Source organism: Streptomyces sp. NRRL S-646, from assembly GCF_000720765.1.
Lineage (GTDB): Bacteria > Actinomycetota > Actinomycetes > Streptomycetales > Streptomycetaceae > Streptomyces.
Genome location: NZ_JODC01000007.1, coordinates 741,491 through 968,910 on the forward strand (window position 1 = coordinate 741,491; position 227,420 = coordinate 968,910).

General features: G+C 70.3%; 195 protein-coding genes, 1 tRNA gene and 9 pseudogenes (1 of these 205 cut by a window edge). 83 read left to right on the forward strand and 122 right to left on the reverse strand.

Translation table 11 applies throughout. From position 1 onward, the window contains the following. Positions 1-26 precede the first annotated feature (26 nt). From IH68_RS0118830 to IH68_RS0118850, 5 genes are read right to left on the reverse strand one after another with little or no spacing between them, the layout of a single operon-like run. The gene (locus tag IH68_RS0118830) at positions 27-464 is read right to left on the reverse strand and encodes a GNAT family N-acetyltransferase (RefSeq protein WP_030936587.1); all 438 of its coding nucleotides are present in this window, start codon (positions 462-464) and stop codon (positions 27-29) included. Positions 465-474: 10 nt separating this feature from the next. Beyond that, positions 475-1,710, reverse strand: coding sequence for an MFS transporter (locus IH68_RS0118835; protein WP_037884908.1), 1,236 nt, complete (start codon positions 1,708-1,710; stop codon positions 475-477). After that, positions 1,707-3,446 (reverse strand): ABC transporter permease subunit, encoded by a 1,740-nt coding sequence (locus IH68_RS0118840; protein WP_037884910.1) that lies wholly within the window; start codon positions 3,444-3,446, stop codon positions 1,707-1,709. The genes IH68_RS0118835 and IH68_RS0118840 overlap by 4 nt, the downstream gene beginning before the upstream one ends. A gap of 3 nt (positions 3,447-3,449) precedes the next feature. After that, positions 3,450-4,949: an ABC transporter substrate-binding protein gene (locus tag IH68_RS0118845; protein ID WP_030936595.1), complete on the reverse strand. Its 1,500-nt coding sequence runs from the start codon at positions 4,947-4,949 to the stop codon at positions 3,450-3,452. Positions 4,950-4,954: 5 nt separating this feature from the next. Further along, positions 4,955-5,491 carry a GNAT family N-acetyltransferase gene (locus IH68_RS0118850; RefSeq protein WP_030936596.1) on the reverse strand — a complete coding sequence of 179 codons (537 nt, stop codon included), beginning with the start codon at positions 5,489-5,491 and terminating at the stop codon, positions 4,955-4,957. Between the two features lie 140 nt (positions 5,492-5,631). On the opposite strand from IH68_RS0118850, the gene IH68_RS0118855 reads away from it, so the two are divergent. Together IH68_RS0118855 and IH68_RS0118860 are read left to right on the forward strand one after the other, a co-directional pair. Beyond that, a complete protein-coding gene (locus IH68_RS0118855; RefSeq protein ID WP_030936597.1) occupies positions 5,632-6,588 on the forward strand; it encodes an adenylyl-sulfate kinase in 957 nt (318 codons plus the stop codon). A gap of 56 nt (positions 6,589-6,644) precedes the next feature. Continuing rightward, positions 6,645-7,037, forward strand: a complete 393-nt coding sequence (locus IH68_RS0118860; RefSeq protein WP_030936598.1) for an SCO5389 family protein — start codon at positions 6,645-6,647, stop codon at positions 7,035-7,037. 42 nt (positions 7,038-7,079) lie between these two features. Here IH68_RS0118860 and IH68_RS0118865 read toward each other — a convergent pair whose 3' ends face one another. The 5 genes from IH68_RS0118865 to IH68_RS0118885 form a co-directional block, all read right to left on the reverse strand. Next, positions 7,080-8,723, reverse strand: a complete 1,644-nt coding sequence (locus tag IH68_RS0118865) for an APC family permease (protein WP_030936599.1) — start codon at positions 8,721-8,723, stop codon at positions 7,080-7,082. 427 nt (positions 8,724-9,150) lie between these two features. Continuing rightward, positions 9,151-10,515 carry a GH1 family beta-glucosidase gene (locus tag IH68_RS0118870; RefSeq protein WP_030936600.1) on the reverse strand — a complete coding sequence of 455 codons (1,365 nt, stop codon included), beginning with the start codon at positions 10,513-10,515 and terminating at the stop codon, positions 9,151-9,153. A 41-nt stretch (positions 10,516-10,556) separates the two neighbouring features. Continuing rightward, entirely contained in the window at positions 10,557-11,396 is an 840-nt protein-coding gene (locus IH68_RS0118875) for a carbohydrate ABC transporter permease (RefSeq protein WP_030936601.1), read from the reverse strand. Positions 11,397-11,418: 22 nt separating this feature from the next. After that, entirely contained in the window at positions 11,419-12,414 is a 996-nt protein-coding gene (locus tag IH68_RS0118880; RefSeq protein WP_030936602.1) for a carbohydrate ABC transporter permease, read from the reverse strand. 4 nt (positions 12,415-12,418) lie between these two features. Next, positions 12,419-13,735 carry an ABC transporter substrate-binding protein gene (locus IH68_RS0118885; protein WP_030936603.1) on the reverse strand — a complete coding sequence of 439 codons (1,317 nt, stop codon included), beginning with the start codon at positions 13,733-13,735 and terminating at the stop codon, positions 12,419-12,421. A gap of 211 nt (positions 13,736-13,946) precedes the next feature. On the opposite strand from IH68_RS0118885, the gene IH68_RS0118890 reads away from it, so the two are divergent. Then, the gene (locus IH68_RS0118890) at positions 13,947-15,731 is read left to right on the forward strand and encodes a hypothetical protein (RefSeq protein ID WP_030936604.1); all 1,785 of its coding nucleotides are present in this window, start codon (positions 13,947-13,949) and stop codon (positions 15,729-15,731) included. A gap of 120 nt (positions 15,732-15,851) precedes the next feature. Here IH68_RS0118890 and fusA read toward each other — a convergent pair whose 3' ends face one another. Next, positions 15,852-17,927, reverse strand: coding sequence for an elongation factor G (gene fusA, locus IH68_RS0118895; protein ID WP_420718994.1), 2,076 nt, complete (start codon positions 17,925-17,927; stop codon positions 15,852-15,854). Between the two features lie 397 nt (positions 17,928-18,324). On the opposite strand from fusA, the gene IH68_RS0118905 reads away from it, so the two are divergent. Both IH68_RS0118905 and IH68_RS0118910 read left to right on the forward strand, forming a co-directional pair. Further along, complete coding sequence (locus tag IH68_RS0118905; protein WP_030936606.1) at positions 18,325-18,780, forward strand: tellurite resistance TerB family protein; 456 nt, start codon at positions 18,325-18,327, stop codon at positions 18,778-18,780. A gap of 213 nt (positions 18,781-18,993) precedes the next feature. Continuing rightward, positions 18,994-20,142 (forward strand): acyltransferase family protein, encoded by a 1,149-nt coding sequence (locus IH68_RS0118910; protein WP_051833543.1) that lies wholly within the window; start codon positions 18,994-18,996, stop codon positions 20,140-20,142. Positions 20,143-20,194: 52 nt separating this feature from the next. Here IH68_RS0118910 and IH68_RS0118915 read toward each other — a convergent pair. The 4 genes from IH68_RS0118915 to sucC form a co-directional block, all read right to left on the reverse strand. Continuing rightward, a tRNA-Leu gene (locus IH68_RS0118915) sits at positions 20,195-20,282 on the reverse strand. Positions 20,283-20,520: 238 nt separating this feature from the next. Then, positions 20,521-22,062 (reverse strand): aldehyde dehydrogenase family protein, encoded by a 1,542-nt coding sequence (locus IH68_RS0118920; protein WP_030936610.1) that lies wholly within the window; start codon positions 22,060-22,062, stop codon positions 20,521-20,523. 137 nt (positions 22,063-22,199) lie between these two features. After that, the gene (gene sucD / locus IH68_RS0118925) at positions 22,200-23,099 is read right to left on the reverse strand and encodes a succinate--CoA ligase subunit alpha (RefSeq protein ID WP_030936611.1); all 900 of its coding nucleotides are present in this window, start codon (positions 23,097-23,099) and stop codon (positions 22,200-22,202) included. An 11-nt stretch (positions 23,100-23,110) separates the two neighbouring features. Continuing rightward, complete coding sequence (gene sucC, locus IH68_RS0118930) at positions 23,111-24,241, reverse strand: ADP-forming succinate--CoA ligase subunit beta (protein WP_030936613.1); 1,131 nt, start codon at positions 24,239-24,241, stop codon at positions 23,111-23,113. Between the two features lie 178 nt (positions 24,242-24,419). Between sucC and IH68_RS0118935 the strand changes: the two genes are divergently transcribed. The 5 genes from IH68_RS0118935 to IH68_RS0118955 all read left to right on the forward strand — a co-directional run bounded on the left by IH68_RS0118935 (position 24,420) and on the right by IH68_RS0118955 (position 32,407). Beyond that, entirely contained in the window at positions 24,420-26,102 is a 1,683-nt protein-coding gene (locus tag IH68_RS0118935; RefSeq protein ID WP_030936615.1) for a thiamine pyrophosphate-binding protein, read from the forward strand. 10 nt (positions 26,103-26,112) lie between these two features. After that, on the forward strand, positions 26,113-27,354 hold the full coding sequence (gene frc, locus IH68_RS0118940) for a formyl-CoA transferase (protein ID WP_030936617.1): 1,242 nt from the start codon (positions 26,113-26,115) through the stop codon (positions 27,352-27,354). A 4-nt stretch (positions 27,355-27,358) separates the two neighbouring features. Beyond that, positions 27,359-29,509 carry an acetate--CoA ligase family protein gene (locus tag IH68_RS0118945; protein ID WP_030936619.1) on the forward strand — a complete coding sequence of 717 codons (2,151 nt, stop codon included), beginning with the start codon at positions 27,359-27,361 and terminating at the stop codon, positions 29,507-29,509. Positions 29,510-29,624: 115 nt separating this feature from the next. Then, a complete protein-coding gene (locus tag IH68_RS0118950) occupies positions 29,625-31,013 on the forward strand; it encodes an OFA family MFS transporter (protein WP_030936621.1) in 1,389 nt (462 codons plus the stop codon). Between the two features lie 2 nt (positions 31,014-31,015). Further along, positions 31,016-32,407, forward strand: coding sequence for an OFA family MFS transporter (locus IH68_RS0118955; RefSeq protein ID WP_030936623.1), 1,392 nt, complete (start codon positions 31,016-31,018; stop codon positions 32,405-32,407). A gap of 81 nt (positions 32,408-32,488) precedes the next feature. Here IH68_RS0118955 and IH68_RS0118960 read toward each other — a convergent pair whose 3' ends face one another. From IH68_RS0118960 to IH68_RS0119035, 16 genes are all read right to left on the reverse strand, one after another. Further along, positions 32,489-33,520 carry a sugar phosphate isomerase/epimerase family protein gene (locus tag IH68_RS0118960; protein ID WP_030936624.1) on the reverse strand — a complete coding sequence of 344 codons (1,032 nt, stop codon included), beginning with the start codon at positions 33,518-33,520 and terminating at the stop codon, positions 32,489-32,491. Positions 33,521-33,580: 60 nt separating this feature from the next. Beyond that, complete coding sequence (locus IH68_RS0118965) at positions 33,581-34,978, reverse strand: nucleotide pyrophosphatase/phosphodiesterase family protein (RefSeq protein ID WP_030936626.1); 1,398 nt, start codon at positions 34,976-34,978, stop codon at positions 33,581-33,583. Continuing rightward, positions 34,975-36,180, reverse strand: a complete 1,206-nt coding sequence (eboE, locus tag IH68_RS0118970) for a metabolite traffic protein EboE (protein ID WP_030936628.1) — start codon at positions 36,178-36,180, stop codon at positions 34,975-34,977. The genes IH68_RS0118965 and eboE overlap by 4 nt, the downstream gene beginning before the upstream one ends. Positions 36,181-36,183: 3 nt before the next feature. Beyond that, positions 36,184-37,032: a TatD family hydrolase gene (locus IH68_RS0118975; protein ID WP_030936630.1), complete on the reverse strand. Its 849-nt coding sequence runs from the start codon at positions 37,030-37,032 to the stop codon at positions 36,184-36,186. Beyond that, positions 37,032-37,757, reverse strand: a complete 726-nt coding sequence (locus IH68_RS0118980; protein WP_030936632.1) for an EboA domain-containing protein — start codon at positions 37,755-37,757, stop codon at positions 37,032-37,034. The genes IH68_RS0118975 and IH68_RS0118980 overlap by 1 nt, the downstream gene beginning before the upstream one ends. Further along, entirely contained in the window at positions 37,754-38,737 is a 984-nt protein-coding gene (locus tag IH68_RS0118985) for a sugar phosphate isomerase/epimerase family protein (RefSeq protein ID WP_037884912.1), read from the reverse strand. Before IH68_RS0118985 ends, IH68_RS0118980 begins: the two co-directional genes overlap by 4 nt. Beyond that, complete coding sequence (locus tag IH68_RS0118990; protein WP_030936636.1) at positions 38,734-39,846, reverse strand: SCO3242 family prenyltransferase; 1,113 nt, start codon at positions 39,844-39,846, stop codon at positions 38,734-38,736. Before IH68_RS0118990 ends, IH68_RS0118985 begins: the two co-directional genes overlap by 4 nt. Positions 39,847-39,860: 14 nt before the next feature. Next, on the reverse strand, positions 39,861-41,102 hold the full coding sequence (locus tag IH68_RS0118995) for an inositol-3-phosphate synthase (RefSeq protein ID WP_030936638.1): 1,242 nt from the start codon (positions 41,100-41,102) through the stop codon (positions 39,861-39,863). A gap of 94 nt (positions 41,103-41,196) precedes the next feature. Next, the gene (locus IH68_RS0119000; RefSeq protein WP_030936640.1) at positions 41,197-42,543 is read right to left on the reverse strand and encodes a ThuA domain-containing protein; all 1,347 of its coding nucleotides are present in this window, start codon (positions 42,541-42,543) and stop codon (positions 41,197-41,199) included. Positions 42,544-42,557: 14 nt separating this feature from the next. Further along, positions 42,558-45,080 carry a PQQ-dependent sugar dehydrogenase gene (locus IH68_RS0119005; RefSeq protein WP_030936642.1) on the reverse strand — a complete coding sequence of 841 codons (2,523 nt, stop codon included), beginning with the start codon at positions 45,078-45,080 and terminating at the stop codon, positions 42,558-42,560. A 95-nt stretch (positions 45,081-45,175) separates the two neighbouring features. After that, on the reverse strand, positions 45,176-46,180 hold the full coding sequence (locus IH68_RS0119010; RefSeq protein WP_030936644.1) for a sugar phosphate isomerase/epimerase family protein: 1,005 nt from the start codon (positions 46,178-46,180) through the stop codon (positions 45,176-45,178). Between the two features lie 36 nt (positions 46,181-46,216). Next, a complete protein-coding gene (locus IH68_RS0119015) occupies positions 46,217-47,434 on the reverse strand; it encodes a Gfo/Idh/MocA family protein (protein WP_030936646.1) in 1,218 nt (405 codons plus the stop codon). Between the two features lie 61 nt (positions 47,435-47,495). After that, a complete protein-coding gene (locus tag IH68_RS0119020) occupies positions 47,496-48,536 on the reverse strand; it encodes a substrate-binding domain-containing protein (protein WP_030936648.1) in 1,041 nt (346 codons plus the stop codon). Between the two features lie 52 nt (positions 48,537-48,588). Next, positions 48,589-49,608, reverse strand: a complete 1,020-nt coding sequence (locus tag IH68_RS0119025) for an ABC transporter permease (protein ID WP_030936650.1) — start codon at positions 49,606-49,608, stop codon at positions 48,589-48,591. Continuing rightward, entirely contained in the window at positions 49,605-51,122 is a 1,518-nt protein-coding gene (locus tag IH68_RS0119030; protein ID WP_030936652.1) for a sugar ABC transporter ATP-binding protein, read from the reverse strand. The genes IH68_RS0119025 and IH68_RS0119030 overlap by 4 nt, the downstream gene beginning before the upstream one ends. A 109-nt stretch (positions 51,123-51,231) precedes the next feature. Further along, positions 51,232-52,413: an ROK family transcriptional regulator gene (locus tag IH68_RS0119035; protein ID WP_030936654.1), complete on the reverse strand. Its 1,182-nt coding sequence runs from the start codon at positions 52,411-52,413 to the stop codon at positions 51,232-51,234. Between the two features lie 224 nt (positions 52,414-52,637). On the opposite strand from IH68_RS0119035, the gene IH68_RS0119040 reads away from it, so the two are divergent. After that, positions 52,638-53,819, forward strand: a complete 1,182-nt coding sequence (locus tag IH68_RS0119040) for a low temperature requirement protein A (protein WP_063763530.1) — start codon at positions 52,638-52,640, stop codon at positions 53,817-53,819. Here the strand turns inward: IH68_RS0119040 and IH68_RS0119045 are convergent. The 4 genes from IH68_RS0119045 to IH68_RS0119060 all read right to left on the reverse strand — a co-directional run bounded on the left by IH68_RS0119045 (position 53,798) and on the right by IH68_RS0119060 (position 57,140). After that, the gene (locus tag IH68_RS0119045) at positions 53,798-54,475 is read right to left on the reverse strand and encodes a GntR family transcriptional regulator (protein ID WP_030936658.1); all 678 of its coding nucleotides are present in this window, start codon (positions 54,473-54,475) and stop codon (positions 53,798-53,800) included. The genes IH68_RS0119040 and IH68_RS0119045 overlap by 22 nt on opposite strands. 139 nt (positions 54,476-54,614) lie before the next feature. After that, positions 54,615-55,553: a beta-ketoacyl-ACP synthase III gene (locus IH68_RS0119050; RefSeq protein WP_030936660.1), complete on the reverse strand. Its 939-nt coding sequence runs from the start codon at positions 55,551-55,553 to the stop codon at positions 54,615-54,617. Positions 55,554-55,702: 149 nt separating this feature from the next. Further along, entirely contained in the window at positions 55,703-55,837 is a 135-nt protein-coding gene (locus IH68_RS59150; protein ID WP_266962832.1) for an MFS transporter small subunit, read from the reverse strand. Next, a complete protein-coding gene (locus IH68_RS0119060; RefSeq protein ID WP_030936662.1) occupies positions 55,806-57,140 on the reverse strand; it encodes an OFA family MFS transporter in 1,335 nt (444 codons plus the stop codon). The genes IH68_RS59150 and IH68_RS0119060 overlap by 32 nt, the downstream gene beginning before the upstream one ends. A gap of 225 nt (positions 57,141-57,365) precedes the next feature. On the opposite strand from IH68_RS0119060, the gene IH68_RS0119065 reads away from it, so the two are divergent. The 5 genes from IH68_RS0119065 to fdhD are packed head-to-tail and all read left to right on the forward strand — an operon-like array spanning position 57,366 to position 63,815. After that, the gene (locus tag IH68_RS0119065) at positions 57,366-58,337 is read left to right on the forward strand and encodes a 2-dehydropantoate 2-reductase (RefSeq protein WP_030936664.1); all 972 of its coding nucleotides are present in this window, start codon (positions 57,366-57,368) and stop codon (positions 58,335-58,337) included. 10 nt (positions 58,338-58,347) lie between these two features. Beyond that, positions 58,348-60,273 carry a molybdopterin oxidoreductase family protein gene (locus tag IH68_RS0119070; RefSeq protein ID WP_030936666.1) on the forward strand — a complete coding sequence of 642 codons (1,926 nt, stop codon included), beginning with the start codon at positions 58,348-58,350 and terminating at the stop codon, positions 60,271-60,273. Positions 60,274-60,277: 4 nt separating this feature from the next. Then, a complete protein-coding gene (locus IH68_RS0119075) occupies positions 60,278-62,101 on the forward strand; it encodes an NADH-ubiquinone oxidoreductase-F iron-sulfur binding region domain-containing protein (RefSeq protein ID WP_030936668.1) in 1,824 nt (607 codons plus the stop codon). Then, positions 62,098-62,958, forward strand: coding sequence for a 2Fe-2S iron-sulfur cluster-binding protein (locus IH68_RS0119080; RefSeq protein ID WP_030936670.1), 861 nt, complete (start codon positions 62,098-62,100; stop codon positions 62,956-62,958). Before IH68_RS0119075 ends, IH68_RS0119080 begins: the two co-directional genes overlap by 4 nt. A gap of 8 nt (positions 62,959-62,966) precedes the next feature. After that, complete coding sequence (fdhD, locus tag IH68_RS0119085) at positions 62,967-63,815, forward strand: formate dehydrogenase accessory sulfurtransferase FdhD (RefSeq protein ID WP_030936672.1); 849 nt, start codon at positions 62,967-62,969, stop codon at positions 63,813-63,815. Between the two features lie 71 nt (positions 63,816-63,886). On the opposite strand, the gene IH68_RS0119090 is transcribed toward fdhD, so the two are convergent. After that, a complete protein-coding gene (locus IH68_RS0119090) occupies positions 63,887-64,702 on the reverse strand; it encodes a LysR family transcriptional regulator (RefSeq protein WP_030936674.1) in 816 nt (271 codons plus the stop codon). A 136-nt stretch (positions 64,703-64,838) separates the two neighbouring features. Here IH68_RS0119090 and IH68_RS0119095 point away from each other — a divergent pair, with 136 nt between their 5' ends. Continuing rightward, positions 64,839-65,558 (forward strand): SDR family oxidoreductase, encoded by a 720-nt coding sequence (locus IH68_RS0119095; RefSeq protein WP_030936676.1) that lies wholly within the window; start codon positions 64,839-64,841, stop codon positions 65,556-65,558. Positions 65,559-65,561: 3 nt separating this feature from the next. On the opposite strand, the gene IH68_RS0119100 is transcribed toward IH68_RS0119095, so the two are convergent. After that, on the reverse strand, positions 65,562-66,086 hold the full coding sequence (locus IH68_RS0119100; protein WP_030936681.1) for an isochorismatase family protein: 525 nt from the start codon (positions 66,084-66,086) through the stop codon (positions 65,562-65,564). 19 nt (positions 66,087-66,105) lie between these two features. Beyond that, positions 66,106-66,543 (reverse strand): MarR family winged helix-turn-helix transcriptional regulator, encoded by a 438-nt coding sequence (locus tag IH68_RS0119105; RefSeq protein WP_030936683.1) that lies wholly within the window; start codon positions 66,541-66,543, stop codon positions 66,106-66,108. 104 nt (positions 66,544-66,647) lie between these two features. On the opposite strand from IH68_RS0119105, the gene IH68_RS0119110 reads away from it, so the two are divergent. The 3 genes from IH68_RS0119110 to IH68_RS0119120 all read left to right on the forward strand — a co-directional run bounded on the left by IH68_RS0119110 (position 66,648) and on the right by IH68_RS0119120 (position 70,853). Continuing rightward, positions 66,648-67,565: a quinone oxidoreductase family protein gene (locus IH68_RS0119110; RefSeq protein WP_030936685.1), complete on the forward strand. Its 918-nt coding sequence runs from the start codon at positions 66,648-66,650 to the stop codon at positions 67,563-67,565. Positions 67,566-67,765: 200 nt separating this feature from the next. After that, positions 67,766-69,631: a sialidase family protein gene (locus IH68_RS0119115; RefSeq protein ID WP_030936687.1), complete on the forward strand. Its 1,866-nt coding sequence runs from the start codon at positions 67,766-67,768 to the stop codon at positions 69,629-69,631. A gap of 10 nt (positions 69,632-69,641) precedes the next feature. Next, entirely contained in the window at positions 69,642-70,853 is a 1,212-nt protein-coding gene (locus IH68_RS0119120; RefSeq protein WP_030936689.1) for a DUF4185 domain-containing protein, read from the forward strand. On the opposite strand, the gene IH68_RS0119125 is transcribed toward IH68_RS0119120, so the two are convergent. Then, positions 70,789-71,811, reverse strand: coding sequence for a bile acid:sodium symporter family protein (locus tag IH68_RS0119125; RefSeq protein ID WP_030936691.1), 1,023 nt, complete (start codon positions 71,809-71,811; stop codon positions 70,789-70,791). The two genes, IH68_RS0119120 and IH68_RS0119125, sit on opposite strands and share 65 nt — an antisense overlap. 191 nt (positions 71,812-72,002) lie before the next feature. Between IH68_RS0119125 and IH68_RS0119130 the strand changes: the two genes are divergently transcribed. Then, entirely contained in the window at positions 72,003-72,884 is an 882-nt protein-coding gene (locus IH68_RS0119130) for a LysR substrate-binding domain-containing protein (protein WP_030936693.1), read from the forward strand. Positions 72,885-73,007: 123 nt separating this feature from the next. Here IH68_RS0119130 and IH68_RS59155 read toward each other — a convergent pair whose 3' ends face one another. Then, a complete protein-coding gene (locus IH68_RS59155; protein WP_030936695.1) occupies positions 73,008-73,988 on the reverse strand; it encodes an Lrp/AsnC family transcriptional regulator in 981 nt (326 codons plus the stop codon). Between the two features lie 122 nt (positions 73,989-74,110). Here IH68_RS59155 and IH68_RS0119140 point away from each other — a divergent pair, with 122 nt between their 5' ends. Together IH68_RS0119140 and IH68_RS0119145 are read left to right on the forward strand one after the other, a co-directional pair. After that, positions 74,111-75,619, forward strand: a complete 1,509-nt coding sequence (locus IH68_RS0119140) for an MFS transporter (protein WP_030936697.1) — start codon at positions 74,111-74,113, stop codon at positions 75,617-75,619. Positions 75,620-75,860: 241 nt separating this feature from the next. Beyond that, entirely contained in the window at positions 75,861-77,687 is a 1,827-nt protein-coding gene (locus IH68_RS0119145; protein ID WP_030936699.1) for an AMP-dependent synthetase/ligase, read from the forward strand. Positions 77,688-77,706: 19 nt separating this feature from the next. Here the strand turns inward: IH68_RS0119145 and IH68_RS0119150 are convergent, their stop codons facing one another. The 8 genes from IH68_RS0119150 to pqqA form a co-directional block, all read right to left on the reverse strand. Continuing rightward, a complete protein-coding gene (locus tag IH68_RS0119150) occupies positions 77,707-79,740 on the reverse strand; it encodes a PQQ-dependent sugar dehydrogenase (RefSeq protein ID WP_030936701.1) in 2,034 nt (677 codons plus the stop codon). Then, the gene (locus tag IH68_RS58075; RefSeq protein WP_078912508.1) at positions 79,737-84,233 is read right to left on the reverse strand and encodes a glycosyl hydrolase family 28 protein; all 4,497 of its coding nucleotides are present in this window, start codon (positions 84,231-84,233) and stop codon (positions 79,737-79,739) included. The genes IH68_RS0119150 and IH68_RS58075 overlap by 4 nt, the downstream gene beginning before the upstream one ends. Positions 84,234-84,244: 11 nt before the next feature. Continuing rightward, positions 84,245-85,030 carry a heparin lyase I family protein gene (locus tag IH68_RS0119160; RefSeq protein WP_030936705.1) on the reverse strand — a complete coding sequence of 262 codons (786 nt, stop codon included), beginning with the start codon at positions 85,028-85,030 and terminating at the stop codon, positions 84,245-84,247. Positions 85,031-85,034: 4 nt separating this feature from the next. Further along, positions 85,035-86,222, reverse strand: coding sequence for a glycoside hydrolase family 88/105 protein (locus IH68_RS0119165; protein ID WP_030936707.1), 1,188 nt, complete (start codon positions 86,220-86,222; stop codon positions 85,035-85,037). Then, positions 86,219-87,295: a pyrroloquinoline quinone biosynthesis protein PqqE gene (pqqE, locus tag IH68_RS0119170; protein WP_037884914.1), complete on the reverse strand. Its 1,077-nt coding sequence runs from the start codon at positions 87,293-87,295 to the stop codon at positions 86,219-86,221. Before pqqE ends, IH68_RS0119165 begins: the two co-directional genes overlap by 4 nt. Continuing rightward, a complete protein-coding gene (gene pqqD, locus IH68_RS0119175; protein WP_030936712.1) occupies positions 87,292-87,546 on the reverse strand; it encodes a pyrroloquinoline quinone biosynthesis peptide chaperone PqqD in 255 nt (84 codons plus the stop codon). The genes pqqE and pqqD overlap by 4 nt, the downstream gene beginning before the upstream one ends. Beyond that, a complete protein-coding gene (gene pqqC / locus IH68_RS0119180; RefSeq protein WP_051833593.1) occupies positions 87,543-88,253 on the reverse strand; it encodes a pyrroloquinoline-quinone synthase PqqC in 711 nt (236 codons plus the stop codon). Before pqqC ends, pqqD begins: the two co-directional genes overlap by 4 nt. A 61-nt stretch (positions 88,254-88,314) precedes the next feature. After that, complete coding sequence (gene pqqA, locus IH68_RS55275; RefSeq protein WP_107057484.1) at positions 88,315-88,464, reverse strand: pyrroloquinoline quinone precursor peptide PqqA; 150 nt, start codon at positions 88,462-88,464, stop codon at positions 88,315-88,317. Positions 88,465-88,764: 300 nt separating this feature from the next. Between pqqA and IH68_RS0119185 the strand changes: the two genes are divergently transcribed. Next, positions 88,765-89,601 (forward strand): aldo/keto reductase, encoded by an 837-nt coding sequence (locus IH68_RS0119185; RefSeq protein WP_030936723.1) that lies wholly within the window; start codon positions 88,765-88,767, stop codon positions 89,599-89,601. Between the two features lie 94 nt (positions 89,602-89,695). Here IH68_RS0119185 and IH68_RS0119190 read toward each other — a convergent pair whose 3' ends face one another. Continuing rightward, positions 89,696-90,307 (reverse strand): hypothetical protein, encoded by a 612-nt coding sequence (locus tag IH68_RS0119190; RefSeq protein ID WP_030936725.1) that lies wholly within the window; start codon positions 90,305-90,307, stop codon positions 89,696-89,698. A gap of 204 nt (positions 90,308-90,511) precedes the next feature. Here IH68_RS0119190 and IH68_RS0119195 point away from each other — a divergent pair, with 204 nt between their 5' ends. Then, positions 90,512-91,207: a glycoside hydrolase family 75 protein gene (locus tag IH68_RS0119195; protein WP_030936727.1), complete on the forward strand. Its 696-nt coding sequence runs from the start codon at positions 90,512-90,514 to the stop codon at positions 91,205-91,207. Positions 91,208-91,275: 68 nt separating this feature from the next. Here the strand turns inward: IH68_RS0119195 and IH68_RS0119200 are convergent, their stop codons facing one another. Continuing rightward, on the reverse strand, positions 91,276-92,187 hold the full coding sequence (locus IH68_RS0119200) for a class I SAM-dependent methyltransferase (protein ID WP_030936729.1): 912 nt from the start codon (positions 92,185-92,187) through the stop codon (positions 91,276-91,278). A gap of 136 nt (positions 92,188-92,323) precedes the next feature. Between IH68_RS0119200 and IH68_RS0119205 the strand changes: the two genes are divergently transcribed. Beyond that, a complete protein-coding gene (locus tag IH68_RS0119205; protein WP_199931888.1) occupies positions 92,324-93,100 on the forward strand; it encodes a phytanoyl-CoA dioxygenase family protein in 777 nt (258 codons plus the stop codon). A 78-nt stretch (positions 93,101-93,178) separates the two neighbouring features. Here the strand turns inward: IH68_RS0119205 and IH68_RS0119210 are convergent, their stop codons facing one another. Further along, positions 93,179-94,891 (reverse strand): glycoside hydrolase family 6 protein, encoded by a 1,713-nt coding sequence (locus IH68_RS0119210; RefSeq protein WP_030936732.1) that lies wholly within the window; start codon positions 94,889-94,891, stop codon positions 93,179-93,181. Between the two features lie 47 nt (positions 94,892-94,938). Next, positions 94,939-96,408, reverse strand: coding sequence for a cellulase family glycosylhydrolase (locus IH68_RS0119215; RefSeq protein WP_030936735.1), 1,470 nt, complete (start codon positions 96,406-96,408; stop codon positions 94,939-94,941). A 281-nt stretch (positions 96,409-96,689) separates the two neighbouring features. Here IH68_RS0119215 and IH68_RS0119220 point away from each other — a divergent pair, with 281 nt between their 5' ends. The 3 genes from IH68_RS0119220 to IH68_RS0119230 all read left to right on the forward strand — a co-directional run bounded on the left by IH68_RS0119220 (position 96,690) and on the right by IH68_RS0119230 (position 102,857). After that, complete coding sequence (locus IH68_RS0119220) at positions 96,690-99,605, forward strand: glycoside hydrolase family 48 protein (RefSeq protein ID WP_030936737.1); 2,916 nt, start codon at positions 96,690-96,692, stop codon at positions 99,603-99,605. Positions 99,606-99,806: 201 nt separating this feature from the next. Beyond that, complete coding sequence (locus IH68_RS0119225) at positions 99,807-102,470, forward strand: cellulose binding domain-containing protein (RefSeq protein WP_030936740.1); 2,664 nt, start codon at positions 99,807-99,809, stop codon at positions 102,468-102,470. Between the two features lie 117 nt (positions 102,471-102,587). After that, complete coding sequence (locus IH68_RS0119230; RefSeq protein ID WP_159403692.1) at positions 102,588-102,857, forward strand: hypothetical protein; 270 nt, start codon at positions 102,588-102,590, stop codon at positions 102,855-102,857. A 58-nt stretch (positions 102,858-102,915) separates the two neighbouring features. On the opposite strand, the pseudogene IH68_RS0119235 reads toward IH68_RS0119230, so the two are convergent. The 3 pseudogenes from IH68_RS0119235 to IH68_RS0119245 form a co-directional block, all read right to left on the reverse strand. After that, positions 102,916-103,824, reverse strand: a pseudogene (locus IH68_RS0119235) (rhamnogalacturonan lyase); the annotation flags it as partial. Further along, positions 103,791-104,982 (reverse strand): annotated as a pseudogene (locus IH68_RS49885) (RNA-guided endonuclease InsQ/TnpB family protein). The pseudogenes IH68_RS49885 and IH68_RS0119235, both read right to left, overlap by 34 nt. A 182-nt stretch (positions 104,983-105,164) precedes the next feature. Then, positions 105,165-105,701 (reverse strand): annotated as a pseudogene (locus IH68_RS0119245) (rhamnogalacturonan lyase); the annotation flags it as partial. 239 nt (positions 105,702-105,940) lie between these two features. On the opposite strand from IH68_RS0119245, the gene IH68_RS0119250 reads away from it, so the two are divergent. Then, a complete protein-coding gene (locus IH68_RS0119250; RefSeq protein WP_078912509.1) occupies positions 105,941-107,497 on the forward strand; it encodes a hypothetical protein in 1,557 nt (518 codons plus the stop codon). 18 nt (positions 107,498-107,515) lie between these two features. Here the strand turns inward: IH68_RS0119250 and IH68_RS0119255 are convergent, their stop codons facing one another. After that, positions 107,516-108,445 (reverse strand): helix-turn-helix transcriptional regulator, encoded by a 930-nt coding sequence (locus IH68_RS0119255; protein WP_030936750.1) that lies wholly within the window; start codon positions 108,443-108,445, stop codon positions 107,516-107,518. 40 nt (positions 108,446-108,485) lie between these two features. Between IH68_RS0119255 and IH68_RS0119260 the strand changes: the two genes are divergently transcribed. Together IH68_RS0119260 and IH68_RS0119265 are read left to right on the forward strand one after the other, a co-directional pair. Next, entirely contained in the window at positions 108,486-108,965 is a 480-nt protein-coding gene (locus tag IH68_RS0119260; protein WP_030936752.1) for a hypothetical protein, read from the forward strand. Further along, entirely contained in the window at positions 108,962-109,465 is a 504-nt protein-coding gene (locus IH68_RS0119265) for a hypothetical protein (RefSeq protein ID WP_030936754.1), read from the forward strand. The genes IH68_RS0119260 and IH68_RS0119265 overlap by 4 nt, the downstream gene beginning before the upstream one ends. Here IH68_RS0119265 and IH68_RS0119270 read toward each other — a convergent pair. The 3 genes from IH68_RS0119270 to IH68_RS0119280 form a co-directional block, all read right to left on the reverse strand. Next, complete coding sequence (locus IH68_RS0119270) at positions 109,443-110,192, reverse strand: class I SAM-dependent methyltransferase (protein WP_030936756.1); 750 nt, start codon at positions 110,190-110,192, stop codon at positions 109,443-109,445. The two genes, IH68_RS0119265 and IH68_RS0119270, sit on opposite strands and share 23 nt — an antisense overlap. 5 nt (positions 110,193-110,197) lie before the next feature. Further along, positions 110,198-110,503: a 4a-hydroxytetrahydrobiopterin dehydratase gene (locus IH68_RS0119275; protein WP_030936759.1), complete on the reverse strand. Its 306-nt coding sequence runs from the start codon at positions 110,501-110,503 to the stop codon at positions 110,198-110,200. A gap of 134 nt (positions 110,504-110,637) precedes the next feature. Next, positions 110,638-111,717, reverse strand: coding sequence for an ADP-ribosylglycohydrolase family protein (locus tag IH68_RS0119280; protein WP_030936761.1), 1,080 nt, complete (start codon positions 111,715-111,717; stop codon positions 110,638-110,640). Between the two features lie 30 nt (positions 111,718-111,747). Here IH68_RS0119280 and IH68_RS0119285 point away from each other — a divergent pair, with 30 nt between their 5' ends. The 6 genes from IH68_RS0119285 (at position 111,748) to narI (ending at position 116,306) form a co-directional block, all read left to right on the forward strand. After that, on the forward strand, positions 111,748-112,584 hold the full coding sequence (locus IH68_RS0119285) for a helix-turn-helix domain-containing protein (protein ID WP_030936763.1): 837 nt from the start codon (positions 111,748-111,750) through the stop codon (positions 112,582-112,584). A gap of 115 nt (positions 112,585-112,699) precedes the next feature. Further along, entirely contained in the window at positions 112,700-113,563 is an 864-nt protein-coding gene (locus tag IH68_RS0119290; protein ID WP_078912510.1) for a helix-turn-helix domain-containing protein, read from the forward strand. Positions 113,564-113,604: 41 nt separating this feature from the next. Continuing rightward, entirely contained in the window at positions 113,605-114,417 is an 813-nt protein-coding gene (locus IH68_RS0119295; RefSeq protein ID WP_030936767.1) for an SAM-dependent methyltransferase, read from the forward strand. A 124-nt stretch (positions 114,418-114,541) separates the two neighbouring features. Next, entirely contained in the window at positions 114,542-115,093 is a 552-nt protein-coding gene (locus IH68_RS0119300; protein WP_030936769.1) for a molybdopterin-dependent oxidoreductase, read from the forward strand. Beyond that, the gene (narJ, locus tag IH68_RS0119305; protein ID WP_030936771.1) at positions 115,093-115,587 is read left to right on the forward strand and encodes a nitrate reductase molybdenum cofactor assembly chaperone; all 495 of its coding nucleotides are present in this window, start codon (positions 115,093-115,095) and stop codon (positions 115,585-115,587) included. The genes IH68_RS0119300 and narJ overlap by 1 nt, the downstream gene beginning before the upstream one ends. Continuing rightward, positions 115,584-116,306: a respiratory nitrate reductase subunit gamma gene (gene narI, locus IH68_RS0119310; protein WP_030936772.1), complete on the forward strand. Its 723-nt coding sequence runs from the start codon at positions 115,584-115,586 to the stop codon at positions 116,304-116,306. The genes narJ and narI overlap by 4 nt, the downstream gene beginning before the upstream one ends. Positions 116,307-116,309: 3 nt before the next feature. On the opposite strand, the gene dnaK is transcribed toward narI, so the two are convergent. From dnaK to IH68_RS0119340, 6 genes are all read right to left on the reverse strand, one after another. Then, positions 116,310-118,175: a molecular chaperone DnaK gene (gene dnaK / locus IH68_RS0119315; RefSeq protein ID WP_030936773.1), complete on the reverse strand. Its 1,866-nt coding sequence runs from the start codon at positions 118,173-118,175 to the stop codon at positions 116,310-116,312. 157 nt (positions 118,176-118,332) lie between these two features. Further along, the gene (locus IH68_RS0119320) at positions 118,333-118,761 is read right to left on the reverse strand and encodes an OsmC family protein (RefSeq protein ID WP_030936774.1); all 429 of its coding nucleotides are present in this window, start codon (positions 118,759-118,761) and stop codon (positions 118,333-118,335) included. Between the two features lie 58 nt (positions 118,762-118,819). Then, complete coding sequence (locus IH68_RS0119325) at positions 118,820-120,619, reverse strand: DUF2201 family putative metallopeptidase (RefSeq protein ID WP_030936775.1); 1,800 nt, start codon at positions 120,617-120,619, stop codon at positions 118,820-118,822. Further along, positions 120,616-121,677 (reverse strand): ATP-binding protein, encoded by a 1,062-nt coding sequence (locus IH68_RS0119330; protein ID WP_030936776.1) that lies wholly within the window; start codon positions 121,675-121,677, stop codon positions 120,616-120,618. Before IH68_RS0119330 ends, IH68_RS0119325 begins: the two co-directional genes overlap by 4 nt. A gap of 80 nt (positions 121,678-121,757) precedes the next feature. Next, on the reverse strand, positions 121,758-123,818 hold the full coding sequence (locus tag IH68_RS0119335; RefSeq protein ID WP_030936777.1) for an alkaline phosphatase family protein: 2,061 nt from the start codon (positions 123,816-123,818) through the stop codon (positions 121,758-121,760). A gap of 231 nt (positions 123,819-124,049) precedes the next feature. Beyond that, the gene (locus IH68_RS0119340) at positions 124,050-124,451 is read right to left on the reverse strand and encodes a hypothetical protein (protein ID WP_030936778.1); all 402 of its coding nucleotides are present in this window, start codon (positions 124,449-124,451) and stop codon (positions 124,050-124,052) included. Between the two features lie 83 nt (positions 124,452-124,534). Between IH68_RS0119340 and IH68_RS0119345 the strand changes: the two genes are divergently transcribed. Beyond that, the gene (locus IH68_RS0119345) at positions 124,535-125,308 is read left to right on the forward strand and encodes an MBL fold metallo-hydrolase (protein ID WP_030936780.1); all 774 of its coding nucleotides are present in this window, start codon (positions 124,535-124,537) and stop codon (positions 125,306-125,308) included. After that, positions 125,308-125,940: a DedA family protein gene (locus IH68_RS0119350; protein WP_037884988.1), complete on the forward strand. Its 633-nt coding sequence runs from the start codon at positions 125,308-125,310 to the stop codon at positions 125,938-125,940. The genes IH68_RS0119345 and IH68_RS0119350 overlap by 1 nt, the downstream gene beginning before the upstream one ends. Positions 125,941-126,033: 93 nt before the next feature. Here the strand turns inward: IH68_RS0119350 and IH68_RS0119355 are convergent, their stop codons facing one another. From IH68_RS0119355 to IH68_RS0119370, 4 genes are all read right to left on the reverse strand, one after another. Beyond that, the gene (locus IH68_RS0119355) at positions 126,034-127,104 is read right to left on the reverse strand and encodes an MBL fold metallo-hydrolase (RefSeq protein ID WP_030936785.1); all 1,071 of its coding nucleotides are present in this window, start codon (positions 127,102-127,104) and stop codon (positions 126,034-126,036) included. Beyond that, positions 127,101-128,348 (reverse strand): aminotransferase class I/II-fold pyridoxal phosphate-dependent enzyme, encoded by a 1,248-nt coding sequence (locus IH68_RS0119360; protein ID WP_030936787.1) that lies wholly within the window; start codon positions 128,346-128,348, stop codon positions 127,101-127,103. The genes IH68_RS0119355 and IH68_RS0119360 overlap by 4 nt, the downstream gene beginning before the upstream one ends. A 107-nt stretch (positions 128,349-128,455) precedes the next feature. After that, complete coding sequence (locus IH68_RS0119365) at positions 128,456-129,193, reverse strand: hypothetical protein (protein ID WP_030936788.1); 738 nt, start codon at positions 129,191-129,193, stop codon at positions 128,456-128,458. A gap of 178 nt (positions 129,194-129,371) precedes the next feature. Continuing rightward, positions 129,372-130,091: an ANTAR domain-containing response regulator gene (locus IH68_RS0119370; protein ID WP_030936789.1), complete on the reverse strand. Its 720-nt coding sequence runs from the start codon at positions 130,089-130,091 to the stop codon at positions 129,372-129,374. A gap of 88 nt (positions 130,092-130,179) precedes the next feature. On the opposite strand from IH68_RS0119370, the gene IH68_RS0119375 reads away from it, so the two are divergent. Continuing rightward, entirely contained in the window at positions 130,180-131,295 is a 1,116-nt protein-coding gene (locus IH68_RS0119375) for a PAS domain-containing protein (RefSeq protein WP_030936790.1), read from the forward strand. Here the strand turns inward: IH68_RS0119375 and IH68_RS0119380 are convergent. After that, positions 131,276-132,070 (reverse strand): RNA polymerase sigma factor SigF, encoded by a 795-nt coding sequence (locus IH68_RS0119380; RefSeq protein ID WP_030936791.1) that lies wholly within the window; start codon positions 132,068-132,070, stop codon positions 131,276-131,278. The genes IH68_RS0119375 and IH68_RS0119380 overlap by 20 nt on opposite strands. Before the next feature lie 256 nt (positions 132,071-132,326). Here IH68_RS0119380 and IH68_RS0119385 point away from each other — a divergent pair, with 256 nt between their 5' ends. Further along, positions 132,327-134,120 (forward strand): thiamine pyrophosphate-requiring protein, encoded by a 1,794-nt coding sequence (locus IH68_RS0119385; protein ID WP_030936792.1) that lies wholly within the window; start codon positions 132,327-132,329, stop codon positions 134,118-134,120. Between the two features lie 460 nt (positions 134,121-134,580). On the opposite strand, the gene tcuA is transcribed toward IH68_RS0119385, so the two are convergent. Then, positions 134,581-136,053: an FAD-dependent tricarballylate dehydrogenase TcuA gene (gene tcuA, locus IH68_RS0119390; RefSeq protein WP_030936793.1), complete on the reverse strand. Its 1,473-nt coding sequence runs from the start codon at positions 136,051-136,053 to the stop codon at positions 134,581-134,583. 241 nt (positions 136,054-136,294) lie between these two features. Here tcuA and IH68_RS0119395 point away from each other — a divergent pair, with 241 nt between their 5' ends. Then, entirely contained in the window at positions 136,295-137,200 is a 906-nt protein-coding gene (locus IH68_RS0119395) for a LysR family transcriptional regulator (protein WP_030936794.1), read from the forward strand. Positions 137,201-137,687: 487 nt separating this feature from the next. On the opposite strand, the gene IH68_RS0119400 is transcribed toward IH68_RS0119395, so the two are convergent. Genes IH68_RS0119400 through IH68_RS0119420 form a run of 5 tightly spaced genes read right to left on the reverse strand, consistent with a single transcriptional unit; the run spans position 137,688 to position 143,716 of the window. Then, a complete protein-coding gene (locus IH68_RS0119400) occupies positions 137,688-138,032 on the reverse strand; it encodes a DoxX family protein (RefSeq protein WP_030936795.1) in 345 nt (114 codons plus the stop codon). Continuing rightward, entirely contained in the window at positions 138,029-139,996 is a 1,968-nt protein-coding gene (locus tag IH68_RS0119405) for an acetoacetate--CoA ligase (RefSeq protein ID WP_030936797.1), read from the reverse strand. The genes IH68_RS0119400 and IH68_RS0119405 overlap by 4 nt, the downstream gene beginning before the upstream one ends. After that, positions 139,993-141,579, reverse strand: a complete 1,587-nt coding sequence (locus IH68_RS0119410) for a bifunctional 3-(3-hydroxy-phenyl)propionate/3-hydroxycinnamic acid hydroxylase (RefSeq protein WP_030936799.1) — start codon at positions 141,577-141,579, stop codon at positions 139,993-139,995. Before IH68_RS0119410 ends, IH68_RS0119405 begins: the two co-directional genes overlap by 4 nt. 19 nt (positions 141,580-141,598) lie before the next feature. Next, positions 141,599-142,537, reverse strand: a complete 939-nt coding sequence (locus tag IH68_RS0119415; RefSeq protein WP_030936801.1) for a fumarylacetoacetate hydrolase family protein — start codon at positions 142,535-142,537, stop codon at positions 141,599-141,601. A gap of 36 nt (positions 142,538-142,573) precedes the next feature. After that, complete coding sequence (locus tag IH68_RS0119420) at positions 142,574-143,716, reverse strand: VOC family protein (protein ID WP_030936803.1); 1,143 nt, start codon at positions 143,714-143,716, stop codon at positions 142,574-142,576. Between the two features lie 134 nt (positions 143,717-143,850). Here IH68_RS0119420 and IH68_RS0119425 point away from each other — a divergent pair, with 134 nt between their 5' ends. Then, complete coding sequence (locus tag IH68_RS0119425; RefSeq protein ID WP_030936805.1) at positions 143,851-144,486, forward strand: TetR/AcrR family transcriptional regulator; 636 nt, start codon at positions 143,851-143,853, stop codon at positions 144,484-144,486. Between the two features lie 5 nt (positions 144,487-144,491). On the opposite strand, the gene IH68_RS0119430 is transcribed toward IH68_RS0119425, so the two are convergent. Both IH68_RS0119430 and IH68_RS0119435 read right to left on the reverse strand, forming a co-directional pair. After that, positions 144,492-145,274, reverse strand: coding sequence for a DUF2993 domain-containing protein (locus IH68_RS0119430; RefSeq protein ID WP_030936808.1), 783 nt, complete (start codon positions 145,272-145,274; stop codon positions 144,492-144,494). A 37-nt stretch (positions 145,275-145,311) separates the two neighbouring features. Continuing rightward, complete coding sequence (locus tag IH68_RS0119435; protein WP_030936810.1) at positions 145,312-145,950, reverse strand: TetR/AcrR family transcriptional regulator; 639 nt, start codon at positions 145,948-145,950, stop codon at positions 145,312-145,314. A 187-nt stretch (positions 145,951-146,137) separates the two neighbouring features. Between IH68_RS0119435 and IH68_RS0119440 the strand changes: the two genes are divergently transcribed. After that, the gene (locus IH68_RS0119440; protein ID WP_030936812.1) at positions 146,138-147,751 is read left to right on the forward strand and encodes an MFS transporter; all 1,614 of its coding nucleotides are present in this window, start codon (positions 146,138-146,140) and stop codon (positions 147,749-147,751) included. Between the two features lie 734 nt (positions 147,752-148,485). Here the strand turns inward: IH68_RS0119440 and IH68_RS0119450 are convergent. The 5 genes from IH68_RS0119450 to IH68_RS0119470 form a co-directional block, all read right to left on the reverse strand. Next, the gene (locus tag IH68_RS0119450; RefSeq protein ID WP_051833550.1) at positions 148,486-150,408 is read right to left on the reverse strand and encodes a Stk1 family PASTA domain-containing Ser/Thr kinase; all 1,923 of its coding nucleotides are present in this window, start codon (positions 150,406-150,408) and stop codon (positions 148,486-148,488) included. 102 nt (positions 150,409-150,510) lie between these two features. Continuing rightward, positions 150,511-151,182 (reverse strand): TetR family transcriptional regulator, encoded by a 672-nt coding sequence (locus IH68_RS0119455; RefSeq protein ID WP_234341415.1) that lies wholly within the window; start codon positions 151,180-151,182, stop codon positions 150,511-150,513. A gap of 57 nt (positions 151,183-151,239) precedes the next feature. Then, the gene (locus IH68_RS0119460; RefSeq protein ID WP_030936820.1) at positions 151,240-152,328 is read right to left on the reverse strand and encodes a catalase family protein; all 1,089 of its coding nucleotides are present in this window, start codon (positions 152,326-152,328) and stop codon (positions 151,240-151,242) included. 29 nt (positions 152,329-152,357) lie between these two features. Continuing rightward, a complete protein-coding gene (locus IH68_RS0119465) occupies positions 152,358-153,698 on the reverse strand; it encodes a Dyp-type peroxidase (protein ID WP_030936821.1) in 1,341 nt (446 codons plus the stop codon). 13 nt (positions 153,699-153,711) lie between these two features. After that, positions 153,712-154,320, reverse strand: a complete 609-nt coding sequence (locus IH68_RS0119470; RefSeq protein ID WP_030936823.1) for a hypothetical protein — start codon at positions 154,318-154,320, stop codon at positions 153,712-153,714. Positions 154,321-154,595: 275 nt separating this feature from the next. On the opposite strand from IH68_RS0119470, the gene IH68_RS0119475 reads away from it, so the two are divergent. The 4 genes from IH68_RS0119475 to IH68_RS0119500 all read left to right on the forward strand — a co-directional run bounded on the left by IH68_RS0119475 (position 154,596) and on the right by IH68_RS0119500 (position 158,857). After that, entirely contained in the window at positions 154,596-155,771 is a 1,176-nt protein-coding gene (locus IH68_RS0119475; protein WP_051833553.1) for a DUF4331 family protein, read from the forward strand. Continuing rightward, complete coding sequence (locus tag IH68_RS0119480; RefSeq protein WP_030936827.1) at positions 155,768-156,856, forward strand: tetratricopeptide repeat protein; 1,089 nt, start codon at positions 155,768-155,770, stop codon at positions 156,854-156,856. Before IH68_RS0119475 ends, IH68_RS0119480 begins: the two co-directional genes overlap by 4 nt. A 29-nt stretch (positions 156,857-156,885) precedes the next feature. Beyond that, on the forward strand, positions 156,886-157,479 hold the full coding sequence (locus tag IH68_RS0119485) for a TetR/AcrR family transcriptional regulator (protein ID WP_030936829.1): 594 nt from the start codon (positions 156,886-156,888) through the stop codon (positions 157,477-157,479). Positions 157,480-157,978: 499 nt separating this feature from the next. Then, a complete protein-coding gene (locus tag IH68_RS0119500; protein WP_030936831.1) occupies positions 157,979-158,857 on the forward strand; it encodes an LLM class flavin-dependent oxidoreductase in 879 nt (292 codons plus the stop codon). A gap of 3 nt (positions 158,858-158,860) precedes the next feature. Here the strand turns inward: IH68_RS0119500 and IH68_RS49895 are convergent, their stop codons facing one another. Continuing rightward, positions 158,861-159,121: a hypothetical protein gene (locus IH68_RS49895; RefSeq protein ID WP_037884918.1), complete on the reverse strand. Its 261-nt coding sequence runs from the start codon at positions 159,119-159,121 to the stop codon at positions 158,861-158,863. A 127-nt stretch (positions 159,122-159,248) separates the two neighbouring features. On the opposite strand from IH68_RS49895, the gene IH68_RS0119510 reads away from it, so the two are divergent. The 5 genes and pseudogenes from IH68_RS0119510 to IH68_RS59405 all read left to right on the forward strand — a co-directional run. Further along, a complete protein-coding gene (locus IH68_RS0119510) occupies positions 159,249-159,641 on the forward strand; it encodes a DUF2795 domain-containing protein (protein ID WP_030936833.1) in 393 nt (130 codons plus the stop codon). A 138-nt stretch (positions 159,642-159,779) separates the two neighbouring features. Beyond that, the gene (locus IH68_RS0119515) at positions 159,780-160,220 is read left to right on the forward strand and encodes a CBS domain-containing protein (RefSeq protein WP_107057485.1); all 441 of its coding nucleotides are present in this window, start codon (positions 159,780-159,782) and stop codon (positions 160,218-160,220) included. Then, positions 160,217-160,897: a diguanylate cyclase gene (locus IH68_RS0119520; RefSeq protein ID WP_234341416.1), complete on the forward strand. Its 681-nt coding sequence runs from the start codon at positions 160,217-160,219 to the stop codon at positions 160,895-160,897. The genes IH68_RS0119515 and IH68_RS0119520 overlap by 4 nt, the downstream gene beginning before the upstream one ends. Further along, positions 160,879-161,421: a type 1 glutamine amidotransferase domain-containing protein gene (locus IH68_RS0119525; RefSeq protein WP_030936839.1), complete on the forward strand. Its 543-nt coding sequence runs from the start codon at positions 160,879-160,881 to the stop codon at positions 161,419-161,421. The genes IH68_RS0119520 and IH68_RS0119525 overlap by 19 nt, the downstream gene beginning before the upstream one ends. Then, positions 161,396-161,566: pseudogene (locus tag IH68_RS59405) on the forward strand (catalase); the annotation flags it as partial. The gene IH68_RS0119525 and the pseudogene IH68_RS59405, both read left to right, overlap by 26 nt. Before the next feature lie 348 nt (positions 161,567-161,914). Here the strand turns inward: IH68_RS59405 and IH68_RS0119535 are convergent. Then, positions 161,915-162,187 carry a DUF6158 family protein gene (locus IH68_RS0119535; protein ID WP_030936841.1) on the reverse strand — a complete coding sequence of 91 codons (273 nt, stop codon included), beginning with the start codon at positions 162,185-162,187 and terminating at the stop codon, positions 161,915-161,917. A gap of 53 nt (positions 162,188-162,240) precedes the next feature. Here IH68_RS0119535 and IH68_RS0119540 point away from each other — a divergent pair, with 53 nt between their 5' ends. After that, the gene (locus IH68_RS0119540) at positions 162,241-163,389 is read left to right on the forward strand and encodes a Vms1/Ankzf1 family peptidyl-tRNA hydrolase (RefSeq protein ID WP_030936843.1); all 1,149 of its coding nucleotides are present in this window, start codon (positions 162,241-162,243) and stop codon (positions 163,387-163,389) included. 83 nt (positions 163,390-163,472) lie between these two features. Here the strand turns inward: IH68_RS0119540 and IH68_RS0119545 are convergent, their stop codons facing one another. Together IH68_RS0119545 and IH68_RS0119550 are read right to left on the reverse strand one after the other, a co-directional pair. Then, on the reverse strand, positions 163,473-165,092 hold the full coding sequence (locus tag IH68_RS0119545) for an ABC-F family ATP-binding cassette domain-containing protein (protein WP_030936845.1): 1,620 nt from the start codon (positions 165,090-165,092) through the stop codon (positions 163,473-163,475). Positions 165,093-165,134: 42 nt separating this feature from the next. Further along, complete coding sequence (locus IH68_RS0119550; RefSeq protein ID WP_030936848.1) at positions 165,135-165,791, reverse strand: histidine phosphatase family protein; 657 nt, start codon at positions 165,789-165,791, stop codon at positions 165,135-165,137. Between the two features lie 71 nt (positions 165,792-165,862). Between IH68_RS0119550 and IH68_RS0119555 the strand changes: the two genes are divergently transcribed. From IH68_RS0119555 to IH68_RS0119565, 3 genes are all read left to right on the forward strand, one after another. Beyond that, entirely contained in the window at positions 165,863-167,356 is a 1,494-nt protein-coding gene (locus IH68_RS0119555; protein ID WP_030936850.1) for a bifunctional phosphatase PAP2/diacylglycerol kinase family protein, read from the forward strand. 92 nt (positions 167,357-167,448) lie between these two features. Further along, positions 167,449-168,270 carry a class I SAM-dependent methyltransferase gene (locus IH68_RS0119560; protein WP_030936852.1) on the forward strand — a complete coding sequence of 274 codons (822 nt, stop codon included), beginning with the start codon at positions 167,449-167,451 and terminating at the stop codon, positions 168,268-168,270. A 42-nt stretch (positions 168,271-168,312) separates the two neighbouring features. After that, complete coding sequence (locus tag IH68_RS0119565) at positions 168,313-168,483, forward strand: hypothetical protein (RefSeq protein WP_030936854.1); 171 nt, start codon at positions 168,313-168,315, stop codon at positions 168,481-168,483. Positions 168,484-168,495: 12 nt separating this feature from the next. Here the strand turns inward: IH68_RS0119565 and IH68_RS0119570 are convergent, their stop codons facing one another. The 13 genes from IH68_RS0119570 to IH68_RS0119630 are packed head-to-tail and all read right to left on the reverse strand — an operon-like array spanning position 168,496 to position 178,236. Further along, a complete protein-coding gene (locus tag IH68_RS0119570) occupies positions 168,496-168,780 on the reverse strand; it encodes a gas vesicle protein K (RefSeq protein ID WP_030936856.1) in 285 nt (94 codons plus the stop codon). Further along, a complete protein-coding gene (locus IH68_RS0119575; protein WP_030936857.1) occupies positions 168,777-168,965 on the reverse strand; it encodes a gas vesicle protein in 189 nt (62 codons plus the stop codon). Before IH68_RS0119575 ends, IH68_RS0119570 begins: the two co-directional genes overlap by 4 nt. Beyond that, the gene (locus IH68_RS0119580) at positions 168,962-169,729 is read right to left on the reverse strand and encodes a GvpL/GvpF family gas vesicle protein (RefSeq protein ID WP_030936860.1); all 768 of its coding nucleotides are present in this window, start codon (positions 169,727-169,729) and stop codon (positions 168,962-168,964) included. Before IH68_RS0119580 ends, IH68_RS0119575 begins: the two co-directional genes overlap by 4 nt. Further along, the gene (locus IH68_RS0119585) at positions 169,726-170,118 is read right to left on the reverse strand and encodes a gas vesicle protein (protein ID WP_051833556.1); all 393 of its coding nucleotides are present in this window, start codon (positions 170,116-170,118) and stop codon (positions 169,726-169,728) included. Before IH68_RS0119585 ends, IH68_RS0119580 begins: the two co-directional genes overlap by 4 nt. Then, positions 170,115-171,239 (reverse strand): SRPBCC family protein, encoded by a 1,125-nt coding sequence (locus IH68_RS0119590; protein WP_030936865.1) that lies wholly within the window; start codon positions 171,237-171,239, stop codon positions 170,115-170,117. Before IH68_RS0119590 ends, IH68_RS0119585 begins: the two co-directional genes overlap by 4 nt. Continuing rightward, the gene (locus IH68_RS0119595; RefSeq protein ID WP_030936867.1) at positions 171,236-171,943 is read right to left on the reverse strand and encodes a hypothetical protein; all 708 of its coding nucleotides are present in this window, start codon (positions 171,941-171,943) and stop codon (positions 171,236-171,238) included. Before IH68_RS0119595 ends, IH68_RS0119590 begins: the two co-directional genes overlap by 4 nt. Then, positions 171,940-172,203 carry a gas vesicle protein GvpG gene (locus tag IH68_RS0119600; RefSeq protein ID WP_030936869.1) on the reverse strand — a complete coding sequence of 88 codons (264 nt, stop codon included), beginning with the start codon at positions 172,201-172,203 and terminating at the stop codon, positions 171,940-171,942. The genes IH68_RS0119595 and IH68_RS0119600 overlap by 4 nt, the downstream gene beginning before the upstream one ends. A 4-nt stretch (positions 172,204-172,207) precedes the next feature. Then, entirely contained in the window at positions 172,208-172,978 is a 771-nt protein-coding gene (locus IH68_RS0119605; protein WP_030936871.1) for a GvpL/GvpF family gas vesicle protein, read from the reverse strand. Next, positions 172,975-173,418 (reverse strand): gas vesicle structural protein GvpA, encoded by a 444-nt coding sequence (locus tag IH68_RS0119610; protein ID WP_030936873.1) that lies wholly within the window; start codon positions 173,416-173,418, stop codon positions 172,975-172,977. Before IH68_RS0119610 ends, IH68_RS0119605 begins: the two co-directional genes overlap by 4 nt. A 59-nt stretch (positions 173,419-173,477) precedes the next feature. Continuing rightward, entirely contained in the window at positions 173,478-173,843 is a 366-nt protein-coding gene (locus tag IH68_RS0119615; protein ID WP_078912511.1) for a gas vesicle protein, read from the reverse strand. A 45-nt stretch (positions 173,844-173,888) separates the two neighbouring features. Next, a complete protein-coding gene (gene ligD / locus IH68_RS0119620) occupies positions 173,889-174,836 on the reverse strand; it encodes a non-homologous end-joining DNA ligase (RefSeq protein ID WP_030936877.1) in 948 nt (315 codons plus the stop codon). Further along, complete coding sequence (locus IH68_RS0119625) at positions 174,833-176,689, reverse strand: transketolase (protein ID WP_030936879.1); 1,857 nt, start codon at positions 176,687-176,689, stop codon at positions 174,833-174,835. Before IH68_RS0119625 ends, ligD begins: the two co-directional genes overlap by 4 nt. Continuing rightward, a complete protein-coding gene (locus IH68_RS0119630) occupies positions 176,686-178,236 on the reverse strand; it encodes an NAD(P)/FAD-dependent oxidoreductase (protein ID WP_030936881.1) in 1,551 nt (516 codons plus the stop codon). The genes IH68_RS0119625 and IH68_RS0119630 overlap by 4 nt, the downstream gene beginning before the upstream one ends. A 150-nt stretch (positions 178,237-178,386) precedes the next feature. Between IH68_RS0119630 and IH68_RS53215 the strand changes: the two are divergent. Further along, positions 178,387-178,659 (forward strand): annotated as a pseudogene (locus tag IH68_RS53215) (LLM class flavin-dependent oxidoreductase); the annotation flags it as partial. 92 nt (positions 178,660-178,751) lie between these two features. Further along, positions 178,752-179,843, forward strand: coding sequence for an enolase C-terminal domain-like protein (locus IH68_RS0119645; protein ID WP_030936883.1), 1,092 nt, complete (start codon positions 178,752-178,754; stop codon positions 179,841-179,843). 16 nt (positions 179,844-179,859) lie between these two features. On the opposite strand, the gene IH68_RS0119650 is transcribed toward IH68_RS0119645, so the two are convergent. After that, positions 179,860-180,891: an SDR family oxidoreductase gene (locus IH68_RS0119650; RefSeq protein ID WP_030936885.1), complete on the reverse strand. Its 1,032-nt coding sequence runs from the start codon at positions 180,889-180,891 to the stop codon at positions 179,860-179,862. Between the two features lie 12 nt (positions 180,892-180,903). Continuing rightward, positions 180,904-181,446: a phage holin family protein gene (locus tag IH68_RS0119655; protein WP_030936887.1), complete on the reverse strand. Its 543-nt coding sequence runs from the start codon at positions 181,444-181,446 to the stop codon at positions 180,904-180,906. 139 nt (positions 181,447-181,585) lie between these two features. Between IH68_RS0119655 and IH68_RS0119660 the strand changes: the two genes are divergently transcribed. Beyond that, a complete protein-coding gene (locus IH68_RS0119660; RefSeq protein ID WP_030936889.1) occupies positions 181,586-182,134 on the forward strand; it encodes a hemerythrin domain-containing protein in 549 nt (182 codons plus the stop codon). Positions 182,135-182,223: 89 nt separating this feature from the next. Next, positions 182,224-182,571, forward strand: coding sequence for a VOC family protein (locus tag IH68_RS0119665; RefSeq protein ID WP_030936891.1), 348 nt, complete (start codon positions 182,224-182,226; stop codon positions 182,569-182,571). Between the two features lie 4 nt (positions 182,572-182,575). Here the strand turns inward: IH68_RS0119665 and IH68_RS0119670 are convergent, their stop codons facing one another. From IH68_RS0119670 to IH68_RS0119730, 13 genes are all read right to left on the reverse strand, one after another. Next, positions 182,576-184,504 carry a DUF5107 domain-containing protein gene (locus IH68_RS0119670; RefSeq protein ID WP_030936893.1) on the reverse strand — a complete coding sequence of 643 codons (1,929 nt, stop codon included), beginning with the start codon at positions 184,502-184,504 and terminating at the stop codon, positions 182,576-182,578. Positions 184,505-184,690: 186 nt separating this feature from the next. Then, positions 184,691-185,269 (reverse strand): GNAT family N-acetyltransferase, encoded by a 579-nt coding sequence (locus IH68_RS0119675; RefSeq protein WP_030936895.1) that lies wholly within the window; start codon positions 185,267-185,269, stop codon positions 184,691-184,693. A gap of 19 nt (positions 185,270-185,288) precedes the next feature. Further along, positions 185,289-185,534: a hypothetical protein gene (locus tag IH68_RS0119680; RefSeq protein ID WP_030936897.1), complete on the reverse strand. Its 246-nt coding sequence runs from the start codon at positions 185,532-185,534 to the stop codon at positions 185,289-185,291. Between the two features lie 59 nt (positions 185,535-185,593). Then, positions 185,594-187,357 (reverse strand): CocE/NonD family hydrolase, encoded by a 1,764-nt coding sequence (locus tag IH68_RS0119685; protein WP_030936901.1) that lies wholly within the window; start codon positions 187,355-187,357, stop codon positions 185,594-185,596. A gap of 144 nt (positions 187,358-187,501) precedes the next feature. Further along, on the reverse strand, positions 187,502-188,425 hold the full coding sequence (locus IH68_RS0119690; RefSeq protein ID WP_030936903.1) for a S66 peptidase family protein: 924 nt from the start codon (positions 188,423-188,425) through the stop codon (positions 187,502-187,504). Then, on the reverse strand, positions 188,422-190,374 hold the full coding sequence (locus IH68_RS0119695; RefSeq protein ID WP_030936905.1) for a prolyl oligopeptidase family serine peptidase: 1,953 nt from the start codon (positions 190,372-190,374) through the stop codon (positions 188,422-188,424). Before IH68_RS0119695 ends, IH68_RS0119690 begins: the two co-directional genes overlap by 4 nt. 17 nt (positions 190,375-190,391) lie before the next feature. Continuing rightward, positions 190,392-191,696, reverse strand: a complete 1,305-nt coding sequence (locus tag IH68_RS0119700; RefSeq protein WP_030936908.1) for a M20/M25/M40 family metallo-hydrolase — start codon at positions 191,694-191,696, stop codon at positions 190,392-190,394. Then, entirely contained in the window at positions 191,689-192,522 is an 834-nt protein-coding gene (locus IH68_RS0119705) for a M55 family metallopeptidase (RefSeq protein WP_030936910.1), read from the reverse strand. The genes IH68_RS0119700 and IH68_RS0119705 overlap by 8 nt, the downstream gene beginning before the upstream one ends. A 122-nt stretch (positions 192,523-192,644) precedes the next feature. Beyond that, positions 192,645-193,580 (reverse strand): SMP-30/gluconolactonase/LRE family protein, encoded by a 936-nt coding sequence (locus IH68_RS0119710; RefSeq protein WP_030936912.1) that lies wholly within the window; start codon positions 193,578-193,580, stop codon positions 192,645-192,647. A 121-nt stretch (positions 193,581-193,701) separates the two neighbouring features. Continuing rightward, entirely contained in the window at positions 193,702-194,427 is a 726-nt protein-coding gene (locus IH68_RS0119715) for a class I SAM-dependent methyltransferase (protein WP_030936913.1), read from the reverse strand. Positions 194,428-194,606: 179 nt separating this feature from the next. Next, entirely contained in the window at positions 194,607-197,102 is a 2,496-nt protein-coding gene (locus tag IH68_RS0119720; protein ID WP_030936915.1) for a SpoIIE family protein phosphatase, read from the reverse strand. 153 nt (positions 197,103-197,255) lie between these two features. Then, the gene (locus tag IH68_RS0119725; RefSeq protein WP_030936917.1) at positions 197,256-199,679 is read right to left on the reverse strand and encodes an MFS transporter; all 2,424 of its coding nucleotides are present in this window, start codon (positions 199,677-199,679) and stop codon (positions 197,256-197,258) included. Between the two features lie 146 nt (positions 199,680-199,825). After that, positions 199,826-200,269: an SRPBCC family protein gene (locus IH68_RS0119730; RefSeq protein ID WP_030936919.1), complete on the reverse strand. Its 444-nt coding sequence runs from the start codon at positions 200,267-200,269 to the stop codon at positions 199,826-199,828. 177 nt (positions 200,270-200,446) lie between these two features. On the opposite strand from IH68_RS0119730, the gene IH68_RS0119735 reads away from it, so the two are divergent. The 4 genes from IH68_RS0119735 (at position 200,447) to IH68_RS0119750 (ending at position 204,203) form a co-directional block, all read left to right on the forward strand. Then, positions 200,447-201,490 (forward strand): Rv2578c family radical SAM protein, encoded by a 1,044-nt coding sequence (locus tag IH68_RS0119735; protein ID WP_030936921.1) that lies wholly within the window; start codon positions 200,447-200,449, stop codon positions 201,488-201,490. Between the two features lie 135 nt (positions 201,491-201,625). After that, the gene (locus IH68_RS0119740; RefSeq protein ID WP_030936923.1) at positions 201,626-203,221 is read left to right on the forward strand and encodes an alpha/beta hydrolase; all 1,596 of its coding nucleotides are present in this window, start codon (positions 201,626-201,628) and stop codon (positions 203,219-203,221) included. 62 nt (positions 203,222-203,283) lie between these two features. Next, the gene (locus IH68_RS0119745) at positions 203,284-203,682 is read left to right on the forward strand and encodes a RidA family protein (RefSeq protein WP_030936925.1); all 399 of its coding nucleotides are present in this window, start codon (positions 203,284-203,286) and stop codon (positions 203,680-203,682) included. Between the two features lie 20 nt (positions 203,683-203,702). Then, a complete protein-coding gene (locus tag IH68_RS0119750; RefSeq protein WP_051833597.1) occupies positions 203,703-204,203 on the forward strand; it encodes a GNAT family N-acetyltransferase in 501 nt (166 codons plus the stop codon). Positions 204,204-204,210: 7 nt separating this feature from the next. On the opposite strand, the gene IH68_RS0119755 is transcribed toward IH68_RS0119750, so the two are convergent. Then, positions 204,211-204,786 carry an adenylosuccinate lyase gene (locus IH68_RS0119755; protein WP_030936928.1) on the reverse strand — a complete coding sequence of 192 codons (576 nt, stop codon included), beginning with the start codon at positions 204,784-204,786 and terminating at the stop codon, positions 204,211-204,213. 396 nt (positions 204,787-205,182) lie between these two features. Between IH68_RS0119755 and IH68_RS0119760 the strand changes: the two genes are divergently transcribed. The 9 genes from IH68_RS0119760 (at position 205,183) to pssA (ending at position 216,135) form a co-directional block, all read left to right on the forward strand. Continuing rightward, positions 205,183-206,988, forward strand: coding sequence for a 3-hydroxyacyl-CoA dehydrogenase family protein (locus IH68_RS0119760; RefSeq protein WP_030936931.1), 1,806 nt, complete (start codon positions 205,183-205,185; stop codon positions 206,986-206,988). Positions 206,989-207,106: 118 nt separating this feature from the next. Beyond that, a complete protein-coding gene (locus IH68_RS0119765) occupies positions 207,107-207,940 on the forward strand; it encodes a TetR family transcriptional regulator (protein ID WP_199931890.1) in 834 nt (277 codons plus the stop codon). Between the two features lie 413 nt (positions 207,941-208,353). Continuing rightward, the gene (gene ccrA, locus IH68_RS0119770) at positions 208,354-209,697 is read left to right on the forward strand and encodes a crotonyl-CoA carboxylase/reductase (protein ID WP_030936935.1); all 1,344 of its coding nucleotides are present in this window, start codon (positions 208,354-208,356) and stop codon (positions 209,695-209,697) included. 17 nt (positions 209,698-209,714) lie between these two features. Next, positions 209,715-211,763, forward strand: coding sequence for a protein meaA (locus tag IH68_RS0119775; protein ID WP_030936937.1), 2,049 nt, complete (start codon positions 209,715-209,717; stop codon positions 211,761-211,763). Then, positions 211,760-212,725, forward strand: a complete 966-nt coding sequence (locus IH68_RS0119780) for an HpcH/HpaI aldolase/citrate lyase family protein (protein ID WP_030936939.1) — start codon at positions 211,760-211,762, stop codon at positions 212,723-212,725. The genes IH68_RS0119775 and IH68_RS0119780 overlap by 4 nt, the downstream gene beginning before the upstream one ends. A gap of 5 nt (positions 212,726-212,730) precedes the next feature. Continuing rightward, on the forward strand, positions 212,731-213,258 hold the full coding sequence (locus IH68_RS0119785) for a MaoC family dehydratase (protein WP_030936941.1): 528 nt from the start codon (positions 212,731-212,733) through the stop codon (positions 213,256-213,258). Between the two features lie 3 nt (positions 213,259-213,261). Further along, the gene (locus IH68_RS0119790) at positions 213,262-214,467 is read left to right on the forward strand and encodes an acyl-CoA dehydrogenase family protein (protein ID WP_030936943.1); all 1,206 of its coding nucleotides are present in this window, start codon (positions 213,262-213,264) and stop codon (positions 214,465-214,467) included. Positions 214,468-214,637: 170 nt separating this feature from the next. Continuing rightward, positions 214,638-215,294: a phosphatidylserine decarboxylase gene (locus IH68_RS0119795; RefSeq protein ID WP_030936947.1), complete on the forward strand. Its 657-nt coding sequence runs from the start codon at positions 214,638-214,640 to the stop codon at positions 215,292-215,294. Between the two features lie 22 nt (positions 215,295-215,316). Continuing rightward, a complete protein-coding gene (gene pssA, locus IH68_RS0119800; protein WP_030936949.1) occupies positions 215,317-216,135 on the forward strand; it encodes a CDP-diacylglycerol--serine O-phosphatidyltransferase in 819 nt (272 codons plus the stop codon). Between the two features lie 163 nt (positions 216,136-216,298). Here pssA and IH68_RS0119805 read toward each other — a convergent pair whose 3' ends face one another. Next, entirely contained in the window at positions 216,299-217,417 is a 1,119-nt protein-coding gene (locus IH68_RS0119805; protein ID WP_030936951.1) for a glycerate kinase, read from the reverse strand. Between the two features lie 276 nt (positions 217,418-217,693). Between IH68_RS0119805 and IH68_RS0119810 the strand changes: the two genes are divergently transcribed. Continuing rightward, on the forward strand, positions 217,694-218,494 hold the full coding sequence (locus IH68_RS0119810) for an ADP-ribosylglycohydrolase family protein (RefSeq protein ID WP_030936953.1): 801 nt from the start codon (positions 217,694-217,696) through the stop codon (positions 218,492-218,494). Positions 218,495-218,873: 379 nt separating this feature from the next. Here IH68_RS0119810 and IH68_RS56400 read toward each other — a convergent pair whose 3' ends face one another. Beyond that, positions 218,874-219,131, reverse strand: a complete 258-nt coding sequence (locus IH68_RS56400; protein ID WP_159403694.1) for a hypothetical protein — start codon at positions 219,129-219,131, stop codon at positions 218,874-218,876. 327 nt (positions 219,132-219,458) lie between these two features. Here IH68_RS56400 and IH68_RS49900 point away from each other — a divergent pair, with 327 nt between their 5' ends. The 3 genes and pseudogenes from IH68_RS49900 to IH68_RS59790 all read left to right on the forward strand — a co-directional run. Then, the gene (locus IH68_RS49900) at positions 219,459-219,683 is read left to right on the forward strand and encodes a hypothetical protein (protein WP_037884920.1); all 225 of its coding nucleotides are present in this window, start codon (positions 219,459-219,461) and stop codon (positions 219,681-219,683) included. A 27-nt stretch (positions 219,684-219,710) separates the two neighbouring features. Then, positions 219,711-220,100: a hypothetical protein gene (locus tag IH68_RS0119830; RefSeq protein ID WP_030936957.1), complete on the forward strand. Its 390-nt coding sequence runs from the start codon at positions 219,711-219,713 to the stop codon at positions 220,098-220,100. Between the two features lie 875 nt (positions 220,101-220,975). After that, positions 220,976-221,197: pseudogene (locus IH68_RS59790) on the forward strand (helix-turn-helix domain-containing protein); the annotation flags it as partial. A 78-nt stretch (positions 221,198-221,275) separates the two neighbouring features. Here IH68_RS59790 and IH68_RS0119840 read toward each other — a convergent pair. Continuing rightward, positions 221,276-221,572, reverse strand: coding sequence for a transposase (locus IH68_RS0119840; protein ID WP_030936961.1), 297 nt, complete (start codon positions 221,570-221,572; stop codon positions 221,276-221,278). 95 nt (positions 221,573-221,667) lie between these two features. Here IH68_RS0119840 and IH68_RS58090 point away from each other — a divergent pair. Further along, positions 221,668-221,889 (forward strand): annotated as a pseudogene (locus IH68_RS58090) (hypothetical protein); the annotation flags it as partial. On the opposite strand, the pseudogene IH68_RS49905 reads toward IH68_RS58090, so the two are convergent. From IH68_RS49905 to IH68_RS0119855, 3 genes and pseudogenes are all read right to left on the reverse strand, one after another. Then, positions 221,846-222,145, reverse strand: a pseudogene (locus tag IH68_RS49905) (inositol monophosphatase family protein); the annotation flags it as partial. The pseudogenes IH68_RS58090 and IH68_RS49905 sit on opposite strands and share 44 nt — an antisense overlap. Beyond that, positions 222,146-222,484: pseudogene (locus IH68_RS53230) on the reverse strand (gamma-glutamyltransferase); the annotation flags it as partial. It abuts the pseudogene before it with no gap. 47 nt (positions 222,485-222,531) lie between these two features. Then, entirely contained in the window at positions 222,532-223,569 is a 1,038-nt protein-coding gene (locus tag IH68_RS0119855; protein ID WP_159403695.1) for a helix-turn-helix domain-containing protein, read from the reverse strand. Between the two features lie 423 nt (positions 223,570-223,992). On the opposite strand from IH68_RS0119855, the gene IH68_RS0119860 reads away from it, so the two are divergent. The 3 genes from IH68_RS0119860 to IH68_RS0119870 all read left to right on the forward strand — a co-directional run. Continuing rightward, positions 223,993-224,718 carry a response regulator transcription factor gene (locus tag IH68_RS0119860; RefSeq protein WP_030936969.1) on the forward strand — a complete coding sequence of 242 codons (726 nt, stop codon included), beginning with the start codon at positions 223,993-223,995 and terminating at the stop codon, positions 224,716-224,718. A 4-nt stretch (positions 224,719-224,722) separates the two neighbouring features. After that, positions 224,723-226,243 carry a sensor histidine kinase gene (locus IH68_RS58095; protein ID WP_051833559.1) on the forward strand — a complete coding sequence of 507 codons (1,521 nt, stop codon included), beginning with the start codon at positions 224,723-224,725 and terminating at the stop codon, positions 226,241-226,243. A 447-nt stretch (positions 226,244-226,690) separates the two neighbouring features. After that, on the forward strand, positions 226,691-227,420 hold the 5' portion of the coding sequence (locus IH68_RS0119870) for a sensor histidine kinase (protein WP_159403696.1). Its footprint extends 179 nt past the window's final position; only the first 730 of its 909 coding nucleotides appear in the window; it begins with the start codon at positions 226,691-226,693; its stop codon lies off the right edge, out of view.

Here is a 227,420-nt window from a genome sequence, read left to right on the forward strand (position 1 = left end):
CCTCGGGCGCGCTGCCCGGGGCCGGGTCAGCTGTCGAAGGCCAACCGGTACACCGTCGACTCCCGCACCCGGAATCCCAGCCGCCCGTACAACCGGTTCGCCGCCTCGCGGTCGGGCCGGGATGTGAGGTCGACAGTGCGGGCCCCTGCGTCACGGGCGGTCTGCAGGGCCTTCTGCATGAGCAGTCCGGCGACTCCGTGGCCTCTGGCCGCAGCGTCCACGACGACGTCCTCGACACGAGCCCGCAGGCCGGACGGTACGGGGACCATGACGAGGATCAGGGTGCCGACGATCTCGCGGTCGGCGCGGGCGATGAGCACGGTGTTCGCATCGCAGGCCACGATGCGTCCGACCGCCTCGGCGTCGAGCGGCCTGGCGGACGTCGACAGCTGCGGCAGCAGTCGACTGAAGACTTCCACGAGTTCCTGGTCCGCCTGCCGGGCGATCTCCACCTCGATCTTCATGGCGCCGCCCCTATCGGCGCGGCAACAGCCCGACCGCCGCGACCGGCACGGCAGCCAGCACCAGCCAGGGCACGGCCACCGGCAGCCCCACGTCGAGGAGCGTCCCGGTCGCCGAGCTGCCGGCCAGGACGATGAGGCCGGACACCGAGGGCAGCGCTCCCGTGTACAGGCCGAGCCGTCCTTCCTCCGCGAGGTCGGGAACCCAGGCGCGGGCGACGGGTGCGACGAGCATCTGGCCGAGGGTGAGCAGGACCACGAACCCGGCGGCAGGCAGCAGGCCTGCCGGGCCCGTCCAGCCGGCCGGACGGGCACACCCCACGACGGCGAACCCGGCCGCGATCAGCAACAGCCCGGCCGCCATGGAGCGCCGCAGTGTGAGCCGCACCCCGGCCCAGCGCGTGACGGGCAGCTGGGCGCTCACCACCAGCAACGACGACAACGCGAGCAGCCAGGCAAGCGGCGCCTGCGAGCCCGTCGCGCGCTCCACCTCCGCGGGCAGGGCGAGGTAGAGCTGGTTGTAGGCGAGCAGATAGGCGCCGTACGCACAACACAGCGCCAGGAAGCGGCGGTTGCGCAGCAGCCCCCGCAACCCGCCCCGCCCCCGGGCACGCACCCGCCCGGGAACGTGCTGCGGCAGCAGCCAGGCATGACCGGCCAGCACGCACACAAAGATCCCGGCCCCCGCCAGGCACACCGCACGGAAGTCCACCGCCAGCAGCAACGCGCCCAGCAGCGGACCGACGAACGCCCCGGCCTGCCCCGCCACGGTGAACAACGCCAGCACGCGGGTACGCGACCCTCCGCCCGCCTCCTCCAGCACCACGGCCTGCCGGGCGACTTCGGACTCCACGGCCGGTGAGAACAGTGCCGCGGCGAACCCGATCAGCAGCACCGCACCGACGACCGCCCAGGTCTCCCCGGCGTACCCGAGCCAGACGAAGCCGACGATCCGCAACACGCAGCCGGCGAGCACCACGGGCCGGATCCCGTACCGGTCGGCCAGCGCCCCGCCCACGACGAACAGCCCCTGCTGACTGAAGGTCCGCAGCCCCAGCACGAACCCGACGAGCCAGCCCGCCATCCCCATCGCCCGGCCGAGATGCTCGGACAGGAACGGCAGCACGGCGAAGAAGCCGATGTTGAAGGCGAGTTGGGTGAGGATCAGCAGACGGAGAAGGGGCGTCAGCCGAACACCGCCTTGCGTACGGCGACGCGGGCCGATCGACAATGACGTCACCTTGCTCACCTGGCTCCCACCAACTCCCTTGTATCGGCGGTACGACGCCGGAGCCGCCCCTCTCCCCCACCCGCGCTCACCGCCAGTGCACCGAGCAGGCCGAGTACGGCGGCGGGCGCGAGAACCGCCCAGGGCGCACGTTCCGCATAGGACTGGTTCTCGGCGAGCAGCAGGCCCCATTCCGGGGAGGGCGGCTGGGCGCCCAGGCCGAGGAAGGCGAGCGAGGCGAGCGCGAGTGCGGTGCCGGGCAGGCGCAGCAGGGCGTGGCGGGTGACGGCCGGCAGGATGGCCGGCAGCAGCCCGTTGCGCATCAGATACCAGCGGCCCGCGCCCAGACCGCGGGTGGCGGTCAGGTGCACGGCCGCCCGCTCCTGCCGCAGCAGCGCGGAGGTGTGCGCGGCGAGCGGCGCCCAGGCGACGGCGCTCACGGCGAGCGCGGGCGTCGCCGCTCCGCTGCCCGCGACGGCGGCGACGAGAAGTGCGCCGAGCACCGGCGGTACGGCATTGACGGTGTCGACGAGCGGCCCCGACAGCCGGGGCAGGAGCCCGAGCAGTACGCCGGCGACCAGGGCGACGGCGCCGATCGCGAGGGCGAGCAGGAGGGTGTCGAGGGCACCGTGGGCGACCCGGGCGAGCAGGTCCCGGCCGAGCGCATCCGTGCCGAACGGGTGGGGCCAGGAGGGAGGTCGGAGCCGCTCACCGGTGTCGAGGGCGAGCGGGTCGCGGGGGAGGCCCAGCCCGATGACGAGGAGCAACAGCCCACCGTAGGCAGGAAACCGGATCCCGCGGACCGGCGCCGACGGCCGGTGCAGGGTGGGCAGGGCCCCGTCGCGAAGGGCGGGTCCGATCAGCAGACGGGCCGCGAGCCGGGCGGCGCCCGCCGCGACGGCGCCGAGCAGGACGAGTACGAGCACTCCGGCCTGCAGGACGGACAGGTCCTGGGCGAGGGCGGCCTGGAGGGTCGCCCGGCCGAGCCCGGGGATGTCGTAGATCTGCTCCACGGCGACGGAGCCGCCGGTCAGCCCGACCACGAACAGCCCGGCGTTGGGCAGCAGTCCGGGCAGGCAGCGGCGTACGGCCTGGCGGGCGATGCTCCGGCGGGGCAGTCCGCGGGCGGCGGCGGCCGCCGCCGTCCAGGGTTCGGCGAAGGCGCCGGGCAGCAGGTCGTCGAGGAGCCGCCCGAGCACGGCCCCGGCGGGCAGACCGAGCGCGAGCGCGGGCAGCACTGTCCAGCGGGGCCCGTACCAGCCGAGTGCGGGCAGCCGGCCGAGCTGCACGCCGACGACGGTGGCGAGCACCGAGGCGATGAGGAATTCGGGCAGCACGGCGAGCACGGCGGAGCCGGAGCCGCCTCGGCGCTCCCGCCGGCACAGGGTCCGGGCGCAGACCAGACCCGCCGTCACGACCGCGACCACGAGCGCCACAGCCATCAGCAGCAGGGAGACACCGAGGGCCTGGAGCACGGCGGGCGTGACCTCGGCCCCGGAGATCCACGACCGCCCCGCGTCCCCGCGCCACAGCCCGCCGAACCACTGCCCGAGCAACCTCAACGGGCCATCGTCCAGGCCGAGTTGGGTCCGGATGTCGGCCAGCACCTCAGGGCTGGGGTTTCGTTCGGCCGAGCGCGCCCTGAGCACGGTGAGCGCCGGGTCGGTGCGCGAGAGCCAGGGCAGCAGGCCGACGCAGCACACGAGGGCGACGGCGAGTCCGGCGCGCCACAGGACCGCAGTGGCTTGGTGCCGCATGTGTCAGCGCCGGGTGCCGGTGCCGACGAGGGTGCGCTCGTACGGATCGAGAAGCGCACCGCGGACCGAGCCGGCGACGCCGGTGATGACGCGCTGGTGGACGAGCGGCACGACGGCGTCGGTGCCGAGGATGTCCGCCTCGGCCGCCATGACCGCGTCCTGCCGCTGCGCGGTGTCGGTGGCCCGCTCGGCCTTCGCCACCGCCCGGTCGACGCCCTCGTCGCACAGCAACGCCAGGTTGTAGCCGCCGGCGCAGGTGAAGTCGCTCGCGAGGACGGCGACGGGATCACCGGTGTCGACGAGGGTGTTGCGGGCGAGTACGAACGCGTCGAACTTTCCGTCCAGCGCGTCGCTCTCCAGCCGTGAGTATTCACGCACCTCCAGTTCGACCTGGAACCCCGCCTTCTCCAGTTGCTGCTTCAACACCTGTGCGACTTCCGGGAGTTCGGGCCGGTTGTCGTACGTGGCGAGGGTGAGCTTCGTGCCATGGGGGGCCGCGGCCTTCGCGCGCCCGGCCGGCGGCCTGCGCCTGCCCTCGGCCCAGGTGACGGCGGGCCCGTAGATACCGGCTCCGGCATCGGCGTGCCCCTCGTGGACGCCGTCGGCGAGGGCGGAGGTGTCGACGGCCCGACGGGCGGCGGCGCGCAGCCTCGGCTCCTTGAAGGGACCGAACCCGGTGTTGAGGAGCAGGCTGGTGGTACGGGTCGTGGCCGTCTCCTTGCGGGTGGCCCTGGCGAGAGTGGCGGCCTGCGCGACGGGGATCGCCTCGGCGAGGTCGACCTGCCCGGTGCGCAGGGCGGCCGTGCGGGCGGTGCCGTCGGCGATGAACTTCACGTCGATGCCGGAGGACCGGGCCAGTCCGCCCCAATGGTCGGCGAAGCGGTCGAGGGTGGCGGAGGTGGTGCCGGTGACCTTGGTGAGCTCGAAGGGGCCGGTGGCGGTGCCGATCGGGTCGACGCGACCTGTGGCGCCGTAGGCCTTCGGAGCGAAGATCGCGAGGCTCGGGCTGGACAGGCGCAACGGCAGTACGGGGTCGGGGCTGCCGGTGGTGATCCGTACGCCCGTGCTGCCTTCGGCCGCTGCCGTGAGACGGACGCCGGAGAGAGCGGCGGGGGCGGGTTTCGCCTCGGTGGCGTGGGTGAGGGAGGCCGCGACGGCGGACGGGGTGACGTCCGTGCCGTCCTGGAAGGTGGCCTCGCGGAGGGTGAACAGCCAGGTGCGGTCGTTCTCCCGGCGCCAGGAGGCGGCGAGCGCGGAGGTCGCGGCGCCGTTGGCGTCCAGGGCGGTGAGGCTTTCGGTGACGCCGAGGCGGCTGAGGGTGGTGGCGTCGTCGCCGTACGGCGAGAGATTCTCGGCGGGCGGGAAGGCGAGGGCGACCCGCAACCGGCCGCCGGCCGTCGCGTCACCCGCCGCGCTGCCGGAGCCGCCGGAGCCTTCGGGGGCGAAGCAGCCGGTCAGGGCCGGGGCGAGCAGGAGGGCAAGGAGCAGTCGGAAACGGCGCACGGCGGCTATCGCCCCATCGGTATCTCGAAGTGGACGATCCCCTGCCCGCCGCCGGGATCCTCGCGCTCGTCGTGCACGACCTTGCCGAGCGACCGCCAGAAGGCCTCCGCACCCGGGACCATCGGGTCGGTGTGCAGGTAGACGGCGCGGTATCCGCCGTCCGCGGCCGCGAACGCGAGCAGTTCGCCGACGAGGCGCCGGGCCAGGCCGCGCCGACGGTGCTCGGGCCGGACGTAGATCCGGCGCAGTTGCGCGGTCTCGCCGGAGGGAAAGCGCTCGGCGAGGTGGCGCGGGTTCGGCGGGTGGGCGGGACCGCGGGAGTCGAGGGCGGCGGTCGCGACGACATCTCGGTCGGCCGGGTCGAGCGCCACCAGCAGGGTGTGGCGGGGAGAGGCGAGATAGGCGGCGGCCGGATCGAGGATGTCGCCGTGCCAACGGGGCACGTAGCCGGTGCCGAAGTCACGGTGGACGGTGTCGAGCATCACGGCTCGCGCACCGTCGAGGTCGTCCGGGCCTGCCGCCCTAATGCAGTAGTCAAGCACTTGCACATCATATGCATTAAGCCGGACGTCCTTGATCGCCACCTCATCACCCTCCGGCTCCCGCCGATTTGACAGACCGTCGGAAGCTGCCTAAAACCTAGCCACATGACATTCATTTTCAAAATGAGGTCGGCCCGGTAATGCGGGTCGCGTTCGTCGGCAAGGGCGGCAGCGGCAAGACCACCCTGTCAGCGCTCTTCACCCGTCATCTGGCCCGCTCCGGCGCGCCGGTACTCGCCATCGACGGCGACATCAACCAGCACCTGGCCGAGGCACTGGGACACGACGAGGCCCATGTGGACGCACCGCCCCTGGGCGCCCACCTGCCCGAGATCAAGGACTATCTGCGGGGCGCCAACCCGCACATCGCCTCCCACGAGGCGATGATCAAGACGACCCCGCCCGGCCGCGGGTCCCGCCTGTTGAGGTTGCTCGGCGACGACGAAGTGCACGCACGGCACGTCCGGCGCGTGGGTGACGTACCGCTGATGGTGACGGGCGAGTTCGACGAGAGCGACCTCGGGGTGGCCTGCTACCACTCCAAGCTCGGGGGCGTCGAGCTCTATCTCAACCACCTGGTCGACGGCCCCGGCGAGTACGTGGTGGTCGACATGACGGCGGGCGCGGACGCCTTCGCGTCGGGCCTGTTCACCCGGTTCGACCTCACGTTCCTGGTGGCGGAACCGACCCGCAAGGGCGTCTCCGTCTACCGCCAGTACCGCGACCACGCCCGCGAGTTCGGGATCCGTATCGCCGTGATCGGCAACAAGGTGACCGGCGAGGACGACCTGCTGTTCCTGAAGGAGCAGGTGGGCGACGACCTCCTGACCCACCTCGTCCACTCCCCCTGGGTACGGGCGGCCGAGCAGGGACGCGCGGAGGGCGGGTTGGACACCCTGGAGCCGCACAACCGCCACGCCCTGAACATCTTGCGCGAGACCGTCGACGCCCACCCCAAGGACTGGCCCGCCCTCCACCGCCACGCCGTCGAGTTCCACCTGCGCAATGCCCGCGCTTGGGCGAACGAGGCGACGGGCCTGGACCTGGCCGAACAGGTGGACCCGGGGTTCGTCCCGGGCCCCTCGGCGCTCACCTGACCCCTCCCTCCACCGTCAAGCACATCCACCAACTCCCGGAACGGACGCCCTTTTTCATGTCTCTCGACGTCTCCCCGAAGCTCCTCGCCGAAGCCGAGTCCGGTGACATCCGCGAGGAGGACTTCGTGGACACGGTCCGCACGTCCCTCCCGTACGCCTACGACCTGATCGCCTCCCTCGCCACCGAACTCAAGGGCGGCACGGCCGAGTTCACCGACAACCAGACCCCTCCCCCCTCCGAGCAGGAGCGCGGCCAGCTCCTGCGCGCCCTCGCCAGCGACGCCATCCGCGGCAGCCTGGAACGCCACTTCGGCGTGGAACTGGCCTTCCAGAACTGCCACCGGGTGGCGGCGTTCCGGCCGGGGGCACGGGACGGCGAGACCTACGGGCGGTTCACGTCGGTGCGGTCGCAGGTGCTGAACCAGTCGCCGGAGTTCCGGGACTGCTGACGCGCGCCGCACCCTGCCGGCCGGCCGGTCCGCGGGCCCCGGTCAGAGGATCTCTTCCTCCTCGGGGACGACGACCTGGTCGATCATGGCCTGGATCTTCTCGGCCGGCAGGGCGACCGCCATGGCCCAGTAGTAGATGACGAGGCTGAAGACGCCGGTGACGACCATGTCCCACCACAGCGGGAACCACGGATGCTTCAGGGGTCCGAAGTCGCTCAGGTAGACGATCAGACCCATGCCTACCAGGTACACCGGCAGCCACTGCGCGGCACGCAGGTCCAGTTGCGGGGTGATCGGGTTCATCTTGAACACCCTGTTGGCGACCAGGATGACGTAGCCGATGAGGATGGCGACGCCGAGCTTCCAGTCGGTGGTCCAGCCCGACCAGAGGATCAGCAGGTTGGCGACGACGAACGCCAGCGGCGACATCCAGCTTCCGCCGGGCAAGCGGTACGGGCGATGGGCCTCGGGCAGACGGTTGCGGAACACGCCGAAGGAGAGCGGCGCCCCTGCGTACATCAGCACGCTCGCGCTGGTGATCAGCCCGACCAGGGAGCGCCAGCTCGGGAAGGGCAGGAAGCAGATGCAGCCGATCACGAAGGCGGTGATCAGGCCGACCCAGGGGACACCGCGGTTGTTGGTCTTCTCGAACGCGGTCGGCACATAGCCGTTGCGGCTCAGGCCGTACGAGACCCGGGAGGAGCCGGTGATGTAGATCAGGCCGGTGCCTCCGGGGGAGATCACCGCGTCGAGATAGAGGATCGTGGCCAGCCAGCCGACGCTGATCAGCGTCGCGACCTGCGCGAACGGCCCGCTCAGGGCGTTGAACGCGGAGTTGGCCCAGGTATGGCCGATCTGGGACGCGGGCAGCGCCGCGAGGAAGACGACCTGGAGGGCGATGTAGATGATGATGCCGATGATGATCGACCCGATCACCGCGCGCGGGATGTCCCGCTTGGGATTGGCGCTCTCACCGGCGAGCTGGTCGGCCTGCTCGAAGCCGAGCAGAGCGAAGATGATGCCGCTGGTCGAGACGGCGGACAGGATGCCCTTCGCCCCGTAGGGGTTGAATCCGTCGGCCGCCGTGAAGTTCGCGGTGTGGAACTGAACGATGGCGAAGACGAAGATCGTCAGCAGGGGTATGCCGACCTTCCACCAGGTCGCCGCGCTGTTGGTACGGGCCAGCAGCCGGATGCTGAGGAAGTTGATGGCCGTGATGACCGCCATCAGCCCCACCGCGACGGCGATGCCTGGCCCGGTGAGGACGTGCTCGCCGCCCTTGATCTTCTCCCAGCCGTGCGCCCAGGAGTAGTGCTGGCCGTAGGTGATCATGGCCAGCACCTCGATGGGTGCCACCGTGGCCGCCTGCAGCCAGGAGAACCAGCCGAAGGAGGCTCCCGCGGCGCCGCCGTACGCGTAGTGCGGGAAGCGGGCGGTGCCGCCCGAGACCGGGTACATCCCGCCGAGCTCGGCGTGCACCAGCGCCAGGATCAGGATGGCGAGGCCGCCGATGGCCCAGGAGATGATGGCCGCCGGTCCGGCCGCTGCCAGGGCCCCCTGGGCGCCGAACAGCCAGCCCGACCCGATGATCGATCCTTCCGAGGCCCAGATGAGGCCCACGAAGCCGATCTCGCGCTTCAGGCCAGGTTTGGTTCCCGCGCCGGGCGCTTTTTCCGATATGGCCATGACATACACCCCCTCATAGGGTGATCCTCATCACATTATCGTGCCACGCCGGTGCATCCCCGACGGCCGCCCATGCGTACACGACTCGGCAAAATGCCCATGCGCCGGGCGACCGCGACGGTGCCGGACCCGGGCTGTCGCGGCCGGGTGCGGTCCCGGGCCAGGTCCAGGTGCGGGTCCAGATCCGGGTCCGGATCCGAGTCCGGGTGCGGTCCAGGTCCAGGTCCGGCCCCAGGTCCGGGTCCGGGTCCAGGTGCGGTCCGCGTCCGGGTCCAGGTCCGGGTCCAGGTGCGGTCCGCGTCCGGGTCCAGGTCCGGGTCCAGGAGCGGTCCGCGTCCGGGTCCAGGTCCGGTTCCGGGCAGGGTCCGGGCCGGTTCCGGGCCGGGTCCGGGCCGGTTCCGGGCCGGGTCCGGCAGAGGGGCCCGTCTCAGGCCGCCTTGCGGGTACGGCCCCGGTGGGCGCGGACGATCTCCGCGTACCGATACCCACTCCCCTTGATCGTCCGCACCTGCGTCCGATAGTCCACATGCACCAGCCCGAACCGCTTGTCGTAGCCGTACGCCCACTCGAAGTTGTCCAGCAGCGACCAGGCGAAGTATCCGGCCAGCGGGGCGCCCTTGCGGGCCGCGGATGCGCAGGCCGCCAGGTGGCGCTCCAGGTAGTCCTGGCGCTCGGGGTCGTCGACGGTGCCGTCCGGGCGTACGACGTCCGGGTAGGCGGAGCCGTTCTCGGTGACGTACAGGCGGCGGGCGCCGTACTCCTCGGTGAGGCGGAGCAGGAGCGTCTCGATGCCGTTCGCGTCGATCTCCCAGTCCATGCCGGTGCGCGGGACGCCGAGGCGACGGACCGAACGGACATGGGGCGCCGGGGCCGAGGGGTCGTCGGCGACAGTCGCCGGCATGTAGTAGTTCAGGCCGTGCCAGTCGAGCGGGGCGGCGATCGTCGCCAAGTCGCCTTCCTGCTCCGGGAGTTCCACCCCGTACACCTCGCGCATGTCGGCCGGGAACCCGCGGCCGTACACGGGGTCCAGCCACCAGCGGTTGACGTGGCCGTCCTGTCGGCGGGCGGCCCGCACATCCTCGTCGCGGTCGGTGGCGGCGTGCACCGTGGAGAGGTTGGTGACCAGGCCGACCTGCGCGGACGGGGCCGCGGCGCGGATCGCACCGACGGCGAGGCCGTGGCCCAGCAGCAGGTGGTAGGAGGCGCGGACGGCGGCCGTCAGGTCGGTCAGGCCGGGAGCCATCCGGCCTTCCAGGTGGCCGATCCAGGCCGAGCACAGCGGTTCGTTGAGGGTGGCCCAGTGCGACACGCGGTCGCCGAGGCGTTCCGCCACGACCGCGGCGTACTCGGCGAAGGCCAGCGCGGTTTCCCGCTCGGGCCAGCCACCGCGGTCCTGGAGGGTCTGCGGGAGGTCCCAGTGGTAGAGGGTGACGGACGGCATGATGCCCGCCTCCAGCAGAGCGTCGATCAACTCGTCGTAGAAGGCGAGGCCCTTGGGGTTCACCGGTCCGTTCCCGCCGGGCAGCACCCTCGGCCAGGCGATCGACAACCGGTAGGCGTTCGCGCCCAGTTGACGCATCAGGCCGATGTCCTCGCGCCAGCGGTGGTAGTGGTCGCAGGCGACGTCGCCGTTGTCGTTGCCCGCGACCTTGCCGGGCGTGTGGGAGAAGGTGTCCCAGATCGACGGGGAGCGGCCGTCCTCCGCGACGGCTCCCTCGATCTGGTACGCGGCCGTGGCCGTACCCCACAGGAAGTCGGGCGGAAAGGCGGCGAGGTCGATGCGGTCGGACACGGAAGTCCTTTCGGAATCGGTGGAGTTGGTTTCCCGGCGGTTCACTTGACGGCTCCCGCCGTCAGCCCGGCGACGAGATAGCGCTGCAGCAGCAGGAAGCCGGCCACGACGGGCACGCTGACGACCAGCGAGGCGGCCATGATCTGGTTCCAGTAGACGTCGTTGAGGGTGGAGTAGCCCTGGAGGCCGACGGCGAGCGTCCGGGTGGTGTCGTTGGTCATGACGGAGGCGAAGAGCACCTCGCCCCAGGCGGTCATGAAGGCGTAGACGGCGACGGCGACGATGCCGGGGATCGCGGCCGGTACGACGATCCGCAGCAGCGCGCCCAGCGGCCCGCAGCCGTCCACCAGCGCCGCCTCGTCCAGGTCGCGTGGCACCGAGTCGAAGTACCCGATCAGCATCCAGATCGAGAAGGGGAGGGAGAAGGTGAGGTACGTGAGGATCAGTCCGCCGCGGGAGCCGAACAGGGCGATGCCGGTGGCGTTGCCGATGTTGACGTAGAGGAGGAACAGCGGGAGCAGGAAGAGGATGCCCGGGAACATCTGCGTGGACAGGACGGTGACCGTGAAGACGCGTTTGCCGCGGAAGTCGTAGCGGCTGACGGCGTAGGCGGCGAACACCGCGATCACCACCGAGCAGACGGTCGCCGAGCCGGCAACGATCAGCGAGTTCACGAAGTAACGCGCCAGCGGGACCGTCGACCAGATGTCGATGTACGGGCGGATCGTCAGACCGCTGGGCAGCCAGCGGAACTTGCCCGTGACGTCGGCCAGCGGCTTCAGCGAGCTGGAGACCATGACGTACACCGGCACCAGGACGAAGCCGGCGAGCAGGGCGAGGAAGATCCGCCGGGACCAGAGGAACGAACTCGGCGGGGACATGGGCGACTTGACCCTCTGGGCCTCAGACATCGGCCGCCCTCCGTCCGCGCGAGGTGAGCACCAGATACCCGCCCGTCACGACCAGCAGGAAGAGCAGCAGGAGTACGGACATCGCCGACCCTGTGCCGAAGTTCCAGGTGACGAACGACGCCTGGTAGATGTGGACCGAGATGAGGTCCGCTGCCTCGGGGGCTGCCTTGCCGAACAGGACGTACGGCGTGTTGAAGTCGTTGAAGGTCCAGAGGAAGAGAACCAGGACCAGGACCTGGTTCACGGGGCGCAGGGACGGCAGTGTGATGCGGCGGATCTGCTGCCACAGCCCGGCACCGTCCAGGGCGGCCGCCTCGTACAGCTCGCGCGGGATGTTCTGCAGGCCGGCCATGACGATCAGGAAGGCGAACGGCCAGCCCTTCCACACCGACACGGTGAGCAGCGCGTAGAAGCTGTTGTCGCCGATCAGCCAGAAGGACGGTTTGTCGGTCACGTGCAGTTGGTCGTGCAGGACGTGGTTCACCAGGCCGTTGTCGTGCTGGAACATGAACACCCAGGTGATGACGGCCGCGTACACCGGCAGGGCGTACGGCACCAGGAACAGCGCTCGCAGCAGGCCGCGGCCGCGGAAGGTGTCCTGCATGAATACCGCGGCCGCCGTGCCGATCAGCCAGCACAGGCCGACCGACAGCAGGGTGAAGGCGACGGTGACGAAGAAGGAGTGCAGCAGTGCCTCGCCGACGGGGGCGTCGAAGTCCACCGACACCTTGTAGTTGCCGAGGCCGGTCCAGGGCGCGGTGCCCCAGTCCCGGATGTAGAACTGCGTGAGCTCCTTGAAGCTCATCACGATGCCGATGACCATCGGCACGAGGTGGACCAGGAGTTCGAGGATCAGGGCGGGCAGCAGAAGCAGGTAAGGGAGTCCGATACGGCGGATCCGGCCGGGGCGGCGGTCACGCGGCTCGCGTGCCGCCGCCCCGGGGGAACTCCCGCTCACCGAAGGCTCCTTGAGGGCGGTGGTCGTCATCGGATCACTTCGCCGGCATCTGCTGCTGGGCCTTCTCGAGCGCCGCCTTCACCGAGTCGGCGGTCACCGCGCGCCCGGCCGCCGCGTCCGCGAACAGGTCCTTGACGGCCGTGCCGACCGCCGTCTCGAACTGCGACTCGTCGGCGACCTGCGGCAGCGCGGCGGCGCTCGTCGCGAGCGTCTGCTTCAGCACGGAGTTGGACGCGCTGTTGAACGCGGCATCCGATTGGGCCGCCTTCACGGGCGGGATCGAGCTGTACGCCGTGTTGAGGATCTTCTGCTCGGCGTCGCTGGTCATGAACTTCACGAACTTCGTGGCGCCGTCGAGGTTGTGGGTGTTCTTGAAGACGGCGAGGTTGATGCCGGCGACCATCGAGTTGACCTGGGTGCCTGTGCCGGGGGCGCCGGACTGCACGGGCACGGGCGCGATGCCGTACGAACTCTCGCTCATCCCCTGGGACTTCAGATTGGCGGCGGCGGACTGCCACAACAGCATGGCCTGCTTGCCCTTGGCGAAGTCGCTCACGGACTGGTTCTGCGCGTACTCGGCGTCGCCGGTCGGGATGACCTTGTCCTTGGCCATCAGGTCGACGTACTGCTTCACGGCGGTGACCACGCCGTCGCCCGTGAAGTCGGGTTTGCCGTCGGCGGTGAAGAAGTCGGCGCCGTGCTGCTTGGCGAAGACGAAGACGTGGTGGATGTTCTCCGCGAGGTTCGCCCCCTCCGCGCCGAGCGGCGACTTGCCCTTCGCCTTGATCTTCTTGCCGTCGGCGAGCAGTTCGTCCCAGGTGGCCGGGGGCTTGGAGATGCCCGCCTCGGCGAAGATCTGCTTGTTGTAGTAGAGGGCGTAGGCCATCGAGTACAGCGGTACGGCCGCGGGGTCCTTGCCCGCCGCGCCCGTCGAGCCGAGTGCCGAGTCGACGAAGCGGTCCTTGCCGCCGATCTTCGCGAGGTTCTTGGCGTCCCAGGGCAGCAGGGCACCGGTGGCCTGCAGGGAGGCGCTCCAGGTGTTGCCGATGTTGAGGACGTCGGGGCCCTGGCCGGAGGTGGTCGCGGTGAGGATCCGGTTCAGCAGATCCGACCAGGGGACGACCTCCAGCTTCACCTTGATGCCCGTCTGCTCCTCGAACTTGTCGAGCTCCGGCTGCAGGACCTTCTTGTCGACGGCGATGCTCGCGCCCTGGTTTGAGGCCCAGTACGTGAGCGTCTTCGGCGAGTCGTCGGACCCGCCGCCTGTCGACGAACCGCCTCCGCAGGCCGAGGCGGCAAGGGCGAGTGACATGGTGACGGCGCCTACGGCCGCGGCTCGGATGCTGCGCATGGCTCCCGGTGTCCCTTCGGGGATTGCAGTCATGACTTAATTTAGGACGTGAGTTAAACCTCAAGGGATGGACTAGTCAAGGGGTACGGCAACCCTTGCGGAACTCCGGTCGCACCCCTTGACGCGCCCGTTCGGGAAGTTGAAGCATTCACCGGCGAGAGAGCGCTCCCAAACCCCACCTCGTTCACTTTCTGAACAGGAGAGCCGCCCCATGCCCCTGCCTGACTCCGGTCTGCCCGCCCTGCGCCGCAGAACCGTCCTCGGCGCAGCCGCCGCATCCGCCCCCGCGGTGCTCGGTCTGTCCGCCCGCGCGTCCGCCGCCCCCTCCGCCAAGAAGCCGCGGCTCCTCCCCGGCGGCGGCGACCTCGGCCCGAACGTCCTGGTCTTCGACCCGTCCACCCCGGGCATCCAGGCCAAGCTGGACGAGGTGTTCACACAGCAGGAGTCGGCCCAGTTCGGCACCGGCCGCTATGCACTGCTGTTCAAGCCCGGCACCTACAACGGCCTCAACGCCCAACTCGGCTTCTACACCTCGATCATGGGCCTGGGCCTCTCCCCCGACGACACCACCATCAACGGGGACGTCACCGTCGACGCCGGCTGGTTCAACGGCAACGCCACGCAGAACTTCTGGCGCTCGGCGGAGAACCTGGCCCTGGTTCCGGCCAACGGCACCAACCGGTGGGCAGTCGCACAGGCGGCCCCCTTCCGCCGTATGCACGTCCGCGGCGGCCTCAACCTCTCGCCCACGGGCTACGGTTGGGCCAGCGGCGGCTACATCGCCGACAGCCGTATCGACGGCCAGGTCGGACCGTACTCGCAGCAGCAGTGGTACACCCGGGACAGTGCGATCGGCAGCTGGCTCAACGGCGTCTGGAACATGGTGTTCTCCGGCGTCGAGGGCGCCCCGGCGCAGAGCTTCCCGAACCCGCCGTACACCACACTGGACACGACCCCGGTCTCCCGCGAGAAGCCCTTCCTGTACGTCACGGGCTCCTCCGACCTCCGTGTGTTCCTGCCGGAGAAGCGGACGAACGCCCGCGGTGTGACCTGGGGCAACGGCACCCCGCGAGGCACCTCACTCCCGCTGTCGCAGTTCTACGTCGCCAAGCCGGGCGTGACCGCGGCCACCCTCAACCAGGCGCTCACACAGGGGCTTCACCTGCTGCTGACGCCGGGGATCTACCACCTCGACCGCCCGATCCAGGTGGACCGCGCCAACACGGTCGTGCTGGGCCTGGGGTACGCAACTCTCGTACCCGACAACGGCGTTACGGCCCTGCGCGTAGCCGACGTGGACGGCGTGCGCCTGGCGGGCTTCCTGATCGACGCCGGGCCGGTCAACTCCCCCACCCTGCTGGAGATCGGCCCGCGCGGCGCGTCCCGGGACCACTCCGCCAACCCGACGACCGTGCAGGACGTGTTCGTCCGCATCGGCGGGGCGGGCGCCGGAAAGGCCACCACCAGCATGGTGATCAACAGCCGGCACACCATCGTCGACCACACCTGGGTGTGGCGCGCCGACCACGGCACGGGTGTCGGCTGGGACACCAACCGGGCCGACTACGGGATCGTCGTCAACGGCGACGACGTGCTGTGCACCGGCCTGTTCGTCGAGCACTTCAACAAGTACGACGTGCAGTGGTACGGCCAGCGGGGCCGCACGATCTTCTTCCAGAACGAGAAGGCCTACGACGCCCCGGACCAGGCCGCGATCCAGAACGGCTCGGCGAAGGGCTACGCGGCCTACAAGGTCGGCGACGGCGTCACCGCGCACGAGGGCTGGGGCCTGGGCAGTTACTGCTACTACAACGTCGACCCGACGATCGTGCAGCACAACGGTTTCGCCGCGCCGAACCGGCCCGGAGTGCGCTTCCACGACCTGCTGGTGGTCTCCCTGGGCGGAAAGGGCCAGTACGAACACGTCATCAACGACACGGGCGCGCCCACGTCGGGCACCTCCACGGTGCCGTCCACGGTGGTGTCGTATCCGTGAGCGAGCGGCGGCCCCGCCCGTTAAGGGGCGGGGTCGCCGTGTCGATCACCGGATCGCGGTGGCGGTGTCTTGTCCCTGAGCGGCGGCCCCGCCCGCGTACGGGAGGGGCCGCCTTCTCAGTCACCGGGCCGCGGTCGCGGCCGGCGCCTGCGCGTAGCCCGTGGGGCGGGCCGTGAAAGTGCCGCGGCCCTGTGTCCGGCTGCGCAACCGGGTTGCGTAGCCGAAGAGTTCGGCCAGCGGCACCGTGGCCGTGACGACCGCCGCGCCGCCACGCGTGGCCGAGCCCGAGACCCGGCCGCGGCGGGCGGCGAGGTCTCCGAGCACGCCGCCGACGGCGTCCTCGGGGACGGTGACCGTGACCTCGACGACGGGTTCCAACAGGACCATCGCGCAGGCCCGCAGGGCCTCTCGGAGACCGAGTCTGCCCGCCGTGCGGAAGGCGGTCTCCGAGGAGTCCTTCACGTGGGTCGCCCCGTCGCTGAGGGTCACGCGCAGCCCGGTCACCGGATGACCGCCGAGCGGTCCCTCGGCGAGTGCGTCCCGGCAGCCGGCCTCGACCGCGCGGACGTACTCCTGCGGCACCCGCCCGCCGACGACGGCCGAACGGAACTCGAAACCTTCGTCGAGGGGCTCGACATCGAGGACGACATGCGCGAACTGCCCTGCTCCGCCGTCCTGTTTGACGTGCCGGAAGACCAGACCGGACACCCCGCGGCCGACCGTCTCGCGGTAACTCACCCTTGGACGGCCGACGTTGACCTCAAGACCGTGGGCGCTCCGCAGCTTCTCCGCCGCGACCTCCAGGTGCAGCTCACCCATCCCGGACAGCACCGTCTGGCCGGTCTCGGGGTCGGTCCGCACGACCAGCGAGGGGTCCTCCTCCGTCAGCCGTGCGAGCGCCGAGGCCAGCTTGTCTGCGTCGGTGGACCTGCGGGCCTCCACGGCCACGGAGACCACCGGCTCGGCGACGCCCGGCGGTTCGAGCACGATCGGCGCGCCGGGGGCGCACAGGGTCGAGCCGGCGCGGGCGGACTTCAGGCCGGCCACGGCGACGATGTCCCCGGCGACCGCACGGTCCACATGTGCGTGCCGGTCGGCCTGCACCCGCAGGATCCGCCCGATCCGCTCGGTACGGCGCACTCCCGCGTCCCACACGGCTTCTCCCTTCTCGATCGTTCCCGAATACACCCGCACATACGTCAGCCGCCCCGTCGGGGTGGCATTCACCTTGAACGCCAGCGCCGCGAACGGCGCTGCCGGATCGGCCGCCCGCTTCTGCTCCGTACCGTCGAACGTCCCTTGTACGGGGGGCACGTCGAGCGGCGAGGGCAGGTACGAGACGACGGCGTCGAGCAGCGGTTCGATGCCGCGGTTGCGGTAGGCCGAGCCGCACAGCACCACCACGCCGTCACCGCTGCGGGTCAGTTCGCGCAGGGCGGCGACGAGGGTCTGCGCGGACACGGCCGCCCGCATGCAGAACTCGTCCAGTGCGCCGGTGTGCAGCTCGGCCACCGCCTCCTCCAGCAGCCGCCGACGCCGCTGCGCCTCCTCGCGCAGCTCCTGAGGCACCGGCCCCTCCACAGCCGTGTCGCTGCCGTCGTCCCAGACCAGCGTCCGCATGCGGACGAGGTCGACGACACCGCGGAACCCGTTCTCCGCGCCGATCGGCATCTGCACGACCAGCGGCGCCGGATGCAGCCGCTCGCGGATCGAGGCGACGGCCGTGTCGAGGTCGGCGCCCGCGCGGTCCAGCTTGTTGACGAACGCGATTCTCGGCACGCCATGCCGGTCGGCCTGCCGCCACACGGACTCGCTCTGCGGCTCGACCCCGGCGACGGCGTCGAACACCGCGACCGCGCCGTCGAGCACCCGCAGCGAGCGCTCCACCTCGTCGGCGAAGTCCACATGCCCGGGGGTGTCGATGAGGTTGATCCGATGGCCTTCCCAGGCGCAGCTGACCGCCGCGGCGAAGATGGTGATCCCGCGATCGCGCTCCTGCGGATCGAAGTCGGTGATGGTGGTGCCGTCGTGAACCTCACCGCGCCGGTGTGTGGTTCCGGTGGCGTACAGGATCCGCTCTGTGACGGTGGTCTTGCCCGCGTCGACGTGGGCAAGGATGCCGAGGTTGCGGACGAGGGCGAGAGTGTTGAGGTTGGTGCGCACGGCCCGTTGGCCTTTCTGGTGATCGCTGATCATCGGCGATGATCGGAATGGGCAGCGCGATTCCCGGACGAACGGGCCCGACCAGGGGTGCCGGTGAATACGGCAGGCCGCGTCAGACGTTCGTCACGGGCATCCGGTACCGGCCGCGCAGCGGGCACCGGACGGACGGGGACACGAGGATCACCTCGAACTGCGAGCAGGGGACGACGACTGTGGTGCAGTAACGCACGGCCGTCCTCCTCACTCGTCCCGCGCGTCACGGCGACGCACGGTGCGTGGCGAGTGTAGGGAGCGCCGAGGGGGCGGGGCACCCGATTTTCCGGCGGCGCGCAGCAGGTGAACTTTCCTGAAACGTCCGGAACTTCTCTGCCGCGCCACTAGTTTCCACGGTGCTGTAGATCTCTTACGACACCGAACACATGGAGTTCTCATGGCCCTGTGGGACCGCATCAAGGAATCCGCGACGACGATGCAGACCCAGCTCGTGGCGAAGAAGAACGACCTGAAGAGCGGAGCGTTCCGCGATGCCAGCATGGCGATGTGCGCCCTGGTCGCAGCCGCTGACGGCACCATCGACCCGGCCGAGCGGCAGCGCGTGGCCCAGTTGATCGCCACCAACGAGGTCCTGCAGAACTTCCCCGCCGACGATCTGCGCCGCCGCTTCGAGGAGAACCTGAACAAGCTGACGACGGACTTCGCCTTCGGCAAGGTCAGCGTGCTGCAGGAGATCGCCAAGGCGAAGAAGAAGCCCGCCGAGGCCCGTGCCGTCGTCCAGATCGGCATCGTCATCGGGGGCGCCGACGGCGACTTCGACAAGACGGAGCAGGCCGTGGTGCGGGAGGCGTGCTACACCCTCGACCTGCCGCCGCACGAGTTCGACCTCTGATCCGGACGAAGCCGGCCGGCACCGCCCCCTGGTCGGGTCGCCGTCCAGCACCCGGCGCATGCGGTGCGCGGCGAGCCCCGCCTCCACGGCGGCGGCTGTCCACTTGGGGGAGCGGCATTGAGCGCTGCAGCGCTCAATGCCGCTCCCCCAAGTGAGACGCAGGCTCACCTCTGCGGGTGGTTTACGTCGCGCAGAACCGGTGAGGCGCGTAGGATGTCCCACCCCCAGACCACAGCCGTAACCCAGGTAAGACACGCATCAGAGAGCGCAGGTTCCCCACGCGGTGCGCAGCAAGGGCGGGTGAAACAGCGCGACGCCTACTTCGACAACGCGAAGTATCTGGCGATCGTGCTGGTGGCGATGGGCCACGCGTGGGAGCCGCTGCGGGACGGCAGCCGGACGGTCACCGCGCTCTACAACCTCGTCTACGCCTTCCACATGCCGGCGTTCATCGTGATCTCCGGCTACTTCTCCCGCGGGTTCGACGCGAGCCCGGCCAAGATCAGACGACTTGTGACCGGCGTCGCCGTTCCCTATGTGGTCTTCGAGACGGCATACACCCTTTTCACTCGCTGGACCGACGGTGTCCCGGACCGGCCGATCACCATCCTGGACCCCTTGTACCTGACGTGGTTCCTGGTGGCGCTGTTCATCTGGCGGCTGACCACCCCGCTCTGGCAGAAGGTGCGCCGGCCACTGCCGGTGGCGCTCGTCGTCGCGATGCTGGCGACCGTCTCCCCGTCCATCGGCAACGACCTCGATCTGCAGCGGGTGCTGCAGTTCTTGCCGTACTTCGTGGTCGGTCTGTGCCTGCGGCCGGAGCACTTCCGGCTGGTACGCCGCTGGAAGGTGCGCGTCCTGGCCGTTCCGGTGTTCGTCTGTGCGCTCGTCGCGTCGTACTGGGCGGTGCCGCGGATGACCGGCGCCTGGTTCTTCCACCGCGACAGCGCCCAGGAGCTGGGCGCGCCCGCCTGGTACGGGCCGGTGATGACACTGGCCGTGTTCGGCTGCTCGATGGTTCTGGTCGCCTGCTTCCTGGCCTGGGTACCGGGTCGCCGCCTGTGGTTCACCGCCCTGGGCGCGGGCACGTTGTACGGCTACCTGCTGCACGGCTTCGTCGCCCAGGGATCGAAGTTCTGGGGCTGGTACTCCCCCGCCTGGATCCACGGGCCGCTCGGCGAGATCACCGTCACGCTCGCCGCCGCCGCGATCGTGACCGTGCTGTGCACACCGCCCGTCCGGCGGATCTTCCGCTTCGCCGTGGAGCCGACCATGGAGTGGGCGTTTCGACGGGACACACGCACGGCGCCCGGAACGGTCCGGGAGCAGGGGCCCCGGATCGGGTCACAAGCGTTGTCCTGACGTCACCGGCATTCCAGAAACGCAAAAGACCCCTGCTGAGCAGGGGTCTCACTGGTGTCCGAGGGGGGACTTGAACCCCCACGCCCGATAAAGGGCACTAGCACCTCAAGCTAGCGCGTCTGCCATTCCGCCACCCGGACCAGGTGTCTGCCGCCTGACCGGGGGTGTTCCCCGCGGCGACATGGACAACAATACCAAGGTTTCGGAGTGCCTTTCACCTGCATATCCACCCCTTGGGCGGCGCCCGCGGGCGGCCGGGAGCGGGCTGCAGGACGCGTCACCGGAGGTGACTCCACGACTACGGGCTTGGCCGGATCACGCCGTGCCGAGGTGATCGCCGGGTGGCGCTCCCGGAGCGGGGCGCCACCCGAGCGTCTCTCATGGCATGAGGTGGTAGTCCGGGAAGTTCCCCGGCAGCCGCTCTCCCGCCGGCCCCTGGGTCACGGCGCGCACCAGCAGCTCGCCGCCGACGAAGGCGCCGCGCCAGGACGCGCCGAAACCGCCGAACAGTTCGTCGCGGTCGCCGCGTGAGCGGGGCTTGCCGTGGCCGACCTTGAACGCCCGGACCTGCGGGGCCAGACGGTCGAAGGTCGCCCTGTCGTCCGTGGACAGGGTGGCCACCAGCGCGCCGTTGGACGCGTTCATCGCGGCCAGCAGCTCCGCCTCCGTGTCGACCAGGACGATGCTGTCGACCGGGCCGAACGGTTCCGCATGGTGCAGGGGTGAGGACCGCGGCGGGTTGAGGAGTGTCACGGGATGGACGTACGCCGAGGTGTCCTGGCCGGGCAGGAAACGGCCGTCGCTCTCGCTGCCGCGGTGCAGCGGGACCGCGCCGCGGTCGATGGCCTCGGCGACCTGGTCGCGCAGCTCCTTGGCCTTGGCCGCGTTGATGACCGGCCCGAAGTCCAGCTGCGGATACGGGTCGTCGCTGTGCTCGACCGCGAGCGGGTGGCCCACCCTGAGTGTGCGCACCGCCGGAAGGTACGCCGCCAGGAACTCGTCGAACTGCTGCCGCTGGACGACGAAACGCGGGTACGCCGTGCAGCGCTGCTTGCCGTAGTCGAAGAGCTTCGGGATCACGGCGGTGAGTGCGTCCCAGTCCGAGTAGTTCCAGATGCCCCAGGTGTTGAGTCCTTCCTGTTCCAGTACGTGGCGCTTGCCGAGGTCGGCGACGGCCGTGGCGACCGCCGCACCGGTGTCCCGGCCGCCGACGAAGGAGACGCAGCCGATCTCGGGCGCTCGTACCAGCGCCTGTGACAGCTCGCCGCCGCTGCCGCTGACGAGGGTGGCGGGAATCCCCTCGCGGGCGGCGAGCGCGCAGGCCAGGGTCAGACAGGCGAGGCCGCCGTCGGTCGGGGTCTTGGCGATCACCGCGTTGCCTGCCAGTGTCTGGACCAGCATTGCGTGAACGAGCACGCTCATCGGATAGTTCCAGCTCGCGATGTTGGACACCGGGCCGTCCAGCGAGGTGCGCCCTTCGAGCATCGGGTCGATGCCGTCGACGTACCAGCGCACGCCGTCGATCGCCCGGTCGACGTCCGCCTGCGCGAGCCGCCAGGGCTTGCCGATCTCCCACACCAGGAGCAGGGCGAGCAGTTCGCGGTGCTCGGTGAGGGCGTCGAGGGTGGCCGCGACACGGGCGCGGCGCTCTTCGAGGGGGACGTGCCGCCAGGCGCGGTGCTGGTCGAGCGAGGCCCGCACGGCCTGGTGTGCGGTGTCGCGGTCGAGGCGGGGCGGGCCGGCGATGGGGCTGCCGTCGACGGGGCTGGTGGCGGGCAGGGCCCTGCCGTCGGCCTGCCAGGTGGAGTTCCAGAGGTTGAGGACGCGGTCGTCCTGGAAGGCCTCCGGGGCGACGGACAGGCAGCGCTGCCAGGCGTCGGCCCAGGACGTGCCTGATTTGAGGGTGAGGGTTGTTGCCATAGGGGTTTCTCCGCTCTCGGTGCACAGTCGGGGGCGGGGGGTGCATGGCTCGTCGCGCGCCGGCTCGCACTGCCGTGCGCGGACGTCGTACGAAGGACGCCGTGACGCACGCGGTGGTGCGTCACGGTCGCCTCACATCAACTATGAGCGGCCGCGCGACCGCGTTCGAGACACGCGAGCACAAGTTTCGCCGTCTCGGTCGGTGTGTTTCCCACACTCACCCCGGCCGCCTCCAGAGCCTCCTTCTTCGCTTGTGCGGTGCCCAAGGAGCCGGACACGATCGCGCCCGCGTGCCCCATCGTCCTGCCCTCGGGGGCGGTGAAACCGGCGATGTAGCCGACGACGGGCTTGGTGAGGTGCTCGCGGACGTATGCGGCCGCGCGTTCCTCGGCGTCGCCGCCGATCTCGCCGATGAGGACGATCAGTTCGGTGTCGGGGTCGTCCTGGAAGGCGGCCAGGCAGTCGATGTGGCTGGTGCCGACGACCGGGTCGCCGCCGATTCCGACACATGTCGAGAAGCCGATGTCGCGGAGTTCGTACATGAGTTGGTAGGTGAGCGTGCCGGACTTGGACACCAGGCCGATGCGGCCCGGTTTGGTGATGTCGGACGGGATGATGCCCGCGTTGGACTGGCCGGGGGTGATCAGGCCGGGGCAGTTGGGGCCGATGACGCGCGTGCCCTTCGCCTTGGCGTGGGCGTGGAAGGCGACGGAGTCGTGGACGGGGATGCCCTCGGTGATGACGACCGCCAGGCCGATGCCGGCATCGGCGGCCTCGACGACGGCCGCCTTGGCGAAGGCGGGCGGCACGAAGACGACGGTGACGTCGGCGCCGGTCGCGTGGATACCGTCGGCGACGGATCCGAAGACGGGAACGCTGCGGTCGTCGAAGTCGACGGTGCGGCCCGCCTTGCGCGGGTTGACGCCGCCGACGACGTCGGTGCCGGCCGCGAGCATGCGACGGGTGTGCTTCATGCCTTCGCCGCCGGTCATGCCCTGGACGAGGACCTTGCTCTCCTTGGTGAGGTAGATGGCCATGTCGGGCTCCTTCAGCCGCTGGTGGCGAGTTGGGCGGCACGGCCGGCGGCGCCGTCCATGGTGGTGGCCTGCTGGACCAGGGGATGCGCGCGCTCGTCGAGGATGGCGCGCCCGCGGGCCGCGTTGTTGCCGTCGAGCCGCACGACCAGCGGCTTGGTCAACTGCACGCTGTCCAGGGCCTGCACGATGCCCTCGGCGACCGCGTCGCAGGCGGTGATCCCGCCAAAGACGTTGACGAAGACCGACTTCACGGCCGGGTCGGACAGGATGACCGAGAGGCCGTCGGCCATGATCTGGGCGGAGGCTCCGCCGCCGATGTCGAGGAAGTTGGCGGGGCGGGCGCCGCAGCCAGCGACGACGTCGAGGGTCGACATGACCAGGCCTGCGCCGTTGCCGATGATGCCGACCTCGCCGTCCAGCTTGACGTAGTTGAGGCCCTTGGCGGCGGCCGCCGCCTCCAGCGGGTCGTCGTGCTCCACGTCTTCCCCGCCCCAACGCGACTGCCGGAAGCGGGCGTTGTCGTCGAGGGTGACTTTGCCGTCGAGGGCGATGATCTGCCCCTGCGTGGTCCGCACGAGCGGGTTGACCTCGACGAGGACGGCGTCCTCGCGGACCAGGACCTCCCAGAGCCTCATGAGGACGTCGGCGGTCTGCGCCGGCAGCCCCGCCGCCTCGGCGATCTCGTTCGCTTTGGCCGAGGTGACGCCCTCGGCAGGGTAGATGTGGATACGGGCCACCGCCTCCGGGCGGCTTGCGGCGACCTTCTCGATCTCCATGCCTCCCTCGGCGGAGGCGATGGCGAGGAAGCGGCCCGCCGCCCGGTCGAGCACATAGGAGACGTAGAACTCGGCCTCGATGTCCACGGGTTGGGCCAGCATCACCTTGCCGACTGTGTGGCCCTTGATGTCCATACCGAGGATCTGGCGTGCGGTCAGCTCCGCGGCGGCCGGGTCCGCGGCGAGCTTCACCCCGCCCGCCTTGCCGCGCCCACCGGTCTTGACCTGGGCTTTCACCACCACTCGCCCACCCAGTCGGCGGGCGATCTCACGTGCTTCCTTGGGCGAGTCGGTGACCTCGGCCCTCGGCACCGCGATGCCGTGTTCCTCGAAGAGTTCCCTTGCCTGGTGTTCGTACAGGTCCATTTCGGCTCCTGACCGCTGTGTCTTCTGGGGAGCGACCCCCAGGCCCCCGAAAAGTGCCGCACGCCCCCTGGACACCACCCACCGGATGCGGGATAACAAGGTTCATACAGTATTCGTCGACTGTATGCAATGTACCGAGAGAGCAGTTCGAACCCCTACGAAGGGACAGGACTTCGCCATGCCCGACGACACCCAGGACCTGATTTCCGGTGGTCATCTCGTTGCCAAGGCACTCAAGGCCGAGGGGGTCGACCGCATCTACACCTTGTGCGGCGGCCACATCATCGACATCTACGACGGCTGCGTCGACGAGGGCATAGAGGTCGTCGACGTCCGCCACGAGCAGGTCGCCGCCCATGCCGCCGACGGTTACGCCCGCCTCACCGGCAAACCCGGCTGCGCCGTCGTCACCGCGGGTCCGGGCACGACGGACGCCGTCACCGGTGTCGCCAATGCCTTCCGCGCGGAGTCCCCGATGCTGCTGATCGGCGGCCAGGGGGCCCTCACCCAGCACAAGATGGGGTCCCTGCAGGACCTGCCGCACGTCGACATGATGACGCCGATCACCAAGTTCGCGGCGGCCGTGCCGGACACGGCCCGCGCGGCGGACATGGTGTCCATGGCGTTCCGCGAGTGCTACCACGGCGCGCCCGGCCCCTCCTTCCTGGAGATCCCGCGCGACGTGCTGGACGCCAAGGTGCCGGTGAGCAAGGCGCGCATGCCCAAGTCCGGCGCCTACCGCGCCTCGACCCGCTCGGCCGGCGACCCCGAGGCCGTCGAGAAGCTCGCCGATCTGCTCGTGCACGCCGAGAAGCCGGCCATCCTGCTCGGCAGCCAGGTGTGGACGACCCGCGGCACCGAGGCGGCCATCGACCTCGTGCGGACCCTCAACATCCCCGCCTACATGAACGGTGCAGGCCGCGGCACCCTCCCGCCCGGCGACCCGCACCACTTCCAGCTGTCGCGGCGGTACGCCTTTTCCAACGCCGACGTCATCGTCATCGTCGGCACGCCCTTCGACTTCCGCATGGGCTACGGCAAGCGGCTCTCCCCGGACGCGACCGTCGTACAGATCGACCTCGACTACCGGACGGTGGGCAAGAACCGCGACATCGATCTCGGCATCGTCGGGGACGCGGGACTCGTCCTGAAGTCGGTGACCGAGGCGGCTTCCGGACGCATCAACGGGGGCGCGGCCAAACGCAAGGAGTGGCTCGACGAGCTGCGTGCCGCCGAGCAGACCGCCCTCGAGAAGCGGCTGCCGAGCCTGAAGTCGAACGCCTCACCGATCCACCCGTACCGCCTGGTCAGCGAGATCAACGACTTCCTCACCGAGGACTCCATCTACATCGGCGACGGCGGTGACATCGTCACTTTCTCCGGGCAGGTGGTCCAGCCGAAGTCACCCGGGCACTGGATGGACCCGGGCCCGCTCGGCACCCTCGGCGTCGGTGTCCCCTTCGTACTCGCGGCCAAGCAGGCACGGCCCGACAAGGAGGTCGTCGCCCTCTTCGGCGACGGTGCCTTCTCCCTCACCGGCTGGGACTTCGAAACCCTCGTCCGCTACGACCTCCCCTTCGTCGGCATCGTCGGCAACAACTCCTCCATGAACCAGATCCGCTACGGCCAGGCCCAGAAGTACGGCCTGGAGCGGGAGCGGGTCGGCAACACCCTCGGCGACGTCCACTACGACAAGTTCGCGCAGATGCTGGGCGGTTACGGCGAGGAGGTCCGCGACCCCGCCGACATCGGCCCGGCGCTGCAGCGAGCCCGTGAGTCGGGCAAGCCGTCCCTGATCAACGTCTGGGTCGACCCGGACGCGTACGCCCCCGGAACCATGAACCAGACGATGTACAAGTGAGGTGGCCCGCATGACTGGAACGCCCACCAAGGCCCTCGCAGGCATCCGCGTCCTCGACATGACCCACGTCCAGTCCGGGCCCTCCGCCACCCAGCTGCTCGCCTGGCTCGGGGCAGACGTGGTCAAGCTGGAGGCTCCGACCGGTGACATCACGCGGGGGCAGCTGCGCGACCTCCCGGACGTCGACTCCCTCTACTTCACGATGCTCAACTGCAACAAGCGGAGCATCACCCTCAACACCAAGACCGAGCGCGGCAAGGAGATCCTCACCGAGCTGATCCGGCGCTCCGACGTCATGGTCGAGAACTTCGGACCGGGCGCGGTCGACCGCATGGGCTTCACCTGGGACCGCATCCAGGAGATCAATCCGCGGATCGTCTATGCCTCCATCAAGGGCTTCGGGGACGGCCCGTACACCAACTTCAAGGCGTACGAGGTCGTCGCACAGGCCATGGGCGGGTCGATGTCGACCACCGGTTTCGAGGACGGGCCGCCGCTGGCGACGGGGGCCCAGATCGGGGACTCGGGGACGGGCGTCCACGCCGTGGCGGGGATACTCGCGGCGCTGTTCCAGCGGGAGCACACCGGGCGCGGTCAGCGGGTGAACGTGGCCATGCAGCACGCTGTGCTCAACCTCTGCCGGGTGAAGCTGCGCGATCAGCAGCGCCTGGCCCACGGCCCGCTCGCTGAATATCCCAACGACGACTTCGGCACCGAAGTTCCCCGGTCCGGAAACGCGTCCGGCGGCGGCCAGCCCGGCTGGGCGGTCAAGTGCGCGCCGGGCGGCCCCAACGACTACGTGTACGTCATCGTGCAGCCCGTCGGCTGGAAGCCGCTCAGCGAACTGATCGGCCGGCCGGAGCTGGCCGAGGACCCCGAGTGGGCGACGCCTCAGGCCCGGCTGCCGAAGCTCAACAAGATGTTCCAGCTGATCGAGGAGTGGTCCTCGACTCTTCCCAAGTGGGAGGTGTTGGAACGGCTCAACACCCACAACATCCCGTGCGGGCCCATCCTGTCCACCAAGGAGATCATCGAGGACGACTCGCTGATCGCCAACGAGATGGTCGTGACCGTCCCGCACCCCGAGCGCGGCGAGTTCACGACGGTGGGCAGCCCGCTCAAGCTCTCCGACTCGCCGGTGGACGTGACCAGTTCACCTCTGCTCGGCGAGCACAACGAAGAGGTCTACATCGGCGAACTCGGCCTCGGCGACGAGGAACTGCGCCTGCTCAAGTCGAACGGAGTGATCTGACGTGATGGCCGAAGACCGGGAGCTGAGGGTGCGGTCGCTCCTCGACACTGTGCGGGCCGAGGGGCGCACCGCGCTCACCGCGCCCGAGGGCAAGGTGATCGCCGACGCCTACGGGATCGCCGTACCCGGCGAGGAACTGGCAACCGACGTCGACGAGGCCGTCTCGTACGCCGCGCGGTTCGGCGGGCCCGTCGTGATGAAGATCGTCTCTCCGGACATCCTGCACAAGACCGATGCCGGCGGTGTGATCGTCGGCGTCGAGGGCGCCGCCGACATCCGGGCCGCGTTCCACAAAATCATCGAGAACGCGCGCGCGTACAACGCGTCCGCGCGCATCGAGGGCGTACAGGTCCAGGAGCTGCTCCCACAGGGGCAGGAGGTCATCGTCGGCGCGGTGACGGACCCTACGTTCGGGAAGGTCGTCGCCTTCGGGCTCGGCGGGGTGCTCGTCGAGGTCCTCAAGGACGTCACGTTCCGGCTGGCGCCCGTGAGCGCCGACGAGGCGCTGTCCATGCTGGACTCGATCCGCTCGGCGGAGATCCTGCACGGGGTGCGCGGCCGGGCGGGCGTGGACCGGTGGGCGGTCGCCGAGCAGATCCGCCGGGTCTCCCAACTGGTCGCGGACTTCCCGGAGATCGCGGAGGTCGACCTCAACCCGGTGATCGCCACCCCTGAGGGCGCGGTCGCCGCGGACATCCGCGTGATCCTCGCCGAGTCGATGCCGAAGCCTCGACGCACGTACACACGCGAGGAGATCCTCACCTCCATGCGCCGCCTGATGCAGCCCTCGTCCATCGCCGTCATCGGTGCCTCCAACGAGCAGGGCAAGATCGGCAATTCGGTGATGCGCAACCTCATCGACGGCGGCTTCGCCGGAGAGATCCACCCGGTGAACCCCAAGGCCGATGACATTCTGGGCCGCAAGGCGTACAAGAGTGTCACGGACGTTCCCGGTGAGGTGGATGTGGCGGTCTTCGCGATCCCCGCCAAGTTCGTGGCCTCGGCCCTGGAGGAGGTGGGACGCAAGAACATCCCGAACGCCGTGCTGATCCCCTCCGGGTTCGCGGAGACCGGCGAGCACGAACTCCAGGAGGAGATCGTGGCGATCGCCGAACGGCACGGCGTGCGCCTCCTCGGGCCGAACATCTACGGCTACTACTCGACGTGGCAGGACCTGTGCGCCACGTTCTGCACGCCGTACGACGTCAAGGGCGGCGTAGCGCTGACCTCGCAGTCCGGTGGCATCGGGATGGCCATCCTGGGTTTCGCGCGCACCACGAAGACGGGTGTGTCGGCGATCGTCGGCCTCGGCAACAAGTCGGACCTGGACGAGGACGACCTGCTGACCTGGTTCGGCGAGGACCCGCACACCGAGTGCATCGCGATGCACCTGGAGGACCTCAAGGACGGCCGCGCCTTCGTGGAGGCCGCGCGGGCGACCGTGCCGAAGAAGCCGGTCGTCGTCCTGAAGGCGGGGCGTACGGCGGCGGGTGCGAAGGCCGCCGGTTCGCACACCGGGGCGCTGGCGGGCGACGACGCCGTGTACGACGACATCCTCCGGCAGGCCGGGGTCATCAGGGCGCCCGGGCTGAACGAAATGCTCGAGTACGCGCGCGCGTTGCCGGTGCTTCCGGCTCCCCAGGGCGACAACGTCGTGATCATCACCGGGGCCGGCGGCAGCGGGGTGCTGCTGTCCGACGCCGTGACCGACAACGGGCTGTCCCTGATGGAGATCCCGCCGGACCTGGACGAGGCCTTCCGGAAGTTCATCCCGCCCTTCGGGGCCGCGGGCAACCCGGTCGACATCACCGGGGGCGAGCCGCCGTCGACGTACGAGGCGACGATCCGGCTGGGCCTGGAGGACCGGCGCATCCATGCGCTCGTCCTCGGCTACTGGCACACCATCGTCACTCCCCCGATGGTCTTCGCGGAGCTCACCGCGCGCGTGGTGGCCGAGTTCCGGGAGCGCGGCATCGAGAAGCCCGTGGTGGCCTCCCTCGCGGGCGACGTCGAGGTGGAGGAGGCCTGCCAGTACCTGTACGAGCGAGGGGTCGTGGCGTACCCGTACACGACCGAGAAGCCGGTGGCCGTGCTCGGTGCGAAGTACCGCTGGGCGCGGGCGGCGGGACTGTTGGGGGGGCGGTTCATGAGGTGAGCGAAGCGCGGGGCCGGCCGACAGTGCGGTCGGCCGGCCCCGGGACCCGTGCGCACGCGAAAGGCATTGGACAGGGGGCGCTGGCCAGAGCTTTCGATGCAAGGGGTGCTGAGCGATGACAACCACCGACCACACGACATCCGTCCCCTACAGGGAGGTGACGGATCGCAACGGCCGCGTGTACCGGATCGGTGAGTCCGATACCGACCTCATGGGCCGAACACGCAAGTGGATGGTCATCCTGCCCTGGGTGGGCATGATGGGCATCAGCTCCGCCGAGTACGCGTTCACGTCGGCGGAGGACACACTCCACGAGGCTCATCTGTGGAGCAGCGGACACATCTTCTGGCTGATGGGCGTCTGGGTGTTCTTCCAGGCGGCCGTGGCCTTCCCCGCCGGGCAGCTGCGGGAGACCGGCAAGCTGCCCGCCCGTACGGCGATGATGATCGGCGCCGTGGGCACGATGGTCGGCCATGTGTCGCTGGCGTACGCGCCGAACGTGGCCGTCGCGTATTTCGGCTTCGGCATGTGCAGCGGCATCGGCGCCGGTCTTGTCTACGCGACCTGCGTGAACATGGTCGGCAAGTGGTATCCGGAGCGCAAGGGCGGCAAGACGGGCTTCGTCAACGGCGGTTTCGCCTACGGGTCCGTGCCCTTCGTCTTCCTGTTCACGTCGTACATGGACCTGAGCAACTACCGGACGGTGCTCGCCTGTGTGGGCATCGGGCTGTGTCTGGTGGTGGCCGCGGCCGGCCGGTTCTTCAAGGACCCGCCGAAGAACTGGTGGCCCGCGCACGTCGACCCGCTGAGGATGACCGACGACCCGAAGATCCGCCGGGCCCTGGAGAAGAACCCGCCCGCCGTCAAGCAGTACACCCCCAAGGAGGCCGCCCATACCCCCGTCCTGTGGATGATGTGGTTCTGTCTGCTGTGCACGGCCGGCATCAACATCTTCGGCATCGCCTTCCAGGTGCCGTTCGGCAAGGACATGGGGTTCGCGGGCGGGATCGTGGCCACCGCGATGTCCCTGAAGGCCATCGTCAACGGCACCGGGCGCGGTGTCATCGGCTGGATCTCCGACCGCTACGGCCGCCGCAACACACTGATCATCGTCTGCATCGTGCTCGGCACGGCGCAGTTCGGCGTGCTGGTCTCCGGCCAGATGGGCAGCATGCCGTTCTTCCTGTTCTGCTCCATGGTCTCCGGATTCGGCGGCGGAGCGATCTTCCCGCTGTTCGCGGCCATGACGGCGGACTACTTCGGCGAGAACAACAACGCCACCAACTACGGAATGGTCTACAGCTCGAAGCTGATCTCCGGGCTGGTCGGCTCCGGCCTGGGCGCGGTCGTCGTCGGCGCCTGGGACTACCACGGCGCGTTCGTGCTGGCGGGTTCCATCGGCCTGGCCTCCGCGGTGCTGGCGCTCTTCCTGAAGTCCCCGGGCCGGCCGAAGGCCCGGCGCATCGTCCCCAACCCGCACCCGCTCGGCGAGGAGATGGCATAAGCATGACAGCAGACCCGCTCTCGGCCGATCCGACAGCCGCGAACCGTCCCTACCGCGAAGTGACCGACGCCCGTGGCCGCGTCTACCGCATCGGCGAGACCGACCGGGACATCCTCGGCCACTCCCGCAAGTTCATGGTGTACCTCCCGTGGATCGCCATGATGGCCATCAGCGTCTTCGAATACGCGTACGGCTCCGCGGAGGACACGCTGTCCCACGCACACGGCTGGACGCAGTCCAACACCTTCTGGATCCTCAGCGTCTGGGTGTTCTTCCAGGCCGGCATCGCCTTCCCGGCGGGCTGGCTGCGAGAGAAGGGCATCCTGACGGCCCGCCGGGCCATGTACATCGGCTCGGGCATGTGCCTGGTCGGTTTCCTCGCCCTGTCGCACCTGAGCAACGTGTGGCTGGCGATCCTGGGCTTCGGAGTCATCGGCGGTCTCGGTGCCGGCCTGGTCTACGCGACCTGCATCAACATGGTCGGCAAGTGGTTCCCCGAGCGCCGCGGCGCCCGCACGGGCTTCGTCAACGGCGGCTTCGCCTACGGGTCGCTGCCGTTCATCTTCATCTTCAACTACGCCTTCGACACCGGGAACTACCACCGCGTTCTGGACCTGATCGGCTGTTACATCATGATCGTGGTCTTCGGGTGTGCGTTCTTCTTCAAGGACCCGCCGAAGAACTGGTGGCCCGCGGACATCGATCCGCTGACCTTCTCCGGGGCCCAGAAGAACGCGGAGAGCCTCGCCAAGAACCCGCCCGCGACGAAGCAATACACGCCCAAGGAAGCCATCAGGACGGGCATGCTGCCCCTGATGTGGATCTCCATCGTGATGACCGCCGGTGTGTCGATCTTCGGTATCTCCTTCCAGGTCGACTACGCCAAGGACGTCGGATTCGGCCCCCTGGTGGCGGCGTCCTCCATGGGTGTCATGGCGGTCATCAACGGCGTGGGCCGCGCGGTGGTGGGCTGGCTGTCCGACAAGTGGGGCCGCAAGATGACCCTGGTGTTCGTCATCGTCGTCCTGGGGCTGGCCCAGTTCGGTGTGATCCTTGCGGGCGAGATGAAGAGCGAGTGGCTCTTCCTGTTCTTCGCCTTCCTCTCCGGTTTCGGCGGCGGCGCGTTCTACCCGATGTTCGCGGCGCTCACCCCGGACTACTTCGGAGAGAACTACAACGCCACCAACTACGGCCTGGTGTACAGCGGAAAGCTGGTCAGCGGCCTGTTCGGCGGCGGCCTCGGCTCCATGGTGGTCGCGGCCTGGGGCTACAACGGGGCGTACGCGCTGGCCGGCGGCGTCTCGATGGTCGCGGCGGCGATCGCTCTGCTGCTGCAGCAGCCTGGACACAGCAGTTCGGATGCGCTGACTCCGCAGCCGCAGCCCGCAGGCTGACGGTTGACGGCACGCGCGCGTGAGGAGGCCCTCCCGGGATTGCAGGGAGGGCCTCCTCACATGTGCGCCCTTACGTCGCCGTCAGCACTTCTTGCGCAGTGAGTGCAGGTATGCGCTGGAGCGGCGCGCGAAGGTGAACGACTCGGTCGGCTGGTCGTGTTCGGTCTGCCAGTGGTGGGCGAGTCGCTCACCGCGCAGCCGGGTCACGGCGGCGATGAAGCGCTGGTAGTCGATGTCGCCGTCGCCGACGTCGACCATGCGGTAGCCGAACTGGTTGGAAGGGTCACTCACCCCGTCCTTGACGTGGAAGAGCGGGTAGCGATGGGGCTGCCTGAGGACGTAGTCGAGGGGTTCGAAAGGGGCGGGGCTGCCGTCGGGCCGCTTCGAGAAACGGAACTGGCCCGCGTACGCCCAGAAGATGTCCATCTCCAGGTACACGAGGCCCGGATCGGTCTCGGCGAGCAGCACGTCGTAGAGACGGACCTTGGGGTTGTCGGTGGCGAACGCGAACTCGTCGGAGTGGTTGTGCTGGTAGAACTTCATGCCGCGCGCCTTGGCCGCCGCGCCGTATGCGTTGAACTCCTCAGCGGCCCGCTTCCAGGCGTCCACGGTGTTTCCGTAGCGCCCCGGGCCCGATGCGGTGCCGATGTGCTTGAGGCCGAGGGCCTGGGCGTCGTCGAGGACCTTGGTGAGGTTCTGGGCGAAGGTGTAGGCGCTCGGGTCCGAGGAGTAGTAGCCGACATGGCTGCCGATCGGGTTCAGGCCGTGGTCCTTCGCCAGCCGCCTGAGCTGCGCGAGGGTGATGGGGCCCGCCGAACCCTGGGTGTAACCGGCGAACTCGACCTCGTCGTACCCGTACTTCTCCAGTTCGGCGAAGACGGGCGCGAAGCCCAGCGTGGAGACCTTGTCACGCAGGCTGTACAGCTGGATGCCGAGCCGCCCGGGCGGCAGGACCGGACGGCCACCGCCGGCGGCGGAGGTTTCGGCGGCGGTGGCGGGGGCGGTGGCGGCGCCCAGCAGTGCGGCGGCGGTGGCGCCCGCGGCCACGCCGAGCATGCCTCTTCTGGTGAGGCGGTGGGTGAGTTCGGGATCGGTCTGGGAGATGCGGCTCATGCCTGGAACTCCTCGGTGTCGGAGGGCGTTGTCAGTGGCGAGTGCTTCACTTGTGACCAGTCAGGAAAGACCGGCCAGTTGGAGCAGCAGTGACTTCACGTCGGTGGCCGCGAGGCGGTCGCCGACGGCGCGGGGGGTGGAGCAGATGAGGAGCGGACCGTCGTCGTCGCTCGCAGGAAGGCGGCCGTGGCTGCCGCGAATAGGTGAGGGATCCAGGGGCACGACCGCCATCCGGTAGCGCATGCCGATTTTCTTGCGTGCCAGGGCGGTGGCTGCCTTGACCTTGACGTAGGGGTCGAGCGGATCCATGAACAACTCGACCGGGTCGTAGCCGGGTTTGCGGTGGATCTCGACGAGCTGCGCAAAGTCGGGCGCGCGGGCGTCGTCGAGCCAGTAGTAGTACGTGAACCAGGCGTCCGGCTCCGCGACGGCGACCAGTTCGCCCGAGCGCGGATGGTCGAGGTGGTGGGTCTTCTTGCCCTCGTCGTCGAGGAGTTGGCCGATACCGGGCAGGTCGGCCAGGGCTGCCCGCGTGGCCTCGAGGTCCTCGGGGCGGCGCACATAGACGTGGGCGATCTGGTGGTCGGCAACCGCGAAGGCGCGGGAGGCCATCGGGTCGAGGTACTCCATGCCGTCCTGCGTGTGCACTTCGAGGAGGCCGGCGCGGCGCAGGACCCGGTTGATGTCGACGGGGCGGTCGGCGCGGGTGATGCCGTACTCGGACAGCGCGACGACGGTACGGCCCTCGGCGCGTGCGTCGTCCAGGAGCGGGGCCATGGCGGCGTCCAGGTCTGCGGCCGCTTTCAGGGAGCGTGGGTCGTCGGGGCCGAAGCGCTGCAGGTCGTAGTCGAGATGAGGGAGGTAGCAGAGCGTCAGGTCGGGGTGGCGGGTGCGCAGGATGTGGCGGGTGGCGTCGATGATCCACTGGCTGGAGACCAGGTCCGCGCCGGGGCCCCAGAAGTGGAAGAGGGGGAAGGCGCCGAGTTTGTCGGTGAGTTCGTCGTGCAGGGCCGGGGGCCGGGTGTAGCAGTCGGGTTCCTTGCGGCCGTCGGCGTAGTAGACCGGACGGGGGGTGACGGTGATGTCGGTGTCGGCGCCCATGGCGTACCACCAGCAGATATTGGCGACCGTGTAGCCGGGGTGCGCGCGGCGGGCGGCGTCCCAGAGTTTGTCTCCGGCGACGAGTCCGTTGTGCTGCCGCCACAGGAGTACGTCGCCGAGCTCGCGGAAGTACCAGCCGTTGCCGACGATGCCGTGCTCGGACGGGTGGGTGCCGGTGAGGAACGTGGACTGGGCGGCGCAGGTGACAGCGGGCAGGACGGTGCCGAGCGCGGCGCGGGAGCCGGACTGGGCGAGCGCTTTGAGGTGGGGCATGTGGTCGAGGAGGCGAGGGGTGAGGCCGACGACGTCGAGGACGAGGAGGGGAGTGGGGTCCGGACCGGCCCGGTGGGTGCTCATGGGAGTTCCTTCAGGCCGAGGTCGGTCAACAGGTCACGGGCGAGGGTGAGTTCGGCGGCAATGCCGTCGGCGAGCTGGGCGCGGCCGCGGGGCCGCAGGTCGGGAGGCAGGGCCTGCCAGGTGTAGGTCTCCACTTCGAGGTGGCGGGTGAGCGGGTGCCGGCCGCCCACGAGCCGGGTCAGGGCGGTCTTGAGCACGGGGAGCGTTGAGGTGAGGGGCGCGGCGGGGGCCGCGTGCAGCGGGACGTGGAAGTGGGCGCGCCAGGGCGCCGCGTCGGGCAGGGCGCCGGCTTCGAGGGCCTCACCGAGGTCGTCGGTGCCGCGCAGCCCGGAGGCGACGGGGGCCCCTCCCGCTCGAACGGAGTTGAGAGTGGGGGACGTGCGGGTCTGGTGCAGGAAACGGGGTTCGTCGAAGGCGGCGAGGGCTGCGCGGACCTCGGGGAGATGGGGGTGCTCGGCGTGCAGGGCGGCTGAGAGCTGGGACTTGACGATGGGGACGCGGGCCGTCGTGAGCGCGTCCAGGGCGGTGTGCGGGTCTTCGAAGGAGGTGGCGAGGTGGCAGGTGTCGACGCAGATGCCGATGCGGTGGTGGGCGATCGCGGTGAGCGGGGCGAGGGCGTCGCCGGTGGTTTCGACGACGCAGCCGGGTTCGGGCTCGAGGCCGACGCGGATGGAGCGGCCGGTCAGCTCGGCGAGGGCGTCGAGGCGTTCGCCGAGAGTGAGGAGGGCTGCTTGGGCCTTCTCCGCGCGGGCATCGTCATAGGCGGTGCGCCAGGCGAGCGGCAGCGTGGAGACGGTGCCCTCGGTGATGTCGTCGGGAAGGAGTCCGGCGAGGACGCGGGCCAGGGCGGTGGTGTGGTCGAGGCGTTCCGGGTCGGCCCAGTCCGGCCGGTACACGCGGTACTTGACCTCCTCGGCGCCGAAGCCCTCATAGGGGAAGCCGTTGAGAGTGACGACTTCGAGGCCGCGCCGGTCGAGCTCGGTGCGCAGGCCACGCAGCGCGGACGGATCGGTGACCAGGGCGTGCGCGGCGTCCTTGGCGAGCCACAGGCCGATGCCGAGACGGTCGCGGCCGAGGCGGCGGCGTACTGGTTCGCAGTGGTCGCGGAGCTGGGCGAGGACCCCGTCGAAGGTTTCGGCCGGGTGGACGTTGGTGCAGTAGGCGAGGTGGACGGTGGAGCCGTCGGGATGGCGGAAGCGCATGGCTCATGCACCGCCGCGCAGGATCGAGTTGCCTTCGTGGGTGGCTTCCGTGGGCGTGATGTCGAGGTTCAGGCGGCCACTGAGCCCGTAGAAGGCGACGGGGTTGCGCCACAGCACCCGGTCGACCTCGTCCTCGGTGAAGCCCTCGGCCAGCATCAGGTCGCCGACGCTGCGGGTCTTGAGGGGATCGCTGCGGCCCCAGTCGGCTGCGGAGTTCACGAGCACCTGCTCGGTGCCGTACGTGCGCAGGATCGCGACCATCCGCTCCTCGTCCATCTTGGTGTCGGGATAGACGGAGAAGCCGAGCCAGCTGCCGCTGTCCTTGGCCTCCTTGACGGTGGTCTCGTTGAGGTGGTCGACCAGGACGCGGTCCGGGGCCAGTGCGGACTCCCGCACGACGTCGAGAGTGCGGCGCAGGCCGGCGAGCTTGTCGCGGTGCGGGGTGTGAACGAGCGCGGGCAGTTCGTGGTCGGCGGCGAGCTGGAGCTGGGCGGCGAGGGCGGTGTCCTCGGCGGGGGTCATCGAGTCGTAGCCGACCTCACCGACGGCGACGACCTGGTCCTTGACGAGATAGCGGGGCAGTTCGTCGAGGACGGGCACGCAGCGCGGGTCGTTGGCCTCCTTGGGGTTGAGGGCGAGCGTGCAGTGGTGGGTGATGCCGTACTGGGCGGCGCGGAAGGGCTCCCAGCCCAGGAGGGAGTCGAAGTAGTCGAAGAACGAGGCAGGTGAGGTACGGGGCTGGCCGAGCCAGAAGGCGGGTTCGACGACGGCGCGGACGCCGGCGGCGTGCATGGCCTGGTAGTCGTCGGTGGTCCGTGACGTCATGTGGATGTGGGGGTCGAAGATGCGCATCAGGACTCCTTGCCGTCGCTGCCGCGGGCGCCTTGTGGCGAGGCCTGCGCGGGTGGGGTGGCCGTGGGGTCGGTCAGGGTCAGGACGCGATACAGGTCTTCGGGCACGGGACGGCCCGCGGCGGTGCGTTCGGCGGCGTAGTCGCCGAGCATGCGGGCGAGTTCCGAGTCGGCGTGGGCGCGCCGGTCCAGGTCGGTGACCTCGTCCACGGGAACGCCGGTGAACAGGCACTTCAGGACGGCATGGCGCCAGGGGTGGGGGGCGAGGTGCCGGGCTGCGTAGGGGCCGACGGCGGCGGCGAGGAGCCTGGTGTCGTTGGTGCGCAGGGCGTCCTCGACGAGCGGGAGGGCGTCGGGGCCCGGGACGAGGTGGGGCAGGGCGTACAGGACGGAGCGGCGTTCGGCGGCGGTGCCCTGGAAGTAGACGCGGGTGAGGGCGTCGGTGCCGGCGCGGGCGGTGTGCAGGATCAGCACGCGGGCGGCGTCGGCGTGTTCGGGACCGCATCGTCGCCCGGCTTCGGCAAGGCGCAACTCCCATACGGAGATGGGCCCATGGATGCCCGGCTGGGCGGCGGCCTCGTCGAGGGCCTGGTCCAGCCAGGTGCGGGCGGCTCCGCGGAGGTGAGCCATGAGGTGGCCGTGCAGATCGGCCGGCGAGGTGAGGGCGAGGGTGGTGCCCTTGAGGTCCGCCGCTGGGGTGCCCCAGGCGGTGTGCGGGTGCGTCATGCGGTGGTGCTCCCTTCGGGGGTGGCGGAGGGATCGCCGTGAGGTGGGGCGGGGTCGGACAGGGCGACGGCCGTTTCGGCCGCGCGGTGGAGGAACGGAAGGGAGTGCTCGGCGAAATGGGGGCCGGCGTGGGAGTGGCGGGGCAGTTCGACGACGGTCAGACCCTGGTAGCCGGTGGCGGCCAGGGCCGCGAGGACGGGTGGGAAGTCGATCTCCCCGTCTCCGAGTGGGAGGTGTTCGTGGACGCCGCGGCGCATGTCCTCGATCTGGACGTGCCGCAGCCAGGGGGCGGCGGCGCGTACGCAGTCGGCGGGAGAGAGGGGTTCGAGGCACTGGCAGTGACCGATGTCGAGGGTCAGACCGAGGTTCTCCGGGTCACCGAGGATGCGGCGGAGGCGGTGGAAGTCGGCGAGGGTGGCCAGGAGGTGGCCCGGTTCGGGCTCGACGGCGAGGGGCACGTCGGCGGTGGCGGCGGCGTCGAGGACGGGGGTGAGCGCCTCGGCCAGGCGTTTCCACGCCGTGCCGGTGTCCGTTCCCACCGGTGTGAGCCCGCTGAAGCAGTGCACGGCGTGGGCGCCGAGCTCGGCGGCGACCTGGACCGCGCGGATCAGCAGGCCGACGCGTCGGGCCCGCTCGTCCGGATCCGGGTCCAGCAGCGAAGGCCCGTGCTTGCGCCGCGGGTCGAGCACATAGCGGGCACCCGTCTCCACGGTGACGTCAAGGCCGAGCGCCTCCAGCCGTCCGGCGAGCCGGTGGGTGCGGGCGGCGAGGTCGGGCGCCAGCGGGTCGAGGTGCATGTGGTCGAGAGTCAGGCCGACGCCGTCGTAGCCGAGGTCGGAAAGCAGGGTGAGGGCGTCGTCGAGACGGAGGTCGGCGAGCCCGTTGGTGCCGTAGCCGAAGCGGAGGGAGGGGGCGGGGTGGGGGCGTCGGGGCGGGTCATGGGGCTCGCTGTTTCCCCGAGGCCGGGTTCCGGGGCTCATGTGAGGCTCACCTGCCTCCCGAACCTCCTGCCGAGCGGGGCGAGAGCAGCGACGAGCAGGGCGGTGGCGCCGGCGCCGGAGCGTGCGGTGAGCGCGGCCTGGAGGGGGATCGTGGCGCGGATGCCGCCGGTGACGGCTCGTTGGGTGAGCGGGGGTGACGGGTTGAGAGTGGCGTGGAAGTAGGGGCGCACGGCGGTGGCTGCGTAGGCGGCGGCGAGGGCCACGCCGAGAGCTGCGGCAGGCGGTTGCGGTGCAGGGTCGTACGTCGGCCGGCTCCGTGGGCCGGCACCGGATGCGTGGCCGCTTGCGTGGCGTGTGGCTGGGGCGCCGGGCAGGCCCGGGGCGGCTTCGCGTGCCCCGACGGCGGCGGCCGGCATCCGGGCGGCCCGCACCGTCGACCGACGCCAAGTGGCCACGGCAGGTCGGCGACCGACCAGCCGGGTCAGCAGGCCCGTGGCCGCGAGGGCGGCCAAGGGGGTCAGGGGTGTGCCGCCTCTCGTCTCCTGGCGGGACACGGCTGTCACGGCGAGGGTGTGTGTGCCGAGCAGCGCCGCGGGACCCAGCGCCTCACGGGTGCGGCCCGTGGTGGTGGCGGCGCCGAGGAGCAGGTCCAGTCCGCGGGCGGTGGCCATGGCGACCGGTCCCGCCGGGGTGTGCTTCAAGGCGAGGTCGTATGCCCAGATCGTGGCCGCGAGGGGTGCGGCGACCGCGAGGGCGGGTCGGCCTGCTCGGGCGGCGAGGGCGAGTCCGGCCCCCGTGAGGGCGCAGGCGGCGGACAGGGCGGCGGCCGGGTGGATGCGGCCTGAGGGGAGGGGGCGGTGCGGGCGTTCGGCGGCGTCCTCCTCACGGTCGGCCCAGTCGTTGAGGGCCATGCCGGCTTCGTAGAGACAGAGGGAGGAACCGATGGCGAGCAGGGTGCGGGGGTTCGGGGCGGCGGCGGTCGCTGCCGCCCCGGCGAGGGCATCGCCCGGAACTGTGAACAGCGCCGGGAGACGCAGCAGTTCAGCCCAGGCAAGCCTGCGGTCCGGGTGGTCGGCGCTTCTCCGCTGCGGGCTCGGTGCGCTGCCCGCCGTGGTTGCCCCGCCGGCGTCGGAGACCCGCCGCGTCATCGCGGCGCCGCCGCTCACCGCAGCTCCTCCGGTCGGCCGGAAGGATCGTCAGGACCGGAACGCCCCGAGGGACCGCTCCGCGCACCCGCGCCCCGGCCACCCCGGCCCCCTGCGGCTTGGTCCTCCCGCTCGCCCGCCAACCGCCCCGCAAACCCCGTCAGTGCCGCATACTGCTCCGCCAACGACGAAGGCCCGTCCCCCACCGGGTCCTTGAAGTAGAAGCCGAGCTCGCCGAGGGGGCCGGACAGCCCCGCCTCCTCAGCCCGGGCGACCAGGCGGGCCAGGTCGAGTATCAGAGGGGCCGCCAGGGCGGAGTCGCAGCCCTGCCAGATGGTCTGGAGGATCATGCGGGTGCCGAGGAAGCCGTCGAAGGCGATGTGGTCCCAGGCGGTCTTCCAGTCGCCGAGTACGGGGACGTCGTCGATGTGGACCTCGCCCTCGGGGGTCGTGCCGAGGGTGTCGGCCAGGACGCGCTCCTTGCCTGCGTTCTTCGCCGCGGCGGCGGCAGGGTCGGCCAGGGCGGCGCCGTCGCCTCCGCCGAGCAGGTTGGTGCCGGACCAGGCGCGGACCGCCAGGGCGCGCTGCGTGAACATCGGGCCGAGGACGGAGCGCAGCAGGGTCTGCCCCGTTTTGCCGTCGCGGCCCGCGTACGGCAGTCCGCTCGAGGCCGCCGCGGTTGCCAGCGCCGGGTGGTGGAGGCCGGTCGAGGGGGTGAAGTTGACGTACGGGCAGCCCGCGCGCAGGGCCGCCGCCGCGTAGAGGGAGCTGGGCGGGAGGGCGCGGCCCGTGGCCGGGGGCTCGGTGGAGGCGACGTTCACCACCACGGCCCGCGCCAGACCGCACCGCCGTAGGAAATCGGTCATGTCCTCGGCGAAGGCGGCGATCAGTTCGTCCTCGGTGCGGGTGTCGCCCGGGACCGGGCCGCCGCGTCTGATCTCCCGGTCGGCGGCGGCCAGTTCGGCCGCGACCGCCGCGGGGAGGCCGGGTGGGAGGACGCCTCCGGCGGCGAGTGCCTCCGCGCGCTTGGGCAGCGGGCAGTCGAGTGTGTCGTGGCCGCCGAAGACGAGGGAGGACAGGGGCGGCAGCCCGGTGCCCGCGAACGCGGCAGTCCCGGTGACCATCCCGGACGGCGGGTGCAGGCCCGCGGTCAGGGCGGCGCAGCCCGCGACAACCGTCGTGGCGACGGATCCGCGCGCCCCGATCAGCCATACACCGACGCCCTGGGGGGAGACGGAAACGGATTCGGACGCGGACATGGGCAGCCTCCTTGTCGAACGCGTCATGAGTGAGCCCCGGGAAGAGAGGGATAAGACGGCGGGCGGAGGTCCGGCGTCCCCCGCCCGCCGCCGCTCAGTTGCCCTTGACGGGCAGTTCCTTGATCCGGATGTCGCGGAAGGACACCTGGTCGTCGGCTCCGTGGTTCTGGATGCCGAGGTGTCCGTCGACGAGGCTCCGGGCCGGATCGGTGTTGGTGAAATCGTTGATCTTCACGCCGTTGAGCCAGACGCGGAGGCGTTCGCCCTCCACGCGGATCTCGTACGTGTTCCACTCCCCCGGCGGGTTCAGCGCACGGTCGCGCTTCTTCAGGTCGGCGGACCGGAAGCCGTAGACGGACCCTGTTGTCTTCTCGGGTACGTCGGTGGCGTCGATCTGGATCTCGTAGCCGTTGTTCACGGCCGACCACGGGTCGTCCGAGGGCGGGAAGCCCACGAACACACCGGAGTTGTCGTCACCGTCCGCGCCGGCCATCTTCCAGTCGAGCTTCAGTGAGTACGAGGAGAAGCCCGAGGTGGCGTACCAGAGCAGTCCCATGCCGCCCGCCGACGTCAGCGTGCCGTCGTCGGCCAGGGTGAAGGAGCCCGGGCCTGCCTGTTTCCAGCCGTCCAGCGAGGCGGCCGTACCGTCGAAGAGCGGCCGGTAGCCGTTCTCGGCGCGGCAGTCGGCCTGGGCGTCACCGATCGCCCAGCGCAGCCCGCCCAACAGGTGCTGTCGGAAGGCGGGTTCGGTGTACGACTCCTTGGTGTGGCCGCCGCCCGTGTAGAAAGCGCGGCCGCCCTGGTAGTTCTGGCACCAGGCGATCGGATGGTCGCCGTTCATGGTGCCGCCGGTGTACGAGGACTCGTCGAGCGAGGCCAGGACATGGACCCGGTCGCGGGGATTGGAGCGGTAGTTGTACCACTCGTCCGTGCGGTCCCAGGTCCGTTCCAGTCCCGAGGTGGCGGGGTGGGCGCGGTCCTCGACGTTCACCGACGCGGGCTGGATCGCCGGGTGCCCCTGGAAGTAGGCGCCGACCAGGCCGCCGTAGAACGCCCAGTCGTACTCGGTGTCGGCGGCGGCGTGCACGCCGACGTAGCCGCCGCCGTGCCGGATGTAGTCCTCGAAGGCGCTCTGCTGGGCGTCGCCGAGGACGTCTCCGGTCGTCGACAGGAACACGACCGCGTCGTAGCGCCGCAGGTTCTGCGCGGTGAACGCGCCCGCGTCCTCGGTCGCGTCCACCGTGAAGCCGGCGTCGGCGCCGAGTTGTTTCACCTCCTCCACGCCGGTGGGGATCGAGTCGTGCCGGAAGCCGGCCGTCTTGGAGAAGACCAGCACCCGCTTCCCGGCCTGCCCGGGGTTCGAGGCGGCTGGGCCCGAGACGCAGCCGAGGAGCAGCGCGGCACCCAGAACAGCGGTTGTCAGTCGGCCTGTTGACCGCATTGCGTCCCCTCCTTTCAGCCGGTCGTGAAGGTGAAGTCGTCCACGTCGAACAGAGCACCCGATCCGCCCTTGAAGACCAGGTAGAGCTTGGTCGTGCCCCTGGGTGCGCGGGACAGGTCGGCGCTGACGTCCTGGAAAGTCTCCCAACCGCCCGTCACCGGGACGGTCGCCTTGCCGAGCAGCGTGCCGGTCGAGGAGCCGGCGCGGACCTCCAGCGTCCCGCCGGCGCCTCCTGACGCGATCCGCGCCGTGATCTTCTTGGCGTTGCTCAGCACATACGGCGTGAACGAGATCCAGTCGCCGTTGTCGATGTCGCCGACCGTCTTGCCGCCGTGCGCGGTGGCCTTGGTGATCACGGAGACGCCGGCGGCGTTGCCGAAGTGCTCGGCCTGACGGTGCCTGGGCTGCAGGACGCTCTGGTCGTGCGAGGTGAGCGGGGCCTGGCCGCCGCCTCCGCCGTCGGTGTACTCGGCGTCGAGGACCCCGAAGATGTTGGCGTCCTCGTCGTGACCGCCGTCCGCGCTGGTCTGGATGGTGCCCGTGCAGCCGCTTGCCGAGGTCTGCGGGTGGCCGTGGGTGTCGTGGCCGAGGATGAAGTTGACCTTGACCTTGGAGCAGTCGACGGCGGCCCCGTCCTCCGGATCGGTGACCTTCACCTTGAACGGGATCGCGTCACCGAAGCTGAACAGCTGTCCGTCCTGGGGGAGTTCGAGCGTCACCTTGGGCGCGGTGTTGCCGACGACGATCTGCACACTTGCACTGCCCGTGCGTCCGGCGGGGTCCTTGGCGGTCAGGGTCGCGGTGTAGGTGCCGTTCTTCTTGTACTTGTACGTCGGGTTCGACGCCGTCGTCTTGCCGCCGTCGCCGAAGTCCCAGCTGTACGTGAGGGCGTCACCGTCCTGGTCGGAGGTGCCCGCGGAGGAGAACTGCACCTTCAGCGGTGCCTGCCCGGAGGTCCTGCTCGCAGCCGCCTGCGGAACCGGTGAGTGGCCGTCGGTGGCGTTCTCGATGCGGTACAGGGCCGAGTGGTCGTCGCCGCCGAACCAGGCGGTGCCGTAGTCGAGGACGTACAGGGCGCCGTCGGGGCCGAAGGCCATGTCCATCACCTGCGTGCCGGTCCACGGGAAGGCGTTGATCGACTGCACGGTTCCGCTGCCGTCGCTGACGATCCGTTTGATCCAGCGGCGGCCGAACTCCCCGGCGAAGAAGTTCCCGTCGTAGGCCTCGGGGAACTTCACCGGCGAGTCGAGCGAGGCGTCGTAGTGGTAGACCGGGCCGCCCATCGGGGACTCGGAGCCGTCGCCGAACTCCGGTACGGACGGGCCGTTGTACGGGATCCAGGCGGGCTGGGCCGGGGGGAGGTCCGTGAGTCCGGTGTTGTGCGGAGAGTTGTTCTTCGGGGCATTGCAGTCGAAGGAGGCGCCGGAGGTCTTGGTCGCGAAGTCGTAGTCGACGTAGGCGTCGTCGGCTCCGGTGCAGTACGGCCAGCCGAAGTTGCCGGGGCCGGTCACCCGCGCGAACTCGACCTGGCCGGCGGGGCCGCGGGCCGGGTCGGCGGCGCCCGCGTCGGGGCCGTAGTCGCCGACGTAGAGTATGCCGGTCTTCTTGTCGACGCTGAAGCGGAACGGGTTGCGGAAGCCCATCGCGTAGATCTCGGGGCGTGTCTTGTCCGTGCCGGGCGCGAAGAGGTTGCCGTCGGGGACGGAGTACGAGCCGTCGGCGCTCACCTTGATGCGCAGGATCTTGCCGCGCAGGTCGTTGGTGTTGCCCGCCGAGCGCTGGGCGTCGAAGGCCGGGTTGCGGTCGGCGCGCTCGTCGATCGGGGTGTAGCCGTCCGACTGGAAGGGGTTGGTGTCGTCACCCGTCGACAGGTAGAGGTTGCCGGCCGCGTCGAAGTCGATGTCGCCGCCGACGTGGCAGCACAGGCCGCGGGAGGCCGGAATGTCGATGACCTTCTTCTCGCTGGCGGTGTCGAGGGTGCCGTCGGCCTTCAGGACGAAGCGGGAGAGGCGGTTGACGCCGTCGAAGGGTGCGAAGTCGGCCGCGGTTCCGGTCTCCGGGGCATCACCCGCCGGGGTGTTCAGAGGTGGCGCGTAGTAGAGGTAGATGGCCCTGTTGGTCGCGAAGTCCGGGTCCACGCCGACGCCTTGGAGGCCTTCCTCGTCGTGGGAGTAGACGTCGAGCTTTCCGATGAGCCGTGTGTTTCCGGCCGCGTCCGTGAGCCGGAGTTCGCCGTCGCGCGAGGTGTGCAGGACCGAGCGGTCCGGGAGGACGGCGAGGGACATGGGTTCGCCGACCTCTGCCTCCCCCTTGGCGAGGGTGACCTGCTGGAAGTCCTCCGCGGCGGCTGCCGCGGGGGCTGCCGCGGGGGCTGCTCCCGGGTCGGCGACGGCTGCGCCGGCCTGGGGAGCGGTGAGGGTCAGCGACGCGCCCGCCAGCAACACGCCACTGAACAGGGCGGCTGCCTTGCGGAAGGACGGGCGTCGTCTGTGGGTCTCGATTCTGTCGGTGCTGGTGGTGCGGTCGTTCCCGTGCACGAATGCCTCCAGTGAGGGGCCGGTTGTACGGGCGGGTGCGGTACGCCGGGATGCGCCGTCATCCCGGAACTCACGGAAGAAAGAACGGAGTTGGTCTAGTCGTTGCCACCGAACGCCGCGTCGAAGGACGCCGACGGCGGCTCGAAGTCGTAGGCCTTCAGGCGGGTCAGGGCCTCGGGGGCGCCCTGGAGCCGGTCCATGCCGGCGTCCTCCCACTCCACCGAGATGGGACCCTGGTAGTCGATGGAGCGCAGCATCCGGAAGACGTCCTCCCAGGGGACGTCACCGTGCCCGGCCGACACGAAGTCCCAGCCGCGGCGCGGGTCGCCCCAGGGCAGATGGGAGCCGAGCCGGCCGTTGCGGCCGTCGAGGCGTTTGCGGGCCTCCTTGCAGTCGACGTGGTAGATCCGGTCGCGGAAGTCCCACAGGAAGCCGACCGGGTCGAGGTCCTGCCACACGAAGTGCGAAGGGTCGAAGTTCAGACCGAAGGCCGGGCGTCCGCCAACTGCCTCCAGGGCACGCCAGGTGGTCCAGTAGTCGTAGGCGATCTCACTGGGGTGGACCTCGTGCGCGAACCGGACTCCCTCCTCGTCGAAGACGTCGAGGATCGGGTTCCATCGTTCGGCGAAGTCCTCGTAGCCGCGCTCGATCATCGACTCCGGGGCGGGCGGGAACATGGCGACCAGGTGCCAGATGGCCGACCCGGTGAAGCCTATGACGGTGTTCACTCCGAAGGCGGCCGCTGCCCGCGCGGTGTCCTTCATACGGTCCGCCGCGCGCCGCCGCACCCCCTCCGGCTCGCCGTCGCCCCACACCTCGCCGGGCAGGATCGCCCGATGACGCTCGTCGATGATGGCGTCGCAGACCGCCTGGCCGACCAGGTGGTTGGAGACGGCCCAGCACTTGAGGCCGTACTTGTCGAGCAGTTGCTTCCTGGACTCGATGTATGTCGAGTCGGCGAGCGCCTTGTCGACCTCGAAGTGATCGCCCCAGCAGGCGAGTTCGAGCCCGTCGTAACCGAAGTCGCGGGCCAGGCGGCAGACCTCCTCGAGCGGGAGGTCGGCCCACTGGCCGGTGAAGAGCGTGAACTGACGCGGCATGTCTGCGAACCCTTCTCGGACGGCGATTCAGGCGATTCAGGCGATTCGGACGGCGATGGGCGTGTAGACGGAGTTCTTCTCGGCGCTCTCCTCCACCGCCGCCAGTACGCGCTGCACCTGCAGGCCGTCGGCGAAGGAGGGTTCGGGCCTGCGGCCCTCGGCGATCGCGTGGACGAGGTCGCGGGCCTGGTGGACGAAGGTGTGCTCGTAGCCGAGGCCGTGGCCCGGCGGCCACCAGGCCTCAAGGTAGGGGTGGCCGGGTTCGGTGACGAGGATGCGGCGGAAGCCGGCGTGCGCCCCGGGCTCCGTACCGTCGTGGTACGACAGCTCGTTGAGGCGCTCCAGGTCGAAGGCCAACGAGCCGCGCTCGCCGTTGAGTTCGATGCGCAGGGCGTTCTTGCGGCCGGTCGCGTAGCGCGTCGCCTCGAAGGAGGCGAGGGCGCCGGAGGTGAAGCGGCCGGTGAACAGTGCGGCGTCGTCGACGGTGACCTGTCCCGTGCCGGCCGAGGCGACCGAGGACAGGCCGCTGCTGGCCCCGACGGGCAGCGGCCGCTCCCGTACGAAGGTTTCCGTCAGGGCGGAGACCCCGGCCAGTCGCTCCCCCGCCAGGTACTGCGCGAGGTCGACGATGTGCGCACCCAGGTCGCCGAGCGCGCCCGAGCCGGCCTGGTCCTTGCGCAGCCGCCAGGTGAGCGGGAACTCCGGGTCCACGAGCCAGTCCTGGAGGTACGTCACCCGGACGTGCCGCAGGGCGCCGAGCCTGCCCTCGGCGACCATGTTCCGGGCGAGCGCGGTGGCGGGCACCCTGCGGTAGTTGAAGCCGACCATGGCCAACTGGCCCCGGCTGTACGCCTCTTCGGCCGCGTCGGTCATCGCCGAGGCTTCCTCCACCGTGTTGGCGAGGGGCTTTTCGCACAGCACGTGCTTGCCGGCGGCGAGGGCGGCCAGGGCGATCTCGGCGTGGCTGTCGCCGGGGGTGCAGATGTCCACGAGGTCGATGTCGTCCCGGGCGATCAGGGTCCGCCAGTCGGTCTCGGCCGACGCCCAGCCGTGCCGGTCGGCTGCCGCCTGCACGGCGCCGGAGTCGCGTCCGCAGACCGCGGCCAGGACCGGGCGGCGGGGCAGGTCGAAGACGCGGCCCACGGTGCGCCAGCCCTGGGAGTGGGCGGCGCCCATGAACGCGTAGCCGACCATGCCTACGCGCAGCGGCGGCTTCGCGGCCTCCGATCCGTCCGACTGCTGGGGCTGTCCCATACGGATGTCCTCCTCGTCCTCGTCGTGATGGCGCCGTGGGGGGTGCGGGGCGGGGTGCGGCCTAGCGGAAGCCGGTGGGCATGTACTGGTCGACGTTGGCCTTGTCGACGACGGCCGAGTAGAGCGTCAGCGAGGCCGGGATCTCGAACTCGGCGAGACCGCTGACGCCCTTGCCCTGGCCGAGCGCGCGGGCCAGGTCGATCGCGGAGGCGGCCATCGTCGGCGGGTACAGGACGGTCGCCTTCAGGACGCCGTTGTCCTGCTTGATGGCCTGGAAGGCGGAGAGCGCGCCCGCCCCGCCGACCATCAGGAAGTCGTCGCGGCCGGCCTGCTCGATGGCGCGCAGGGCGCCCACGCCCTGGTCGTCGTCGTGGTTCCACAGTGCGTCGAACTTGGGCTGGGCCTGCAGGAGTTGGGCCATCTTGGCCTGCCCGGACTCCACCGTGAACTCGGCGGCCTGGCGGGCCACCTTCTTGATGTTGGGGTAGTTCTTCAGGGCGTCGTCGAAGCCCTGGGTGCGCTGCTTGGTCAGCTCCAGGTTGTCCAGGCCGGCCAGTTCGATGACCTTGGCGTTCGACTTCCCCTTGAGCTTCTCGCCGATGTACGTGCCGGCATTGAGGCCCATGCCGTAGTTGTCGCCGCCGATCCAACAGCGGTACGCCTGCGGGGAGTTGAAGACCCGGTCGAGATTGACGACCGGGATGCCCGCGCGCATCGCCTTCAGTCCGACCTGGGTGAGGGCCTTGCCGTCGGCGGGCAGTACGACCAGGACGTCGACCTTCTTGTTGATCAGGGTCTCGATCTGGCCGATCTGCGCGGCCGTGTCGTTCGAGCCCTCGGTGATCTCCAGGGTGACGTCGGAGTACTTCTTCGCCCGGCTCTCGGCGTTGTCGTTGATGGCGTTGAGCCAGCCGTGGTCGGCCTGTGGTCCGGCGAAGCCGATGGTGACGTGCTTGCCGGGCTTGTCGTCGGCGGCGGACCGGTCGTTCGCGGCCGGGCTCTCGTCCTTGGACTCGTTACTCGTGCAACCGGCGAGGAGGGCGGTGGCGGAGACGGCTGCGGTTCCGAAGAGGAGGCCTCTGCGGCTGGTGGTATGTGACATGGCACTGCGCGACACAGCACTTGTGGAACGTGACATATTACTGACCCTTTCCTCAGGTCGAGCGGGCAGTACGGCGCTGAACCAGCACGGCGGCCACGATGATCGCGCCCTTGGCGATCTGCTGGACGTCGCTCTGCAGGTTGTTCAGGGCGAAGATGTTGGTGATCGTCGTGAAGATCAGGACGCCGAGCACGGAGCCGGTGATGGTCCCCCGCCCTCCGCTGAGCAGCGTGCCGCCGATGATCGCGGCCGCGATGGCGTCGAGCTCGTAGAGGTTGCCGTTGGTGTTCTGGCCGGAGCCGGACAGGATGATCAGCAGGAAGGCGGCGATGCCGCAGCACAGTCCGGACAGCAGGTACAGGTAGAGGCGCTGGCGCCGTACGTCGATGCCGGCGAGCCGGGCTGCTTCCGCGTTGCCGCCGACGGCGACCGTACGGCGGCCGAAGGTGGTGCGGTTGAGGATCAGCCAGCCGATGATCGTCACGATCGCGAAGACGATGACGAGCGGGGGGACGCCGAGCACATAGGCGTCGCGTTCGCCCAGGTCGAGGATGCTGCTGACGGCGACGATCTGCGTCTTGCCGTCTGTGATCTGCAGCGCCAGCCCGCGCGCCGAGGCCAGCATGGCGAGCGTGGCGATGAACGGGACCATTCCGCCGTACGCGATGAGCAGGCCGTTCACCAGGCCGCATCCGAGGCCGACGATCACCGCCGTGAAGAGGATGCCCGCGAAGCCGTAGTCCTGGGTGGCCACCGTCGTCGCCCACACGGAGGACAGGGCGACGATCGCGCCGACCGAGAGGTCGATGCCGCCGGAGGTGATGACGAAGGTCATGCCGACGGTGACGACGCCGATCACCGAGGCCTGGGTGAGGACGAGTTGGAGGTTGCGGGTGTCGAGGAACTCGTCGGGCTTGGTGATCCCGCCGATGAGGACCAGCGCGGCGAGGACGCCCAGGAGGGAGAGGGTGCGGACGTCGGCTCGGGCCAACAGGCCGCGCCAGGCCGGAGGTTGGCCGGTCGTCGGCACCTTGTCGGTGTTGTCCCGTGGCGGGGAGGCATGCTGCGTCATGACGCCGGGCTTCCTTCCATGACCAGGTCGAGTACGCGGTGTTCGTCGAGTTCGCGGGCGGGCGCCGTGTGGACGACGCGGCCCTCGCGGAGCACCAGGACGCGGTCGGCGAGGCCGAGCACCTCGGGTACTTCGCTGGAGACCAGAAGGACGGCGAGGCCCTCGTCGGCCAGGCGGCGGATCACCGCGTACAGCTCGGCGCGGGCGCCGACGTCGACGCCGCGGGTCGGTTCGTCGAGGAGCAGGACGCGGCAGCCGCGCAGCAGCCAGCGGGCCAGGACGGCCTTCTGCTGGTTGCCGCCGGACAGGGTGCGGATCGGCACGGAGGGGTTGTCCGGGCGCAGTGACAGTTCACGCGTGGCCGCCCGCGCCGCCCCCTTCTCCGCGCCCCGGTCGATCCAACCCCCGTGGGAGAAACGGGACATGGAGGAGACCGAGACGTTGCGGGTGACGGACTCCAGCATCAGCAGGGCCTGCGCCTTGCGCTCCTCGGGGGCGAGCCCGAGCCCGGCGCGAACGGCGGCGCGCACACTGCCGGGCCGCAACGCCCGTCCGTCGACGCGGACTTGACCGGAAGTGGCCTTGCGGGCGCCGTAGATCGTCTCCAGGATCTCCGAGCGGCCCGACCCGACCAGCCCGGCGAGTCCGACGATCTCGCCCGGCCGCACCTCCAGGTCGAACGGCGCGAACTCCCCGTCCCGGGCGAGGGCTTGGACCTCCAGCACCGGCGCACCGTCCGCAGCCGAGGCCGGCCGCTCGGGAAAGACGTACTCGACATTGCGGCCGGTCATCAACGCGACCACCTCGCGGGTCGGAGTCGACTTCGCAGGCAGTCCGCCCGCCACCGCGCGCCCGTCCTTCAGTACGGTGACGCGGTCGCCGATGCGCCGCATCTCCTCCAGGCGGTGGGAGATGTAGACGACGGCGACGCCCTCGGCGGTCAGGTCGCCGACGATGCGGAAGAGGCTGTCGACCTCGTCCGGGTCGAGGGCGGCGGACGGCTCGTCCATCACGATGAGCCGTACATCGTGGGAGAGCGCCCTGGCCATGGACACGATCTGCTGCTGGGCCGCCGACAGGTCCCCCACGAGCCGTGCCGGGTCGATCTCCGGATGCCCAAGTCGCTTGAGCAGTCGAGCAGTTGATGCCCTGGCGGCCTTCCCGCGTACGACGAAGCCGGCGGCCGTGGGTTCATGGCCGAGGTGGACGTTCTCGGCCACCGACAGGTGCTCCACCAGGTCGAGTTCCTGGTAGATGGTGGCGATGCCGAGACGCATGGCGGCGATCGGCGAGCGGAGGGTGACCTCCTCGCCGTGCCAGTGGATGGTGCCGGTGTCGGGCTGGTGGGCGCCGGCCAGGACCTTGATGAGGGTGGACTTCCCGGCTCCGTTCTGGCCGAGCAGGCAGTGCACTTCACCGGCCTGGACGTCGAGGTCGACGCCGTCGAGGGCCCGGACTCCGGGGAACGACTTGGTGATGCCGGACATGCTGAGCAGCGTGGGTTCTGGTGCCATGAGGTCCCCTTGGCGGGCGTGCGGGCCGGTTTCAGGGTGCTTTCGGGCAGGCGTGTTCAGGGCAGGGCGAAGCAGGACGCCGTACTGGTGATCTTCAGGAACGGGTTGGTCACGCAGGCGAGAAGAGGTGGTCGCTGATGAGCCGGGCCGCGCCGATGACGCCGGCGGTCGGGCCCAACTCCCCCAGCACGATGGGCAGGTTGCCCGTCGCGAGGGGCAGCGACTGACGGTAGACCTGGGTGCGGATCGCGGCGAGCAGGGTGTGGCCGAGGCCGGTGACCCCGCCGCCGATCACCACCAGGCCGGGGTTGAAGAAGGAGACCAGTCCGGCGATGACCTGGCCGGTTCGGTTGCCGCCCTCGCGGATCAGATCGAGGGCGGTGGCGTCGCCCGCGGCGGCCGCGGCTGCGACGTCGACGGCCGTGAGCGTGCCGTTCGCCGCGAGCCGCGAGGCGAGTTCCTCGGACAGCCCCTGCCCGGCCGCCTCCACGGCGTCCCGGGCGAGGGCCGCCCCACTGAAGTGGGCTTCCAGACAGCCCCGGTTGCCGCAGGCGCACGGCCGTCCGTCGGGCACGGCCTGGATGTGCCCGATGTCGCCCGCGCTGCCTGTCACCCCGCGGTGGACCTCACCGCCGGCGACGATGCCGCAGCCGATGCCGGTGCCGATCTTGACGCAGAGGAAGTCGCCCACGGAGCGTGCGACGCCCGCGTGCTGCTCCCCCATGGCCATGAGGTTCACGTCGTTGTCGACCATGACCGGGCAGCCGAGTTCCTGGCTGAGCGCCTCCCGTACGGGGAAGCCGTCCCAGCCCGGCATGATCGGCGGAGCCACCGGTACGCCCTCGGGGAAGCGGACCGGTCCCGGGACGCCGATGCCGGCGCCGTCGAAACCCTCCGCGAGCCCGGAGGCCCTCAACTTCGCTGCCATGGAAAGGACTTGCTCGAAGACCGCGACCGGGCCCTCGCGTACGTCCATGGGCTGGTTGAGATGTCCGAGGATCTCCAGCTCGGCGTTGGTGACGGCGACGTCGACCGAGGTCGCGCCGATGTCGACGCCGAGGAAGCGCAGGCCGGGTGCGAGCCTGATGTTGTGGGAGCGGCGGCCGCCGCGCGAGGCGGCGAGTCCGTCGGCCACGACCAGGCCCGTCTCCAGCAGCCGGTCCACCTCCACGGCCAGTTTGGACCGCGACAGGTCGACCTGATCGCCCAGCTGTGCACGGGAGTTGGGTCCTCCGTCGCGCAACAGCCTGAGCAGCTTGGCCTGATGGGCGTTCGCGGGTCGTGCCGTCATGCGTCTCACGTGCCCCTCCCCGCCTCAATCGGCCGCCATTGTTGGGGCTTTCGAGGGGAACGTAGCAGTGGCGGCCGAACCTGGGAAGAAGCTGTGCATGAATTGGCAGCCACTTTCTCCACTCCCAGGACAAAGGACGGTGCGTCTGCCGTCCCCGACTCGACCCCGGAGTGCCGCATACCATCTGATCAACGTCGGTTCAGGGGGGACACGTGGACATCGCCATGCCGGAGAGCACCGCGAAGCAGGAAGAAGGCCGCCGGGTCACGACCCTCGAGCTCTTCTTCGACCTCGTCTTCGTCTTCACGCTCACTCAGCTCACCGTCCTGCTCGCCGGCGATCTGACGTTCGCGACGGCGGGCCGGGTCGCGCTGATCTTCGTGGTGCTGTTCTGGATGTACGGCGCCTACGCGTACCTGACGAACCAGGTGCCGCCCGACCGGCCCTCCCGCCGCCTGCTGTTGATGCTCGGCATGGGTGCCTTCCTGGTGTGCGCGCTGGCCATCCCGCGTGTCTTCGACGACACGGGCGTGCTCTTCGGGCTGGGCTTCCTGGCGGTCGTGGTGGTGCACACCGCGCTCTACACCCGCAGTCACGGCCGGGACGCGATCTGGTACGGCGTCCCCAACGGGCTGGCCGCGCTGTCGGTGACGGCGGCGGGCTTCTTCGACGGACTGGCGGCGGACGGGCTGTGGCTGCTGGCGCTGGTCCTGCAGTCCGTGACACCGCTCCTGGCCGAGCACGGGCCGGGCAGGGCGGACGGACGGTCGGCCGCCGTCATGCGTGTTCAGCTGGGCAGCCTGGACCCCGCGCACTTCGTGGAGCGGCACGGTCTGCTGCTGATCGTCGCGTTCGGCGAATCCGTCGTCGCGATCGGCACCGGGATCGGCCAACTTCCGCTCACAGCAGGGTTGTTCGTCGGCGCGTTTCTCTCGCTGGCGCTCGCGATCGCGCTGTGGTGGACGTACTTCGTGCGTGACGAGGAGGCCGCCGAGGCTGCGTTCCGTGCCACGCCGGCGCCGAACCGCTGGCGTCTGGCGATGAACGCGTACTACTACGCCTTCCTGCCGATGCTGCTCGGCATCGCCTACTTGGCCGCGGGTGTGAAGAAGACGCTGGGCCACCTCACCGAGCACCTGCACACGGGCCCGGCGCTGGCCCTCGCGGGCGGGGTGGCGCTCTTCCTCGCCGGGGACGTGATCTTCCGCGCGGTCCTGCGCCTGCGTCCCGTCGGCTTCCGGGCCACGGCGGCACCGGTCGCCCTCGCCGCCACATTGATCGGCGTCCACGTCTCAGCGGTCGCCGAACTCCTCGCCCTGGTGGGCGTGTTGGTGGGCATGCTGGCGGTGGAGGCCCGCTGGTGCAGCGGCAAGAGCTCGGGACCTCAGGACTTCGCCCGGTCGTGATACGACCGCCGGGTGTGCTCCGTGTGCTCGCGCATCAGCTGCGTGGCCCGCTGCTCGTCCCGGTCGGAGATGGCGGCGATCAGCTCCCGGTGCTCGATCCAGGACTGCTGTCCGCGCTGCCGGGCGACCGGCGTGTAGTACCAGCGCACCCGGCGGTCGACCTGGGCGGCGAGTTCGGCGAGGACCGCGTTGCCGGCGAGGTCCATGACCTTGGCGTGGAAACGGGCGTTCATGGCGACGGCGCCGTCCACGTCGTCCGCGGCGACGGCCTTCTCGCCCTCGGCGCACAGCTCCTCGAGCACCGAGATGCCGGCGCTGCCCGCGTTGGCGGCGGCGAGCCGGGCCGCCTCGGCCTCCAGCAGCGTGCGGACGGTGAGGAGCTGGTCGGCCTCCTCCTCCGTGGGTTCGTGCACGAACGCGCCCTGGGCGGGCCGCAGATCGACCCATCCCTCGGTGTTCAGCCGCTGCAGCGCCTCCCGCACGGGCTGCCGGGACACCCCGAGGTGGCCTGCGAGTTCGCTCTCCACGAGGTGCTGGCCGGGCTGCAGGGCGCGTGTGGTGATCAGTTCGAGGAGCGCCTCGTAGACGCGGTCGCGCAGCGGGCCGGGCCGTTCGAGCTTGGGTACCGCACCCTGCGGCAGTCCTGTCGACAACATCGGTCGGTCCCCCTCCTGAGCAGCGCGGAGCAACTGCAGCCGGAAAGCCAGTATGGATTGTCTTTCGTCTACAGTCTACGGCGCACAGTGGCCAGGGGTACGGGGGGTCGAGTGCGTCACATCGGACCGTACGCGCAGGTCACGGGCAGCGGACGACCTGGCCGGCGTACGACAGGTTCCCGCCGAAGCCGAACAGCAGCACCGGGTCCCCGCTGGAGATGGAGCCCTGCTCGACGAGCTTGGAGAACGCGAGCGGGATGCTCGCCGCAGAGGTGTTCCCGGACTCGGCGACATCCCGCGCGACGACGGCGTTGACGGCGCCGATCTTCTCGGCGAGGGGTTCGATGATGCGCAGGTTCGCCTGGTGCAGCACGACCCCCGCGAGGTCCTCGGGGGCGAGCCCGGCGCGCTCGCAGGCCTTGCGGGCGATGGGCGGCAGCTGGGTGGTGGCCCAGCGGTAGACGCTCTGCCCCTCCTGCGCGAACCGGGCGGGCGTGCCCTCGATGCGTACGGCATGCCCCATTTCGGGCACGGAGCCCCACAGCACGGGCCCGATGCCGGGCTCGTCCGCGGCCTCCACGACGGCGGCCCCCGCGCCGTCGCCGACGAGCACGCAGGTCGTGCGGTCGCTCCAGTCGGTCACGTCGGACATCTTGTCGGCGCCGATGACCAGCGCACGCATCGAGGCACCCGCCCGGACCGCGTGGTCCGCGGTGGCCAGGGCGTGGGTGAACCCGGCGCACACGACGTTGACGTCCATCGCGGCGGGCGAGGGGATGCCGAGCCGGGCGGCGACCCGGGCGGCCATGTTGGGCGAGCGGTCCACGGCGGTGGAGGTGGCGACCAGGACCAGGTCGATGTCGCCGGGCGCGAGGCCCGCCGCCGCGAGCGCCTTGGCCGCGGCGTGGGCGGCCAGCTCGTCGACCGGCTCGTCGGGCCCGGCGATGTGGCGTGTGCGGATGCCCACCCGGGAGGTGATCCACTCGTCACTGGTGTCGACCAGGCCCGCCAGGTCCTCGTTGGTGAGCACCTTGGCGGGCTGGTAGTGGCCGACGGCGGCGATGCGCGAGCCGTTCATTGGATGGTCCCCCTCGTTGCCTTGGGTAGCGGGATCCACCAGTCTGATCAGTGACTCACGGGTACGACGGCAGCCAAGACGACAGGATTCGGGCGCCAGGGTTGTCGGCTTCTGTCAGGCCTTCGGACGCCCGAACACCTACCGAACAGTCACCCGGTGAACAGCTTCGTCGCCTTCTGGACGAGCTCGTACACACCGTAGGCGAGCGGCGCCCCCACCCACAGCCAGGCGAAGGCGATCAGCGGGCGCCGGTCAGGCGGACTCTGGCTGCTGTCGTTCGACATCGACGGTCTCCTGACTGGGGGCGGGGATGTGGTGGCGTGCGTTGACGGGCCGCACGAGTTCGTTGGCGACGAAGCCGACGACGAGCAGCCCGATCATGATGACGAAGGAGAGTCCGTACAGGGACGCGCCGCTCTTGCCGGCCTCCTTCTGGTGGTCGGCGATCCAGTTCACGATCAGCGGTCCGAGGACGCCGGCCGTGGACCAGGCGGTGAGCAGCCGACCGTGGATGGCACCGACCTGATACGTCCCGAAAAGGTCTTTCAGGTAGGCCGGGATGGTCGCGAAGCCGCCGCCGTAGAAGGACAGGATCACCATCGCGCACAGGATGAACAGCGGCTTGGAGGAGTCGCCGAACAGGGCGATCAGCGCATACATCGCCGCACCGAAGCCCAGGTAGACGCGGTAGATGTTCTTGCGTCCGATCAGGTCGGAGGTGGACGACCAGCCGATGCGGCCCGCCATGTTGGCGGCGGAGAGCAGCGCCACGAAACCGGCCGAGGCCGAGACGGACACCGGCGTCGACGTGTTCTTGAAGAAGTCCTGGATCATCGGCGCGGCCTTCTCCAGGATGCCGATGCCGGCGGTCACGTTCATGCAGAGCACGACCCACAGACACCAGAACTGGGGGGTGCGGATGGCCGTGTTGGCGGAGACCTGCGGCCCCTGGAAGGCGCTCGGTGCGCCCTCGACCGGCCGCTCGCTGCGCGGCACCCGCACCAGCAGCACGCCCAGTGCCATGAAGACGGCGTACGACAGCCCGTGCACGAGGAACGCGAGCGCGATCCCGGAACTGTCGGCGCCGAACGACTCGAGCATCTGCGTGGACCAGGGTGAGGCGATGAGCGCGCCGCCACCGAAGCCCATGATCGCGATGCCGGTGGCCATGCCGGGCCGGTCCGGGAACCACTTGATCAGTGTGGAGACGGGCGAGATGTAGCCGATGCCGAGGCCGATGCCGCCGACGAAACCGTAGCCGAGGACGATCAGCCAGTACTGCTCGGTGGCCGCGCCCAGCGCGGATATCAGGAAGCCGGACGAGAAACAGACCAGGGCGACGGTCATCGCCCAGCGCGGCCCGTTGCGCTCCACCAGCGTGCCGCCGAACGCGGCCGACAGTCCGAGCATGACGATGGCGAGCTGGAAGGGCAGCGCGCTCTGCGTTCCACTGAGGCCGAGCGAGGACTCCAGGGGCGGCTTGAACACGCTCCAGGCGTAGGCCTGGCCGATGGAGAGATGGACGGAGAGAGCGGCGGGGGGAACCAGCCAGCGGCTCCAGCCGGCCGGTGCGACAGGGGGACTCATGATCCTGAACGTAAGGGAGCGGCAAGGGAGTTGAGAAGGCGGCACGTCGACCGTATGCGATGAACGGTATGCGGGACGCGCCGAACGGTCCTACCGACCGGTTTTCCGAACCGTGCGCGAACCCTTGCTGGGGCCATCACCATACTGTAGACAATATTCAGTCGACAGAGTTCGACGGTGCGGCCATCTCCGCGGTATCCCTCGACCGAACGGAGCTCCCTCGTCATGAAAGTCGCAGTTCTCGGCGCCGGTGCGATCGGCGCCTACGTCGGTGCCGCGCTCCATCGCGCCGGCGCCGATGTGCATCTCGTCGCCCGTGGACCGCACTTGGCGGCCATGAGGCAGCACGGAGTACGGGTGCTCAGCCCACGCGGCGACTTCACCGCGCACACCCACGCCACCGACGACCCGGCCGAGATCGGCCCGGTCGACTACGTCTTCCTGGGTCTGAAGGCCAACTCGTACGCGGCGTGCGGGCCGCTGATCGAGCCCCTTCTGCACGACAGCACGGCGGTGATCGCCGCCCAGAACGGCATCCCCTGGTGGTACTTCCACCGGCACGGCGGCCCCCACGACGGCCACCGCGTCGAGAGCGTGGACCCGGACGGCGCGGTCAGTGCGGTGCTCGCGCCCGAGAGGGCCGTCGGATGTGTCGTCTACGCGGCCACCGAGCTCGAAGGACCAGGTGTCGTACGGCATTTGGAAGGCACCCGGTTCTCGATCGGCGAGCCCGACCGCAGCGTGTCCAAGCGCTGCCTGGCCTTCAGCGAGGCCATGGTCGCCGGTGGGCTGAAGTGCCCCGTCGAGTCCGACCTGCGCAACGACATCTGGCTCAAGCTGCTCGGCAACATCTCCTTCAACCCGATCAGCGCCCTCGCCCGCGCCACCATGCGGCAGATGTGCCTGCACGGCGGCACCCGCAAGGTCATCGAGACCATGATGGCCGAGACTCTTGCGGTCGCCGAGGCTCTCGGCTGCGAGGTCGGCGTCTCCATCGAACGCCGTCTCGCCGGCGCCGAGCGCGTCGGCGACCACCGCACCTCCACGCTCCAGGACCTGGAGCGCGGCAAGCCGCTCGAACTCGACGTACTCCTCGCGGCCGTCGTCGAGTTGGCGGAGATCACCGGCGTTCCGGTGCCCACCCTGCGCACCGTGCACGCCATCTCGGACCTGCTCGCGCTGAGGAGCGCCGCATGAGGAGTGTCGTATGAGGAAACGCGACCGGACCCCGAAGACCTACACCCGGCTCACCCACCCCCTGGTCCGCGACTCCCGTGACGAGCCGTTCCGGCAGGCGAGCTGGGAGGAGGCCCTGGACCGTGCGGCCCGCGGCCTGGAGCGCAACCGCGGCGCGTTCGGCGTGTTCTCCTGCGCCCGCGCGACCAACGAGATGAACTACGTGGCACAGAAGTTCGCGCGGGTCGTCATGGGCACCAACAACGTCGACTCCTGCAACCGGACGTGTCACGCCCCGAGTGTCGCCGGCCTGAGCGCGGCCTTCGGCTCCGGCGGCGGCACCTCCTCGTACGAGGAGATCGAGCACACCGACGTGATCGTCATGTGGGGCTCCAACGCCCGCTTCGCACACCCGATCTTCTTCCAGCACGTCCTGAAGGGGATCAGGAACGGCGCCCGGATGTACGCCGTCGACCCGCGCCGTACGTCGACCGCCGAGTGGGCGGAGAGCTGGCTCGGTCTCAACGTCGGCACCGACATCCCGATGGCGCACGCGATCGGCCGCGAGATCATCCACGCGGGCCTGGCGAACGAGGCGTTCATCGAGCGGGCGACGACCGGCTTCGAGGAGTACAAGGCGCTCGTCGAGCCGTGGACGCTGTCCCTCGCGGAGAAGGTGACGGGCGTACCGGAGCGTGCCATACGGGAGTTGGCGCACGCCTACGCCCGCGCCGAGCGCGCCCAGCTGTGCTGGACCCTCGGCATCACCGAGCACCACAACGGCACCGACAACGTCCGCGCCCTCATCAACCTCTCCCTGCTGACCGGCCAGGTCGGCCGGTACGGCGCCGGGCTGCAGCCCCTGCGGGGCCAGAACAACGTGCAGGGCGGCGGCGACATGGGCGCCATCCCCAACCGGCTCCCCGGCTTCCAGGACATCCTCGACCCGGACTCCCGGCTGAAGTTCGAGTCGGCCTGGGACACCGTCATCCAGCCCCACTACGGGCTGAACCTGACGGAGATGTTCGAGGCGATGGAGGAGGGCTCGCTCAAGGCCGTCTACTGCATCGGTGAGAACCCGGCGCAGTCGGAGGCCGACAGCGAGCAGGCCGTACGCCGGATGCGGCAGCTCGACTTCCTCGTCGTGCAGGACATCTTCCTCACCAGGACGGCCGAGCTGGCGGACGTCATCCTGCCCGCGACCGCCGGCTGGGCGGAGACCGACGGCACGACCACCAACAGCGAGCGGCGGGTTCAGCGCGTACGCCGGGCGGTCACCCCGCCCGGCGAGGCGCGCGAGGACATCGACATCATCTGCGAGCTGGCGGCACGCCTCGGCCACGACTGGAAGTACGCCGACGCCGAGGCCGTCTGGAACGAGCTGCGCTCGGTCTCTGAGGACCACTACGGGATGACGTACGAACGCCTGGAGGAGCACCAGGGCATCCAGTGGCCGTGCCCGAGCACCGACGAGCTCGAACCGACTTATCTGCACGGCCGGTTGTGGGAGAAGGACCCCGTCAGGCGCGGCATGCCCGCGCCCTTCGGGGTCGTCCAGCACGATCCGCCGGTCGACCTCACCGACGAGGAGTACCCGATCCGGCTGACGACCGGGCGGCGCCTCGACTCCTACAACACCGGTGTGCAGAGCGGCAGTTTCGCGTCCCCGCTCAGGCGCGGTGAGTACATCGAGCTGTGCCCGGAGGACGCCGAGCGCTACGGGGTCGTGGTCGGCGAGGAGGTCCAGGTGTCCTCGCGGCGGGGTTCCGTGGTCGCGCCCGTGTGGGTGGACACCGCGCTGCGGCCCGGGCTCGCCTTCATGACCATGCACTTTCCCGACGAGGTGGACACCAACCAGCTGACGATCGAGGCCAACTGCCCGATCGCGGGGACGGCGGAGTTCAAGGCGTCGGCGATCCGCATCGAGAAGCTCCCCGTCGCGACCATCGTGAGGTGACCTGGTGGATCTGCACTTCGGCGACAGCAAGCCGACGGACGACGAACGGGCCGCCGTCGACGCCCTGTTGGGCCCCCCGGAGTCCTCCTGGGAGGGCGCCGACCGGTCCGACGCCGACCTGAGGTGGGCGCGGGGCGGACGCGAGGCCCGGGACCGGCGCGACCTGCTGTTGCCGGGGCTGCACGCCATCAACGACCGGATCGGCTGGGTCAGCGAGGGCGCCCTCGACTACCTGTGCCGGCGGCTGACCGTACCGCCGGCGGAGGCGTACGGCGTCGCCACCTTCTACGCCATGTTCTCGGTGAAGCCCCGCCCCGCCACCGTGCTCCACGTCTGCACGGACCTGGCCTGCGCTGCCGCCGGGGCACCCGGGCTGTGCGCCGGGATCGAGTCGCGGCTGGGCCCGGGCAGCGGGGTGAGCGTCGAGCGCAGCCCCTGCCTGGGCCTGTGCGAGCGGGCCCCGGCGGCACTCGCGATCAAGGCGGGCGACCCGGTGCGTACGGCCGTGTCGGCGCCGACGACGGTCGAGGCGGCGGTACTCGCCGCGAGCGCGCCCGACTCGGCGCCGGAGGAACCGGCGGCGGCCATGGCGGTGCCCCAGGCGGGACAGCACGGGCTTGTCCTGCTCCGGCGGGTCGGCACGGTGGACCCGGAAAGCCTCGACGACTACCGGGCCCACGGCGGCTACACCGCCCTGCGCCGGGCCTTCGAGCTCGGCCCCGCCGAAGTCATCCGCGAGGTCACCGACTCCGGCCTCGTCGGGCGCGGCGGCGCCGCCTTCCCCACCGGCCGCAAATGGCAGGCCACGGCGTCCCAGCCCGACCACCCGCACTACCTCGTCTGCAACGCCGACGAGTCGGAGCCGGGCACCTTCAAGGACCGCGTGATCATGGAGGGCGACCCGTACGCGCTGGTCGAGGCGATGACGATCGCCGGGTACGCGACCGGCGCGCACAAGGGGTTCCTGTACCTGCGCGGCGAGTACCCCCGGGCCCTGCGTCGCCTCGAGCACGCGATCGCGCAGGCACGCGCGCGTGGCTTCCTCGGCGACGACGTCCTCGGCCAGGGCTACGCCTTCGACATCGAGATCCGGCGCGGCGCGGGCGCCTACATCTGCGGCGAGGAGACGGCCCTGTTCAACTCCATCGAGGGCTACCGGGGCGAGCCGCGCTCGAAGCCGCCCTTCCCGGTGGAGAAGGGCCTGTTCGGCAGGCCCACGGTCGAGAACAACGTGGAGACGCTGGTCAACGTCCTGCCGGTCCTGACCATGGGCGCTCCGGCCTACGCGGCGATCGGCACCGGGAGGTCCACCGGACCGAAGCTGTTCTGCGTCTCGGGCAGCGTGGACCGGCCGGGCATCTACGAGCTGCCGTTCGGGGCGACCCTCGGTGACCTGCTCACCCGGGCCGGGGTGCGATACCGTCTGCGGGCGGTGCTCCTCGGCGGCGCGGCGGGCGGCTTCGTACGGCCGGACGAACTGGACATCCCGCTCACCTTCGAAGGCACCCGCGAGGCGGGCACCACGCTCGGCTCGGGTGTCGTCATGGCCTTCGACGACACGGTCCCGCTGCCTCGGCTGTTGCTGCGCATCGCGGAGTTCTTCCGCGACGAGTCGTGCGGCCAGTGCGTGCCCTGCCGGGTCGGGACCGTGCGCCAGGAGGAGGCGCTGCACCGGATCGCCGAGCGCACCGGCGCGGCGGCCGCCGAGGACATCGCCCTGCTCAGGGAGGTCGGCCGCGCGATGCGGGACGCCTCGATCTGCGGCCTGGGACAGACCGCGTGGAACGCCGTGGAATCCGCCATCGACCGTCTGGGGGCGTACGAATGACCGTGACACCGCTGGGAATCCCGCGCCGGCTGCTGGAGTTCACCCTTGACGGCCAGGAGGCCAGGGTCCCGGAGGGCTCGACCATCCTCGACGCGTGCCGTGCCGCCGGGAAGGACATCCCGACCCTCTGCGAGGGCGACACCCTCAGGCCCAAGAACGCCTGCCGGGTCTGCGTCGTCGAGGTGGAGGGGGCGAGGACCCTCGTTCCGGCCTGCTCCCGCAAGGCCGAGCCCGGCATGGTCGTACAGACCGGTACCGAGCGCGCCCGCCACAGCCGCAAGATCGTCCTCGAACTCCTCGCCTCCTCGGTCGACTTGTCGACGACTCCACAAGTCGCTGAATGGATCAAGGAGTACGAGGCGAAGCCGGACCGCTTCGGCCCGGACGCGGCCCGCCTCGACGAGGAACCCAAGGTCGACAACGATCTGTATGTGCGCGACTACGACAAGTGCATCCTCTGCTACAAGTGCGTGGACGCCTGCGGCGACCAGTGGCAGAACACCTTCGCGATCTCGGTCTCCGGCCGCGGCTTCGACGCCCGGATCGCCGTCGAGCACGACGCCCCGCTCACCGACTCGGCATGCGTGTACTGCGGGAACTGCATCGAGGTGTGCCCGACGGGGGCGCTGTCGTTCACGTCGGAGTTCGACATGCGCGCGGCGGGTACGTGGAACGAATCGGCACAGACGGAGACGACCACTGTGTGCGCCTACTGCGGAGTGGGCTGCAACCTCACCCTCCACGTGCAGGACAATGCAATCGTGAAGGTCACCTCACCGCACGACAACCCGGTGACCCACGGCAACCTCTGCATCAAGGGCCGCTTCGGCTACCAGCACGTACAGAACCGGGACTGAGACACGACATGGGACGAGTCACGGAACGACGCAAGGTGATCCGCATCCGGGACGGGGCCATCTCCACCCGCCCGGACACGCTCGTCGCCGAGGAACCGCTGGAGATCCGGCTGAACGGCAAACCGCTCGCGATCACCATGCGCACCCCGGGCGACGACTTCGCGCTGGCCGCGGGCTTCCTGGTCAGCGAGGGCGTGCTGGCCGAGCAGGACGATCTGCAGAACATCGTGTACTGCGCGGGCGCCACGGTCGACGGCTCGAACACGTACAACGTGGTGGACGTGCGGACCACGCCGGGCGTCGTGATCCCCGACATCACGCTCGAGCGGAACGTGTACACCACCTCGTCCTGCGGTCTGTGCGGCAAGGCGAGTCTCGACGCGGTCCGTACGACGGCCCGCTGGCCGATCGCCGACACTCCCCCGGTCCGCGTCGAACCCGAGCTGCTCGCGAGCCTCCCCGACCGGCTCCGCGCGGCCCAGCGGGTCTTCGACCGGACCGGGGGCCTGCACGCGGCGGCCCTGTTCACGGAGGACGGCGAGCTGGTCGACATACGGGAGGACGTCGGCCGGCACAACGCGGTCGACAAGCTGGTGGGCCGCGCCCTGCAGAACGGCGACCTGCCGCTGTCCCGCACGATCCTGCTGGTCTCGGGCCGTGCCTCCTTCGAGCTGGCCCAGAAGGCGGTCATGGCCGGGATCCCGGTCCTGGCGGCGGTCTCGGCATCCTCGTCCCTCGCCGTCGACCTGGCGGCGGAGACCGGCCTGACCCTCGTGGGTTTCCTGCGGGGCAGCTCCATGAACGTGTACGCGGGCGAGGACCGCATCGCTCTGCGGACCGCGGCCGCCCAGGGGTGACCGGCTCTCCGCGACACGGCGGCGGGGCCCCGGCCGGCGGGGAGCGCCCCCTGCGCCGCAGGGGCCCCGCCTCAGACGAGCGACTGCGCCGCCTCGGCGAACGCCGTGATCAGGGGTGAGCGCCGGCCCGTCTCCCAGGCGAGGAACACCTGGTCGGGTTCCGCGTCCGGCACGGGCACGTAGGTGATGTCCGGGCGGGAGTACTGCTCGGCGATCGACACCGGCACGAGCGTGATGCCCGTGCCCGCCGCCACCCGCTCGAACTTCTCCTCGACACTGCGAATCGGCACGTCGTCGGGCCCGGGGTCGGCGTAGCGCAGCCAGGTCTCGCCGGCCAGGTCGGACAAGGCCAGCTCCTGCTTGCCGGCGAGCCGGTGCTCGGCGGGCAACATCGCCACCCGGGCCTCGGTGAACAGCGGCAGCAGCATGAGGCCGCGCTCGTCGACCGGCCTGCGCACATAGGCGAGGTCCACGGTCCCGTCGAGGATCATGCGCTCCTGGTCGTCCCACTCCACACGGCGGGCCTGGACGTCGACGTCGGGGTGGGCGGCACCGAAGGCCCGCAGGGCCTGCGTGACAACGACCCCCGCGCGGAACCCCACGACGAGTCGGCGCGGGCCCCGGGCGGTGCGCCGCACCCGGCGCCGGGCCGCGTCGGCTGCGGCGAGCAAGGGGACCGCGTCGTCCAGGAGTTGGCGCCCGGCCGCCGTCAAGGTCACGCCGTGGCTGTCCCGTTGGAAGAGCTCGGCACCCAAGTCCTTCTCCAGGGCCCTGATCTGACGGCTCAGCACGGGCTGCGCGATGTGCAGCCGCTCGGCGGCACGCCCGAAGTGCAGCAGCTCGGCCACCGCCACGAAGTAGCGCACTTTCCGCAGGTCGAGGTCCACGGCCGCCCCTTCTGTCGGCGATGCCTTCAGGGTATCGCCGACGCCGGAAGAGGTCTTGGACGGCAGGTCGGGGGTGAACGCAGGCTGGATGACGTCGAGCAATCGCGTGCAGCGCGTGAATCGTGAGGAGAACGGCATGAGCCTGCAAGGACAGCGGATCGTCGTCATCGGCGGTACGTCGGGGATCGGACTGGCGGTCGCGGAGGGCGCCGCCCGGGACGGCGCGGAGGTGGTGGTCGCCTCGCGCCGGCAGGAGAGCGTGGACGCGGCGCTGAAGCGGCTGCCGGAGGGGGCCGAGGGGCACGTCCTGGACGCGACCGACGAGGAGTCCGTACGCGCCTTCTTCGCCCGGGTCGGCGGCTTCGACCACCTCGTCTACACGGCCGGCGAGTCCATCCTGATGGAGAGCCTCGCCGAGTCCGACCTGGGGCGGGCCCGGCGCTTCCTGGACACCCGGCTGTGGGGGGCGTACACAGCCGTGAGGCACGGCGCCCCGGCGATCCGGACCGGCGGCTCGGTGGTGCTGACGACGGGCACGGCGGGGCGGCGCCCGATGCCCGGCACGACCGTCGCGGCGAGCCTGTGCGGGGCGATGGAGTCGCTCACCCGCGCGCTGGCCCTGGAGCTCGCCCCGGTCCGGGTCAACGTCGTCTCGCCCGGTGTGATCCGCACCGACCTGTGGCGAGATCTGCCTCGGGAACAACGCGAGTCCCTGTACGCGTCCGCCGCCGACTCGCTCCCCGTGGGCCGGGTCGGCGAGCCGAGCGACGTGGCCGAGGCGTACCTCTATCTGATGCGCGGCGGCTACAGCACCGGCTCGGTCGTCACGGTGGACGGCGGCGGAACCCTCGTCTGACGCTCAGGCCACGAACCGCACCTCGGCCACGGTCACCACGGTCCCCAGCCGCGGGAAGTCCAACCGAACCGACGCATCGTGCTCGGCGGCCGTGAGTGCGGACATGGCGTCCTCGACGAAGACCAGGTCGTAGCCGAGGTCTCCGGCGGCGCGGGCGGTTGACTCGACGCCGAGGTTGGTGGCGATACCGCCGAAGACGAGCGTGTTGACGCCGCGGTCGCGCAGGAGGTCGTCCAGTCCCGTGCCCTGGAAGCCGCCGATGGTCCGCTTCACGACCTCCAGGTCGCCGTCCCGGGCCAGGCCGGCCACCAGCCCGCTGCCGGGCGGCTGTTCGGCTACGCCGGGGCGTTCGACGCGGACAAGGACGACGGTCGCGCCCGCCGAGCGGAACGCGGTCGCCAACTCCTCGGCGGCGGACAGGACTTCGGTGCCCTTGTGGGGCTCCAGGGGCAGCGCGACGATCCGGTCCATCAGATCGACGAGGACCAGGGCGCTGCGCGCGGAATCGAGTGCGAGGGATACGGCCATGACGGAACGTTATCCGCCGTCAGCTCTCCGTACCGGAAATCCGGATCAACAGGCCCATGAACTGGTCGCGTTCGACCGCCGAGAGCGGCGCGAGCAGCTCGTCGTTGGCCGCGCGCGCCGCGCGCTCGCAGCGCTTCAGCAGGCGTGCGCCCTGCCCGGTGACCGACACCGCGTTCTTGCGCCGGTCCCTGGGGTCGGGCTCGCGTACGACGAGGCCCGCGGACTGCAGGTCATTGAGGACACCGACCAGGTCCTTCGGGTCGAGCTGCACGCTGCGCCCGAGGTCGGCCTGGGCGACGGGGCCGAGGTCGCGGACGGCGGAGAGCACCACGTGGTGCCACATCTTCAGGCCCTCCGCGGCCAGCGCCTCGGCCACCAGCGCGCGGCCGCGCGCTGCGGCACGGCCGAGCAGCCAGCTGGGGAGGGAGCGGATCTCGGCGAGGGGCGCTTCGGACATGGGGACAGCCTAGCGAAAAGTCATTGGACTTCCCAATGAACATCGGATTATCGTTGGGACTCCCAATGAATCTGTTGGGGGTCAGAACGATCCCTGGAGGTGTGATGCGCCGCGTCCGCTACGAGTCCACCGGCGGCCCTTTGCTCCTGGAGGAAGCGCCGGTCCCCGAGCCCGGCCCCGGCGAACTCCTCGTCCGCTGCGAGGCGGTGGGCGTCACGCTCCCCGTCGTACGCAAGGTCACCGAGGCCGCCGAGCCGATCCCGCTGGGCGGTGAGATCGCGGGCGAGGTCGTGGCCGTCGGCGACGGCGTCACGCGCTTCCGCACCGGCGACCGCGTGACCGGGCTGTGCTTCGGGCACGGTTACGCCGATTTCGCGCTCCTGCACGAGGCCATGACCTCCCCCGTACCGGACGGCGCCTCAGCGGTCGACGCGGTCGCCCTTGTCCGCAGCGGCCTCGTGGCCCTCGGCGCACTGACGGCCGCGCGCCCCGGTCCGGGCGAGACGGCGCTGGTCACGGCCGCCGCCAGCGGAGTCGGCCACTTGGCCGTGCAGTTGGCGAAGGCGCGGGGCGCGGCCCGGGTGGTGGGTGCCGTTTCCGATGCGGGGAAGGCGGACTTCGTGCGCTCCCTCGGCGCAGACGACGTCGTCACGTACGGCGCCGGCAGCTGGGGAGATCCTGTCGACTACGCATTGGATGCCGTCGGCGGCGAACTGCTCACCCCGGCGATCGCCGCACTCGCTCCGGGCGGACGGCTGGTGGCCTACAGCTCGGGCGGCGGCACCATCCAGGCGTACGACCTCCTCGTCGGCGCCAAGTCCGTGATCGGCTTCCAGATGGCGCGGATCGCCCGCGGGAAGCCGGAGCTGTACGAGCGCTGGCGTCAGGAGCTGTGGCAACTGTTCATGGAGGGCATGCTGAAGCCCGCCGTGCACGGGGAGTTCGCGCTGGAGGACGCGGCGAAGGCGCATGCGGTGATCGAGTCGCGGAGCAATCTGGGCAAGGTGGTTCTTCGCCCCTGAAATCCGACCGCGTCTCCCGGGCGATGCTCAGCACCTCGCCCGGGTTGGTGAAGAACCACTCCGCACCCACCGCCGCCGCGATCCTGTCGAGTAGCTGCACGGTCCTTGTGAGGCTCCGGAGACCCCAACTAGCCTCTGAGACACGGACATTGGACGTGGGATGTCCAGATGTCCAGACCTCTGAAGGGCAGGTTCGCACCATGCCGTCACGTCTTCGCGTCCGTCTGAGAACCCTCGTCGCAGCAGTCGTCGCCACCGCCGCACTGGCCGTGTCGCCGCATCCCGCGCAAGCCCAACCCCCCACCGCAGCATCCGACTTGGAACAGCAGGTCATCTTCAAGGCCTCCCAGGACCCCGGCTATGCCTGCTTCCGCATACCGGCGATCGTGAAGTCCGCCGACGGCACGCTGCTGGCGTTCGCCGAGGGCCGTGTCCGCAACTGCGGGGACGCCGGCGACATCGACATCGTCCTCAAGCGCTCCACGGACGGCGGCCGCACCTGGGGCCCGCTCCAGGTCGTCAACCACGGCGGCGGCGACACGCACGGCAACCCGGCGCCGATCGTGGACCGCCTGACGGGCCGCGTTCTGCTGGCCGAGACGTACAACACGGGCCGTGCGGACGGCTCCAGTTGCGCGGTGCCCTGCGACCGGACCCCGCATCTGCAGTACAGCGACGACGACGGGCTGACCTGGTCCGAGCCGCGTGACCTGAGCTCCGAGATCCTGCCCCCGGACTGGAACTCCTGGTACGCCACCGGGCCCGTGCACGGCATCCAGCTCACCCGTGGCAAGCATGCCGGGCGGCTGGTCTTCGGCGTCAACACCGAGACATGGAACGGCAGTCGGGTCACTGCCAACCATGCGGCGCTGATCGTCAGCGACGACGGCGGCGACCACTGGCGGATCGGCGCCACCGACTCCTGGCCGATCGCGGACGACGGTACCTTCCGGCAGAAGCCCTCCGAGGTCACGCTCACCGAGCGCTCCGACGGCTCGGTCCTGGTCAGCGGCCGCGAGCAGGACGGCACCGACCTCGGCCACCGCACCCAGACGGTCAGCCGCGACGCCGGCGACAGCTTCGCCACCCCGTTCCGCGACCTGCCCGACCTCTACACGCCGCAGGTGCAGGGCTCGATACTGCGTCTGGGCGACCGCACCCTGCTGGCCTGCCCCGGCGACCCCGACCGCCGCCGGACCATGATGATCCGCTCCTCGTACGACGGCGGACGCACCTGGGACAGCGTGGACCGCGGCACGGTCGTCACCACGGACTGGTCGGGCTACTCCGACATGGTGCGTGTCGACCGCGACACGGTGGGGCTGATGTACGAGGGCGGGGCCGTCGACGCGCGTGACGAGATCCGCTTCGCCCGCTTCACCGAGGAGTGGCTGCAGCCGCGCCGCGGCCCGGACCCGACCACCGTCGACCGGGCCCCGTACGCCAGGCCCGCCGCCGTGCTCGGCGGTGCCGAGGAGACGGACGGCGTGTTCGGCGGGGCGCTGCAGTTCGACGGTGTCGACGACGCCGTACGGCTGCCGTATCGCAATGAACTGCCGCTCGGGACGAAGGACTTCACGGCGTCGCTGTGGTTCCGCTACACGGCCACGACCGGTGAGCAGCCGCTGCTGTGGATGGGTGGGATCGGCACCACGCAGCCCCAGGTGTGGCTGCGTGGCGAGCCCGCGAGCAACCGCATCCAGGGCCTGATCACCGTGCGCAACGGCGCGTCGGCCCCGCAGTCGGCGTCCGTCCGCACGACCGGGGCGTACAACGACGGGCAGTGGCACCACCTGGCGCTGCGACGTGGCGGCGGGCAGCTGACGCTGTTCATCGACGGTACGGAGCTCAGCACCGCCGACGTGACCGGTTCGGTCAGCCGCAACTCGCCGTTCGGTGTGCACATCGGGCAGCGCATGGACAGCCGGGCCTTCTTCACCGGTGCGATCGACGACGTCCATGTGTGGGACCGGGCGCTGAGCGACGAGGAACTCGCCGCCCGCGACACATCCATGAAGGACACCGTGCTGTGGCTGCCCATGGACCATGTGGGCAACAGCCACTAACGTCCCGTGGGTGCCCGACGACGTACGAGCACGACAGCGGACGGGAACCGGCCTCGGCCTGCTGCTGGCCCTGGTTCTCGGGGCCGTGCTGCTCACCGCCCTCCCGGACCACGGTCGACGGGAGGGCGGCGCCTGTACACCGCACACGGTCTCCTCGTGGTCGGCCGACGACCGCCTCACCGGTGAGTTCGCGCGTTACGGCGACGACGCGACCCGTAACGACGACTGGACCGGCGGCGACGGCACCCATTCGGTGCGGCTGCCGGACGGGCGGGTGCTGTGGCTGTTCTCGGACACCTATCTCGGCCAGGTGCACCGCCCGCCCAATCCGGTCGGTGAGTCGTCCGCCTGGCGGGACACGACGGCCCCGCTGGTGCGCAACTCGGCCGTGGTGATGGACGGCAAGGGCCGCCTGGAGAGCACGCTCCCTGCTCCGGTCTTCCCCGACCCCGACCGGAACCAGTGGCGCTGGCCGGTCGCGGCCCGGGTCGAGCCGCGCTCTCCCGGTTCCTCCGAGAAGGTCGTCCGGGTGCTGCTCTGGGTGCGGGCGGCCGGGCAGTCCCCGTGGATCTACGGGGTGCCCACCGCCACCGAGGTCGCCACGCTCTCCCTGCCGGAGCTGCGGGTCGAGTCGGTGGTGAAGGTGCTCGACCAGAGCCTGGTGCCCGACCCGTCGCGTCGGATCCTGTTCGGTACGACGCTGGTGGAGAAGGGCGGCTGGACGTACGTCTTCGGCGGCGACGACGGGCGGGCGGCGTCCCGGCCGGCCTCGTCGGCGTATGTGGCGCGGGTGCCGGAGGGGCGGCTCGGGGACGTGGCCGCCTGGCGGTACTGGGACGGTTCGGGGTGGGGTTTCCGGCCGCGGCCGGTGAGCGGGGCGAAGGTGGGCAGCGCGTTCTCGGTGGTGCGGGTGGGCGGGACGTATGTGCTGTTCACGATGGCCGCGGGGACGGCGGGGCTGACCACCGTGACCTCGTACTGGGCGTGCTCCCCCGCCGGGCCGTGGCACGGCCCGACGAGGAACTTCAGCCCCTCGCTGCCGACGGCCGGTGTCGCCGCGTACAACCCGCAGGTGCATCCCGAGCTGAGCGGCGACGGGCGGCTGGTGCTGAGCTACGACGTCAACTGGCTGGAGACGAGCGGCGCTTCGGCGAGCATCAACGCGAACGTGACCCTGTACCGACCGCGGTTCGTGACGGTGCGGGTGGCGCGGTCACCGTGACCTCGGCGGTTTCCTCCACGGGGTCGTTCGAGCGGCGCTTGGCGATCACCGCGCAGACCATCAGCTGCATCTGGTGGAAGAGCATCAGCGGCAGTACGGCCAGCGAGGCATGGGCGCCGAACAGGACGCTCGCCATGGGGAGGCCGGAGGCGAGGGACTTCTTGGAGCCGGCGAACTGGATGGCGATCCGGTCCTCGCGGCCGAAACGCAGCGCCTTGGCGCCGTACCAGGTCAGGGCGAGCATCACGGCGAGCAGGACGGCCTCCACGACCAGCAGGCCGCCCAGCCGGATCGGGCTCACCTGGTGCCAGATGCCCTGGACCATGCCCTCGCTGAACGCGGTGTAGACGACCAGCAGGATCGAGCCACGGTCGACCAGGCCCAGGACCTTCTTGTGCCGGGCGACGAACCCGCCGATCCAGCGGCGCAGCAACTGCCCGGCCAGGAACGGCACCATCAGCTGCAGCACGATCTGGACGAGCGAGTCCGCCGAGAACCCGCCCGCGCTGCTGCCGAGGACGGCCGCGGCGAGCAGGGGTGTGATGACGATGCCGACGAGGGAGGAGAAGGAGCCCGCGCAGATCGCGGCGGGCACGTTGCCGCGGGCGATCGAGGTGAAGGCTATCGACGACTGGATGGTGGAGGGGACGAGGGTGAGGAAGAGCAGGCCCTGGTAGAGCGGGTGCGTGAGGAGGACCGGGACGAGGCCGCGGGCGGCCAGACCCAGCAGCGGGAAGATCACGAACGTGCAGGCCAGGACCGTGACGTGGAGCCGCCAGTGCTTGAGTCCGTCCAGTGCCTCGCGGGTGGACAGCCGGGCGCCGTACAGGAAGAAGAGGAAGGCGATCGCAGCCGTGGAGGCACCGGAGGCCACGTCGGCCGCCGTCCCGCGGGCCGGGAAGAGGGCTGCGATGCCCACCGTCCCGAGCAGCAGCAGGATGTACGGGTCGATCGGCATCCAATTCGGCCAGTGCAGGCGTTTCACGGTGCTCCACTTGCTTGTTGCTGTCGGCGGTCCGGGGCCTGTGCCCGGTGGCTTTCCGGGGCCGGAGGGCCCCCGTTCATCGTCCTCCTCCGGCAGCCGATCGGGAATCCGTCATACCGCTCTGACTGCCATCGCGATTCACGATAAGCAGCTACCGTTGTTCCATGTACGACCCCTCCCATCTTCGGACCTTCCTGGCGGTCGCCCAGACCTTGAGCTTCACGCAGGCCGCCCGGCGGCTGGGGCTGCGGCAGTCCACCGTCAGTCAGCACGTGCGGCGCCTCGAGGACGCCACCGGGCGCCAGCTGTTCTCCCGGGACACCCACTCCGTTGAGCTGACGGAGGACGGCGAGGCGATGCTCGGGTTCGCGCGGCGGATCCTGGAGGTGCAGGAGCAGGCGTCGGCGTTCTTCACGGGCACGCGGCTGCGCGGCCGGCTGCGCTTCGGCGCCTCGGAGGACTTCGTGCTGACCCGGCTGCCGGAGATCCTGGAGGGCTTCCGGCACAACCATCCCGAGGTCGACCTGGAGCTGACGGTCGAGTTGTCCGGGACCCTGCACGAGCAGCTGGCCGCCGGGAAGCTGGACCTGGTGCTGGCCAAGCGGCGACCGGAGGACCCACGCGGCGAGCTGGTCTGGCACGACGAGCTGGTGTGGATCGGTGCGGAGCGGCTGCGCCTGGACGCGGACCGGCCGGTGCCGCTGATCGTGTTCCCGCCGCCGGGGATCACGCGCGCGCTCGCCTTCGAGTCCCTGGAGCGTCAGGGCCGGCCGTGGCGCATCGCCTGCACGAGCGGCAGCCTGAGCGCCCTGATCGCGGCGGCCCGGGCCGGCCTCGGTGTCCTGGCGCACTCCCGCGGCCTGGTCCCGCCGGGCCTGGTCCGCGTCCCCGACCGCTTCGGCCTGCCCGAACTCGGCCGCGTCGACTTCGTCCTGGTCCACGGCACGCGCCGCACCTCGGCGCAGAGCGCGGCGGACGCGCTGGCGGCGACGATCCTGGCGGGCGGGGTCCGGCTGCAACGCGCTCCGCGGGGTGAGCCGCGATAGGCCGTCTTTTGTCTGCGGCGCCGTCGTGGCTGGTCGCTCCCCCACTCTCGACTTCGCTCGAGCGGGGGACCCCCGTCGCGGCGGAGCCGCAAGTCGATACAGCCCCGCGCCCCTTCGGGGCGCTCAACGGAGCATCGGTCGGTACGTCAGCTGCTTGACCTGGCGCAGGAACGGCGTCGCCTCCACGTGCTGGACGCCCTCCAGATGACCGAGGGGGCCGCTGAGGTAGGCGTACAGATCGGAGGTGCTCCGGACGACCGCCGTCGCCGTGAGGTTGGTGGGGCCCGCGGTCGCGGAGACATGGGCGATCGGGGTATGGGCGGCGAGAGCCTCGCCGACGGAGTGGAGAGCCGCGGGGGCGACGGTGACCCAGAGAGCGGCGTGCAAGGGGTGGCCGATGGCCTCCACCCGGTATTCGCAGTCGAGGTAGATCGCCCCGGAGGCGATCAGCGTGGCCAGGCGTCGTTTGACGGCGGACTCCGAACGGCCGGTCGCGCGCTGGAGTTCGGGGTAGGTGGCGCGCGCGTCGCGTTCGAGGACGGCGAGCAGGGGCTCGTCCTCCGGGTCGAGGCGGGCGGGGCCCGGGGCGGGCACGGGATCGGGGGTGAGGGCCTCGATCTGGTCCGGGGCGAGCGCCGCGAACTTCTGCAGCCAGCCCTGCGGGCCACCGAAGAAGCGGTGCAGTTGCTGGTAGGCACGGATCTCCAGCACGTGCGGGGTCCGCGGGAGCTTGCCCAGAAGCAGGTCGTCGCGGTCGCCCGCGTTGCGCGGCCGGGTACCGAGCACGACCTCGGTGCCGCCGGAGGCGAGGCCGATCCAAGTGGTGTCGGGCCGTTTGGCGAGCGCGTCCGCGATGGTCGGCGCGCTGTCGGGGACACAGCGCAGCCGCAGCGTCCAGTGGTCCAGGCCGAGCACGACGCCGTCCCGCATGGCGACGACGCGCAGGCCGCCCTCGGCGCACAGCCGCCGGTAGCGGCGCGCGACGGTCTGGTCGGAGACCCCGAGGACCCCGCCGATCCGGCTGAAGGAGGCCCTGCCGTTGACCTCCAGAGCGCTCAGCAGCTGCAGGTCGAGCTTGTCGAAGACGTGGGATTCCATCTCCATCCCGGCTACTCCCGTCGAATTCCGTCGCCAGACGCCTTGCTTCCGGTGCGATCTGCCGCTCGCCATCCATCGTACGGAGCGTTGCGCATTCGGCGTACGGAAAGCACTGGGAGTTGAAGGACATGCGTACATGGGGGCCGCTCACGGCGGTGTGCCTGAGCACGTTCATGTTGCTGCTGGACGTGACCATCGCGGTGGTCGCACTGCCGGACATGGCGGGTTCGCTGCACGCGTCGCTGAGCGATCTGCAGTGGGTGATGGACGGGTACGCGCTGGCGCTGGCCGCGCTGCTGCTCGGGACAGGGGCCGCGGCCGACATCCTGGGTCGGCGGCGGGTGCACGTGGTGGGCGTGGTGGTGTTCGCGACGGCCTCGCTGCTGTGCGGTCTTGCGGGCGGGCCGGGGATGCTGATCGCCTCGCGCGCCCTGCAGGGTCTCGGCGGGGCCGCGATGCTCGCGACCACGCTGCCGCTACTGGGCTCCGTCTACCAGGGCAAGCGGCGTTCGGTGGCGCTCGGCGTGTGGGGTGCGGTCAGCGGGGCGGCGGCCGCGGTGGGGCCGGTGCTCGGCGGGATGCTGACGGACGGGCCGGGCTGGCGGTGGATCTTCTACGTCAATCTGCCGGTGAGCGTGGCCGCGGTGTGGCTGACGCTGAGGGTCGTCCCGGAGTCGCACGGCTCGCGTGAGCGGCGCGTCGACTGGGCGGGCACGGTGACGTTCGCGGCCTTCGCGGGCGGGCTGACGTACGGGGCGGTGCGGGCCGGGGAGCACGGCTGGGGTGAGACAGGCACCCTCGTGGCGTTCGCGGCGGCGGTCGTGGCGCTGCTCTGTTTCGTCGCTGTGGAGCGGCGCGGTGCCGACCCGCTGCTGGATCCGCGGCTGTTCCTCAAGCCCGCGTTCTCCGTCGTGATGGTGGGTGCGCTCGCCTTCAACGCGGGGGCGTTCGGCCTCATGGCGTACGACTCGATATGGATGCAGTCGCTGCTCGGGATGAGCCCGGTGCGCGGCGGTGCGGTGTTCCTGTGGATGTCGCTGGCGGCGTTCGTGGTGGCCGCGGCCGGCGGGCGGCTGCTGCACGGAGTGCCGGCGCGGATCACGGTCGGCGGCGGGCTGCTGCTGGTCGGCTCGGGGCAGTTCTGCATGACGGTGCTGGACGCGGGGTCGACGGCGTCCGTGCTGGCGCCGGGGATGGTGCTGGTCGGTGTCGGTACGGGGCTGGTGGCGCCCGGGATCGCGGGCGCGGCGCTGGCCGCCGTACCGCCGGAGCGGTCCGGGATGGCGGGCGGCGCGGTCAACACCTTCCGACAGCTCGGCCTCGCGCTCGGCATCGCCGTCTACGGCACCGTGCTGACGTCGCGCATGCAAAGCACGCTGCCGCACGACGCGGCCCATGCGCTGGCAGGAGGCGCGGCCGGAGCCCTGCACGGCGGCTTCTCCGAGCATGCGCTGCGGTCGGCGTTCGCGTCGGGGCTGAACACGGCGGCGATGGTGGCGGGGCTGACCGCGACGGCCGCCGGAGCGCTGGTGATCGTCCTGGTCAGGACGGCGCGCCCAACCCGGACGGAAGTAACGGAATCCTCCGCTCCGACGCTGACGGAGGAGAGGACGACACCCTTCGGGCAGGGCCGCTGACGGGCGCCATGGGCGGTTATCAGGTCGTACAGATTCGGTGGAGATTACGGGACCGAAACTTACTCAACCGTCAGTTTTCTGTCCGACCCTTCCGGATGTGAGCGCATTTTCCGGCCGTGACCAGCGTGTGCCTGAGCACTGCTCGGATTCGGCCCCCCTCCCGCCCTGTCGCCGTCTGGGGTAGCTTTCACGCCCTGTGCGGAGTAGCACTAAATCGGGCACTGAGGAGCGGGGAGCGGGTTTGCGCGAGTTCACCAACCCTCCGTTGACGTTGTCACCGCCGGTGGGCGGACTGGCCGACGTCGTCTTCGAGCGTGCCCAGGAAGACCCGCTGCACATCAGCCTCGGCCGCAAGGACGACCAGGGGCAGTGGCGTGATGTGACGGCCGCGGAGTTCCGGGACGAGGTACTGGCCCTGGCCAAGGGGCTGCTGGCCCGGGGCATCCGCTTCGGCGACCGGGTCGCGATCATGTCCCGTACCCGCTACGAGTGGACGCTGTTCGACTTCGCATTGTGGACGATCGGCGCCCAGGTGGTGCCGATCTACCCCACGTCCTCGGCCGAGCAGTGCTTCTGGATGCTCTACGACGCCGAGTGCTCGGCGGCGATCGTGGAGCACGAGGACCACGCGATGACGATCGCCAGCGTCATCGACCGGCTGCCTCAGCTGCACCAGCTGTGGCAGCTCGACCTCGGGGCCGTGCAGGAGCTGTACGACGCGGGCGCGTACATCGACGACGACGTGGTGCACCGGCACCGGCAGGCGGTCACCCCCGAATCGACCGCGACGATCATCTACACCTCGGGCACCACGGGCCGACCCAAGGGCTGCGTCATCGCCCACAGCAACTTCATGTCCGAGGCGGATATAGTCGCCGAGCACATGGAGCCGGTGTTCCACTCCAAGAAGGGCGACGAGGCGTCGACCCTGCTGTTCCTGCCGCTCGCGCACGTCTTCGGGCGGATGGTGGAGGTCACCGCGATCCGCCACGGGATCCGCTTCGGCCACCAGCCTCAGATGAACGCCGCCACGCTGTTGCCCGACCTGCAGGCGTTCAAGCCGACGTTCATCCTCGCGGTGCCGTACATCTTCGAGAAGGTGTTCAACGCCTCCCGCCGCAAGGCCGAGAAGGACGGCAAGGCCGGGCCGTTCGAGAAGGCGGTCGAGATCGCCGTGAAGTACGCGGACGCCGTCGAGGCCAAGGCCTGGGGCATCGGGCCCGGTCCGTCGGCGGGCCTGCGCGTGCAGCACCAGCTGTTCGACAAGCTTGTCTATTCCAAGCTCCGGGCCGCGATGGGCGGCCGCATCCGCAACGCCATCTCGGGCGGCTCCGCGATGGACCGCCGGCTCGGCCTGTTCTTCGCGGGCGCGGGAGTGCAGATCTACGAGGGCTACGGCCTCACCGAGTCGACGGCGGCCGCGACCGCCAACCCCCCCGAGCGCACCCGCTACGGCACCGTCGGCCAGCCCATCCCGGGCGTCACCGTGCACATCGCGGACGACGGAGAGATCTGGCTGCACGGCCCCAATGTCTTTCAGGGCTACCTCAACAACCCGAAGGCCACCGACGAGACCCTGCACGACGGCTGGCTCGCCACCGGCGACCTGGGTTCCCTCGACGAGGACGGCTTCCTCACGATCACCGGCCGCAAGAAGGAGATCCTGGTGACCTCCGGCGGCAAGAGCGTCTCCCCCGCTCTGCTGGAGGAGCGGGTGCGCGACCACCCGCTGGTCAACCAGTGCATCGTCGTCGGCAACGACCGCCCCTACATCGCCGCCCTGGTCACCCTCGACCAGGAGGCCGTCGAGCACTGGCTGACCATGCGCGGCAAGCCGCAGATGTCGCCTGCCCAGCTGGTACGGGACGCCGACCTGGAGACGGAGGTGCGGCGGTCGGTCGTCGCCGCCAACACCCTCGTCTCGCAGGCCGAGTCGATCCGCACCTTCCGGATACTGGCCCAGCCGTTCACCGAGGAACACGGTCTGCTGACCCCGTCCCTGAAGCTGAAGCGGAAGGCCATCGAGAACGCCTACGCCAACGAGGTCGAGGCGCTCTACCGGGCCTGAGCCGGGTCCTGACGTACCGTCAACTGATGTTGATCCGGAAGAGCTTGTCCGATCCGTCGGGCTGGTTTCCGTTGTTGTCGCAGTTGGTGGTCGACAGCCACAGCTGGTCGGCGCCCGGGACCTTGGTCACGGTCCGCAGACGGCCGTACGTTCCCACGTAGTACGCGGTCGGTGTGCCGACGCTCTCGTTGTCCCCGTTGATCGGGATCCGCCACAGCCGCTCGCCGCGCAGGGACGCCATGTAGACGACGTTGCGGACGATCGCGATACCGCTGGGCGAGGCCTCGGAGACGTTCCAGGTGGCCTTCGGGTTGGTCATCCCCGAGGTGCTGCAGCTGCCCTCGCAGATCGGCCAGCCGTAGTTGGCGCCCGGCTTGATGAGGTTGAGTTCGTCCTTGGAGCTGTTGCCGAACTCCGCTTCCCACAGGCGGCCGCCCCGGTCGAAGGCGAGACCCTGCGGGTTGCGGTGGCCGAGGCTGTAGACGTAGTTGCCGAACGGGTTGCCCGGGGCCGGCTTCCCGTCCGTCGTCATGCGCAGGATCTTGCCGTTGAGGGAGTTCTTGTCCTGCGCCAGGTCAGGCGTCTGGGCCTCGCCGGTGGACACGTAGAGGTAGCCGTCGGGGCCGAAGGCGAGACGGCCGCCGTTGTGGTAGCGGTTCTTCTTGATGCCCTGCAGCAGGATCTTGTAGTCGCTGAGCGAGGTGCCGTCGTAGGTCATGCGGACCACGCGGTTGCCCTCGGCCGCAGTGTGCATGAAGTAGACGTAGTGGTTGCTCTCCCACTTGGGGTCGACGGCGACACCGAGGAGACCGCCCTCGCCGTTGGTGGTCACGGCGTTGGGCACGGTGCCGACCTGCGTCCTCGCCCCCGCCTTGGTGACCTTCCAGACGCGGAAGTCGTCCCGCTCGGTGACCAGCGCGGTCTGGCCGTCGGGCATCCAGTAGGTGCCCCAGGGGATCGTCCAGCCGGTCGACAGCGTGGAGATGGAGCTCGGTACGCCTCCGTCGGTGGCGCACGCCTTGGTCGTGAAGGTGACGGTGTTGCTGGGCTCGGAGGTGTTGCCGGCCGCGTCGCGGGCGACGACGTTCAGCGCGTACGGGCTGTTGCAGGCCAGCCCGGTCAGCGTGGTCGACGTACCGCTCGTGACCGTCTTGTAGACCGTGGTGTCGCTGCGCACGTCGTACGCGACGACTGCGCGGTCGTCCGTCGAGGCACCCCAGGCCAGTTGGGCGCTGTTCGCGGTGACGTCGGAGGCGGAGAGCGTGCCCGGTTTCGTCGGCGGGGTGGTGTCGGAGCTGGGCTTGGTCGTGCAGTCGACGACCGGGCTGGCGGCGGAGGTGTTGCCGGCCGCGTCGCGGGCGATGACGGTGAGGTTGTAGGTGGTGTTCGGGGTCAGACCGGTCAGCGCCTTCGACGTCGAACTCCAGGCCGCCTCGCCGATCTTGTTGCCGTGCTCGTAGAGGTCGTACGCCGTCACGCCCGTGTCGTCCGTCGAGGCGCCCCAGTTCAGCGTGAGGCCGTCCTCGCCGATGCCGGAGCAGCTGGGCTGACCGGGGCGGGTCGGGGCCTGGGTGTCGGTCGCCGTCCCGATGGTGATGCGGTCGAGATTGGGGCCGCCGTTGGCCGTGGTCGCGGTGGCCCGGATCTTGTTGGTGCCCGCGGCCAGCGGGACGGTGACGGCCTTGGTGGCCCAGGTGTTCCAGTCGGTGGTGGCCGGGAAGGACAGGGCGGGCGAGACGACCGTGCCGTTGGCGGAGATGTCCATCGGGCGGTCGGTGGCGGTCCCGTTGGCGTACCGCAGGGCCACCGAGGCGGTTCCCGCGGAGGCCGCGCTCACCGTGAACTCCACGGACGAGCCCTTGACGTTGGTGTAGTCGACGAAGCCGGTGCCCGTGTATCCGCTGTGGTTGGTGGCCACCGTACCCTGGGTGATGGTCGCGTCCTCCGCCTGATAATCGGTGGCCGCCTGTGCCGCGCTCGCGCCGGTGAGGCCGGCGAGCGGGACGGCGAGGGCCAGGGAGAGGCCCCAAGCCAGAGCTCTGTCGCGTTTCATGACTGCCCCCTCAGGGCGCTGTTGACGGGGTTCACACGGATCAGGCGTGTTTCGCCCGGCCGCAGCGTCGCGCTGTACGAGTTGGTGATCACACCTTTGTGGGAGCCGGACCAGAGGTCCGTGACGTCGCCGGAGCCGGTAAATCCCACCTGCGACCAGTTCACAGAGACCGTCGTGCTGCCGGACGTTCCGGTGTTGAACAGCGCCACCACGTAGTCACCGCTGTTCTCGCGTTTGCTCCAGACCTGCTTGACACCACTGTTCACAACCCGTTTCGCGGCCACCCCGTCCTGGTCGACACCGATCAGCCGGTCATTGGTCAGCATCGCCTTGTCCACGGAGTCGAGGTGGGTGAGATCGGTGCCGAGCAGCAGCGGCGAGGCAGCCATGGCCCACAGGGTGAAGTGGGAGCGCCGCTGGTCGGCGGTGAGGCCGGCCTGGTCGCCGTTGCCGACCTCCAGGGAGTCCAGGTCGTTCCAGCCGCCGGGTCCGGCGTACGACTGCCAGTTCGCGGCCGAGTCGAACCGCTTGAAGACATGGGACCAGTCGGTGAGTGGATAGCCGCTGCCGTTGGGGCCGGATCCGCAGTAGCACTCAACGTCTCCCTGGGTGCGCCAGCTGTTGGCGAGCCCCCGCCAGGTAGCGGCATCGGAGATCGGAAGGTTGTTGGAGAGCGCGAAATTGACGGGCCGTCCGCTCGCCCGCAGCGCCTTGTCCCAGGCCCGCACGTCCGGGATGTCCTGGCTGCCCACACCGTCGATCTTCAGGTAGTCGACTCCCCAGGAGGCGAACTGCCTGGCCCAGGAGTTCACGAACTCCTGGGCGCCCGGCTTGGAGTAGTCGATGTAGTACATGTTCTTGCAGTTGTAGTTCTTCTCGGTCTTCGAGGTGTCCGCGATGTCCTTCGCGTGGTACGAGGTCCCCTCGATCGGCGTGTTCCGGGTGACGGCGTTCTTCGCGATGCCGGGCGTCACGTAGAAGCCGAACTTCAGGCCCTTGGAGTGGATGTAGTCGGCGAGCGCCTTGATGCCGTCCGGGAACTTGGCCGTGTCGACGGCCCAGCGGCCGTAGTTGTCGACGACGAAGCCGTTGGAGTCGCACTTCTGCCAGAAGTCGTCCAGGTTGACGTACACGAAGCCGTGGTCCTTCAGACCGCTCGACACCAGCGCGTCCGCCTGCGCCTTGATCTTCGCCTCGGTCGGTGAGCGGCGCACGAAGCTCCAGCTGCTCCAGCCCATGGCCGGGCGCAGGGACTGCCCGTTGTCCGACCTGGGGGTGAAGGCCGCCGGTGTGGCGTACGAGGTGCCGATCCACGCCTCGTCGATCCGCAGCCGCTGGTAGCGGGTGGTGTCGGTGGAGGCGGCCCAGGTGGTGTCGACCTCCAGGCGGACGTAGCGGGCCTTGGCCGAGGTGAGGTCAATGCCCTGGATTCCGCGGCGACTTGGGAGCTGACCTGTCTTGACCGCGCTCCCCCAGGTCGTGCCGTCGTTGCTCAGGTACACCTTGTAGTCCTTGATCCGCGCCGACTGCTCGGTGTCCGAGCGGGCGTAGGCGACGGAGTCCTCGCGCTGGTTGAGCCCGAGGTACTGGACCTTCCTGGCCGAGCCGAGGTCGAAGGTGAGGTTGACCGGCAGGGTCTTGTTGTTGTCCCAGTAGGTGAGGAAGTCGCCGTCGCCCGCGGCCGCCCCGGTATGTCCGCTCGCGGAGGCGCTCGCGGTCACCTTGACGCCGGTGAGGATGCCCTGACGGCCGGCGGTGGTGACCTTGAAGACCGTGTCGTACGGGTCCCAGTCGCCGAGGCCGGTCAGCGTCAGCACGCCGCCCGACTGCGACCACGAAACCGCCTTGCCGGTACGGAGGTTGGTGACGGAGGCGACGCGGTAGCCGTTGTCGCGGATGCGCAGGGTGCTCGTGCTCGGCGGGGTCAGGACGTGGATGTACTGCCGGTTCGGGTCGCCCTTGGCGATGGTCGTCACGCCGTGCGCGCCGTCGTTCCAGAAGCCGGGCTTGAGACCGCCGTACATGTAGCCGCCGCCCTCGGTGCCGTGCAGGGACTCCCAGATGGGGTCGAGATAGGAGTCGGCGAAGGTGTTGAAGGAGGCCTGGTTGGCCGGGAACCTGCCGTTGACCTGGGCGGTCTCGGCCATCAGGGCCTTCACCGAGGACCCCGCGTTGGTGATCAGCCGACCGAGGGTGAGCTTCTTGTCGACGGCCGGGTCGGAGCCGTCGTACCACCAGGCGCCCGTCGAGGGCAGCTTGAAGTCGGCCTCGGTCAGGCGGGGCTGGGCGGTGTAGATCGCCTGGGGGTAGTCGTAGGCCGGCGTCATCCCCGTCTTCTGCTCGTTGCTGATCATGTCCATGATCGGCGTGTCTTCGTTGTTGTTGCTGAGCGTGTAGTTCGGGCGCTTCTGGTAGATCTGCCGGTAGAGGTCGTGGCTCTCCCAGTACGCGTTGTCGTTGTCGATCCAGAAGCCGCCGAGGTCGGGATAGCGGTCCATGACCTCGAAGAAGTTGTCGTAGCTGAACTGCCCGAAGCCGTCGCGGGTGGTCAGGTCGACGTTCTTGCCCTTGTAGGCGGAGTAGGCGGCCGAGTCGAGCCACTCGTGGCCGCCCTCGTCGTGCCACTTCGGGTCGTCGGTCATATAGAGGATGACCTTCATGCCCTTGGCCTTGGCGGCGGTGATCAACTCGCCGAGGAAGTCCCGCCTGGTGGAGCAGGAACCGGGGATCTTCGAGGGCCAGGGGCGGGCGTAGCCGAGCCGGCTGTGGAAGGTGGCGAGGACGAGGTACTGGGTGTGCAGCTTCTTCGCCTCGTTCACCCAGTAGTCCGGTGTCCAGCCGCCGCTGGTGACGTCGTTCTCCCAGGCGGTGCAGCCGGTGTGGGCGGGCGCGGTGCGCAGGCCCCAGTGCAGGAAGAGGCCGCCGACGGAGTTGCGGAGGAAGTCCTGGCGGGGGTTCTCCAGGTCGAGGGGCCGTACGGGGCTCGCGCAGTTCTCGGTGGATCCGCTGCTCGACACCCGCAGCGTCACCCCGGTCAGGCAGTACCCGTCGACGTCCTGGAAGCCCATGTCGTACGGCGAGTGGGAGCCGCGCCCCGCGGTGAAGCCGGTGAAGCGGATGCCGCTCGCCGCGTTGGCGATGACCGCAGGCCGGCCGTCGTCCGTGGCGAACTTCACCGAGCTGTCGGTGAACTGGACGTTGTCGGCGTTGTGCAGATACCAGCCGTAGGCCGGTCGGGTGCCGATGGCCTTCGGGTTGTAGTCGCTGGGGTCGTTGCTCGGCACCGAGGTGGACATGGTGCCGTGGCCGCCGGGCACGGCGATGTGGACGTTGTTGAAGGTGACGTCCTTGATCCGGTGGCCGGTCTCGCCCCAGAGGGTCGGGCTCAAGGACGGGCTGTTGCCGGTGGCCATGATGTTGTCGTAGGTGATGTCGCTGATCGATCCGATGCCGGGATGGTTGCCGCAGCGCTTACGGGTGCCGATTTTCTGCATGATCGGTGAGTGGACGTTGGTCATCGTGATGTCGCGGTAGTGGACGTCCGAGATCTTCGCGCCGTCCATCGACACCATGCCGAGGCCGGACTTGTCGGCGCCCTCGATCCGGATCTTCTCGAACCGGTAGTCCGAGAAGTCGCCGCAGGTCTCGGAGCCGAACATCAGGGCGTTGCAGCAACGGGCCGACAGCTGGGAGTCGTTGACGCGGACGTGGCCGTTGGGGAGCTTGGCGCCGAGGGCGTAGTCGCTCTTGAAGACGAGCGCGTCGTCGTTGGCCTTGATGTTCGCGTTGGTCACCGTGACGTCGGTTGTGGAGATGATGTTCCAGCCGTCGCGGTCGCTCGCGGTGTCGATGGTCAGACGGTCCGAGGTGACGTTCTTGCAGCCGTTGACCAGCGCGGCGAAGTGACCGCCGCGGCGCAGGGTGAGTCCGTCACCGATGCGCAGTCCGTCGCAGCGGGTGAGCGAGATGATCTTGTCGGCCTCGCCGGACTTCGGGTTGCCGGTGATCAGGTTGCCCATGCCGTCGATGACACCCTGCCCGACGAAGCCGATGTCGGTCAGCCTGTCGCCGTAGATCATCGCGTCGCGGAAGTGGCTGTGCCCGTAGTCCTGGTAGGCGTCGTACGGGTTGGCCTCGGCCTTGTCGTAGGTGTCGGCGCCAGAGGCCTGGATCGTGGCGCCCTTGTCGAGCTGGAGCGTCACATGGCTCTTCATGTGGATGGTGTTCTGCGACTTGTAGGCGCCGGCGGGGAAGCGGACGATACCGCCGCCGCTGGCCGAACTCGCCGCCGTGATGGCCTTGTTGATGGCGGGGGTGTCGTTGGCGGAGCCGTCCGCCTTGGCCCCGTAGTCACGGACGTCGTAGACGGCGGCAGTGCGTGGGGTGGGGTGCGGGGCCGCGAGCGCGGCGGGGTGGGCGAGTCCGAGGGCGACGGCGATGACGAAGAACACGATCGCCGCCGCCCCCGTCCGCTGTGCGGTGGGGGGTCTCATATGACGGTCCCTCAGACGAGTTGGTAGCCGCGAAGATTGGTGAGCAGCAGGTATGTGTCCTGGAGTGAACCGGATGTGTCGCCGAGGGAGCGGTAGATGCCCCACTTCGGGCGCACGCGGTCGGCGAGGAAGGTGTCGACCCCGGTCTTCGACGCGTCGATGACAGTCGAGCCGCCGGACTTGAGGATCCAGCGAACCGAGCCCGCCGAGCCGTTGCCGACCTTGATCTGGAAGTCGACGTCCGTCCATTTGTCGTGCAGCGGGTCCAGGTCGGTGCGGCCGACGAGGATGTCGTCGATGGCGAGCTTCAGCTCGATGGTCTGCCTGCCGTTCACCCGGCGCAGGGACTGCACCACGATGGGCGAGGTGCCGTTGCCCGGCTGCTTCATCTGCATGATGTGCGTGAAGGTCGTCGTCGCCTTCAGCGAGCTCGGGATGTACATCGAGTACGTGAGCCGCCAGGTCTGGCCCTGCGTCCACTTGAGATAGCTGCTGCCGCGCGTGCGCAGCCCCGTGACCTCCTGGCGCTGGCGGTCCGTCGAGGTGTCGCGGTCGACGGTGTGCATGTTGAAGCGCCAGTTGTTGCCGGTGGCGAAGATGTGCGGATGACCGGCGGGGTGCGAGTCGGCGCGGTCGTCCTCGACCGTCTCGAAGGCGCCGAGACCGTCGCCGCTCGCGGACGGGGCCCACTTCTGCTGCCAGGAGGCGGCGTGGGCGGTGGCGGCCGGCAGGCCGACCGCCGCTGTGGCCGCGCCACCGAGAGCGGCGCCCAACAGCACCCTTCTGGATGTGCTCATGACACTAATCACCTCGCAGTTGCTCGTTCATGATCAGGAAGGCGCCCAGGCCGTGGAAGTCGTTGGTGGCCCGGGTGCGGGCGACGTAGTACGCGTAGTCGCCGACGTTCGTGCCGACCGAGATGTCGGCGAGGTCGGTACGGCCGTCCGGGCCGGTCGAGAGCTTGGCGAGCACGCCCTGGTAGCCCCGGCGCGCGACATCCGCGTAGTGCGGGTCGAGGTAGTGCTGCTGAGTTCCGCGCGACAGGGCGTAGGTGAACATGCTGGAGCAGGACGTCTCGGTCCAGTTCCCGCTCCGGCCGCCCTTGTCGATCACCTGGAACCAGCGGCCGGTCGCCGGATCCTGGTACTTCTCCAGACCGGCCGCCAACTTCCGGAAGATGCCAAGGAGTTGGGCCCGGCGCGGGTGGTTCGCAGGGAGCGCGTCCAGCACATTGACGATCGCCATGGAGTACCAGCCGACCGCCCGGCACCAGTGCTCGGGGGCGAGCCCGGTCTGCGGGTCGGCCCAGCTCGCGCTCTTCGACTCGTCGTAGGCGTGCCTCAGCAGACCGTTCGCCACCTGCAGATGGCTCCCGTACACATACAGCTGCTTGGCCGCCTCGTCGTCGGTGTACGCGCTGTCGCCGAACTCCTTGCCGTACTCGACGAGGAACGGGTTCACCATGTAGACGCCGTCCGACCAGAGCTGGTGGGCGCGGCCGGCGGAGTCCGCGTGCCAGAAACCGCCGTCGGCGGTGCGCGGGTAGCCGGCCAGCCGGTCGAGGATCTTCTTCGCGGCCTTGCGGTAGCGGTCCTGGCCGGTCTCGTGGTGCAGGATCACGAGCAGGCGGCCGGCCTGCATGCTGTCCAGGCTGTTGAAGGACTGATCGATGGAGCCGTCGCTCTTCACGAACCGGTCGACATAGTTCTTGATGTACGTCAGGTAGCGGGCGTCATGGGTGCGTCTGTAGGTGAGGTACTGGCCGTAGAGGTAGAGGCCGACCGGGTAGGACCAGCCGCCGATGGTGCTCGGGGTGTAGCGGGCCATGGTGGAGTCGACGACGGCCACGGACCAGTCGGGGGCGGCGGCCCGCAGGTGTGCGGAGACGGGAGCGGCGGGCGGAGCCGGTGTCGCCGCCGGCAGGGTGACGAGGCCGGCGGTGACGAGGGCGAGGGTCGTCAGTGCCGTCCGCAGACGTCTGGGGCTCATGTTCCTCCCTTTCGGTAGGCGTACGCGAGGTCGCCGCGCGGCCCCTGCACGAGATCGCGTACGAGGTGATGGTCGGGGGCGTGCCGGCAGGCGGGGTCGGTGCGGCCGGCGTCGCCGGTAAGGGCGTGGGCCTGGCAGCGGCAGCCGCCATGGTCACCGGCGCGCAGGGCGCAGCCGCGGCAGGGCTCGGGCATCCAGGACTCCCCGCGGTAGGCGTTGAAGGCCTTCGACTCCCGCCAGATCCAGGCCAGTCGGTGCTCGCGCACGTTCGGCGGGTCGAGGTCCGGCAGCGCGGCCGCCGCCGGGCAGGGCAGGACCGTGCCGTCCGGGGCGACGGTGAGCGAGACCGCGCCCCAGCCGCCCATGCAGGGCTTCGCGGTGGCGTCCACCCAGTCCGGGGCCACCCACACCAACTCCACTGCCTTGTCCAGGAGTTCGCGCCAGCGGGAGACCGACGCGCGGGCCTGCTCGACCTGTTCACGGGTGGGCAGCAGGGCCGCACGGTTGCGCAGGGCCCAGCCGTGGAACTGCGTGTGGGCGAGTTCGATGCGGTCGGCGCCCCACGCAAGACCGAGGGCGATCAGGTCGTCGAGGGCGTCGAGATTGGCGCGGTGGAGCACGATGTTGAGGCCGAAGGGGAGCCCGCAGGCCCGGATCAGCCGGGCGGCGCGCTCCTTGGCTGCAAACGAGCGGGCGCCCGCAATGCGCTCGGAGGCCCGGGCGTCGGCGTGCTGCACCGAGAGCTGGACGCTGCGCAGCCCGGCCTCGGCGAGCTCCGCCGTGCGCCGCTCACTCAGACCCACCCCGCTGGTGACCAGCTGGGTGTAGAGGCCCGCGGTGTCGGCGGCCGCGACGATCCGCGGCAGATCCCGTCGGAGCAGGGGTTCGCCGCCGGAGAGGTGTGTCTGCACGACGCCGAGGTCGGCGGCCTGACGGAACACGTCGGACCACTGCCCGGCGTCCAGCTCCCTTGACCGACTGATCAGTTCGACGGGGTTGGAGCAGTACCCGCAGCGCAGCGGACAGCCGTGGGTGAGTTCGGCGAGCAGCGCCCAGGGGGCGTCCACGGTCATGCGAGCCAGCCCTCCTTTCGCAATGTGTCGAGGAAGTCGGGGACTTCGTCGGCGACGGGCGCGCCGGGGTGCCGTTCGCCGAGCTCGGCGACGACGTCGTCCACCGCGCGCGTGCCGTCGCAGAGGCGGAGGACGGGGCCCGCGCTGCCGCGCAGCACCACCACCCGCTCGGGGAGCAGCAGCAGATCGGTGCCCCGCACGCGGTCGTGACGCAGGACCACACCGCGGGAGAGTGCCGGACGCCAGGTCATGGGCCGCCTCCGTCCACCGCGTCCAGCAGCGACCACAGCACCTCGCACTTGAACTCCAGGGCGGCCAGCGCGTTGTGCTGCTGCTCGCGGGTGCGGGCGAGATCGAGGACCAGGGCGAGGGCCTCGGCTCCGTCGCGGCCGCCCTGGTCGATGCGGGTGCGGAAGTAGGCGAGGCCGTCCGGGTCGATCCAGGGGTAATGGCGCTCGAAGGCGGCGATGCGGATGCGCATGAGGTCGGGTGCGGACAGCTCCGTCAGCGAGGCGGCGATCGCGTCCGGAGTCGGTTGCAGGCGGCAGAAGTTGACGTATCCGTCGACCGCCAACCGGACGCCGGGCAGCACCCGGGAGCCGTCCCACAGTTCGTCGCGGTGCAGGCCGGCCGCCTCGCCGAGCCGCAGCCAGCGTTCGATCCCGCCCTCCCGCTCGGCCGTGCCGTCGTGGTCCTGGATGCGACGCAGCCAGGATCTGCGCAGCTCGGGCCGGTCCAGCTTGGCGAGGATCAGGGCGTCCTTGACGGGGATGTGGCGCTGGTAGTGGAAGCGGTTGGCGATCCAGCGGCGCAACTCGGCCTGGCTCAGTTCACCGCGGTGCATCCGCACGTTGAAGGGGTGGCGGTCGTGGTAGCGCTCCGTGGCGACGGCGCGCAGCCGCTCGGTGAACTCGGCGGTTCCCCAGGCGGTGGCGCCGTCGATGGGGGTACCTCCCACGCCCTTGAAGCAGTGGGGGAGGACGGTTGTCGTGGTCACGGTGTGGTCGCCGTACGACGGGTCAGCGGTCGCCGAGGGCGTACGCGGTCACTTCCAGAGCGGTCTCGACCACCTCATAGCCAGGCCTTTGCCAGACGTTTTCATCGGATGTCTCCCACTCTTCCGGGACGGCTCGTTCCGTACGGGGGGCACGAGGGAGCGTGTCGTTCATGTGGCCGTACCTGCTTTCCTGAGGGGTGGGGGGGCGAGGAGGCCCAGACAGGTGCGAGGTGTTCACATGCATGCACCGAGTTCATGAACTCGTTCGGTGGCGCGATCCAGAGTTACGGGAGGAAGGGCCGGCGTCAATGGTCCGGACCGAAGACGTCGGATGCATTTCCGGACAATCCCCGGATCCCTCAACTGACTCATCGGTCAGTTCGCACGGATTCTCCCGTCAGGAATGCATTACCGCCCGTGATCGTTGACGATGGGAGTACCACCTGACGACAACCGTAAGGATCAAGAGCTCGTGAGCAGCAAGGTCCCCCCGATCATCCTCAACAACGGCGTCGAGATGCCCCAGCTGGGCTTCGGCGTCTGGCAGGTGCCGGACGACGAGGCGGAGCGGGCCGTCGCCACCGCGCTGGAGGCCGGGTACCGCAGCATCGACACAGCGGCGATCTACGGCAACGAAGAGGGCACCGGCAAGGCGATCGCCGCCTCCGGCATCCCCCGCGAGGACATCTTCCTCACCACCAAGCTCTGGAACAGCGACCAGGGCTACGACTCCACGCTGCGCGCCTTCGACGCGTCGCTGGACAAGCTCGGCGTGGAGTACGTCGACCTGTACCTGATCCACTGGCCGACCCCGGCCCGGGACAAGTACGTCGACACGTACAAGGCGTTCGAGAAGCTGCACGCCGACGGCCGTATCCGGGCGATCGGCGTCTCCAACTTCGAGCCCGACCACCTCCAGCGGCTGATCGCCGAGACGTCGGTCATCCCGGCTGTCGACCAGATCGAGCTGCACCCGCACCTGCAGCAGCACGCAGCCCGCGAGTACCACGCGGAGCAGGGCATCGCCACCGAGGCCTGGTCACCGCTCGGCTCCGGCAAGGGCCTCCTGGAGGTCCCGGCGATCGTCGCCATCGCCCAGAAGCACGGCCGCACCCCGGCCCAGGTCGTGCTGCGCTGGCACCTGCAGCTCGGCAACGTCGTGATCCCCAAGTCCGTGACCCCGTCCCGGATCAAGGAGAACATCGAGGTGTTCGACTTCAGCCTGGACACCGAGGACCTCGCCGCGATCAGCGCGCTCAACGAGGACCGGCGCCTCGGGCCGGACCCGGCGACGTTCAACATGGCCTGACGGCTGCCTCGGTACACAGGTCGGCCCCCGCCGTTCGGCGGGGGCCGGCCCGTGCCCGGAGCCGGCGCTCCGGCCGACTCCCGCACGGGACCCGTCAGTTGCCGCGCACATCCGCGTAGACGACCTCGAACTCCTCCAGTCCGATCACGGTCACATGCGCCTTGGCCGCACCCTCGTGCCGGGCCGACGCCTGGGGTCCGCGGGACGCGACGAGGGAGCCGCGGTCTGTGAACGTGGTGCCGACCAGGCCGCGTCCGCGCTCCCGGTCGACGAGCAGCACCGCCCTGGCCAGCCCGGACAGGGTGTCGAGCCTGGGCACCACCGACGCGCGGAAGGTCTCGGCTAGCAGATCCGCGTCCATGGGGTCGAACTCCAGCCTGGTGATCCGCAGTCCGCCGCCCGCCTCCGGCTGCCGTACCTGATGGAAGACGGCCGCCTCGTAGTTCTCGACCGCAGTCGTCGCCGCGAACGGCTCCAGCAGCGCGCCGCGCCGTTCACGCATGACCTCGTCGCTGTTGCGCCGGGCGTCCTCGGACTCCCACCAGCTCGCCGCCAGCAGCTTGCCGAGTTCCCGGTCCACGAAGATGCCGGCCCCGCGATAGCCCGGACGCTCCTCCAGCAGCTCCCGCCCCTGCGAGTTCAAGGCCCTGATGGCCGTGTCGACCTTCGCGGGATCCCCGGTCACAAACACCGTGCGAACGAACATGACGCCTCGCCTCCCAGAAGTCAGGCGCATATCTGGATATTCCGTCTCTCCAGTCTTCTCCTCCGGGCAAACCACTGCAATCAGGGCTGGATGCGGCGTCGTGGCACGGAAGTCCAGACCAAGGGGTTGACGGGGACACGCAAAGGGGGCCACCTTGTACGGCACCCAAGTAAGGAAACTTTCCTAACAGAAGGGTCCCCCACAGTGCGCATACGAACACTGACCCTCGCCGCGGCCTCCGGGGCCGCACTGCTCGCCGCCGGAGTGCTCCCCGCCAACGCCTCCGGTACGGCAGGACCGGCGTCCACCCAGGAGGGCTCGGTCAGCGCGGCCGACCTGCTCGCCAAGGTGACGTCGTGTCAGCAGATCTCCCACGGCAAGTACAAGACGGACGACGAGACGTCGGCCACGATCCCCGTCTGCGGCAAGAACGGCGCGGTCTTCTGGAAGGCCGACATGGACATCGACTGCGACGGACAGCGCACCTCGAAGTGCAACGAGAACACCGACCCCTGGTACCAGGACGACACGGCGTTCCACCAGTCCAACGGCAAGCCGCTCAAGGCCGATTCACTGCCGTATGTGGTCGTGCCCAGCTCAAGCAGCATCTGGAACTACGCCGGCGCCGGCATCAAGGGCGGCGGCGTGGTCGCCGTGATCTACAACAACAAGGTCGAGTACGCCGTCGTCGGCGACACCGGCCCCACGAAGATCATCGGCGAGGCCTCGTACGCCACCGCCCACGCCCTCGGCATCGATTCCAACCCCGAGACGGGCGGCACCGACTCCGGAGTGACCTACATCCTCTTCAAGAACTCGCAGGTGTCCCCCATCGAGAGCCACAGCGCGGCGGTCTCCCTGGGGGATCAGCTCGCGAAGAAGTTCCTGCAGAACAACTGAGGCGGCGGGGCACGCAAGCTTCAAGGCAGTCCAACTGACCTTGCGCCAAGGGCCAGTTGGACTGCCCCTCACATGGCATGGGCAGCCGTGTGCACCGTGTGCGCAGCCAGCACGAACACATCCGGGCGGTGGTGGACGCTCGCCTTGTCGTCGGGGTCGAGGAGCTGGTCGAGGGTGGCGCGGTCGGTGGCGTCGAGGTGGTCGCCGAGACCCTCACGCAGGCGGGAGAGGGAGGCGGCGACATAGGCGCGGGCGCGGTCCTTGGCCGGGGCGGGCAGGTCGAGCAGGAAGGTCCGGGTGCCGGTGAACCTGAGACCCGCGGCGGCCATCAGGGCCGGCCAGTCCTCGGTCTCGGCGACCGCGCCGGGCAGGCTCGACCGCATCTCGGCGAACCACTCCTCCTCCAGCACGTCGAGGCGGGCCTGCAGACCGGGGCGGCCGATCCCGATGTCGCGCGGCAGGAACCGCGCGGGCAGACCACCCTCCATGAGAGCGAGTGTGCCGCCGGGCGCGAGCCGCGCGGCGAAGGCGGCCAGAGCCGCCCGCTGGTCGCCGATGTGGTGCAGGCTGCGGCTGGCCCACAGCAGATCGGCGGGGTAGTCCAACTCGTGCAGCACGCCGGGCAGTTCACCGGTGAGCGTTCCGAAGCGATCGCCGACCCCCAGGCGGTCGGCCCGGGCACGGGCCCGCTCCAGGAGCGGCGCCGAGCCGTCGACCGCCACGACCCGGGCCCCCGGGAAGGCCTCGGCGAGGAGACAGGCGACGACACCGGGTCCGCTGCCCGCGTCGACGATCAGCCCCGGTTCGGTCTGCTTGTCGGTCAGCCAGGTCATGGCCCGCTCGTACAGGGACGTGAACAGCTCCGCCTGCGATTCCAGCAGCGGAGCCATCTCGGCCCAGTCGATGTCGGTGTGGTCGTGGTGGCCGTGGCTGTGCGTGCCGTGGTCGTGATCGCCGTGCTGGTGGTGTCCGTGCGCCATGGTGGTCAGCCTCTCTCCGGGTGCCGCCCAGAGTGCGCCGACGCACCGTATGAGGGCCAGCGCTGTTGCCGTCATGGCAAAAAGCGGCGGCAAAAATCGGGTGCGTGCGGCCGACCGTGTCGCCCACGATGGCCCGATGGACGACGAACTGGTGGAGAGCTTCCTCACGGACGGGTTCGTGAAGATCGAGGGGGCGTTTCCGCCACGGGTCGCCGAGGACTGCGCGCGGCTGCTGTGGAAGGAGACGGGGTACGACCCCGAGGACCCCGCAACCTGGAAGGACCCGGTGGTGTGGGTGGGCGGCATGGCCCAGGGACCGTTCGCCGCAGCCGTCAACTCCCCTGTTCTGCATGAGGCGTTCGACCTGCTGGTGGGCGAGGGCCGCTGGATGCCGCGCTACTCCCTGGGCAGCTTCCCGCTGCGGTTCCCGCACGAGGAGGAGCCGGACGACGCGGGCTGGCACATCGAAGGGAGTTATCTGCCCGACGGTGTCGAGTCCCGCTGGTACTACACCAATCTGCGCTCACGCGATCGCGCCCTGCTGATGCTGTTCCTCTTCTCCGAGGTCACCGAGCAGGACGCACCCACCCGCATCCGGGTCGGCTCACACCTCGACATACCTCCCGTCCTTGAGCCGTACGGCGAGGAGGGCGTCTCCATGCTGAAGATCGCCCCGCAGATCGTCGAGGCTTCCGCACACCGCCCCCTCGCCCACGCCACCGGCAGCCCCGGCGACGTCTACCTCTGCCACCCGTTCCTGGTCCACGCGGCCCAGCCGCACCACGGCACCCGGCCCCGCTTCATGGCGCAGCCGCCGCTGATGCCGGCCGTTCCGTATGAGCTGGAGCGGCCGGACGGCGACTACTCGGCGGTGGAGTATGCGATCCGCCAGGGGCTGGGCCGGGAGGGCTGACCCGGCGGATCGCAACAGTGCCATGTCACATTCCACTGCCTGGTCGCATGTGACATGGCACTGCCCCCTTGCTCAGCTCTACAACGGCGGGTACGCGTTCTGCATCAGCTGCTGGAACTGCGCCGAGAACCAGTGCCCCGACAGCGGAGCGTTCGGCAGCGCGCCCGACATGCTGTTGCCGTTGCGGGGGTTGCCCGTATACGTCGGGTCGCACATGCGGTCGAAGCCCTTGCCCTCGTCGTTCGGGATGGCGGAGCTGGAGCCGTCGGACTCGCCCGGCGGCTTCATCCACACATACGCGTCGATCCCGGTAGCCGGGTTCGCCTGCGGACGCTCACCGAGGCCGGCCCCGGACTGGTTGCACCAGTTCCCGACGTGGATACGGCGGTCGTAGCGCCCGCCGTCGACGTATGTGTCCACACTGGTCTTCGGACCCGGACCGGCAGGCCGGGCGGTGCCGCCCCACCCGTTCCTGGACGTGTCGATCAGCATGCCGATGCCGGAGTTGAAGCCGACGGAGACCAGCTCGTTGCGGAAGGCCTGCGCGTACGACAGCTCGTCGACGTACCGGTTCCAGTCGACCCACTTGGACTGCCGCACCGATGTGCCGTTCACCGTGTCGTTGATGGTGAAGTTGTTCTCCTTCAGGGCGCTGTAGTTCGCCGTGTTGGTGATGAAGCCCTGTACGTCGTCGACGGTCGCGCCCTCACTGGTCGCCGCCTGCTTGAGCACGTTGGCCGAGGGCGCGAAGTTGTCGTCCCAGCCGAGCCAGCCATGGTGGCCTGCGTCGATGTAGTTGTAGACGTTGGGGATCGCGCCGAGCTTGGCCAGCGCGTAGCCGACGCCCTTCACGTAGTTGCCGTTGGCGAGCATGGTGTCGCAGGCCGGCGTGGCGGTGGCGCGGCTGCCGGTGTTGGTGACCAGGTTGGGCAGCGAGTCGAGCTCGACGGTGGTCACGATCCGCAGCGAGCTGTACTTGCTGTCCGCGAGGATCGCGGCGATCGGATCGATGAACTGCGTCTTGTACTTGTCGATGTCCGTCGGACCGAGTTCGCCGTTGGAGGCGAGAGCCGAGCAGTCGCGTCCGGGAAGGTCGTAGACGACCAGCTGGACGACTTCCTCGCCGCTGCCTTTCTGCTGCAGGGCCGCGTCGAGGTGCGCGCGCAGGCCCATGCCGCCGCCCACGCCGTTGATGGCGGCGATGCGGTCGAGCCAGACGCCAGTGGGCTGGTTGGAGACACGGCTGCCGCCCGGCTCTGCGGCGGCATGCGCGGACCACTCGGGGTTCACGTACACCTTGGCACCGGCGTACGGGTTGTCGACTCGACCGCTCGGGTCGGTACCACCGCCCCCGCCGCCTCCCCCGCTGCCGTCATCGACGTTGCAGGTCACGCCGTCGAGCGTGAACGTGGCCGGAATCGCGTTGGTGCCGCTGTAGGAGCCCTGGAACCCGAAGCTGACCGAACCGCCGGTTGCCAGCGAGCCGTTGTAGGTCTCGTTGGCGGCGGTGACGGCCGTCCCGCTCTGGGTGAGCTTGGTGTTCCAGAAGTTGGTGACCTTCTGGTCTCCTGCGTACGACCACTTCACCGCCCAACTGCTCTTGGCGGCACTGTTGTTGGTGACCGTGACGGCGGCGGTGAAGCCGGAGCCCCAGTCGTTCTGCACCTTGTAGTCGACGGTGCAGGGCACGGAGGCCGCGGAGACGTCGCCGGGGACGACGGCCGTCGCGGTCCCGGCGGTCCCGGCGACCAGCGCCAGGGCGGCGAGTATCGCTGTTCTGGTACGACTCATGAGTGCGGGTTTCCTTCTCCGATGCGGGAATTGCGGGGATACGGGACTTACGGGTTGATGGCGCGCAGGTGATCGCGCAGCCCGATGCCGTACGACGTGGGGGTTCCGTCGTAGTGGGAGATCAGGGAGGGACCGGAGGAGCAGTCCCAGGTGTTCCAGGTCCAGCCGAGGTACGACAGGCCCCGGTCGTCGAACCACTTCATGGCCTGGTCGATGAAGGAGTGCGAGCAGGTGTTCTCGCCGATCTCCCCGGCCATCAGCGGCACTTGGGCCGCGACCGGGGCGAGGGTGGAGTTCCAGCAGCTCTCGTTCGCGCAGGTGTTGAAGTTGTAGACGTGGTAGGCGGCGACGAGATTGCCCGTCGGGTCGGTGGGCTTGTACGTCAGCCACTGGCCGAGGTCGTTCGAGTACGCCAGTCCGCCGGCCATGACGACGTTCTTGGCGCCGGTGCCGCGCACGGCGTCGACGAGGTCCTGCATCCCGGCGACCTGGTAGCCGATGCCGGGGCAGGTGCCTCCGTCCTTCCAGCACTGCCAGGCCTGGGTGGCGTTGGAGGTCGCGCGGTCCGGATACGGCTCGTTGAACAGGTCGAACACGACCGCCGGGTCGGCCTTGAAGGTGCTGGCAACCGACGACCAGAACGACGGGGTGTACTGCATGTCGGGCATCGGCTTCTGGCAGGTGGCGTGCACGTCGGAGCAGCCCGCCGAGTTGCCGGTGTACTGGCCGTAGGTCCAGTGCAGGTCGAGGACCGGCGTCATGCCGTGCGCCTCCGCCTTGGCCACCAGGTCCTTGACGGCAGCCATGTAGTTGGCGCCCGCGTACTCGGGTTTGATGTTGGAAAGACCCAGCCAGCACTCCTCGTTGAGCGGGATGCGGACGGCGTTCGCCTTCCAGTCGGCAATCGCCTTGATCGCGGCGTCGTCGACCGGGCCGTCCCAGATGCCGCGGCCCTGCACGCACATGAACTCGCCGCCGGAACGGTTGACGCCGAGCAGCCGGCGGTTCCTGCCGTCGGCGTCCACGAGCTTGTTCCCGGAGACATGCAGGGCGGGTGCGGTGCCACTGGCAGGCGGCTCGGTCGGCGTCGGGGACGGCTCCGAATCGACGTTGCAGGTCGTCCCGTTGAGCTTGAACGACGTCGGTACGGCGTTCGTCCCCGACCAGGAGGCGAGGAACCCGGCGCTGACGCTCGCGCCGGTGGCCAGCGAGCCGTTGTAGCTCTCGTTGGCCGCGGTCACCGTCGTACCGGACTGGGACCACGTGGCGTTCCAGCCCTGGCTGACCTTCTGGCCGTTCGCGAAGTCGAAGCTGACGCTCCAACTGCTGACGGCCGCGGTGTTGTTGGTGATCTTCACGGCACCCTGGAAGCCGGTGTCCCACTGGCTGGTGACGGAGTACTCCACCGAGCAGGCGGGGGCGGCTCCCTGTGCCGTGACGACCGGTGCGACCGCCGTGCCCACCAGGGCCACGGCTGCGGCAACAAGTAAAAGACCTGAACGCGGGGGGTGTCGCATGAGCGACTCCTTGCAGTTCGGGCGCGCCGTGACGGACGCGTCGACTGATGGAATCGCTCCCACTGGTGTCCATGAAGCTAGCGCCAAGTGACGGCAAAGGACAGGGGAGTCACACACTTTCCTGACTTTCCCTCAGCTGAAGCGCGTCGAATCTTTTCGACTCTTCAAGCACCTTGACCGACCCCACCCCCATCCCCACTATGGGAGCGCTCCCACTGGTTCAAGGCTTGTTGCTCCTCCCCTCCCCCACTCTTTTCCGAGCCGCAAGGAGGAACCAGCACATGCAGCCCAGAAGGAGACGCAGCACTGCACGGCGGTTGTGGACCGCCGTGGTGGCGGCCCTCGCTCTTCCGCTCACCATGCTCGGCACGGGAACAACTCCCGCTCATGCGGCGGCACTTCAGTGCAGTGTCGACTACAAGACGAACGACTGGGGCTCCGGTTTCACCGCGGACCTGACCCTCACCAACCGCGGCACGGACGCCATCGACGGCTGGACGCTGACGTACGCCTACAGCGGCAACCAGAAGCTGACCAACGGCTGGAACGGCACCTGGTCCCAGTCGGGCCAGTCGGTCACCGTGAAGGACGCCGGGTACAACGCGAAGATCGCCGCGGGCGCCGCCGTCTCCACCGGCGCGCAGTTCACCTACAGCGGCACCAACACCGCCCCCACCAGCTTCGCGATCAACGGCACCACCTGCGCCGGCGCGCACCAGCCGCCGGTCACCGTGCTGACCAGCCCCACCGCGGGCGCGGTCTACACGCAGGGCGACGCGGTCCCGCTCGCGGCCACCGCCGCCGCGGCCAACAACGCGACGATCAGCAAGGTCGAGTTCTACGACGACACGACCCTGCTGGGCACGGACACCAGCGCGCCCTTCACGCTCTCGGCCTCTGGATTGTCCGTGGGCAGTCATTCACTGGTGGCGAAGGCCTACGACAGCCTGGGCGCGTCCGCGGAGTCGACGCCTGTCGGCATCACGGTCGCCTCGGGTCCCGCCGTGGTGACCTCGCCGACCCAACTGGGCGTCCAGCAGGGCAAGACGGGCACGTACGACGTGAAGCTGTCGACGCAGCCGATCGCCAATGTGACCGTGACGACGGCCCGTGCGAGCGGCGCGTCCGGCCTGTCGGTCACCGGCGGCGCGACGCTCACCTTCACGCCCTCCAACTGGAGCACCGCGCAGAAGGTGACCATCACCGCCGACGCCTCCGGCACCGGTTCGGCGTCCTTCGAGTCGACGGCGACGGGCCACACCAAGGCCACGGTCACGGTGACGGAGCTGGCGGCCTCGAAGGCGTACGACGCCCGCTTCCTGGACCTCTACGGGAAGATCACCAACCCGGCGAACGGCTACTTCTCCCCCGAGGGCATCCCCTACCACTCGGTCGAGACGCTGATCGTCGAGGCCCCGGACCAGGGACACGAGACCACCTCGGAGGCCTACAGCTACCTGCTCTGGCTGCAGGCGATGTACGGCAAGGTCACCGGTGACTGGTCCAAGTTCAACGGCGCCTGGGCTCTCATGGAGAAGTACATGATCCCCACCCACGCCGACCAGCCGACCGGCTCCTTCTACAACGCCTCGAAGCCGGCGACGTACGCACCCGAGCTGGACACCCCGAACGAGTACCCGGCGAAGCTCGACACGTCGGTCTCGGTCGGCTCCGATCCGATCGCGGGCGAGCTGAAGAGCGCGTACGGCACGGACGACGTGTACGGCATGCACTGGCTGCAGGACGTCGACAACGTCTACGGGTACGGCAACGAGCCGGGCAAGTGCGAGGCAGGCCCGACGGCCACCGGCCCGTCGTACATCAACACCTTCCAGCGCGGCGCGCAGGAGTCGGTGTGGGAGACGGTGCCGCAGCCGACCTGTGACGCCTTCAAGTACGGCGGCACGAACGGGTACCTGGACCTGTTCACCGGCGACTCCTCCTACGCCAAGCAGTGGAAGTACACCGACGCCCCGGACGCCGACGCCCGTGCGGTGCAGGCCGCGTACTGGGCCGACGTGTGGGCGAAGCAGCAGGGCAAGGGCAGTGACGTCTCCGCGACCGTCGGCAAGGCCGCGAAGATGGGCGACTACCTGCGCTACGCCATGTACGACAAGTACTTCAAGAAAATCGGCAACTGTGTCGGGCCGTCGACCTGTGCGGCCGGGACCGGGAAGGACGCCTCGTCCTATCTGCTGTCCTGGTACTACGCGTGGGGCGGCGCGACCGACACCAATGCGGGCTGGGCCTGGCGGATCGGGTCCAGTCATGTGCACGGCGGCTACCAGAACCCGCTCGCCGCGTACGCACTGAGCTCCTACGCCGACCTGAAGCCCAAGTCCTCGACAGGCGCCTCCGATTGGGGCACCTCACTCACCCGGCAGCTGGAGTTCTACCGCTGGCTGCAGTCCGACGAGGGCGCCATCGCGGGCGGTGCGACCAACAGCTGGGCGGGCCGGTACGCGACGCCGCCGTCCGGTACGTCGACCTTCCACGGCATGTACTACGACCAGCAGCCCGTCTACCACGACCCGCCGTCCAACCAGTGGTTCGGCTTCCAGGCATGGTCGATGGAGCGGGTCGCCGAGTACTACCAGCAGACGGGGAACGCACAGGCCAAGGCGGTCCTCGACAAGTGGGTCAAGTGGGCGCTGTCCAAGACCACGATCAATCCGGACGGCACGTACCGGATTCCGGCGACGCTTCAGTGGTCGGGGCAGCCCGACACCTGGAACGCGTCAAGTCCCGGCTCCAACAGCAGACTTCACGTCACCGTCGCCGACTACACCAATGATGTCGGTGTGGCGGCCGCGTACGCCAAGACCCTGACGTACTACGCCGCCAAGTCCGGTGACGCCACCGCCAAGTCGACGGCGAAGGCGCTGCTGGACGGCATGTGGAGCAACTACCAGGACAGCCTGGGCATCGCCGTGCCGGAGACCCGCACCGACTACAGCCGGTTCGCCGACAGCGTGTACGTGCCCAGCGGCTGGAGCGGCAAGATGCCGAACGGCGATGCGATCAACTCGTCGTCGACCTTCTCCTCGCTGCGGTCGTTCTACAAGAACGACCCTGCCTGGTCGAAGATCCAGGCGTATCTGGCGGGTGGGGCGGCGCCGTCGTTCACGTATCACCGGTTCTGGGCTCAGGCGGATATTGCCTTGGCCATGGGCTCGTATGCGGAGTTGCTCGAATAGGTGCTCCGCGAGTCGGGCCGTTTTTGACTGCGGGTCCGTCGTGGTTGGTCGCGCCCGCGCGGCGGAGCCGCACATCGATGCAGTCCCGCGCCCCCACCGGGGCGCTTCCGCACCGCCCTGTTCCGTTGAACCGCCGGGCGGTCCCCACCCGCACTGGGGGCCGCCCGGCACTCGCGCGTTCCCTCATGGAAGGACCCCACCGTGCGAAGAACCCGCATTCTCACGGCTGTGCTGACCCTGGCCGCCGGCCTGCCGGCGGGCGCACCACCCGCTCTCGCCACCAGCGCGCCGGAAGTGGCGCTCGCTGCCGACACGTACACCTGGAAGAACGCCCGGATCGACGGGGGCGGTTTCGTTCCCGGCATCGTCTTCAACCGCAGCGAGAAGAACCTGGCCTACGCCCGCACCGACATCGGCGGGGCCTACCGCTGGCAGGAGTCGACCAAGACCTGGACGCCGCTGCTGGACTCGGTCGGCTGGGACGAGTGGGGGCACACCGGGGTGGTCAGCCTCGCCTCCGACTCCCTCGATCCGAACAAGGTGTACGCGGCCGTAGGGACCTACACCAACAGCTGGGACCCGACGAACGGCGCCGTGCTGCGCTCCTCCGACCGCGGTGCCGGCTGGCAGAAGGCGGATCTCCCGTTCAAGCTCGGCGGCAACATGCCCGGCCGGGGCATGGGCGAGCGACTTGCGATCGACCCGAACAAGGACAGCGTGCTGTATCTGGGGGCGCCCAGCGGCAAGGGGTTGTGGCGTTCGACGGACTCCGGAGCGACCTGGTCTCAAGTGGGCAATTTCCCCAACGTCGGCAACTACGTGCAGGATCCGAGCGACACCAGCGGGTACGCCTCCGACAACCAGGGAATCGTCTGGGTCACCTTCGACGAGTCGACCGGTACCTCCGGCACGGCGACGAGGACCATCTACGTCGGTGTCGCCGACAAGGACAACGCGGTGTACCGCTCGACGGACGCGGGCGCCACCTGGACCCGGCTGGCCGGGCAGCCGACGGGATATCTGGCGCACAAGGGCGTGCTGGATGCGAAGAACGGCTATCTGTATCTCGCCTACAGCGACAAGGGCGGCCCCTACGACGGCGGCAAGGGCCGGCTGTGGCGGTACGCGACCGCGAGCGGCACCTGGACCGACATCAGCCCGGTCGCCGAGGCCGACACGCACTACGGCTTCAGCGGACTGACCGTCGACCGGCAGCATCCCGGCACGGTCATGACGACCGCCTACAGCTCCTGGTGGCCGGACACGCAGATCTTCCGCTCCACCGACAGCGGCGGCACCTGGACGAAGGCGTGGGACTACACGTCGTACCCCAACCGCTCGAACCGCTACACGATGGACGTCTCGTCGTCCCCCTGGCTGACCTTCGACGCGAACCCCTCACCCCCCGAACAGGCCCCGAAACTGGGCTGGATGACGGAGTCGCTGGAGATCGACCCGTTCAACTCGGACCGCATGATGTACGGGACGGGGGCGACGCTCTACAGGACCGAGGACCTCACCCAGTGGGACAGCGGCGGCCGGTTCACCGTGAAGCCCAGGGTGCAGGGGCTTGAGGAGACGGCGGTCAACGACCTCGCCTCTCCCCCGTCGGGCGGCGCCCAGCTGTTCAGCGCCCTCGGTGACATCGGCGGCTTCCGGCACACGGACCTGACCAAGGTCCCCTCGATGATGTTCACCTCGCCGACCTTCACCACGACGACCAGCCTCGACTTCGCGGAGGCCGACCCGAACACGGTCGTGCGGGTCGGCGACCTCGACTCCGGTCCGCACATCGCGTTCTCGACGGACAACGGGGCCAACTGGTTTGCCGGGACGGACCCTTCGGGCGTCTCGGGTGGCGGAACGGTGGCCGCGGCCTCGGACGGCAGACGGTTCGTCTGGAGCCCGGCCGGCACCGGCGTGCAGTACACGACAGGCTTCGGCTCGTCCTGGGCGGCGTCGAGCGGCATCCCCTCCGGCGCGACCGTCGAGTCCGACCGGGTCGACCCGAAGACCTTCTACGGCTTCAAGTCCGGGAAGTTCTACGTGAGTTCGGACGGTGGCGCAACCTTCAGCGCGTCCTCGGCCACCGGCCTCCCCAGCGGCGGCAGCGTGCGTTTCAAGGCGCTGCCCGGCGTGGAGGGTGACGTCTGGCTCGCGGGTGGCGCCTCCGACGGCGCGTACGTGCTGTGGCACTCCACGGACGGCGGGGCGAGCTTCAGCAAGTTGTCCGGCGTCGAGCAGGCCGACACCATCGGCTTCGGCAAGGCGGCGACGGGGGCCTCGTACCAGACCCTCTACACCAGCGCGAAGATCGGCGGCGTACGCGGCATCTTCCGCTCGACCGACAAGGGCGCGACCTGGACCCGCGTCAACGACGACGCCCACCAGTGGGGCTGGACCGGCGGGGCGATCACCGGTGACCCGCGTGTCTACGGACGGGTGTACGTCTCGACGAACGGCCGGGGTGTCATGTACGGCGACACCTCCGACACGAGCGGAGGCGGCGACAACGGCGGTGGTGGCACGGACCCGACGCCGACCGGTGCCTGCACGGTGACGTACAAGATCACCAACCAGTGGTCGGGCGGCTTCCAGGCCGACGTCCAGCTCACCAATACGGGTGCGAGTGCCTGGAGCGGCTGGTCACTCGGCTGGACCTTCGCGGACGGCCAGAAGATCACCCAGCTGTGGAACGCCGATCACACCCAGTCGGGCGCGGCGGTGACGGCGAAGAACGTGAGCTGGAACGGCACGGTGGCGGCCAATTCGTCCGTGGGCTTCGGGTTCACGGGCAGCTGGTCGGGCGCGAACACGAAACCGACCTCGTTCAAGCTGGGCGACCAGACCTGCACGGTCGCCTGACTGGGCCGAACGGTTGCCCGGCGTGATCCTCGAGTTGCGGAGCGCAGAGGGCCACCTGAATCTGATTGAACCTGATCAAGGAAGGTCCGGTCCCACATGCCCGTCGAAAGGACAGTGATGTCGCAGCGCACACGCAAATCGACCCGCTCCCGCGTCGCGGCGGTCCTCGCCGCTCCCGTAATCGCCCTGACCCTCATGGCGCCGAGCGCCTCGGCGGCTCCGGCGCCCTCCAAGTGCGAAGGAACAATCCACATCTCTCTGCTGGGCCACCAGACGTGCGTGTCGTCCAAGGGCGACAACGACGACCACCATGACGGGCTCTCGGGCCTCCTGGGCGTCGTGACCGGCCTCCTGGGCGGCCTGTTGGGTGGCGTCCTGGGTGGCTGAATAGCCGACCCGGCGAGGTGAGGCGGTCGCCCGCGATCGGTGGGCGACCGCCTCCGTTTCACGGGGTGTGGACCGTCGGTCTCGGCGCCGTCGCCATCCCGTCGCCGATGAGGAAGCTCGGGTGCGGCGGCTGGTTGTAGGCCGTGTTCTGCCAGGCCAGGGCCGTGCGGTACTGCGTGTCGTGCAGCAGGGTCGTGATCCTCGTGCTCGTCTCGTACGGCGTGGAGTAGATGCGCAGGGCCGTGTTGTCGGTAGTCGCCCAGACGACCTCCTCGCGCCAGTCTCCGAGTATGTCGCCCGACAGGGACGGCGTCGCCTTGGTGCTGTTGTTGGAGTGGATGCCGGAGCCCGTCAGCAGGCGGGTGTCGGACGAGGTGCCGTACTTGTCGATGTGGGTGTCGTCGAGGAGCTCGCGGACCGTGTCTCCGTCCCACCAGGACAGGAAGTTGACACTGGAGGGCTCGCGGCTCGCGACCACGGTGCCCTTGGGGTCCCGTACGCCGTCCGCGTGGGAGGACCACGATTCGGCGCCCGCGCTGCCCGCCCAGATGTCCCCCGAGACGCCTCGGCCGTTGTCGCCGTCCGCGGGCGTGGACCAGATGATCTGACCCGTCTTGGCGTCCGCCATCCAGGACGCGGGCTTGGAGCCGTCCTCGTCGACCTTGAGCTCCTCCAGGCCCGGGCGGGACGGGTCCAGGTCACCCACATGCATGGCGTCGCCGTGGCCGTTCCGGGTGGTCCACAGGCCGCTGCCGTCTTCGTCCACGGCCATCGAGCCGTACACGATCTCGTCCTTGCCGTCGCCGTCGACGTCGGCCACCGACAGCTGATGGTTGCCCTGACCGTCGTACCCCTTGCCGGAGTTGGTCGAGGAGTTGGTGTCGAAGGTCCAGCGGCGGGGGAAGGCGCCGCCCCGCCAGTCCCAGGCGGCGATCACCGTTCGGGTGTATTGACATGCTCCTCGGGCTGAAGCCCGGGGATTCCTTGGCTTCCTGTTTCTTCGCGCTGTGCCGGGACAAGTCCCGGTCTTACCGGCGCTCCGCAGGCTGATGCCGCCAGTCCGGCGGCCTGTTTGACGTTGATCGCGGCGTTGTGGTCGCGGTCGTGGAGGGTGTTGCAGGCGGGGCAGGTCCACTCCCGTACGTCCAGGGGTTTGGGCCCGTCCCGATGTCCGCAGGTGGAGCACACCTGGCTGGTGGGATCGAACCTGCCGATCCTGACGAAGGTCCGCCCGTACCGCTGCGCCTTGTATTCGAGCATGCCGACGAACTGTGACCAGCCCGCGTCCTGCACACTCTTGGAGAGCTGGTGGTGGAACTCCTTGCGCGCATCAGCCACAGCGGCATGAGCGCGGGCAACCTTCAGCCGGGCCTTCGCCCGGTTCTTCGACCCCTTCTGTTTGCGGGCCAGCTCCCGCTGGACTTTCTTCAGCTTCTTCTCCGCCCGGCGCAGAAACGCCGTCGGAGAGGACCGCGATGGGGGTCCCCCCGGACGGAGTCTGGGGGAGGGTGAGGCCCAGGTCGATGCCGATGGCGCTGCCCGGGTCCGGGTCACCCCAGCGGGCCCGATCGGTGTCGGGGTCGGTGTCGGGGTCGGTGTCGATGACGAAGCTGGCGAAGTACCGGCCCGCCGCATCCTTGATCACGGTCACGCTCGACGGCGTCACCGGCAGGACCCGTGACCACTTGACCTTCACGTCGCCGATCTTCGGCAGCGACAGCCGCCCACTGCTCGTGATGTTCCAGCGGGCGTTGGCGGTGAACCGGATGGCCTGCCGGGCATCCTTGCGCGACCTGAAACGCGGCGCGCCCACCGTCGGGCCCTTGCGCTCCCCCTTCAGCGAGGCGAAGAAGTTTCTGTACGCGGCCTCCACGTCCCGCAGGGACTGCTGCAGAGCAACCGACGAGACCTCACCCAGCCAGGACCGCTCCACCGTCTGCTTCGCCTCGGTAATCAGCCTCTTCGACAGCTCTGCGGCTTTGGGGAAGGGCTGCTTGGCCGCGCGGGCATCCTCACGGGCGCGCACCGCGTCGTTGAACACGACGCGGGCACACCCGAACGCCCTTGGCAACGCGACGCGTTGACCAGGCTCCGGGTACAACCGGAAGGCGTACCGAAGCTGCATTCGACGATCGTACGAACACACGACACCCCCTGTCGCCGGGAACATCCGTTCCCCACCTCACCCCTCGTGACCGCAACGTCCGGCCCCGTTACGGCCGCACCGTCCGGCTCCGCCGGAACGACGCAGCGACGCTCCGCGCCGCGATCACGAGATTCGCTTCACCACCGGGCTGAAGCCCGATGCACTACGAATGAAACTCGGTAGCCGGACTGGGAGTTGTCCTTGGCGTTGGTGGGCTGCCACTTGAGGACGAAGTCGAGTTGGCCGTCGCCGTCCAGGTCGCCGACGGAGGCGTCGTTCGCCGTGTAGGTGTACGAGACCCCGTCGGGGGTGGTGCCGCCTGCCGGTTGGGTGATCGGCACGTCCTTGTAGCCCGTGCGGAACTGGATCGCGTGCACCGAGTCGGCCTGGGCGGGGGCGCCGGCGTGGAAGAAGTTCGTGGAGCCGGTGATGGGGGCCGCGTTGACCTTCGTGCCGGCGCGGTAGACGTTGAAGGAGACGTCGTTCGGGTCGGTGCCCAGCCAGCGCCAGCTGACCAGGTTGCCGCTGTCGGTGTGCACGCTGACGACGCCTCGGTCGAGCTTCTCGACCTGGCGCGCGGTGGCGGCGGCTGCAGTGCCGGGGGACAATGAGATGAGTCCGGCGGCGAGGAGGGCCGCGGTCGCTGTCAGCGCCGAGAGGAGAACACGGCGTCTGCGGTGCCTGCGCGGGTGCTGCACGTGACGAACCTCCAGTGAGGGCGGACGGGTTCTGTCACCTCAGTTGCCGCAGAGGAACGGCGGGTTGCCGGTCGGGCGGCTGATTCGGGTAAGCCGAAGGGCTGGTATCGGCCACGTCAACCTGCCCCGGCTCGGACGTATTTGATGGCAAAGCCCGCCCACCTCCGCCCACCACTCCGATACAGGTCTCGTACGGGCCAATGCGGCGAGGGACGCCCCATGGGCCTCAGGGGGACGTCATGAACAATGCCGCGGAACAACCACCCGTGCCCCGGGAGCCGGAGAAGGACCCCAGGCTCGGTATCCCCGTCGACACCAGTGCCTGGCAGGGACAGCCCCGGCACCGGCTGGCCGCCATCGGTGATTCGCTCACCCACGGGTTCCAGAGCGGCTCTGTCTTCCACACCGATCTGTCGTACCCGGCCGTCGTCGCCTACGAGCTGGGCTGGGCCGACCAGTTCCGTTACCCCACCTACAACGGCTTCGGCGGGCTGCCGTTCAACATCGAGCAGTTCCTGCGCGCGCTGGAGGCCAGGTTCGGGCAGGTGCTGGACTGGTGGGAGGTGGCGCCCGCGCTACTGTACGCCCGGAGTCTCATGGACCGGGTCGAGGACTACTGGGAGCGTGGGCCGGGCACCGCCGTCCCGGTCACGGATGCGGTCAACCACAACCTCGCCGTCTTCGGCTGGGACCTGCGGGACGCCCTGGACAGGTCCGCGGCCGTGTGCCGCAAGCGGATCGGCACCGCTCACGACAACGTGCTCCGCCAGTTCGTGGAGCACGGCGACGACCGTGCCGCCCTGCGCGTCCTGCCCACGGCACTGGACGACACGCTGACGCAGCTGACCGCGGCCGCCCTTCTCGGCAACGAGGTGGGGAACACGGATCCGGAGCACGGCATAGAGACGCTGATCGTGTTCTTGGGCGCCAACAACGCCCTGCGCTCAGTCGTGGAGCTGAAGGTGGTCTGGAGCGACGCCGACTACGCCGACCTGGACGCCAAGGGGAAGTTCACGGTCTGGCGCCATGACCACTTCGCGGCCGAACTGACCGAAGTCGCCGCCAGGGTACGGGACATCAAGGCGCGACACGTGATCTGGTGCACCGTCCCGCACGTGACGATCGCACCCGTCGCGCGGGGCGTGGCCGGGAAGATGGCGCTGGGGTCGCGCTACTTCCCGTACTACACCCGGCCGTGGATCAGTGACCGGGACTTCGACCCGACGGAGCACCTGCACATCACGGGCGATCAGGCGCGGGAGATCGACGCGGAGATCGACCTCTACAACCACGCCATCACCGAGACGGTGCGCGAGGCCAGGCGTGGCGGCCTGGACTGGTACCTCCTGGAGACTGTCGCCGTCCTCGACCGCCTGGGGGCGAGGCGCTACCTGGAAGACCCTCTCGCGCGCCCGCCCTGGTGGACGCCCTACCCCCTGCCGCCCGCGCTCGAGGCTCTGGATCCGGTCCCCAACACCCACTTCCTCGCGAGCAACGGGAAGGACCGGAGCGACGGCGGGCTGTTCTCCCTGGACGGCGTCCATCCGACCACGGTCGGCTACGGGATCGTCGCCCAGGAGGTGATCAACGTGATGCGCCTGGCCGGCGTCGAGTTCTTCCGGCCCGACGGGGTGACACCGCGTCAGGACCCGGTGCTCGTCGACTTCCAGCGCCTGATCCGGCGGGACACGCTCGTCAACCACCCGCCGGAAAACCTGACTTCGGGCTTCTCCGTTCTCGCCTGGGCGGACGAAACCCTCGACTTCCTGCGCCGGTGCCTGCGGTTCGGCTTCTGATCACCGCCCAGTGCGTGATCACCGGGCGTAGCGCGCCGCCAGCTCCCCTACCGTCGCGGCGATCCGGTCCCGCAGCTCGGCCGGCTCCAGCACCTCGGCATCCGTTCCCAGCCGCAGGAATTCGCCGTGGGCGTGCTCGACGGACTCGATGGGGACCGTGGCCAGGGTCCAGCCGTCGTCTTCCGTGCGGCTGTCGACCGCCCTCGGAAACCGCACGCCCGGCGCCAGCCGGACCAGTGCCTCGCCGCGGTACAGCCGGTCGTGGAAGTCGCGCTGGTACGCCGCCCAGTAGGCGGCCAGGTCGAAGTCGTCCGGGCGGGCGAACTCCTCGTCGGAGGAGGCGAGTCGGAGGATCTGGTCGACGCGGAAGGTGTGGGGGCCGGGGCCTGCGACGACGTACCAGCGGCCGGCCTTCAGCACCAGCCCGTACGGCTCCAGGCGGCGCTCCACGTCGGTGGGTTCGGCCCAGCGGCGGTACAGGACGTTCAGGACGCGGCTGTTCCACACCGCGTCGGCCACCGCCGGCAGATACGGCGCCTCCTCGGCGTCCGCGTACCAGCCGGGGGCGTCGAGGTGGAAGCGGCCGCTGATCCGGTCGGCGTGCGCGCGCAGCTCCGGCGGCAGGGCGGCGCGGACCTTGAGCTGGGCGGCGGCGAGCACCGAGCCGAGGCCCAGCTCCGCGGCCGGGCCGGGCGCGCCGGCGAGGAAGAGGGCCTCGGCCTCGTCGGCGGTGAGGCCGGTCAGACGGGTGCGGTAGCCGTCGAGCAGCCGGTAGCCGCCGGCATGGCCCGCGTCGCCGTACAGCGGGACGCCCGCCGCGCCCAGCGCCTCGACATCCCGGTAGACCGTGCGGACCGAGACCTCCAGCTCCTCGGCGAGCTGGGCGGCGGTCATCCGGGCCCGGGTCTGGAGCAGGAGGAGGATCGAGACGAGTCGGCCGGCCTTCACTGACACAGGATGTCAGTGAAGGCCGCCTAGCGTCCTGTCCATGGCTTTCACGGAGAAATTCCTGACCGTGCCGCCGCCCATCGAGGTGGCGGGACGGCGGATCAAGCGCTACCACGTCACGGCCGACCCGGCGGGCATCGCACCCGACGTCGAGAAGGCGGCGTACGCGATCCTGCCCGAGCTGCTGCCGGAGGCGGACGGCACTGCGCCGGCGACGTTCGTCGTCGTTCACCGGGGAAACGACGACGGCGCGTACATCAACGCCTACAGCTGGGTGTGGGACAACGTCCTGCACTACGCGAACGCGGCGGCGGGCCAGCCGGTGCTCGGCTGCCCGGACAGCGACCCCACCCACTTCATCAGGCCCGACCTGCCCTGGATCGGCTGCGTCTTCGAGCTGCCACCGATCCAGCACGAACGGGACGCCTGGGTACGGCACATGCTCATACCCGAAGTCCCCGATCTCGACGCCTACTTGGCCGACTCCCTGCCCGCAGGAACCACTGGAGACCACTCATGAGCAGCCCGCACGACTTCGACTTCTTCCACGGCGAGTGGCAGGTCGCGAACCGCCGCCGCACCGACTTCCTCGACCCGGACAGCGAGTGGGTGGAGTTCCCGGGCACCCACTGGTGCCGGCCGCTGTTCGACGGGGCCGCGAACATCGACGAGATCGACATGCCGTATCTCGGCGCGAAGGGGCTGACCCTGCGCCTGTTCGACGTGGAGCGCGAGGAGTGGTCGCTGAACTGGTCCTCCAGCCGCAGCGGCAAGCTCTTCCCGCCCGTGATCGGGCGTTTCGAAGGCGACCGCGGCGAGTTCTACGGCGACGACACACTCCCCCACTCTCGGCTTCGCTCGAGCGGGGGCACCCCCATCGGCAAGGACGTGCGGGTGCGGTTCGTGTGGGCGGACGTGTCGCCTGTCTCCGCCCACTGGGAGCAGGCGTTCTCCGTCGACGAGGGCCGGACGTGGGTGACCAACTGGACCATGGACTTCAGTCGGCCGCCGGCTTCCTGAAGGCCCGGAGGCTGAACTCCGGGTCGGCGCGCGGTCGTTCCTGGTCGGGCAGCGCCTGGAGGCCGGCGACGAAGTGTTCGGTGAGCGGATCGCCGGGCGGCAGCTGGGTGAACCAGCCGCGCCGCAGATCGGCGGCCGTGCGGCGGGGGCTGCGGCCCTGGCCGAGGCCCGGGAAACGGGCCTGCCCCGCCGGGTGCAGGCGGTGCGCGGCGGCGTACGACTCCACGAGCTGGGCGGCGTCCGGTGCCGGGCGCCGCGGGCGCGGGGCGAGGACCGCGTCGATGTCGCTGCCGACGTCGTGGGCGGCGGCCTTGTCGACCGTGGTGACGTACACGCCGCCGGGCTTCAGGACGCGGGCGCACTCGGCGACGACGGCGCGGACGTCCTCGGGTTCGTCGAGGAGGTGCAGCAGCCAGACGCTGGTGACGGCGTCGAACGTCCCGTCGCGGAACGGCAGCCGGCGGCCGTCGGCCAGCACGACGGAGCCGGGCAGGCGTCCGGCGGCCATGCGGGCCATGCCGTACGTCAGGTCGGCGCCCGTCACCCGGGTGGCGGGCCGCGCGGCAGCGAGGCGCCGGGTGACGATCCCGGTGCCGCAGCCCACGTCGAGGAGCCGGCCGGCGGCTGCCGGGATCAGGCCGAGTACGGCGTCGGCGGCTGCCGCGGCCCTCGGCTCACCGCCGCGGGTGACGTCGTACGCGTCGGCTTCCTTGTCGTAGTCGAGCACCCGGGTCAGCGTGCCCCGTGTGCCTGTGCGAGCTCCTCGACCCTTTGCGCGAGGCCGAAGTCGAGCTCGGTGACCTTGCCGCCCGCGCTGTGCGTGTTCACCGACAGGGAGACGGTGTTGTAGCCGAGGGTGAGGTCGGAGTGGTGGTCGAGCTCGTCCTGGACCTGGGCGATGTGGATGACCATCGCCGTGGCCGCGAAGTGCGAGCCGAGCCGGTAGGAGCGGGTGAGCCGGTCGTCCTCGGCCGACCAGCCCGGCAGCTCGGCCAGTCGGTCCTCGATCTCCTTCAGCGACAGGGGTTCGACGGGCATGGGCTCGCTCCTTCCTCGGCACCGGGTGCTTCTTCAGCGTGCCACAGCCACTGACTGCGGTCCTGGTCAGAAGGGTCCCCCGGGGGCGGGCGGGGGACACCTCCGGGCGGAGAGGAACGGCTGCCCCGGCCGCCTCAGAGCCACTGGTGCAGGAACTCCGCCGCCAGGTCGTCCGCGATCGCGGCGATCCTGGCCCTGCCCTCGACCTGCTCGACCCACTCGTGCGGCAGACGGACGTCTCCGTGCACCGCACCGACGAGGTTGCCGCAGATGGAGCCCGTGGAGTCGCTGTCGCCGGAGTGGTTGACGGAGAGCAGCAGGGCGGCCCTGACGTCGGGCTCGGCGAGGGCGCAGTAGACGCCGATGGCGAGGGCCTGCTCGGCGACCCAGCCGGCGCCGAGGTTCTCGACGTTTCCGGCCGTCGGCGGTCCCTGCGCGGCCAGGTCGAGGGCCTTTTCCAGGGCGGCCGTCGTCTCCTCATGGCCGGGATGACGTGCCAGCAGTCGGAGCGTGCGCACTACCGCGCCCTCCAGCGAGTCCCCCTTGACGACATACGCCACGATCGCGGCCAGCGCGCCCGCCGCGTAGTAGCCGGTCGGGTGACCGTGGGTGATCTGGGCGCCGCGGGCGGCCATGTCGAAGGCACCCTCAGCGGAGTTGATCAGGCCGAAGGGGGCCGAGCGCATCACGGTGCCGCAGCCCTTTGAGTCGGGGTTGACCTGCCCCGGCTTGCCGTCGAGCGTGAGCCAGGGGTCGGGGGTGTAGGCCTGGGCGACCCCGGAGAGGCAGGCGTTGCCGGGCGCACGGCGGGAGTACAGCCAGGGCTCGTCGATCAGACCGCCCGTGGGGGTGCCCTGCTCCGGGCCCGGCCTGGACTGGGTCTCCAGCCAGCGCTCGTACGCCTCGCGCAGCATCTGCGCCCAGGCGCCGCCGATCCCCCTGATCCGCTCCCGGGCGTGCGCGTGGATCAGGGCCTCGACGGTGAACAGCGTCATCTGCGTGTCGTCGCTGATCAGGCCCATCGCGCCCTGCGCACCGGGCACGAACCCGGTCACCCCGCGTTCGCCGTGGACCGTGCGGATGCGGTCCAGGGACAGGAACTCGATCGGGTAGCCCAGCGCGTCCCCGACCGCCCCGCCCAGCAGACACCCCCGCACTCTGGCCCGGTACACCGCCGCGGCCTCCAAGGTCGGGTTCTTCTGCGGCCAGCTCATGCTCTGCGCTCCTCGACTACGGTCGTACGTATGACCATTGTCGCGACGGGAACCAGCACCTCGGCCACCGCCCCCACCGACAAGGGCGTCGGCCCCCTCCTGCGGGCATGGCGGGAGCGCCGCCGGATCAGTCAGCTGGAGCTGGCGCTGCGGGCCGACTCCTCGGCGCGGCACATCAGCTTCATCGAGACGGGCCGTTCGCGGCCGAGCGAGGAGATGGTACTCAGGCTCGCCGAGCATCTCGACGTCCCGGTGCGGGAGCGCAACTCCCTGTTGCTGGCGGCCGGTTACGCCCCGCACTACCCGGAGACCCCGCTCGACTCGCCCGCGCTGGACGCCCTGCGCCAGGGCATGGAACGCCTCATCCAATGCTACGAGCCCTACCCGGCGTTCGTGGTCGACTCGGTGTACGACGTGGTCGCGGCCAACCGGGGCATGATGATGTTCCTGGACGGCGTTGCGGAGTCGCTGCTCGAACCCCCGCTGAACGCCATGCGGTTGACGCTGCACCCCGAGGGTCTCGCGCCGCGGATCCGTAACCTCCCGGAGTGGCGCGGGCATCTGCTCGCCCAGATGGAACGGGAGATCGCCCTGCACCGCTCCGCACCGCTGCGGGCGCTGTACGAGGAGGTGGCGGCCTACCCGGTGCCCGAGCCGGAGTACAGCCACGACCACGAACCTGCGGACCCCGTCCCCTACTTCGCGCTCCCGATGCAGATCGAGCACGAGGGCCGGACGCTGTCCTTCGTCTCCTCCATCTCCACCTTCAACACCCCCATGGACGTGACGGTCGCCGAGCTGGCCATCGAGACGCTCCTTCCGGCCGACCCGGCGACGGTCAAGTACCTGCAGTCGCTGATGCCCTGACGGGTGTCCTCCGGACGGCCCGCGTGGCGAGCGCCTCACCACCGAACCGGTGAGACTGTCACCGGAACATGGCACACTGCTGCGCGGTTACTTCGGCGCGTAGGGGAGGCGTGGCGTGAGTGAGCGGCGTCCCGCGCCCACCGTGGGCCAAGTCGTGCTCGGAAGGCGCCTGCAGGAGCTGCGGGAGGCGGCCCGGCTCAAGCGTGAGGAGGCCGCACGCGTCCTTCGGGTGGCCCCCGCGACCGTACGGCGGATGGAGATGGCCGAGGTCGCCCTGAAGATCCCGTACGTCCAGGTGCTGCTGGAGACGTACGGCGTCCCGGACGACGAGGCGGCCGCGTTCGTCGCCCTGGCCGAGGAGGCCAACCGGCCGGGGTGGTGGCAGCGGTTCCACGACGTGCTGCCGGACTGGTTCAGCCTGTATGTGAGCCTCGAGGGCGCCGCCGGCATCATCCGCTCCTACGAGCCGCACTTCGTGCCCGGGCTGCTGCAGACCGAGGACTACGCACGTGCGGTGATGGAGGCGGGCACGGTCGGCCAGACCGGTCCGGAGACCATCGACCGGCATGTGTCACTGCGGATGGCCCGGCAGCGGCTGCTGGAGCGCCCGGACCCGCCCCACCTGTGGGTGATCATGGATGAAACGGTTTTGCGGCGCCCGGTGAGCATCCGCGGCGAGGTGATGCGCGAGCAGCTGGACAAGCTGCTGGAGTTCGCCGAGCGGGACCGGATCACGCTGCAGATCGCCGAGTTCAAGGACGGCCCGCACCCGGGGACGTATGCGCCCTTCACACTGTTCCGCTTCGGCGAGCCCGAGCTGCCGGACATGGTCTTCACCGAGTATCTGACCGGCGCCCTGTACCTCGACTCGCGCAAGGAGGTCTCCGCGCATCTGGAGGTCCTCGACCACATGACGGCGCGGGCCGCGTCGGCCCAGCGCACGAAGAAGATCCTGCGGGAGCACCGCGAGGACTTCTGAGTCACGCACCGCACCTGTCCGACTGGAGGAGAAGACGCCGCATGACCGGATCCGACGCCGCACCGCAGATCGACACCAGCCGGCCGCACCCTGCCCGTGTGTACGACTGGTGGCTGGGCGGCAAGGACAACTACCCGGTGGACGAGGAGCTCGCGCGGAAGATCCTCGCCCTGGACAGCAGCGCGGTGCGTGGGGCGCGGGCCAACCGGAGGTTCATGCACCGGGCCGTCCGCGCCGTCGCCGAGGCCGGGATCCGCCAGTTCCTGGACATCGGCACGGGCATCCCCACCGAGCCCAATCTGCACCAGGTGGCGCAGGACGTGGCGCCGGAGTCCAGGGTCGTGTACGCGGACAACGACCCGATCGTGCTGCGGCACGCCCAGGCGCTGCTGCGCGGCTCCGAGGAGGGCCGCACCGACTATGTGCACGCGGACGTGCGGGACATCGACACCTTGCTGCAGCAGGCCGCCGAGTCGCTGGACTTCTCACGGCCGGTCGCGCTGTCGCTGGTCGCGCTCACCCACTACCTGGGCGGGGAGGCCGACGGCGACGACGTCCACGGCCTGCTGCAGAAGTACGTCGCGGCGCTCGCCCCGGGCAGCTACCTGATCCTGTCGCAGGTCACCCCCGACCTGAACCCGGAGGCCATCGCGAAGGCGGCCGCTGCCTTCCGGGCCGGCGGCACCCCCTTTTATCCGCGCTCGATCACCGAGTTCCAGCGGTTCTTCGAGGGGCTGGAGCTGCTGGGGCCGGGCGTGATCCCGGTGACCGGATGGCGGCCGGAGGCGGAGGACGTGACGGCGCAGGCGGAGGGTGTCGTGCCTGTGTACGCGGGGGTGGCCGTCAAGAGGTGACGTCCAGTGGTATGTGACATAGCACCGGCCGCCTCCCTCAGCACCCATACGGGTGCCATGAACAGGTGCGTTCCCCCGCCCGCCCCTAGCGTCGAAGCACAGGGCGAGCAAGGGAGCGACGCAGGTGGCCGAGACGCGAATACCGCCCGCCGAGCCGGGAGCGGCCCTGCTCCGCGCAGGACGGTGCTTCCGCCCCGGAGCCACCGCCCCCGACCGGCACGGCATCGCGCTCACCGGCGGACGCGAGGCTGACGTCTTCGCTCAGACGGACCACCCGTCGGTGGACGCCGACCGGCCCGAGTACGAACCCCACGGCTGCCCGCGCTGCGCCGCCTTCAAGGGCGGCCTGGTGCGGGCGAGTCGGGACGAGGCCGTGGAGATCGTCGCCGCCGCGCACGTCCACACCATCAGGACGTACGGCCCCGACCGCATCGCCGGCTTCTCCCCCATCCCCGCGATGTCGATGGTGTCGCACGCTGCCGGCGCCCGCTTCCACTCGCTCATCGGCGCCCCGATGCAGCAGGGCTGCAGCCTCGACCACAAGGGCGGCCCCGGCGCAGGCGGCGACGGGCCGTTCGGCCGGGACTCGGGACGCAGGCGACTGCCGCTGGTGCCGGTGGAGAACTTCCACGCCCTGCGCGGACGCCAGACCGCGGTTGAGACCAAGGAGACCTGATGCCCTCGGACGGCGTGCTGTACCAGGCGGCAGCGCTCTGCCTGACCTATCCCGACGACGACTTCCGCGCCCGGCTGCCGCTGCTGCGCGAAGCGGCCCCGCAGCTGCGGGAGTTCACCGACCACGCGGCCGTCACACCGCCCCGGGAACTGGCCGCCCACTACGTCCGGGTCTTCGACTTCAAGAACCGGCACAGCCTCCATCTGAGCTGGTGGCGGGACGGGGACATCCGGCGGCGCGGCATGTCGCTGGCCCGCTTCAAGGACGTCTATCGCGCCGCCGGCCTGGAGTTCACAGGCGAGGAACTGCCCGACTTCCTGCCCGCCGTACTGGAGTTCACGGCCCGCACCGGGAACACGGACCTCCTCACGGAACACCACGAGGCCCTGGGGCAGCTCCGGGCCAGGCTCACCGACTTCGGTACCCCGTACGCGTCCGTCCTGGATGCCGTATGCGCCACACTGCCGATCCCCCACACGGAGGTTCGCTCATGACCACGCTCCTGTGGGGCGTCCTGCCGTACGTCGCTTTCGCCCTGCTCGTCGCCGGCCTGATCTGGCGCTACCGCTACGACAAGTACGGCTGGACCACGCGTTCGTCGCAGGTGCACGATTCGAAGCTGCTGAACATCGCCTCCCCGGCCTTCCACTACGGCATCCTCTTCGTACTCGCCGGCCACCTCGTGGGCCTGTTCGTCCCGAAGTCGTGGACCGACCCGATCGGCGTCGGCGAGCACACGTACCACGTGTTCTCGCTCTACGGCGGGACGGCGGCGGGCGCGCTCGCCGTCGCCGGGGCCCTGTTGCTCGTCCACCGCCGACGCACGCACGCCCCGATCTTCCGGGCGACGACCGTGAACGACAAACTCATGTACGTCGTCCTGCTCGCCGCCATCGCGATGGGCATGGCCGCCAAGCTCACCCACAGCACCGGCGACGGCTACAACTACCATGCCTCCATTGCCCTTTGGGCCCGCAGCCTGTTCACGCTCCAGCCGAAGACCTACCTGATGGAGGGCGTGCCGGTGCTGTACCGGGTCCACGCGACGATCGGCATGGCTCTGATCGCCCTGGTGCCGTACACCCGCCTGGTCCACGTGTTCAGCGCGCCGGTGCAGTACCTGTTCCGCCCGTATGCGGTGTACCGCGGCCGCGACCCCAGGCAACTGGGGTCGCGGCCGGAGCGGCGGGGGTGGGAGAGGACGGGCGTCTGACGGTTATGCCGCGCCGCCTTTCGTGTCGCGGTCCTCGTCGACGATCTCGGCGTCGACCACACCCTCCTCGTCCTGCGGTGCGGTGTCCTGCTCGGTGCCGCTGCCGGAGTCGCCCTGGTCGGCCTGGGCGTACATGGCCTGGCCCATCTTCTGGCTGACGGTGGCGAGCTTCTCGACGCCGGTGCGCAGCTCGTTGGTGTCCGCGTTCCGTTCCAGCAGGCCCTTGAGCTCCGTGGCCGCCGTCTCCACCTCCGACCTGGTGTCGGCGGGGATCCGGTCCTCGTTGTCCCGGATGAACTTCTCCGTCTGGTAGACGAGTTGTTCGGCCTGGTTGCGGGTCTCGGCGGCCTCCCGGCGCTTTCGGTCCTCCTCGGCGTACTGCTCGGCCTCCCGCATCATCCGGTCGATGTCGTCCTTGGGGAGCGCCGAGCCGCCGGTCACCGTCATCTTCTGTTCGCGGCCGGTGGCGAGGTCCTTGGCCGACACATGCATGATGCCGTTGGCGTCGATGTCGAAGGCGACCTCGATCTGCGGGACGCCGCGCGGGGCCGGGGGCAGACCCGTGAGGTCGAAGACGCCGAGCTTCTTGTTGTACGCGGCGATCTCGCGCTCGCCCTGGTAGACCTGGATGCCCACCGAGGGCTGGTTGTCGGTGGCCGTCGTGAAGATCTCCGAACGCCGGGTCGGGATGGTCGTGTTGCGCTCGATCAGCTTGGTCATGATGCCGCCCTTGGTCTCAATGCCGAGGGACAGCGGGGTGACGTCGAGGAGCAGCACGTCCTTGACGTCGCCGCGAATGACGCCCGCCTGGAGGGCCGCGCCGACGGCCACGACCTCGTCGGGGTTGACGCCCTTGTGCGGGTCCTTGCCGGTCAGTTCCTTGACGAGGTCGGTGACCGCGGGCATCCGGGTCGAGCCGCCGACGAGGATGACGTGGTCGACGGCGGACAGCTTGATGCCGGCGTCCTTGACCGCCTGGTGGAAGGGGGGCTTGCAGCGGTCGAGAAGGTCGGCGGTGAGCTCCTGGAACTGGGCGCGGGTCATCTTCTCGTCGAGGTGCAGCGGCCCCTCGGCGGAGGCGGTGATGTAGGGGAGGTTGATCGTCGTCTCGGACGAGCTGGACAGTTCGATCTTGGCTTTCTCGGCACCCTCGCGCAGTCGCTGCACGGCCATCTTGTCGTTGCCCAGGTCGATGCCGTACTGCCCCTTGAACTTCTTGACGAGGTGCTCGACGATCCGCTGGTCCCAGTCGTCGCCGCCGAGGTGTGTGTCGCCGTTGGTCGCCTTGACCTCGATGACGCCGTCGCCGATCTCCAGGAGCGACACGTCGAAGGTGCCGCCGCCGAGGTCGAAGACCAGCACGGTCTGCTCCTCGCCGCGGTCGAGGCCGTAGGCGAGGGCTGCGGCCGTCGGCTCGTTGATGATCCGCAGGACCTTCAGGCCCGCGATCTCCCCGGCTTCCTTGGTCGCCTGCCGCTGGGAGTCGTCGAAGTACGCCGGTACGGTGATCACCGCGTCCGTGACGTCCTCGCCGAGGTAGGACTCCGCGTCCCGCTTCAGTTTCTGCAGCACCCGCGCGGACAGTTCCTGCGCCCGGTAGCGGGTGCCGTCCACGGAGCCCTGCTCGGGAAAACGCCAGCTCGTGTCGCCCATGTGCCGTTTCACGGAACGGGCGGTCCGCTCCACGTTGGTCACGGCCTGCCGCTTGGCGACCTCCCCGACGAGCACCTCGCCGTTCTTGGCGAAGGCCACGACCGAAGGTGTGGTCCTGGCCCCCTCCGCATTCGCGACGACGGTGGGTTCGCCGCCCTCCAGCACTGCCACCACCGAGTTCGTGGTCCCCAGATCGATCCCGACCGCTCGTGCCATCTCCGTCCCCTTCCGCCAGGGCACTCCTCACACACCAGCACAAAACTTGAGTGCGCTGTTGTCAATGCCGCGTACTCCGGGTACCCGGAAACGACGGTGCCGCGCCCCCTGTCTCGGGGGGCGCGGCACCGGGCGACGTCAGGGACGCACGGGGGCGTCAGGCAAGCTTCGCCGACAGGGTGATCGTCGTGCCGGTGAGGGCCTGGCTGACCGGGCAGTTCTTCTTGGCGTCCTCGGCGGCGGCGACGAAGGCGTCGTTGTCGATGCCGGGGACCGTGCCCTCGACGGTCAGGTGGATGCCCGTGATGCCCTCGCCCGGCTGGAAGTTCACGTCGGCCGAGGTGATGAGCTTGGTGGGCGGGGTGCCGGCGCCGGCCAGGGCGTGCGACAGCGCCATGGAGAAGCAGCTGGAGTGGGCGGCGGCGATCAGCTCCTCGGGGCTGGTCCTGCCGTTCGCGTCCTGGGAGCGCGAGGCCCAGGTGACCGGCTGCTCGGCGATGGCACCGGAGGAGTCGAAGGAGACGACACCGTTGCCCTCGAGCAGGTTGCCTTCCCAGACGGTGTGTGCGGAGCGCGTGGTTGCCACGATGAATCCCTTCGAATTCTGGCTGTTCCTGTAGGACACCATCCGATCACATTCCGGCTCACTGCACCCGGAACACCGGGCCACGCGCGGAGAACGGCAGCCGCGCCCCCTGGGGAATCAGATACGCGTGGTCGCGCCGCACCCGCAGTACGTCGCACCAGCCGTCCGTGATGACGAGGACGGGTGCGCCGGGCGGGAAGTCGTCCGCGCGGTGCAGGAGGTCGATCCCGGGCTGCAGGACCGTACCGCCGCGGCCGTGGACCCGTACCCGGCCGGCGATCTCCGTGACCGGCACGTAGCCGGCGTCGTGCGGGGCCGCGTCGCAGAAGACGACGCGGGCGGCCGGCACCTCGCGGGCCTCCGCGTAGGAGGCGATGGCGCCGAGGGCCTTGCCGAGCAGGGTCCGGTCCATGGAGCCGGAGGTGTCGAGGACCACGCCGAAGGTGCAGCGGGCGATCTCCTCAGGCGGGAAGTAGCGGCCCGCGCGGGGAATGTCGGGGGTGGAGGACTGACGGCGGGAGGGGCGGGCGTACGACCGCACGGGCTGTGGGCTGGGTACGAACTCGTCGAACCAGCGGGCGAGTTGGGCGTCCCAGGGCAGGGGCGGGTGGCTGAGCGCGCGGATCTCCTCGACCAGGCCGCCGGGGAGGAGGCCGCGCTCCTGCTGCTGGTGCAGGTCCAGGCCCTGGCCCAGGCCACGGCGGTAGAACTCGTCGAGGTCGACGTAGTCGCGCGGGCTGCCGAGCGGACCGCCGAGGATGTCGCCGGCACCCTTGCCGCGCAGCGTGGCCAGGCGTCGCATCCGCCGCAGGTCGCCGGCGATGCGGTCGTAGACCTCCTCGGCGGACAGGTCCTTCAGCTCCGGGTCGTACAGCAGTCCTTCGGGCATCGTGCCGACCTGCATCTCGCAGAGCCAGCCGTTGATGACGTAGTCGCACGCGATGTTGAACAGGTACGGGTCGCGGGTGCCGCAGCGGTCGCCGTGGCGCAGGGCGGCGTGCAGCATCTCGTGGGCGAGGATGAACCGCCATTCCTCGTCGTCGAACCGGCGCAGCGGGTTGATGTAGATCTCGGCCGCTTCCGGGTTCACCGCGGCCACGGAAATGCCGTGCGCGCGGGCGAGTTCGGCGTCGGCGACGAGGGTGATGCCGGCCGCGATGCCGCCGAGCAGCGGGTAGGAGGAGATGAACCAGCTCAGGGCCTTCTCCCAGGGGCGTGGCGGGACCACTTCCCCGTCGAGGGAGTCGCGGCGGCCGCCCGCCATGTCCATCGCCGCGGACACGGTCCGGGTCAGGGCGGTGGCGAAGGTCAGCTGGTGGTCCGGGGGTTGGGACCAGCCCACCCACGGCAGGAGCTGCTGGTCGGGCTCGTGGCCCGCGGTGCCGCAGCGCTCGTAGGCGGGCGGGAGACCGTCCCGCCGCCAGCGGGCGGCGAGCTGCTCCTCGTCGCCGTCGGGGTAGGAGGCGGGGAGCGCCTCGGGGGTCTCGCCGATGGTGAAGTTCAGCAGGAATCGGTTGACGACGACGCAGCGTGCGGCGAGGTCGAACCGGTCCGGCCGGGTGCGCTCGCCCTTGGCCGCCGGGACGTGTCCGAAGCCCAGGTGCAGGACGGCGTGCGCGAGCGCCCAGGCCCAGGCGGCCGGTTCGGCGAGCCGCTTCGGGTGGACGTGCAGGGCGGCGTCGGAGTCGACGACCACGAGCCCGTCGCGGGGCGCGAACCTGCACTCCTCCTGCCGGCAGACGTCGAAGTTCACGGCCGCGAGCGCCGGGTTGGCCTTCACCAGCCGCAGCCCCTCGGCGAACGCCTCGGCAGCCGGGTCCCGCTTCTTCTGTCCCTTGCCCCGGGTGCGGCTGCTCATCGCCTCGCTTCCACCAGCCGCGGCATGTCACGCGCCGCCTCGATGAGGAACCAGGAGGGCAGGACGGGGTTGCCGTCGGCGTCGGATGCGATGACGGTCTGCGCGACCTCGACGGAGATCTCGGCGAGCTGCACGAGCAGCGACTTGGCGCGGTACGCGGTCTGGCGGCCGTTCGCCGACATGTGCTCCTTGCTGGCCGGCAGCTCCTTGATCAGGCGTCCGCGGAAGGACTCGGCGAGGTAGTAGAGCAGGTCGCGGTCCTCCGGCCGGCCCGGCCAGCGGGCGTCGCCCTTGATGACGGCCTCGATGCCGAACTGGCTGCGCACGATCTTGACGTAGCCGCAGAACGCCGTCGCGTGCCTCGGTGTGAGCGTGCCGTGTGCGAGGACCTTCAGCGTCTCCTCGTCGAGGCCCTGGCCGAAGGAGTGCAGCGCGTCGGAGAGCATGTGCCAGGAGCGGGGTGTGGAGAAGGGCTCCTCGGTCTTCGGCGGCTTGGACCACAGGTGGTCGGGCCGGTCGGTGAGGTGGTCGAGGATCCAAGGGTGGATGCCGTTGTCCGCGGCCCAGGTCAGCCAGTCCTTGGCGGACGCCTCCAGGTGGACGTGGGTGAGGCGGTTGACGAGGGCGGAGGCGATGGGGCGGGCGAGCGCGTTGTCCGTGGCGCGGTTGCCGGCGCCGATGACGATCGAGCCCTTCGGCAGCTCGTAGCTGCCGATCCGGCGGTCGAGGATCAGGGAGTAGAACGCCTTCTGCACATCGGGTGTGGCCGCGTTCAGCTCGTCCAGGAACAGGCAGTACGGCTCGTCACGGGCGATCGCCTCCGGCGGGCAGAACACGGACCGCCCCTCACGGATCTGCGGGACGCCGATCAGGTCCTCCGGGGCGAGCTGGGTGCCGAGCAGGCTCACGCACTCCAGACCCAGCGACTCGGCGAACGCCCTCACCAGGGAGGACTTCCCGATGCCGGGGGCGCCCCAGATGAAGACGGGCCGGACGGTGGCCAGGCCCAGCAGCAGCTCGGGGATGCGGGCGGGAGTGACGGATACGGCAGCCTGCAAGAGCGGGCTCCTTCAGGGTGTTCGAGAGGTTTGCGACTCGAACAGTGTGTGCGTACGACCCCCGCAGGCGCAGCCGAATTTCAGGCGGCCCGCTCCTGCTCGCCCTCGTCGGTGACCGGTACCTGGGGACCGTCCGTCTCGCGCAGCCACCGCCGCAGCACCCGGTGCACCTCCTCGGCGCCGACCAGTTCCCGCCCTGCCTGCACCGGCTCGGAGAAGACGACCGGCGACAGCAGGAAAGGCCTTGCCTGCGCGCCGCCGAGCCCGCCGTGCGAGCCGATCTGTTCCTCGAAGGCGAGGACCTCGCCGTCGGCCGGGTCGTGGAAGGAGTTGACCATGATGTCGGCGGTGTGCGGGAAGGAGTGGGTGCGGCGCACGGCGTCGGCGGCGCCGGGCCCGAAGGCCTCCAACGGGCCTGGTTTGTCCTCGAGTTGGCCGAGCGGGATCTCGGCGCCGTACGCGCCCATCACGACCCCGCCGTGCTCCTCGCTGCGGACGAGCAGGAAGCCGACGCCGGGATGGTTGGCGAGGGTGGTCAGCAGCGCGGGATGGCGAGCGTCGATCTCCTCCTTGCTCATCCGGTGCGGGACGTCCGGGAAGGAGACCAGGCCGAGGTTGCCGGAGGCCAGCACGAGCGGCTCCGAGCGGCGGGAGGGCCGGTGCTGCTCCTCGCCCTCCTCGACGGGCCGGCGCAGCGCCGCGCGCACGGCCGCGCGTGCCTCGGCTCCGCTGTGCGTGCGCTGCGCCCTGCGCGGCACGGGCAGCCCGCAGCCGGCCCGCACCAGATCGCCGAGGCCCAGGCCGTAGCGGGCGCGGAAGGTCTCGCCGGGGCTCTGGCCGTGGTCGGACAGGACGACGATCCGGTACGGCCGCGGGGCGTGCTCGGCGACCTTCGCGATCAGAGCGAGGGCGCGGTCGAGGCGTTCGAGGACCTTCTCCGCGTCGCGGCTCGTCGGCCCGGAGTGGTGGGCCACTTCGTCGTACGCCACGAGGTCGGCGTAGACGGCGGTGCGTCCGGCGAGCATGTCGCCCATCACCGCGGCGACGACGACGTCCCGTTCGACGACGGTCGCGAAGGCGCGGACGAAGGGGTAGAGGCCGCCGCGTGCGACGCGCGGGCGCTGCTGCCTGATCCGGGCCCGGGTGGACTCGACTGTCTCGCGGCCGACTTCGGCGACGAAGGACAGGGCGGTGCGCACGGCGTTGGCCGGGTCGGAGAAGTACGCGAAGTAGCCCGCCCGGGACCGGTTCTCCCGGCCGCGGCGACGGGTGGCGATGGACAGCACCAGGGCCTGCTCGTCGGCGCCGCCGCTGAAGAGGTTGCCGCGGCTCGCGCCGTCGGCGGTGAGCAGGCCGCCGTCGCCGGTGTGCTCGACGGCCCGGCGCTGGAGTTCGGCGGCGCTGGTCGGCCGGTTGCAGACCATCACCTCGCGGGTGTCCTTCTCATACCAGCGGAACGCCGGGACGTCGTGGTTGCTGCCGTGCAGGATGCCGAGCTGGCTGGCGCCGGTCTGGCTGGACCAGTCGGTGCGCCAGGGGGTGAGCCGGTGGGATGACCCCAGCCACTGGGCGACGGTGGGCATCAGGCCCTTGCCGACCGCGGCCAGCAGGACGTCGTGGCCGACTCCGTCGAGTTGCAGGAAGACGGTGCCCGGGGCGGACGGGCCGGGCGGTAGACGTCTGCGACGGCGGTCGGCGAGGCGGTAGAGGCGCCGCCGGTACGCGTCGTCGTCGCGCACGGCCAGGGCGGCGCCGGTCGCGGAGGCCACGGCGGACATCACGGCGGCCACCACCACGGCCGTCTCCGGAGCGGCCTCGGCGCTGCTGGACGGGTTGAGCCGCAGCGCCACCAGCAGCAGGGACCCGTTCAGGACGAAGACGAGCAGTCCCAGCACCAGCGCCGGCACGAGCAGCAACAGCCGTACGAGCAGCGGCCAGACCAGGGCGGACAGCACACCGAAGGCCCCGGCGCCGAACGCGGCGGTGACGGCGATGTGGGTGGCGCTCTCGCCGTCGGCGGACTGCAGGCGGAAGTCCGGCAGGATCCCCGCGAGCACGAGCATGGTGACCGTGGAGACCGCCCATACCGCGACGCTCCGCCCCGTCTGACTGGCGACCCGCCGCCACCGCCCGCCACGCACGCCCAGCCCACCTCACGTCCTGGCCCGTCGTCGGTGCGGGCTTGTATTCAGATTGTCACAGTGGTCCGACAACGGGTTCCGGCAACGGGCGGTCCGGTGATCAGCTGCGGTTCCGCAGCGTCCCAAAGGGGCGCGGGGCTGCATCGACATGCGGCTCCGCCGCGGGGCGCGACCAGCCACGACGATGCCGCAGACGAAAGACGGCGCATCGCCGCACAGCCCGCGGAGCGCTCAGCGCCCGTCGTATCCGGCCGTCGGCATCGACAGCCGCCGGTGCACCCGGGCCTTCATCTGGGCGTCGTAGCAGGGCTCCTCGAACCCGACCGTCTCCACCCGCACCCCGCGCCGTGCGCACTCCGCGGTGAACTCCTCGACGGACGACAGCGCGCTCTCCAGCACCCGGCGGCTGGGCGCCACGAACAGGTCGATCCCCGGCCGGACGCCGTCCCACAGCACACAGTGGTCGGCCCGCACTCCCCGCACCAGGAGTTCCCGGCTGACGATGTAGCCCCGCTCGGCGGCCCAGCGGGCGCACATCGCGTGCTGGCTGCGGGAGTCCACCAGGAAGGGATCGTCGTCCAGCTCCTGCAGCGGCGTCAGACTCGCGATCGCCGTGACCCGCACCGGTCCCATGGCGTCCCCCTCACCTCCGGGTTTCGGCGCCGACCCTACTCCTGCCCGTAGGCTTCGGGGAGTCGCGCGAAGGAGGCAAAGAGGTGCCGGTGGAGATCACCTGGTGGGGTCACGCGACCTGTACGGTCGCGGACTCGGGCGTACGGCTGCTCACCGACCCTCTTTTCGCGCGCCGTCTCGCACATCTCCGCCGCCGTCGCGGGGCGCTGCCGCCGCCCGGCGCCTGGCGCGCGGACGTGGCGCTGGTGTCGCATCTGCACGCCGACCACCTGCATGTTCCGTCTCTGGAGCGGCTCGCCGAGGGCACGCGCCTGCTGGTGCCCCGGGGCGCACCCCGGGCCGTGCCGGGGCTGCGCCGGCTCACCCACCTCACGGTGCGCGAGGTGGCGCCCGGGGACCGGGTGACGGTCGGTGACGTGGTCGTACGGGCCGTCCCCGCATGGCACGACGGGCGGCGGCTGCCGCTCGGACCGCATCGCTCGCCCGCTCTGGGGTACGTCATCGAGGGCGAGGCACGCACGTACTTCGCCGGGGACACCGGGCTGTTCGACGCGATGGCGCAGGAGGTCGGGCCGGTCGACGTGGCGCTGCTGCCGGTGGGCGGCTGGGGGCCGTACCTCGGCACCGGACATCTGGATGCGGGGCGGGCGGCCCAGGCGCTGGCCCGGCTGGCCCCGCGCAGTGCGGTGCCGGTGCACTACGGCACGTACTGGCCGATCGGGATGGACGCTGTGCGCCCCCATGAATTCCACGCGCCCGGCGACGAGTTCGTGCGCCTCGCGGCCGAGCACGCGCCGGATGTCGCGGTGCACCGGCTCGGGCACGGGGAGAGCGTGCGCCTGGAGGTCGCGCGGTGATGTGGCTTGCCGCTACGGCGGCGATCGTGCCTCCCGAGTCGACCCAGCGTGCGATCGGCTATCCGTCGCTGTTTCTGCTGGTGCTGTTCGGGGCGCTGGTGCCGGTGATTCCCACGGGGGCGCTGGTGAGTTCGGCGGCCGTGGTGGCCTTTCATCAGACGGCGCCGTTCGCGTTGGCCCTGGTGTTCGTGACCGCGTCGCTGGCCGCGTTTCTCGGGGATGCGGCGCTGTACTGGCTGGGGCGGCGCGGGATGGGGTCGAAGAACGGGTCGCGGTGGCTGGCGGCGATTCGGGCGCGGGCGCCGGAGGAGCGGCTCGCGCAGGCGCAGGGGAAGCTGGCCGAGCACGGGGTTGCCGTGCTGGTGTTGTCCCGGCTGGTGCCGGCTGGGCGTATTCCGGTGATGTTGGCTTGCCTCATGGCCAAGTGGCCGTTGCGGCGGTTTGCTCGGGGCAACTTGCCGGCGTGCCTGGCTTGGGCTGCGACGTATCAAGTGATTGGGATTCTGGGTGGTTCCCTGTTCCCGGAGCCTTGGGAAGGCGTGGTGGCTGCGGTTGCGTTGACCGTGGTCATCAGTGTCGTGCCGAGTGTCTGGCGACGCCTGTGCAGAGGCGCCCAAGGGGCGGGGATCTGAGATCGTTTGGCGACTGCGGGCCGGTGGGGGCCTGTCGCGCCCACGCGGCGGAGCCGCATATTGATACAGCCCCTCGCCCCTAAAACAACGGCGCTACAGGACCCGGGAGCCTCCCACTGGGAGGTCCCACAAGTCATCGCGATCCAAGCCCGCCTTCTCCCAAGCCGTCCGTACCCGTGTGAGGGGCTCAAGTACCGGCTCCGCCGACAACACGAACGTGCCCCAGTGCATCGGGGCCATCCTTCGCGCGCCCAGGTCCTGGGCCGCCCGTACCGCCTCCTCCGGGTCGCAGTGGACGTCGCTGAGCCACCAGCGGGGGTCGTAGGCGCCGATGGGGAGGAGGGCGAGGTCGATGTCCGGGTGGCGCTCGCCGATCCGGGAGAACCAGTGGCCGTATCCCGTGTCGCCCGCGAAATAGACGCGTTGGCCGTCGGGGGCCGTCAGTACCCAGCCGCCCCACAGGGAGTGGCAGGCATCGGTGAGGGTGCGCTTGGACCAGTGGTGGGCGGGGACGAAGTCGAAGCGGACGCCCTTCAGTTCGGCCGCCTCCCACCAGTCCAGTTCGGTGACGGCGGTGAAGCGGCGGCGGTGGAACCAGCGGGCGAGGCCGGCCGGGACGAACACCGGAGTGGTGCGCGGGAGCCGGCGCAGGGTGGGGGCGTCCAGGTGGTCGTAGTGGTTGTGGCTGACGACGACCGCGTCGACGGGTGGCAGGGACTCCCAGGGGATTCCGACCGGGGTGATGCGGGCGGGGGTGCCGAGGATGCGGCGGGACCAGACCGGGTCGGTCAGGACGGTCAGGCCGCCGATCCGGACGATCCAACTGGCGTGTCCCGCCCAGGAGACGGCGACGGTGCGGGCGTCGACGCGGGGCAGCGGGGCGGGTGCGAAGGGGAGCCGGGGGATGTCGGCCAGGCCTTCGCGTCCGGGGCGGATGGAGCCCTCGCGGGCGAAGCGTGCCATGGCTTTCAGGCCGGGCAGCGGGGCGGTCAGACGGTCGTGGAAGGTGCGCGGCCACACCCTGCGCTCGCCCAGCGGGCGGGGTTCGGCGAGCGGCGGAAGGGCGGGCGCGAACCCTGGCCGGGACGCCGTCTCGTCGGCATCCCGGGTGGTCGTACTCGTACTCGTACTCGTGGTGGTGGTCGACTCGGACTGCTGCGTCATCGAGGAGGCTCCCATCGCTGAGCTTCGTCGCGGAGATCGTCGAAGACCGACTTCACATGGCTCAACGCGCGTTGCACGTGTGGCAGTTCCAACGGCGCGGGTGATGTGAGACATTCCGCGCGTTCCTCGTCCGTGCTGCCCAACAGCGGGCCGGTGGACAGGCGGACGCGCAGGGCGCCGAGTTCGTCTCCGAAGCGGTGGCCGCCCGGTGCGGGCATGCCGAGCCGGGCGGCGAGGAAGTCCTCCAGTTCCTGCGCGTCGCCGACGCCGTGCGCCGAGAGCGCGGAGCGCAGCGGGCCGAGGTCGGCGTAGAGGTGGCGGCCGGCCTGCGGGGGACGGGACAGGGTGCCCGCCGCGACGATCGCGGCGTGCACGGCGGCGGCCACGCGCGCATGCAGGCGCACGCCGGCGGCCACGCGCGCGGTGACCGGCTCCGGCTCCCCCAGCGCGTACGCGGCCGGGGCGGCGACCGGGCCGGCGATGCGGGCGCCCAGCGCGGTGAGCACGTCGAGCACGCGCGCGTGGAGGTCACGGCCCGTGTCGCCCGCCGGGACGCGGGCCATCGCGGCAGGCCAGCCGGGCGGCAGCAGCGCGCCGGCCAGGTCGGTGACGACGGTGACGTGGTCGGGCAGCATCTCGGCGGGGCTGAGCAGCACCGTGTCGTGCGGTGCGTGCAGGGTGTCGCGCCAGGTCTCGTCGCTGACCAGGTGCAGTCCCTCCCCTGCGGCGGCCTCGACGCACTCGTGCAGGAACTCGGGCGGGGCGACGGTGGCCGTCGGGTCGTCTGCGACGGACAGCACGAGCAGCCGCGGGTCACCGCCCTCGGTGCGCACCCTGCGCACGGTCTCCAGGAGGGCGTACGGATCCGGTACGCCACCGCACTCGGCCGGCGTCGCCACATGGAAGACGGGTCTGCCCAACAGGCGTGCGTACGGCGCCCACCAGGCCGCGCAGGGCCTCGGCACCAGGACGTCGCCGCCGAGCGCGGCGGTCAGCGCGAGCAGCAGGGCGGGGGCGCCGGGGCCGGCGGCCACGCGGTCGGGTGCGGCGGACAGGCCGCGTCGCTCCCAGTAGCCGCACGCGGCCTCGATCAGCTCGGGTCCGCCGCCGATCGGCTCCCCGTCGGCCCGTGCGGCGGCCGCGGCGAGCACGGCGGTGAGCTCGGGCGGCACGGGCAGGCCGTCCTCGGGCAGCGGCGGCCCGTAGCGGACGGGTCCGTGGCCTTCCGCGTCCGTCCGCCGCATGCGTACCTCCGCGCAGTCCCTGTGCCGTGTCCGTCGCTGTGCTCCGAGTACCCAGAGTGCCGCTGCCGCATCGGAGTGCGCACGGGTTTCGCCGGTCGCCCCGCGGGTCAGTGGTCCCAGGCGGAGTCCTTGGGCCACAGCCGGTAGGCGGCGGCGCCCAGGGCGACGGCGATCAGGAGGCCGCCGGCGACGAGCGCGGGCACGGAGTCGGAGAAGGTGCCGCCCGCACCGGCCTCCACGCCGTGCTGCCTGCCGTTCTGCATGCCGTGCTCCGTCCCGTTCTGCATCCCCGCGCCGCCGCAGGAGTCGGCGTCCGGATCGGTGCAGGGCTTGCCTTGGTCATGGCCGCCACCGCCGCCGACATCGCCGCCGCCGAGATCGGCGCCGCCACCGCCGCCGTCGTCTCCGTGTCCGACGCCACCGCCGCCGTCGTCACCGAGTCCGCCGGCACCGCCCCCGTCGTCGCCACGCCCGCCACCACCGTTGTCGCCGGCCAGACCACCGTCACCCCCGACGTCACCACGCCCGGCACCCTCGCTGCCGTCGCCGCGGTTCACGCGGGAAGCGGTGCTCCACGCCTTGTCCTTGCCGCCGGGCGCCGTCGCACAGGTGCCGTCGACGGTCGCGGAGTTCCCGCGCCGGGCGTTGGCCTGTGAGACGGCGTCGACGGTGGCGGGCGGCACTCCGGCGGTTGCTTCGCAGGCGACCGAGACGGTGACGCTGCCGCCGGGGGAGGAACTGCTCGGGCCGGCCTCCGCGGCCGAGTCCGCGTAGGCGGCCGAGGCGAAGCCGAGTGTGGCACCGGCCAGGGCGGCGACGGACAGGACACGGGCGGTGCGAGGCATGGGGAGGGCTCCTTCGACGGGTGACTTCTCAGGAGCACGGAGTCGTGCCCCATAGCCCATCACAGCCCGCCCGGCGGCCAGGCGCGCGCGGCCGAGCCCCATTCGCGCTACAAGGGCCGCCGAGCGGGTGACACAGCCCGCGTCCCGCCCAGGTGTCAGGACCCCGGTTCGCGGGACCTCAGTTCAGAAGAGCGGCCAGGTCCCTCTCCAACCCCCTCCCCCGCCGTTCGACCACCCCCGCCGCCACGTCGGACAGCTTGCGGTTGCTGCCCTGCGAGATGCGGCGCAGCACACCGAAGGCGGCGTCCGCGTCGCAGCCGAGCACGTGCATGACGATGCCGCAGGCCTGGTCGACGAGGGGACGGGAGCGCAGCGCGGTGCCGAGCTGGTCGAGTTCGGTGAGCGCGGCGCGGTAGGAACGGTCACGGACCAGGCACGTCATGGCGAAGTCGCCGAGCGCCCGGGCCGGCCCGTGCGGGGCGTCCTCCAGGGCGCCGGGCCGGAAGCTGTAGAGGCTGAGCGTCACCGCCAGGCCGGAGCGCCGGAAGGGCAGTGTGACGCTGGAGCGCACCCCGGAGTCGAGCGCGAGGGCGCGGTACTCGGGCCAGCGGTCCTCGCGCAGCAGGTCGGAGCAACGGGCGGGCTCCCCGCGTTCCAGGGCGGCCGGGATGGGTCCGTCCCCGGAGCGCAGTTGCACGGCGACGAGCGGGGCGAGGTCGGGGTGGGTGACGGCCGCGGGCCGTTCGCTGCCGCCCTCGGCCACCAGTCCGCTCGCTCCGCAGCACTCGACGGTGCAGCGCGCGGCCTCCTCGACCAGTTCCGACAGCCGCCGCCCCGGGAGAGCGGGCTCGGTCGCCTCCGCGTCCCAACGGCCGGTGTGATGCCCGGTGTCCTGCATGGTGCACTCCTCCTCTCACCCGCGCACCTTCCCGCTCGCCCGGTCCGAAAACGGTGGTCTCGAACGGGAGTCGCGCTACGTTCGTCGCATGACGCAGACGGACGAGTTCGGGGAAGACCTCGCGGATTTTGTGCGCCGCGTCGCGGAGTTGAAGACGGCGAGATCGGTCTCGAGCGGGGACCTGCCCACGGTGCTGGACGCGGCGATCTTCGAACTCGACCATGTGGTCGGCCAGTTGTGGCCCCGGTACGAGCGGCTGACGGAAGCAGGCCCGGTACGCACCGGCGCCTCGCCGGACCGTCAGGAGCAGCAGCTGCTGCGCACTGTGTTCCAGCGTCTCCCGCTCCCGGTCGCGCTCGTCGACAAGGAGACGGTGGTGCGGCGGCTGAACGGCGCGGCGACCGCCTTCACCGGCGTGCGCGCCGGTTATGCGACGGGCCGCCCGCTGACCGGTTTCCTCGCCCATGCCGACCGGGCCGCGTTCCGTTCCCAGGCCGCGGCGGTGGCCCGCGGCGAGGGCGACCGCAGTCTCACCGTCCGCCTCCAGCAGCAGCCGTCCGTCCCGGTGCACGCCACGCTGGCGGCCGTGCGCCCGAGCGGCGAGCCCCGCACAACGGTCCTTGTCGTCCTCCAGCCGGTCGGACCCAGCGGCCCCGCCATGCCGGTGGACCCGCCGGCGCGGCAGCTCCCGGACCTCGCCGAGACCACCCGGCACGCGGCCGTGATGGACCTCCTGGACGCGATGACCACGGCCCTGCTGACCACGGACCGCCAGGGCGCCCTGGAGGCGGCGGCACGGGTCCTGCACGGCAGGTTCGCCGACTGGGTGATCGCCGATGCGGGGTCGGGCGGCCTGTCGCGCACGGCCGTGCTGGCCCCGCCGGACGGGGACGCGGCCGCGCTCGAAGGGCAGGATCCGGCCGACTGCCCCCTGGTCGTCGAGTCGGCCCGGACCGGGTCGCCGGCGCTGCAGATCCGTCCGCCGGACCCGGACGCCCTCGGCCGGACCGCGACGGGCGCCCCCGTCCTCGTAGCAGCAGACGTCACTTCACTGCTGTGCGTGCCGCTGAAGGACGGGGACGCCGTGCGAGGCGTGCTCACGTTGTTCCGGTGCGGGCCCCGCCTGGCGTTCTCGATGGCGGAGGCGCAGGCGATGGACCTGATGTCCCGCCATCTGGCACTGGCTATGCGGCCTCGCGCATGATCTGGTCCCGCATCCGCGTGCAGCACCGGCTGATCAGTCGTGACACATGCATCTGGGATATACCGAGTTGCTCGGCGATCCGGCTCTGCGTCATGTCGCCGAAGAACCGCATGTACAGGATGGCCCGCTCCCGCTCGGGCAGCGCGGCCAGCCGGGGCTTGACGGACTCGCGGTCCACGACCGTGTCCAGCGCGGGGTCGGGCGAGCCGAGGGCGTCGCTCAGCGAGTAGCCGTCCTCACTGCCGGGCAGTTCGGCGTCGAGCGAGAGCGCGGTGAAGCTCTCCAGCGCCTCCAGTCCGACCAGGACGTCCTCCTCGCTCATGTTGGCGTGTTCGGCGATCTCCGCGACGGTGGGCCTGCGGCCCGGGATGGTCTGGGAGAGGTCCTGGCTGGCGAACCGGACGCGGTTGCGCAGGTCCTGCACCCGGCGCGGTACGTGCAGGGTCCACATGTGGTCCCGGAAGTGCCGTTTGATCTCGCCCGTGATGGTGGGCACGGCGTAACTTTCGAACGCGTTGCCGAGTTCGGGGTTGTACCGGTCGACGGCCTTGACCAGGCCGAGGGCGGCGACCTGCCGCAGATCCTCGAAGCTCTCGCCCCGGCTGCGGAAGCGTCCCGCGAGGCGTTCCGCCATCGGCAGCCAGGCCTCGACGATCTGCTCGCGCAGCGTGTCGCGCTGCTGGCCCGCGGGGAGCTTGGCGAGTTTGCGGAAGGCGTCGGCGGTATCGGGGGCGTCGTCGTGCGGGTGGTGCTTCGCGCTCACTTTGGTGGGCATGGTGCGTCGCAACTCCCTTGAAGGTGCTCTGGGGTGGACGGTCACCGTGGGAGTGCGGCCGCGCGTTCGAGACAGGCGCGGCCGGGGCGGCTCAGATGCCGTTCCCACGGACGTGCCTCCTGTCCGAAGCACTGGAACTGCGCCTGCCCCGGGCCCTCGGCCGCAAACACCCCCACATGTTTTCCGGGGGCCCACCGGGTGACTCGGCCCGCAGACGACAGCTGTCCGATCACGTCAAGGCCCGGGAGGTCGACGCATGAGCACCAAGGTCTCCGACCACGTCCTGCAGCGACTGCGCGAGTGGGGTGTGGACCATGTCTTCGGCTACCCAGGAGACGGCATCAACGGTCTGCTGGCCGCCTGGGGCCGGGCCGAGAACAAGCCTCGCTTCGTCCAGTCCCGGCACGAGGAGATGTCCGCGTTCGAGGCGGTCGGCTACGCCAAGTTCAGCGGCCGTCTCGGAGTGTGTGCGGCGACCTCGGGCCCCGGCGCGATCCACCTGCTCAACGGCCTCTACGACGCCAAGCTCGACCATGTGCCGGTGCTGGCGATCGTCGGCCAGACGCACCGCACGGCGATGGGCGGCTCGTACCAGCAGGAGGTCGACCTGCACACCCTGTTCAAGGACGTCGCCTCGGACTTCATCGAGACGGTGACGGTCCCCGAGCAGCTGCCGAACGTCATCGACCGGGCGATCCGCACCGCGTACGCACGCCACGCCCCCACAGCGATCATCATCCCCGGGGACGTCCAGGAGCTGGACTACTCCCCGCCCACGCACGAGTTCAAGATGGTGCCCTCCAGCCTGGACCGCTCCGCCTGGACGGCGATCCCGTCCGAGGAGTCCATCCGGCGGGCGGCCGAGATCCTCAACTCCGGTGACAAGGTGGCGATCCTGGTAGGCCAGGGCGCCGCAGGGGCACGCGCCGAGGTCGAGCAGGTCGCCGAACTGCTGAAGGCCGGCGTGGCCAAGGCGCTGCTCGGCAAGGACGTCCTCAGCGACGAACTCCCTTACGTCACCGGCTCGATCGGCCTGCTGGGCACGCGCCCTTCGTACGAGCTGATGCGGGACTGCGACACCCTGCTGACCATCGGTTCCTCCTTCCCGTACACGCAGTTCATGCCGGACTTCGGCAAGGCACGCGGGGTGCAGATCGACATCGATCCGCACATGGTCGGCATGCGTTATCCGTACGAAGTGAATCTCGTCGGAGACGCGAAGGCGACCCTGCAGGCGCTGATCCCGCTACTGAGTGAGGAGCGGGGGCGTGAGTGGCACGACCTGGTGTGTGCGAACGTGACGCGCTGGCGCGAGGTGATGGGGCGGCGGGCGGAGCTGTCGGCCGACCCGATCAACCCGGAGTACGTCGCCCATGTGCTGGACGCGCTGCTGCCGGCCGACGCGATCGTCAGCTCCGACTCGGGCTCGGCGGCCAACTGGTACGCACGTCACCTGACCATGAGGCCGGGCATGCGCTCCTCGCTGTCCGGCACGCTCGCAACGATGGGCTGCGGGGTGCCGTACGCGATAGGCGCGAAGTTCGCGCACCCGGACCGGCCCGCGATCGCGCTGGTCGGGGACGGTGCGATGCAGATGAACGGCATGGCGGAGCTGATCACGGCCGCCAAGTACCGGGATCTGTGGGAGGACCCGCGGCTGGTCGTGGCCGTGTTCAACAACCACGACCTCAACCAGGTGACGTGGGAGATGCGGGCCATGGAGGGCGCTCCGTCCTTCCTGCCCTCGCAGGAGATCCCGGACGTGCAGTACGCCGCGTTCGCCCGTTCGCTGGGTCTGACCGGCATCCGGGTCGAGAAGCCGGAGGACGTCGAGGCGGGCTGGCGGGCCGGTCTGGAGGCGGACGGCCCCGCGGTGATCGAGTTCCTGACGGACCCTGCGGTCCCACCGATCCCGCCGCACGCCACCTGGGAGCAGATGGAGGCGACGGCCGCCTCGATCCTGAAGGGCGACGCGGACCGCGGAGGCATTATCAGGCAGGGCCTGAAGGCGAAGGTGCAGGAATTCCTGCCGGGGCGGGAGAAGCATTAGGCCCCATCTGTTGAATGGCCTCGAACAGTTCAGTAGCGCATGAAACAGTTCAGTGGTCAGTTCAGTAGCGCAGTGTGGCGCGCGGACCGCTGCCGAAGCTCCGGAAACCGCAGCTCAGGCATGCCCTCCACGTCCACCCGTTGCAACTCCCGAAGTAGGTCGCCGAACCAAGGGACAATTCCCCAAACCGCAGGTCAGGGGCCTTGGCGGTCGACTCATGGATCGCCACACACTCCAGGTGACGCGTCATCGGGAAGGTATGCAGTCTGACTCCACCCGGGAAACATGCAGCTCAGAGGCGCTTTCAAGGACGAATCCAGGCCCCTCGGAAGGCTTCGTGCGTCATCGCCACAGCCGTGCGTCAGCAACCGCTGGGGCGCGCGGGCCGACTTCATCGACGAAGCAGGCGGTCACCGCATCTACCACACACCGTGTGATTCAACCCGTTGCGGCGTCGCCGTCAATGCGTGTCGGCGGCTGCTGAGCGCCCGGCGCGCCTGCCGAGCACCGAACCGGCGGTGAGGCCGGAGCCTCCCGGGTAGTTGAACCAGAAGAGCCCGCCGACGAGTTCGCCGGCCGCGTACAGACCAGGGACGGGGCGGCCGCTCAGGTCCAGCACGTGCGCGTCGGCGTCGATCCGCAGCCCGCCGAAGGTGAAGGTGATGCCGCAGGTCACCGGGAAGGCGATGTACGGAGGAGTGGTCAGCGGCTGGGCCCAGTTGGACTTGGGAGGGGTGATGCCCTCGGTCCGGCAGCCGTCCTTGACCGTCGGGTCGAAGCGACCGGGGACAACGGCGGCGTTGAACCGCTCAACCGTCTCCGCCAGCCGGCCCTCGTCCATGCCGAGTTCCTTGGCCAGGCCCTCCACGGTGTCGGACTCCACCCTGGTGATGCCCGCAGAGGCGTACTCCTCGGGGCGCAGCAGCGGCGCGGACGTCGCGTCGAAGAGCTGGTAGGCGACGCCTGCCGGTTGCTTGAGGATCTCGGCACCGTACTTGGCGTAGGTGTAGTTGCGGAAGTCCGCTCCCTCGTCGACGAACCGGCGCCCCTCGGCGTTGACCACGATGCCGAACGGGTAGCCGCCGCGGGTGAGTTGGTTGGTCAGCTCCCGGTCGCCGGTCGCTCGGGCCTGGCTGTCCCAGGCCACCGCGTGGCAGCCGCTCCAGTGGCCGTAGGGTTGCGCGCCGGCCGCCAGGGCCATGCGGATGCCCTCGCCGGTGTTGTACGGGGTTCCGCGCACCAGGGCCAGGTCCCAGCCCGCGCCCAGGTAGCCGGCCCGCATCTGCGGGTTGGCCTCGAAGCCGCCGCTGGTGAGTACCACGCCGTCGGCCTCGATGCGCTGCCCGTCGGCGAGCATCACGCCGCCAACGGAGCCGTCGGCTGCGGTGGCCAGGCCGGTGACGGGGCTGTCGAAGCGGACTTCGATGCCGCTGCGATCGGCGGCGGCAAGGTGCTGGTCGATCATTCCTTTGCCCCCGCCGACCACGCCGACGGCCAGTCCGCCCCAGAACCGGTAGCGCCCGTCCACCTCGTAAGCCTGCCGGTGGAACATGAGCTCGAATCGCAGGCCGAGGCTGCGCAGCCAGGTCATCGTCTCGCGGGATTCACCGACCAGGATCCGGGCGAGTTCGGGGTCGGTCCTTCCCTGGGTCACCCGGGTCAGGTCGGCGAGGAAGTCGTCGTCGGTGTAGGGGGCGAGGTCGACGCGTCCTGCCCGGTCCGCGGGAAGTGGCTCGACCAGTGAGGTGAGGTCGGTGAGCCCGCCGTGGCTGGTGCGCATCGCCCCGGCAGTGAAGTAGGAGTTGCCTCCGGCCCATTGGCGGGGGGCCTTCTCCAGCAACAGCACCCGTGCTCCCTGCTGTCGGGCGGACTGAGCCGCGCTGAAGCCGGCGTTCCCGCCGCCGACCACGACGACGTCCCACTGCTCGGTCATGTGTACTCCCCTGGGTTCGGACAGCAGTTGCCCGGATCGGAGATCTTTTCGGGGCTGGGGCGTACGGATCAGGGACTGTGTGCGTACGCGACCGCAGCTTGAATCTCTTTCACCAGGGCCCGGCGGGCGGGTTGACGGCTGCGCGGCCCGCCCGCCGGGCAGTACGACGATGCGCCAGCAGCACCATCAGTACAATCGAAAGAAACTGAAGCTGCTTTCACAAATGCTTAAGGCGGTCGCGATGAGCCTCGATGTACGCCGCATGCTGGTGCTGGCCGAGGTGGCTCGCCGGGGCTCCATCACGGCGGCCTCGATCGCCCTGAGCTATACGCCCTCGGCGGTGTCCCAGCAGATCAGCAGGCTGGAAGCGGAAGCCGGGCAGCCGCTGATCGCGCGGCACCCCCGGGGCGTCACGCTCACCGAGGCCGGCCGCACTCTGGCCGAGCATGCCGCACGGATCGATCGCCAGTTGCGAGCCGCACGCCGATCCCTCGATGACATCGCGGGCCTGCACAGCGGGACCTTGCACATCGGTACCTTCCCCACCATCGCCGCATCCCTGCTGCCCCGCGTCGTGCGCGCCTTTCGCACCCGGTACCCGCAGGTTGAGCTGGCCGTGCACAGCGACCGCAACGCCGGCCTGACGGACCTCCTCGAGAGCCGGGAGATCGAGCTGTCCTTGATGTGGGACTACCCGTGGCGGCGCCTGGACGAGACCAACCTCGATGTCACCCATCTGCTGGACGACCACACCTGCCTGGTCGTCGCCACCAGCCACCCGCTCACCGCCCGGCACTCCGCCGGTTTCGAGGAGCTGGCCGAGGAGAACTGGATCGTCCGGGGCGATCACCCGGTCGCCGAGCTGCTCACCCGTAGCTGCCGTGCCGCCGGCTTCGAGCCGAAGATCGCCTACCGGGCACACGACTACCAGGAGGCCCAGGCCATGGCGGCGGTCGGCCTGGGCATCACGCTCGCCCCCAGGTTCGCCCTGGCCAGCCTGCGGGACGACGTCACCACCATCGACCTGGGCCCCGCGGCCCCGGTTCGCCGCATCCTGCTCACCCGGCTGCGCGACAATCCACCGACACCGTCGGCCAAGGCCATCGCGGAACTGTTCATCGAGACCGCCGGGACACTGCGTTCCTAGACAGGCGTTCCGCGGCGTGACGGCCGGCGATCGCCGCCGTCCCGCGGGGCATGCCCAGGACCCCGTGACCGCCGAGCTGCGCGAACGGACGCGGGCGTCGCCGTCGAGGCCTGCATGCCCTCCGGCGCCAGGCGAGGATGATCGACCTCAGGCCGTGGAGTCCGCGCGGTCGCACCGACGGGCGTCAAACCTCTCGCCGACCAGCGGGAGCTATCGCGGGATGGGCGGGACCCACGTGAGCGTGTCGGCCGTGCAGCCGATGGTGTGGCAGCGTGAGTCATGAGAGTCGTCTCGCGCCGGTCCTCGACCGGTAAGCACGTCCGGGGCCTGTCGAGCCCAGCCGTCTCGCAGGCCCCGGACGTCGGCGCGGGCCGCCCCAGCCCCGGGGGAGTGCAAGGCCGGTGTGCGATGGCCGCCCGCGCGGAGCCGGGGAGGGGCGGCCGCCGCCCTCACAGGGGGCTGCCCGTGCCCGGCCGTACAGGACGCGTCAGCCGACGGTCATCGCCGTTGCCGCGTACGTCAAGGAGATCAGGGCCAGTACGGCGGCCGGGACGGCCCGGACCGGCGGGTCGCCGTGGCGCAGGTGGACCACCGCCGCCGCGGCCATCAGCAGGGCGAGGCCGGTCGCTGCGGCCACGCCCAGCGGCATCCAGGTCAGCCCCGTCAGCAGACCGGCGACCCCGGCCACCTCCAGCGCGCCGACGACGCGATAGAGCCGTACCGACATGCCGAGATGGGCCGCCGCCTGGCGCATGACCGGCGCCGAGGCGAGCTTCGCCAGCCCCAGCGGAAGGAAGACCAGGGACAGGGCGACGGCGAGCACGGTGGTCATGAGGCGGACCTGCCCTTGCGGCGCTCGGCGCCCAGCCGGACGTAGTGGTCGATGAGTTCGGGGCTGTCCACGGTGGCCGGGTTGACGACCTGCTCCACCGTGGCGCCCTGGAGCAGTCGCTTGATCGGGACCTCCAGCTTCTTGCCGGTGCGTGTGTGCGGGATGCCCGGCACTTCGAGGATCTCGTCGGGGACGTGGCGGGGTGAGGCGCCGGTGCGGACGGCGTCGCGGATCTTCTCGCGCAGGGAGTCGTCCAGGGTCACCCCGGCCGCCGGGACCACGAACAGCGGCATCCAGTAGCCGCCGTCCGGCTCCTCCGCGCCGATGACCAGGGCCTCGGCGATCTCGGGGAGACGTTCGACGACATCATGGATGTCGCCGCTGCCGAGCCGTACACCGTTGCGGTTGAGCGTCGAGTCGGAGCGGCCGTGGATGATCACCGAGCCGTGACCCGTGACCGTGATCCAGTCGCCGTGTCGCCACACCCCGGGGTACGCCGAGAAGTAGGCGTCGTGGTAGCGGGTGCCCTCCAGGTCGTTCCAGAAGTACAGCGGCATCGAGGGCATGGGCCGGGTGACGACCAGCTCGCCGACCTGGTCGAAGACGGGGAAGCCCTCGGCGTCGTACGCGGCCAGCGCCACGCCCAGGTGCGGCGCGGACAACTCGCCTGCCCAGACCGGGGTGTTGGGGGCGCTGCCCGCGAACCCGGAGACGATGTCGGTGCCGCCGCTGATGGAGGCCAGCAGAACGTGCTCGCCGACGTGCTCGCGGACCCAGGGGTAGGCGGAGGCAGGCAGCGCGGAGCCGGTGCAGCCGACGACGCGGATCGACGACAGGTCGTGGACGGACGGGTCGATGCCGAACTTGGCCATGCCCAGCAGGTATTGGGGGCTGGTACCGAAGACGGTGACCCGGTGGCGGGCGGCCAGCTCCCACAGGACGTCGAGCTTGGCGAAGGGCGCCGGGCTGCCGTCGTACGTACAGGTCGTCGCGCCGGTCAGGAGAGTGGAGGCGACAAGGTTCCACATCATCCAGTGGGTGGTGGTGTACCAGAGGAGGCGGTCGCCGGGGCCCAAGTCCGAGTGCAGCCCCAGGGTTTTCAGGTGCTCCAGCAGCACGCCGCCGTGGCTATGGACGATGCCCTTGGGCAGGCCGGTGGTGCCGGAGGAGAACACGACCCACAGCGGGTGGTCGAACGGGACCGGTACACAGGCGAGTTCCTCGGTACGGGTGGAGGCATCCTCCCAGGGGACCACCAGCGACGGGTACGCCTGCGACGGCCAGGGCAGGCCCATGTGGTCCACCAGCAGGGTCGCCTTCAACGTGGGGAGGGCGTGGGCGAGTTCGAGGACTGCGTCGCGGCGGTCGTGGGTAGTGCCGTTGAAGAGATAGCCGTCGGCGGCGATCAGGACGGTGGGTTCGAGCTGGGCGAAGCGGTCGGCGGCGGCCTTGGGGGCGTAGTCCTGACCGCACACCGACCACACGGCGCCCAGGCTCGCTGCGGCGAGGAACGAGACGATGGCGTGCGGGGTGTTGGGCAGATAGCCGACCACCCGGTCGCCCTTGCCGACACCGAGATCGCGCAGGGTGGCGGCCACGGACGCCACCAGGGCACGCAACCGGGCGCCGGTCACCTCGTATCCGGCACCGGTCTCGTCGAGGGCGATGATCGCCACGTCGTCGTCGGCCAGGTTACGCAGGGCATGGTGGGCGTAATTGAGGGTGGCGCCGGGGAACCAGCGGGCGCCCGGCATCCGCTCCTCGGCCAGCACCTGGTCGTACGGGGTGTCGGCGTTGATGTCGAAGTACTCCCACACCGCGCCCCAGAAGCCCTCCAGGTCGGTGACCGACCACTGATGCAGGGTGGCATAGTCCTCCGGGTCCATGCCCTGGAGCCGGGCGAAGTCCGCGATGCGACTGGCGGCCGCCGTCTCCGGATCGGGTGTGAAGAAGGGCGTGCTCATCGCGTCGTACTCCTCAACAGGCTTTTCGGGGCCGTCCGTTCGGAAGGGACAGGGCTTCGGGTGGTGTGCAGGAGGGTTGCCCAGGCGGCGGTCGAGGTGAAGTCGCGGCCGCCTGCCGGGACGATGTCCATGACGACCCGGTCGGGCCGCAGCAGGACCGCATCTGCGTGTCCGGCGCGCAGCCAGGCTGCGAGGGTGCCGTCGTCGCCGAGGTCGGTCACCGGTACGGCGTGAACGCCGAGACTGTGGGCGAGCGCGGTCAGGGAAGGGCCGGGCTCGGTGGCGGTCAGTACGGCGAAGGAGTCGCCGAGCGCCTCGTCGAGCCGGGTGGGCCGTCCGGCGACGCTCACCCATGGTTGGGGGCAGTGTGTGCCCGCCAGCCTTCGGCGGACACTGCGCCGTACGAGCGGTCCGGTGGTCAGGGGTGGGCTGAGGTCGCGGCCGGCCAGCTCGGTCAGGCCGGGTATGCGGCAGGCGGCGGCCAGCGCTCGGCGGCGGAGCGCGGCGGCACCGTCCTGGCCACCGGTCATGGCCCAGCCCATGGCGACCGCGAGGCGGACCACACGCCGTGCGTGCGGCCTGCGTTCGCTCTCATAGCTGTCCAACAGCCGTTCGTCGCCGCCCTGCTGGAGGACGCGGGCGAGTTTCCAGGTGAGGTTGTAGGCGTCTCGCAGTCCCGAGCACAGGCCCTGTCCGATGAACGGCGGGGTGAGGTGGGCGGCGTCTCCGAGCAGAAAGACCCGTCCGCTGCGCCAGCGGTCGGCGACGCGGGCCCGGAAGGTGTACTGCGTCTCGCGGACCACCTCGAAGTCCCCGTCGTACGAGGGCGGCAGCCACGGGGCGATCACTTCGCGGACCGTCTCCTGCCCTTCTCCTTCACGGAGCCGGAACTCCCAGCGGTAGCGGGTCTCGTTCACCCGCATGAAGGTCCCCGGCTGGTCCGGGTCGCAGACCTGGTCGACGCCCTCCCAACAACGGACGGGGCCCGTGGTCTCGGCGTCGATGACGGTCCACTTCTCCTCGAAGTGCAGGTCCTCCCAGGCGCCGCCGATGGCTTCGCGGGTGAGGCTGTTGGCGCCGTCGCAGCCGAGGACCGCGTCGGCCCACAGCTCATGCTCGCGATCGTCGTCACGGTAGGTGACGCGTACGGGGCCTGTGGTGTCCGGGCCGACGGCGGTGACCTCCACGCCGCCGCGCAGTTCGCACTCCGGGCGCCGAGCCAGGGCGTCGCGCAGTACGCGTTCCAGCTCGGGCTGGTCGAACATGCTGGACTGCGGATACCCGTGGTGCCCTTGCGGGGAGCGGCGGAACTCGGCCATCACCCGGTGCCGGGCATCCAGCAGCCGTAGTCCGTTCGCCGGCCGGGAGATCGCGGTGAACTCCTCGCCGACTCCGGCGGCCTGGAGGATCCGGTGGATCTCGTCGTCATTGGCGACGGCGCGCGGGAGCGGATAGACATCCCGGTGGCGTTCGAGGACGACACTGCGGACTCCGCGCCGGGCCAGCAGAAGGGCGGCGGTCACGCCCACCGGCCCGGCCCCGACGATCACGACGGGCACACGTGCGGCTTCATCGACGGTCATGTGCGGCTCACCTCGGGTATTAGTTCGCGGCCGCGACGGGCGTGCGCTGCCCGCCGAGGTCGATGCGGCCGTCGGGGGTCGCGATCGTCGCCGTGATCACGTCGCCCGGACTCAGGTAGTGCGGGTTCTTCGCCTGGCTCTTGAAGAACGCCTTCCACTTCACGGCGGGCGGCAGCAGCGCGCCGATCTTCTCGACGGCCTTCGGCGGCGCCTTCAGGGCCGTGCCACCGGGAGTGCCGGTGAGCAGCAGGTCGCCGGCGTCCAGGGTCTGGAAGCGGGCCAGCAGGGTCAGCGCCTGTGCCGGGCGGACGATCATGTCGGCCAGGGTGCGGTCCTGGCGGAGCTCGCCGTTGACGCTCAACTTCAGCCGCAGGTCCAGGAGATGGGCGAAGTCCTCCGGCTCCAGCAGCGTCAGGTACGGGCCGGTCGGCGTGAAGGTGGGGTACGACTTGCTCTCGTAGAACTGCGTCTTGGTCAGCTGCACCTCACGGGCGCTGACGTCGTTGGTGATCACCAGTCCGGCGACGTACGACGGCAGGTCCCGCTCCTCGACCACGGTGCCGACGGGCAGCGGCGCGCCCATCACGAGCCCGAGCTCGATCTCGTAGTCGAGGAACTTCACATGGGAGGGGCGGACGACGGCGTCGCCGGGGCCGCTGACTGAGCCGGACGCCTTGCGGAAGAACGCGGGCGGGATGTCGCCCTTGAAACCCGAATCACGGGCGTGGCTGCGGTAGTTGACCATCTGGGCGACCACCCGGCAGGGCGTGGTGACCGGCGAGAGGGCGGCCAGATCGGCGACCGGAGTGCCCGGCCCGCCGGAGGCAGCGGCCTCCCGGACGGCGTCCCGGTCGGCGAGCAGTTCGGCGGTGGTGGCGGCCTTGGTGTCGACCGGGACGGCGCGTTCGCCGAGGACGACCCACCAGCCGTCAGCGGTGCGCAGGACATTGGTGCTCATGTCAGTGCCTTTGTGAGGGGGATTCGCGTGCGGGGGTCAGGAGTTGGCGGCCTTGAGCAGGCCGAACAGTCGTGCCGGGTCCATCTCGTTGTCGCCGCGCAGGGCCTCGATGACATCGCGGACCCGCTGCGGGGAGGGGCTCGCGCCGAGGAAGTCGCGGGTGGCCGGCGGGCCCCACTGGGCCAGTCCGCTGGTCGACATGGGCGCCCAGCCGGGCTCGACGTCGCAGGAGAACAGGTCGCCGTCGGCGAAGTGCTCCAGCATGAAGTGGTCGGGGTCGCGCCAGTAGTCGAAGAGCTGGCTGCCCTGGATGTGCCGGCCGATGCCCCAACTGCGCTTGTATCCGCGCTCCTTGAGGTATTCGCCGCCGGCGGCGATGGAGTCGAGGTCGGTGACCTGGTAGGCGGAGTGGACATACCCCGTCCCCGGCCCCAGGTGCATCGCGAGGGTGTGGTGGTCGGCCGGCACACCGCCCAGGTCGCAGCGGATGAACGCCATCGTCGGCCCGCGCCCGCGCTGCCCGTCCAGGAACAGGAAGTCGGACACGATCATCCCGAGGGTGTCCAGGTACCAGTCCAGGGCCCGGCCGAACACCCGCGTCTCCAGCACCACATGGCCCAGCCGCTGGATGCGGGACGGCTCGCGCGGCGGCCGCTGCGTGGTGTTCGTACGACGGTGATCCGTACCGAAGTTGAGCAGCAGCGGCTGCTGTTCCGGCAGCGCGGGCAGCCGCTCGCTGCAGTGCACCACACGCACCGGGAAGCCCGACGGGTCGAGCAGGTCGACCACCTTGCCACCACCAGGAACGTCGGCGTCCCGCACGTCCCTGCCCGTCGCGCGGGCCAGCCGGTCCAGATCGCCCCGCTCGGCGGCGCGAAACGCCGGACCGATGAAGCGGGACGTGCGGCCGCGCCGGATCACCATGCAGGGCGAGCCCGCGAAGGTGCCCCGCAGCCACAGCTCGCTCGCGGTGCGCCCGGCGACGCCGAAGCCGAAGTCGCGGGCGAAGACCTCCGCCCGGTCCAGGTCGGGCTTCTCGAACTCCAGCCAGGCCAGGTCCGCCACCTTGATCACGGGATTCCGGGAGCGGCCGGGGTGCTCGCCGCGCAGGGCGCCCTGCTCACTGTGGAGGTCCTGGTGGGCCGTGATGACGTCCCCGTTGACGCGTGTTTCAGACATGGTGCCCTCCGAGCAACATTGCCGTAATGAGGAAATCATCAACTGTGACAGTTCCGTCGTCAAGACGTTCGCCGCAGGAAATGATGAATTCATCAGGACTGCGATCGCCATCGTGCAACCGTTAGACTCTGCGCATGTCTACGTCAGCCCCGCCCAGCAACCGGTTCGAGCGACGTCGCGCAGAGACCCGTGGAGCTCTCGTGCGAGCGGCCCGGCAGATACTCGCCGAGAGCGGCGACACCAGCGCGAGCATCCAGGCGATCGCCGAGCGCGCGGACGTGGGCTTCGGCTCCTTCTACAACCATTTCGACTCCAAGGCGGAGTTGTTCGAGACGGCGGTGATCGACGCCCTCGAGGAGTTCGCGCAGGAATTCGACGAGCGTCTGACGGGGATCGACGACCCGGCGGAGCGGGTCGCGGGCGGCTTCCGGCTCAGTGCCCGCATGGCCGACTCCCACCCGGAGCTGATGCAGGTCCTGCGCCGCCGTGGCCTCGCGCACATCCACTCGGGCAAGGGACTGGCCCGACGCGCCCTGCGTGATCTCCAGGTCGGCATCGCCTCCGGCCGCTTCACGCCCGTCGACCCCGTGGTCGCCCTGTCCGCACTGGGCGGAACCCTGCTGTCCCTGGTGGAGCTGCGGTTCGCCCGCCCCGAGGTGGACGGCGACGAGGCCGCGGTCAACCTCGCCGAGATGGTCCTGCGGATGCTGGGCCTGCCCGCGGACGACGCCTACGAGGTCGCCCGACGCCCCCTGCCTGACGCCGCCTGACGACCTCACGCGGACGACGAGTCCGGGTGGAACGTGACCGAGCGGCCTGTGAAGCGGGCGTCGATTCCGTCCTCGCTGGTGGTGACCGACCGCAGCTGGAGCCCTTCGGGCACGTTCTGCAGCGGTATGGGCTCGTCCAGGGCCTTGTCGAGCAGTGACTTCAGCGGAGGGAGCAATTCACCCTGCTCCGCGCGTACGTCCGTGAAGGCGATGCGGTTGCCGCCGGCCGCCGAGACGGCCGCGCTCACGGTCACGTCGCCGACGAGCGGCAGACTCGCGGTCGCGTCGACCCGGCGGGACTCCTCCCCCTGCGACACCCGCACGCCGAGCGCCCTCGACACGTCCGCGTACGACAGGAACGCGGTCGCCGTGACGCCGTCCGCGTGAGCCTCGTCGGCGCTCCCCGACGTCTTCAGCCCGTCCATCCCGACCGTCAGCTTCGTCACCGGGAGGGGCCGGGTGCTGCCGGCGGCCGGAATGTCGTGGGCGGTCAGGTCGACATGGTCCAGGCTGCCCGCAGCCAGTTCGTTCAGTACGGGAAAGCCCCTGACGTGCACTGACGGCCGATCGGCGGTTCCCATGCCGTCCTGGAACGCCTTGGCCGTACGGCTCTCCGCGCGAGCTGCGGCGATCCGGTCGACCGAGACTCCGCCGACCAGCAGGGCCGCCAGGGACGCGGCGGCGATGATCATGCGCCGCCTGGTCCGGGTCGGAGGGCTCGCATAGATGGAGCCGTCGCCGTAGTAGGGCTCGCCGGCGTACTGCTCGTCGTGGTGGGACTGATACATGGTGTTCCTCTTCGAGTGGTGTTCGGGAAGTGCGTGCCTACGCGGCGCCGCCCGCGGGGCGGACAAGCCCGTGGACGCATGCCGCAGCACTGTCTCCGGCCACGCCCATCGCGATCAGGGCGGCGGTCGCGGTGCTGGTGCCGTCGTCGCTCCAGACCTCGCTGTTCACGCAGTCCAGAAGCCCTAGCAGGTACCCCTCCAGTGCCCGGGTCAGGACGACCGGGGGTGCGCCGGTCTGAAAGGCGCCCTGCCGTTGCCCCCGGCCGATGATCGCCTCCGCCATGTCCCGCGCGGGGGCCAGGACTTCAGCGAGCCGGTCAGCCCCGAGGTCCTGGGGAGCGAGGCGGAGCAGGATGCGGTAGCGATCTCCGACGGGCCACACCGCGAGGACGAAGCGCGCCAACTCCGTGACGGCATCTGCCACCGGTGCGCGTGGGACCGCGAGCGCCTGCCGCAAGGCCCACGTGGCCTCCTCCACCAGCCCCTCCATCAGTGCGGCCCGGCCGTTGAAGTGGCCATAGACCGTACGGCGCACCACCCCTGCCGCCTCGGCGATGTCGCCGAGGCTGCTGTCGGGGTCACGGCTGAGTTCCTGCCGGGCCGCCTCCAGGATGCGGGCCCGCGTGAGCAGGGTGCGGCTGCGTTCCGGGGCGGCTGTCAGGTGTGCGTGGATCATGTCGAACCTCCGGTAGGCGGGGGAGGGCGACTCGATAGTTGCACATTGGCGAGCAATAAACTAGTCTGCACATCAACGGGCAATTAGCTGCCCCTGGTGCCGGGCCCCTCTTGGCCCCGCGTGCACCGATCCCATCGATTCCGCACCCCCGAAGCCTCCGCTTCACCTCCTGCTGAGGAGCCTGACCATGCCGCTCTTTCCGAACACACCCGTCGAGAAGATGACGGAGCCCTACCACCGCCGCTGGTGGGCCCTGCTGGTCCTGTGCCTGAGCCTGCTGATCGTCGTCATGGCGAACACGTCACTGGTCGTGGCCGCCCCCGACATGACCAAGGCTCTGGGGCTGTCCAGCAGTGACCTGCAGTGGGTGATCGACGGCTACACCGTCCCCTACGCCGCGCTGATGCTGGTGCTGGGCGCGATCGGCGACAAGTACAGCCGCCGCGGCGCCCTCGTCCTCGGCCTGCTGATCTTCGCCGGAGGTTCGGTGATGGGCGGCCTGGTCGATGAGACGAACCTCGTCATCACCGCCCGCGCGATCATGGGCGTCGGTGCCGCCATCGTCATGCCGGCCACCCTCTCGCTGCTGGTCGCGATCTTCCCGCGCGCCGAGCGCGCCAAGGCGATCACCGCCTGGTCCGCGACCTCCGGCCTCGCCATCGCCGCCGGTCCGCTGGCCGCCGGCTGGCTGCTGGAGAGCCACGCCTGGGGCTCGACGTTCCTGATGAACGTCCCCGTCGCCGTCCTCGGCGTCGTCGGCGCGCTGCTGCTCGTGCCGCCGTCGAAGGCGGAGGGCATGGGCCGCATCGACTATGTCGGCGGTCTGCTGTCGATGGTGTCGGTCGGTTCCCTCGTCTACGCGACCATCGAGGGCCCGCACTTCGGCTGGGGCGTCGGCCCCATCACCGCGGCCGTCGTCGCCGGCGTGGGCCTGCTGGCCTTCGTCGCCTGGGAGCTGAAGCACCCCAACCCCATGCTGAACGTGCGCAAGTTCACCGAGCGTCCCTTCAGTGGCTCGATGATGGCGGTGCTGTTCTTCTTCTTCGGCACCTTCGGCTCGATCTACTACTCCACCCAGTTCCTGCAGTTCGTCCTCGGCTACGACGCCCTCGACACCGGCATCCGCCTGCTGCCGCTGGCCGGAGCCGTGTTCGTCGGCGCCGCCGTCACCGGCAAGCTGGCTCCGAAGCTCGGCGTGAAGATCATGGTCGGCACCGGCATGGTGATCGGCACCGTGGGCGTCTTCCTGCTCACCCGGATCGAGACGGGCTCGACCTACACCGACTTCCTGACGCCCCTGCTGCTCCTCGGCTTCGCCATCGGCCTGAGCCTGTCCCCGGCCACCGACACCATCATGGGCTCCTTCCCCGAGGACGAACTGGGCGTCGGCGGCGGCGCCAACGACACCGCCCTGGAACTCGGCTGCGCCCTGGGCATCGCCATCCTCGGCTCGCTGCTGGCCACGTCCTACAAGGACAAGCTCACCGACCTGGTCGGCGGCCATCTCCCTGCCGCGGCCATGGACACCGCCAAGGACTCCGTCGGCGGTGGCATCGCGGTCGCCGAGCAGGTCGCCAAGAACCCCCAGGGCGGCGCCGAGCAGGCCCAGACCCTGCTGGGAGCGGTGCACGAGTCCTTCGCCCACGCCATCGCCCACACCAGTCTCATCGGCGGCATCATCATGGCCGCCGGAACCCTGATCGTCGTCGCCGTCCTGCCCGGCCGCAAGCACACCACCAAGCACGGTGAGGAAGATGTGGCAGCGGCCACCGAGGAGCAGAGCGAGACCGTGGACGCCTGAGCCTCGTACGTCGGAGGCCGGAACCTGATTCCGGCCTCCTCCATCCCCAGAACGGGCTGTGCCTGAGCGGCGCACGGCCCCGGGACGGTGCCGGGAGGGGACATCCGGCACCGTCCCCTTTTTTGCTGACCGTCCCGGATGGCTGGGGTGGCATTCAGCGGACCTCCGAAGTGACCCCGACCGGGCCCAGTTCCAGGATGACTGTCGAAGATCAGGCGCTGTGGGGTGGCTTCGGGGGCGGCTTGGTTTGGGACCACTGGCTTGACGCCGAGTTGGGCGGTGCAGCGTCGGGGAGCTGGAGATCCTCAACCGGGTCGCAATGGTGCAGGCCCAGGCGGTCGAAGCGCGTGCCTGGCGGCGTCCGGCCATGCGGGTGGCCGGCCAATGTGCCGCGTCCGTGCCCCGGCAGTGCCACGGGCCAGCGGCTCGTCTTGAAGACGCGTCCGCCGGGCCGCTCGCGGTGGAGCGCACTGCGCAGGCACCATTCGAGGGCTGGCAGCCAGGGCGGGAGGACGGCGCTCTCGCTGAGCCCCGTCACCAGATCACGGATGGGACGTCGGAACACGCCCCGGAGGAGTTCCGAGCCGAGGTACGGGAGCCCTTCGAGCGTTCATTCCCCGACACCCGGGACCCGGTCATCGACAGGGTGACCTTCCCAAGGAAGACAGCAGAGGGCCCTCAACCGCGCATGGCCGGTTGAGGGCTCGATACAGTCCGGTGGTGTCAGCGACGTCTCACTGGCCGCCGTTCGTCGCCCCCGGCGTCGTCGCCGTGTCGTCGGTGGGTGTCCCGTCGTCCGACGACGCGTCCTGGGCCTCCTCGGTGACAACGACCACCGCGCTGCCCGCCTCGACCTCGCTCCCGGCCGCCGGGGTGCTGGAAGTGACCACGGCGTCGGAGGCCTGGGCGTACCCGGAGGCGACGGTCACCTGGAGGCCGAGGCCACCCAGTTCGTTCTGGACCTCGGCAAGAGTCTTGCCGATGATGTCCGCCGGAATCTGCACGGTCTGCACCGACTTTGCGATCCGGACGTCGACCGACGAACCGGGCTCGACCTCATCTCCCGCGGCGACGCTCTGTTCGACGACGGTCCCGGCCGCGGCGCTGCTTTCCACCTCGGTGCTGTCGCCCAGTTCGAGGTCGTGCTCGGCGAGCAGCTTGCGGGCCTCGCTCAGGGTGCTGCCGGTGAGGTCGGGAACCGTGGCCTTCTCGGCCTCCTTGGCCACCGTGAGGGTGATCTCGGTGCCCTTCTCGACGCTCTCGCCGCCGGCCGGATCCTGCTCCAGGACGGTCCCGGCGTCCTCGGCGGACACCTTGTGCCGTAGTTTCACCTTGAAGCCCTTGTCCTCCAGGATGCGCGACGCGTCGTCCTCGTCCTTGTCCGTGACGTCCGGCACCTCGACCTTCGGTGCGCCGGTGGAGACGGTGACCGACACCGCCTCTCCCTTGTCGAGCCGGCCGTCCAGTGGGGTCTGCTCGCAGATGTGCCCCTTGGGCTGGTCCGCGCAGGGCTCCTTCTTGGTGACGGTGAGCGTGAGCTCGACGTTGTCCGCCGTGCGCCGGGCCTCCTCCAGGGTCTGGCCGACGAAATCGGGTACGTCCGTCCTGCCGCCGACGGCCGCACCGCGCCCGAACATGAACCAGCCGAGCACGAGCGCCACGACGACGAACGCGACACCCATCCCGATCAGCACGGCGCTGCTGCTTCTTCGGCGACCTGTCCCCGCCGCGTCATCGCCGTCCGGCTCCTCGTCGACGCTGTCGAACGCCCGGTCCACGACGGTCTGCGCCCCGAGGCACGCATCCACGTCGGCGAGCATCTCCTGCGCGGACTGGTAGCGGTACGCGGGATCCTTCGTGAGGGCCCGCAGGACGATTGTGTCGACCCTCGGTCCGACCTCGGGGTTGTAGAGACTCGGCGGTCGCGGTTCCTCCTGAACGTGCTGGTACATCACCGCCATCGGCGATTCACCGGTGAACGGCGGGCGCAGGGTGAGGAGTTCGTACAGAAGGCAGCCCACCGAGTACAGGTCGGAGCGGGCGTCGACGGCGTGTCCCATCGCCTGCTCCGGGGAGAGGTACTGCGCGGTGCCGATCACCAGGGAGGTCTGGGTCATGCCGACGTCCCGTTCGTCACGGGCGATGCCGAAGTCCATGACCTTGACCTGACCGGACCAGGTCACCATGACGTTGGCCGGCTTGATGTCCCGGTGCACGATGCCGTGCTGGTGGGAATGGGCGAGCGCCTCCAGGACGCCCGCCGTCACCTCCATGGCGCGTTCGACGGTCAGCGGTGGTCCGGAGTGCAGGGCCTCGCGCAGGGTGGTGCCGTCGACGTACTCCATCACGAGATACGGCAACTGCCACCCGTACGAGAAGTGTTCGCCCGTGTCGTAGACGGCGGCGATGGCCGGGTGGTTGAGCGAGGCGGTGGACTGGGCCTCCCGCCGAAACCGCTCCATGAGCGCCGGATCGTGGGCGAGGTCGGTGCGCGGAGTCTTCACCGCGACGCTGCGGTCGAGCCGGAGATCGTGCGCGAGATGCACCTCGGCCATGCCCCCGGAGCCGAGCAGCAGCCGCAGTTCGTACCTGTCGCCGAGGACCGCCACCGGCGCAGGCTGGGAGAAGGCCAGATCGTCTGGGCCACCGAAGTTCATGCACAAGATAATTGCACATCTGAGGGTAACTAAAGAAGTGAGGGCGGACACGGAAAGACCCCGGCGCTTCGCACCGGGGTCACGTCGGACTGCGGGAGGATCTCACCCCTCGGCGGCGGCCACCTCTTCGACGACGATCTGTGCCCGCTTCTCCGGCACACCGGCCGCGATGAGCGTGGTGACGGCCACCCGGGCGCCGTCGTCCTCCAGGGCCCCGGTGTTGACCTCCTCCAGCAGGGCGACCGTCATCGCCTCCAGGCCGACGCTCAGCACCGGGGCCGACAGGTGGGTGTGGAAGACGCCGTCCCGTTGTCCCTGCTCCAGGATGGCCGTGACCCTGACCCGGGCGGGCTCCAGGATCCCGGCGACACGCTCCATGCCGAGGTCCCGTCGGGCCAGCGCCAGGAGCATCCGGTACCGGTCGCCCACGGGCCAGAGCGCCAACGTGAAGTGGGCGAGCGCCCGGTCGGCCGGTTCCGTCACCCCCGCGCCGACCGCGACGGCGGCCTGAAGGGCCTCGGCGGCCTCCTCGGCCAGCGCGTCCAGGAGCGCTGCCCTGCCGGGGAAGTGCCCGAACAGCGTGCGCCGTACGACACCGGAGGCGCGGGCGAGCTCCTCCAGGGTGATGTCGGGGTTCCGGCCGAGCTCCTGGCGGGCGGTGGCGAGGATGCGCGCCCGGTTGGACCGTGCGTTGCGTCGCTGGGGCACACGGCCGACGGGCTGGGACACGGCGAGAACCTCGAAGAAACCGGGATGGAGAAGGGACTTCTCCATTCTGGCATGCGGGTCCCGACCGACCCGCGGCCGCATCCGGGGTCGGTCGGGACCTGGTCAGGCGGGCAGCTCCTTGATGTCGGAGGGTTCCTGCGGCTCGATGCCGTTGAAGCGGTGCCGGAAGTCGCTGGAGGCGGGGTACGCGGCGCGGCGGGAGCGCATGATCGAGCCCAGCGGGCGGTGGGCCTCCAGGGCGTGCCAGGGGCTGAAGGACAGGACGTCGTCGGCGTAGCGGCGGCGGGCGTCGCTGTAGGCGTCCTGGGCGGGCAGATGCAGCACGGCCACGGTCTGGTGCGGTGACAGTTCCTCGGGCCACAGGACCGAGGCGTCCTCCACCGGCATCCGGTCGATGTCCGTGCACAGCTGGGCGCGGATGTCGTACTCGGCGCCGTTGCCCGCGAAGAAGTCGACGACGAGGTCGCGCAGAGCCGACTCGCCGGCGTTCTTGTCGACGTGGCTGCCGGTGAGGGCCTTGACGTTCGCCGAGCGGGGCGCGGCGGACATCTTCGCCACGTGGTCGCCGTAGCGCAGCGCGGCCATGGAGTGGAAGGTCTCGCCGAGGATGTGGTCGTTGGCGGCGGCCAGGGTCTCGACGGCGGGCGGCAGCGGACGTCCGACGCGTGTGAGGGCCTTGGCGGCCACTCGGGCGGCTGCGCCGGTGAGCTGGAGCTGCTGGTCGCTCTGGCCGGGCTGTTTCTCCAGGATGCCCTGGAGTTTGGCGTATTCGGCGATGTTGCCGAAGGGCAGGGTGGGGTGGTTGACGAGGAGGAAGTCCTGGGTGGTGAAGCCGTCCTCGATGGCGCGCGGCCCAGGTGCGCCGATCACCTTCATCGCGAGGCCGCGCTGGACGGGCACCTGGTCGGAGCGCAGGTCGCCGGGGGCGGAGGAGAAGCGGACGATCACCGGGTAGGTGACCGGTGCGGCGAAGAGCCCCTGGGCGAGGTGGGCGGGCAGGTCGGGCTGGATGCGCAGCTCGCCGGCGAGGACGCCGTGGCTCTTGGCGTGGGCGTCGCGCAGGCCGTGGCGGTGTTTGTCGGCGACCTGCTGGTTGGCCTTGCCCATGGCCGCGACGACCTGGCGGACGAGTTCGTCCTCGTCCGGAAAGGGCTGTTCGAGGTCGGGGCTGTAGCGGACGTACGAGGTCATGGGCAGTGCCTTCGCGCGAGGTGGGGGGGTCAGTTGCTGCCGAGCCAGCGGATGGCGGACAGGCTCGGCATGAAGAAGTACTCGCCGCCGAGGAGGGTGTTGAAGGACTGGATGTTCTGCACCCGGCGCGGCGGGGTCCCGGGCACGGTGAAGTAGGCGCCCTTGTCCTGGAGCGAGATCATCGGGTCCTTCTCCTTGCCCAGGCCCATGAAGTTGCCGGAGCCGACCCATTCGCTCTGCAGGAACTCGACGTTGTCGATGGCCCGGGCGCCGAGGGCGATGAAGTCCAGGCCGCGCGGTGTGCCGTCGTCCTTGAGGCGGTCGGGGGGCAGCGGGGTGCCGTAGGAGGTGCCGCGCCGGATGATGCGGCGGATGTTGACGTCGCTGAGGACCGTCAGCTTGGTGTCGCGCGGGTTCATCCGCCGGATGTGGGAGCCGAGCGGGGTGCGCAGCCCGCGCGGGTCGGCGGAGTAGTCGAAGTCGTTGATCCGGTTCGGGTCCTCGCCGATCGCGGGGGTGTCCCGTTCCGGGGTCAGGGCGAGCGGTGCGCCGCTGCGCCAGCGGCCGACCAACTTGGCGGCCAGCAGTTCACGTTCGGCCTCGGTGGAGGCGTTGTCGTGCAGCCACTTGTTGAAGGCCGCGACGTGGGAGTGGTACTTGCGGAAGACGACGTACGTGCCGTTGCGGCCCAGAACGTCCGGAGCGGGTACGGGCAGCGGTACGCCGGTCTCGCTCGGGTAGCCGAGGACGAATTCGCCGGCCTTGATGGGCCGTCCGTCGCCGGGCAGAGGTTCGGCGCCACTGCCCTCGACCACCGGCTGGCTGAAGCCGTCCCGGTAGCCGAAGACGTTGAACCCGTCGGCCGCGAAGTCCTGGTGCGACAGCAACCGTACGCCAGGGACCTCGCCCAATTCCTTCTCGTAGGCGGCGACTTCAGCCCGCCAGTCGTCCTCGCTCGCGGCATACACCGTGACGGCGGCATGCACGCGCGGGGTGCCGAAGGGGAACTCCCAGCGGTCCGGCGCGTTCACGCCGGTGTCCCGCAGCCGCTCGGCGCGGGCGGCCATCCCGGCGCGGAAGTTGGCCGGGAAGGAGGCCAGTGAGCTTTCCGGCAGCCCCAGTGCGACCAGACCCTGGTAGCTGAGGGCGACGGCCAGCCAGGACGGCTGCGGTTCGTCCCAGCGCGCCGCCGAGGTCACCCGCGGCGCCAGTCGGCGCAACAGTTCCCTGCCCGCGGCCGGTTCGGTGATCTCCAGGATCGCGTGGGTGCCGAAGTAGGGTTCGGGCCGGGCCCGCAGCAGGGTCGCCTGGATGTCGTCGAGGTCCAGGGTGGGCGGGCGGCGCAGCCGCCGGAACAGCGGGGAAGGCATGGTGCGCCTGCCTTCAGTTGAGGTCTGACAGGAAACGCTGCACGGCGGCCTCCTGCCGCTTGAGCCGGTGGCCCTCCGCGACGGTGAGGTTGGGGTGGGCGACGAACCACGCCTCCGCCGGGATCTGGTACTTGACGATGAAGTCCTTCACGTCCGGCGCGGCGATGCCGGGCCAGCCCTCGACATTGCTGAACAGGTAGTCCATCATCTCGGGGATCTTGGTGGCGAAGTCGTCGATGTACGCGTCCCACTCGCCGTCGAAGGCGGTCGCGAACAGCAGCTTCGTGTCGTTCTCGAGGAACACGAACCGCATGTTGTGCAGGGTGCCGACCTGACCGGCGCCCGCCAGGTTCCCTCCGATCAGCCGGAAGAACTTCCGCAGGTGCGCCGCGCCGTTCGGCTTCAGCGGCAGGATCGTCGTCAGCTCGGACACCTCACCGCTCTTGGCACCGATCCGGCCGGCGGTGGTGACCGCGTGTTCGGCCATCTCCGCCTTGTCGACGAGGATCTCGGCGGCCTTGACCTTGAGGGCGATCGCCGCGTCCCACAAGGCGGTCTCGACCTTCTCGCGGACCGCACCGGGGAACTGCTGGAACTTGGCGTGCAGGTCTGTCTCGCTCATGGCGCCTCTCCTTGGGCGTGGGCGGCAATACTTCATGTATCGCCACAAATAGGCCACCGCAGGGTGGCGTGCAAGCGGAATGGGTCCCACTTTCTGACCATCCCCGCAGGATTGATTACATCATCAGTTCGCTGCTTCGGGCTTGTCAACGCGCTACTCGCAGGTAGTCACATGACTCGCGCCACTATGAGACAGATTGACTCGCAGACTCTTTGTGAGTCATTCTGTCTCACAGAGGCGCACCTCGACACACCCATCACTCGAAGGAGCTCCCGATGGCGGATCACTTCTCCGGACCGCGCATCCTCTTCGACCCCGCGTCCGACGTCGCTGACGTCTTCGCCTTCCCCAGCCCGGACCGCCCCGGCTGCCTGGTGCTCGTCCTCGACGTGTTCCCGGCCGCCGCTCCCACCGCGCTGTTCTCCGACGCGATCACCTACCGCTTCCGGGTCCGGCCGGTCGCCCCGGCGGCAGGCCGGGCCGCGTTCACTGTCGGCGACCCCGAGTACGGCCTCGACTTCACCTTCGCCAAGCCCGGTCAGATCCCCGGCAGCGACGAACCGGTCCAGATTGGCACCTGCACGACGCCCAGCGGTGAGCAGGTCCTGTTCCAGGTAGGCGGCGACACACCCGCCGAGGCCGAAGGGCTGAGGATCTTCGCCGGACCGCGACTCGACCCGTTTTTCATCGACCTCGCAGGCGTACTGGCCGCCGACGCCACCCAGAAGCTGGCCTTCCGTCCCGGCGCGGACAACGTCCTCGAAGGGATGAACGTGCTGAGCATCGTCGTCGAGGTGGACCCCGAGGTGGTGTTCGGCCTGGACTGTGGCCCCCTGCTCGGCGTCGTGGGCGAGACCGTCACCTCCGGCGGGCGCCCGGTGCGGCTGGAACGCATGGGCCGCCCCGAGATCAAGAATGTCGTCCTGGCGAGCAAGAGCTACGACCCCGTCAACAGCGACCTGGAGATCCGCGACCTCTACAACGAGGAGGACGCCTTCGCTCTACGGCCGGACTACGTCGAGGCCTACCGGGCGCGGTTCAATGCCAACCTGGCCTTCTTCGACCGCCTCGACGGCAAGCTCGTCTGGCCGCCGGACGACCACGGCACCCACCCGCTGACGGAACTCCTCCTGGCCGACTTCCTCGTCGTCGACATCTCCAAGCCGTTCGCCGAGGACAGCTGCTTCGAGATCGAGGCCGCGCTGCTCGCCGGACGCCCCCACACGACCTGCGGCGGGCGTGCGCCCAACGACGACATCGTGGACACCCTCTACACACTCCTGGTGGGCGGCGTCGACGGCCCGCGCATCAGCGACGGCGTCGACCAGGCCACCCGGCCGGCCACGCACGACTTCCCATACCTCGTGGCCCCCAACCCGAACCCGCCGGACCTCATGACGGTGATGACCGCGCTGCTCGCCCCGCCGGAGCCGGAAGAGGAAGCAGCATGAAGAACCGGCGCGAGCCGACCGACCAGGAACTGGTCACGACCGACGGCACCCTGGCCCTGGTGAACCTGTCGGCCCAGATCGACGGCCTGGCCGCACCCGTACGCGGGGCGGACTCCACCGCACCCCTCGTCATCGCCCAACAGGCCGTCCTGGTCGACCTCCTGACCATGCGCGGGCACCTCCTGGGCCGCGTCGCCGACTACGAGCAAGCCGCCCAGCTCTCCGAACAGATGGTGTGGAACGCACCTGACGACAGTGCCGCCCTGCTGGCCCGGGCCCGCACCCGGGCAACCCTGCACCGGTTCGCCGAGGCCATGGCCGACCTCGACGCGGCGGGCCGGGCCGGCGCGGCGCAGGCCACTCTGGACGCGGAACGGGCGGCGATCCTGCAAGCGGTCGGCTGCTACGCCGAAGCCCACTCCTTGCTGCGGAGCGCAGCCCTCCACCAGTCCGACTTCACGATGCTGTCGGCTCTCGCCGTGCTCCAGGCGGAACGCGGCGAGACCGCCGAGGCGGAGCACGTGTTCGACGAGGCGCGCGCCGCTCACCGGGGTGTCTCGCCCTTCCCGCTTGCCCAACTGGACTTCCGCCGCGGGGTGATGTGGCTGCGCGAAGGTGACCTGCCCACGGCTCGGTCCTGGTTCGACGCGGCCCGGCGCCGCGTGCCGGGCCATGCCCCGGCGACCGGTCATCTCGCCGAGGTCGACCTGCTCCTGGGTGACCCCGAGACCGCTGTGACCCGCCTGCGCCCGCTGGCGGAGACGAGCGACGACCCCGAGTACATCGCCCACCTCGCGCTTACCCTGCGAGCGGCAGGCCGCCACCAGGAGGCCCAACCGTGGCGGGACCGGGCAGCGAGACGCTACGAGGAACTGGTGACACGCCACCCGGAGGCGTATGCCGACCACGCCGCCGACTTCTGGCTCATGGTCGGATGTGATGTCGACCGAGGGCTCCAACTCGCCCTGCAGACCATGGTCATGCGGCAGACAAGCCGCTCGTACGCGCTGGTCCGGCGCGCCCGCGAGGCTAGCGGCAGGCTGACAGATACCTCCGGACCAAGAAGCCCTGCGACTAGCATGTGAGGCAACTTGTCTCACACGAAGGGCGGCGCATGCAGGAGGAACGAGTCGATCCACGCCAGGTGCGCAGCCGCGAGGCCATGGTGGCCGCGGCCACCACGCTGCTCACCGAGGGCGGCCTGGAGGCCGTCACGCACCAAGCGGTTGCCACCCGAGCCGGGGTCGGCCGGGCCACGGTGTACCGCCACTGGCCCGACGTGCTCGGTCTCCGTCTGGCGGCGCTGCAGGCTGGTATGCCGCCCCTGTCACCGGCGCCCGAGGACGTGCGGGCGGCGTCAGGTGATGAGCCGCGCGCCGAGCTGGTCCATTACCTGCGCCAGCTCGGCGAGCGGCTCGACGACGCCCAGGCCGGGGCGGTTCTCGCCGCCGTACTGGGCGGGGCACAGTACGACGACGGGATGCAGCACCTCCGACAGACACTGCTGACCCAGATGGTGGACGCCCTGCGGCCCGCCATCACTGCGGCCGTCAACCGGGGGCGGCTGCGCGATGACGTCACGGCCGAGACGTTCGCCATGACGGCTGTCGGCCCACTCGTCTACCAGCGTTTTCTTGTGGGCGCCCGGCTCGGTCACGACACGGTGGATGCGGTGGTGGATGCGGCACTACGGGCGTGGGCGCCGTAGCGATTCCGGTTCGACCCCACTACGTCGACTGCTCGCTCCCGTGGAATGGGCGGCGGTCACCATGACCGTCCTGTGCGCCGGCGGCCCCCTCGGGACAGTCGGCGCACAAGCCGTGACAGGAGGCGCGCTCCTGCTCGCGCTCGTGGCCTTCCTGGCCGACCGGGGACGAGGCGTCTGGATCGTCGACCGCGCCCCCGATCCTCAGAAGCCGTATCCCAACCGAACGTGATCCCTTGATTCCTGCTGGTCAGGCATGGTTTCGCTTGGGTTTGAGGGAGGCATCGCGACGTCTTGTGTCCGCTGCATGGTCGAGGGGTGCGCGGTGGCGTCGGTGCTGGGAATGCTGGAGGAGCGAGAGTCGGCAGCCTGCGGTCGGGTGGAGGGCTTACGGGAGGAAGTCGCGCGGTTGGCTGAGGTGTTGGAGGTCACGGAGATCGAGCTGGACTCCGCTCCTGGAAACGCCGTTGATCGGCATGTCACCGGCACATAGGTTCCGGGCATGACGAACGTACGGATCGGTGTGATGTACGACCGCGACTGGGCGCCGGAAGAGCTGCCCGGGTTCGCGCGGCAGACCGAGGCGCTCGGGGTGGACGACCTTTGGGTGGTCGAGGACCTCGGGTGGAACGGCGGCGTGTCGGCGGCGGCCGTCGCTCTGGGAGCGACGGAACGCATCCGGGTGGGCATCGGCATCGCGCCCGCCCCGCTGCGCAGCCCGGCGCTGCTGGCGATGGAACTGGCCACGCTGGCACGGGTGTTCCCGGGGCGGCTGGTGGCCGGGATCGGGCACGGGGTGCGGGAGTGGATGGCCCAGGTGGGCGTCGCGCCGCGCTCGCCGCTCGCCCTGCTGGAGGAGACGGTCACCTCGGTGCGCAGCTTGCTGCGCGGGCAGCGGGTGGAGCTGGCGGGGCGTGAAGTCCGCCTGGAGGGCGTCGAGTTGGTGCATCCGCCGGCCGAGGTGCCGCCGGTGGTCGCGGGCGTCGTACGGCCCCGTTCGCTCGAACTGTCCGGCCGGGTCGCGGACGGCACCGTGATCACCGAGGGGCACGGACCCGCGGACCTGGAGAGCGCCCGCGCGCTGACCGCCAAGGGCGGCGCCGCGCCCGACCACACCCTGACGGTCCTCGCCTTCGCCTCCGTCGGCGACGACGCCGACGAGGTGGCTCGCGCCCTGCGCCCGCACATCGAGGGGCACGCCGCCTGGCTCGGCCGCCCGCAGGACGAGGTGTTCACCGTCGCGGGGCCCGCCTCGCAGGCCGCGGAACGGATCGGCGAGCTTGCGGCGGCCGGCGCGGACACGGTCGTCCTGCGGATCGCGGGCGCGGAGCCGCTGCGGCAGTTGGAGGCCCTGTTGAAGGCGACCGGGCGGCGGGGCTGAGGGTCAGCGAGGAGAGTGCGGGGCAGGGTGGCGGTGGCGCCCCCGGCGCGCGGGCCTGGCCGCACTCGTTCCTGAAGCAACCACTCGGACCGGGCGTCGCGGGACCCGCAGGACCGGGAGTGGCACTGTCGCGCCGAGGGGGCCGACCGGGGCGTCATCGCTCGGGTCGGCCTTCTTCATGGGCAGCAGGAGCTCCTCGTAACGGCCCAGTGCAAGCACCATGCCGAGCATGAGAAGCGGGATGATCACGGCGAGCAGTGCCATGGCCGTTTCCTCCCCGAGGATGTGCGTGGAGGGCGATTGACGGGTTCCCGGCTTTCGGGGCGCAAACCCTGTGTCGGCCTCCGGTCTTCGGGTACGCGGTGCCCACCCTGAGGATCTGGAGTGAGTCATGCAGCGAGGCAGTGACCGGCTGAGCGTCCACCGTGACGAAGAGATGAAGCACGAACTGCAGGGTCTGCTCCGGTCCGGGCACCCCACTCGGACCGAGGAATGGCACGACCCGGAGCCCACCGCCGACGACGACCCGGAGGTCGCGGGCGGGCCGATCACACCCGGACGTTCCCGCGCGTCCCTGGCCGCGGTCCGTACCGAACTGGCCCGGCACCTGAACCGCCGTGTGTTCCCCGCGAGCCCCCGCGAGCTCGTCCACGAGCTGCGCCGGGCCTACGCACCCGACGCCCTGATCGACCCCGTGGAGCGACTGCCGCGCTCGGCGCGCTACGCCACCGTCCAGGAGCTGGCGGAGGCCCTCGCCGGGACCGGACGGGAGCGACGGACGTAGACCCGGGCCCGGCCGGATCCTGCGGCCTGCCGGATTACGGGGGCCGCCGTCACGCATAGGCCCCGGGCCCAGGGGTACTGCGGGCGGCGTCACCCCGACGACGGCCACGGGCCGGGAACGGAGGAACGACCCACAGTGATGGCAGTGAGCGCGGTTTTCGTCAGGGAGGTCATGACGCCGGGCGTGGTCGCCGTCCGCCCGGACGCGTCACTCGTCGAGGCGGCGCAGTTGATGCGGGCACAGGGCATCGGCGATGTGCTGGTGGCCGACGGGCAGCAGGTCGTGGGGGTGCTCACCGATCGTGACATCACGGTGCGGGCGGTGGCGGACGGCGCCGATCCGCTGACGGTGAGCGCACAGTCCGTGTGCACCCCGGATCCGGTACTGGTCGGCCCGGACGATCCCGTCTCGGCCGCCGTGGCGCTCATGCGCGCGCACGCCGTCCGCCGGCTGCCGGTCGTGGAGGACGGGCTGCCGGTCGGGATGGTGAGCCTCGGTGATCTGGCCACGGTGCAGGACCCTGACTCGACGCTCGCCGAGATCAGCCTTGCCGTGCCGGACGGCCGCGGCAGCCTATGAGCCGGGACCAGGCCGCCGAGATCAGCGCCGCCGGGGTCAAGGTCGACGTCGGTGATGTGACCACCCGCTACCTGCTGTACGGGCTGCTGCCCGGCTGGTTCGTGCCCGGCCTCGCCGACTGGGTGATGCACCGGCGCAGCCGCATCGAGGACACGGCGGGCACCAAGGAGTCGCTCATCCATTCTCTGATGATGGCGGAGGTCGGCATCCCCATCGCGCTGACCTTGCGCTACGAGGTCAACCCGCTGCTTCTGGCAGTGCAGTTGGGCGGCGCCGCGGTGCACGAGGCGACCGCGCTGTGGGACGTGCGTACCGCGGTGAAGAGCGACCGGGAGGTCACGCCGCTGGAGCAGCACATCCACAGCTTCCTCGAGTCGCTGCCGTACGGCGCGCTGTCCGCGCTGATGTGTCTGCACGCCGACCAGGTCAAGGCACTGCTGCGCGGTGGCGGAGGCCGCACGGACGCCTGGCGTCTGGTGCCGCGCCGCCGCCCGCTGTCCCGCGGCTATCTCGCGGGCATCGCCGCCGCGATCGGCACCTGTGTGGTGCTGCCGTACGGCGAGGAGCTCGTGCGCTGTGTGCGCGCGGGCCGCCGCAACAGAAGCGCGCCACGTCCGACGAAGCCAACTGGCTTGCTGGGAAAGGACGTTGAACCATCATGCGTATCGCATTCCTGACCGCACCCGAGGGTGTCGAGCAGATCGAGCTCACCGATCCGTGGCAGGCGGCGAAGGACGCGGGCCACGAACCAGTGCTGGTGTCGACCAAGCCCGGCCGCATCCAGGCCTTCGACCATCTCGACAAGGCGGACACCTTCCCCGTGGACGAGGTGGTGGGCGAGACCTCGGCCGCCTCCTTCGGCGCACTGGTCCTGCCGGGCGGTGTGGCCAACCCCGACTTCCTGCGCATGGACGAGAAGGCCGTCGCGTTCGTACGGGACTTCTTCGACCAGGGCCGTCCCGTCGCAGCGATCTGCCACGCCCCCTGGACGCTGGTCGAGGCGGACGTCGTACGGGGCCGTGAGCTGACCTCCTGGCCGAGCCTCAGGACCGACATCCGCAACGCGGGCGGCACCTGGGTCGACGAGCAGGTGAAGATCGACGACAACGGCACCGGCAAGCTGGTCACCAGCCGCAAGCCGGACGATCTGAAGGCGTTCTGCGACGCCTTCCTGCATGTGTTCGCAGAGGGGGCCGGCTGATGGGCTCCCCCGCCGACCGGAAGCAGCAGCAGCGCGTCTCCTTCCACGCCGCCGACTCGCCGGCCGCGGGCGAGCGCTGACCCATTTCGACCACAAACGCATCCCCGAGCGGGTGGAGCATGCGCGGGGCGCAGGCGCGTACGGCTTCTTCGAACCGTATGAGTCCTGCGCGGAGTTCACTGCCGACAGTCGCCTCCGTGCTGTACGACGCGGTGCTGCTGCCCGGCGGGGACGACGGAGCCGGGCTGCGGCGAAGGACCCGGACGCGCCTGAGATTCGTGCGGGACGCCTGCCGGTGGGCGCGCTCGGCTCGGGCGTGGGCGTCCTGTCCGCCCTGGAACCCGAGGGCCTGCGGCTGTCCACCGGGGACCGGCACGTGGTGACGGACACGCCACCGGGCACCACGGACACCGAGCTCGTACAGGCGTTCGTCAGCGCGATAGTGGCGCACCGGCACTGGGACCGCGGTGCACCACTGAGGAGGCGCCGTGGTTCAGGGAGTCGCCGACTCCCCGCACCGGCGGTCCCGTGCGCCTTCACGGGTGCGGCCCGCGGCCACCATGCGCCGCGGGTTGCGGCGCAGGTACTCGCCCTCCAGCTGGGCCATGCGATCGTTGTGGGCCCGCAGCGCGTCCGTCGAGGCGTACAGCAGCGTGTCGTGGCGCGTGCGGTGGATCGTCTCCAGCTCCTTCATGAGCTGCTGGTCGTCCAGCCGGCTGGGGTCGACTCCGGTCATGGTGGCACCCCGCTCGTCGTGTTCGTCCATGCGGTCCGGGTACCCACCCGGTGCCAGTTCCGAGCGGCATCCGGGAGGGAGCCATGGATCTCGCTTTCCTGCATCCACTCTACGAACATCCGGGCCCCTGGGCCTCCGTCTACGTCGACACCTCCCGGCATACGGAGGACACGCCCCACGAACGCCACCTGGCGGCGGTGGCGCTCGCCCGCGACCTCGACGGGCAGGGGGCCGACCAGGCGACCTGCCAGGCCGTCCAGGAGGCCCTCGACGAGCTGCAGCACTCTTCCGAGCCCAACGGGCGAGCCCTGTTCGCCAGGGCCGGCCAGGTCGTGCTGGACCCGCCGCTGGCCCGGCCCCCGCTGGGGGCACCTCCCACGCCCTTTAGGCAGTGGGGGAGCAACAGCGCCCACTGGGCGCCGCTGCCGCACACCGCGCCCCTGCTGGAGCTGGCCGGTGAGAACCCGGCCTGCGTGGTGGCGTACATCGACCGCAAGGGCGCGGACTTCGAGCTGCGCACCTCGCTGGGCCAGCAGGGGGCCGACACGGTCAGCGGGCGGCAGTGGCCGGTCCACCGTACGAGCACGCGGGACTGGTCGGTGCGGCACTTCCAGCTGAAGGTGGAGAACACCTGGGAGCACAACGCGGCCGAGATCGCCGACGCGCTCGTCGTCTGCCAGGAGGAGACCCACGCCGACCTGCTGGTTCTCGTGGGCAACGAGCGGGAGAAGCGGGCGGTGCACGACCGGCTGCCCCGGCGGCTGCAGGACATGGTCGTGGAGGCCCCGCACGGCACCGGCAGCAGGCTGCTCGACGAGGATGTCGAGCAGGCCCGCACGGAGCATGTACGGCAGCGGGCGGAACGGGAGCTGGAACGGTTCCTGGCGGCCCGCGAACCGGACTCCGAGGGGCGCTCCGGGGCCGTGGAGGGCGTTCCCGCCCTGGTCGAGGCCGCCCGCGAGCACCGCATCGACGAGCTGCTGATCCGTCCCGACGGACCCGACGCCCACCGCGAGGTGTGGATCGGCGAGGACCCCGACCAGCCGGCGGTCCGCCGCACGGACCTGAAGATCCTCGGCGAACAGCGCTCCTGGCCGGCCCGCGCGGACGACGCCCTGATCCGATCGGCGGTGACGACGGGCGCCCCGGCCCTGTCCGTGGCACCGGCGGCGGAGGCGAGCGGCGGCCAGATCCCGGCGGGCGGCCTGGGCGCACTGTTGCGCTGGACGTGAGCGTCCGGGGGCGGCCGCCCCCAGACCCCCGCCTCGGCCCTGAACGGGTCTCGCCCTCAAATGCCGGACGGGCTGAGTGGTGCCTACCGGACGCGCTCCACACGCCGCTCGTCCCACACCGGCTCGGCGGTCTCGCGGACGCGCCCGTCACTGCCGAAGACCAGATACCGGTCGAAGGACCGAGCGAACCAGCGGTCATGCGTGACCGCAAGCACGGTGCCGTCGAAGGCCTCCAGCCCCTCCTGGAGCGCCTCGGCGGACTCCAGGTCCAGGTTGTCGGTCGGCTCGTCCAGCAGCAGGGCCGTGACGCCCTCCAACTCCAGCAGCAGGATCTGGAAGCGGGCCTGCTGCCCCCCGGACAGCCGATCGAACGTCTGCTCGGCCTGGGCCGTCAGCTCGTAGCGGCGCAGTCGGGACATCGCCGCGCCCCGGTCCTGGGAGTGTTCCTGCCACAGGATGTCCAGCAGCTTGCGGCCCTGGAGCTCGGGGTGGGCGTGCGTCTGCGCGAAGTGCCCGGCCACGACCCGCGCTCCGAGCTTCCACTCCCCCGTGTGCGCCACCTCGTCGCCGGCCAGCAGCCGCAGGAAGTGCGACTTGCCTGAGCCGTTGGAGCCCAGGACGGCGACCCGCTCGCCGTAGAAGACCTCCAGATCGAAGGGCTTCATCAGGCCGGTCAGCTCAAGTCCCTTGCAGGTGACGGCCCTTATCCCGGTGCGTCCGCCCTTGAGCCGCATCGTGATGTCCTGCTCGCGCGGCGGCTCCGGCGGCGGGCCCGCCTCCTCGAACTTGCGCAGGCGGGTCTGCGCCGCCTGATAGCGGGACGCCAGCTCATGGCTGATGGACGCCGCCTGACGGAGGTTCAGGACCAGCTTCTTCAGCTGGGCGTGCTTCTCGTCCCAGCGGCGGCGCAGCTCCTCGAAGCGGGCGAAGCGTTCGCGCCGGGCGTCGTGGTACGTGGCGAAACTGCCGCCGTGCACCCAGGCGTCCGCCCCGGCCGGCGAGGGCTCCACCGACACGATCTTCTCCGCGGCGCGGGCGAGGAGTTCACGGTCGTGGGAGACGAAGAGGACCGTCTTGCGGGTCTCCTTCAGCCGCTCCTCCAGCCAGCGCTTGCCGGGCACGTCGAGGTAGTTGTCGGGCTCGTCGAGCAGCAGCACCTCGTCCGTGCCGCGCAGCAGCGCCTCCAGCACGAGCCGCTTCTGCTCACCGCCGGACAGCGTGCGCACCTGACGGAACTGCGCCTTCTCGTACGGCACCCCGAGCGCGGCCGTGGTGCACATGTCCCACAGCGTCTCCGCCTCGTACCCACGCGCCTCGGCCCAGTCCGCGAGGGCCTGCGCATACTGCAGCTGGGCCGCCTCGTCGTCGACGGTCATGATGCCGTGCTCGGCCTTGTCGACGGCCTGCGCGGCCTCGCGGATGCGGGGCGGCGCCACGGACACCAGCAGGTCCCGTACGGTCGTCTCGTCCCGTACGGACCCCACGAACTGCCGCATCACGCCGAGGCCGCCACTGACGGTGACCGTGCCGCCGTGCGGTTTCAGCTCGCCGGAGATCAGCCGCAGCAGCGTCGTCTTGCCTGCGCCGTTGGGTCCCACGAGGGCCACGGCGGCCCCTTCGCCCACCCGGAACGACACATCGCCGAGCAGCGCCCTCCCGTCGGGGAGGTAGTACTCGAGGTGCGCGGCTTCCAGATGTCCCATGAGGAGGCATTCTGCGGGGCGTGCCGGGGGTCGGGCAAACGCTTATGCGGTTTCGTCCAGGGGGCGGCCCGCGGGTCCGCCCTCGCCCGCCGGGGCCACCACGGCGCCCGCCCACGACAGGGCCTTCCAGCCGTCGGCGGGCGAGCCCTCCAGGATCACCACGCCGGTGTTGTCGAGGGGGCGGGCGGCGGCGAAGGGGACGTCGACGTTGTCGGCGCGGGCCGCGGTCCACATGCGGATCGCGGCGCCGTGGCTGACCATGGCGACCGTCCCGGCGCCGCTGCCCGCGGCCTCGGCGACGACGGCGTCGTAGCGGGCGAGCGCCTCGGCGCCGCTCTCGCCGCCCGGCATCCGCAGCTCCGTGTCGCCGGCCGCCCACGCGAACACGGTCTTCATGTAGAGCGCGCCCTGCTCGGTGTCGCCGGGCAGCATCTCCAGGTCGCCCGCGGTGAGCTCGCGGATGCCGTCCCGGACCAGGACGTCGAGGCCGCGGGCGGCGGCCAGCGGGGCGGCGGTGAGCTGCGTGCGGACCAGGGTGGAGACGTACAGGGCCTCGATGTCCTCGTCGGCGAGCGCCGCGGGGAGGGCGGCGGCCTGCTGCTCGCCGAGTGCGGTCAGGCCCGGTCCCGGGACGGCGGTGTCGAGCAGGCAATCGACGTTCGAGGGGGTCTGACCGTGACGTATGAGGAGCAGACGCATGCAGGGGCCCTCCGGGTGTCGATCACCGCCCGCGGGACAAGAAACGGGCACTTCAGGGTACCCGGCATCACATGAGCCCCGACGTCGACCTCACCGTCCCGAAGCCCGGCCCGCACCCGCTGCGCAGCCGGCTGCTCGCCCTCGACTGCCGTCTCTTCGAGTTCGCCGCCGAGCGGAACTGGCCGGCCGCCGAGCGTGTGCTGCCCCGGCTGAGCCGAAGCGCGAACCACGGTGTGCTGTGGTTCGCGGCGGCCGCCGCCATGGCGGCGAGCCGTACCCCGCGGGCCCGGCGGGCCGCCGCGCGCGGTCTCGCCTCGCTCAGCCTGGCCTCCCTGACGATCAACACGCTCGGCAAGCGCTCGGTGCGCCGCCCCCGGCCGGTGCTGGATCCCGTGCCGCTGGTGCGGCAGCTGAAGCGGCAGCCGATCACGACCTCGTTCCCGTCCGGGCACTCCGCGTCGGCGGCGGCGTTCGCCACCGGCGTCGCACTGGAGTCGCCGGCCTGGGGTGCGGCGGTGGCCCCGGTCGCCTGGTCCGTGGCGCTCTCCCGCGTCTACACCGGGGTGCACTTCCCGAGCGACGTGCTCGCGGGAGCCGCCCTGGGCGCGGGCGCCGCCTACGCCGTACGCGGTCTGGTGCCGACCCGCGCCCAGCTCGTCCCGCCGGCCAGGCCCCGCGCCGAGGTCGCGGCGCTGCCGGACGGCGAGGGCCTGGTCGTGGTGGCCAACAACGGCTCCGGCACCGCCGACCGGGTGCGCGCCCTGCGGGACAGCCTGCCGGCCGCCGAGGTCGTCCAGTGCCAACCCGGCGACCTACGGGCCGAGTTGGAGAAGGCCGCGGCCCACGCCCGGGTCCTCGGCGTGTGCGGCGGCGACGGCACGGTCAACACGGCCGCCGAGGTCGCCCTGCGCCACGACCTGCCGCTCGCGGTGCTGCCCGGCGGCACCCTGAACCACTTCGCCTACGACCTGGGGGTGGAGGACGTCCGCGATCTGAGCCGGGCCGTCCAGCAGGGCGAGGCTGTGCGCGTGGACGTCGGCCGGTTCGTCTGCGGCAAGCAGCAGGGCGTCTTCCTCAACACCTGCAGCCTGGGCGTCTACCCGGAGCTGGTGCGCGTGCGGGACCGCTGGTCGCGCCGGATCGGCGGCTGGCCGGCCGGGGTGCTCGCGGTCCTACGCGTCCTGCGCACGGGCCGGCATCCGCTGGAGGCCGAGTTCGGCGGCCAGACCCGCCCGCTGTGGCTGCTGTTCGTCGGCAACGGCACCTACCACCGGATGGGCCTGGCGCCCGGCCGCCGACTCGATCTCGCGGACGGACAGCTCGACGTACGGGTGGTGCACGGCGGCCGCCGTCCCGCGCTGCGGCTGCTCGCCGCCGCCCTGGCGGGCCCACTGACCCGCTCCCCCGCCCACGCGGCGGTCCAGGTGAGCCGCCTGCACCTGGAGGGAGTCGCCCCCGGCACACTCCTCGCCCACGACGGCGAAGTCACCGAGGCGGAGGGCGAAGTGACGCTGGAGAAGCTCCCCGAGGCGCTGACGGTGTATCGCCCGCTCACCACCGGCTGACGCCCTGTCAGTCCACATTGCAAAACGCTGGTCTCACAATTCGACATGCGCGCGTACGGTGATGCGTACCGACCGGACAGGGGAGTTCAGCCATGTCGAAGCCGCAGGAGACCGCCGTCTACACGCACGGGCACCACGAGTCGGTGCTGCGCTCCCACACCTGGCGGACCGCCGCCAACTCCGCGGCGTATCTGCTCGGTTCGCTGAAGCCCCACATGCAGATCCTGGACATCGGCTGCGGGCCGGGCACGATCACCGCCGACCTGGCGGCACTGGTCCCCGACGGACACGTCACCGGCGTGGACCATGCGCCGGGAATCCTGGACCAGGCCCGGGCCACGGCCGCCGGACGGGGCCTGACGAACGTCGGCTTCGCGGTCGCGGACGTGCACGCCCTGGACTACCCCGACGACACGTTCTGCGTGGTCCACGCGCACCAGGTGCTGCAGCACGTGGGCGATCCGGTGCAGGCGCTGCGGGAGATGGTGCGGGTGACGAAACCGGGCGGGTTCATCGCCGTCCGCGACTCGGACTACGCGGCCATGGCCTGGTATCCCGCGTCCCAGGGGATGGACGACTGGTTGGACCTGTACCGGCGGGTGGCCCGCGCCAACGGCGGCGAGCCGGACGCCGGGCGGCGGCTGAAGGCCTGGGCGCTGCAGGCGGGCCTGGCCGACATCACCGCCACGTCCAGCACCTGGACCTTCTCCACGGCCGAGGAGCGCGCGTGGTGGAGCGGGCTGTGGGCCGACCGGACGCTGGCGTCGGCGTATGCGAAGCGGGCCACGGAGGGCGGGCATGCGACGGTGGAGCAACTGACGGCCGTATCGGACGCCTGGCGGGAATGGGGGCGCCGGGACAACGGCTGGTTCTGCGTACTGCACGGAGAGATTCTGTGCCGAAAGAGTGCCTGAATCCCTGCTTTTGGGATACCCGGAGAACAGGAGGTTCAAATTATGGTTGCCGTCCTGCTCGTATTGCTCCTGGCGCTGATTCTCTTCGGCGCAGGATTCGCACTGAAGGCACTGTGGTGGATTGCACTGGCGGTTCTCGTGGTGTGGCTGCTGGGATTCCTGGTACGCGGCACGACAGCGGCCGGACACCGGGGCCGCTGGTACCGGTGGTGAGTTAAGCGGGAGTTATTCCCTGGGAAGCAACGGTCCGAGCGGCCCGAGGTCCAGATTGAGGTCCTCGGGCCGCAGTCCGTAGCGCTCGCGCAGTTCGGTCATGCGGTCGTCCAGGAGCATGAGGGTGAGGCCGATCCGCTCCTCCTGGTCCTCGCTGAGCTCGCCGGTGTCGAAGCGGCGCAGCGCCTGGCGTTCCATGAGCTGGCGCAGCAGTTCCACGACGGTCAGGACGAGTTTGACGAGGTCGCGCTCGACGGTGTCGGGTTCCAGGTCCAGCCGGTTGCGGCGCTGGGTCATGTCAACTCCCCCCAGGGAGACGGAACTTGCTCGTTGACCGAGCTGATCAGCGCGTTCAGGTCGATGCGGACGAGATCGACGTCCGCGATGCGCAGGGTGATGTCCCCCGTGATGACGACCCCGCCGGCGAGCAGCCGGTCGAGCAGGTCCACAAGGGCGATCTCACGGCGTTCGACGACCGTCACGACTCTTCCCCCGCAAAGGAATAGGCGGCCCACGGGCCGGTGAGTTCGACTCGTATCTCCGGACTGTTCAGCTTTGTTTCGTCCTTGCTCCGGTCCAGCAGTTCCACGAATTCCTCGGAATCACGCCGGGACACCAGATAGGCGGCGTTGAGAACATTCCGGCCGGAGACTCCGGACAGTGCGGGATTCTGCGGAGCGTGCAATCGGGAATCATCGGCGTACGCGGAAAGCGCCGCGTGCAGGTGCTCGGCGAACTCCTCGGTCTGCTTCCACATGTCCTCGTTCTCCCGCACCCGCATACGCCGCTGGCGCAGATATTCCCGGCCCGACGCCGCCTTCTGTGCGGGTGCGTCGCGTTCCTCGGGCTCGATTTCGGCGTACACCTTGACACCCCATTCCACCCGCCCCTCCAGCCGGTCGAGGGTGCGCCGGAAGTCGTCCTCACGCGCCTCCATCATCACGCGGACACCGCTGTCGTCCCGGAAGACGGTCGCGAGCCGCAGCGGCAGCGGAGTGGTGACGACGGTGAGCGCGTCGATCACACTCTGATGGGCCCGCGCCGTCTCCGTCAGCCAGTCCAGGTCCTCCAGACGCCTGCGGAGCGGTTCCTCAGCGAAGTCCCGCTCCGGCACATGGCTGACCACGGCGATCAGACCGTGGTGGGTCAGCAGTCTGGGCGGGTCGCCCGCCACGCCTTTCAACTGGGACTGCAGGGGCGCACCCAAGGGGCGGCAGACGGCGTAGACGTACCGCAGTCCGGTCATGGGGCCTCCTCTTCGCGCCTGTCTTCGCGCCTCTCTTTGCGCCTGTCTTCGCGCCTGTCTTCGCGCCTCTCTTCGCGCCTCTCGCGGCCGGGCTCCAGCTGTGCGAGGCGCTCGCGCAGCTCGGCGTTCTCCCGGGCGAGTTCCTTGCGGCGGGCACCGGAGGACAATGCGGGATCGTCCTCCCACCAGTCGATACCCATCTCCTTCGCCTTGTCGACCGAGGCGACGATCAGACGGAGTTTGATGGTGAGGAGCTCGATGTCGAGCAGGTTGATCCGGATGTCACCGGCGATCACAATGCCCTTGTCGAGAACGCGCTCCAGGATGTCGGCAAGGTTGGCGCCCGACCCCTGTCCGTAGGGCTCGGGCAGCCGGCCGGCCATGCTCATCGACGGCCTCCGCCGTCGGCGTACTCGTACTCGGGCTCAGGCTCCTCCTCGCCGTCCTCCTCGCCCTCCTCCTCGTACTCGTACTCGTCCTCGGGCTCCTCGCCCTCTTCCAGTTCCGCTCGGCCCGCTTCTTCCTCCTCGGGCTCGTCCTCCCCCGTGGCCTCCTCTTCCTCCTCGTACTCGCCGTTCTCGTCCTCGCCCTCGTCCTCGTACGACTCGTCGCCCTCCTGAGCGGCCTCCTCCTCGGCGATCGCGTCCTCGTGGCTCTGGACGACCTCACCGTCGCGGATCTCGCCGCGCCAGCTGTCCGCGGCCTCTCCCTTGAGGGTGACGAAGCGGACGAAGTTCTTGAGGTCCAGGCGGGCCCGGCGGCCCTGGGCGCGCCAGATGTTGCCGGTCTTCTCGAACAGACCCTTGGGGTAGTACTCGATGACCAGCACGATGCGGGTGAGGTTGTCGCCGAGCGTGTGGAAGGAGACGACACCCTTCGTGGTGCCCTTGGAGCCCTCCGAGGTCCAGGAGATCCGGTCGTCCGGCACCTGCTCGGTGGTCTTCGCCTTCCAGCTGCGGTTGGACCAGAAGATCTTCAGCTGCCAGTCGGACTGGGTGTCGTCGGCGCGGTTCGCGCTCTTGACGCCCTTGGCGAAGGTGCTGAAGTCCTGGTACTGGGTCCACTGGTCGTAGGCCGTGCGCAGCGGCACGCCGACGTCGACGTACTCGAGGATGACGGTGGGCTTGTTGCCCGACCCGCCCTTGCGCTTGCCCTTGCCGCCGCCGAGGTTCTTGAAGGCACCGACGACGTTGTCCTTGGCACGTGTGGCGCCGACCTCCAGGGCGGTACGCAGCGGGCCCTTGCCCTCGGCGAGCTTGCGGCCGCCGTCGAGGGCGAGCTTGGCGAAGCCCGGGCTGTTCCCCTCGGCGATGTCGTTCAGCTTGCCGGTGGTCTCGCCGAGCTTGCGGCCGACGCCGACGAGCAGGCGCGTGGTCTGTGCGGCGAGGTACTCCTGCAGTTCGGCCTTCAGCCGATCGGCGGCCTCGCTCTTCGCCATGTCTGTCAGCGGGCCGGTCGCCCCTTTGGCGCCGCGCGCCTCGGAGGTCGCCGATCCAAGTGTCTCGGTCATCGCTCACCGCCTCCCTTCGGCAGGCGGGCCCGGGCTGAGCGGGCGCCGCCCCTGGCGGCGGCCGTCTTGCGGGCGGCCGTCTTCTTGGCGGTCTTCTTGGCCGGCGTCTGCTTCGTCGCGGTCTTCTTGGCCGGCGCCTTCTTGGCAGGAGCCCGCTTCGCCGCCGTCTTCTTGGCAGGGGTCTTCTTCACAGCCTTCTTGGCGGTCTTCCTCGCTGGAACCCGCTCGGTCTCTTCGGCCGAAGGCTCCTCCTCGGCCTCCGACTCCTCGTCCCTCTCCTCGTTGTCCGGCTCCTCGTCCTCGTACTCGTCCTGCGGCTCCTCGTCCTCGTTCTCCTCCGACTCCTCGTTCTCGTCGTCCTCAAGGAGGTCCGTCGCCCCGTCCGTCACTCCCGAGAGCTGGTCGCGGACCTGGGCGGTGCGTCCGTGGAGGCGGTCGGCGAGGGCGTCGATCTGCCGCTCCACCATCGCGCCCGAGGCCGCCTTGCCGACGCCGCGCAGGTCCTCGCGCAGCTGGTCCCCGATCTCCTTGAACTGCGGATTGTTCTGCAGCTGCTGGGATGCCAGGTCCGCGAGTGCCCGCGGGCTGAGATGCATCCGCTTGCCGGCCACCAAGGTTCCGACGGCGAACGCCAGTTTCATCTTCTTCGTACGTCCGAGGACGTATCCGGCCCCTATTGCGAGGCCAAGTCCCACTCGGTTCATCCTGTCGTCCAGTTCCCTGGGGCCGCGCCACCGCGCAGGCCGATTTCCATCCGGTCCAGAAGTTCGTCCTCCTGTCGGTCGAACTCCTCCTCGTCGATCTCGCCCGCCTCCAACTGCTCCTCGAGTTGGGCGAGTTCGGCCCTGATGGTGGCCGGGTCGTAATAGATCCGTTCCGCCTCTTGCAGCACCTGCCCGATCACCCACCCGCTCCCGCGTACCGGGGCGAAGGGCAGCAGGACCAGCTCCTTGATCAGCCCCACGGCCTCACTCCTGGGCGATTCCCGGGCCGGCGGTACTACCCGCGTGCTCGGCGGGACCGGGCTCGACGAAGCTGTACGGCGGCAGGGGGCCGTTGACGCGCAGCTCGATGTGCGGATGTCCCTTGCGGACCTGCTCCACCTCCGCCAGGAACGACTCGGCGGAGTCGCGGTCCACGAGGAAGGACAGGTTGCCCAGCCAGCCGCTGGACTCGGGGCCGGCGCTCACATCGGCGGCGACCGGCTCCAGGGCGCGCTGCAATTCGGATGCGTCCTCGGCCTCCCGGTCCTTCACCGCGGCGACGACCATCTCGCCGAGCCTGAGCCGCTGCTCGTAACTGCCGCCGCCCGCCTGCCGGTTGGCGTCGGACATGGCGCGGATCTCCGGGTTCTCGGACATCACGCGATGCAGAACAGCCTCTTCCTGGTGCGTGGCCTTGACGTTGTACTCGACCTTGCCGTCCAGGGCTTGCAGGCGCTCCTTGTAGTGCTCGGCGCGGTCGGCGAGCACGCCGGTGACCGTGTCGTCGTCCGGGGCGACGCTGCCGAACCGCATGGGCAGCACGACGCCGGCCGCGCCCGCCTCGGCGAGCACGTTCTGGTGGGCGAGCAGGTCCTTGCGCTTGGGCCGCAGACCCTCGGGGGCGTCGCTCACGACGGCCGCGAGTTCACCCGTCTCGAGGACACGCACCGGGAGGGGGGGGTCCCCGACGCCGCCCATGTCCCTGGGGAGCGCGGGATGCGACTTCGCGGTGATGCCGTACACGTAGGTGCTCACTCCTGCTCCTCCTTCCTGCGCGAGGACGCCGATGACGAGGTCTTGCGGGCGCGGGGCCGGGACTCGGTCTCCTTCTCGCGGCCCTCGTCACGTGCCTGCTTGAAGGCGTCGGAGATGGTCTCGGCGGCTCCGGAGAGCGCGCCCTTGGACTTGCCGCGGCTGCCGGACTCGGTGATCTCGCCGACGAGGTCGGGCAGACCCGGGTCCTTGCGCGGCCCCGCTTCCAGGTCGAGGCGGTTGCACGCCTCGGCGAAGCGCAGATACGTGTCGACGCTGGCCACGACGACACGTACGTCGATCTTCAGGATCTCGATGCCGACCAGGGAGACTCGTACGAACGCATCTATGACCAGACCCCTGTCGAGGACGAGCTCCAGAACGTCGTAAAGGCCACTGCTGCCGCCCCCTCCGCCGGTCTGCTGTGCCGGGACAACGGTCATACCGACCGCACCTCCTTGTCCGTGAACTGGTAAACGGATGTGTGTTCCAAGCGGACGACCTACCGGGCGCCGTGCCCGCGCGGATCGGACCGCCCGCGTTCGTAACGGCGAACGCGCCGGTAGCCGGTGAGCTGCCCCTCGGTGTCGAGCTCGACCTGGTAGCTGGCCAGCAGGCTCATCGTGTCGGGCACCCTTTCGAGCTCCAGGACCTCGACCTCCAGCGACCAGCCGTCCTCCGTCTGTTCGAAGGCCGAGGCGCCCTCGACGGCCATGCCGGTGAGCTCCGCAAGCTGCGCACACGCATTGCGCAGCACCTCCATGGGGCTCGGCCTCTTGTCCGCCACGCTGTTTTCCTTGTCTGTGCTCCGCTGCGAGTCGGAGTTCCGTGAACTTTGTGACTCTTGCGTGTTTCTTGTGTTCGACATGGCCACCTCTGCGACCGGGTGGCCGCAATGGCGCTGGCCAAACCTTCAGGAGCCACGCAACGCGTCGAGCCTGCGCCGCGCCGGTCCCAGAGCGCGGCCGTGGCTCATGATTCCGGCCCAGGGATCGGTGCGGGCCTGCTCGACGGCGTCGGCGATGGTCCAGCGTCGGGCGGTCAGGTCCGGGTCGTCCAGCTGGTCCCAGGTGATCGGGGTGGCCACGGGGGCGCCGGGCCGGGCGCGGACGGTGAGGGGCACGACCGCGGTCTGCGCGTAGGCGTTGCGGCCCACGTCGAGATAGAGCCGGTCGCCGCGCTCCTTCTTGCGGGCGGCGGTGGTGAGCCGGTCGGGATGGGCCCCGGCGAGGGTGTCGGCGACGTCGCGGGCGAACTCGCGGACCTCGTCGAAGTCGTGCCGGCCGGTGAGCGGCACGACGACGTGCAGTCCGCGCGAGCCGGTGGTCATCAGTCCCGAGGGGAGTTCGAGCTCGTCGAGGAGTTCCCCGAGCAGCAGGGCCGCCTCACGCACCGCCACGAAGTCGTCACCGGCCGGGTCCAGGTCGAAGACCATGCGGTCGGGCCGGTCGAGGCGGCCGACCCGGGACAGCCAACGGTGCATCGTGAGGCCGGCCTGGTCGGCGAGGTAGAGCAGGGTGGCGGAGTCGTCGCACACGGTGTGGCAGACGGTGCCGCCCTCCTTGGGCACCTCGATGCGGGTGATCCACTCCGGGTAGTTCTCCGGGGTGTTCTTCTGCATGAAGCGCGGGCCGTCCAGGCCGTCCGGATGCCGTTCCAGCATCAGCGGGCGGCCGCGCAGATGGGGCAGCATGAGCGGGGCGGCGGACCGGTAGTAGTCGACGAGGTCGCCCTTGGTGTACTCCTTCGCATGGCCGTCGCCGCCGCCGCTGCCGTTGCCCGGGAAGAGCACCTTGTCGGCCCGGTGGACCTCCACGGTGCGGCGCCCGGCCCGCACGGTGCGGACGGTCTCGTCGCTCACCGCACGACCGCCTCCTCCACCAGCAGTTTCCCGGCCGCCGCGATCGACTCGGCGTCGATGCCCGCGGCGTGCAGCTGCTGGTCCGCGGCGGCCGAGCCCGGCATCGTACGGACGGCCAGGCGCACCAGCCGCGGCACCGGCCGCCCGTCGAGGAACGCGTCCAGGACGGCGTCGCCGAGGCCGCCCTCCTCATGGTGGTCCTCGACGGTGACCAGGCACCCGGTGTCCTCGGCGGCACGGCGCAGAGTGCGCCGGTCGACGGGCTTGACCGAGTAGAGGTCGATGACGCGGGCCTGGATGCCGTCACGGTCCAGCGCGTCGGCCGCGGCCAGCGCCTCGGCCACGGTGACCCCTGCAGCGACGAGGGTCAGCCGGTCGTGCGGGGAGGAGCGCAGCACCTTGCTGCCGCCGATGGGGAACTCCTCGTCGGGCCCGTAGATCACCTCGCTCGCCCCGCGCGAGGTGCGCAGATACCGGATGCCCTCGCAGCCCGCCATCGCGGCGACGAGCTGCGCGGTCTGGTTGGCGTCGCACGGGTACAGCACGGTCGAGCCGTGCACCGCGCGCATCATCGCCAGGTCCTCCAGGCCCATCTGGGACGGGCCGTCCTGGCCGATGGCGACGCCCGCGTGCGAGCCGACGAGGTTGATGCCGGCGCCGCTGACGGACGCCATGCGCACGAAGTCGTAGGCGCGGGTCAGGAAGGCCGCGAACGTGGCGGCGTACGGCACCCAGCCGCGGGACGCGAGTCCCACCGCCGCGGCGACCATCTGCTGTTCGGCGATGTAGCACTCGAAGTACCGGTCGGGGTGTTCCTTGGCGAACAGCTCGGCCCGGGTGGAGTCGCCGACCTCGCCGTCGAGGGCCACGATGTCGCCGCGCCCGGTGCCGAGGGCGGTGAGGGCCTGCCCGTAGGCGTCGCGGGTGGCGACCCCCTTCTCGGGGGTTCCCTTCTCCCAGCGGGGCAGTTCGAGGTGCCCGGCGCGCACGGCGTGCAGCATGCGGGTGGCGGTCGGCTCGTGGACGTGGACGCGCAGGTCGCGGAGGCCACCGAGTTCGGCGATCGCCTCGTCGGCGTCCTTGAGGGGCTTGCCGTGCAGTCCCTCGCGGTCCTGGGCGGAGCTGACGCCCTTGCCCTTGAGGGTGCGGGCGAGGATCACGGTCGGCTGCCCGGTGGTCGAGAGCGCCTCGCCGTACGCGCGGTCGACGGCATCGACGTCATGCCCGTCCACCTCGATGGTGTGCCAGCCGAACGCCTGGAAGCGGCGGGCGTAGGCGTCGAGGTCGTGCCCGTGCCGGGTCGGCCCGCGCTGTCCCAGCCGGTTCACGTCGACGATCGCGGTGAGGTTGTCCAGGTGCTCGTACGCCGCGTGCTCGGCGGCCTCCCAGATCGACCCCTCGGCCAGCTCGCTGTCCCCGCACAGCACCCACACCCGGTACCCGTTACGGTCCAGCCGCTTGCCGGCCAGCGCGATGCCGACACCGACGGGCAGCCCCTGGCCGAGCGAGCCGGTGGCCGTCTCGACCCACGGCAGCCTGCGCGGTGTCGGATGCCCCTCGAGGCGGCTGCCCAGCTTGCGGAAGGTGAGCAGCTCGCCGTCCTCGATGGCACCGGCCGCCTTGTAGGCGGCGTAGAGGAGGGGCGAGGCGTGCCCCTTGGAGAGCACGAAGCGGTCGTTGCCGGGGTGGGCAGGCCGGTCGAAGTCGTAGCGGAAGTGGTGCGCGAACAGTACGGCCATCAGGTCGGCGGCGGACATCGAGGACGTCGGGTGCCCGGACCCCGCGGCGTCGGCCGCGCGCACACTGTCCACACGCAACTGCTGGGCGAGCTCCACGAGTTCGTCGGTATTCATGAGTCTCCTTCCGCGGGAATGTCGGGACGTCGCTTCACTGGCCCCGGAGGTTCGGCCGCTACACCGCCGACCAACTCCTCACCGGGCTCGGACCCGGGCTGAGCCTTGGCGGGTTCACCGCCCGGCTGGTTCTTCGCGGGCTCGGTGGTGTGCCCCGGTGGCGAGGCGTCCTGGTGGGCCGTGTCGGCCGCTGTGGCGGCGCCCGGGCCCGAGCCGGCCGGGGCCGTCTCCCGGGGTTCCGGTCGGCCCGGTACGCGGGCCAGTTCCGGTGATGACGTGTCCAGGGGGACCGACCACGACCGTACGAGCCCCAACTGGACTGCCTGGCGCGGGAGTACGGAGTCCAGGAGCCAGTCCGCGGCGACGCGGACGCGGTTGCCGGGCATGGCCGCGAGGTGGTAGCCGCGGGTGACCGCTCCGGCCAGGGGGCCGGGCAGGGGGACGCCCAGCGGGTTGGCGGCGGCCTTCGTGCCGCCCAGGTCGACGACGAAGCCCAGGTCGCGGTGGCGGTAGGCGCGCCGTTCACCTACCCCGAGGGACGCGGCGACGTTCTGCGCCGCGACCTTGCCGTGCCGCCAGGCGTGCTGCGCGGTCATCGGCGTGTACGTCCCGGGGTTGTTCAGGTCCGGCACCGCGGCCGCGTCACCGCACGCGAACACCTCGGGGCGGCCCGGCACTTGCAGATGCGGGTCGACGAGGAGCCGGCCGCGTTCCAGCGGCTGCCCGGTGGACTCGACGAGCGGATCGGGCCGTACGCCCACGCACCACACCAGGGTGCGGGTGTCGACGAACTCGCCGTCGGTCAGCAGCACTCCGCCCGGCGTGGCCTCCTTCACGGAGGTCCCCATGCGCACCTCGACGCCGCGCTGCCGCAGCACCCGGTCGGCGGTGCGCGAGAGCCGTTCGTCCATCTCGGGCAGGACACGCGGCGCGATGTCGAGCAGCATCCAGCGCGGCTGCATGCCGTGCCGCAGGGGGTGCCGGCGTACCTGCGCGTCGGTGTACATCTGCCCGTGCGCCGCGACCTCGGTCCCGGTGTATCCGGCGCCGACCACCACGAAGGTGCAGCGCGCGGCGCAGCTCTTCGGGTCGTCCGCGTTGGCGGCGAGTTCCACCTGCCGGGTGACGTGATCGCGCAGGTACAGCGCCTCGGGCAGCCCCCGGAAGCCGTGCGCGTACTCGGCCACGCCCGGGATGGGCAGCAGCTTGTTGACGCTGCCGACGGCGAGCACGAGCCGGTCGTACGCCAGCGTGCCGCCCCCGCCCTCCGGGTCGGTGTAGTGCACGCTCTGCCCGTCGAGGTCGACGGAGTCGGCCTCGCCGAGCACCAGCCGGACGTGCGGCAGGGTGCCGGAGAGGGAGACGGACACCCGGCGGGGTTCCAGGATCCCCGCGGCGACCTGGGGCAGCAGGGGCAGGTACAGGAAGTAGTCGGTCGGATTCAGCAGGGTGACGTCGGCCTTGTGCCGCATCAGCCGGGACAGGGTGCGGGCCGTCCGGTACCCGGCGAATCCGGCACCGACGATCACGATGCGGGGTCGACTCACGGTTCGCCTCCGGCGCTGTCGCGTACGTCGTGCGGAGCCTTCCGCGTCCCCCTGGTCAGGACCCCCAAACGTCCGCCGGTTTCCGCTGCGGGCGCCGGGTACCCGGAGCGGACCGGCCCCCAGGCCCAGTGCCTCCCGGAGGTGTCCCCCATGCCCGAGTACGGCTACTTCCTCTCGTGCGAGGGGTCCGGTCCCGCGGAACTCGTCGAACAGGCGAGGACGGCGGAGCAGGCCGGATTCCAGTCGCTGTGGATCTCGGACCACTACACGTGGAACGACGCCCAGGGCCAGAGCCCCTTCGTGTGGTCGGTGATCGGCGCGCTCTCGGAGGCGGCGTCGCTGCCGGTCGAGACGGCGGCGACCTCGGCGGTGATGCTGACCGGCCGCTTCCGGCTCGACGTGGGCACCGGTGAGGCCCTCAACGATGTGCCGCCTGTTCACCGGCGAGAAGGTCAGCCACCACGGCATCCACTGCACGGTGCTGCCACAGCTGCAGCAGTCCTGAGGGATCAGCGATGAAACTCCACCGCCCCGTCGTCTCCGTCTACACGGTGCCGACCGACGCTCCCGAGGCCGACGGCACGCTGGCCTGGGAGTCCACGACCATGGTGATCGCCGAGGTGACGACGGGCGACGAGACCGGCACGGGCTGGACGTACGGCCCGCCGGCGGTCGGCGACTTCCTGCGCGACCACCTCGCCCCGCTGGTCGAGGGCCGCTCCGCCCTCGACATCCCCGCCCTGCACGACGCGATGTGCCGTTCCGTCCGCAACGCGGGCCGCCCCGGGATCGCCGCGGGCGCGATCTCCGCGGTGGACATCGCGCTGTGGGACCTCAAGGCGCGCCTCCTCGAACTCCCCCTGGCCCGGCTGCTCGGCGTGTGCCGCGAGCGGGTCCCGGTCTACGGCAGCGGCGGCTTCACGACGTACCACGACACGCATCTGGCCGCGCAGCTCAACGGCTGGGTGCACGGGCAGCACATCCCCCGGGTCAAGATCAAGATCGGGGAGAGCTGGGGCCGTGCGGCCGCCCGCGACCTGGCCCGCGTGCGGGCGGCACGCCATGTCATCGGTTCCGAGGCCGAGTTGTACGTCGACGCGAACGGCGGCTACACCCGCAAACAGGCCGTCCGCGTCGGCCGTGCCCTGGCCGAGCACGGCGTCGGCTGGTTCGAGGAGCCGGTCTCCTCGGACGACCTGACGGGTCTGCGCCTGGTCCGTGACGCCCTGGTGTGCGATGTGACGGCCGGCGAGTACGGCTACGACCTCCCCTACTTCGCCCGCATGATCGCGGCCGGCTCGGTCGACTGCCTGCAGATCGACGCGACACGCTGCGGCGGCATCACGGAGTTCCTGCGCGCCGCCGCGCTCGCCCAGGCCCACTGCCTGGAGGTCTCCACCCACTGCGCCCCGCACGCCCACGCCGCGGCGGCCGCCTCGCTCCCCAACCTCCGCCACATGGAGTGGTTCCACGACCACGTACGCATCGAGGACATGTTCTTCGACGGGGCGCTGGACCCGACGGGAGGCACGGTGCGCCCGGTGGCCGGTCTGGGCCACGGGCTGACCCTGCGGACCGACGAGGTGGAGGAATACCGGGTCGGCTAGGCCCGAACGACAGGGCCTAACGGCGGGCGAGCCGGGTCAGCTTCCGTGCGGCCACCACGCCGGCGCCGACGGTGAGCGCCGTCCCCACCCGGCCACGGTTCCGGGAGAGCCATTCCTGCGCACTGTCCGGCCGGGACTCGTCGTCGAACCGCCCGTGCGCCCCGAAGTCCCGTCCGTGCGCGCCGTCCGCCGGGGTCCACAGGTTGCCGATCTCGCCGTGCTCGCCCTCGTCCTGCTGGGCGTCGAAGCCGGTGCGTGCGAGATAGCGGTCGAGCACTCCGGGAGCCACCGCGTTGGCGAGCAGGGTGGCCACCGTGGAGCTTCCGACCCAGTACTCGCGCCGCCGACCGTGGGAGGCGGCGTGCACGATCGCGCGGGCCGCGACCTCCGGCTGGAACACCGGTGCCACCGGTCGGGCCCGCCCCGGCATCCGGCTCAACACCCAGTCGAACTGCGGGGTGTTGACGGCCGGAAGCTGCACCATCGTCGTGCGGACGCCGCTGCCGGTGTGCAGCAGCTCGCACCGCAGCGACTCGTTGAACCCCTGGATCGCGTGCTTGGCCCCGCAGTACGCCGACTGCAGCGGAATCCCGCGGTAGGCGAGCGCCGAGCCGACCTGCACGATCGTGCCGCGGTCGCGCGGCAGCATGTGGTGCAGCGCGGCCCGGGTGCCGAACACACAGCCCAGATACGTCACTTCGGTCACCCGCCGGAACTCGTCCGGGGTGATCCCGGTGAACGGAGCGAACACCCCGGAGAAGGCGTTGTTGACCCATACGTCGATGTGCCCGAACGCGTCGGCGACCTGCTGGGCCGCGTCGTCGACCGCCTTGGCGTCGGCCATGTCGACGGTGACGACAAGGGCCTCACCCCCGGCACGCTGCACCTCGTCAGCGGCCGCGGCGAGGCCTTCACGTCCGCGGGCGAGCAGTGCGACACGGTCGCCCCGGGCGGCGAAGGCCAGGGCCGTGGCCCGCCCCACGCCGCCGCTGGCCCCGGTCACGACGACGGCTTTGCGACCCCCCGGCACGGGCACCCCCAAACGCATGCGCACGACTCGTCACCCCCGGTGGTGCGGCTGCTCGGGGTCGATGTCGTCCTGGCTCGGCGCCGGCGTGCCCGCACCGCCCGGTTCACCCGCGAGGGGCGCACCGGCGGCCCCGCCCACACCGCCGGGCGCGACCGGCGGCATCGGCGGATACGGCGCCCCCAGCCCGCTCGGCGGCGCTGCGGGTGCCCGGCCGCCGACGACGGGGTCGCCCTGGCTCGCGGCGGCCTGCTCCGCCTCCCGCTCCGGCGTGGGCCGGGACGTGGAGGGGCGGGCCATGCCGCGCAGGACGTAGGCGACGACGCCGAGGACCGCCCCGGTGATCAGTGCCGCGGCCCAGTCGGGCAGGCCGATCGCCAGGGCCAGTCCGAGGGTGAGTGCGAGGGCCGCGCCCGCGTACAGGGCGACGGCTCCGGACACGGCGTAGAGCATGGCCCTACGCCGCTGCTTGCGAGTCTGTTCGCGCAGTTCGTCGCGCACGGTCTCGCGCGCCACCTGCGCCAGCTCGTCGACCAGGTGCCTGTCCAGGTGCTCCAGATGATCCAAGCCTTCCATGGCCGCCGAGTACCCGTACGGGCGTACGGATAACGCGGTCCGTCACGGCCGGAAAGCAGTGCGTCAGCCCCCGGCCGCCGGGTACCCGGCCCACTCGCACGACCAAAACCCTCACAGACCCCTTTACAGGAGTTGCAGGATGACCGAGCGCACCGATGTGGTGGAGCTGCTCAAGGGGCAGCACACCCGGATCCGAGAACTGTTCGACGAGGTGGCGAACGCCAAGGGCACGGACCGAAAGCGGCACTTCCACGATCTCGTCCGGCTCCTCGCGGTGCACGAGACCGCCGAGGAAGAGGTCGTCCATCCCTTCGCCCGCAAGAACATCGACGGCGGCGAGCTGGTCGTGAAGGACCGGATCGAGGAGGAGGAGAAGGCCAAGGCGGCCCTGTCCCGGCTGGACGACATGGATCCGGACTCGCCCGAGTTCCTGGACCAGTTCGCGGCCCTGCGCCAGGACGTGCTCGCACACGCCGACAACGAGGAGCGGTACGAGTTCGCCCACTTCAGGCGGGTCGCCGACCGCGACAGGCTGGAAACCCTGGCCCGTGCTGTGCAGGCGGCCGAGGCCCTGGCACCCACGCGTCCGCACCCGGGCACCGACACCGCCCTGAAGAACGTGGCGGTGGGCCCGGTCGCGGCCGTCGTCGACCGCACGCGTGACGTCGTACGCAAGGCGATGGGCTGATCCACACCCCGGGGCGGCCGGGCCGAGGACGATCACCGAAACGATCGGAAAAGATCTCCTCGCCCGGCCGCCCCAACTAGGCTTTGCGCATGGACATTCTGGGAGCCACGCTGCGCATCTGCGTCGACGACCTGGAGACCGCGGTCCCCTTCTACGAACGGCTGGCGGGCGGCAGAGCCCAACGCTTCGAACGCGGCGGCGTCCAGGTGGCCGCAGTCGGCTGTTTCCTGCTGATGAGCGGGCCCGAGGCAGAGCTGGAGGTGCTGCGCAAGATCTCCGCGACGATCGCCGTCAAGGACGTCGAGGAGACCCACCGGGTGCTCACCGAACTCGGCGCGCACATCGTGGCGGGCCCGGTGCCGACGCCGGGTGGCCGCAACCTGATCGCGATGCATCCGGACGGCATGGTGTACGAGTACGTGGACCGCAACGTGTAGTTCCCTACGCGTCCGGGGGTCGCATGCGGAAGTCGTAGTGGGCCGGGAGCGGTTCGTCGGTCAGTCTCGACCACAGGCGGCCGATCGCCTCCGCTCCCTCCCGCAGATCGGCGGCTTCGAAGCCCACGCGGAAGACGTCCAGCGCCTCCTCCCGCCGCCCCTCCGCGAGCAGCAGCCCGGCCTCGATCAGCCGGAACCGGCCGCGCTCCCGGGTGGCAGGGTGCAGCCGCTCCCAGACCCCGCGCGCCTGAGCGGTGCGGCGTACGGCGAGCATGGCCTCGATCGCCTCGCGGCCCAGCGCGGCCGTGGCAGCCGTCCACCGTTCCCCGCCGTCGCGCCGCTCGTGGCACAGGTCGTCGAAGGCGTCGGCGTACCGGTCCGCGGCCCGCTCGTGGTTGCCGCTCTCCTGGTCGGCGACGGCGAGGCAGCGCAGCAACGGCCAGAGCGACGGGGCGAGTTCGAGGGCCCGCTCCCAGCTGCGCACCGCCTGCGCCCGGTCACCGGAGTGCCACTGGGCGACACCGAGGTGGTACTCGGTGAGCGGGGTCGCGGGCGCGGTCTCCAGCATGTCCCGCCAGTGCGGGGCGACCAGTGTCTCGCCGGGCGGCCGCACCCGGCGTGGCTCGGGGAAGGCACCGGCCCGCAGCAGTTGCAGCCAGGGCTCCTGGGCCTCGCCGAGCGTGCCCTCGTCGAAGGGGGTGCCGGGCAGCTTCCAGTCGGCGCGCAGCACTTCGAGCGCACCCCAGCCGGAGCCGACGGCGAGGATCTCACCGGGTTCGGTGTCGGCGTGCTGCTTCCAGGCGGCGTGGGCGGCGTCGACGCCGGCGCGCGGGAGTGCGCTCTCCAGGCGGGCCTCCACTTCGTCGGCCGCCTCCGGAGAGCTCAGCGGACCGTAGGCCTCCAGCCACGACACCTCGCTCTGCGCTTCCAGCCGAACATGCTCCAGCTGGGTGCGGGCGAGCCCGGCCTGGATCTCCGAGTAGCCGCCCGTGCCGGGTTCCGTGAGCCACTGCTGCCAGCGGCGCCCGCCGGGTCCCTTCCCCCAGACGAAGAGCTTGCGTCCGCGCAGCAGGTCGGTGGAGGTCTGCACCAGACCGTGCCCGTCCTCGTCGAGGGCGGCGATCCAGCGCCGTCGCGCATCGGGCAGGTCGTAGAAGTAGTCGGCGGCGCAAGGGAGTTGCCGTATCCCGGCGCACGACGGTGCGGGCACCTTCCGCAGGCGCCGCTCGTACCCGAACTGCCAGGCCTCCTCCGCGGGGGCCAGCACCCGGCGCTCCTCCGGCACGGCGATGTTGGACCACCAGTACGTCGACACGGGCCGCTCGTGCGGGTTGCGGATGCGGACGCCGACGTACAGGAAGTCGGAGTCCTCCGGCAGCCACAGGTCGACCTGGAAGGGCAGGTCCCGCAGGCGTTCCCACTCCCACAGCCGGAGCATCTCGCCGCCGTCGGGGGCGGGGACGCGGGCGGCGTGCAGTGGGGAACAGGAGAGGGTGGTGTGGCCGGTGGCGCCGATGTTCCATTCGATTCCGCCGGAGTACCAGGCGCCGTTGAGGGCGAAGTTCGCGGGCTGGAACACCGGGTTGCGGTACAGGAGTTCACGACCGGTGGGCTTGTACACGAGGGAGGCGACACGGCCGCCGAGACCGGGCAGTACGGTGGCGCGCAGCCGGCCGTTCTCGATCACGAGGGCGTCGAACTCACGGGGCTCGCGTGCCCGCCCGTACCCGTCCCGGACCCGCACCGGCAGCAGGCTGCGGAGGGGCTCGTAGCCGGCCTGCCGGGCGATGTCCCGCGGCAGTTCGTCCCGGTCCCGGTCCTCGATGCGGTGAACCTCGTGCAGCAGCCGCAACGGGGGCAGCGGATTGTCCGGCCCCAACTCCGCGGCGGGCAGCGTCAGTACCTCACGTCGGATGGTCGTCACGATCACCATGGAAGCCGCTCCCCGCCGACCTGACCAGGGGACCTACCGGTCAGGATTCCGCAAAGGCGGCAACGTCTGCCCTGGGGGAGCTTGCGGCGCCCTGAAGGGGCGCGGGGCTGTATCGATATGCGGCTCCGCCGCGTGGGCGCGACCAGCCACGACGGGCCCGCAGACGAACCGATACCCGTCGTGGCACTACCCGACTCGCGGCTCCCGGCGCGGAACGTCCTCCGCAGTGATCGCCCACCGCTCGTGATCCCGCCAGTCCCCGTCGATAAAAATCATCTTCGGCGAGAACCCCTCGAGCCGAAAACCACACGCGCGCGCCAGCGCAATGGACGCCGCGTTCTGCGGCTGAGCGTTGATCTCCAGCCGATGCAGCCGCATCGGCCCGAACGCGTACCCCACCACCAGGTCCAGCCCCTCCCGCATCAGCCCGCGCCCGGCGGCGTGCGCGAAGGCGCCGTAGCCGAGCGCGCCGCACTGGAAGCCGCCCTCGACGATGTTGTTGATGTTGATGTACCCGGCGATGGCCCCGGCCCCCTGCGCGCCGTCCTTCTCGCAGACGAGGAACCCGGCCTTGGTCGGGTCCTCGATCAGCCGGCCCGCGTAAGCGGTGTACGCGCTCGCCGTGTCCGGCGGGAACAGCCAGGGGTGATGCAGGTCCTTGCTCTCGCGGGCACGGGCGGTGAACTCGGCACCGTCCTCGTAGGTGAAGTGACGTATACCCACGCGGGAGCCTTCGGCGAGGTAACCGGATGCGGTGTGCGGCATCCCGCCACCCTACGGCGGTCTAACGTCGCCGCCTCATGAAATACGCCCCGAAGAACGAACCGATGGCCGCCGCGGCGAGCAGCGCCGTCGACAGCGGCATCGTGACCTCGGGGATCAGGAGGCGGATCCTGGTGTGGCGGGTGTTCTGGAAGATGAAGACCAGGGCGAAGACGGCGAGCAGCAGGACGGCGACCCGGCCGGGCGTCACGGCTGGGCCCCTCTCGCCGCTGTGCCTGGCACCCGGCTCGGAGGTCTTCGGGCTCATGCCACCAGGATGCGCCCGAAGACCCCCTCACGCACGGTGAGGACTGCCCGTGAGGGGCCTCACCCGCCGAGCACGGGCAGCTCCAGCACCCCGGTGTTCCCGGGCGCACTGACCACGGTCACCGGTTTGATCCCGCGGTTGCCGAAGTAGGCGTCGTCGCTCGCCGCGATCACGAACTGCAGCCGGTGCCCCTTCTGGTACCGGTGCACGATGCCCGGCAGGCTCACGGTGAAGCTCTTGGTCACGTCCGGGACCCGGACCGGCGCGACCAGCCGGTGCACCAGCGTCGTGGTGCCGTCGGGCGCGACGTCGTACAGCTTGGCGAACAGGACGAGCCGGTCGGCGGCGTTGCCGGAGTTCTGGGCCTTCTCGGCCTGCGGGGAGACGACCCTGAGCGTGACCCGGGGTGCGCCGACGACATCGGTGGTGCTGGTGAGCGGTTCACCGGTCCAGCCGAGGTAGGTGCCGTCGGTGTCGAACGGCGCCGGGTCCGGCAGCCCGCCGATCGCCGCCAGCGAGGTCTCCGAATGACTCGTCGGAGTCAGCCGGTTGGTGTACGTACGGCTGCCGAGGGCCACCTTCTTGCTGTTGTCGACGAGTTTGCCGTCCCCGGAGAGGTAGAGCTTCCGGCTGAGGGCGGGGAGGCGGTCGGCCGTGGCGTAGGTGTGTCCGGGGTCGGTGATCCAGTCGCGGTAGTAGGCGAGGGCCGGTCCGGTGTCGGAGTGCTGCCCCCGGAGGTAGTGGCCGAACCAGGACAGGATCCGCCTGCCGACGTAGCTGGTGTCCAAGTTGCCCTGGGTGAGGTTGAGTTCGCCGTCCACCATGCCGCCGCTGTGCCCCCAGGACTGCCAGATCATCGCGGCGGGTGTGCCTTGGGCCTTCAGTGTCCTGTAGGTCGCCGTCGCCTCGTTGAGGTTGAAGAGGCTGTCGGCCTGCCCCTGGATCAGCAGGGTGGGCGCCTGGACCCGGTTCAGGTACGAGGCCGGGGAGACGCTGTGGGCGTAGGTGAGCATCGCGGCGGTGGGCCCTGGGCGGTAGCTCCCGGAGTTCAGTGTGCGGATGGTGGCGCAGGCCCGGGTGACGAAGTGCAGACAGGTGAGGGAGTTGATCCGGGACGGGTCGAGGTTCGGCTGTGTCAGTGCCTGGCCCTCGCCGAGGAGGTAGAACCCGTTGGTCCACTGCCATTTGAAGGCGCCGGGGACGGTGCCGCCGGCGTTGTTCGGGTCCAGCGCGTAGGCGAGGCTGTTCCAGGTGATCAGGGGGACCAGCGCGTCCACCCGGTGGTCGACGGCGGCCGTCGCCAGCTGGATGGCCCCGCCGTACGAGCCGCCGATCATGCCGACCCGCGGGTCGCCGGCGCCGTCGAGGGTGACGAAGTCGGCCCTGGTGCCGTCGTCGGCGGCACTGCTGCCGCCCAGGAAGTCGATCAGCCGGGAGGCCGCGGTGCCGTCGATGCCGGGGTCGTCGAGCGAGATCAGACAGCCCGAGCGGCCGAAGCCGAGCCCGGAGTAGATCAGTGACACATAGCCGCGTGAGGCGAGCGCCTTGCCGATGGCGTCGGTCGTGCCGTCGGACTTGCTGCCACCGAAGCCGTTCGTGGCGAGGACGGCCGGGGCGCGGTGGGCGCTGTCGACGCCCGCCGGGCGGTACAGATCGGCGTCGACCGCGCAGCGGCGGCCGCCCGCCTGGACGGTGAACTTCAGTGCCGTGACGCTGTATTGGCCTGCTGCGGACACGGGATCGGTGAGGGCCTGGGGTGCGGCGAGCGCCGCGCCCAGGGCGAGAGCGAGCGCAGCCCGGGATCTGAACACGCGTCGGGACACTGAGACCTCCACACTCAGGACAGCCTGCTTACCGACCAGTAAGTAATCACCGCTTGTCATGGTGTGACACGTGTCATACGAGGTCAATCGCCCAGACGAGTGTTCTTGACGGATATTCAGTGAAGACGGCCCGGCGGAGGCGGTTCAGCGCAGGGCGGGCTCATCGAGCGTCAAGGTGCCCGCGTCGGCGTCGAGTTCGGCACTCACGCCGAAGGGGATGGTCAACGCGCCCTCGCAGTGCCCGAATCCGAACTCCTCGACGACGGGCACGCCGAGGCTCCCGAGCCGGTCCACGAGCAGCGCGCGCACCTTCTCGTACGGATCGCACCGCTCCCACGACCCGAGCAGTACCCCCTGCACGCCGTCGAGCCAGCCCGTGCGCAGGAGTTGGGTGAGGTAGCGGTCGAGGCGGTACGTCTCCTCGCCCACGTCCTCCAAGCACAGCAGCCCACCGCGCGCGCCGGGCCTCGCATGCGGAGTGCCCAGCTCGGCGGCGAGCAGGCACAGACATCCGCCGAGGGTGACGCCCCGCGCCCGCCCGGGGACGAGGGTGGTGCCCGATGAGGTGATCGTGCGGACCGTCTCCGGTGCGAAGAGCGTGGCCTTGAGGTGGTCCTGGGCGTGGGCGTTCTTGATGAAGTCGATGCCGGCCGCCATCGGCCCGTGCAGCGAGACCAGCCCGAGCCGGGTGGCGAACGCCTCATGCAGCGCGGTGATGTCGCTGAACCCGACGAACACCTTCGGACCGGCGGCACTCATGGCGTCCCAGTCGAGCAGTTCGACCATGCGCTGCACGCCGTACCCGCCCCGCGCGCACAGCACCGCGTCCACCGAGGGGTCGCACCAGGCGGCCTGCAGATCGGCGGCCCGGTCGGCGTCCGTGCCCGCCAGGTAGTCGAACTCGCCGTGCCGGTCCAGCACATGGGGCGCCACCACCGGGTCGAGGTCCCACCCCCGCAACACGTCGAGCCCGGCCTGCACCCGCTCCTCCGGCACCGGGCCGCTGGGCGCGACGACGGCCACGCGGGCGCCGGGGGCGAGGCGGGACGGACGCAGGAGTTCTCTCACTTGGTCAGCTCCAAAGTAGGGATACCGCGCGGATTCAGCCCGAAGACCTGGGCGTAGAGGGAGAGTTCGGACTCCAGGACACGGATCATGGTCTCCGCGCGCCGGAACCCGTGCCCCTCCCCCTCGAAGGCGATGTACGCGTGCGGCACCCGCCTGCCCTCCATGCGCGCCAGGAACCGTTGGCACTGGGCGGGCGGGCAGATCACGTCGTCCAGGCCCTGCAGCAGCAGGAAGGGCGCGGTGATGCGGTCGGCGTGCTCGGCGGGCGACCGCTCCGCGTACCGGCCGGGGACCTCGGCGAGTGGCCCGACCAGGGTTTCCAGGTACTGCGACTCGAAGTCGTGGGTCTCCCCCGAGCCCCAGCCGGCGAGGTCGAGGATGGGGTAGAGGATCGTGCCGCAGGCGTAGACGTCGGTGGCGGCGAGGGAGGCCGCCGAGGTCCAGCCGCCCGCGCTGCCGCCACGGATCGCGAGCCGCTCGCGGTCGGCTGTCCCCTCGTCGGCGAGGGCGAGCGCGACGGCCGCGCAGTCCTCGACGTCGACGACGCCCCACTGCTCGCGCAGCCGGTTCCGGTACTCGCGCCCGTGCCCGGTCGAGCCGCCGTAGTTGACCTCGGCTACGCCGATGCCCCGGGAGGTGAAGTAGGCGATCTCCAGGTCCAGCACGAGCGGGGCCCGGCTGGTGGGGCCGCCGTGCGCCCAGACGACGTACGGGGGCAGCTCGTCGCCGGGCGAGACGCATCGCGGGTTGTGCGGCGGGTAGATGTGTGCGTGGATGTCGCGTCCGGCGGGTCCGGTGAAGGTGCGGATCTGCGGTTCGGGGTAGTACGCGGGGTCGACCGCGTCCTCGTGCTCGGCGCCGATCACGCGGGCCCGGCCGGCCCGGGTGTCGAGCTCCACGACCTCGTACGCGCTGCGTGGGCTGGCCCCGACCGTGACGACGCGCTCGCCGTGCGCTGCGAGCGTGGACGCGAACTCGGTCCAGGGGCCGGCCGCGTCGACGACCTCGCCGGTCTCGGGGTCGAGGATGCCGAGCGCGGTGGCGCCGCGGCCGTGCACCACGGCGATCAGTCCGCTGTCCAGCGGAGCGAACCAGCGCTGCCCGAGCTTCCACAGCGGCCCGCCGAACTCCTCCTCGCGCGGGCAGAGCGGTACGCCGTCGCGGTAGAGGTTCCACCAGCCGGTGCGGTCGCTCGCGTAGAGGAGCGAGCCGTCCGGGGTCCAGTCCGCCTGGGCGATCGACTCGTCCGGACCGCCGGCGAGCGTGCGTGCCTCCCTCAGGGTGCCGTCCTCGGTGACCCCGGCCAGGACCAGTTCCGTGCCGTCCCACGGCATCCGCGGATGGTCCCAGGCGAGCCAGACCGCGCTGCGTCCGTCGGGCGAGAGCCGGGGACCGGTGACGAACCGGTGCCGGCCGTCGGTGAGTTCGCGCACGGCATCCCGGTCCTGGGCCGCCGAGCCGTCCAGCGGCACCGCGGCCAGGACACGGCGCACGTCGGTGGGCCCGTCGCCGGTGAACTCCTCCAGCACGCACCACACTTCACCGCGGTGGACCTGCAACTGCGGCTCCACCCAGCGCAGTCCGCCGCCCACCAGCGACACGGGTGTGAGGGGACGCGGGTCGCTTCCGGGCTCGTACCGGTAGAGCCGCTGGTCGGCGAAGTTCACGAACACCACGAGCGGCCGTCCGTCCACGACCGTCCCGGCCCAGGGCTGCCCGCCGTACTCGATGACGCGGCTGCGGACGTTCCACGGCGTGGGCAGCAGCGGCTCCTCCCGGCCGTCGGCGCGCCGCCGCACCAGGGTGCGCCGGCCGCCCTCCGCGGGCCGTGGCTCGGTCCACCACACCTCGTCGCCCACGAAGCCCACGTACTCGGGGCGCCCGTCGTGCGCGGCGGCGAGCGCCGCGTCGATGGGCGAGGGCCAGGAACCGTACGGCAGTCTCTGCACGTTCTCCCCCAACTCGCCTAGGCCGTCCGCAGGAAGCGGTCGAGTACCCGTACCCCGAAGTGCAGCGCCTCGACCGGGACCCGCTCGTCGACCCCGTGGAACATGGCCTGGTAGTCGTAGCCCTCCGGGAGCCTCAGCGGCGTGAACCCGTATCCGGTGATGCCGAGCCGCGAGAACTGCTTGGCATCCGTGCCACCCGACATGCAGTACGGCACCACGTGCCCCTCGGGCGCGAACTCCTCGACGGCGGCACGCATCTTCGCGTACGTCGGCGAGTCCACCGGCGCCTGGAGGGCCACCTCACGGTGGTGGAACTCCCACTCCACGTCGGGTCCGGTGAGCTGGTCAAGGGTCGTGCGGAACTCGTCCTCGCCGCCGTACAGATACCGCCCGTCGACATACGCGACCGCCTCCCCCGGGATCACGTTGAGCTTGTAACCGGCCTGAAGCATGGTCGGGTTGGCGCTGTTGCGTACGGTCGCCTCGACGAGACTTGCCGCCGGGCCGAGCTTTTCGAGCAGCCCGTCGATGTCGTCCGGGTCGACGTCGAAGCCGTAGAGCGCGGCCAGCTCGGCCAGCGCGGCCCACACGGTCGGAGTCGGCCGCAGCGGCCACTCGTGCTCTCCGATGCGGGTGATCGCGGCGGCGAGACGGGTGACCGCGTTCTCCCTGTTCACCTTGGAGCCGTGCCCGGCACGCCCGCGCGCGGTGAGCTTCAGCCAGCCCGTGCCGCGCTCACCGGCCGCGATCGGGTAGATCTGCCGCCCGCTGCCGTCGTGGAAGGTGAACGCCCCCGACTCGCTGACGCCCTCGGTGCACCCCTCGAACAGCCCCGGGTGCTGATCGGCGAGGAACCCGGAACCGTCCCGGGCGCTGTCCTCCTCGTCGGCGGTGAACGCGACCACGATGTCACGCCGGGGCCGCACGCCCTGCCGTGCCCAGCTCCGCAGCACGGCCAGGATCATGGCGTCCATGTTCTTCATGTCGACGGCGCCGCGCCCCCACACCACCCCGTCGCGGATCTCCCCGGAGAAGGGGTGCACGGTCCAGTCCTCGGCCCGGGCGGGTACGACGTCCAGATGACCGTGGAGGAGCAGCGCGTCGGCGGCCGGGTCGGTCCCCTCGAGGCGCGCGACGACGTTCGTACGTCCCTTGGTGCGCTCCAGGAGAGTGGGTTCGAGTCCGGCCCCCGCCAGCTGCTCGGCGGCGTACTCGGCGGCGGGCCGCTCCCGGCAGTCGCCGCCGCCGTGGTTGGTGGTGTCGATACGGATGAGGTCGGAGGTGAACCGGACGACCTCGTCCAGAGCCTGCTGGTCAGCCATACTGCTCCTCCACGGCGGCCGAGACGATCGTGGTGACCGCCTTGAAGGTACGGATCCCCTCGTACATCGTCTCGCTGGTGTACGCCACCTTCCGCTCCCCGGTCCGGCCGACACCCGGCACGACGGTGGCGGCCATGGCGAGATGCTCCGCGTCGAATTCGAGGGCGACGGTGAACGGCCCGGCCTGGACGGGCCGGTGGCGGACCGCCAGCTGCGCCGCCTCCTTGGCGGCGGCCCGGATGTCGGATGCCGTCCTGGCCGGCGTACGACACACGGCCGCGTACCGCGACACATGGTCCTTGACCGCGACCTTCAGCGCCCCGGGCGCATACCCGAGGGCGTCCTCGCAGGCCACGTCGTCACCGGTGACGAGGACGACGGGTACCCCGTACTCGGCGACGACATGCGCATTGAGCAGCCCCTCGCTGGCCCGCACGTCGTTCAGCCACACCCCGGTGACGGAGTTGGCGAGGTACGTGTGCGCGAGCACCCCCTCCATCCCGGCCCCGGCGTGATAGCCCACGAAGGCGATGCCGTCCACGTCCCCGTGCTGCACGCCCTCGACCATGGAGAGGGACTTGTGCCGCCCGGTGAGCATCTCCGTCCGCTCGTCGAGCTGCTCGAGGAGCAGGTTGCGCATGGTCCAGTGGGCCTCGTTGACGAGGACCTCGTCCGCCCCGCCGTCGAAGAACCCCAGCACGGCGGCGTTGACGTCCGAGGTGAACATCGAGCGGCACCGCTCCCACTGCGGTGTCCCCGGCAGCACGTCGGCCGGCCAGGTCACCCCCGTGGCGCCCTCCATGTCGGCGCTGATCAGGATCTTCATGGTGCGTCACGTTACGCGCCGCGGGGGAAGCGGGCCAGGAAGCAGAGGTCAGAGCGTTCGGCGGAACAGCTCAAGGAGCGCCGCCCAGTGCCGCAACCTGGTCGACCTGCTCGACGAGGCCTTCAGAGCGATACAGCGACCGCGGTGAACGTCGTCTGCGGCGTCTGCGGACTGGTGAAGCGCGCGTTGACGAGGTACAGGCGGTCGCCGTACCGGGCGGCGGTCGTGGGGACGTCGAAGCGCGGGTCGGTGATCGTACGGCGCAGGGTGGCCGCGGTGACCTTGGCGTCGAGCTCGAACACGCTGATCAGGTTCAGGCGGTTCTGTACCACGTAGAGGGTGCGGCCGATGCGCCACAGGCCGTCGCCGCCCGCGACGTCATCCGTGCCGGCCAGGGTTATCTCCCTGGCCGATCCCGACTTGAGGCTGATGTTGTACAGCTTGCCGGGCGTGCTGCTGACGACGATCAGACCGCGGCCGTCGGGGGTGGAGACGATGCCGTTGGCGTTGTTGACGTCGGGCGTCTGCACCCAGTCGCCGGTCAGCGGCAGCGCACGCACCTGGCCGTCGCGGCCGCGCGGCACCCCGTACAGGACGGCGTCGAGCGAGTCGGTGAACCAGGCGCGGTCGCCGAGCAGGGTGACGTCGTTGATGAAGTGACCGGTGGCGCCGGTCAGCTGGAATCTGGTCACGAGTTCGCCGGTGCGTGAGTCATGGACGCGGGCGGCTCCAGCACTGTCCGCGACATACAGCAGGCCATCGCGGTCCAGCTTCAGCCCGACGGCCGCCTGCCCCGTCGCGCCCGCGTAGAGCACTTCACCCTCGCCCGTGCGCAGATCGGTGCGGTGGATGGCGCCGTTGGCGAGCGAGCCGATGTACGCGTACGGCTTGCTGCCGATGGTGATGCCCTCGGGGCGCCAGCCGTCGGGAAGCGGGAACTCGGTGGGCCAGGTGGCATTCGAGGTCGCGTTCGCAGTACCGGCCGTCACTGCGAGGGCGGCCAGCGCCGCACCGCCGAGCACGGTGCGGCGGGCCGGGCGGGGAGGAGTCGGGGTCATGGGCGGGCCTCCATGGCATCGGTCTCGTCGACAACTGCTGCACCAACTACGCTGATACTGCGACGAGTTGACAACGATCCGGCGCCTCTGAGGGTTCCCTGAACCCCGACCGCCGCCCCTGTCACACCATGCGCCCCGCCACCAGCCACTTGGACGGCAGCACGATCCGGTCACCGTCGGGGCCGAACTCCGTGGTGGTCAGAGGGAGTTCGCCCCCGGCCAGGACGGTGAGGCCGGCCGTGCGCAGATACCCGGACACGGCGTCGTCGGCCACTTCACCCGGGGCGATGCCGTGCTGGAAGATCGGTGCGAGCTTGGCCGGCGGTCCGGTGGGGCTCTGTGCCAGGCCCAGCAGCACGGGCTTGGCGGCCTCGGAGAGTTCGACGAGGAAGACCCGGCCGCGCTCGCCGACGAGCGCGGCGATCCCGTCCACCATGGGCTGCCGGTCCTCCGGTTCGGCCTGGTGCAGGACGCCGCGCATATAGACGTTGGCGTCGCCGATCTCGGCGTGCAGCGTCTCCGTCTCACTCTTCTCGACTGCGTCCAGCACGCGGTACGTCGCCTGCCCGGCAGGGTCGGCGTGCTGTGCGTGGTCGACAGCCGCGGGGGACAGATCCGCGCCGACCACGCGCCTGAATCGGTCGGCAAGGAAGCGGGTCTGGGTGCCGTTGCCGCAGCCGAGGTCCACCATCACCAGACCGGGGTCGGCGAGGTGCGGCTCGAACAGGCCCAGGTGTATGCCGACGGTCAGGGTCGGATCCGCGTCCCAGAACACGGCCCCCTGTTCCTCCGGTGCCGCACGCCAGAAGCCCTCCCAGGCCTCCCGGTACCGACTCGTCACGCTCATGCCCACTCCCCAGGGTGCGACGTACTGGCCCGATTCAAGTGACGGGCGAGTACGGTCTATCGCGCCCTGGTCACGGCTACAAGCGCGCGGCGCATTCCTTCACTCCGCATTCGAGAGGCGTACGCCCCCGGGCGCCCCTCACACCTCTGATGCACAGTCAGCACGGGCCCGTTGTGCGGTCAGCGCCGGGGCAGGGTCAGTTCGAACCAGACGGTCTTGCCCGCCTTCGTACGGCTGGTTCCCCACTCGCGGGCGAGGGCGCTGACCACGCGCAGTCCGCGTCCGAACTCCTCCTCCGGGCCGGCGCTGCGCAGGGTCGGCAGGTCGTGGTCGTCGTCGTCCACTTCGCACAGCAGGGTGTCGCCGCGGACGAGCCGCAGTTCGACCGGGCGGCTGTGCGAGTGCCGTACGGCGTTGGTGACGAGCTCGCTGACCAACAGCTCTGCGTTCGGGGCGAGTTTGGCGAGCCCCCAGTCGTGGAGCTGTTCACGGACGACGGCACGCGCGCGGCCGACCTCGATCGGGTCGAGGGCGAGCCGCCACTCGGCGACGTCGTCCGGCTCGATGCCGTTGAGGCGGGCCATCAGCAGGGCCACGTCGTCCTTGCGGCCGCCGCGGGTGTTGAGGGCGCGGATGATGGAGTCGCAGGCGTCGTCCATGGACGCGGCCGGGTGGGCGGCGGACTCGCTGAGGGTCGCCAGGCCCACGCCGATGTCCTCGCCGCGCACCTCGACGAGTCCGTCGGTGCACATCACGATGCGGTCGCCGGGCTCCACGCGCACGCGTACCGCTTCGAAGGGCACTCCGCCGACACCGATGGGCGCGCCGGTCGGCAGGTCGAGCAGCTCGCTGCGGCCGTCCTCCGCCCGGACCAGCACGGGTGGGATGTGGCCCGCGTTGGCGATGTGCAGTTCGCCCGCGATCGGGTCGTAGACGGCATACAGACAGGTCGCGAGGTAGGTGTCGCCGAGGCGCTGCGCGAGGTCGTCGAGATTGCGCAGGAGCTGGGCGGGCGGCAGGTCGAGCGCGGCCATGGTCTGCACGGCCGTGCGCAACTGGCCCATCATGGCTGCCGAGTTGAGGCCGTGGCCCATGACGTCACCGACGACCAGTGCCGTGCGGGCACCGGGCAGCTTCACGGAGTCGAACCAGTCGCCGCCGACCCGGCCGAGGAGCGTGCCCGGCAGATAACGGGTGGCGATGTCGCAGCCCGCCATGCGCGGCGGGATGTGCGGCAGCATGCTGTCCTGGAGGGTCTCGGCGACGCTCTCCTGGTACGTGTACATGCGCGCGTTGTCGAGCACGAGGCCCGCGCGGGCGGCGAGTTCGGCCCCGGTGACCCGGTCCATGTCGTTGAACTCGACGCGCTCGGGGTGGCGCAGCAGGATCATGAAGCCGAGCACCACGTTGCGTGCCTTCAGGGGCACGATCAGCATGGAGCGGTTGGTGATCAGCGGCCGGATGTCCCGCTTCTCGAACTGCGAGGCGATGGCGTGGCCCATCTCCTCGCTGATGCGCGGCACGAGGACGGGCTCGCCGCTGGTCATGCACTGGAAGAACGGCGTGTGCGCCGGGAAGGGCATGGCCTCGCCGACCGGCACGACGTCGTCCCAGCGGCCGGGCTCGTCGGTGTGCTCGAGGGCGACCCGGTGCCACATGGTGGTGGTGTCCGGAACGCCGTCCGGGAACCCCTCGCCGGCCACGACCTGTTCGCGCAGATAGGTGCCGGCGACGTCCGTGAAGCGCGGGACGACGGCCTTGCTGACCTCGATGATGGTCGTGGACAGGTCGAGCGAGGTGCCGATCTTCCCGCTGACCTCGTTGAGGAACTCCAGGTGTTCGCGTACGGCGGCGTACTCGAGGTCCTCGGCGTCGTCGGCGAGTTCCTGCGGTACCGGCAGGCCCTCGGCCGCCGCCCGCGCGGCCCGCTCGCGGCGGGCCTTGCGCTCGATGCGCCGCGGGACGCCCCAGTCAGGGGTGACGGGCACCCGGTCGTTCTGGCTGAACTCCAGGACGGGATAGCCCAGTTCCAGGACCTGCGCGACGATGCGGGCGCTTTCGTCGACGCTCATGCTGGGCAGGATCTCGGGCAGCCGGCGTGCCAGCTCCTCGGCGCCGGGGAAGTCCGTGTGCAGGGCGAAGCCGGGCGCGATCCGCTCGAACGCCAGGTCCCCTTCGCTGCCGTCGGCTTCGTCCTGGCGGAGTCCGGCGGTTTCGGCGGCGAGCACGAGCAGCCGCTCGTACCCGGGTCCGACCAGGGGGTAGGCCCACCACAGCACGTCCACGCGCGCGTGGAGGCTGTCGTGTTCGGGGACGGTGAGGCGGGCGCGGCCCGCGGCCGGGTAGGAGAGCCTGCCGTCGAGGGACGACTCCAGGTCGGGGCCCAGTCCGTCGTACGCGCCGTATGCCCCGTACGGGGTGATGTCCTCGTCCTCGGGCAGTGCGCCGGAGACGGGCAGCAGGTCCACCGCCGCGCGCCCTATCGCGTCGTCCTTGGGGACTCCGAAGAGCCGGCCCGCGCCCCTGCTCCAGTGGGAGACGAGGCCGTCACGGTCCACCACGACCACGGCCAGCGGGACGCGGCCGGCCGCGGTGGACTCCGTCGCCGCGCCGTTCCCAGCTCCGCGGCTGGGAGGCGCATCCCTCTCGGTGCCACGGTCGGTGCCATTGTCCATGGCCCAGGCCCTCTCTCCCCACGGCTCCGCAAGATCTGTGCCGCCTGCTCCACCGTACGGCTCCGCCCGGTGGTGATGTGCGGCAATGCGGGAATTGGTGCAACGGAACGGCCCCGGCGCGCGGGGGCGCGCGCCGGAGCGCATGACGCTGCGTCAGTCTTCGTGTCCCAGCTGCAGGTCCCGCTCGGTCCGGCCGCCTCCCGCGACCTGGAGCACGGTGGCGACCGGCGGGTAACCGGCCGCGATGACGGTGTACTCGCCGGAGGACAGGTCGACGAACCGGAACGTTCCGTCGAGGCCGGTGGTCAGCGTGTCCACCACGTTGCCCGCCGCGTCGAGCAGGGTCACGCGCGCGTCGTCGACCGGCCTCCCGCCGCCGGTGCGCACGGTGCCGCGCAGCACGGCGCCGCCCGCGAGTTCGACGTCCTGGCGGGTCTCCCGTGAGGCCTGGACGGTGACCGGGAACGCGGCCGGGCGGAACCCGGGCGCGCTCGCGGCGAGGGTGTACTCGCCGGCCACCAGCTCGGTGATGGCGTAGCCGCCCTCGCGTCCGCTGCGGGTGGTGGCGACGACCTCGCCGCGTACGTCGGTGAGCGTGACGGTGGCGTCGCGCACGGGGGTGCCGTCGGCGGTGAGCACGCCGCCGGCGAGGCGGCCGGCGCCGCCGAGGACGACATCCAGCTCGACGGGGCGCTCGCCGACGGTGACGGAGACGGCCTGCGGCTGGTGGCCGCCCGCGGCGGCGATGAGGACGTACGATCCCGCGCCGGGCGTGGACAGCGCGTACCGCCCGTCCTCGCCGCTGGCACCCCGACCGATCTGCTGTCCGGTGGCGTCGATGAGCGTGAGCGCGGCGCGCGGGACGACGGTCCCGTCGGGGTGCTGCACCGTGCCGCAGACGGGTACTCCGGCGGCGTACGGCGAGCGAAGCGAAATGGGGGTCCCCCCGCCCGAAGGGTGGGGGAGGGCCTGCGGGATCGCGGCGGTCGCGGGCTCGGTTTCGGCGGCGTGGTGGGACACCAGGGGTTTCTCCTTGAGGAAGAACGCGATGAGCAGGCCGAGGGCGAGCACCGGCACCAGGTAGAGGAAGATCCGGGGCATGGCGTCGGCGTACGCCCGGATGTAGTCGTCGCGCAGCGGCGCGGGCAGCGCGTGGACGAGCTGCGGGGTGATGGACTCCGGGTCGGGAAGCTGTGCACCCGCGCGCGCGGGGAGCCGTTTTGTGAGGGCGTCGGTGAGCCGGTCGGCGAACAGGGTGCCGAAGATCGCGGCGCCGACGCTGCCGCCGATCTGCCGGAAGTAGTTGTTGGCACTGGTGGCGGTGCCGAGGTCGGCGGGGCGCACGGAGTTCTGCACGGCGAGGATCAGGACCGGCATCACCATGCCGATACCGGCACCGAGGACGGCCATCCAGAGGCTGTAGTGCAGTCGGGGCGTGTCGACCTCGAGGCGGGAGAGCAGCCACATGCCGACGACGGAGACGGCGCTCCCGAGGACGGGGTAGATCTTGTAGCGCCCGGTGTGGCTGATGAGCTGCCCGGAGACGATCGAGGCGCCGACGATGCCGCCCATCATGGGCAGCATCAGCAGACCCGACTCGGTGGCGGAGGCCCCGTCGACCATCTGCAGAAAGGTCGGCAGATAGCTGGCGGCGCCGAACAGCGCGACGCCGGTCACCAGGCCCACCAGACCGGTGACGTTGAAGACGGAGTCCCTGAACAGCCGCAGCGGGATGAGGGGTTCGGCGGCGAAGTGCTCGGCGACGAGGAAGAGCACGGTGGCGGCGACCGCTCCAGCGCCGAGTCCGAGGATCACCCGCGAGTCCCAGGCGTACTCGGTGCCGCCCCAACTGGTCAGCAACACAAGGCAGGTGGAGGCGGCGGCGAGCAGCAGCGCACCGAGCACGTCGAGCCGCGCCTTGGCCTGCGGCTTCGGAAGCTTCAGGACGACGGTGACGACGGCCAGGGTGACCAGGCCGAAGGGGACGTTGAAGTAGAAGCACCAGCGCCAGGAGAGGTGGTCCGTGAAGTACCCGCCCAACAGGGGCCCGGCAACAGACGCAAGGCCGAACGCGGCGCCGATCAGGCCCATGAAACGACCGCGCCGACGGGGCGGCACAATGTCCGCGATGATCGCCTGCACGCCGATCATGAGCCCGCCAGCGCCGACCCCCTGGACCGCGCGGAAGGCGATCAGCTGGTCCATGCTCTGCGCCCGGCCCGCGAGCGCGGCGCCGATCACGAAGACGACGATGGCGAACTGGAAGACGCCCTTGCGGCCGAGCAGGTCGCCGAGCTTGCCGTAGACCGGGAGGCCCACGGTGGCCGTGAGGAGGTAGGCGGTGATCGCCCAGGACATCCTGTCCAGGCCGTGCAGCTCGCCGACGATCTTCGGGAGCGCGGTGGCGACGATCATCTGCTCCAGGGCGGCGAGCAGCAGCGCCAGCATCAGCCCTAGGAAGACCAACCGCACCCGGCGCGGGCTCGGTTCGACCGGGTGGGGCGGTGCGGCGGGGGTCTGCGGGGGCGCCAGGGCGGGTTCGCCCCGCAGCTCGCCCTGCACCGTTGTCCCGCTCACGTACCGCTCCCCTCGCCGCGCTGCCACACAATTCCGCTCAGGGCGGCAACTACGGGCAAGCGCGACGAGTTACGGCGGACCGGTGCGGCGCAAGGAGATCCACTCGAACCGGTGAGGGGCGTCAATGGCCCCCGAGTGGCCGGGACTTACTTCTCGACCTCGGTGGCGAGCTTGGCGAGCACGGCGTCGTAGATCCGGCCGAGGCCCTTGGGCGCGAACGTCTTCTCGAAGAAGCCGCCGATGCCGCCGGCGCCGTTCCAGACGGTGGTCACGACGACGCGGGACTTGCCCTCCCCCGCCGGGGTGACCCGCCAGGTGGTGACCATCGAGGAGTTGCGGTCCTTCTCGACGAGCTCGCCGTCGGTGGGCTCGCTGACCTCCAGGAGGCAGTCACGCACGCGCTTGCTGGTGGCCTGGAGCTTCCAGTGGACGAGGGTGCCCTCGCCGTCGCCGCCCTCGCGCACCTCGTACTCGCTGAAGTGCTCGGGCAGCACCTTCGCGCGCGTGCCGCTGTAGTCGGCGAGGGCGTCGAACACCTTCTCCGCGTCTGCCGCGACGACCCGCTCGGTAGTGGCCTCGACCTGCGCCATCGGTTTCCTCCAGGACTTGCTTTTCTCGGGGTGGGGGCAAGCCAACCACCCCCGCCCACGGCCGCCCAAATCGGGGTGGCCCAGGAGGCCTGTGGGGCTTCCGAGGGATCGGAAACAGGCCTTGCACGGGAAATCGAACACGTGTTTCACTCGGGGCAGCGCTACCGAGGAGGCGTCATGCGGTGGGAGAACCTCACAGTGGAGTCCGGCGGGCACAGCCGGGCGGCGGACGCCGCGTTGTTCGGCGCGGACGCGGTGGTCAGCCGTACCTTCGACACGCCCGAATTCCGTGGAATCACCTTCCACGAGGTGCGGGCCCGCTCGATCATCAACCGGGTGCCGGGCGCCTCGCGCATGCCCTTCGAGTGGACGGTCAATCCGTACCGCGGCTGCTCGCACGCGTGCGTGTACTGCTTCGCCCGCAAGACGCACACCTATCTGGACCTCGACTCGGGGATCGACTTCGACTCGCAGATCGTGGTCAAGGTGAACGCCCCGGAGCTGCTGCGCCGCCAGCTCGGCTCGCGCCGCTGGCAGGGCGAGCACATCGCGATGGGCACGAACGTCGACTGCTACCAGCGCGCCGAAGGGCGCTACCGGCTGATGCCGGGCATCCTGTCCGCCCTGCGCGACCACGCCAACCCCTTCTCGATCCTGACGAAGGGCACACTGATCCTGCGCGACCTGGATCTGCTGGTGCAGTCGGCCCAGGTGACGGACGTCGGCATCTCGGTGTCGGTCGGCTTCACCGACCCCGAGCTGTGGCGCACGGTGGAGCCGGGCACGCCCGCCCCGGAGCGCCGCCTGGACGTGGTCCGCACACTCGCCGAGCACGGCATCGGATGCGGCGTCCTGATGGCCCCGGTGATCCCGTTCCTGAGCGACCGGCCCGCCCAACTGCGCGCCACCGTACGGGCGATCGCAGCTGCCGGGGCCACCTCCGTCACCCCGCTGGTGCTGCATCTGCGGCCCGGCGCCCGCGAGTGGTTCATGGCTTGGCTGGCCCAGCACCACCCGTACCTGGTGCGCCGCTACGAGCGCCTGTACGCGGACGGCTCATACGCCCCCAAGTGGTACCAGCGCCGAATCACCCGTCAGGTCCACGAGCTGGCCCAGGAGTACGGGATCGGCCCCACGCGCGCGGGGATGCCACGGCGGATCCGGCCGCCCGAGGCACCCGAGGCGGGGGTGTCCGAACCGACCCAACTCACGCTCATTTGAGAGCATACGAGCGCATCCCGCGACCCGATCGGGTCAAGTCTTGCCAGAACGAGTTCTTCCGGGGCGGCTTTCCGGGAGGATGCGGCGAGGACCGTGAGCCTCGCGGTCCGAAACCCTCCGTCCTGGGAGGACTTCATGAGAAAACGCGCAGCGGTGCTGTGCGGTGCCGTCGTCGTCGTGGCCGGGAGCTTCACGGCTCTCCCCGCCGGCGCGAGCACCTCGCAGTCCCCGCCATCCGCTCCCGCGGCGAAACTCACCTGGAAGAACTGCGCCACCACGAGCTATCCGACGCTCCAGTGCGCATCGCTCGACGTGCCGCTCGACCACCGGAACCCGCACGGTAAGCAGATCACCCTTGCGCTCTCGCGCGTGACGCACACCGCGCAGAAGAGCCAGGGCCCGCTGCTGGTCAACCCCGGCGGTCCCGGCGGCAGCGGCCTCACGCTCGCCGGATTCGTCGCGTCCTCCCTGCCCAAGGCGGTCGCGGCCCAGTACGACGTCATCGGCTTCGACCCGCGCGGGGTGGGCAAGAGCAAGCCCGCCCTCGACTGCAAGCCGGGCCACTTCAATCCGGTGCGCCCGGACACCGTGCCGAGCACACCGGCCCTGGAGAAGACCAACCTCGACCGCGCCAAGTCCTTCGCCGCCGCCTGCGGCACCAAGTACGCGAGCCTGCTGCCGTACATCAACACCATTCAGGCCGTGCAGGACATGGACTCGATCCGCGCGGCCCTGGGCGCCCGGCAGACCAGCTACTTCGGCTACTCGTACGGCACCTACCTGGGCGCCGTCTACGCCAAGCTCTTCCCGCAGCGGGTGAAGCACCTGGTCCTGGACTCGATCGTCGACCCGACCGGCGTCTGGTACGACGACAACATCGCGCAGGGCTACGCCTTCGACGCCCGCCAGAAGGCCCTGATGGCCTGGATCGCCAAGTACGACTCGACGTACAAGCTCGGCACCGACCCGGCCAGCGTCGAGGCCAAGTGGTACGCGATGCGCAAGGCGGTCGCCAAGAAGCCGGCCGGCGACAAGGTGGGGGCCTCCGAGCTGGAGGACACGTTCATCCCCGGCGGCTACTACAACGGCTACTGGCCGTACCTGGCCGAGGCGTTCGCGGCGTATGTGAACGACAAGAACCCCGACCCGCTGGTCGAGACGTACCAGAACTTCGCCGCCGTCGACGCGTCCGGCGACAACGGCTACAGCATCTACGCCTCCGTACAGTGCCGTGACGCCTCCTGGCCGCGCGACTGGAACCAGTGGCGCAAGGACAACTGGGCGGTGTACGAGAAGGCGCCGTTCATGGCTTGGAACAACGCCTGGTACAACGCGCCGTGCGCCTTCTGGCCGACGGACTCGCTGAAGCCGGTGCACGTCGCCAACGACAAGCTGCCACCGGTACTGCTGTTCCAGGCGACCAACGACGCGGCCACCCCGTACGAGGGCGGCGTGACGGTCCACCGTCTGCTGGCCGGCTCGAGCTTCGTGGTCGAGCAGGGCGGCGGCAACCACGGCATCACCCTGAGTGGGAACGCCTGCCTGGACAAGTACCTGGCGACGTACCTGTCCGACGGCACGGTGCCGCGCAGCGGCGGCCCGATCGACGCGGTGTGCCCGAAGAAGCCCGACCCCAAGCCGCTGAGCACCAAGGAGGCGCTGAGCACGAAGGCGGCGCCGACGTCCGACGGCGGCGCCACGCTGCACGGCCTGATCGGCTTCCGCGGCTGAGCACGACCCGAAGGTGAGGTCCCGTCGGGGGCGTTGTCAGACCCATGGTCCACGATGGACGCATGAGTGAGCTGACCAGGATCACCGCCCCCGACGGGGTCTTCCCCGCCGCGCAGTACAGCCACGTCGTCATGGGCACGGGCCGTTTCGTCGCGATCGCCGGCCAGCTCGCGCTGGACGAGGACGGCAAACTCGTCGGCGAGGGCGACCCCGAGGCCCAGGCCCGCCAGGTCTTCGAGAACCTCCGCCGCTGCCTGGCCTCCGTCGGGGCGACCTTCGACGACGTCGTCAAACTCACCTACTTCGTCACGGACACAGCACACCTGCCCGCGATCCGCACGGCCCGCGCCACCCACATACCCGACGACCGGCTCCCCGCCGCCTCCGCGGTACAGGTCACCGCGCTGGTCCGACCCGAGTTCCTGATGGAGATCGAGGCGTTCGCGGTCGTGGGCGGGTGAGCGGGCTCCTGGTCCGGGAGATGACTCTCGCCGACTGCGAACGCGTGGCGGCGATCCGAGTCGGCGGCTGGCAGTCCGCGTACCGGGGGATCATCCCGCAGTCCTACCTGGACGCGATGAGCGTTCCGGAGGACGCCGAGCGACGACGGGTGCGCTTCCTGCAGCGCAACCCCGGAGTACTGAACCTGGTCGCCGAGCAGGCCGGGGAGGTCATCGGCTGGCTCTGTCACGGCCCGCGCCGGGACGTCGAAGTGCACACGGGAGATGCCGAGTTGTACGCGATCTACGTCGCCCCGGGCCGGTACGGCGGCGGCATCGGGCGAGCCCTCCTCCAGGAGTCCACGCGTCGGTGCACGGCCGCCGGACACGGCCGCCTGTTCCTCTGGGTCCTCAAGGAGAACCATCGCGCGCGCCACTTCTACGAGGCATCCGGCTTCCGTCCGGACGGCACCGAGGAGCCTTTCGAGGTGGACGGAGTCGAAGTACCGGAAGTCCGGTACGTCAGGGAGCTTTCGGCCTGACGCGGCGTCACCTCTGTTTCGGGATCCGGGCCAGCGCCCGGACCGCCGCCTCCGCCAGGGCCGGGTGGGCCAGCGCCTCGTTGAGGACGGGTCTGGCGCGGGCGTCCTCCAGAGCGCCGAGGCCCTCCACGCAGGCGAGCGCCACCCGGCGGTACGGGTCGTGCGGGCGCAGCCTGCGCTCCAGGGTGGTGATCAGCGCGGGCACGGACTCGGGGGCGCGCAGCTGCGCAAGGAGCCGGACCGGGTGGAGGGCGTAGGCGACGCGGAGTTCGTTGGTGGCGAGGGCTGCCGCCGCGCGGGCGGTGCGCGGATCGCCGAGATGGGCGAGGGCGTGGGCGGCGGAGGCACAGCGCTGCGGATCGCGGTGGTTCAGAAACAGGACGAGGGCCTCGAAGGCACGCCGGTCACCCGCAAGCCCCAGCCGGAACGCGGCCAGCTCCCTGGCCCACAGCGGCTGCCCGGACTCGGTGAGCACCCGCGCCAGCTCGTCGGGGTCCTCGGTGGCCACGAGACGGTCGTACGCGGCCGTCGCCCCCGACTCCGCCCGTAAACGCTCCGTGAGTGATCGCAACTCTTCGTCCATGACACCGAAGATTAGAGGGGACGCCGATCTCTCGGGACGTACATCACAAACACGGGGACTAGCGCGCTCGTTACCCGCCGGTTAAGCTCAGACGAGCGAGTTACCCACTCGCATCTCCTTACGGCGGCCTGGTGACGCAGCCGTCGTAAGAGCAGTCGGTTCGGTACCTCAGGTACCGCAGCACGACCCGGCCACGGGACAGGGCCGGTCGGATTTCCCACCGTTCGCTCCAGGCGTGTGCACGCCCACGGCGACGGCACCGGGCGTGTGCGCTTGCAGCCCGGCAACACCCGCATTCCTTTCACGCACCCGGTGCGCCAGGTCCGGCTTCGGCCGGATTCCCTCGGCGCACCCGGGCGCTCTCCCAGTCGTCACCCTCATGCCTGGAGTCCCGCGATGGCCACTCCCCTGTCCCACACCCCTTCCTCTTCGCTCACGACCATTGCCGTCGTCGGCCTCGGCACCATGGGCACCGGTATCACCGAGGTCCTCGCCAAGGCCGGCCGCGAGGTCGTCGGCATCGACATCAGCGAGGCCGCGGCCGCCAAGGCCCTCGCCACTCTGGAGGCGGCCACTGCCCGTGCCGTGGAGCGGGGCCGGCTGACCGAGCAGGAGCGCGCGGACGTCCTCGCCCGCGTCCGCACCTCCACCGACCTGCAGGCCGCGGCCGACGCCGACCTCGTCATCGAGGTGGCTCCGGAGTCGTACGAGATCAAGCACCAGATCTTCCGTGAGCTCGACGGGATCGTCCGCCCGGAGACGATCCTGGCGACCGGCACCAACGCCCTGTCCGTGACCCGTCTGGCCGCCGACTCGGCCCGTCCGGAGCGCGTGCTGGGCCTGCACTTCTTCAACCCGGCGCCCGCGATGAAGCTGGTCGAGGTCGTCTCCTCCGTCCTCACCGCGCCGACTGCCGTCACCGCGGTCACCAACCTCGCCCTCGACCTCGGCAAGGAGCCCGTCGCGGTCGGCGACCGGCCCGGGTTCGTCGCCGACGGCCTGCTGTTCGGCTACCTCAACCAGGCCGCCGCGATGTACGAGGCGAAGTACGCCTCCCGCGAGGACATCGACGCGGCGATGCGGCTCGGCTGCGGTCTGCCGATGGGCCCCCTCGCGCTGCTCGACCTCATCGGTGTCGACACCGCGCGCACGGTCCTGGAGGCCATGTACGCCGAGTCCCACGACCGGCTGCACGCCCCCGCGCCGATCCTCAAGCAGCTCAGTGAGGCGGGCCTGACCGGCCGCAAGTCGGGCCGCGGCTTCTACACCTACGAGGCCCCGGGCAGCGCCACCGTCGTGCGGGACGCGCTGACGCCGCTGGACGGCGCGGCCCTCACCCCGGGCCGCGAGGTGCGCTCCGTCGGCGTCGCGGGCTCCGGCACCATGGCGTCCGGTATCGCCGAGGTCTTCGCCAAGGCAGGCTACGAGGTCGTCCTCGCCGCCCGCAGCGAGGAGAAGGCGCAGGCCGCCAAGGCCCGTATCGGCAAGTCGCTGTCGCGCTCCGTCGACAAGGGGCGGATGACCGCCGAGGCGGCCGCGCAGACCCTGGACCGGATCACCGCGGCGGGTTCGTACGAGTCCTTCGCCGACGTCGACCTGGCCGTCGAGGCGGTCGCCGAGGACCTGGAGATCAAGCAGCAGCTGTTCGCCACGCTGGACAAGGTCTGCAAGCCGGGCGCAGTCCTGGCCACCACGACCTCCTCACTGCCCGTGGTCGCCTGCGCCCGCGCCACCTCGCGCCCGCAGGACGTGATCGGCATGCACTTCTTCAACCCGGCACCGGCGATGAAGCTGGTCGAGGTCGTCCGCACGGTGTTGACGGCCGAGGACGTCCACGCGACGGTGCGCGAGGTGTGTGGACGGATCAAGAAGCATGCGGTCGACTGTGGAGACCGTGCAGGCTTCATCGTGAATGCACTGCTTTTCCCGTACCTCAACAACGCGATCAAGATGGTGCAGGAACACTATGCATCTCTTGACGACATTGACGCGGCGATGAAGCTGGGCGGCGGCTACCCGATGGGTCCCTTCGAGCTCCTGGACGTCGTCGGGCTCGACGTCTCCCTGGCGATCGAGAAGGTCCTGCACCGCGAGTTCCGCGACCCGGGCCTGGCCCCCGCGCCGCTCCTGGAGCACCTGGTGGCCGCGGGCTGCCTCGGCCGCAAGACGGGCCGTGGCTTCCGCGAATATGCCCGCCGCTGACGGCGCCGGCGACTGGTTCAGAGGCGAGACGGACTGGGGCGGACTGCTCGGCCCGACCGGAGGACCCCCGCCCGCGCAGGGCGGGGTAACCCCCGTACATGCGCATCAAGCTGCGCACATGCAGTACGTTCGGGTCATGTCCCAGCCCGCCAAGTCCTCACGTACACCAGCTACGCCCGACGCGCCGGAAAGTGCCGCAGGCAGTCGCGCGGCCGCCCAGCGGCTCAAGATGCGCCGCGAACTGGCGGCCGCGGCGATGGAGCTGTTCGCGACCAAGGGGTACGAGGCGACCACCGTCGACGAGATCGCGGCCGCGGCCGGGGTCGCGCGCCGCACGTTCTTCCGTCACTTCCGCTCCAAGGAAGAGGCGATCTTCCCCGACCACGACGACACGTTGATCCGTGCGGAGGCCGTGCTCAATGCGGCTCCCGCGCACGAGCACCCGCTCGACACGGTGTGCCGCGGCATCAAGGAAGTCATGCGGATGTACGCGGCGCGGCCGGAGATCTCGGTCGCCCGCTACAAGCTGACGCGTGAGGTGCCCACGCTGCGCGAGGCGGAGATCGCGTCGGTGGCCCGTTACGAGCGCCTCTTCACCCGCTACCTCCTCGGCCACTTCGACGAGCATGCGCACGACGACGACGCCAACGACGACCCGCTGCTGGCCGAGGTCGCCGCGTCCGCCGTGGTCACCGCCCACAACCACGTCCTCAGACGCTGGCTGCGGGCGGGCGGGCAGGGCGACGTGGAGGCGCAGCTGGACCACGCCTTCGCGATCGTGCGCAAGACGTTCGGGACGGGCATCGGGGCGGGGCGCAGCACGACGACTACGAGGCCGACGGCTCCCGCGGCCGTCTCCACCCAGGGCGAGGTCCTGGTCACCGTAGCCCGCACCGACGCCCCGCTGGACGAGGTCATGCGGACCATCGAGCAGGCGCTCAAGGAGCGCTGAGGCCTCTCCAGACCTGTGATGACGGCCACCCTTCGGGGTGGCCGTTTTGGCATGTCAGAGCCCCTTTTCCCACACCTTTCAAGCCCTGTTTCGATCGATCATCGCTCATTTGTTACGTAAAGATTTCACCTGAGGGCAATCTCTGGCACTCAGTGCCTTGCGAGGTGACACGCGGTGTCATACGTTGAAGGAGTCCGGGCGGCCGGCGTGCAGAGACCTACCGCACGTCGGCTGTCCCCTCAAGCCCATGGCTTGCGCGCCCGGACGCCTGCGTCACAGGCAACCTCCCGCGCCACAAAGCGCTGCCGAACAGCACCACCGCCGAACCGACGGCACTTCTCAAAAAACCTCAGCAGCACCGACGTAACCCTCAGCGTCCCTCCCTCAGGACGCGTATCGCCGGAGGCAACACCGTGACCACGAAGGACATCCTGGACGCGATCCAGTCGCCGGACTCGACGCCGGCCGACTTCGCCGCCCTGCCGCTCCCCGAGTCGTACCGCGCGATCACCGTGCACAAGGACGAGACGGAGATGTTCGCGGGCCTGGAGACCCGCGACAAGGACCCGCGCAAGTCGATCCACCTGGACGAGGTTCCGCTGCCGGAGCTCGGCCCGGGCGAGGCCCTGGTGGCCGTCATGGCCTCCTCGGTCAACTACAACTCCGTGTGGACCTCGATCTTCGAGCCCCTGTCGACCTTCGGGTTCCTGGAGCGCTACGGCCGCCTGTCGGAGCTGACCAAGCGCCACGACCTGCCGTACCACATCATCGGCTCCGACCTCGCGGGCGTCGTCCTGCGCACCGGCCCCGGCGTCAACGCCTGGAAGCCCGGTGACGAGGTCGTCGCGCACTGCCTCTCCGTCGAACTCGAGTCGTCGGACGGCCACAACGACACGATGCTCGACCCCGAGCAGCGCATCTGGGGCTTCGAGACGAACTTCGGCGGGCTCGCCGAGATCGCGCTCGTCAAGTCCAACCAGCTGATGCCGAAGCCGGACCACCTGTCGTGGGAGGAGGCCGCCGCTCCGGGCCTGGTCAACTCCACCGCGTACCGCCAGCTGGTCTCCCGCAACGGCGCCGGCATGAAGCAGGGCGACAACGTCCTGATCTGGGGCGCGAGCGGCGGTCTGGGCTCGTACGCCACGCAGTTCGCACTGGCCGGTGGCGCCAACCCGATCTGTGTCGTGTCCTCGCCGCAAAAGGCGGAGATCTGCCGGGCGATGGGCGCCGAGGCGATCATCGACCGCAACGCCGAGGGCTACAAGTTCTGGAAGAACGAGCACGAGCAGGACCCGCGCGAGTGGAAGCGCTTCGGAAAGCGCATCCGCGAGCTGACCGGCGGCGAGGACGTCGACATCGTCTTCGAGCACCCCGGCCGCGAGACCTTCGGCGCCTCCGTCTACGTCACGCGCAAGGGCGGCACCATCGTCACCTGCGCCTCGACCTCGGGCTACAACCACGAGTACGACAACCGCTACCTGTGGATGTCCCTGAAGCGGATCATCGGCTCGCACTTCGCCAACTACCGCGAGGCCTGGGAGGCCAACCGGCTCATCGCGAAGGGCAAGATCCACCCGACGCTGTCGAAGGTCTACTCCCTGGAGGAGACCGGGCAGGCCGCGTACGACGTGCACCGCAACCTCCACCAGGGCAAGGTCGGCGTGCTGTGCCTGGCCCCCGAGGAGGGCCTCGGCGTGCGCGACGAGGAGCTGCGCGCCAAGCACATCGACGCCATCAACCGCTTCCGCAACATCTGAGACACCCGGGGTCATAGATGACTGAGCGTCAGCCCGCCGAAGGCAGGCGGGAGAAGGACCGGCCGTGGCTCATGCGCACGTACGCCGGTCACTCCACGGCCGAGGCGTCCAACGAGTTGTACCGGCGCAACCTCGCCAAGGGCCAGACCGGCCTGTCGGTCGCGTTCGACCTGCCGACGCAGACCGGCTACGACTCCGACCACATCCTCGCCCGCGGCGAGGTCGGCAGGGTCGGAGTGCCGGTCGCGCATCTCGGTGACATGCGCCGGCTGTTCCAGGACATCCCCCTGGAGCAGATGAACACCTCGATGACGATCAACGCCACCGCCATGTGGCTGCTGGCGCTCTACCAGGTCGTCGCCGAGGAGCAGGGTGCGGACATCACCCGGCTCCAGGGCACGACCCAGAACGACATCGTCAAGGAGTACCTGTCCCGCGGCACGCACGTCTTCCCGCCAGGGCCGAGCCTCCGTCTGACGACGGACATGATCGCGTACACGGTCTCCCACATCCCGAAGTGGAACCCGATCAACATCTGCAGCTACCACCTGCAGGAGGCGGGCGCCACGCCGGTCCAGGAGATCGCATACGCGATGTCCACGGCGATCGCGGTCCTGGACGCCGTGCGCGACAGCGGCCAGGTGCCGCAGGAGCGCATGGGCGACGTCGTCGGCCGCATCTCCTTCTTCGTGAACGCGGGCGTCCGCTTCGTCGAGGAGATGTGCAAGATGCGGGCCTTCGGGCGGATCTGGGAAAAGATCACGCTCGAGCGGTACGGCATCCAGAACCCCAAGCACCGCCGCTTCCGCTACGGCGTCCAGGTCAACTCCCTCGGACTGACCGAGGCGCAGCCGGAGAACAACGTCCAGCGGATCGTGCTGGAGATGCTGGCCGTGACCCTCTCCAAGGACGCACGCGCGCGTGCCGTGCAGTTGCCCGCCTGGAACGAGGCGCTCGGCCTGCCCCGCCCCTGGGACCAGCAGTGGTCCCTGCGCATCCAGCAGGTCCTGGCGCTCGAGAGCGATCTGCTGGAGTACGAGGACATCTTCGAGGGCTCGCACGTCATCGAGGCGAAGGTCATGAAGCTCGTCGAGGAGTCGCTCGCCGAGATCGAGCGGATCCAGGAGATGGGCGGCGCGATGGCCGCCGTCGAGTCCGGCTACCTCAAGTCGCAGCTCGTCTCCTCGCACGCCGAGCGCCGGGCCCGTATTGAGTCCGGTCAAGAGAAGATCGTGGGCGTCAACATCTTCGAGACGACCGAGCCCAATCCACTCACCGCGGATCTCGATACAGCCATCCAGACAGTTGATCCAGCTGTCGAGGCCCGTGTCATCGCCTCGCTCCAGCACTGGCGCGACACCCGCTACCAGCCGCCCTTCAACCACCCGCGCCCCTGCAAGGCGCTGGAGAAGCTGAAGGAGGCCGCCAAGGGCACCAGCAACCTCATGGAGGCCACCCTGGAGTGCGCCCGCGCGGGCGTCACCACCGGCGAGTGGGCCGGGGCCCTGCGTGAGGTGTTCGGCGAGTTCCGCGCCCCCACCGGTGTCTCGTCCGCGCCTGTGGCGATCCCCGCCGAGGAGGGCTCGGCCATGTCCGACGTCCGCCGCAAAGTCGATCTGACGGCCAAGGACCTCGGCGTGGGCAAGCTGCGCTTCCTGGTCGGCAAGCCCGGCCTGGACGGGCACTCCAACGGCGCCGAGCAGATCGCCGTGCGGGCCCGTGACGCCGGCTTCGAGGTGGTCTACCAGGGCATCCGCCTGACGCCCGAGCAGATCGTGGACGCGGCCCTCGCCGAGGACGTGCACGCGGTCGGCCTGTCCATCCTCTCCGGCTCGCACGCCCAGCTGGTCCCGGACGTGCTGGAACGCCTCCGTGTGGCCGGTGCCACAGATATACCGGTGATCGCCGGTGGCATCATCCCCAATGGCGACGCCGAACAGCTGCGGGCCGCCGGAGTGGCCGCGGTCTTCACCCCGAAGGACTTCGACATCACCGGAATCATCGGCCGCATCGTCGACGAGATCCGGAAAGCGAACAAGCTCGACCCCCTGGAGGTCCCCGCATGACCACGCCCGTCAACCGTCTGCGTCCGCGACGCTCCTGCCTCGCGGTCCCCGGGAGCAACCCCCGCTTCCTGGAGAAGGCGCAGGGCCTCCCCGCCGACCAGGTCTTCCTCGACCTCGAGGACGCGTGCGCCCCGCTCGCCAAGCCCGAGGCGCGGCACACCATCGTCAAGTTCCTCAACGAGGGCGACTGGACCGGCAAGACGAGGGTCGTGCGCGTCAACGACTGGACGACCGAGTGGACGTACCGCGACGTCGTGACCGTCGTCGAGGGCGCCGGCCAGAACCTCGACTGCATCATGCTGCCCAAGGTGCAGACCGCCCAGCAGGTCGTAGCCCTGGACCTCCTCCTCACCCAGATCGAGAAGACCATGGGCTTCGAGGTCGGCAAGATCGGCATCGAGGCACAGATCGAGAACGCTCAGGGCCTCAACAACGTCAACGAGATCGCGACGGCCTCCCAGCGCGTCGAGACGATCATCTTCGGCCCGGCCGACTTCATGGCGTCGATCAACATGAAGTCGCTGGTCGTGGGCGAGCAGCCGCCCGGCTACCCGGCGGACGCCTACCACTACATCCTGATGAAGATCCTGATGGCCGCCCGCGCCAACAACCTCCAGGCGATCGACGGCCCCTACCTGCAGATCCGCAACATCGACGGCTACCGCGAGGTCGCCCAGCGCGCCGCCGCGCTCGGCTTCGACGGCAAGTGGGTGCTGCACCCGGGCCAGGTCGAGGCGTCCAACGAGATCTTCTCGCCCTCCCAGGAGGACTACGACCACGCCGAGCTGATCCTGGACGCGTACGACTACTACACGTCCGAGGCGGGCGGCAAGAAGGGCTCCGCGATGCTCGGCGACGAGATGATCGACGAGGCCAGCCGCAAGATGGCGCTCGTCGTCTCCGGCAAGGGACGCGCCGCCGGCATGCAGCGCACCAGCAAGTTCGAGATCCCGGAGGCCTGAGCGCGATGCAGTTCGGACGCACCTACGAGGAGTTCGAGGTCGGGGCGACGTACAAGCACTGGCCGGGCAAGACGGTCACGGAGTACGACGACCACCTGTTCTGTCTCCTCACCATGAACCACCACCCGCTCCACATGGACACGAACTATGCGGAGAAGACGACGGACTTCGGCAAGAACGTCGTCGTCGGGAACTACATCTACTCCCTGCTGCTCGGCATGTCCGTCCCGGACATCTCCGGCAAGGCGATCGCCAACCTGGAGATCGAGTCGCTCAAGCACGTGGCGCCGACCTTCCACGGCGACACGATCTACGGCCAGACGACCGTGCTCGACAAGTGGCCGTCGAAGTCGAAGAACGACCGCGGCATCGTCTACGTCGAGACCAAGGGCTACAAGCAGGACGGCACGCTGGTCTGCGTGTTCCGCCGCAAGGTGATGGTGCCCACCGAGACGTACATCAAGGAGCGCGGCGGCGAGCAGCCCGGCCGCCCTGAGCTCACCGCACCTGCGGAAAAGAAGTCGGAGAAGTAAGCCATGGCCCGTCTCGCCCAGACCGCCGGTCTGACCGACATCCAGCAGGAGATCCTCTCCACCGTCCGCGACTTCGTGGACAAGGAGATCATCCCGGTCGCGACCGAGCTGGAGCACCGCGACGAGTACCCGCAGCAGATCGTCGACGGCCTCAAGGAACTCGGCCTGTTCGGCCTGATGATCCCCGAGGAGTACGGGGGCCTGGGCGAGTCGCTCCTCACCTACGCCCTGTGCGTCGAGGAGATCGCCCGCGGCTGGATGTCGGTGTCCGGCATCATCAACACCCACTTCATCGTGGCGTACATGCTCAAGCAGCACGGCACGCAGGAGCAGAAGGACCACTTCCTGCCGCGCATGGCGGCCGGCGACATCCGCGGCGCCTTCTCGATGTCGGAGCCGGGCCTCGGCTCGGACGTGTCGGCCATCACGTCGAAGGCGGTCAAGGACGGCGACGAGTACGTCCTCAACGGCCAGAAGATGTGGCTGACGAACGGCGGAACGTCAAGTCTGGTCGCCGTACTGGTCCGAAGTGATGAAGGACACCCCGAGGGCACCGCGCCCCACAAGTCGATGACGACCTTCCTGGTCGAGAAGGAGCCCGGCTTCGGAGAGGTCCGCCCCGGCCTCACCATCCCCGGGAAGATCGACAAGATGGGCTACAAGGGCGTCGACACCACCGAGCTGATCATGGATGGCCTGCGGATTCCGGCCAACCGTGTGCTCGGCGGCGAGACCGGCCGAGGTTTTTACCAAATGATGGACGGCGTGGAGGTCGGCCGCGTGAACGTGGCGGCGCGTGGCTGCGGCGTCGCTCAGCGTGCGTTCGAGCTCGGCGTCCAGTACGCCCAGCAGCGTCACACTTTCGGCAAGGCGATCGCCCAGCACCAGGCCATCCAGTTCAAGCTGGCCGAGATGGCTACCAAGGTCGAGGCCGCGCATGCCATGATGGTCAACGCAGCACGCAAAAAGGACTCAGGGGAACGAAACGACCTTGAGGCCGGTATGGCCAAGTACCTCGCCTCCGAGTACTGCAAGGAGGTCGTGGAGGACGCCTTCCGGATCCACGGCGGCTACGGCTTCTCCAAGGAGTACGAGATCGAGCGCCTCTACCGTGAGGCCCCGATGCTGCTGATCGGTGAAGGTACCGCCGAGATCCAGAAAATGATCATCGGTCGCAGGCTGCTCGAAGAGTATCGGTTCCAGGGCTAGATGTCCGGATACGGGGTGTTTTCTTGGAGAAGAAGATCACACCCCGTCAGCACTCTTCAGCCGCCGACTCGGCTTCCTGGCTTGCCCAGTTGCGGCCCGCGACCGGTACCATCCCGGGAAAGCCGCCGTCCCCCGTTACAGCGCGGCATCATCCGCTACGAAGGTCATCCATGCCCCACAGCCAAACCTCTGCACCACGCGACAGCCGGGCCGGCGTACGCCTCGCGCGCGGAGCATCGCCGTGGCTTCTGCCGACCGTCGCCACCGCAGCCCTCAGCCTGGCCCGGGCGCGCCGCTCCGGCGTCGCCAAGGCCGTGGCCGTGCCCGCCACCGCGCTCGCGGCGGGCATGCTGTGGTTCTTCCGCGACCCCGAGCGCGAGATCGCCCCGGGCCGGGTCATCTCGCCCGCCGACGGTGTGGTGCAGAGCATCATGCCGTGGAAGGACGGCCGTACCCGCGTCGCGATCTTCATGAGCCCGCTCAACGTCCACGTCAACCGGGCGCCGCTCTCCGGCACGGTGACGTCGGTCGAGCACATCCCCGGCGGGTTCGTGCCGGCGTTCAACAAGGAGAGCGAGAACAACGAGCGCGTAGTCTGGCATTTCGACACCGAACTCGGCGACATCGAGATGATCCAGATCGCCGGCGCGGTGGCCCGTCGCATCGTTCCCTACATCCCGCAGGGCACGAAGGTCGAGCAGGGCGACCGTATCGGTCTGATCCGCTTCGGCTCGCGCGTCGACATCTACCTGCCCGAGGGCGTGGAGGTCGCGGTCGAGGTCGGCCAGAAGACCGTGGCTGGGGTGACTCGCATTGACCGTGATTGATCCTGATACCCAGGCGGGCTGGGTGCCCGAGGCCGACGAGGTGGACGAAGAGGAGGAGATGCCCCTCTCTCTCCGCCTCTCAATAGCGGACACCCTCACCCTCGGCAACGCCACGTGCGGCTTCATGGCGGTGTACTTCACCACCACCGGCATCCTGATCCCGCACCTCACCGGCGACCAGGAGACCGGCATGGCCCGCCACAGCGCGGCCACGGCGGTCATCCTGATGCTCTGCGCGGCGGTCTTCGACCTGTTCGACGGCCTGGTGGCACGCAAGCTGCGCTCCTCCCCCATGGGCGCGGAACTGGACAACCTGTCGGACCTGATCAGCTTCGGTCTGGCGCCGGCGTACTTCGTCCTCGTCTACGGCATGGTCGCGGACGACGCACATCAGCGGGTGGCCGCGGTCGGGGCAATCGTGGTGCTCCTGGCCGTCGTGCTGCGTCTGGCGAGATTCTCCTGCGTGACCGTCCCGAACGGCATGTTCCAGGGCATGCCCTCGCCATTCGGTGCGCTGACTGTGGTCTCGATCGTGCTCCTCGAGCTGCCCTTCGTGGCGACCCTCCTGGCGATCCTGGGCACGGCCTGGCTGATGGTGAGCCGGGTCGAGTACCCGAAGCCGCGGGGCCGTCTCGCGGTGGCGATGCTGTCCTGGATCGTCGTGTCGATGGGCCTGCTGGCGGCCTGGGCGTTCGACGCCCCGAGCGGCCAGCTGCTCCTCCAGACGGGGTGTGCACTCCAGCTGGTCACCGGTGCGGTGATTCCCCTGTTCGCCACGGCTCGCCGGGTTAACAACTTCCGCGACAACCGGCGCGAGGCGCGGGCGGCGCAGTTGCCGTAGCGGCGCTTGTACGACGGCGAAGGGCCCCGAACCATTGGTTCGGGGCCCTTCGTGTGGCCGTACTTGGCGTTGGCGTCGTCCGGGGGCTGCCGCCCCCGGACCCCCGCTGTCGGACTGGACGGCCTCGTCCTCAAACGCCGGACGGGCTGACTGATGCCTGCCCTCAGGTCAGGAAGTCCCGGCCGATCTGCTCCGCCACGCGCTCAAGGATCGGTCCGGCGTCCGCGATGCACTTGGCGACGTCCGGCTCCACGGACGTCAGCGGGTACGCCCGTCGGATTCCCGCCCGCCCCAGCGCGTCCGGCGGCAGTGCCAGGCGGCCGCACACCGCGACGACCTCCTTGTCCGCGGCGCGTGCGGCGGCGGCGACACCGGCCGGAGCCTTGCCGTGCAGGGTCTGTTCGTCCAGGGAGCCCTCGCCGGTGATCACCAGGTCGGCCCACTCCAGCGCCGGTGCGAAGCCGAGCACGTCGAGCATCACCTCGATGCCGGGGCGGAAACCGGCGCCGAGGAGCAGGGCGCCGTAGCCGATGCCGCCCGCCGCCCCCGCGCCCGGGGACGCGGCGAATTCCGCCGCCTTCGCGCCGACCGCTTCCTCCAGGACCTTCGCGTAGTGCGCGAGGGCCGTGTCCAGGGTCTCCACGTCGTCCGGGGAGGCGCCCTTCTGCGGGCCGTAGACGGCGGGTGCCCCCTTCGGGCCGGTCAGCGGGTTGTCGACGTCGCTCGCCAGGACCAGTTCGACGGAGGCGAGGCGCGGGTCCAGGCCGGACAGGTCGGCGGAGGCGAGCTCGCTCAGTCCGCCGCCGCCCGGGGGAACCGGCTCCCCGTCCGCATCCAGGAACCGTGCCCCCAGCGCGGACAGCATGCCGACGCCGCCGTCGGTGGTCGCGCTGCCGCCGACGCCGAAGACGATCGTGCGCGCGCCCGCGTCCAGCGCGGCCCGCAGCAGTTCGCCGGAGCCGTACGTGGACGCATTGAGCGGTGCGAAGACGCCGGCCGGCAGTCGCTGCAGCCCGCTCGCCTCCGCCATCTCCACCACCGCCGTGCCCGCGCGCAGTGCGAAGGCCGCCGTCACCTCGTGGCCCAGCGGCCCCGCGACGCGCACCTCCTGCCGCTCGAAACCGGCCGCGACCGCCGCGTCCACGGTCCCGTCACCGCCGTCGGCCACGGGCAGCGACTGCACCTGGAGCTCCGGCACGACCCGGCGCAGCCCGGCCGTCACCCGCTCGGCGACCTGCACGGCCGTCAGCGACCCCTTGAACTTGTCCGCGGCGATGAGCACGCGCTGTGTCACCTGTTTCCCCTTGCTCTCCGGGCCTCGCGCATGTCAAGGCCAGTCGCGCCGCTGCGACCTTAACCGGCGGATGCCGCCGGCGTCATTCCGTGACCGGACCCTGGGACACTCCGCGCGCCGCGGGATGCACTGACGGGCGGCTCCGCCGCGGGGCGGCGATGTGCCGTCTTTCGTCTGCAACATCATCGTGGCTGGTCGCGCAGTTCCCCGCACCCCTTGTCGAACCCCGCGCAGCCTGCGCCCAAATTGGGTAAACCTTCTGCTATGACCCCTGTGGGCACTGAGCCAGAGCTCGGAGACCGCATCCTCGGGGGCTGGCTCGGCCGGATCTCGGGCAACATGCTCGGCAAGCCGGTCGAGCAGGGCGACCTGTGGACGCGGGACCGGATCGACCGCTATCTGCGGCAGGCCGCCGCCCTGCCCCTCACCGACTATCTCCCCGAGCCCGCCGACGAGAGCGACGGCTTCGAACTGCGCCCCGAGTGGCGTCAGTGCGTGCGCGGCCGCATCCACGGCAGCTGCCGCGACGACGACGTCGACTACGCGATCCTCGGCCTCGACCTCCTGGAAACGCACGGCTTCGACTTCAGCACCGAGCAGGTCGGCGAGCTGTGGCTGCTGCGGCTGCCGTATCTGCAGACCTTCACGGCGGAGCGGGCCACGTACCGCAATCTCGCCAACGGGCTGAAGCCGCCGCTGACCGCCACGTACGACAACACGCGGATGACCTGGGAGGACACGCTCACGACGGTCGCCGAGGAGACCGCCGGGCTCGGCTGGATCCACACCATCCCGAACGCCGCCGTCCTCACCGCGGGCCTCCTGTACGGCGACGGCGACTTCACCCGCACCATCACGCTCACCGTCCGCGGCGGCCTGGACACCGACTCCAACGGGGCGACGGCCGGCTCGGTGGCGGGCGTGCTGACCGGGGCGGACGCGATTCCGGTGCAGTGGAAGGAGCCACTGGAGGACACCGTCCGCAGCGCGGTGTTCGGCTTCGACGGGGTGCGCATCAGCGAACTGGCGGAGCGGACGGTGCAGCTGGCGCAGGCCGAGCCTTAGAGGCCGGGCTGGTCTGGATGACCTCCACGCCAGACTTCGTTGGGATGTACGCCTTGGTGAGGAGTTCACTGATGGCGTTGACCGCTGCGGAGATCGCCGACATTCGGCGCTACGCCCAGGAACCGGCGACCAGGCGCCCCCACTCACCCCCGAGCAGCGAGACCGCCTGAAAGCCCTGCTCCGGCGCAAGCCGACCGAGTCGAAGCCGATCGCCGCCTAGAAGCGGCCCCCACCAGGCCGGTGTTCCAGCACCAGACCGACAGGGGCCAGTCCATCCAGCACATACCGAAGGCCCGGCTTCTCGCTCGCCAGCGATCGGGCCCCCACCAAAAAACGGCCGCCACCACTACGGCAGACGCCAGCAGCGACTTTGACGACATCATCTCGGCGATCTCGACCACCGGCAGCCTCTACCCCGCCGCGCTCGAAGCGCGGGCCAAGCTGCAGTGCCGTTGCAGTTGAGGATGCCCCGCTCGTTGAGGTCGGCGGCCATGCCGGAGAGGGCCGCTCCGGCGAGCAGCGCGTGAAAGCAGTCCTTGACCTCGGCGGCCTCGTCTTCGACGAGCTCCGCGCACTCTGCGGTGTATCCGAAGCAGCGCGGCCCGGTCGGCGGCAGGCCGCTGACGCGCTGGCGCATCTCCCGCTGCTCCCGCTCGGCATCTGTTCGACCTCGCCGAGGAGGCGGCCAGCGGCCGTCGTGAGGTCCAACTCGGGGCCCTTGACGCACAGCACGGACACCTCGCGCTTGCGGAGAATCTCGATTCCCTCGGCCCGTTCGCGCCGGTTCCGCCAGAGCATGTAGACGATGATGACGTCGACTTCGCCGCGCTGTACGGCAGCCATGAGGAGCTCTCGCTTGCGAAATCACACCTACCGACCGTCCCTCAACCCCTGACCGAGGGAGGCGCAAGCAGCTACCTCAATCGCCTCCCCGGGCGGGTATACCCGATGCATTCTGTCAGGCATGGCACACACAACGATCAAGGTCGAGAGCAGTGTCCGGGACCGGCTGGCGATCCTGGCCGCCGAGAAGGGCACAACGATCGCGGGACTCGTCGGCGAATTCGCCACCCACACCCTCACCCAGAGCGAGCGGGACGAGCAGGTCGCGAAGACCCTCGAAGTCCTGCACGCGCGCGCTCTCCGGCTACGCCCCGGATCCCGAGCAGGACCGCGCAGCGGACGATGAGCTCACGCGCCGGCTCGGCAGCGCCGCGTGAACCCTGTCGCCCCTGTCGATGTAGTCCTCGACGACAGCGCGCTGCTCGCTCTGGGCTCAGGCAACGCCCTGGCCTCCCGTCTTCTGTACCAGGCCGCCGAGACCGGGGCCTGGCGCGTCCACGTCGCGCTGGCCACACTCACCGAAGCGGACCGGGTACGCACCGGACTCGCCGGCCACCTCGGCATGCTCGACCAGGTGGTTTTTCATCCGCTCGATCTCGCCGCCGTCTTGGCCGCCTCGGGCCACGAGCGGTCTCTGGGCTGGTGCCACACCCACCATGTGGCCATGCCCGGCCCCGAGCGCCTGGATGGGGCACGCGTCGCCACCGTCCAGCCCAAGGCCTGGGACGGGGCCGGCGTCCGGGTGCTCGACCTCGCTCCGTGAGATACACCTAACCCCTGAGTTACTCAGGGGTCGTCCGCCTCCCGGCGGACGACCCAGAGCGCCTGCTTCCCCTTACTCGGTACTATCCCTGGTCCTCTTCCGGAGCGAGCGGTTCCTCATCCGGTGCCTCAGTGCCGTCACTAGAGTCTTCGTCCTTCTTCGGCCAAGCGTCCTTCACCTCAAGGGCCAGTGAGCCCACAGCGGCCAATGCAGTGGCCCACGTGGCGAGAGTTTCTGAATCCATACTCGGTCCTCTTCGAATAAGCAGGACCTCTCACCCGACTACGCGGTCAAGCGCCGTCCACGCTCTCCGCATCCATGAAGTTGGTGGCGGTCCCTGCTGATGGAACGACGGAGGACCGCCCCTCCCGGCGCTCGGGGGACTCGGGGCTCGGCGAGGACGAGTTCGCCTGGCGGATGGCACGGATGGACAGGAACTGGGACTTCTTCGCGCTGCCCGAGGGGCACTCGGCCAGCCAACTGCGCGACGCCCTGATCAGTGTCCTCAGCCGGCTGCCGCAGCAAGCGCGACAGAGTCTCCCCTGGGACCAAGGCTCTGGCGGGGCTTGTCCTCGCCGAGGAACTCCGCCGCCTGCCGGACGATCGCCAGCTCGGTTTCCAGCTCTCGGATCCGCCGGCGAGCGGCGCCGGTCTGCTCGGGCGGGCTCCATCGACGGTCAGCCGTGAGTTGCGGCGCAACAGTCGCCCGCACGACTACGGCCGCTTCTTTCGCAGTGGCCGGCCAGTGCGGAGTTTCCTCGTCATTCTTGACCTGCCCCACCGCTGAGGTTCCAGTTTTGGTGGCTAACTGACAGCCCTTCACGGAAGGCTGGCAGTCATGCCTCGTCCCTATCCTCCGGAGTTCCGGGCGCGATGCCTTTGTCCAAGCGCACCTGCACGACCCACAACTGACACTGCGCACCATCGCCGCCGCGCACCACATCTCCACCAGCTACCTGCATCGCCTGTTTGAGCATCACGAAGAAACGGTGGCTGTCTGGATCCGCCGCCAGCGCCTGGAGCGCGCGTGCCGCGATCTGGTCGATCCAGCCCTCTGCGACATCCCCATTCACGTCATCGCCGCCCGCTGGGGTGTCGGCGACGCGTGAATCGTGACCCAGTTCCGACGCTTGGGTTCTAAGGTGGATTCGCATGATCGTCGCAACGATGCAGGCTCATGGTGCCAGAGCGGCGGCGAATGCCAGTTCGCCGGTCGCGTTGAGTTCGGCGAGCAGGATTCGGTGCAGCTGGTCGAAGACGCTGGCCTGCTGCCAGCGTTCCAGGCGCCGCCAGCAGGTCTGCCCGGAGCCGAAGCCCAGCTCCAGGGGCAGGAGTTGCCAGGCTATGTCGTTGTGGAGCACGTACAGGATGCCCTGCAGACACAGCCGGTCCGCCACCGGCCGAGGCCCCGGTGATTTCTCCGGCCACGGAGGCAGCAGCGGCTCGATCAGCATCCACAAGTCGTCATCCACGATCCACGGCCGAGCACTCACACCCTCCCGAACGGCCGAACCGTCACATCGGTCACGCCCGACCAGGGCACCTCAACAAGATCGTGTTACGAGCTCTTGGCGGAGTACTCGCCGACCAGGTCAGCTATCGCTTCGCCCTGTCGATCGGACTGTCCGGAGCAGTCATCCAGGCACTCGTATCGCGGGCGGTGAGCGCTGCTGTGGCGGTGGTCATCGGTCCTCCGCTGGTTTACTTCCTGACCCCTTCCAGGGGTAGCTCTAAGAACGGGGTTTTAGCGTGCAGAAGCCGGTGTCGCCGTGGTCGAACTGACGGGTGACGTCGGCGGGGTCGCCGATCCACACCGGCGCGTCGCCCCGTATCGCCTCGTACACCGTCGGGTTGGCGTGCACCGCCTCCTCGCCGACCACGACCGAGCCCGGCAGCAGGGCGCCGAGGGCCTTGGTGAGCTGTTGCTCGGCGAGCCGGTCGGCGTCCGTCACCAGGTTGTGCGGTCCGCTCTTCTGGTCGACCTCGTGCGCGGCGAGCTACCGGAAGCGGGGCATGATCTCGGCCGCGACCGCCTTGCGGACCGCGAACGCGCCGGGTACGGCGGCGGCGAGCGGCCCCGTCCCGGGTACCAGCTCCAGGCCGAGCCCCCGGTAGTGCGCGACCGTCGCCCCGGCCGGCGCGACGCCCTGCCCGCACAGCACCCGCACCTCGCCGCCCGCCGGGGCGAGCAGGATCGGCGCCTCCCCGGCCGGACCGTTGAGATGCGGCTCGACGACATGCAGCACAAACGCACCCGCCACAGCCGCGTCATAGGCGTTCCCACCGTCTTCCAGCACGGCCATCGCCGACTGCGAGGCCAGCCAGTGGGTGGAGGACACCATGCCGAAGGTGCCGCTCAGGGTGGGACGAGTCGTGAATCGAATATCTGACCTCGGCGGTTGTGAACGTCGGTGAATCTCCGTCTTACTGTCTATCGCACCGGCCTGTCCGCGGTACCGGGCCTCGGACCAGGCGAACCGGCCACCGCCGAGGAGTCGTTCGCCGCGGCCGAGATCTCGTGACATCTGCCGGGCCACAGATGCCGTACCTCACGCAGCCCGACACCTGACCGGTTGCCGGTCACACCTGGCCGGTTCGGATCATGCCGCGCGGGGACTCCGAAGCCGACGCTGCGCTGCAGCCGGGTCACGGCGACCACGGCGAGGGCCGCCCGCAGGGTGCACAGGCCCCGCAGACCGTCGGGGCGCTGGCCGGTGAGCTGCGCGATCCGCTGCAGACGACGGTCCAGCGTGTTGCGGTGGATGCCCAGGCGCGCACAGGCACGATGACGGACACCGTCGGCGGCAATGAGGGCGGTCAGGGTGTCCCAGAGCACGGGGTGCTCGTGCAGCGGCTCCACCATGGCGAGCAGCCGCTCCGAGACGGCCGGGGTCTCCGCGGCGCCGTACTCCACCAGGACGTCGTCGAGTTCATATACGCCCGGCGGGCAGGCGAGCGCGAGCAGCGTGGCACAGATGCCGTCCGCGACGGACACTCCACCCGCGTCCGGCACGGCCTGCACCCCCGGGGCGTGGGGGGTCGAGGCCTGCCAGTGCACCGCGATCCATACATCGCCCGGAAGGTCGCCATGCGCCTTGCGGGCCACGGCGACCGCCTCGTCCTGATCGGCCGCGGGCAGCACCACACGAACGCCTTCGTCGGAGGCCAGCACCATCGCGGCGGCATGGTTCCGGAACGCCTGGTCGATGTCGGCGAGCGTGCAGGAGGGCCCGTGCACGGCCAGCATCGCGCGGGCCCCGGCGGCACGCTCGGGGATGCGCTGCACGGGGGCCCGCCCCGATGACACCGGGTCGGTCTCGGGGTCGCTCTCGGACTGGAAGAAGCCACAGTTCAGTTCCCGCCCCACCCGGCGGCCGGCGTCACCCAGCCTCAGCACCATGACCTCGTGCGTCAGAGCATCCTGGCCATGTCCGCCGACCGTGCAGCGATTGATGAGGTGACGCGTCATGCCCCACACCATGCTGAGCAACTCGTCGACGGACCCGCCACGTTGCGCCCACGCCCGGCCTTCGGCGCGGATGCGAGCGACGCTCTGCGCGCTCCATTCCCCATGGCCGGACACCACCTCGGTCAGGGCCGAGAAGATCTCCCATCGGACTCTGCGGCGCGCGTCATCGACTTCGTCGTCCCCCTGTGACGCGGACAGTGGGTGAAGGTCAGGTATCGCCCCCGCGCATGTCGTCATGTCCGGACAGCCAAGTCCACAAAGTTCAGAGTTACATCAAAGTCCGGTCAGAAAGCGATCGGAGTACGAAGCCAAGGGATCATCCCTGTGCCATCATGACCACGAGGGCATGCGACCTCCATCCCCCCTGATCAGGCCGAAGGTTTCGACGGCAACGGGTTCGACCGACTTCATGGTGCGCACACGATGAACAAGAGCGACACGTCCGCGAAGACGACTGTGCTCGTCGTGGAGGACGAGTCCGGCATCGCCTCCATGCTCACCATGGCGCTGCAGTTCCTCGGATTCGAGGTGGTCACCGCCGACCGGGGGGCCAAGGCGCTCACTCAAGCCGCTCAGCACGCCCCGGATGTGATCCTGCTGGATGTCGTGCTGCCCGACATGGACGGCTTCGAGGTCTGCCGGCGCCTCCGGGAGGCGGGTGTCAGCGCCCCCGTCCTGTTCGTGACCGCCCGGGACACCGTGCAGGACAAGGTCCGCGGCCTCGAACTCGCCGACGACTACGTCACCAAACCGTTCGACCTCAACGAGGTGGTGGCACGGATCCGGGCCGTCATGCGCCGCGGACGCGAGCTGACACCGTCCAACGGCCCCAGGCTGCGGGCGGGGTGGGTGGAGCTGGACCAGGACACCCGCGAGGTCTGGCAGCACGGCCGGCCGGTGCAGTTGTCCTCCACGGAGTTCGCGTTGCTGCGATATCTGCTGGAGAACGCCGACCAGGTCATCTCCAAGGCACAAATGCTCGACAGCGTATGGAGTTACGACTTCCAGGGTGAGTCGGCCATCGTCGAGACCTACATCTACTATCTGCGTCGCAAACTCGGCGACACCGAACAAAAGCTCATCCGCACCGTTCGCGGGGCGGGCTATCTGCTGCGCACGACGCCTTCCACACATTTCACGAAGGGCTGAGGCGATGCCCACCGAAGCCGGCGCCGCCCAGAGCCGTCGCAAGGGCGGGGCGGGCCGGTCCGACACGGCCCGTAAGCGCATGTCCCGCCGGTCCGACAAGACGGGCAAGACCGGCAAGTTCCTGTCGCGCAGGCTCACTCGGGGCTTCCTCGCGACCACCGCGTTCGGCGTGCTCGGCGCCGGCGTCTCCTGCGTGCTCACGCTTTCGTACTGTCTGCGGGACCACACCGACCAGCAGATCGTCCAGAATCACCATTTCCGGCTGCAGGCGCTGCGCGCGGGGAACGGTCTGCTGCCGGCCATGGACGGATCCGCATCCGTGGTGATCGACGCCAAAGGTGCCGTACGGCTTTCGACCGGGGCCACGTCCCTCATCGGAAACCGGCCCATCCCGGCTGCGGAGTTGCGCGAACGGGCCGCCTTCGGCCGTCCCGCGGCGGTGGCCGACCGATCGGCCCGGGCCATGGTGAGCCGCCTGCCGGGCGGTACCTACCTCGTGACCGCCCGGTCGACGGCCTCGGACGAGGCGACCGTGAAGACACTGGTGGGCATCGAGACCGCCATCAGCATCCCTCTGATCGCCGTGCTGCTGTGCGGCGCCCTTCGGAACAGCCGATCGGTCCTGGCCCCTCTGCGCGACCTGTCGCGCAGCGCCCGGCGGATCGCGGAGGGCAGTGATGAGCCGCTGGAGCGCATGCCGGTCGTGACGCAGCCGCTGAGGGAGTTGCAGGGTACGGCCGACACCCTCAACTACCTGCTGCGCCGCATCGAGGAGGGGTCCGTGCGACACCGGCAGGAGGAGAGCAGGCTGTGCGAACTCGTCGGCGCCGCCAGTCATGAACTGCGCTCTCCGCTCACCGCCATCACCGGGTACGCGCAACTGGCCCGGCTAGGGGGGCTGGACGACCCACACCGCCTGGACCAGGCGATGGAGCAGGTCGAACAGGAGACCTCGCGCATGACCTGCCTGGTCGAGGATCTGCTGCTGCTGGCCCGGGCGAGTCACGGCCGAATACTCGAACAGCGTCCGGTTGACCTGGCCGAGCTCTGCGTCCAGGCGGTGGCCGACGCTCAGCCCCCCGGCGCCCGGCGCACCGTGGCCTGTGTGGTGGAGTCCGCCACACATCTGGTGGCGGGCGACCGGCGCCGGCTGGAGCAGGCGGTCGGCAATCTGCTCGCCAACATATGTGTCCACACCTCCGAGGACACCTCGGCCGAGGTTCGGCTGCACTTGAAAGGAGACCGGCATGTCATCGATGTCATCGACGACGGCCCCGGTGTCCCGGAGACCGTGCGGGAGCGCATCTTCGAGCCCTTCTTCCGCGCGGAGACCGCCACAGCGCCGGGCCCGGCCCCCAGCCCGGGCCGCGGACTGGGGCTGAGTGTGGCGGCGGCGGTGGTCCAGGCACACGGCGGTCACATCGGACTCGAACCGTCCGAGCGGGGCGCGTGGTTCCGTGTCAGCCTGCCCGCCCTCGAAGGGCGGCGCCGCGTCGACGCGACGCCACCGGTGGCGCTCCCCTGAGCCGAAGCCGGACAGGGTCCCCCCTCACCACATCGGCCGGGCAGCCGCGGCACGGCAGGTAGCAGAACGAAGGATTCCCCTGGTTTCAGGGATTCCCCTAGTCTTCGAGGGCCGGGCTCGTCGGACACGACCCGCGGCGTGGTAGCCCCGCGACGAGGCTGAGGCAAGGCCAGGTGGCAGGCCACCGGAGCGGTCCGGGACACCGGCGGAGGCCTTGAGCAGTGCTTTCGGCCTGCCGTCGAGGTGGCCCTCCACCCTTCCGACATGTGCGTGTCTGGCTGTCAATGGCAGTAGCGCTGCGAACCACGCCGGTCTTACTGATCACCCCTGATATGAACCGACCTTGGGTATGGTGCGGCCAAGTAAGGCTTCTTCTCGCGCAGCTTCGATGCCGCGACGCTGATCGGACGGTTAGTGGACCATCAACGGACCCGTGAGCAGAGCGGCGTGTCGACACTCCGCCTCTCGAACGCGGCACGGTCCCGGCGCGGTTGCGTGGTGATCGGGGTCCTGTTCCCCGTGGTCGCCTACTTCCTGCAATCCGGATCCGCCCTGCGAGTCCCCGTTCCGCACGGGCTCCTCAGACTGGCGCTGATACTCCTGCCGTTACTCGCGGGTCTCGGGTTGGGCGCCCAGCTGCGAAGGGAGCGCGACACCCGCCGTAAGACCGAGCATCGGCTGCTGGAGTTCCTCGCCACCGCGGGGCACGAGTTACGCACTCCCCTCACCGCGATCTCCGGCTATATCCAGTTGGCCCAAATGGGCGGCCTGGCCGATGTGGAGAAGTTCGACCTGGCCATATCCCGCATGGCGGACGAGGCCCGCCGCATGTCGGCACTCCTCGACGAGTTGGCCCTGCTCGCCAAGATCGGCCTGGGCCAACCGCTGCGTCGTGAACCGGTGAACCTGGCACGCCTCTGCCGTGAAGTGGTGGCCGACGCCCGGGCCTGCTCCCCGCATCATCCGATCCGGCTGACGATACTGCCGGGCAACCACTCGGTCATCGGCGACAGGGACCGCCTCTACCAGGCTGTCGCCAACCTGTTGGCCAATGTGCGTCATCACACGCCCCATGGCACGCGCACAGCAGTAGGCCTGGGCACGGAGGAGGGCTACCGGGTCATCGAGGTGATCGACGACGGCCCGGGCGTACCTGTCGAGTTGCGCGGCTCGGCCT

What these genes read in the sequence shown, in the direction of transcription:
- IH68_RS0118830 (WP_030936587.1), bottom strand. Translation starts at nt 464, where the DNA reads ATGAAGATCGAGGTGGAGATCGCCCGGCAGGCGGACCAGGAACTCGTG.
- IH68_RS0118840 (WP_037884910.1), bottom strand. Translation starts at nt 3,446, where the DNA reads ATGCGGCACCAAGCCACTGCGGTCCTGTGGCGCGCCGGACTCGCCGTC.
- IH68_RS0118855 (WP_030936597.1), top strand. Translation starts at nt 5,632, where the DNA reads ATGCGGGTCGCGTTCGTCGGCAAGGGCGGCAGCGGCAAGACCACCCTG.
- IH68_RS0118860 (WP_030936598.1), top strand. Translation starts at nt 6,645, where the DNA reads ATGTCTCTCGACGTCTCCCCGAAGCTCCTCGCCGAAGCCGAGTCCGGT.
- IH68_RS0118865 (WP_030936599.1), bottom strand. Translation starts at nt 8,723, where the DNA reads ATGGCCATATCGGAAAAAGCGCCCGGCGCGGGAACCAAACCTGGCCTG.
- IH68_RS0118875 (WP_030936601.1), bottom strand. Translation starts at nt 11,396, where the DNA reads ATGTCCCCGCCGAGTTCGTTCCTCTGGTCCCGGCGGATCTTCCTCGCC.
- IH68_RS0118880 (WP_030936602.1), bottom strand. Translation starts at nt 12,414, where the DNA reads ATGACGACCACCGCCCTCAAGGAGCCTTCGGTGAGCGGGAGTTCCCCC.
- IH68_RS0118885 (WP_030936603.1), bottom strand. Translation starts at nt 13,735, where the DNA reads ATGCGCAGCATCCGAGCCGCGGCCGTAGGCGCCGTCACCATGTCACTC.
- IH68_RS0118890 (WP_030936604.1), top strand. Translation starts at nt 13,947, where the DNA reads ATGCCCCTGCCTGACTCCGGTCTGCCCGCCCTGCGCCGCAGAACCGTC.
- fusA (WP_420718994.1), bottom strand. Translation starts at nt 17,927, where the DNA reads ATGATCAGCGATCACCAGAAAGGCCAACGGGCCGTGCGCACCAACCTC.
- IH68_RS0118905 (WP_030936606.1), top strand. Translation starts at nt 18,325, where the DNA reads ATGGCCCTGTGGGACCGCATCAAGGAATCCGCGACGACGATGCAGACC.
- IH68_RS0118910 (WP_051833543.1), top strand. Translation starts at nt 18,994, where the DNA reads ATGTCCCACCCCCAGACCACAGCCGTAACCCAGGTAAGACACGCATCA.
- IH68_RS0118920 (WP_030936610.1), bottom strand. Translation starts at nt 22,062, where the DNA reads ATGGCAACAACCCTCACCCTCAAATCAGGCACGTCCTGGGCCGACGCC.
- sucD (WP_030936611.1), bottom strand. Translation starts at nt 23,099, where the DNA reads ATGGCCATCTACCTCACCAAGGAGAGCAAGGTCCTCGTCCAGGGCATG.
- sucC (WP_030936613.1), bottom strand. Translation starts at nt 24,241, where the DNA reads ATGGACCTGTACGAACACCAGGCAAGGGAACTCTTCGAGGAACACGGC.
- IH68_RS0118935 (WP_030936615.1), top strand. Translation starts at nt 24,420, where the DNA reads ATGCCCGACGACACCCAGGACCTGATTTCCGGTGGTCATCTCGTTGCC.
- frc (WP_030936617.1), top strand. Translation starts at nt 26,113, where the DNA reads ATGACTGGAACGCCCACCAAGGCCCTCGCAGGCATCCGCGTCCTCGAC.
- IH68_RS0118945 (WP_030936619.1), top strand. Translation starts at nt 27,359, where the DNA reads ATGGCCGAAGACCGGGAGCTGAGGGTGCGGTCGCTCCTCGACACTGTG.
- IH68_RS0118950 (WP_030936621.1), top strand. Translation starts at nt 29,625, where the DNA reads ATGACAACCACCGACCACACGACATCCGTCCCCTACAGGGAGGTGACG.
- IH68_RS0118955 (WP_030936623.1), top strand. Translation starts at nt 31,016, where the DNA reads ATGACAGCAGACCCGCTCTCGGCCGATCCGACAGCCGCGAACCGTCCC.
- IH68_RS0118960 (WP_030936624.1), bottom strand. Translation starts at nt 33,520, where the DNA reads ATGAGCCGCATCTCCCAGACCGATCCCGAACTCACCCACCGCCTCACC.
- IH68_RS0118965 (WP_030936626.1), bottom strand. Translation starts at nt 34,978, where the DNA reads ATGAGCACCCACCGGGCCGGTCCGGACCCCACTCCCCTCCTCGTCCTC.
- eboE (WP_030936628.1), bottom strand. Translation starts at nt 36,180, where the DNA reads ATGCGCTTCCGCCATCCCGACGGCTCCACCGTCCACCTCGCCTACTGC.
- IH68_RS0118975 (WP_030936630.1), bottom strand. Translation starts at nt 37,032, where the DNA reads ATGCGCATCTTCGACCCCCACATCCACATGACGTCACGGACCACCGAC.
- IH68_RS0118980 (WP_030936632.1), bottom strand. Translation starts at nt 37,757, where the DNA reads ATGACGCACCCGCACACCGCCTGGGGCACCCCAGCGGCGGACCTCAAG.
- IH68_RS0118985 (WP_037884912.1), bottom strand. Translation starts at nt 38,737, where the DNA reads ATGAGCCCCGGAACCCGGCCTCGGGGAAACAGCGAGCCCCATGACCCG.
- IH68_RS0118990 (WP_030936636.1), bottom strand. Translation starts at nt 39,846, where the DNA reads ATGACGCGGCGGGTCTCCGACGCCGGCGGGGCAACCACGGCGGGCAGC.
- IH68_RS0118995 (WP_030936638.1), bottom strand. Translation starts at nt 41,102, where the DNA reads ATGTCCGCGTCCGAATCCGTTTCCGTCTCCCCCCAGGGCGTCGGTGTA.
- IH68_RS0119000 (WP_030936640.1), bottom strand. Translation starts at nt 42,543, where the DNA reads ATGCGGTCAACAGGCCGACTGACAACCGCTGTTCTGGGTGCCGCGCTG.
- IH68_RS0119010 (WP_030936644.1), bottom strand. Translation starts at nt 46,180, where the DNA reads ATGCCGCGTCAGTTCACGCTCTTCACCGGCCAGTGGGCCGACCTCCCG.
- IH68_RS0119015 (WP_030936646.1), bottom strand. Translation starts at nt 47,434, where the DNA reads ATGGGACAGCCCCAGCAGTCGGACGGATCGGAGGCCGCGAAGCCGCCG.
- IH68_RS0119020 (WP_030936648.1), bottom strand. Translation starts at nt 48,536, where the DNA reads ATGTCACATACCACCAGCCGCAGAGGCCTCCTCTTCGGAACCGCAGCC.
- IH68_RS0119025 (WP_030936650.1), bottom strand. Translation starts at nt 49,608, where the DNA reads ATGACGCAGCATGCCTCCCCGCCACGGGACAACACCGACAAGGTGCCG.
- IH68_RS0119030 (WP_030936652.1), bottom strand. Translation starts at nt 51,122, where the DNA reads ATGGCACCAGAACCCACGCTGCTCAGCATGTCCGGCATCACCAAGTCG.
- IH68_RS0119035 (WP_030936654.1), bottom strand. Translation starts at nt 52,413, where the DNA reads ATGACGGCACGACCCGCGAACGCCCATCAGGCCAAGCTGCTCAGGCTG.
- IH68_RS0119040 (WP_063763530.1), top strand. Translation starts at nt 52,638, where the DNA reads ATGCCGGAGAGCACCGCGAAGCAGGAAGAAGGCCGCCGGGTCACGACC.
- IH68_RS0119045 (WP_030936658.1), bottom strand. Translation starts at nt 54,475, where the DNA reads ATGTTGTCGACAGGACTGCCGCAGGGTGCGGTACCCAAGCTCGAACGG.
- IH68_RS0119050 (WP_030936660.1), bottom strand. Translation starts at nt 55,553, where the DNA reads ATGAACGGCTCGCGCATCGCCGCCGTCGGCCACTACCAGCCCGCCAAG.
- IH68_RS59150 (WP_266962832.1), bottom strand. Translation starts at nt 55,837, where the DNA reads ATGTCGAACGACAGCAGCCAGAGTCCGCCTGACCGGCGCCCGCTGATC.
- IH68_RS0119060 (WP_030936662.1), bottom strand. Translation starts at nt 57,140, where the DNA reads ATGAGTCCCCCTGTCGCACCGGCCGGCTGGAGCCGCTGGCTGGTTCCC.
- IH68_RS0119065 (WP_030936664.1), top strand. Translation starts at nt 57,366, where the DNA reads ATGAAAGTCGCAGTTCTCGGCGCCGGTGCGATCGGCGCCTACGTCGGT.
- IH68_RS0119070 (WP_030936666.1), top strand. Translation starts at nt 58,348, where the DNA reads ATGAGGAAACGCGACCGGACCCCGAAGACCTACACCCGGCTCACCCAC.
- IH68_RS0119080 (WP_030936670.1), top strand. Translation starts at nt 62,098, where the DNA reads ATGACCGTGACACCGCTGGGAATCCCGCGCCGGCTGCTGGAGTTCACC.
- fdhD (WP_030936672.1), top strand. Translation starts at nt 62,967, where the DNA reads ATGGGACGAGTCACGGAACGACGCAAGGTGATCCGCATCCGGGACGGG.
- IH68_RS0119095 (WP_030936676.1), top strand. Translation starts at nt 64,839, where the DNA reads ATGAGCCTGCAAGGACAGCGGATCGTCGTCATCGGCGGTACGTCGGGG.
- IH68_RS0119100 (WP_030936681.1), bottom strand. Translation starts at nt 66,086, where the DNA reads ATGGCCGTATCCCTCGCACTCGATTCCGCGCGCAGCGCCCTGGTCCTC.
- IH68_RS0119105 (WP_030936683.1), bottom strand. Translation starts at nt 66,543, where the DNA reads ATGTCCGAAGCGCCCCTCGCCGAGATCCGCTCCCTCCCCAGCTGGCTG.
- IH68_RS0119110 (WP_030936685.1), top strand. Translation starts at nt 66,648, where the DNA reads ATGCGCCGCGTCCGCTACGAGTCCACCGGCGGCCCTTTGCTCCTGGAG.
- IH68_RS0119115 (WP_030936687.1), top strand. Translation starts at nt 67,766, where the DNA reads ATGCCGTCACGTCTTCGCGTCCGTCTGAGAACCCTCGTCGCAGCAGTC.
- IH68_RS0119125 (WP_030936691.1), bottom strand. Translation starts at nt 71,811, where the DNA reads ATGCCGATCGACCCGTACATCCTGCTGCTGCTCGGGACGGTGGGCATC.
- IH68_RS0119130 (WP_030936693.1), top strand. Translation starts at nt 72,003, where the DNA reads ATGTACGACCCCTCCCATCTTCGGACCTTCCTGGCGGTCGCCCAGACC.
- IH68_RS59155 (WP_030936695.1), bottom strand. Translation starts at nt 73,988, where the DNA reads ATGGAGATGGAATCCCACGTCTTCGACAAGCTCGACCTGCAGCTGCTG.
- IH68_RS0119140 (WP_030936697.1), top strand. Translation starts at nt 74,111, where the DNA reads ATGCGTACATGGGGGCCGCTCACGGCGGTGTGCCTGAGCACGTTCATG.
- IH68_RS0119150 (WP_030936701.1), bottom strand. Translation starts at nt 79,740, where the DNA reads ATGAAACGCGACAGAGCTCTGGCTTGGGGCCTCTCCCTGGCCCTCGCC.
- IH68_RS58075 (WP_078912508.1), bottom strand. Translation starts at nt 84,233, where the DNA reads ATGAGACCCCCCACCGCACAGCGGACGGGGGCGGCGGCGATCGTGTTC.
- IH68_RS0119160 (WP_030936705.1), bottom strand. Translation starts at nt 85,030, where the DNA reads ATGAGCACATCCAGAAGGGTGCTGTTGGGCGCCGCTCTCGGTGGCGCG.
- IH68_RS0119165 (WP_030936707.1), bottom strand. Translation starts at nt 86,222, where the DNA reads ATGAGCCCCAGACGTCTGCGGACGGCACTGACGACCCTCGCCCTCGTC.
- pqqE (WP_037884914.1), bottom strand. Translation starts at nt 87,295, where the DNA reads ATGACCGTGGACGCCCCCTGGGCGCTGCTCGCCGAACTCACCCACGGC.
- pqqD (WP_030936712.1), bottom strand. Translation starts at nt 87,546, where the DNA reads ATGACCTGGCGTCCGGCACTCTCCCGCGGTGTGGTCCTGCGTCACGAC.
- pqqA (WP_107057484.1), bottom strand. Translation starts at nt 88,464, where the DNA reads ATGAACGACACGCTCCCTCGTGCCCCCCGTACGGAACGAGCCGTCCCG.
- IH68_RS0119190 (WP_030936725.1), bottom strand. Translation starts at nt 90,307, where the DNA reads ATGTTCGTTCGCACGGTGTTTGTGACCGGGGATCCCGCGAAGGTCGAC.
- IH68_RS0119200 (WP_030936729.1), bottom strand. Translation starts at nt 92,187, where the DNA reads ATGGCGCACGGACACCACCAGCACGGCGATCACGACCACGGCACGCAC.
- IH68_RS0119205 (WP_199931888.1), top strand. Translation starts at nt 92,324, where the DNA reads ATGGACGACGAACTGGTGGAGAGCTTCCTCACGGACGGGTTCGTGAAG.
- IH68_RS0119210 (WP_030936732.1), bottom strand. Translation starts at nt 94,891, where the DNA reads ATGAGTCGTACCAGAACAGCGATACTCGCCGCCCTGGCGCTGGTCGCC.
- IH68_RS0119215 (WP_030936735.1), bottom strand. Translation starts at nt 96,408, where the DNA reads ATGCGACACCCCCCGCGTTCAGGTCTTTTACTTGTTGCCGCAGCCGTG.
- IH68_RS0119220 (WP_030936737.1), top strand. Translation starts at nt 96,690, where the DNA reads ATGCAGCCCAGAAGGAGACGCAGCACTGCACGGCGGTTGTGGACCGCC.
- IH68_RS0119230 (WP_159403692.1), top strand. Translation starts at nt 102,588, where the DNA reads ATGTCGCAGCGCACACGCAAATCGACCCGCTCCCGCGTCGCGGCGGTC.
- IH68_RS0119250 (WP_078912509.1), top strand. Translation starts at nt 105,941, where the DNA reads ATGAACAATGCCGCGGAACAACCACCCGTGCCCCGGGAGCCGGAGAAG.
- IH68_RS0119260 (WP_030936752.1), top strand. Translation starts at nt 108,486, where the DNA reads ATGGCTTTCACGGAGAAATTCCTGACCGTGCCGCCGCCCATCGAGGTG.
- IH68_RS0119265 (WP_030936754.1), top strand. Translation starts at nt 108,962, where the DNA reads ATGAGCAGCCCGCACGACTTCGACTTCTTCCACGGCGAGTGGCAGGTC.
- IH68_RS0119275 (WP_030936759.1), bottom strand. Translation starts at nt 110,503, where the DNA reads ATGCCCGTCGAACCCCTGTCGCTGAAGGAGATCGAGGACCGACTGGCC.
- IH68_RS0119280 (WP_030936761.1), bottom strand. Translation starts at nt 111,717, where the DNA reads ATGAGCTGGCCGCAGAAGAACCCGACCTTGGAGGCCGCGGCGGTGTAC.
- IH68_RS0119285 (WP_030936763.1), top strand. Translation starts at nt 111,748, where the DNA reads ATGACCATTGTCGCGACGGGAACCAGCACCTCGGCCACCGCCCCCACC.
- IH68_RS0119295 (WP_030936767.1), top strand. Translation starts at nt 113,605, where the DNA reads ATGACCGGATCCGACGCCGCACCGCAGATCGACACCAGCCGGCCGCAC.
- narJ (WP_030936771.1), top strand. Translation starts at nt 115,093, where the DNA reads ATGCCCTCGGACGGCGTGCTGTACCAGGCGGCAGCGCTCTGCCTGACC.
- narI (WP_030936772.1), top strand. Translation starts at nt 115,584, where the DNA reads ATGACCACGCTCCTGTGGGGCGTCCTGCCGTACGTCGCTTTCGCCCTG.
- dnaK (WP_030936773.1), bottom strand. Translation starts at nt 118,175, where the DNA reads ATGGCACGAGCGGTCGGGATCGATCTGGGGACCACGAACTCGGTGGTG.
- IH68_RS0119325 (WP_030936775.1), bottom strand. Translation starts at nt 120,619, where the DNA reads ATGAGCAGCCGCACCCGGGGCAAGGGACAGAAGAAGCGGGACCCGGCT.
- IH68_RS0119340 (WP_030936778.1), bottom strand. Translation starts at nt 124,451, where the DNA reads ATGGGACCGGTGCGGGTCACGGCGATCGCGAGTCTGACGCCGCTGCAG.
- IH68_RS0119350 (WP_037884988.1), top strand. Translation starts at nt 125,308, where the DNA reads ATGTGGCTTGCCGCTACGGCGGCGATCGTGCCTCCCGAGTCGACCCAG.
- IH68_RS0119355 (WP_030936785.1), bottom strand. Translation starts at nt 127,104, where the DNA reads ATGACGCAGCAGTCCGAGTCGACCACCACCACGAGTACGAGTACGAGT.
- IH68_RS0119360 (WP_030936787.1), bottom strand. Translation starts at nt 128,348, where the DNA reads ATGCGGCGGACGGACGCGGAAGGCCACGGACCCGTCCGCTACGGGCCG.
- IH68_RS0119365 (WP_030936788.1), bottom strand. Translation starts at nt 129,193, where the DNA reads ATGCCTCGCACCGCCCGTGTCCTGTCCGTCGCCGCCCTGGCCGGTGCC.
- IH68_RS0119370 (WP_030936789.1), bottom strand. Translation starts at nt 130,091, where the DNA reads ATGCAGGACACCGGGCATCACACCGGCCGTTGGGACGCGGAGGCGACC.
- IH68_RS0119375 (WP_030936790.1), top strand. Translation starts at nt 130,180, where the DNA reads ATGACGCAGACGGACGAGTTCGGGGAAGACCTCGCGGATTTTGTGCGC.
- IH68_RS0119380 (WP_030936791.1), bottom strand. Translation starts at nt 132,070, where the DNA reads ATGCCCACCAAAGTGAGCGCGAAGCACCACCCGCACGACGACGCCCCC.
- IH68_RS0119385 (WP_030936792.1), top strand. Translation starts at nt 132,327, where the DNA reads ATGAGCACCAAGGTCTCCGACCACGTCCTGCAGCGACTGCGCGAGTGG.
- tcuA (WP_030936793.1), bottom strand. Translation starts at nt 136,053, where the DNA reads ATGACCGAGCAGTGGGACGTCGTCGTGGTCGGCGGCGGGAACGCCGGC.
- IH68_RS0119395 (WP_030936794.1), top strand. Translation starts at nt 136,295, where the DNA reads ATGAGCCTCGATGTACGCCGCATGCTGGTGCTGGCCGAGGTGGCTCGC.
- IH68_RS0119400 (WP_030936795.1), bottom strand. Translation starts at nt 138,032, where the DNA reads ATGACCACCGTGCTCGCCGTCGCCCTGTCCCTGGTCTTCCTTCCGCTG.
- IH68_RS0119405 (WP_030936797.1), bottom strand. Translation starts at nt 139,996, where the DNA reads ATGAGCACGCCCTTCTTCACACCCGATCCGGAGACGGCGGCCGCCAGT.
- IH68_RS0119410 (WP_030936799.1), bottom strand. Translation starts at nt 141,579, where the DNA reads ATGACCGTCGATGAAGCCGCACGTGTGCCCGTCGTGATCGTCGGGGCC.
- IH68_RS0119415 (WP_030936801.1), bottom strand. Translation starts at nt 142,537, where the DNA reads ATGAGCACCAATGTCCTGCGCACCGCTGACGGCTGGTGGGTCGTCCTC.
- IH68_RS0119420 (WP_030936803.1), bottom strand. Translation starts at nt 143,716, where the DNA reads ATGTCTGAAACACGCGTCAACGGGGACGTCATCACGGCCCACCAGGAC.
- IH68_RS0119425 (WP_030936805.1), top strand. Translation starts at nt 143,851, where the DNA reads ATGTCTACGTCAGCCCCGCCCAGCAACCGGTTCGAGCGACGTCGCGCA.
- IH68_RS0119430 (WP_030936808.1), bottom strand. Translation starts at nt 145,274, where the DNA reads ATGTATCAGTCCCACCACGACGAGCAGTACGCCGGCGAGCCCTACTAC.
- IH68_RS0119435 (WP_030936810.1), bottom strand. Translation starts at nt 145,950, where the DNA reads ATGATCCACGCACACCTGACAGCCGCCCCGGAACGCAGCCGCACCCTG.
- IH68_RS0119440 (WP_030936812.1), top strand. Translation starts at nt 146,138, where the DNA reads ATGCCGCTCTTTCCGAACACACCCGTCGAGAAGATGACGGAGCCCTAC.
- IH68_RS0119450 (WP_051833550.1), bottom strand. Translation starts at nt 150,408, where the DNA reads ATGAACTTCGGTGGCCCAGACGATCTGGCCTTCTCCCAGCCTGCGCCG.
- IH68_RS0119455 (WP_234341415.1), bottom strand. Translation starts at nt 151,182, where the DNA reads ATGGAGAAGTCCCTTCTCCATCCCGGTTTCTTCGAGGTTCTCGCCGTG.
- IH68_RS0119460 (WP_030936820.1), bottom strand. Translation starts at nt 152,328, where the DNA reads ATGACCTCGTACGTCCGCTACAGCCCCGACCTCGAACAGCCCTTTCCG.
- IH68_RS0119465 (WP_030936821.1), bottom strand. Translation starts at nt 153,698, where the DNA reads ATGCCTTCCCCGCTGTTCCGGCGGCTGCGCCGCCCGCCCACCCTGGAC.
- IH68_RS0119470 (WP_030936823.1), bottom strand. Translation starts at nt 154,320, where the DNA reads ATGAGCGAGACAGACCTGCACGCCAAGTTCCAGCAGTTCCCCGGTGCG.
- IH68_RS0119475 (WP_051833553.1), top strand. Translation starts at nt 154,596, where the DNA reads ATGGCGGATCACTTCTCCGGACCGCGCATCCTCTTCGACCCCGCGTCC.
- IH68_RS0119480 (WP_030936827.1), top strand. Translation starts at nt 155,768, where the DNA reads ATGAAGAACCGGCGCGAGCCGACCGACCAGGAACTGGTCACGACCGAC.
- IH68_RS0119485 (WP_030936829.1), top strand. Translation starts at nt 156,886, where the DNA reads ATGCAGGAGGAACGAGTCGATCCACGCCAGGTGCGCAGCCGCGAGGCC.
- IH68_RS0119500 (WP_030936831.1), top strand. Translation starts at nt 157,979, where the DNA reads ATGACGAACGTACGGATCGGTGTGATGTACGACCGCGACTGGGCGCCG.
- IH68_RS49895 (WP_037884918.1), bottom strand. Translation starts at nt 159,121, where the DNA reads ATGGCACTGCTCGCCGTGATCATCCCGCTTCTCATGCTCGGCATGGTG.
- IH68_RS0119510 (WP_030936833.1), top strand. Translation starts at nt 159,249, where the DNA reads ATGCAGCGAGGCAGTGACCGGCTGAGCGTCCACCGTGACGAAGAGATG.
- IH68_RS0119515 (WP_107057485.1), top strand. Translation starts at nt 159,780, where the DNA reads ATGGCAGTGAGCGCGGTTTTCGTCAGGGAGGTCATGACGCCGGGCGTG.
- IH68_RS0119520 (WP_234341416.1), top strand. Translation starts at nt 160,217, where the DNA reads ATGAGCCGGGACCAGGCCGCCGAGATCAGCGCCGCCGGGGTCAAGGTC.
- IH68_RS0119525 (WP_030936839.1), top strand. Translation starts at nt 160,879, where the DNA reads ATGCGTATCGCATTCCTGACCGCACCCGAGGGTGTCGAGCAGATCGAG.
- IH68_RS0119535 (WP_030936841.1), bottom strand. Translation starts at nt 162,187, where the DNA reads ATGGACGAACACGACGAGCGGGGTGCCACCATGACCGGAGTCGACCCC.
- IH68_RS0119540 (WP_030936843.1), top strand. Translation starts at nt 162,241, where the DNA reads ATGGATCTCGCTTTCCTGCATCCACTCTACGAACATCCGGGCCCCTGG.
- IH68_RS0119545 (WP_030936845.1), bottom strand. Translation starts at nt 165,092, where the DNA reads ATGGGACATCTGGAAGCCGCGCACCTCGAGTACTACCTCCCCGACGGG.
- IH68_RS0119550 (WP_030936848.1), bottom strand. Translation starts at nt 165,791, where the DNA reads ATGCGTCTGCTCCTCATACGTCACGGTCAGACCCCCTCGAACGTCGAT.
- IH68_RS0119555 (WP_030936850.1), top strand. Translation starts at nt 165,863, where the DNA reads ATGAGCCCCGACGTCGACCTCACCGTCCCGAAGCCCGGCCCGCACCCG.
- IH68_RS0119560 (WP_030936852.1), top strand. Translation starts at nt 167,449, where the DNA reads ATGTCGAAGCCGCAGGAGACCGCCGTCTACACGCACGGGCACCACGAG.
- IH68_RS0119565 (WP_030936854.1), top strand. Translation starts at nt 168,313, where the DNA reads ATGGTTGCCGTCCTGCTCGTATTGCTCCTGGCGCTGATTCTCTTCGGC.
- IH68_RS0119570 (WP_030936856.1), bottom strand. Translation starts at nt 168,780, where the DNA reads ATGACCCAGCGCCGCAACCGGCTGGACCTGGAACCCGACACCGTCGAG.
- IH68_RS0119580 (WP_030936860.1), bottom strand. Translation starts at nt 169,729, where the DNA reads ATGACCGGACTGCGGTACGTCTACGCCGTCTGCCGCCCCTTGGGTGCG.
- IH68_RS0119585 (WP_051833556.1), bottom strand. Translation starts at nt 170,118, where the DNA reads ATGAGCATGGCCGGCCGGCTGCCCGAGCCCTACGGACAGGGGTCGGGC.
- IH68_RS0119590 (WP_030936865.1), bottom strand. Translation starts at nt 171,239, where the DNA reads ATGACCGAGACACTTGGATCGGCGACCTCCGAGGCGCGCGGCGCCAAA.
- IH68_RS0119595 (WP_030936867.1), bottom strand. Translation starts at nt 171,943, where the DNA reads ATGAACCGAGTGGGACTTGGCCTCGCAATAGGGGCCGGATACGTCCTC.
- IH68_RS0119610 (WP_030936873.1), bottom strand. Translation starts at nt 173,418, where the DNA reads ATGACCGTTGTCCCGGCACAGCAGACCGGCGGAGGGGGCGGCAGCAGT.
- IH68_RS0119615 (WP_078912511.1), bottom strand. Translation starts at nt 173,843, where the DNA reads ATGTCGAACACAAGAAACACGCAAGAGTCACAAAGTTCACGGAACTCC.
- IH68_RS0119625 (WP_030936879.1), bottom strand. Translation starts at nt 176,689, where the DNA reads ATGAATACCGACGAACTCGTGGAGCTCGCCCAGCAGTTGCGTGTGGAC.
- IH68_RS0119645 (WP_030936883.1), top strand. Translation starts at nt 178,752, where the DNA reads ATGAAACTCCACCGCCCCGTCGTCTCCGTCTACACGGTGCCGACCGAC.
- IH68_RS0119650 (WP_030936885.1), bottom strand. Translation starts at nt 180,891, where the DNA reads ATGCGTTTGGGGGTGCCCGTGCCGGGGGGTCGCAAAGCCGTCGTCGTG.
- IH68_RS0119655 (WP_030936887.1), bottom strand. Translation starts at nt 181,446, where the DNA reads ATGGAAGGCTTGGATCATCTGGAGCACCTGGACAGGCACCTGGTCGAC.
- IH68_RS0119660 (WP_030936889.1), top strand. Translation starts at nt 181,586, where the DNA reads ATGACCGAGCGCACCGATGTGGTGGAGCTGCTCAAGGGGCAGCACACC.
- IH68_RS0119665 (WP_030936891.1), top strand. Translation starts at nt 182,224, where the DNA reads ATGGACATTCTGGGAGCCACGCTGCGCATCTGCGTCGACGACCTGGAG.
- IH68_RS0119670 (WP_030936893.1), bottom strand. Translation starts at nt 184,504, where the DNA reads ATGGTGATCGTGACGACCATCCGACGTGAGGTACTGACGCTGCCCGCC.
- IH68_RS0119675 (WP_030936895.1), bottom strand. Translation starts at nt 185,269, where the DNA reads ATGCCGCACACCGCATCCGGTTACCTCGCCGAAGGCTCCCGCGTGGGT.
- IH68_RS0119680 (WP_030936897.1), bottom strand. Translation starts at nt 185,534, where the DNA reads ATGAGCCCGAAGACCTCCGAGCCGGGTGCCAGGCACAGCGGCGAGAGG.
- IH68_RS0119700 (WP_030936908.1), bottom strand. Translation starts at nt 191,696, where the DNA reads ATGGCTGACCAGCAGGCTCTGGACGAGGTCGTCCGGTTCACCTCCGAC.
- IH68_RS0119705 (WP_030936910.1), bottom strand. Translation starts at nt 192,522, where the DNA reads ATGAAGATCCTGATCAGCGCCGACATGGAGGGCGCCACGGGGGTGACC.
- IH68_RS0119710 (WP_030936912.1), bottom strand. Translation starts at nt 193,580, where the DNA reads ATGACCCCGACTCCTCCCCGCCCGGCCCGCCGCACCGTGCTCGGCGGT.
- IH68_RS0119715 (WP_030936913.1), bottom strand. Translation starts at nt 194,427, where the DNA reads ATGAGCGTGACGAGTCGGTACCGGGAGGCCTGGGAGGGCTTCTGGCGT.
- IH68_RS0119720 (WP_030936915.1), bottom strand. Translation starts at nt 197,102, where the DNA reads ATGGACAATGGCACCGACCGTGGCACCGAGAGGGATGCGCCTCCCAGC.
- IH68_RS0119730 (WP_030936919.1), bottom strand. Translation starts at nt 200,269, where the DNA reads ATGGCGCAGGTCGAGGCCACTACCGAGCGGGTCGTCGCGGCAGACGCG.
- IH68_RS0119735 (WP_030936921.1), top strand. Translation starts at nt 200,447, where the DNA reads ATGCGGTGGGAGAACCTCACAGTGGAGTCCGGCGGGCACAGCCGGGCG.
- IH68_RS0119740 (WP_030936923.1), top strand. Translation starts at nt 201,626, where the DNA reads ATGAGAAAACGCGCAGCGGTGCTGTGCGGTGCCGTCGTCGTCGTGGCC.
- IH68_RS0119745 (WP_030936925.1), top strand. Translation starts at nt 203,284, where the DNA reads ATGAGTGAGCTGACCAGGATCACCGCCCCCGACGGGGTCTTCCCCGCC.
- IH68_RS0119750 (WP_051833597.1), top strand. Translation starts at nt 203,703, where the DNA reads ATGACTCTCGCCGACTGCGAACGCGTGGCGGCGATCCGAGTCGGCGGC.
- IH68_RS0119755 (WP_030936928.1), bottom strand. Translation starts at nt 204,786, where the DNA reads ATGGACGAAGAGTTGCGATCACTCACGGAGCGTTTACGGGCGGAGTCG.
- IH68_RS0119760 (WP_030936931.1), top strand. Translation starts at nt 205,183, where the DNA reads ATGGCCACTCCCCTGTCCCACACCCCTTCCTCTTCGCTCACGACCATT.
- IH68_RS0119765 (WP_199931890.1), top strand. Translation starts at nt 207,107, where the DNA reads ATGCAGTACGTTCGGGTCATGTCCCAGCCCGCCAAGTCCTCACGTACA.
- IH68_RS0119775 (WP_030936937.1), top strand. Translation starts at nt 209,715, where the DNA reads ATGACTGAGCGTCAGCCCGCCGAAGGCAGGCGGGAGAAGGACCGGCCG.
- IH68_RS0119780 (WP_030936939.1), top strand. Translation starts at nt 211,760, where the DNA reads ATGACCACGCCCGTCAACCGTCTGCGTCCGCGACGCTCCTGCCTCGCG.
- IH68_RS0119785 (WP_030936941.1), top strand. Translation starts at nt 212,731, where the DNA reads ATGCAGTTCGGACGCACCTACGAGGAGTTCGAGGTCGGGGCGACGTAC.
- IH68_RS0119790 (WP_030936943.1), top strand. Translation starts at nt 213,262, where the DNA reads ATGGCCCGTCTCGCCCAGACCGCCGGTCTGACCGACATCCAGCAGGAG.
- IH68_RS0119795 (WP_030936947.1), top strand. Translation starts at nt 214,638, where the DNA reads ATGCCCCACAGCCAAACCTCTGCACCACGCGACAGCCGGGCCGGCGTA.
- IH68_RS0119810 (WP_030936953.1), top strand. Translation starts at nt 217,694, where the DNA reads ATGACCCCTGTGGGCACTGAGCCAGAGCTCGGAGACCGCATCCTCGGG.
- IH68_RS56400 (WP_159403694.1), bottom strand. Translation starts at nt 219,131, where the DNA reads ATGCGCCAGCGCGTCAGCGGCCTGCCGCCGACCGGGCCGCGCTGCTTC.
- IH68_RS49900 (WP_037884920.1), top strand. Translation starts at nt 219,459, where the DNA reads ATGGCACACACAACGATCAAGGTCGAGAGCAGTGTCCGGGACCGGCTG.
- IH68_RS0119855 (WP_159403695.1), bottom strand. Translation starts at nt 223,569, where the DNA reads ATGACGCGTCACCTCATCAATCGCTGCACGGTCGGCGGACATGGCCAG.
- IH68_RS0119860 (WP_030936969.1), top strand. Translation starts at nt 223,993, where the DNA reads ATGAACAAGAGCGACACGTCCGCGAAGACGACTGTGCTCGTCGTGGAG.
- IH68_RS58095 (WP_051833559.1), top strand. Translation starts at nt 224,723, where the DNA reads ATGCCCACCGAAGCCGGCGCCGCCCAGAGCCGTCGCAAGGGCGGGGCG.